General features: G+C 68.9%; 203 protein-coding genes and 5 tRNA genes (1 of these 208 only partly in view). 122 read left to right on the forward strand and 86 right to left on the reverse strand.

What is annotated here, in order from left to right; translation table 11 throughout:
- Positions 1-360: 360 nt before the first annotated feature.
- Both AC1PLR_RS08505 and AC1PLR_RS08510 read left to right on the forward strand, forming a co-directional pair.
- Positions 361-1,053, forward strand: a complete 693-nt coding sequence (locus AC1PLR_RS08505) for an MtnX-like HAD-IB family phosphatase (RefSeq protein ID WP_371182527.1) — start codon at positions 361-363, stop codon at positions 1,051-1,053.
- 122 nt (positions 1,054-1,175) lie between these two features.
- Positions 1,176-2,531, forward strand: coding sequence for an aspartate aminotransferase family protein (locus tag AC1PLR_RS08510; RefSeq protein WP_199774659.1), 1,356 nt, complete (start codon positions 1,176-1,178; stop codon positions 2,529-2,531).
- 65 nt (positions 2,532-2,596) lie between these two features.
- On the opposite strand, the gene AC1PLR_RS08515 is transcribed toward AC1PLR_RS08510, so the two are convergent.
- On the reverse strand, positions 2,597-3,835 hold the full coding sequence (locus tag AC1PLR_RS08515) for a beta-ketoacyl-[acyl-carrier-protein] synthase family protein (protein WP_481103264.1): 1,239 nt from the start codon (positions 3,833-3,835) through the stop codon (positions 2,597-2,599).
- A gap of 6 nt (positions 3,836-3,841) precedes the next feature.
- A complete protein-coding gene (locus AC1PLR_RS08520; RefSeq protein WP_010342598.1) occupies positions 3,842-4,117 on the reverse strand; it encodes an acyl carrier protein in 276 nt (91 codons plus the stop codon).
- Positions 4,118-4,229: 112 nt separating this feature from the next.
- Between AC1PLR_RS08520 and AC1PLR_RS08525 the strand changes: the two genes are divergently transcribed.
- On the forward strand, positions 4,230-5,297 hold the full coding sequence (locus AC1PLR_RS08525) for a GNAT family N-acetyltransferase (protein WP_481103265.1): 1,068 nt from the start codon (positions 4,230-4,232) through the stop codon (positions 5,295-5,297).
- 1 nt (position 5,298) lies between these two features.
- Complete coding sequence (locus AC1PLR_RS08530) at positions 5,299-6,177, forward strand: arginase family protein (RefSeq protein ID WP_481103266.1); 879 nt, start codon at positions 5,299-5,301, stop codon at positions 6,175-6,177.
- A gap of 151 nt (positions 6,178-6,328) precedes the next feature.
- Here AC1PLR_RS08530 and AC1PLR_RS08535 read toward each other — a convergent pair whose 3' ends face one another.
- The 14 genes from AC1PLR_RS08535 to ptsP all read right to left on the reverse strand — a co-directional run bounded on the left by AC1PLR_RS08535 (position 6,329) and on the right by ptsP (position 22,795).
- A complete protein-coding gene (locus tag AC1PLR_RS08535; protein ID WP_481103267.1) occupies positions 6,329-7,582 on the reverse strand; it encodes a DegT/DnrJ/EryC1/StrS family aminotransferase in 1,254 nt (417 codons plus the stop codon).
- Complete coding sequence (locus AC1PLR_RS08540; RefSeq protein ID WP_481103268.1) at positions 7,572-7,970, reverse strand: DMT family transporter; 399 nt, start codon at positions 7,968-7,970, stop codon at positions 7,572-7,574. Before AC1PLR_RS08540 ends, AC1PLR_RS08535 begins: the two co-directional genes overlap by 11 nt.
- Positions 7,967-8,329: an EamA family transporter gene (locus tag AC1PLR_RS08545; protein WP_209246800.1), complete on the reverse strand. Its 363-nt coding sequence runs from the start codon at positions 8,327-8,329 to the stop codon at positions 7,967-7,969. Before AC1PLR_RS08545 ends, AC1PLR_RS08540 begins: the two co-directional genes overlap by 4 nt.
- A complete protein-coding gene (locus AC1PLR_RS08550) occupies positions 8,329-9,156 on the reverse strand; it encodes an alpha/beta hydrolase (protein ID WP_481103269.1) in 828 nt (275 codons plus the stop codon). The genes AC1PLR_RS08545 and AC1PLR_RS08550 overlap by 1 nt, the downstream gene beginning before the upstream one ends.
- 92 nt (positions 9,157-9,248) lie before the next feature.
- Positions 9,249-10,151: an HlyD family secretion protein gene (locus AC1PLR_RS08555; RefSeq protein ID WP_481103270.1), complete on the reverse strand. Its 903-nt coding sequence runs from the start codon at positions 10,149-10,151 to the stop codon at positions 9,249-9,251.
- A complete protein-coding gene (locus AC1PLR_RS08560) occupies positions 10,148-10,912 on the reverse strand; it encodes an ABC transporter ATP-binding protein (RefSeq protein ID WP_010342590.1) in 765 nt (254 codons plus the stop codon). The genes AC1PLR_RS08555 and AC1PLR_RS08560 overlap by 4 nt, the downstream gene beginning before the upstream one ends.
- On the reverse strand, positions 10,909-12,042 hold the full coding sequence (locus AC1PLR_RS08565; protein ID WP_481103271.1) for an ABC transporter permease: 1,134 nt from the start codon (positions 12,040-12,042) through the stop codon (positions 10,909-10,911). The genes AC1PLR_RS08560 and AC1PLR_RS08565 overlap by 4 nt, the downstream gene beginning before the upstream one ends.
- Entirely contained in the window at positions 12,042-13,466 is a 1,425-nt protein-coding gene (locus tag AC1PLR_RS08570; protein ID WP_481103272.1) for an efflux transporter outer membrane subunit, read from the reverse strand. Before AC1PLR_RS08570 ends, AC1PLR_RS08565 begins: the two co-directional genes overlap by 1 nt.
- Entirely contained in the window at positions 13,463-14,884 is a 1,422-nt protein-coding gene (locus AC1PLR_RS08575) for a sensor histidine kinase (protein WP_010342683.1), read from the reverse strand. Before AC1PLR_RS08575 ends, AC1PLR_RS08570 begins: the two co-directional genes overlap by 4 nt.
- The gene (locus AC1PLR_RS08580) at positions 14,881-15,588 is read right to left on the reverse strand and encodes a response regulator (RefSeq protein WP_019802458.1); all 708 of its coding nucleotides are present in this window, start codon (positions 15,586-15,588) and stop codon (positions 14,881-14,883) included. The genes AC1PLR_RS08575 and AC1PLR_RS08580 overlap by 4 nt, the downstream gene beginning before the upstream one ends.
- A gap of 596 nt (positions 15,589-16,184) precedes the next feature.
- A complete protein-coding gene (locus AC1PLR_RS08585) occupies positions 16,185-17,453 on the reverse strand; it encodes a carbohydrate porin (protein ID WP_150408945.1) in 1,269 nt (422 codons plus the stop codon).
- Between the two features lie 92 nt (positions 17,454-17,545).
- Complete coding sequence (locus AC1PLR_RS08590; RefSeq protein WP_481103273.1) at positions 17,546-19,276, reverse strand: PTS fructose transporter subunit IIC; 1,731 nt, start codon at positions 19,274-19,276, stop codon at positions 17,546-17,548.
- A 55-nt stretch (positions 19,277-19,331) separates the two neighbouring features.
- On the reverse strand, positions 19,332-20,285 hold the full coding sequence (gene pfkB, locus AC1PLR_RS08595; protein WP_481103274.1) for a 1-phosphofructokinase: 954 nt from the start codon (positions 20,283-20,285) through the stop codon (positions 19,332-19,334).
- Positions 20,282-22,795 (reverse strand): phosphoenolpyruvate--protein phosphotransferase, encoded by a 2,514-nt coding sequence (ptsP, locus tag AC1PLR_RS08600; protein WP_481103275.1) that lies wholly within the window; start codon positions 22,793-22,795, stop codon positions 20,282-20,284. Before ptsP ends, pfkB begins: the two co-directional genes overlap by 4 nt.
- Before the next feature lie 162 nt (positions 22,796-22,957).
- On the opposite strand from ptsP, the gene AC1PLR_RS08605 reads away from it, so the two are divergent.
- Complete coding sequence (locus tag AC1PLR_RS08605) at positions 22,958-23,938, forward strand: LacI family DNA-binding transcriptional regulator (protein WP_481103276.1); 981 nt, start codon at positions 22,958-22,960, stop codon at positions 23,936-23,938.
- Between the two features lie 78 nt (positions 23,939-24,016).
- Here AC1PLR_RS08605 and AC1PLR_RS08610 read toward each other — a convergent pair whose 3' ends face one another.
- Together AC1PLR_RS08610 and AC1PLR_RS08615 are read right to left on the reverse strand one after the other, a co-directional pair.
- Positions 24,017-24,193, reverse strand: coding sequence for a hypothetical protein (locus tag AC1PLR_RS08610; RefSeq protein ID WP_010341034.1), 177 nt, complete (start codon positions 24,191-24,193; stop codon positions 24,017-24,019).
- A 15-nt stretch (positions 24,194-24,208) separates the two neighbouring features.
- On the reverse strand, positions 24,209-24,532 hold the full coding sequence (locus AC1PLR_RS08615; RefSeq protein ID WP_017911090.1) for a hypothetical protein: 324 nt from the start codon (positions 24,530-24,532) through the stop codon (positions 24,209-24,211).
- Between the two features lie 377 nt (positions 24,533-24,909).
- Here AC1PLR_RS08615 and AC1PLR_RS08620 point away from each other — a divergent pair, with 377 nt between their 5' ends.
- From AC1PLR_RS08620 to AC1PLR_RS08635, 4 genes are all read left to right on the forward strand, one after another.
- On the forward strand, positions 24,910-26,199 hold the full coding sequence (locus AC1PLR_RS08620; RefSeq protein ID WP_481103277.1) for a nucleotide sugar dehydrogenase: 1,290 nt from the start codon (positions 24,910-24,912) through the stop codon (positions 26,197-26,199).
- A gap of 149 nt (positions 26,200-26,348) precedes the next feature.
- Positions 26,349-27,971, forward strand: a complete 1,623-nt coding sequence (locus tag AC1PLR_RS08625) for an FMN-binding glutamate synthase family protein (protein WP_481103278.1) — start codon at positions 26,349-26,351, stop codon at positions 27,969-27,971.
- A 17-nt stretch (positions 27,972-27,988) separates the two neighbouring features.
- Positions 27,989-28,465 (forward strand): N-acetyltransferase family protein, encoded by a 477-nt coding sequence (locus AC1PLR_RS08630; protein ID WP_481103560.1) that lies wholly within the window; start codon positions 27,989-27,991, stop codon positions 28,463-28,465.
- Positions 28,466-28,584: 119 nt separating this feature from the next.
- A complete protein-coding gene (locus AC1PLR_RS08635) occupies positions 28,585-30,771 on the forward strand; it encodes a diguanylate cyclase domain-containing protein (RefSeq protein ID WP_481103279.1) in 2,187 nt (728 codons plus the stop codon).
- A gap of 31 nt (positions 30,772-30,802) precedes the next feature.
- Here AC1PLR_RS08635 and AC1PLR_RS08640 read toward each other — a convergent pair whose 3' ends face one another.
- From AC1PLR_RS08640 to AC1PLR_RS08650, 3 genes are all read right to left on the reverse strand, one after another.
- Positions 30,803-32,260 carry a serine hydrolase domain-containing protein gene (locus AC1PLR_RS08640; RefSeq protein WP_481103280.1) on the reverse strand — a complete coding sequence of 486 codons (1,458 nt, stop codon included), beginning with the start codon at positions 32,258-32,260 and terminating at the stop codon, positions 30,803-30,805.
- Between the two features lie 141 nt (positions 32,261-32,401).
- Positions 32,402-33,661: a TIGR03862 family flavoprotein gene (locus AC1PLR_RS08645; protein ID WP_481103561.1), complete on the reverse strand. Its 1,260-nt coding sequence runs from the start codon at positions 33,659-33,661 to the stop codon at positions 32,402-32,404.
- Between the two features lie 13 nt (positions 33,662-33,674).
- Complete coding sequence (locus AC1PLR_RS08650; RefSeq protein ID WP_481103281.1) at positions 33,675-34,118, reverse strand: FKBP-type peptidyl-prolyl cis-trans isomerase; 444 nt, start codon at positions 34,116-34,118, stop codon at positions 33,675-33,677.
- Positions 34,119-34,186: 68 nt separating this feature from the next.
- On the opposite strand from AC1PLR_RS08650, the gene AC1PLR_RS08655 reads away from it, so the two are divergent.
- Positions 34,187-34,552, forward strand: coding sequence for a DUF6164 family protein (locus AC1PLR_RS08655; protein ID WP_481103282.1), 366 nt, complete (start codon positions 34,187-34,189; stop codon positions 34,550-34,552).
- A gap of 97 nt (positions 34,553-34,649) precedes the next feature.
- Positions 34,650-35,387: a sulfurtransferase gene (locus AC1PLR_RS08660; RefSeq protein ID WP_481103283.1), complete on the forward strand. Its 738-nt coding sequence runs from the start codon at positions 34,650-34,652 to the stop codon at positions 35,385-35,387.
- A gap of 133 nt (positions 35,388-35,520) precedes the next feature.
- Here AC1PLR_RS08660 and AC1PLR_RS08665 read toward each other — a convergent pair whose 3' ends face one another.
- The gene (locus tag AC1PLR_RS08665) at positions 35,521-36,327 is read right to left on the reverse strand and encodes an SDR family oxidoreductase (RefSeq protein WP_481103284.1); all 807 of its coding nucleotides are present in this window, start codon (positions 36,325-36,327) and stop codon (positions 35,521-35,523) included.
- A gap of 474 nt (positions 36,328-36,801) precedes the next feature.
- Here AC1PLR_RS08665 and AC1PLR_RS08670 point away from each other — a divergent pair, with 474 nt between their 5' ends.
- Together AC1PLR_RS08670 and AC1PLR_RS08675 are read left to right on the forward strand one after the other, a co-directional pair.
- The gene (locus AC1PLR_RS08670) at positions 36,802-37,800 is read left to right on the forward strand and encodes an LLM class flavin-dependent oxidoreductase (RefSeq protein WP_481103285.1); all 999 of its coding nucleotides are present in this window, start codon (positions 36,802-36,804) and stop codon (positions 37,798-37,800) included.
- 198 nt (positions 37,801-37,998) lie between these two features.
- Positions 37,999-38,187, forward strand: coding sequence for a hypothetical protein (locus AC1PLR_RS08675; RefSeq protein ID WP_019802461.1), 189 nt, complete (start codon positions 37,999-38,001; stop codon positions 38,185-38,187).
- A 33-nt stretch (positions 38,188-38,220) separates the two neighbouring features.
- On the opposite strand, the gene AC1PLR_RS08680 is transcribed toward AC1PLR_RS08675, so the two are convergent.
- A complete protein-coding gene (locus tag AC1PLR_RS08680; RefSeq protein WP_481103286.1) occupies positions 38,221-38,883 on the reverse strand; it encodes an exopolysaccharide biosynthesis protein in 663 nt (220 codons plus the stop codon).
- Entirely contained in the window at positions 38,867-40,210 is a 1,344-nt protein-coding gene (locus tag AC1PLR_RS08685; RefSeq protein ID WP_481103287.1) for a hemolysin family protein, read from the reverse strand. Before AC1PLR_RS08685 ends, AC1PLR_RS08680 begins: the two co-directional genes overlap by 17 nt.
- Positions 40,211-40,469: 259 nt before the next feature.
- Between AC1PLR_RS08685 and AC1PLR_RS08690 the strand changes: the two genes are divergently transcribed.
- Both AC1PLR_RS08690 and AC1PLR_RS08695 read left to right on the forward strand, forming a co-directional pair.
- Positions 40,470-41,096, forward strand: coding sequence for a DUF47 domain-containing protein (locus tag AC1PLR_RS08690; protein ID WP_010343421.1), 627 nt, complete (start codon positions 40,470-40,472; stop codon positions 41,094-41,096).
- An 85-nt stretch (positions 41,097-41,181) separates the two neighbouring features.
- Positions 41,182-42,303: an inorganic phosphate transporter gene (locus tag AC1PLR_RS08695; RefSeq protein WP_010343422.1), complete on the forward strand. Its 1,122-nt coding sequence runs from the start codon at positions 41,182-41,184 to the stop codon at positions 42,301-42,303.
- Positions 42,304-42,534: 231 nt separating this feature from the next.
- Here AC1PLR_RS08695 and AC1PLR_RS08700 read toward each other — a convergent pair whose 3' ends face one another.
- Positions 42,535-43,986 carry a S10 family peptidase gene (locus tag AC1PLR_RS08700; RefSeq protein WP_244667490.1) on the reverse strand — a complete coding sequence of 484 codons (1,452 nt, stop codon included), beginning with the start codon at positions 43,984-43,986 and terminating at the stop codon, positions 42,535-42,537.
- A gap of 207 nt (positions 43,987-44,193) precedes the next feature.
- Between AC1PLR_RS08700 and AC1PLR_RS08705 the strand changes: the two genes are divergently transcribed.
- A complete protein-coding gene (locus AC1PLR_RS08705) occupies positions 44,194-45,006 on the forward strand; it encodes a CDP-diacylglycerol diphosphatase (RefSeq protein ID WP_481103288.1) in 813 nt (270 codons plus the stop codon).
- Positions 45,007-45,195: 189 nt separating this feature from the next.
- Here the strand turns inward: AC1PLR_RS08705 and parE are convergent, their stop codons facing one another.
- Positions 45,196-47,085, reverse strand: a complete 1,890-nt coding sequence (gene parE / locus AC1PLR_RS08710) for a DNA topoisomerase IV subunit B (protein WP_481098354.1) — start codon at positions 47,083-47,085, stop codon at positions 45,196-45,198.
- Between the two features lie 165 nt (positions 47,086-47,250).
- Between parE and AC1PLR_RS08715 the strand changes: the two genes are divergently transcribed.
- The 9 genes from AC1PLR_RS08715 (at position 47,251) to truD (ending at position 54,862) form a co-directional block, all read left to right on the forward strand.
- Positions 47,251-47,505 (forward strand): hypothetical protein, encoded by a 255-nt coding sequence (locus tag AC1PLR_RS08715; protein WP_481103289.1) that lies wholly within the window; start codon positions 47,251-47,253, stop codon positions 47,503-47,505.
- A gap of 137 nt (positions 47,506-47,642) precedes the next feature.
- Entirely contained in the window at positions 47,643-49,307 is a 1,665-nt protein-coding gene (locus AC1PLR_RS08720; protein ID WP_481103290.1) for a CTP synthase, read from the forward strand.
- A 312-nt stretch (positions 49,308-49,619) separates the two neighbouring features.
- Complete coding sequence (kdsA, locus tag AC1PLR_RS08725) at positions 49,620-50,450, forward strand: 3-deoxy-8-phosphooctulonate synthase (RefSeq protein WP_019799957.1); 831 nt, start codon at positions 49,620-49,622, stop codon at positions 50,448-50,450.
- 7 nt (positions 50,451-50,457) lie between these two features.
- Positions 50,458-50,787 carry a hypothetical protein gene (locus AC1PLR_RS08730; RefSeq protein WP_481103291.1) on the forward strand — a complete coding sequence of 110 codons (330 nt, stop codon included), beginning with the start codon at positions 50,458-50,460 and terminating at the stop codon, positions 50,785-50,787.
- Between the two features lie 99 nt (positions 50,788-50,886).
- Complete coding sequence (gene eno / locus AC1PLR_RS08735) at positions 50,887-52,179, forward strand: phosphopyruvate hydratase (protein WP_043095786.1); 1,293 nt, start codon at positions 50,887-50,889, stop codon at positions 52,177-52,179.
- Between the two features lie 3 nt (positions 52,180-52,182).
- Entirely contained in the window at positions 52,183-52,542 is a 360-nt protein-coding gene (gene ftsB, locus AC1PLR_RS08740; RefSeq protein ID WP_010343433.1) for a cell division protein FtsB, read from the forward strand.
- Entirely contained in the window at positions 52,542-53,243 is a 702-nt protein-coding gene (gene ispD, locus AC1PLR_RS08745; protein WP_481103292.1) for a 2-C-methyl-D-erythritol 4-phosphate cytidylyltransferase, read from the forward strand. The genes ftsB and ispD overlap by 1 nt, the downstream gene beginning before the upstream one ends.
- A gap of 81 nt (positions 53,244-53,324) precedes the next feature.
- The gene (ispF, locus tag AC1PLR_RS08750) at positions 53,325-53,816 is read left to right on the forward strand and encodes a 2-C-methyl-D-erythritol 2,4-cyclodiphosphate synthase (protein WP_481103293.1); all 492 of its coding nucleotides are present in this window, start codon (positions 53,325-53,327) and stop codon (positions 53,814-53,816) included.
- A gap of 44 nt (positions 53,817-53,860) precedes the next feature.
- Positions 53,861-54,862: a tRNA pseudouridine(13) synthase TruD gene (truD, locus tag AC1PLR_RS08755; RefSeq protein ID WP_481103562.1), complete on the forward strand. Its 1,002-nt coding sequence runs from the start codon at positions 53,861-53,863 to the stop codon at positions 54,860-54,862.
- A 34-nt stretch (positions 54,863-54,896) separates the two neighbouring features.
- Here the strand turns inward: truD and AC1PLR_RS08760 are convergent, their stop codons facing one another.
- From AC1PLR_RS08760 to AC1PLR_RS08785, 6 genes are all read right to left on the reverse strand, one after another.
- Positions 54,897-57,266, reverse strand: a complete 2,370-nt coding sequence (locus tag AC1PLR_RS08760) for a TonB-dependent siderophore receptor (RefSeq protein ID WP_481103294.1) — start codon at positions 57,264-57,266, stop codon at positions 54,897-54,899.
- 133 nt (positions 57,267-57,399) lie between these two features.
- Positions 57,400-58,368, reverse strand: a complete 969-nt coding sequence (locus AC1PLR_RS08765) for a FecR family protein (protein ID WP_481103295.1) — start codon at positions 58,366-58,368, stop codon at positions 57,400-57,402.
- Positions 58,368-58,916, reverse strand: coding sequence for an RNA polymerase sigma factor (locus AC1PLR_RS08770; RefSeq protein ID WP_481103296.1), 549 nt, complete (start codon positions 58,914-58,916; stop codon positions 58,368-58,370). The genes AC1PLR_RS08765 and AC1PLR_RS08770 overlap by 1 nt, the downstream gene beginning before the upstream one ends.
- A gap of 48 nt (positions 58,917-58,964) precedes the next feature.
- On the reverse strand, positions 58,965-60,032 hold the full coding sequence (locus AC1PLR_RS08775) for a VirK/YbjX family protein (RefSeq protein ID WP_481103297.1): 1,068 nt from the start codon (positions 60,030-60,032) through the stop codon (positions 58,965-58,967).
- Positions 60,033-60,390: 358 nt separating this feature from the next.
- Complete coding sequence (locus tag AC1PLR_RS08780) at positions 60,391-60,924, reverse strand: Smr/MutS family protein (protein WP_209029074.1); 534 nt, start codon at positions 60,922-60,924, stop codon at positions 60,391-60,393.
- Between the two features lie 9 nt (positions 60,925-60,933).
- Positions 60,934-61,131: a hypothetical protein gene (locus AC1PLR_RS08785; RefSeq protein ID WP_481103298.1), complete on the reverse strand. Its 198-nt coding sequence runs from the start codon at positions 61,129-61,131 to the stop codon at positions 60,934-60,936.
- Here AC1PLR_RS08785 and surE point away from each other — a divergent pair.
- Genes surE through AC1PLR_RS08805 form a run of 4 tightly spaced genes read left to right on the forward strand, consistent with a single transcriptional unit; the run spans position 61,130 to position 64,011 of the window.
- A complete protein-coding gene (surE, locus tag AC1PLR_RS08790) occupies positions 61,130-61,909 on the forward strand; it encodes a 5'/3'-nucleotidase SurE (RefSeq protein ID WP_481103299.1) in 780 nt (259 codons plus the stop codon). The genes AC1PLR_RS08785 and surE overlap by 2 nt on opposite strands.
- Positions 61,906-62,583, forward strand: coding sequence for a protein-L-isoaspartate(D-aspartate) O-methyltransferase (locus tag AC1PLR_RS08795; protein WP_481103300.1), 678 nt, complete (start codon positions 61,906-61,908; stop codon positions 62,581-62,583). The genes surE and AC1PLR_RS08795 overlap by 4 nt, the downstream gene beginning before the upstream one ends.
- Before the next feature lie 19 nt (positions 62,584-62,602).
- On the forward strand, positions 62,603-63,217 hold the full coding sequence (locus tag AC1PLR_RS08800) for a YqaA family protein (protein WP_481103301.1): 615 nt from the start codon (positions 62,603-62,605) through the stop codon (positions 63,215-63,217).
- Positions 63,214-64,011, forward strand: a complete 798-nt coding sequence (locus AC1PLR_RS08805) for a peptidoglycan DD-metalloendopeptidase family protein (protein ID WP_481103302.1) — start codon at positions 63,214-63,216, stop codon at positions 64,009-64,011. The genes AC1PLR_RS08800 and AC1PLR_RS08805 overlap by 4 nt, the downstream gene beginning before the upstream one ends.
- Before the next feature lie 325 nt (positions 64,012-64,336).
- Here the strand turns inward: AC1PLR_RS08805 and AC1PLR_RS08810 are convergent, their stop codons facing one another.
- Together AC1PLR_RS08810 and yhbY are read right to left on the reverse strand one after the other, a co-directional pair.
- Positions 64,337-64,711 (reverse strand): Mth938-like domain-containing protein, encoded by a 375-nt coding sequence (locus AC1PLR_RS08810; RefSeq protein ID WP_371182457.1) that lies wholly within the window; start codon positions 64,709-64,711, stop codon positions 64,337-64,339.
- 19 nt (positions 64,712-64,730) lie between these two features.
- A complete protein-coding gene (gene yhbY / locus AC1PLR_RS08815) occupies positions 64,731-65,036 on the reverse strand; it encodes a ribosome assembly RNA-binding protein YhbY (protein WP_010341321.1) in 306 nt (101 codons plus the stop codon).
- Positions 65,037-65,102: 66 nt separating this feature from the next.
- Here yhbY and rlmE point away from each other — a divergent pair, with 66 nt between their 5' ends.
- The 8 genes from rlmE (at position 65,103) to AC1PLR_RS08855 (ending at position 73,978) form a co-directional block, all read left to right on the forward strand.
- Positions 65,103-65,735, forward strand: coding sequence for a 23S rRNA (uridine(2552)-2'-O)-methyltransferase RlmE (rlmE, locus tag AC1PLR_RS08820; protein WP_017910618.1), 633 nt, complete (start codon positions 65,103-65,105; stop codon positions 65,733-65,735).
- Between the two features lie 71 nt (positions 65,736-65,806).
- Positions 65,807-67,741, forward strand: a complete 1,935-nt coding sequence (gene ftsH / locus AC1PLR_RS08825; RefSeq protein WP_010341319.1) for an ATP-dependent zinc metalloprotease FtsH — start codon at positions 65,807-65,809, stop codon at positions 67,739-67,741.
- Between the two features lie 269 nt (positions 67,742-68,010).
- Entirely contained in the window at positions 68,011-68,916 is a 906-nt protein-coding gene (folP, locus tag AC1PLR_RS08830) for a dihydropteroate synthase (protein ID WP_481103563.1), read from the forward strand.
- The gene (miaA, locus tag AC1PLR_RS08835; RefSeq protein WP_481103303.1) at positions 68,916-69,866 is read left to right on the forward strand and encodes a tRNA (adenosine(37)-N6)-dimethylallyltransferase MiaA; all 951 of its coding nucleotides are present in this window, start codon (positions 68,916-68,918) and stop codon (positions 69,864-69,866) included. The genes folP and miaA overlap by 1 nt, the downstream gene beginning before the upstream one ends.
- A gap of 119 nt (positions 69,867-69,985) precedes the next feature.
- A complete protein-coding gene (hfq, locus tag AC1PLR_RS08840) occupies positions 69,986-70,261 on the forward strand; it encodes an RNA chaperone Hfq (protein ID WP_010341316.1) in 276 nt (91 codons plus the stop codon).
- A gap of 26 nt (positions 70,262-70,287) precedes the next feature.
- Positions 70,288-71,613 (forward strand): ribosome rescue GTPase HflX, encoded by a 1,326-nt coding sequence (gene hflX, locus AC1PLR_RS08845; protein ID WP_010341315.1) that lies wholly within the window; start codon positions 70,288-70,290, stop codon positions 71,611-71,613.
- Between the two features lie 159 nt (positions 71,614-71,772).
- Positions 71,773-72,267 (forward strand): CinA family protein, encoded by a 495-nt coding sequence (locus tag AC1PLR_RS08850; RefSeq protein WP_481103304.1) that lies wholly within the window; start codon positions 71,773-71,775, stop codon positions 72,265-72,267.
- Positions 72,268-72,301: 34 nt separating this feature from the next.
- Complete coding sequence (locus AC1PLR_RS08855) at positions 72,302-73,978, forward strand: ABC1 kinase family protein (protein WP_481103305.1); 1,677 nt, start codon at positions 72,302-72,304, stop codon at positions 73,976-73,978.
- Between the two features lie 359 nt (positions 73,979-74,337).
- Here AC1PLR_RS08855 and AC1PLR_RS08860 read toward each other — a convergent pair whose 3' ends face one another.
- On the reverse strand, positions 74,338-74,895 hold the full coding sequence (locus AC1PLR_RS08860) for a GFA family protein (RefSeq protein ID WP_481103306.1): 558 nt from the start codon (positions 74,893-74,895) through the stop codon (positions 74,338-74,340).
- Positions 74,896-75,001: 106 nt separating this feature from the next.
- Positions 75,002-75,598, reverse strand: coding sequence for a TSUP family transporter (locus AC1PLR_RS08865; RefSeq protein ID WP_481103307.1), 597 nt, complete (start codon positions 75,596-75,598; stop codon positions 75,002-75,004).
- A gap of 221 nt (positions 75,599-75,819) precedes the next feature.
- Between AC1PLR_RS08865 and lexA the strand changes: the two genes are divergently transcribed.
- The 7 genes from lexA to AC1PLR_RS08900 all read left to right on the forward strand — a co-directional run bounded on the left by lexA (position 75,820) and on the right by AC1PLR_RS08900 (position 82,989).
- Positions 75,820-76,455, forward strand: a complete 636-nt coding sequence (gene lexA, locus AC1PLR_RS08870) for a transcriptional repressor LexA (RefSeq protein ID WP_017910626.1) — start codon at positions 75,820-75,822, stop codon at positions 76,453-76,455.
- Positions 76,456-76,651: 196 nt separating this feature from the next.
- On the forward strand, positions 76,652-77,689 hold the full coding sequence (gene recA, locus AC1PLR_RS08875) for a recombinase RecA (protein ID WP_017910627.1): 1,038 nt from the start codon (positions 76,652-76,654) through the stop codon (positions 77,687-77,689).
- Between the two features lie 117 nt (positions 77,690-77,806).
- Positions 77,807-78,301: a recombination regulator RecX gene (gene recX / locus AC1PLR_RS08880; RefSeq protein WP_019800518.1), complete on the forward strand. Its 495-nt coding sequence runs from the start codon at positions 77,807-77,809 to the stop codon at positions 78,299-78,301.
- Positions 78,302-78,406: 105 nt separating this feature from the next.
- Complete coding sequence (alaS, locus tag AC1PLR_RS08885; protein WP_481103308.1) at positions 78,407-81,058, forward strand: alanine--tRNA ligase; 2,652 nt, start codon at positions 78,407-78,409, stop codon at positions 81,056-81,058.
- A 136-nt stretch (positions 81,059-81,194) separates the two neighbouring features.
- Complete coding sequence (gene csrA / locus AC1PLR_RS08890) at positions 81,195-81,407, forward strand: carbon storage regulator CsrA (protein ID WP_010341308.1); 213 nt, start codon at positions 81,195-81,197, stop codon at positions 81,405-81,407.
- An 81-nt stretch (positions 81,408-81,488) separates the two neighbouring features.
- Positions 81,489-81,581: transfer RNA gene (locus AC1PLR_RS08895), tRNA-Ser, on the forward strand.
- A 946-nt stretch (positions 81,582-82,527) separates the two neighbouring features.
- On the forward strand, positions 82,528-82,989 hold the full coding sequence (locus AC1PLR_RS08900; protein ID WP_481098312.1) for a hypothetical protein: 462 nt from the start codon (positions 82,528-82,530) through the stop codon (positions 82,987-82,989).
- Positions 82,990-83,177: 188 nt separating this feature from the next.
- Here AC1PLR_RS08900 and AC1PLR_RS08905 read toward each other — a convergent pair whose 3' ends face one another.
- The 5 genes from AC1PLR_RS08905 to AC1PLR_RS08925 all read right to left on the reverse strand — a co-directional run bounded on the left by AC1PLR_RS08905 (position 83,178) and on the right by AC1PLR_RS08925 (position 88,706).
- Positions 83,178-83,837: a hypothetical protein gene (locus tag AC1PLR_RS08905; RefSeq protein ID WP_481103309.1), complete on the reverse strand. Its 660-nt coding sequence runs from the start codon at positions 83,835-83,837 to the stop codon at positions 83,178-83,180.
- Between the two features lie 463 nt (positions 83,838-84,300).
- Positions 84,301-84,471, reverse strand: coding sequence for a CsbD family protein (locus AC1PLR_RS08910; RefSeq protein WP_481103310.1), 171 nt, complete (start codon positions 84,469-84,471; stop codon positions 84,301-84,303).
- 285 nt (positions 84,472-84,756) lie between these two features.
- Positions 84,757-85,308, reverse strand: a complete 552-nt coding sequence (locus AC1PLR_RS08915; RefSeq protein WP_481103564.1) for a CPBP family intramembrane glutamic endopeptidase — start codon at positions 85,306-85,308, stop codon at positions 84,757-84,759.
- A 340-nt stretch (positions 85,309-85,648) separates the two neighbouring features.
- Positions 85,649-87,784 carry a glycogen debranching protein GlgX gene (glgX, locus tag AC1PLR_RS08920; RefSeq protein WP_481103311.1) on the reverse strand — a complete coding sequence of 712 codons (2,136 nt, stop codon included), beginning with the start codon at positions 87,782-87,784 and terminating at the stop codon, positions 85,649-85,651.
- 220 nt (positions 87,785-88,004) lie between these two features.
- Positions 88,005-88,706 (reverse strand): pirin family protein, encoded by a 702-nt coding sequence (locus AC1PLR_RS08925; protein ID WP_010343924.1) that lies wholly within the window; start codon positions 88,704-88,706, stop codon positions 88,005-88,007.
- Between the two features lie 149 nt (positions 88,707-88,855).
- Between AC1PLR_RS08925 and AC1PLR_RS08930 the strand changes: the two genes are divergently transcribed.
- The 3 genes from AC1PLR_RS08930 to AC1PLR_RS08940 all read left to right on the forward strand — a co-directional run bounded on the left by AC1PLR_RS08930 (position 88,856) and on the right by AC1PLR_RS08940 (position 92,080).
- Positions 88,856-89,791 carry a LysR substrate-binding domain-containing protein gene (locus AC1PLR_RS08930; RefSeq protein ID WP_010343923.1) on the forward strand — a complete coding sequence of 312 codons (936 nt, stop codon included), beginning with the start codon at positions 88,856-88,858 and terminating at the stop codon, positions 89,789-89,791.
- A gap of 139 nt (positions 89,792-89,930) precedes the next feature.
- Positions 89,931-90,920, forward strand: a complete 990-nt coding sequence (locus AC1PLR_RS08935) for a DedA family protein/thiosulfate sulfurtransferase GlpE (RefSeq protein WP_371182437.1) — start codon at positions 89,931-89,933, stop codon at positions 90,918-90,920.
- Positions 90,921-91,285: 365 nt separating this feature from the next.
- A complete protein-coding gene (locus AC1PLR_RS08940) occupies positions 91,286-92,080 on the forward strand; it encodes an SDR family NAD(P)-dependent oxidoreductase (protein WP_481103312.1) in 795 nt (264 codons plus the stop codon).
- Between the two features lie 130 nt (positions 92,081-92,210).
- Here the strand turns inward: AC1PLR_RS08940 and AC1PLR_RS08945 are convergent.
- The 9 genes from AC1PLR_RS08945 to AC1PLR_RS08985 form a co-directional block, all read right to left on the reverse strand.
- Positions 92,211-92,287 (reverse strand) — tRNA-Arg (locus AC1PLR_RS08945).
- A 170-nt stretch (positions 92,288-92,457) separates the two neighbouring features.
- Positions 92,458-92,534 (reverse strand) — tRNA-Arg (locus tag AC1PLR_RS08950).
- Between the two features lie 62 nt (positions 92,535-92,596).
- Positions 92,597-93,466, reverse strand: coding sequence for an alpha/beta hydrolase family protein (locus AC1PLR_RS08955; protein ID WP_481103313.1), 870 nt, complete (start codon positions 93,464-93,466; stop codon positions 92,597-92,599).
- Positions 93,463-94,272 carry a bifunctional hydroxymethylpyrimidine kinase/phosphomethylpyrimidine kinase gene (thiD, locus tag AC1PLR_RS08960; RefSeq protein WP_481103314.1) on the reverse strand — a complete coding sequence of 270 codons (810 nt, stop codon included), beginning with the start codon at positions 94,270-94,272 and terminating at the stop codon, positions 93,463-93,465. Before thiD ends, AC1PLR_RS08955 begins: the two co-directional genes overlap by 4 nt.
- Positions 94,273-94,319: 47 nt before the next feature.
- Complete coding sequence (locus tag AC1PLR_RS08965; protein ID WP_481103315.1) at positions 94,320-94,988, reverse strand: YoaK family protein; 669 nt, start codon at positions 94,986-94,988, stop codon at positions 94,320-94,322.
- 84 nt (positions 94,989-95,072) lie between these two features.
- Positions 95,073-95,567 carry a hypothetical protein gene (locus tag AC1PLR_RS08970; RefSeq protein ID WP_481103316.1) on the reverse strand — a complete coding sequence of 165 codons (495 nt, stop codon included), beginning with the start codon at positions 95,565-95,567 and terminating at the stop codon, positions 95,073-95,075.
- Entirely contained in the window at positions 95,564-96,964 is a 1,401-nt protein-coding gene (locus AC1PLR_RS08975) for a PhoH family protein (protein WP_481103317.1), read from the reverse strand. Before AC1PLR_RS08975 ends, AC1PLR_RS08970 begins: the two co-directional genes overlap by 4 nt.
- Before the next feature lie 82 nt (positions 96,965-97,046).
- Positions 97,047-97,526 carry a peroxiredoxin gene (locus tag AC1PLR_RS08980; RefSeq protein ID WP_010343914.1) on the reverse strand — a complete coding sequence of 160 codons (480 nt, stop codon included), beginning with the start codon at positions 97,524-97,526 and terminating at the stop codon, positions 97,047-97,049.
- A gap of 65 nt (positions 97,527-97,591) precedes the next feature.
- On the reverse strand, positions 97,592-98,167 hold the full coding sequence (locus tag AC1PLR_RS08985) for a glycine cleavage system transcriptional repressor (RefSeq protein ID WP_087943489.1): 576 nt from the start codon (positions 98,165-98,167) through the stop codon (positions 97,592-97,594).
- A gap of 166 nt (positions 98,168-98,333) precedes the next feature.
- Between AC1PLR_RS08985 and dapA the strand changes: the two genes are divergently transcribed.
- The gene (gene dapA / locus AC1PLR_RS08990; protein WP_481103318.1) at positions 98,334-99,242 is read left to right on the forward strand and encodes a 4-hydroxy-tetrahydrodipicolinate synthase; all 909 of its coding nucleotides are present in this window, start codon (positions 98,334-98,336) and stop codon (positions 99,240-99,242) included.
- 17 nt (positions 99,243-99,259) lie between these two features.
- Entirely contained in the window at positions 99,260-99,784 is a 525-nt protein-coding gene (locus tag AC1PLR_RS08995; protein ID WP_010343910.1) for a hypothetical protein, read from the forward strand.
- Between the two features lie 720 nt (positions 99,785-100,504).
- Here AC1PLR_RS08995 and fdxA read toward each other — a convergent pair.
- From fdxA to AC1PLR_RS09020, 5 genes are all read right to left on the reverse strand, one after another.
- Positions 100,505-100,828: a ferredoxin FdxA gene (fdxA, locus tag AC1PLR_RS09000; protein ID WP_017909525.1), complete on the reverse strand. Its 324-nt coding sequence runs from the start codon at positions 100,826-100,828 to the stop codon at positions 100,505-100,507.
- 98 nt (positions 100,829-100,926) lie between these two features.
- Positions 100,927-101,826 carry a 2-dehydro-3-deoxygalactonokinase gene (locus AC1PLR_RS09005; protein ID WP_481103319.1) on the reverse strand — a complete coding sequence of 300 codons (900 nt, stop codon included), beginning with the start codon at positions 101,824-101,826 and terminating at the stop codon, positions 100,927-100,929.
- Complete coding sequence (locus AC1PLR_RS09010) at positions 101,823-102,740, reverse strand: SMP-30/gluconolactonase/LRE family protein (RefSeq protein WP_420010218.1); 918 nt, start codon at positions 102,738-102,740, stop codon at positions 101,823-101,825. Before AC1PLR_RS09010 ends, AC1PLR_RS09005 begins: the two co-directional genes overlap by 4 nt.
- Positions 102,741-102,750: 10 nt before the next feature.
- Positions 102,751-103,902: a galactonate dehydratase gene (dgoD, locus tag AC1PLR_RS09015; RefSeq protein WP_017909522.1), complete on the reverse strand. Its 1,152-nt coding sequence runs from the start codon at positions 103,900-103,902 to the stop codon at positions 102,751-102,753.
- Positions 103,899-104,519, reverse strand: a complete 621-nt coding sequence (locus AC1PLR_RS09020) for a 2-dehydro-3-deoxy-6-phosphogalactonate aldolase (RefSeq protein ID WP_041500105.1) — start codon at positions 104,517-104,519, stop codon at positions 103,899-103,901. Before AC1PLR_RS09020 ends, dgoD begins: the two co-directional genes overlap by 4 nt.
- Positions 104,520-104,800: 281 nt before the next feature.
- Here AC1PLR_RS09020 and AC1PLR_RS09025 point away from each other — a divergent pair, with 281 nt between their 5' ends.
- The 10 genes from AC1PLR_RS09025 (at position 104,801) to folE2 (ending at position 122,133) form a co-directional block, all read left to right on the forward strand.
- On the forward strand, positions 104,801-105,763 hold the full coding sequence (locus tag AC1PLR_RS09025) for a LysR substrate-binding domain-containing protein (RefSeq protein WP_481103320.1): 963 nt from the start codon (positions 104,801-104,803) through the stop codon (positions 105,761-105,763).
- 363 nt (positions 105,764-106,126) lie between these two features.
- Positions 106,127-108,979, forward strand: coding sequence for a TonB-dependent receptor (locus tag AC1PLR_RS09030; protein ID WP_481103565.1), 2,853 nt, complete (start codon positions 106,127-106,129; stop codon positions 108,977-108,979).
- 85 nt (positions 108,980-109,064) lie between these two features.
- A complete protein-coding gene (locus AC1PLR_RS09035) occupies positions 109,065-110,999 on the forward strand; it encodes a sialate O-acetylesterase (protein ID WP_481103321.1) in 1,935 nt (644 codons plus the stop codon).
- Between the two features lie 17 nt (positions 111,000-111,016).
- A complete protein-coding gene (locus AC1PLR_RS09040; protein ID WP_481103322.1) occupies positions 111,017-112,702 on the forward strand; it encodes a DUF5597 domain-containing protein in 1,686 nt (561 codons plus the stop codon).
- Positions 112,703-112,755: 53 nt separating this feature from the next.
- Positions 112,756-115,638, forward strand: coding sequence for a TIM-barrel domain-containing protein (locus tag AC1PLR_RS09045; protein WP_481103323.1), 2,883 nt, complete (start codon positions 112,756-112,758; stop codon positions 115,636-115,638).
- A 526-nt stretch (positions 115,639-116,164) separates the two neighbouring features.
- Entirely contained in the window at positions 116,165-116,341 is a 177-nt protein-coding gene (locus tag AC1PLR_RS09050; RefSeq protein WP_481103324.1) for a hypothetical protein, read from the forward strand.
- Positions 116,342-116,378: 37 nt separating this feature from the next.
- Positions 116,379-117,872 carry a xylulokinase gene (gene xylB, locus AC1PLR_RS09055; protein WP_481103325.1) on the forward strand — a complete coding sequence of 498 codons (1,494 nt, stop codon included), beginning with the start codon at positions 116,379-116,381 and terminating at the stop codon, positions 117,870-117,872.
- A gap of 34 nt (positions 117,873-117,906) precedes the next feature.
- Complete coding sequence (gene xylA / locus AC1PLR_RS09060; RefSeq protein WP_481103326.1) at positions 117,907-119,247, forward strand: xylose isomerase; 1,341 nt, start codon at positions 117,907-117,909, stop codon at positions 119,245-119,247.
- Between the two features lie 91 nt (positions 119,248-119,338).
- On the forward strand, positions 119,339-120,766 hold the full coding sequence (locus tag AC1PLR_RS09065; RefSeq protein WP_267096561.1) for a sugar porter family MFS transporter: 1,428 nt from the start codon (positions 119,339-119,341) through the stop codon (positions 120,764-120,766).
- Positions 120,767-121,197: 431 nt separating this feature from the next.
- A complete protein-coding gene (folE2, locus tag AC1PLR_RS09070) occupies positions 121,198-122,133 on the forward strand; it encodes a GTP cyclohydrolase FolE2 (RefSeq protein WP_481103566.1) in 936 nt (311 codons plus the stop codon).
- A 224-nt stretch (positions 122,134-122,357) separates the two neighbouring features.
- On the opposite strand, the gene AC1PLR_RS09075 is transcribed toward folE2, so the two are convergent.
- Positions 122,358-122,432, reverse strand: a tRNA-Glu gene (locus AC1PLR_RS09075).
- A gap of 30 nt (positions 122,433-122,462) precedes the next feature.
- Here AC1PLR_RS09075 and pcnB point away from each other — a divergent pair.
- From pcnB to AC1PLR_RS09120, 9 genes are all read left to right on the forward strand, one after another.
- Positions 122,463-123,881 (forward strand): polynucleotide adenylyltransferase PcnB, encoded by a 1,419-nt coding sequence (gene pcnB, locus AC1PLR_RS09080; RefSeq protein WP_295911571.1) that lies wholly within the window; start codon positions 122,463-122,465, stop codon positions 123,879-123,881.
- Complete coding sequence (gene folK / locus AC1PLR_RS09085) at positions 123,878-124,387, forward strand: 2-amino-4-hydroxy-6-hydroxymethyldihydropteridine diphosphokinase (protein ID WP_481103327.1); 510 nt, start codon at positions 123,878-123,880, stop codon at positions 124,385-124,387. Before pcnB ends, folK begins: the two co-directional genes overlap by 4 nt.
- Before the next feature lie 31 nt (positions 124,388-124,418).
- Positions 124,419-125,237, forward strand: a complete 819-nt coding sequence (gene panB, locus AC1PLR_RS09090; RefSeq protein ID WP_017916971.1) for a 3-methyl-2-oxobutanoate hydroxymethyltransferase — start codon at positions 124,419-124,421, stop codon at positions 125,235-125,237.
- Positions 125,234-126,073: a pantoate--beta-alanine ligase gene (gene panC, locus AC1PLR_RS09095; protein ID WP_481103328.1), complete on the forward strand. Its 840-nt coding sequence runs from the start codon at positions 125,234-125,236 to the stop codon at positions 126,071-126,073. Before panB ends, panC begins: the two co-directional genes overlap by 4 nt.
- Positions 126,074-126,409: 336 nt before the next feature.
- Positions 126,410-126,784 carry an IS110 family transposase gene (locus tag AC1PLR_RS09100; RefSeq protein WP_481103329.1) on the forward strand — a complete coding sequence of 125 codons (375 nt, stop codon included), beginning with the start codon at positions 126,410-126,412 and terminating at the stop codon, positions 126,782-126,784.
- Entirely contained in the window at positions 126,717-127,385 is a 669-nt protein-coding gene (locus tag AC1PLR_RS09105; RefSeq protein WP_481103330.1) for an IS110 family transposase, read from the forward strand. Before AC1PLR_RS09100 ends, AC1PLR_RS09105 begins: the two co-directional genes overlap by 68 nt.
- A gap of 107 nt (positions 127,386-127,492) precedes the next feature.
- Positions 127,493-127,873, forward strand: a complete 381-nt coding sequence (panD, locus tag AC1PLR_RS09110; protein ID WP_019802071.1) for an aspartate 1-decarboxylase — start codon at positions 127,493-127,495, stop codon at positions 127,871-127,873.
- Positions 127,870-129,384 carry a glucose-6-phosphate isomerase gene (gene pgi, locus AC1PLR_RS09115; protein WP_420009998.1) on the forward strand — a complete coding sequence of 505 codons (1,515 nt, stop codon included), beginning with the start codon at positions 127,870-127,872 and terminating at the stop codon, positions 129,382-129,384. The genes panD and pgi overlap by 4 nt, the downstream gene beginning before the upstream one ends.
- A gap of 107 nt (positions 129,385-129,491) precedes the next feature.
- Complete coding sequence (locus AC1PLR_RS09120; protein WP_481103331.1) at positions 129,492-129,941, forward strand: hypothetical protein; 450 nt, start codon at positions 129,492-129,494, stop codon at positions 129,939-129,941.
- Here the strand turns inward: AC1PLR_RS09120 and AC1PLR_RS09125 are convergent.
- Positions 129,938-131,077 carry a cytochrome-c peroxidase gene (locus AC1PLR_RS09125; protein WP_481098291.1) on the reverse strand — a complete coding sequence of 380 codons (1,140 nt, stop codon included), beginning with the start codon at positions 131,075-131,077 and terminating at the stop codon, positions 129,938-129,940. The two genes, AC1PLR_RS09120 and AC1PLR_RS09125, sit on opposite strands and share 4 nt — an antisense overlap.
- Before the next feature lie 26 nt (positions 131,078-131,103).
- On the opposite strand from AC1PLR_RS09125, the gene AC1PLR_RS09130 reads away from it, so the two are divergent.
- The 9 genes from AC1PLR_RS09130 (at position 131,104) to AC1PLR_RS09170 (ending at position 150,452) form a co-directional block, all read left to right on the forward strand.
- The gene (locus tag AC1PLR_RS09130) at positions 131,104-136,038 is read left to right on the forward strand and encodes an IPT/TIG domain-containing protein (protein ID WP_481103332.1); all 4,935 of its coding nucleotides are present in this window, start codon (positions 131,104-131,106) and stop codon (positions 136,036-136,038) included.
- 63 nt (positions 136,039-136,101) lie between these two features.
- Positions 136,102-141,327, forward strand: coding sequence for an RHS repeat-associated core domain-containing protein (locus AC1PLR_RS09135; protein ID WP_481103333.1), 5,226 nt, complete (start codon positions 136,102-136,104; stop codon positions 141,325-141,327).
- A 527-nt stretch (positions 141,328-141,854) separates the two neighbouring features.
- A complete protein-coding gene (locus tag AC1PLR_RS09140; protein ID WP_481103334.1) occupies positions 141,855-142,736 on the forward strand; it encodes a T6SS effector amidase Tae4 family protein in 882 nt (293 codons plus the stop codon).
- A gap of 62 nt (positions 142,737-142,798) precedes the next feature.
- On the forward strand, positions 142,799-143,206 hold the full coding sequence (locus tag AC1PLR_RS09145) for a hypothetical protein (protein ID WP_481103335.1): 408 nt from the start codon (positions 142,799-142,801) through the stop codon (positions 143,204-143,206).
- Between the two features lie 104 nt (positions 143,207-143,310).
- Entirely contained in the window at positions 143,311-144,372 is a 1,062-nt protein-coding gene (locus AC1PLR_RS09150; RefSeq protein ID WP_481103336.1) for an RHS repeat-associated core domain-containing protein, read from the forward strand.
- Between the two features lie 133 nt (positions 144,373-144,505).
- Positions 144,506-145,006, forward strand: coding sequence for a hypothetical protein (locus AC1PLR_RS09155; protein WP_481103337.1), 501 nt, complete (start codon positions 144,506-144,508; stop codon positions 145,004-145,006).
- A gap of 640 nt (positions 145,007-145,646) precedes the next feature.
- On the forward strand, positions 145,647-146,093 hold the full coding sequence (locus AC1PLR_RS09160) for a hypothetical protein (protein WP_481103338.1): 447 nt from the start codon (positions 145,647-145,649) through the stop codon (positions 146,091-146,093).
- Between the two features lie 102 nt (positions 146,094-146,195).
- Positions 146,196-148,784: a glycoside hydrolase family 3 protein gene (locus AC1PLR_RS09165; protein ID WP_481103339.1), complete on the forward strand. Its 2,589-nt coding sequence runs from the start codon at positions 146,196-146,198 to the stop codon at positions 148,782-148,784.
- 105 nt (positions 148,785-148,889) lie between these two features.
- Positions 148,890-150,452, forward strand: coding sequence for a sodium/sugar symporter (locus AC1PLR_RS09170; RefSeq protein WP_420009995.1), 1,563 nt, complete (start codon positions 148,890-148,892; stop codon positions 150,450-150,452).
- 28 nt (positions 150,453-150,480) lie between these two features.
- On the opposite strand, the gene AC1PLR_RS09175 is transcribed toward AC1PLR_RS09170, so the two are convergent.
- The 3 genes from AC1PLR_RS09175 to AC1PLR_RS09185 form a co-directional block, all read right to left on the reverse strand.
- Positions 150,481-152,274, reverse strand: a complete 1,794-nt coding sequence (locus AC1PLR_RS09175) for a sensor domain-containing phosphodiesterase (protein ID WP_481103340.1) — start codon at positions 152,272-152,274, stop codon at positions 150,481-150,483.
- Between the two features lie 82 nt (positions 152,275-152,356).
- Positions 152,357-152,923, reverse strand: a complete 567-nt coding sequence (locus AC1PLR_RS09180; protein ID WP_043091894.1) for a response regulator transcription factor — start codon at positions 152,921-152,923, stop codon at positions 152,357-152,359.
- Positions 152,920-154,143 carry an ATP-binding protein gene (locus AC1PLR_RS09185; RefSeq protein ID WP_420009993.1) on the reverse strand — a complete coding sequence of 408 codons (1,224 nt, stop codon included), beginning with the start codon at positions 154,141-154,143 and terminating at the stop codon, positions 152,920-152,922. Before AC1PLR_RS09185 ends, AC1PLR_RS09180 begins: the two co-directional genes overlap by 4 nt.
- A gap of 124 nt (positions 154,144-154,267) precedes the next feature.
- Between AC1PLR_RS09185 and ispG the strand changes: the two genes are divergently transcribed.
- The 5 genes from ispG to AC1PLR_RS09210 all read left to right on the forward strand — a co-directional run bounded on the left by ispG (position 154,268) and on the right by AC1PLR_RS09210 (position 160,267).
- The gene (gene ispG / locus AC1PLR_RS09190) at positions 154,268-155,533 is read left to right on the forward strand and encodes a flavodoxin-dependent (E)-4-hydroxy-3-methylbut-2-enyl-diphosphate synthase (protein ID WP_010340040.1); all 1,266 of its coding nucleotides are present in this window, start codon (positions 154,268-154,270) and stop codon (positions 155,531-155,533) included.
- Positions 155,514-156,224: a phosphatase PAP2 family protein gene (locus AC1PLR_RS09195; RefSeq protein WP_481103341.1), complete on the forward strand. Its 711-nt coding sequence runs from the start codon at positions 155,514-155,516 to the stop codon at positions 156,222-156,224. The genes ispG and AC1PLR_RS09195 overlap by 20 nt, the downstream gene beginning before the upstream one ends.
- A gap of 103 nt (positions 156,225-156,327) precedes the next feature.
- Positions 156,328-156,663 carry a hypothetical protein gene (locus AC1PLR_RS09200; RefSeq protein ID WP_481103342.1) on the forward strand — a complete coding sequence of 112 codons (336 nt, stop codon included), beginning with the start codon at positions 156,328-156,330 and terminating at the stop codon, positions 156,661-156,663.
- Positions 156,664-157,019: 356 nt separating this feature from the next.
- A complete protein-coding gene (locus AC1PLR_RS09205) occupies positions 157,020-158,711 on the forward strand; it encodes an Hsp70 family protein (protein ID WP_481103343.1) in 1,692 nt (563 codons plus the stop codon).
- On the forward strand, positions 158,708-160,267 hold the full coding sequence (locus AC1PLR_RS09210) for a J domain-containing protein (RefSeq protein ID WP_481103344.1): 1,560 nt from the start codon (positions 158,708-158,710) through the stop codon (positions 160,265-160,267). Before AC1PLR_RS09205 ends, AC1PLR_RS09210 begins: the two co-directional genes overlap by 4 nt.
- A 4-nt stretch (positions 160,268-160,271) precedes the next feature.
- Here the strand turns inward: AC1PLR_RS09210 and AC1PLR_RS09215 are convergent, their stop codons facing one another.
- From AC1PLR_RS09215 to AC1PLR_RS09255, 9 genes are all read right to left on the reverse strand, one after another.
- Entirely contained in the window at positions 160,272-161,444 is a 1,173-nt protein-coding gene (locus AC1PLR_RS09215) for a TPM domain-containing protein (RefSeq protein WP_481103345.1), read from the reverse strand.
- Positions 161,445-161,446: 2 nt separating this feature from the next.
- Positions 161,447-162,184 (reverse strand): aspartate/glutamate racemase family protein, encoded by a 738-nt coding sequence (locus tag AC1PLR_RS09220; protein ID WP_481103346.1) that lies wholly within the window; start codon positions 162,182-162,184, stop codon positions 161,447-161,449.
- 29 nt (positions 162,185-162,213) lie between these two features.
- On the reverse strand, positions 162,214-163,083 hold the full coding sequence (locus AC1PLR_RS09225; RefSeq protein WP_481103567.1) for a DMT family transporter: 870 nt from the start codon (positions 163,081-163,083) through the stop codon (positions 162,214-162,216).
- Positions 163,084-163,115: 32 nt separating this feature from the next.
- The gene (gene murB, locus AC1PLR_RS09230) at positions 163,116-164,159 is read right to left on the reverse strand and encodes a UDP-N-acetylmuramate dehydrogenase (RefSeq protein ID WP_267107338.1); all 1,044 of its coding nucleotides are present in this window, start codon (positions 164,157-164,159) and stop codon (positions 163,116-163,118) included.
- Complete coding sequence (locus tag AC1PLR_RS09235) at positions 164,156-165,211, reverse strand: quinone-dependent dihydroorotate dehydrogenase (protein WP_010340031.1); 1,056 nt, start codon at positions 165,209-165,211, stop codon at positions 164,156-164,158. The genes murB and AC1PLR_RS09235 overlap by 4 nt, the downstream gene beginning before the upstream one ends.
- An 8-nt stretch (positions 165,212-165,219) precedes the next feature.
- Complete coding sequence (locus AC1PLR_RS09240) at positions 165,220-165,993, reverse strand: class I SAM-dependent methyltransferase (RefSeq protein WP_481103347.1); 774 nt, start codon at positions 165,991-165,993, stop codon at positions 165,220-165,222.
- A complete protein-coding gene (locus AC1PLR_RS09245) occupies positions 165,990-166,271 on the reverse strand; it encodes a DUF4190 domain-containing protein (RefSeq protein ID WP_481103348.1) in 282 nt (93 codons plus the stop codon). The genes AC1PLR_RS09240 and AC1PLR_RS09245 overlap by 4 nt, the downstream gene beginning before the upstream one ends.
- A 66-nt stretch (positions 166,272-166,337) precedes the next feature.
- Positions 166,338-167,870 carry an L-piperidine-6-carboxylate dehydrogenase gene (gene amaB, locus AC1PLR_RS09250; RefSeq protein ID WP_420009984.1) on the reverse strand — a complete coding sequence of 511 codons (1,533 nt, stop codon included), beginning with the start codon at positions 167,868-167,870 and terminating at the stop codon, positions 166,338-166,340.
- Between the two features lie 248 nt (positions 167,871-168,118).
- Positions 168,119-168,195 (reverse strand) — tRNA-Arg (locus AC1PLR_RS09255).
- A gap of 352 nt (positions 168,196-168,547) precedes the next feature.
- On the opposite strand from AC1PLR_RS09255, the gene AC1PLR_RS09260 reads away from it, so the two are divergent.
- The 4 genes from AC1PLR_RS09260 to thrC all read left to right on the forward strand — a co-directional run bounded on the left by AC1PLR_RS09260 (position 168,548) and on the right by thrC (position 174,842).
- Entirely contained in the window at positions 168,548-168,895 is a 348-nt protein-coding gene (locus tag AC1PLR_RS09260; protein ID WP_481103349.1) for a hypothetical protein, read from the forward strand.
- A 462-nt stretch (positions 168,896-169,357) separates the two neighbouring features.
- On the forward strand, positions 169,358-171,883 hold the full coding sequence (gene thrA / locus AC1PLR_RS09265; protein WP_481103350.1) for a bifunctional aspartate kinase/homoserine dehydrogenase I: 2,526 nt from the start codon (positions 169,358-169,360) through the stop codon (positions 171,881-171,883).
- Between the two features lie 5 nt (positions 171,884-171,888).
- Positions 171,889-172,845, forward strand: a complete 957-nt coding sequence (locus AC1PLR_RS09270) for a homoserine kinase (protein WP_481103568.1) — start codon at positions 171,889-171,891, stop codon at positions 172,843-172,845.
- 695 nt (positions 172,846-173,540) lie between these two features.
- Positions 173,541-174,842, forward strand: a complete 1,302-nt coding sequence (thrC, locus tag AC1PLR_RS09275; protein WP_481103351.1) for a threonine synthase — start codon at positions 173,541-173,543, stop codon at positions 174,840-174,842.
- Positions 174,843-174,876: 34 nt separating this feature from the next.
- Here thrC and AC1PLR_RS09280 read toward each other — a convergent pair whose 3' ends face one another.
- Positions 174,877-175,191: a hypothetical protein gene (locus AC1PLR_RS09280; RefSeq protein ID WP_010340756.1), complete on the reverse strand. Its 315-nt coding sequence runs from the start codon at positions 175,189-175,191 to the stop codon at positions 174,877-174,879.
- Positions 175,192-175,493: 302 nt separating this feature from the next.
- Positions 175,494-176,249 carry a Crp/Fnr family transcriptional regulator gene (locus tag AC1PLR_RS09285; RefSeq protein WP_481103352.1) on the reverse strand — a complete coding sequence of 252 codons (756 nt, stop codon included), beginning with the start codon at positions 176,247-176,249 and terminating at the stop codon, positions 175,494-175,496.
- A 111-nt stretch (positions 176,250-176,360) separates the two neighbouring features.
- On the opposite strand from AC1PLR_RS09285, the gene hisS reads away from it, so the two are divergent.
- Positions 176,361-177,761, forward strand: a complete 1,401-nt coding sequence (hisS, locus tag AC1PLR_RS09290) for a histidine--tRNA ligase (RefSeq protein WP_481103353.1) — start codon at positions 176,361-176,363, stop codon at positions 177,759-177,761.
- A gap of 107 nt (positions 177,762-177,868) precedes the next feature.
- Here the strand turns inward: hisS and AC1PLR_RS09295 are convergent, their stop codons facing one another.
- Complete coding sequence (locus AC1PLR_RS09295; RefSeq protein WP_481103354.1) at positions 177,869-179,086, reverse strand: thioredoxin domain-containing protein; 1,218 nt, start codon at positions 179,084-179,086, stop codon at positions 177,869-177,871.
- 220 nt (positions 179,087-179,306) lie between these two features.
- Here AC1PLR_RS09295 and AC1PLR_RS09300 point away from each other — a divergent pair, with 220 nt between their 5' ends.
- The 21 genes from AC1PLR_RS09300 to AC1PLR_RS09400 all read left to right on the forward strand — a co-directional run bounded on the left by AC1PLR_RS09300 (position 179,307) and on the right by AC1PLR_RS09400 (position 198,596).
- Positions 179,307-179,633, forward strand: coding sequence for a YerC/YecD family TrpR-related protein (locus AC1PLR_RS09300; protein ID WP_209246625.1), 327 nt, complete (start codon positions 179,307-179,309; stop codon positions 179,631-179,633).
- A gap of 9 nt (positions 179,634-179,642) precedes the next feature.
- A complete protein-coding gene (gene hisG / locus AC1PLR_RS09305) occupies positions 179,643-180,557 on the forward strand; it encodes an ATP phosphoribosyltransferase (RefSeq protein WP_010340765.1) in 915 nt (304 codons plus the stop codon).
- Complete coding sequence (hisD, locus tag AC1PLR_RS09310) at positions 180,554-181,849, forward strand: histidinol dehydrogenase (protein ID WP_481103355.1); 1,296 nt, start codon at positions 180,554-180,556, stop codon at positions 181,847-181,849. The genes hisG and hisD overlap by 4 nt, the downstream gene beginning before the upstream one ends.
- Positions 181,846-182,946: a histidinol-phosphate transaminase gene (gene hisC / locus AC1PLR_RS09315; RefSeq protein WP_481103356.1), complete on the forward strand. Its 1,101-nt coding sequence runs from the start codon at positions 181,846-181,848 to the stop codon at positions 182,944-182,946. Before hisD ends, hisC begins: the two co-directional genes overlap by 4 nt.
- Positions 182,943-184,016, forward strand: coding sequence for a bifunctional histidinol-phosphatase/imidazoleglycerol-phosphate dehydratase HisB (gene hisB, locus AC1PLR_RS09320; protein ID WP_267094027.1), 1,074 nt, complete (start codon positions 182,943-182,945; stop codon positions 184,014-184,016). The genes hisC and hisB overlap by 4 nt, the downstream gene beginning before the upstream one ends.
- A gap of 28 nt (positions 184,017-184,044) precedes the next feature.
- Complete coding sequence (gene hisH, locus AC1PLR_RS09325) at positions 184,045-184,647, forward strand: imidazole glycerol phosphate synthase subunit HisH (protein ID WP_481103357.1); 603 nt, start codon at positions 184,045-184,047, stop codon at positions 184,645-184,647.
- Positions 184,644-185,378, forward strand: coding sequence for a 1-(5-phosphoribosyl)-5-[(5-phosphoribosylamino)methylideneamino]imidazole-4-carboxamide isomerase (gene hisA / locus AC1PLR_RS09330; RefSeq protein ID WP_010340770.1), 735 nt, complete (start codon positions 184,644-184,646; stop codon positions 185,376-185,378). The genes hisH and hisA overlap by 4 nt, the downstream gene beginning before the upstream one ends.
- Entirely contained in the window at positions 185,372-186,148 is a 777-nt protein-coding gene (hisF, locus tag AC1PLR_RS09335) for an imidazole glycerol phosphate synthase subunit HisF (RefSeq protein WP_010340771.1), read from the forward strand. The genes hisA and hisF overlap by 7 nt, the downstream gene beginning before the upstream one ends.
- Positions 186,138-186,761, forward strand: a complete 624-nt coding sequence (gene hisIE / locus AC1PLR_RS09340; protein ID WP_481103358.1) for a bifunctional phosphoribosyl-AMP cyclohydrolase/phosphoribosyl-ATP diphosphatase HisIE — start codon at positions 186,138-186,140, stop codon at positions 186,759-186,761. The genes hisF and hisIE overlap by 11 nt, the downstream gene beginning before the upstream one ends.
- 274 nt (positions 186,762-187,035) lie before the next feature.
- Entirely contained in the window at positions 187,036-187,710 is a 675-nt protein-coding gene (locus AC1PLR_RS09345) for a GrpB family protein (protein WP_481103359.1), read from the forward strand.
- A 60-nt stretch (positions 187,711-187,770) separates the two neighbouring features.
- A complete protein-coding gene (locus AC1PLR_RS09350) occupies positions 187,771-188,547 on the forward strand; it encodes an ABC transporter permease (RefSeq protein WP_481103360.1) in 777 nt (258 codons plus the stop codon).
- Between the two features lie 2 nt (positions 188,548-188,549).
- Complete coding sequence (locus AC1PLR_RS09355) at positions 188,550-189,422, forward strand: nucleotidyltransferase family protein (RefSeq protein WP_481103361.1); 873 nt, start codon at positions 188,550-188,552, stop codon at positions 189,420-189,422.
- Between the two features lie 11 nt (positions 189,423-189,433).
- Complete coding sequence (locus AC1PLR_RS09360) at positions 189,434-190,714, forward strand: hypothetical protein (protein WP_481103362.1); 1,281 nt, start codon at positions 189,434-189,436, stop codon at positions 190,712-190,714.
- A gap of 202 nt (positions 190,715-190,916) precedes the next feature.
- The gene (locus AC1PLR_RS09365; protein ID WP_481103363.1) at positions 190,917-191,465 is read left to right on the forward strand and encodes a hypothetical protein; all 549 of its coding nucleotides are present in this window, start codon (positions 190,917-190,919) and stop codon (positions 191,463-191,465) included.
- Positions 191,462-192,814: an AMP-binding protein gene (locus tag AC1PLR_RS09370; RefSeq protein WP_481103364.1), complete on the forward strand. Its 1,353-nt coding sequence runs from the start codon at positions 191,462-191,464 to the stop codon at positions 192,812-192,814. Before AC1PLR_RS09365 ends, AC1PLR_RS09370 begins: the two co-directional genes overlap by 4 nt.
- Entirely contained in the window at positions 192,807-193,088 is a 282-nt protein-coding gene (locus AC1PLR_RS09375) for an acyl carrier protein (RefSeq protein WP_010340779.1), read from the forward strand. The genes AC1PLR_RS09370 and AC1PLR_RS09375 overlap by 8 nt, the downstream gene beginning before the upstream one ends.
- A complete protein-coding gene (locus tag AC1PLR_RS09380) occupies positions 193,085-194,437 on the forward strand; it encodes a coproporphyrinogen-III oxidase family protein (protein WP_481103365.1) in 1,353 nt (450 codons plus the stop codon). Before AC1PLR_RS09375 ends, AC1PLR_RS09380 begins: the two co-directional genes overlap by 4 nt.
- 5 nt (positions 194,438-194,442) lie before the next feature.
- Complete coding sequence (locus AC1PLR_RS09385; RefSeq protein WP_371182352.1) at positions 194,443-195,198, forward strand: hypothetical protein; 756 nt, start codon at positions 194,443-194,445, stop codon at positions 195,196-195,198.
- Positions 195,195-195,899 (forward strand): SDR family NAD(P)-dependent oxidoreductase, encoded by a 705-nt coding sequence (locus tag AC1PLR_RS09390; RefSeq protein ID WP_481103366.1) that lies wholly within the window; start codon positions 195,195-195,197, stop codon positions 195,897-195,899. The genes AC1PLR_RS09385 and AC1PLR_RS09390 overlap by 4 nt, the downstream gene beginning before the upstream one ends.
- Positions 195,893-196,741: a sulfotransferase family protein gene (locus AC1PLR_RS09395; protein WP_481103367.1), complete on the forward strand. Its 849-nt coding sequence runs from the start codon at positions 195,893-195,895 to the stop codon at positions 196,739-196,741. Before AC1PLR_RS09390 ends, AC1PLR_RS09395 begins: the two co-directional genes overlap by 7 nt.
- A gap of 268 nt (positions 196,742-197,009) precedes the next feature.
- On the forward strand, positions 197,010-198,596 hold the full coding sequence (locus AC1PLR_RS09400) for a calcineurin-like phosphoesterase C-terminal domain-containing protein (RefSeq protein WP_481103368.1): 1,587 nt from the start codon (positions 197,010-197,012) through the stop codon (positions 198,594-198,596).
- A gap of 225 nt (positions 198,597-198,821) precedes the next feature.
- Here AC1PLR_RS09400 and AC1PLR_RS09405 read toward each other — a convergent pair whose 3' ends face one another.
- The 7 genes from AC1PLR_RS09405 to AC1PLR_RS09435 all read right to left on the reverse strand — a co-directional run bounded on the left by AC1PLR_RS09405 (position 198,822) and on the right by AC1PLR_RS09435 (position 205,968).
- Positions 198,822-199,307 carry an STY0301 family protein gene (locus AC1PLR_RS09405; RefSeq protein ID WP_481103369.1) on the reverse strand — a complete coding sequence of 162 codons (486 nt, stop codon included), beginning with the start codon at positions 199,305-199,307 and terminating at the stop codon, positions 198,822-198,824.
- Between the two features lie 281 nt (positions 199,308-199,588).
- Entirely contained in the window at positions 199,589-200,707 is a 1,119-nt protein-coding gene (locus AC1PLR_RS09410) for a C13 family peptidase (RefSeq protein WP_481103370.1), read from the reverse strand.
- A gap of 8 nt (positions 200,708-200,715) precedes the next feature.
- The gene (mtnC, locus tag AC1PLR_RS09415) at positions 200,716-201,414 is read right to left on the reverse strand and encodes an acireductone synthase (protein WP_481103371.1); all 699 of its coding nucleotides are present in this window, start codon (positions 201,412-201,414) and stop codon (positions 200,716-200,718) included.
- 3 nt (positions 201,415-201,417) lie between these two features.
- Positions 201,418-201,984, reverse strand: coding sequence for a 1,2-dihydroxy-3-keto-5-methylthiopentene dioxygenase (locus AC1PLR_RS09420; RefSeq protein ID WP_420009957.1), 567 nt, complete (start codon positions 201,982-201,984; stop codon positions 201,418-201,420).
- A 93-nt stretch (positions 201,985-202,077) separates the two neighbouring features.
- Positions 202,078-202,719, reverse strand: a complete 642-nt coding sequence (locus AC1PLR_RS09425) for a methylthioribulose 1-phosphate dehydratase (protein WP_017912143.1) — start codon at positions 202,717-202,719, stop codon at positions 202,078-202,080.
- Positions 202,720-202,976: 257 nt separating this feature from the next.
- Positions 202,977-204,410: an amino acid permease gene (locus AC1PLR_RS09430; protein WP_019802501.1), complete on the reverse strand. Its 1,434-nt coding sequence runs from the start codon at positions 204,408-204,410 to the stop codon at positions 202,977-202,979.
- A gap of 85 nt (positions 204,411-204,495) precedes the next feature.
- The gene (locus AC1PLR_RS09435; protein ID WP_371182339.1) at positions 204,496-205,968 is read right to left on the reverse strand and encodes an amino acid permease; all 1,473 of its coding nucleotides are present in this window, start codon (positions 205,966-205,968) and stop codon (positions 204,496-204,498) included.
- A gap of 169 nt (positions 205,969-206,137) precedes the next feature.
- Here AC1PLR_RS09435 and AC1PLR_RS09440 point away from each other — a divergent pair, with 169 nt between their 5' ends.
- Entirely contained in the window at positions 206,138-206,686 is a 549-nt protein-coding gene (locus AC1PLR_RS09440; RefSeq protein ID WP_481103372.1) for an NUDIX hydrolase, read from the forward strand.
- 376 nt (positions 206,687-207,062) lie between these two features.
- Here the strand turns inward: AC1PLR_RS09440 and serA are convergent, their stop codons facing one another.
- A complete protein-coding gene (serA, locus tag AC1PLR_RS09445; RefSeq protein ID WP_481103373.1) occupies positions 207,063-208,304 on the reverse strand; it encodes a phosphoglycerate dehydrogenase in 1,242 nt (413 codons plus the stop codon).
- Between the two features lie 254 nt (positions 208,305-208,558).
- Here serA and AC1PLR_RS09450 point away from each other — a divergent pair, with 254 nt between their 5' ends.
- From AC1PLR_RS09450 to AC1PLR_RS09460, 3 genes are all read left to right on the forward strand, one after another.
- Entirely contained in the window at positions 208,559-209,947 is a 1,389-nt protein-coding gene (locus tag AC1PLR_RS09450; RefSeq protein ID WP_481103374.1) for an FAD-binding oxidoreductase, read from the forward strand.
- A 116-nt stretch (positions 209,948-210,063) separates the two neighbouring features.
- Positions 210,064-210,381, forward strand: a complete 318-nt coding sequence (locus tag AC1PLR_RS09455; protein ID WP_010341821.1) for a DUF2388 domain-containing protein — start codon at positions 210,064-210,066, stop codon at positions 210,379-210,381.
- On the forward strand, positions 210,378-212,300 hold the full coding sequence (locus AC1PLR_RS09460; protein WP_481103375.1) for an Lnb N-terminal periplasmic domain-containing protein: 1,923 nt from the start codon (positions 210,378-210,380) through the stop codon (positions 212,298-212,300). Before AC1PLR_RS09455 ends, AC1PLR_RS09460 begins: the two co-directional genes overlap by 4 nt.
- A gap of 241 nt (positions 212,301-212,541) precedes the next feature.
- Here AC1PLR_RS09460 and AC1PLR_RS09465 read toward each other — a convergent pair whose 3' ends face one another.
- The 6 genes from AC1PLR_RS09465 to AC1PLR_RS09490 form a co-directional block, all read right to left on the reverse strand.
- On the reverse strand, positions 212,542-213,138 hold the full coding sequence (locus AC1PLR_RS09465; RefSeq protein WP_481103376.1) for a hypothetical protein: 597 nt from the start codon (positions 213,136-213,138) through the stop codon (positions 212,542-212,544).
- Positions 213,080-213,646 carry an elongation factor P-like protein YeiP gene (gene yeiP, locus AC1PLR_RS09470; protein WP_010343353.1) on the reverse strand — a complete coding sequence of 189 codons (567 nt, stop codon included), beginning with the start codon at positions 213,644-213,646 and terminating at the stop codon, positions 213,080-213,082. The genes AC1PLR_RS09465 and yeiP overlap by 59 nt, the downstream gene beginning before the upstream one ends.
- Before the next feature lie 116 nt (positions 213,647-213,762).
- The gene (locus AC1PLR_RS09475; RefSeq protein WP_481103377.1) at positions 213,763-214,533 is read right to left on the reverse strand and encodes an SDR family oxidoreductase; all 771 of its coding nucleotides are present in this window, start codon (positions 214,531-214,533) and stop codon (positions 213,763-213,765) included.
- A gap of 112 nt (positions 214,534-214,645) precedes the next feature.
- The gene (locus AC1PLR_RS09480; protein WP_481103378.1) at positions 214,646-215,542 is read right to left on the reverse strand and encodes a hydroxymethylglutaryl-CoA lyase; all 897 of its coding nucleotides are present in this window, start codon (positions 215,540-215,542) and stop codon (positions 214,646-214,648) included.
- A gap of 190 nt (positions 215,543-215,732) precedes the next feature.
- Positions 215,733-216,137 carry a VOC family protein gene (locus tag AC1PLR_RS09485; protein WP_481103379.1) on the reverse strand — a complete coding sequence of 135 codons (405 nt, stop codon included), beginning with the start codon at positions 216,135-216,137 and terminating at the stop codon, positions 215,733-215,735.
- Positions 216,134-216,922 carry an enoyl-CoA hydratase-related protein gene (locus tag AC1PLR_RS09490; RefSeq protein WP_481103380.1) on the reverse strand — a complete coding sequence of 263 codons (789 nt, stop codon included), beginning with the start codon at positions 216,920-216,922 and terminating at the stop codon, positions 216,134-216,136. Before AC1PLR_RS09490 ends, AC1PLR_RS09485 begins: the two co-directional genes overlap by 4 nt.
- 124 nt (positions 216,923-217,046) lie before the next feature.
- Between AC1PLR_RS09490 and AC1PLR_RS09495 the strand changes: the two genes are divergently transcribed.
- The 10 genes from AC1PLR_RS09495 to greA form a co-directional block, all read left to right on the forward strand.
- Positions 217,047-217,298: a FeoA family protein gene (locus AC1PLR_RS09495; protein ID WP_010343348.1), complete on the forward strand. Its 252-nt coding sequence runs from the start codon at positions 217,047-217,049 to the stop codon at positions 217,296-217,298.
- On the forward strand, positions 217,295-219,154 hold the full coding sequence (gene feoB, locus AC1PLR_RS09500) for a ferrous iron transporter B (protein ID WP_481103381.1): 1,860 nt from the start codon (positions 217,295-217,297) through the stop codon (positions 219,152-219,154). Before AC1PLR_RS09495 ends, feoB begins: the two co-directional genes overlap by 4 nt.
- A 1-nt stretch (position 219,155) precedes the next feature.
- Positions 219,156-219,410, forward strand: a complete 255-nt coding sequence (locus AC1PLR_RS09505; RefSeq protein WP_148828380.1) for a DUF6587 family protein — start codon at positions 219,156-219,158, stop codon at positions 219,408-219,410.
- A gap of 73 nt (positions 219,411-219,483) precedes the next feature.
- On the forward strand, positions 219,484-220,692 hold the full coding sequence (locus tag AC1PLR_RS09510; protein WP_481103382.1) for an aminotransferase-like domain-containing protein: 1,209 nt from the start codon (positions 219,484-219,486) through the stop codon (positions 220,690-220,692).
- A gap of 20 nt (positions 220,693-220,712) precedes the next feature.
- Positions 220,713-221,426: an MOSC domain-containing protein gene (locus AC1PLR_RS09515; protein WP_481098236.1), complete on the forward strand. Its 714-nt coding sequence runs from the start codon at positions 220,713-220,715 to the stop codon at positions 221,424-221,426.
- 291 nt (positions 221,427-221,717) lie between these two features.
- On the forward strand, positions 221,718-222,434 hold the full coding sequence (gene dapB / locus AC1PLR_RS09520) for a 4-hydroxy-tetrahydrodipicolinate reductase (protein ID WP_481103383.1): 717 nt from the start codon (positions 221,718-221,720) through the stop codon (positions 222,432-222,434).
- A gap of 162 nt (positions 222,435-222,596) precedes the next feature.
- The gene (gene carA / locus AC1PLR_RS09525) at positions 222,597-223,721 is read left to right on the forward strand and encodes a glutamine-hydrolyzing carbamoyl-phosphate synthase small subunit (protein ID WP_481103384.1); all 1,125 of its coding nucleotides are present in this window, start codon (positions 222,597-222,599) and stop codon (positions 223,719-223,721) included.
- Positions 223,721-224,164 (forward strand): DUF6973 domain-containing protein, encoded by a 444-nt coding sequence (locus AC1PLR_RS09530; protein WP_043091930.1) that lies wholly within the window; start codon positions 223,721-223,723, stop codon positions 224,162-224,164. Before carA ends, AC1PLR_RS09530 begins: the two co-directional genes overlap by 1 nt.
- Positions 224,165-224,173: 9 nt before the next feature.
- Positions 224,174-227,416, forward strand: a complete 3,243-nt coding sequence (gene carB / locus AC1PLR_RS09535) for a carbamoyl-phosphate synthase large subunit (protein WP_019800831.1) — start codon at positions 224,174-224,176, stop codon at positions 227,414-227,416.
- A gap of 8 nt (positions 227,417-227,424) precedes the next feature.
- Positions 227,425-227,559, forward strand: the 5' portion of a protein-coding gene (greA, locus tag AC1PLR_RS09540; RefSeq protein WP_026143501.1) for a transcription elongation factor GreA. It continues 330 nt past the right edge of the window; only the first 135 of its 465 coding nucleotides appear in the window; its start codon is at positions 227,425-227,427; its stop codon lies off the right edge, out of view.

Here is a 227,559-nt window from a genome sequence, read left to right on the forward strand (position 1 = left end):
CGGCTTGGTTTCCTGATGGCAATGAGCCATGGCCCGGCACGCAGTGAGGCGGCTTTGCGTTGGGATGGACGTCGCTTTACGTCCCGAAGGCGGGCCCAAGGTGGCCACGTTGCCGTCTTCGACGAATCTCCCCCTTTGCAAGCTTTTCCGCCGAAACCACGCGCAACTGCGCCGCGGAGCGCCTGGGAGCGGACGCGGGCGTCGTCGCGTCCTGGACCGGGCTGACGCTTCCGCGCGTCCGTGCCGAGCAGGCGCCGGCCTACCACGCCGAATGTGAACGCTCCGCTTTCTTTCACTTCGCCGAAAGGAGTGCGAAAGACAGCGTGCCTAGGCTCTGCCCCCATCAGCCGGAGAGCCACCTTGCGCGCCCAATGGAACATCCTTTGCGATTTTGACGGTACCGTGTCCCTGCAGGACGTGACCGACAGCCTGCTCGAACACCTCGGGCGCCCCGGTTGGCAGGAACTGGAGGACGACTGGGTCGCCGGTCGGATCGGCGCCCGCGAGTGCATGAGCAAGCAGGTCGCGCTGCTCGACGGCGACGTCGATGCGCTGCACCGGGTGCTCGATGGCGTACGGATCGATCCGGCCTTCGTGCGCTTCGTGGCGCTGGCCGAGCGCCTGGGTATCCCGCTGAGCATCGTCAGCGACGGCCTGGACTACGGCATCGCCCGCATCCTTGCCCGTCACGGCCTGCACCATCTGCCGATCATCGCCAACCGCCTGCTGCGCACCGACGCGGGCGAATGGCGCATGGCCTCGCCGCATGCGCAACCGGACTGCCCCAGCGGTACCTGCAAGTGCGCGGTGATGGCGCAACAGCCGCCCGAGCGCGCGACCTTGCTGATCGGCGACGGCCGCTCCGATTTCTGCCTGGCCGGCAAGGCCGACCTGGTGTTCGCCAAGGACGGTCTGCTGCGCCATTGCCGCGCCAACGGGATCGCCCACTGCGCGATCACCGGTTTCGACGACGCCATCGCCCTGCTGCCCGACCTGGCGGTGCCGGCGACCACCACCGTGTCCTTCCCGCTTCCCGTCACCCAACGAGCCTGATCCCGATGAACCGGAATGTTTCGCTTTCCTCGCTCGCACCGCTGCATGGCGATGCCGCGCCCGATCCGGAGGCGCTGCTGCGCACCGGTGCCGACCACCAGCGCGCGCTGAGCGATGCGCAGATGCTGGCCGACGAGGCCCAGTACTGCTCCTACGGCGACACCGTGCACTACAGCGAGCCGCCGCGCATCTTCGGCCGTTGCGACGGCAGCTACCTGTACGACACCGAAGAGGTGCCGTACCTGGATCTGCAGATGTGGTACTCGGCGGTCAACTTCGGCTACGCCAATCCGCGCCTGAACCAGGCGCTGACCCGCCAGATCGAGACGCTGCCGCAGGTCGCCAGCCAGTACCTGCACCCGACCAAGATCGAGCTGGCCAAGACCATCGCGGTCGACGCCGAGCGCAAGTGGGGCCGCAAGGGCCGCGTGCACTTCAACGTCGGCGGCGCGCAGTCGGTGGAAGATTCGCTGAAGCTGGTACGCAACGCCAGCGCCGGCAAGAGCCTGGTGTTCGCCTTCGAAGGCGGCTACCACGGCCGTACCCTCGGCGCCTCGGCGATCACCTCGTCGTACCGCTACCGCCGCCGCTTCGGTCATTTCGACCGCGCCCAGTTCATCGAATTCCCGTACCACTTCCGCGGCCCCAAGGGCATGTCCAAGGAAGAGTACGGCGAGCAGTGCGTGGCCAAGTTCGAGCGCCTGTTCGAGACTGAGTACAACGGCGTGTGGGATCCTAAGGCCGGGCAGTGCGAGTATGCGGCGTTCTACGTCGAGCCGATCCAGGGCACCGGCGGCTACGTGATCCCGCCGCCGAACTTCTTCACCGGGCTGAAGCGGGTGCTGGACAAGTACGGCATCCTGATGGTGGTGGACGAAATCCAGATGGGCTTCTTCCGCACCGGCAAGCTGTGGGCGATCGAGCACTTCGGCGTGACCCCGGACGTGCTGGTGTTCGGCAAGGCGCTGACCAACGGCCTCAATCCGCTGGCCGGCATCTGGGCGCGCGAGGAGCTGATCAACCCGACCGTGTTCCCGCCGGGTTCGACCCACTCCACCTTCGCCTCCAACCCGCTGGGCACCGCGGTCGGCCTGGAAACCATGCGCATGCTGGCCGAGACCGACTACGAGTCCATGGTCATGGCCAAGGGCGCGCACTTCCTGGACGGCCTGCGCGATCTGCAGAAGCGTCACCCGGAAATCGGCGACGTCGACGGCCTGGGCCTGGCCCTGCGTGCGGAAATCTGCCAGGCGGACGGCTTCACGCCGAACCGCAAGCTGCTCGACACCATGGTCGACATGGGCCTGGAAGGCGAACTGCGCCACAACGGCAAGCGCATCGGCCTGATCCTGGACGTGGGCGGCTACTACAAGAACGTCATCACGCTGGCGCCGTCGCTGCACATCAGCCACGAAGAGATCGACCTGGGCCTGTCCTTGCTGGACCAGTTGCTGACCCGCGCCAAGCAGGTCGCATGAGCCGGGCGGGAGACGACGCGCGCGGTTCGCGTTGCCTCCCGCCGTTGTCTGCGGCGGCGGGCGTTTCAGCCCGCCGCGCGCAGCGCGATCACCGCATTGAGTCCGCCGAAGGCGAAGGAATTGCTCAGCACCGCCTGCACCTGGCGGGCGCGCGCCTGGTTGGGCACGTAGTCCAGGTCGCATTCGGGATCGGCATCGAGGAAGTTGGCCGTGGGCGGCACCACCTGCTCGCGCAGCGCGCCGATCGCCGCCACCAGTTCCAGCGCGCCGGCCGCGCCGAGCGCATGGCCGTGCACCGCCTTGGTCGAGCTGACCGCCAGCGCCTCGGCGTGCGTACCGAACACCTGCCGCAGCGCCTGGGTTTCGCAGCGGTCGTTGGCCTGCGTGCCGGTGCCGTGGGCATTGATGTAATCGATCTGCTCAGGGGCCAGGCCGGCATCCTGCAGCGCCAGGCGCATCGCCGTGGCGGCGCCGTCGATGCTCGGCGCGACGATGTCGCCGGCATCGGAACTCATGCCGAATCCCGCCAGTTCCGCCAGCGGCAACGCGCCGCGGGCGGCGGCGTGCTCGGCGCTTTCCAGCACGAACATCCCGGCGCCTTCGCCCAGCACCAGGCCGCTGCGCTGCGCGCAGAACGGCCGGCAGGTGTCGTCGCTGACCACCCGCATCGCTTCCCAGGCGCGGATCAGCGCCAGGCTCAGGCAGGCTTCGCTGCCGCCGGCGATGGCCACGTCGGCCAGGCCATGGCGGACCATCAGCGCGGCCTGGGCGAAGGCGTGGTTGGCCGAGGCGCAGGCGCTGGACACGGCGAAGGCCGGGCCGCGCAGGCCGAAGGCGATGCTGATCTGGCTGGCCGGGGCGTTGGCCATGCTGCGCACGATGGTCAGCGGATGCAGGCGCTCGGCCTGGTCGCGGTACAGCCGGCGCGATTGTTCGTCGCGGCTGAGTTCGGCGCCGACGCCGGTGCCGACCACCACCGCGCAGCGCCCGCCGAGCGCGGCATCGCCGTGCGGCAGGCCGGCCTGGGCGATCGCCTCGCGGGCGGCGACCAGCGCCATCTGGGTTATGCGGTCGAGCTGGCCGGGGGCGATGCCGCCGGTCTGCGTGGCGTCGGGCGCGAACCCCGGCAGGGTCGCGGCCTTGCGCATCTTCAACGTGCTGAGCGGATCGGGCGAGGGCAGGGCGGCGATGCCGCTGCGGCCCTCGCGCATCGCGCTCCACAGGGCCTCGGCGCCCAGGCCGAGCGCGCTGACCGCGCCCATGCCGGTGATGACGACGCGCCGCGCGTGCGGAGATGCGCCCATGACGCGTCAGTGCGCCGGTTGCGCCGCGCCGGCCGCCGCCTTGGCCGCCAGCGCGTCCTCGACCGCCTGCACCAGCTTGCCGAGCGAACCGTCGTCCAGGTTCGGGTCGCGCTGCGGGAAGGTGATGTCGAAGTGTTCTTCGATGTCGAACAGGATTTCGATGGCCTCGAGCGAATCCACGCCCAGGTCCTGCAGCTTGGCATCGGGGGTCAGGCGCGCCGGGTCGATTTCGCCATGCTTGGCGACGATGCTGTGGATTTGCGACTCGATGGACGGGGTCATGGCAGTGCTCCGCGAAATGAAGGGCCACCGCGCGGCGCCCGCCGCCGGTGGATCGCACGCTGCGGCCTGGGCCGCAGCATCCATTCTCCACGCTAGACGATCAATCTTGCAGATGCCTTTCGTCAACCAACTCGAGCCGCAGGCCTTGCAGCGGCAGTTCCTGCAGCACCCGCCAGCCGGTTTCCTGATCCAGCCCCTGGAGCACGGGGTGCCGGCCTTCGAGGCCGATTTCGACCTGCTCACCACCGCCGAACCCGCGCTGCGCGCGAAGGTGGCGCGGCTGCCGCTGCAGCGGCTGTGGCAGCGCCTGTTGCGGCCGCGCACCAGCTTCGTCGGCAGCACCGTCAGCGAATATGCCTGGCTGCCGCGCGCGGCCGACCCGGCGCAGTTGCCGAGGCAGTGGCGCGCGCAACTGGGCCGGCGCCGCGCGCTGCTGATCGTCAAGGACGTGCCGCAGCGCTCGCCGCTGCTCGACGACGCCGACAACGCCTGGGCGCAGGCCTTCCTGGACGCCTGCGAGCGCAACGGCTACGTGCTGCTGCGCGGGCAGGCGCTGGCCTGGGTGCCGATCGACTTCGCTTCCACCGATGAGTATTTGGCGCGGCTTTCGCGCGGGCGCCGGCGCAACATCCGCCGCAAGCTGCGCTCGCGCGCCGACCTGGAGATCGAGGTGCTGCCGACCGGCCCGGCCTTCGCCGATCCGGCGCTGCGCGCGCACTGCTATGCGCTGTACCAGGAGGTGTATGCGCAGAGCGAGATCCATTTCGACCTGCTCACCGCGCCGTTCTTCGACGCGCTGCTGACCGACGCCACGTCGGGCGGGCAGGTGTTCGTGTACCGGCACCAGGGCCGCATCATCGGCTGGAACCTGTGCTACGTGCACGAAGGCCGGCTGCTGGACAAGTACATCGGCCTGCACTATCCGGACGCGCGCGACCACAACCTGTACGCGCTGAGCTGGATCGAGAACCTCGACTACGCCTGCCGCCACGGCCTGACTGCCTATGTCGCCGGCTGGACCGATCCGGAAGTGAAGGCCCAGCTCGGTGCCAGCTTCACCTATACCTGGCATGCGGTGTACCTGCGCAATCCGCTGCTGCGCGCGGTGCTGCGCCGATTGCGGCCGCTGTTCGAATCCGACGACGTCGGGCCGGCCGCCGATGCCGCCGAGGAGGACTGAGATGCGCACTCCGGTCCTGCTCGATCTCGATGATTCGCTGGGCGAAGTGCCCGACGCCGTGCGCCTGCCGCTGCGCGATTGGTGCGATGGTCTGCGCTTCGCCTGCTCGATGGCGCGGCTGCGCCGCTTCGGCGCGGCGCTGGAGCAGGCGCTGCCGGCGCAGTACGGCACCGTGCTGCTGGGTAGCGGCGATTTCCATCACCTGAGCCTGCCGTTGATCGCGCGTCTGGCGCAGCGTGCGCAGGCGCCGTTGCGGGTGGTGGTGTTCGACAACCATCCGGACAACATGCGCTTCCCGTTCGGCGTGCACTGCGGCTCGTGGGTGCGCCGCATCGCCGCGCTGCCGCAGGTGGCGCAGGTCGAGGTGGCCGGCATCACCTCCGGCGACGTCGGCCCCGGCCATGCCTGGGAAAACCATCTGCTGCCGCTGTACCGCGGCAAGTTGCGCTACTGGTGCAGCGGCGTGGACGTGGGCTGGGCGCGACGGCTGGGCCTGGGCCAGGCGGTGCGCGGCTTCGACAGCGTGAGCGCGCTGAGCGATGCGTTCGTCGAGCACCTGCGGCGCACGCCGATGCCGACCTATCTGTCGTTGGACAAGGACGTGCTGGATCCGCAGGACGTACGCACCAACTGGGACCAGGGCCAGCTGCGCGTGCCGCAGTTGCTGCAGGCGATCGAGGCGTTGCGCGGGCAGGTGTGCGGCAGCGACATCACCGGCGAAGTCTCGCTGGCCCATTACCCGCAATGGTGGAAGCGCAAGCTGGCGGCGCTGGATGCGCAGCCCGAGCCGTCGCCGGCGGATCTGTCGGCGTGGCAGGCGCAGCAGCACGCCTTGAACCTGCGGTTGCTGGCGGCGCTGGATGCGGCCAGTGTCGGTTAGCGCAGCCCCTGTCTGTCTGTAGGAGCGGCTTCAGCCGCGAGAGGCGTTACCGGTAACGCCTCTCGCGGCTGAAGCCGCTCCTACGAGAGTCTTCCCGTCGTCACGAGCGGCGTATTTTCATCCCGACGCTGGCGAAGCCGACGTGGTCCGATCAAGCGCTCGGTGCGGCGGCGTGCACCAGGTCGACATCCAGCGGCGCCGGCCCGACCGCGGTGGCGCAGGCCGCCTGCAGCGTGGCCACGATGGTCTCGAAGCGCGCCTCGTCCAGCCAGGGGCTGTTGCTGATGCTCAGGCAGCGCGCGGCGAAGTCGCTGGCGTTGGGCATCGGCGTGCGTTCGACGATGCCATCCAGGTAGTCGTAGTCGGGCAGGGCATGCACGAACGGCACTGCCACGCCGAGCCCGCGCGGCCACAGCGCGGCCAGCACCGATTCGCGGGCGGCCGCATCGGGCAGCAGCACCATCAGGATCGGCCAGCTGCCCTGGGCGCCGGCGGTATCGGCGATCACGCTCAGGCCGGGGATGCCGGCAAGACGGGCGCTGCGGCGCCGGCCCTGCTCGCGGATCTGCGCCAGGAACGCCGGCCAGCGCGCGCTGGCGCGCACGCCCACGCCTTCGCGCCAGGCGCCGACCGCATGCTGGGCGATGGCCGTGCCGAAGCGGTCGCCGGCCGCACCGACGCGGTCGCCGCGGCGCAGCGCGCGACGCACCGGTGCGCCGTACGCCCAGCGCAGCGGTTGCGGCCGATAGAGCGCGGCGTAGCCGAGCAGCTCCAGGCTGCGGCGCAGTTCCCAGCGCCAGTCGCGCTGGCCCAGGCGCGCGGCGGTGTCGGCCAGGCTGCGCTGCAACGGCGCATGCCGCGACATCAGCAGCCCGCCTTCGTACAGCGTGAGCCCCTTGCCGGCGGCCAGGCTGCAGAAACCGATGTCGCCGCCCAGGCCGGCCGGGCGGCCGTCGGCATGCACGCCGCCCAGCGCCTGCGCCGCGTCCTCGATCAGCAAGGCGCCGCAGCCCTCGGCGGCGCGGCGCAGCGGCGCCAGGTCGGTCAGGCGCCCGCCGAGGTGGGTGGCGATGATCGCCAGGGTGTCGCTGCCGCAGCGCTGCGCCAGTTGCACCGGGTCCAGCTCCAGCGAGCCGGGCAGCAGATCGCACAGCACCAGTTGCAGGCCGCAGTGCGCCACCGCCAGCGCCACCAGCGGGCAGGTATAGGCCGACACCAGCACCTGCCGGCGCCGGCTGGCCGCGGTCAGGGTGCGCAGCGCCACGATCAGCGCGGCGGTGCCCGAGCAGGTCAGCAGCGCCTGCGGCAGGCCGAGCGCGCTGGCCAGGCGCGTGCGCGTGCGGCCCGGCCACAGGTCGCGCCACTGCAGCGGCAGGCCGGCGGTCGGCGGCACCTCAATGCGCATCGGCGGGATCCGCGCGTTCGCCCATCGCCAGGCAGACGATGCCGCCGACGATCAACGCCGCGCCCAGCGCCTGCAGCAGGCCGATGTGTTCGTTGAACCACCAGGCCGACAGCAGCATCACGCTGACCACCTCCAGGTGCGAGGCGGCGAAGGCCGGGCCGATCGGCGCGTGCTCGAGCAGCTTCATCCAGGTGAAGAACGCGCCGACGTAACCCAGCAACGCGGCGTACAGCCAGGGGCTGCCGAGCAAACGCAGCACCCAGGCCAGTTCGGCCTGCGGTGGGAACGCGTGGGTGCCGGCCAGCTTGAAGCCGATCTGCGCCAGCGTGTCGAAGCTCAGCAGCAGGGCGAAGCCCACCGCGTAGCGATGCAGCGACGGCCGGCTCATGAGCCCAGCCCCACCACGGCCACGCCAGCGCTGACCAGGCAGATGCCGGCCACCTGCATGCGCCCGAGGCGTTCGCCGAACAGCCAGCGCCCGGCCAGCATGATCGCCACGATGTTGATCGAGCCCAGCAGCACGCCGCGGCCCAGCGGCACCAGCGACAGGAACGCGGTCCAGGCGAGGAACTCGAACACGTAGCAGGCCACGCCGAACCACAGCTGCGGCTGCCGCGCCATGCGCTGCCAGCGTGCCATGCCGGTGCCCTGCGGGTGGCTCGCCACGTACTTGAAGGCCAACTGGCCGGCGGTGTCGAGCGCCACCGTCGCCAGCCAGATCGCCACCACCGAGCCGGTCATCGCCATCAGGCGGCGGCCCGCTGCGGCGCGGACAGGGCGGCGAAGAACTGCGCCAGACGGGCGCCGAGCACGCGGCGTTCGCGGTCCAGGGTGATCATGTGGTAGCTGTCGTGCAGCAGCAGCAGTTCCGTCGGCCCGGACACGTTGGCGATCACCAGCCGCGCGTTGCGCAGGTCGGCGATGTCGTCCTCGGCCGCGTGCGCGACCAGGCACGGCGCGACCACCTTGGGCAGGTTGCGGCGCACGTCGCGCGCGAGCAGGTACATCTCGGCCAGCGCGTGCCAGGGGTTGCCGGGCAGGCCGGCGGCGCTGCTGTCGCCGCCGAGCATGGCGCTGCTGACCTGGGCGCGGATGCGCTCGTCGCGCAGGCCATACGGCGGCTCTTCCAGGAACATGCGGCGCTTGCCGATGCCCAGCCGCTTGAACCAGGGCAGCAGGAACGCCAGGCGCGCGCGCTTGGGGATGTTCCAGCCGTCGTAGCGGAAGGTGGCGCCGAGCACGCCGACCCCGTCCACCCACTCCGGACGCTGCTGCGCCAGGCGCAGCGCCAGCACCGCGCCCATCGACAGCCCGGCCACGAACAGGCGGTCGACCTGCGGGCGCACGCGCGCGGCAGCGGCCTCGACGCTGGCGTACCAGTCGCGCCAGGTGGTGGCCAGCAGGTCGTCCTCGTCGCCGCAGTGGCCGGCCAGTTGCACGCCGTAGACGCTGAAGCCTTCGCGGTTCAGGCTCTTGCCGAGCAGGCGCATCTCGCTGGGCGTGCCGGTCAGGCCGTGGATCAGCAGCACGGCGTTGCGGCCGCCTTCGAAGTGGAACTCGGCAGATTGGATCATGTGAATGGGCGCGGCTGCGCAGTCTCGGCAATCCGTGCAGAGTCGCCGCTGCGCGTTTCAGCAGCCTTTCGCCGCAGCGGCGGTGTGCAGGGTCAGCGCTTGGTCGTGGCCGGGTTGCGGAAGCGTACCAGCACGCGCTGGCCCAGGCGCAGGGTCGAGGGCTGGGTGAAGGCCAGCACGCAGGCCACGCTGCGGTCGTTGCCGGCGGGTGTGGCGTCGTCGTGCAGTTGGGTGGGGCCGTAGGCCGGCGCCAGCCAGCGCACCACGGCCTCGCCGAGCACGGTCTGGCGGCCGTCGTCGCTGATCACTTCGGCGGCCATGCCCGGGGTGACGCTGCCGGCATAGCTTTCGTTCAATTCGGCGCGGACCAGGCGCGGCGCGTCCGGCAGCAGGGTCAACAGCGGCGCGTTGGCCTCGGTGCGCGCGCCGACCGCCGCCGACAGCTGCAGCACGCGCCCGGCCACCGGCGCCTGCAGCCGGTACTGCGCACGCTGCAGCTCGGCCGCGCGCACCTGCGCGTCGGCCAGGGCGGCGTCGCTGCGCGCGGTGTCCAGCGCGTCGACCAGGCTCTGCACCGCGTCGCTGGCGTCGTCGGCGCTCTGGCCGTCGCCGGCGCCCAGGCGCGCGGCCTCGGCCAGCCGTCGTTGCTTCTGCTGGGCGCTTTGCAGGCGCTGCTGCAGCTGTTTCAGGTGGGTGGCCGCGGCCTGCGCGCGGGTGCGGGCGATGTCCAGGTCGACCGCGGCGGCGCGATCGTCGCCGGCGACCAGCACGGCGCCTTTCTGCACCGCGTCGCCCTCGTGCACCGGCACCTCGTGCAGGGTCGCGGCGACCGGCAGGCCGAGCTTGAGTACGCCGCCCTCTACGTCGATGCGGCCGCGCGCCACCGCCAGGTAGGCCGGTGGGGCGGCGGCCGCCGCCGGCGCCGGGGTGCGGTCCGATGGCGCGCATGCGGCCAGCAGCAGGCTCAGCAGGGGCGCGGCGGCGAACGCTTTCATGGTGCGGGATTCCGTGAGGGCAGGGGCGAGGGCGGCGCGTTCACGCGGCGGTCGTCGAGGATGCGGCCGTCCTCCATCGACAGCACGCGGTCGGCGTGGCGGATCAGGCGCGGGTCGTGGCTCACGCACAGCACCATGGTGTTGTGGCGGCGCGCGATGCGGTGCAGCAGGTCGATCACGATCTGGCCGTTGCCGGCGTCCAGCGCGCTGGTCGGTTCGTCGGCGAACAGCAGGGCAGGGTGCTTGGCCAGGGCGCGGGCGATCGCCACGCGCTGCTTTTCGCCGCCGGACAGTTCGGCCGGGCGCAGATGCTGGCGGTGGGCGATGCCGACCTCGGCCAGCGCCTCTTCGGCGCGGCTGCGCACCTCGGCGGGGGCCAGGCCCATGTACTGCAGCGGCAGCCGCACCTGGTCCAGCGCGCACAGCGCCGGGAACAGGTTGAAGCCCTGGAAGATGAAGCCGGTGTGGCGCAGCCGGAACTGCTCCAGCGCGGTGGCGCCGAGTGCGCCCAGTTCCTCGCCCAGCGCCAGCACCTGGCCGGCGTCGGCGCGCTGCAGGCCGCTGAGGATCGACAGCAGGGTGCTCTTGCCGCAGCCGGACGGGCCGGAGATCAGGGTCAGCTCGCCCGGCCACACCTGCAGTTCCACGTCGCGCAGCACCGGCGTGCGCAGGCTGCCGGAGACGAAGCTCTTGCACAGCCCGCTGCCGCGCAGGGTGGCGGCGGCCGGGTGCAGCGCGGCGGCGGCGACGATCCGGCTCATCGCAGCAGCAACGCCGGATCGGCGCGGCGCAGCCCGCGCAGCGCGGCCAGGGCCGAGACCACGGTCAGCAGCATCACCGCGCACACGCACAGGCCCCAGCCGCTGGCGTTGAACGCCACCGGCACGTCGTGCGCGCGGGCCAGCGCGACCAGCGCCGCGCCCAGCGCGCTGGCGCCGATCAGGCCCAGCGCACCGACCCAGGCGGCCTGTTCCAGCACCACCCAGCGCAGGTTGCGCATGCTCACGCCCAGCGCGTTGAGCGTGGCGTACTCGCGCGCGGCGCCGAGCACGGTGCCGAGCAGGGTCTGGCTCGTGATGGCCACGCCGACCAGCAGCACGATGCCGCCCAGGAACAGCACGCCGGAGCCGGCGCCGGTGTCGAACATCCAGAACAGGATGCTGCGCCGGGCGAACTCGTCGGCGCTCCAGGCTTCCACGCGCGGCCGCGTGACCGCGCTGTCGATCGCCTGCGCCACCGCCTGCGGGTCGGCGCCGGGGCGCAGCTTGGCCACCATGTAGGTCGGCCAGTCCGGATGCGCGCTGTCGGTGTTGAGCGCGCGCGCGGTATCCAGCGAGGCCAGCACGTTGACCCCGCCCAGCGCGCGCAGGCCGCGGCCGACCCCGATCACCCGCACACGGTGGCCGTTGATGCGCGCGCTGCTGCCGATGTCGACGCCGAGCTTGTCCAGCTCCGCGCGGTCCACCACCACGGTGTCCGGCTCGCGCAGGGCCGCACGCAGCGCCGGGCTGAGCAGGCGCGAGAACATCAGCCCGCCGTCGCGGGTGTCGATGCCGGAGATGTAGACCGACACCGCGCCGGTGTCGCCGGGGCCGCGCCAGTCGCCGTCGAACCAGATGAACGGCTCGACCTGCGCCACCCGCGGGTCCAGGTACAGCGGCGCGGCCGCGTCCGGATCGATGGCGCGGCCCTGGTCCACGCTCTGCGTGCCGGGATAGCCCAGCCACAGGTCGGCGTCGGAGCCGGAGACGTACACGCTGGCGCTGCCGAAGATGCCCAGCACCAGCGCGGTCTGCAGCAGCAGCAACAGGCTGGCGAAGCCCACCGACACCACCACCGGCAGGAAGCGGCGCCACTCGTAGCGCAGGGTCTGGCGGGCCAGCGCGACCATCAGGGCTGCGCGCCTTCGCGCTCGTTGCCGGTGCCGGGAATCGGCGCGGTGGCGCTGCCCAGCGCGGTGTGCAGGGCGACGTAGGCCAGGTCGCGCTGGCGCTGCGCTTCCAGCAGCTCCAGCGTCGCCTGGTCGCGCGCGGCCTGCTGCGTGGCCACGTCCAGGTCGCTGCCCAGGCCCAGCCGCCGGCGCTGCTGCGCCGCCTCGGCGACCTGCTGCTGCGCCTGCAGCACCTGTTGCTCGGTCTCGACGTTGCGCCGCTGCTGTTCCAGCGCGGTCAGCGCGTCCTCGACCTCGTTGACCGCCGACAGCACGGTCTGCCGGTAGGCCAGGGTGGCCGCTTCCAGCAGGTCGCCGCGCGCCTTGGCCCTGGCCTGACGGATGCCCCAGTCGAACAGCGGGATGTCGATCACCGGGCCGAACGAGGCGATGCCGTGGGTGGCGGTGCGGCGGTGGCTCAGCAGGCTGGTCGACCAGCGGATCGCGCCGCCCAGGCCGATGCTGCCGTAGCGGTCGGCGCGGGCGATGCCCAGGGCGCCGGCGGCGCTGATCACCTCGGCCTCGCGCGCGGCGATGTCCGGGCGCCGCCGCAGCAGGTCGGCCGGCACGCTGTCGACCGCGGCGATCTGCAGTTGTCCCGGCGCGCTGCTGGCCGCGGCCGTGCTCCACGCCGGATCGGGCGCGTCGCGGCCCAGCAGCAGCGCCAGGCGCCGCGCGGCCGCGGCCGCGGCGTCGCGCGGTTCGTTCACCGCGCTCTGCGCCTGCAGTACCGCCGCCTGCGCCTGCGCCGCGGTGGCCGGCGCGGCCAGATGCAGGTCGACCAGGGTCTGCTGCAGGCTGGCCTGGCGCTGGCGCGCGTCGGCGATGTCCTGCAGCAGGCGTTCGGCCTGCTGCGCGTGGCGCAGGTCGATCCAGTTGTGGGTCACGTCGGAGATCGTCGCCGCGCGCACCTGCGCCAGGTTGGCCTGGGCGCTCTGCAGGTCGCCGCGGGCCACGCGGTTGGTGGCTTCGCCGCGACCGAACAGCGGCAGCTCCCACTCCGAATCGACGCCCACGACCAGGAACGAGGCGCTGGCGTCCGGATCGATCGGATCCTCGGTGCGCGCACGCAGTTGCGGCCGCAGCGTCGCGTCGGCGACCGCATCCAGTCGCCGCGCCGCGCGCAGCCGCGCCAGCGCCTGGCCGACCTCGAGATCGTCCTGCAGCGCCTGCGCGACCAGCGCATCGAGTTGCGGATCGTGGAAATCCTGCCACCAGGCACTGCCCGGCGGGCGCGGCGCGGCCGCCTGCGGCGTCGCGCTGCTCCAGTGCGCGGGCAGCGACGGCTGGCGCAGATCGGGGATGGGCTTGCTGGCGCAGCCGCCCAGCGCCAGCGCGCTGGCCAGCGCCAGTGCGCCGGCGCAGCGAAGACGGTGGCGGCTCATGCGCGCGGCTCCGCGCCGGCCGGCAGGTCCAGTTCCGCGCGCAGGCCGCCCAGTGCCGAGCGCCGGTAGCGCAGCGTCGCGTGGTGGCGGGCGGCGATGTTGGCGACGATGGCCAGGCCCAGGCCGGTGCCGCCTTCGGGCGCGTCCGGCGCGCGGAAGAAGCGCTCGCCCAGGCGCGGCAGCAGGGCCTCGTCGATGCCGCTGCCGGCATCGTCCACGGCCAGGCGCACGTACAGCGGATCGCGGCGCAGGCTGACCGTGACCATGCGGCCGGCGGCATGCCGGAAGGCATTGTCCAGCAGGTTGTCGAGCAGTTCGCGCAGCGCATAGGTGTCGGCGGCCACCCAGGCGGGCGCGTCGTCGTCGCCGGCGTCGTAGCCCAGGTCCACGCCGGCGTGCAGCGCGTCGGGGATGCGGTCGGACAGGGCCTGCGGCAGCCATTGCGCCAGGTCCAGCGGCAGCAGCTCGCGGATGCTCTCGCGCGGCGCCTGGGTGCGGGTCAGCGCCAGCAACTGGGTGGAGGTGCGGGTGGCGCGGTCCGTCAACTGACGGATGTGCTGCAGCGCCTGCGCGGTGTCTTCCGGGCGCTGGCCGGCCTGGGCGCGCTGCACGTGCATGCTCAGCCCGGCGAGCGGCGTGCGCAACTGGTGCGCGGCATCGGCCAGGAAGCGTTCCTGCAGCGCCATCATGTGCTTGAGCCGGCCGAGCAGGCCGTCGATGGCCTGGGTCAGCGGCAGGATCTCCACCGGGATGTCCGGGCCGGACACCGGGCTGAGGTCGCGCTGGCTGTCGTCGAGCCGGCGCACCGCCGGCTCCAGCATGCGCAGGCCGACGCGCACGCCGTGCCAGACCAGCACCAGCAGCGAGCAGGTGAGCAGCAGTTCGGTCGGCAGCATCAGCACCAGGATCTCGCGGGCGCGGCGGTGGCGGTCGTCCAGGGTCTCGGCCACCGACACGGTGAGCCAGTCGCCCGGCTCCAGCGCCGAGGGCAGCAGCAGGCTGGCCACGCGCACCGGCACGCCGTTGTCCATGCGGTCGTCGTACAGCATCACCCGGCCGATCTCGGCCGGATCCGGGTGCTTGGGAATCGGCTGGGTGCTGCCGCTGATCACCCCGTGGCGGCGGCTGTCGAGCTTGAAGAACACCCGGCCGTCGCTGCTGTACTCCAGCAGCTGCCGCGCCTGCAGGGTCAGCGGCATGCGCTCGCCGGGGTCGTTGACCGCGTTCGCCAGGCCCTGCGTGTCCTCCTTCAGGTCCATGTCGTGGACGTGATTGGTGTACTTGAGCATCAGCAGGTAGAACAGCGACGACACCACCAGCATCAGCAGCACGGTCGGGATCAGCAGAAACGCCAGCAATCGCTGGCGCAGGCTGGGATGGCGGTAGGCCGGCGCGTGCGCGGCGGTGGTCGCGCTCACTGCGAGGTCTGTGCGTGGTCGGCGGCCGGTGAGGCGGCGTGCGACTCCTCCAGCAGATAGCCCAGGCCGCGGATGGTTCGGATGCCGACACCGGCGCCATGCAGCTTGCGCCGCAGGCGATGCATGGAGATGTCCAGGCCGTTGTCGGTGATTTCGTGCTGCCAATCGCACAGCGCCTCGGTCAGCTGGCTGCGGCTGACCACGCGCCCGCTGCGCAGCAGCAGGGTTTCCAGCAGCGCGAACTCGCGCGCGGTCAGGTCCAGCGGCTGGTCCTGCAGCCACACCCGGCGTCCGGCCAGGTTGATGCGCAATTGCCCCAGCACCAGCTCCGGCACGCCGCCGCTGCTGCTGCGGCGCAGGAGCGCGCGGGTACGGGCAAGGAACTCGGACAGTTCGAAGGGCTTGATCAGGTAGTCGTCGGCGCCCTCGTCGAGCGCGCGGATGCGGTCTTCCACCGCGTCGCGGGCGGTCACCACCAGCACCGGGATCTCGTCGCGGCGGGCGCGCAGGCGTTGCAGCACCTGCAGCCCATCGCGGCGCGGCAGGCCCAGGTCCAGCACCAGCAATTGATAGCTTTCGCTACCGAGCGCGCGTTCGGCGGCGGCACCGTCGCCGACATGGTCTACCACGTGGCCGCACTCGGCGAGCGAGTCGCGTAATGCAACGGCAATGGACGTATCGTCTTCGGCAACCAGGATGCGCATGACGCGAAATGCTTGCAACGGGGATGTGGGAAAACCGTCGTAATCGGCGGCGGCGAAGTCGCTACGTTCACATACGTCGATGTAGCTTCGATGGAGTCTGTATCCAGATTCTGCGATGCGGTGATGACGATTGTCATCCATGACATCTTTCGCGCGCTCGCCGGTCCGGACACCGCCGGGTAGGAAAAATCCTATAGCCGACCGCGGCATCCGCCGATCCTCACGCCCCCGGGGCGGCGGCATCATGCATGCGTCGGCAACGTCACCGCTCCCGCGCCAGGGAGACGGCTCCCACGGAATCGAACGGATCTCGATTCGCCGGCCACGTTTCGCTCCCGCAGGCGCCGACGGATCGGCGCAGCGCCACTGCGATCGGAATCGAAGGGAAGAAAACGCACGAGGCCCCGGCATGCCGGGGCCTCGTGCGTTCAACGTGCCGCTATCGAGCTTGAATCAAGTCGGCATCTGCGTGGATGGGTCGGTCTGCACTGATGCTGTCAGCGCCGCAGCGCACACCATTGCCTGTACGCAGACTTTCAGGCCGCAGTCCGCCCGCCTTTGCCAATCCCCAATCCCGACTCCCAAATCCCGGCCCCTCAGAGCGCCCAATCCAGCCGCAACCCGGCCACCAAGGCATTGGGCAGGTCGCGGGTGCGGGCCGGCTCGTTGAACTGGTCCGGGTGCACGATGTAGTGCAGGTTCGGGGCGATGCGCAGTTGCGGGGTCACCTGGATGCCGTAGCTCAGTTCCATCATGGTCTGGGAGCGGTGCGGGGTGCCGCTGCCGCCGGCCGCGGCGCGGGCCAGGCGCAGGTCTTCCAGGGCGTCGTCGCTGTAGTGCTGCTGGGTGACGACGAAGGCGATGTTGTCCTGCGGGCGGCTGGCGAAGGTGCCGCGCTGGACCAGGCCCAGTTCCAGGAAATGGTCTTCGATCAACTGCCCGGAGGTGCCCTTGAGCACCGAGCCGAACAGCACCAGGCCGCGGTTGCTGTCCGGGTCGGGGCGGGTGACCTGCTGTTCGAAGCGGAAGAACGCGCCGGAGCGGCCGCTGCGGGTGGCGTAGTCCAGCCCGCTCAGCCGCGCCGGATTGCCGTTGCGGTCGTTGAGCGGATCGCGGTAGTCGGAATTGTCCTGCCAGCCGCCGAGCTCGTACATCGCCGGCAGGCGCGCGCCGCTGGCCTGGGTGCTGTAGCCGATCGCGTACGGCACGATCACCCCGGTGCTGTCGTTGGTGCTCCAGTTCAGGCCGTGCTGGCCGCGTTCGGCCTGGATCGGGTTGACCTCGTAGGCGCCGACGTGGACGTAGACGTTCGGGGTCACCCAGGCCTTGGCGTGCGCGGCCCAACTGGACACCGGCCAGTAGGTGAAGTTGCTGGTGCGGAACACGAAGGTCGGGTTGCCGCAGGCCGAGTTGCCCTGGAAGTAGCCGCACAGCTCCGAGCCCAGGAAGTGGATGTTGGCCACGCTGCGGCCTGCCTCCAGTTCCAGGCGGTCGTTGAACAGCTTCTGGTCGATGGTGAAGTTGGCCAGGCGCGTGCCCTGGCCGCCGTAGATTTCCTGCACCGAGGTGCTGTTGCCGATGTTGCCGTTGGCCAGGTTGGTGCCATGGCGATTGATGCCGTAGACCTTCAGCGTGGCGCCGTTCCAGCCCATCAGCCGTTGCAGGTCCACGTCGGTGCCGAACATCAGCTGCCCGGCGTAGGCGCTGCCCTCATGCTTGCCGCCGTCCAGCGACACGGCGCCTTCGCCGGTGTAGGCGAGCTTGAGCTTGAAGGCGTCGCTGGCGTCCTGGGCGTGGGCCAGCGGTGCGGCGAGCGCGAGCGCCAGGGTGGCCAGGGGCAGGGACGAGACGAGGGGACGGGACATGGCGGAACTCCTCAGCAGGGAAAGGCCGGCGCGCCGCCAGCGGCGACGGGGGGAGGGGCATCGCATGGCGACGCGCCGGCGCATGGACGGGATCAGGCGAGAACCGGCTTCTTCAGCACCCGCAGCGCCACCGCGGTGACCACGGTGCCGGCGAGCAGCGCCACCAGGTACATGCCCAGGTGGCCGACCGCATTGGGGATCGGCAGCACGAACACACCGCCGTGCGGCACCTTCAGTTCGGCGCCGGCAGCCATCGAGATCGCACCGGCCAGGGCCGAGCCGAGCATCAGCGCGGGGATGGTGCGCAGCGGGTCGCGCGCGGCGTACGGGATTGCGCCTTCGGTGACGAAGGCCAGGCCGAGCACGCCGGTGGCGGCGCTGCTGCCGCGCTCGTCCTGGGTGAAGCGGCTGCGGAACACCCAGGTGGCCAGGGCGATGCCCAGCGGCGGGGTCATGCCGGCGACCATCGCCGCGGCCATCGGCGTGTACACCTGGCTGGCGATCAGGCCGGTGGAGAAGGCGTAGGCGGCCTTGTTGACCGGCCCGCCCATGTCGAAGGCCATCATCGCGCCCAGCAGCAGGCCCAGCAGCACCGCGCTGCTGCCCTGCATTCCGCGCAGCCATTCGGTGAGCCAGGCCAGCAGTTCGGCCACCGGCTGGCCGACCACGTAGAGCATGGCCAGGCCGACCAGCAGGGTGCCCAGCACCGGCAGGATCAGCACCGGCTTCAGGCCCTCGAGCGTGCGCGGCAGCTTGATCGCCCGGTTCAGCGCGGCCACGCCGTAGCCGGCGATGAACCCGGCCAGGATGCCGCCGATGAAGCCGGCGCCGAGGTTGGCCGCGACCATGCCGCCGATCATGCCGGGGGCGATGCCGGGGCGGTCGGCGATGGAGTAGGCGATGTAGCCGGCCAGGGCGGGCACCATCAGGGTGAAGCCGGCCTTGGCGCCGATCTGGAACAGCGACCAGGCCAGGGTGCCCTTGTGCGCGTCGTCGAAGGCGTAGATGCCGCCGAGCGCGAAGGCCAGCGCGATCAGCAGGCCGCCGGCGGTGACGAAGGGCAGCATGAACGACACGCCGGTCATCAGGTGCTTGTACGGGCCGGCGGAGCGGCCGCCCTGGGCCTTGGCCGGCGCGCTGCCGCCATTGCCGGCGGCGTGCACGCTGGCCTCGGCCAGGGCCTTGCGGATCAGTCCCGGGCCGTCGTTGATCGCCGGCTTGGTGCCGCTCTTGAACAGGCGCTTGCCGCCGAAGCGGCCCAGGTCGACCTCGCGGTCGGCGGCGATCAACACCAGGTCGGCGGCGGCGATCTCCTCGGCGCTGAGCGCGTCCTGCGCGCCGACCGAGCCCTGGGTTTCCACCCGGATCTGGTGGCCCAGCAGCTTGGCCGCCTGCTGCAGGCCTTCGGCGGCCATGAAGGTGTGGGCGATGCCGGTGGGGCAGGAGGTGATGGCGACGATGCGCTTGCCGGCACCCTCGGTGCTGTCGGCCGCGGCCGGCACGGCGGCGGCGTCGGACGTCGCGGCGGCCAGCAGCGGCGCCAGCACCGCGCCGGCGTCGGCCAGCACCGCGTCCAGCGCGCTGCGCTGCACGTGGCGGCCGGCGAAGCGGGCGGCATCGACGTCGCCGTCGCCGACCAGCAGCAGCGGCGCGGCGGCGGATGCGGCGGCCAGGTCCAGCGGCGCGATCACGCCCTGCGGCGTACGCACCTCGGCCTGCAGGACGGCGCCCCGCAGCGTGGCGGCATGACGCAGCGCCTCGGCGGCGAGGACGGCTTCGGTACTGCGATCGCCGGCGGCGATCACCACGAGGATCGGATTCATGCGGGCTCCTGATGAGCGCAAGAGGGCGCGGCGCACAGCAGCGACGCGACGGAAGTCATGCCAGGGTCTCCACGCCGACCGCAGCGGCCAGCTCGGCTAGGTGCTCGCGCGGCAGGCGGCGGGCGACGCCGCTGCCCAGCGTGGCCACGGCGAAGGCGGTGGCCTGGCGCGCGCAGGTTTCTAGGTCGGCGTCGGCGCGCAATGCCGCGACCAGGCCGGCCACCATCGCATCGCCGGCGCCGACGCTGCTGCCGCCGGTCACCTGTGGCGGCTGTGCCAGCAGCGCCTGCTCGCCGCGCACGAACAGCGCGCCGTCGCTGCCCAGCGACACCACGACCAGGCCGATGCCGCGCGCCAGCAAGGCGCGTGCGGCGCCGAGCAGCTCGGCGGTGCTGGCCAGCGGCGCGCCGGCCCACTCCTCCAGTTCGTGGCGGTTGGGCTTGATCGCGAACGGCAGTTGCGCGCGCGGCGCGTCCAGGGCGGCGTGCAGCGGCGCGCCGCTGGTGTCCAGCAGCACCCGCGCACCGGCCGCGGCGGCCTGCGCCTGCAGCTGCCGCCAGGTGTCCTCGGCCAGGCCGGCCGGCAGGCTGCCGCAGAGCACCACCGGCAGGCCGGGGCGCAGCAGCTCGGCCAGACGCGCGCCGACGCTGTCGAATTGCGCCTGGTCCAGGGCCAGGCCGGGCAGGTTGATGTCGGTGGTGGCGCCGCTGTCGGCGGCGACCAGCTTGAGGTTGGTGCGGGTGTTGCCGGGCGCGCGCAGGCAGCGGTCGTCGATGCCGCGTTCGGCGAACAGCGTCTCGAACGTCTGCGCGTTGTCCGCGCCGAGCACGCCGAGCGCGGCGCAGCGCAGCCCGGCGTCGGCCAGGCAGGCGGCGACATTGATGCCCTTGCCGCCGGCGATGGCATGGGCGCTGCGTGCACGGTGCACCTGGCCCGGTTGCAGCCGGTCGATCGCCACGGTCAGGTCGATCGCCGGATTCAGGGTGACGGTGACGGCATCGACGCTCATGCGTCGGCTCCGCCATCGAGCGCGCGTACGTCCGCCGCGCTCTCGCACTCCAGTGCGCGCTGCGCCAGCGCCTGCAGCGCGTCCAGGCGGCTGCCGCGCAGGCGCGCCTTCACCGCGGGGATGTCGTTGGGGGTCATCGACAGTTCGTGCACACCCAGCCCGGCCAGCAGCGCCGCGCCGAACGCGTCGCCGGCCAGGCCGCCGCACACGCCGACCCAGCGGCCGTGGCGCGCCGCGCCCTCGACGGTGGTGCGGATCAGCCGCAGCACCGCCGGATGCAGGCTGTCGGCCTCGGCGGCCAGGTCCGGGTTCTGGCGGTCGATGGCCAGGGTGTACTGGGTCAGGTCGTTGGTGCCGATCGAGAAGAAGTCCGCGTGCTTGGCCAGCGTATCGGCCTGGATCGCCGCGGCCGGCACTTCGATCATGATGCCCAGCGGCACCTCCGGCGCCTGCAGCTCCGCGCGCAGGCGCTCGCATTCGGCGCGCAGCGTCAGCAGTTCCGCCGCCGAGGTGATCATCGGGAACATGATCGCCAGGCGTGCGCCGTCCTTGGCGGCGCGGTACAGCGCGCGCAGCTGCGGTTGCAGCAGGTCGGCGCGGCGCAGCAGCAGGCGCGCGCCACGCACGCCCAGGAACGGGTTGTCCTCGCGCGGCAGGTTCAGGTGCGCGACCTGCTTGTCGCCGCCGATGTCCAGCGCGCGCACGATCAGCGCGCGGCCGTCCAGTGCCTGCGCCATCGCCGTGTAGGTGGCGTACTGCTCGTCCTCGCTGGGGGTGCTGCCGCGTTCCAGGAACAGGAATTCGGTGCGCATCAGGCCCACGCTCTCGGCGCCCTGCGCCAGTGCCGCGGCGACCTGCTCGGGCAGGTTGACGTTGGCGCCGATCTCCACGCGATGGCCATCCTCGGTCTGCGCCGGCTGGTTGCGCTGCTCGGCCTCGCGCGCGCGCAGCTGCTGCTGCTCGTCGATGTAGGCGCGGGCCGAGGCCAGGTCGGCCTCCGACGGCGCCAGGTACAGGCGACCACTTGTCCCGTCGACGATGACGGTGGCGCCGTCCTCCAGGTCCAGCAGGTCGGCGCCGCCGGCGACCAGCGCCGGCAGGCCGAGGGTGCGCGAGAGGATCGCGGTGTGCGAGGTCGGGCCGCCCACGGCGGTGGCCAGGCCGAGCACGCGCGAGGTGTCGAGGTTGGCGGTATCCGACGGCGACAGGTCGTGGGCGAGCAGGATGCACGGCGCGGCCGGCAACTGCGCCAGGCTGCCGCCGGCCAGGCTCGGATCCAGTTGCGCCAGCACCCGGCGGCCGACGTCGCGCAGGTCGCTGGCGCGTCCGGCCAGCACCGCGTTGCCCAGCGCCGAGAGCTTGTTGGCCAGGCGCTCGACCGACTGCTGCCAGGACCACGCGACGCCGTGGCCCTCGACCATCAGCTGGCAGGCCAGGGTGATCAGGTCGGTGTCGTTGAGCAGTTCGGCCTGGGCGCGGAAGATCGCCGCATCGCCGGCGCCGAGGCGGCGCCGGGTGTCGTCCTCGATGGCCTGCAGTTGCGCGCGGGTGCGCTGCAGGGCGTCGTGCAGCAGGGCGCCGCCGTCGCTCAGCGGCACCGGCGTGTCCTCCACCGCGACATCATGCCCGGCCAGCTTGTGCACCACGCCGATCGCCAGACCGGGGCTGGCGCCGATACCGACGATGGCCGGCTGCGCCTGCGGCGGGGTCCAGCCGGCGACCGGCGCGGCGCGGCGTTGCGCGGCGGCCTCGGCATCGGCCTGCTCCTGCGCGGTCAGCGCGTCGATCACGCTGCGCAGCCGCGCCAGCGCCGCCGCGGCGTCCTGGCCCTCGGCGGAAATGGTCACGGTGTCGCCGGCGTGCAGGCCCAGTTGCAGCAGCGACACCAGGTTTTTGGCGTCGCCGACCTGGTCGCCGGCGCGCACCTGGATGCGGGCGGCGAAGCCGCGCGCGGTTTCCACCCAGCGCGTGGCCGGGCGTGCGTGCAGGCCGCTGGGGTAGCGCACGGTCCAGTCGAAGCGCTCGGCCAGGTCGCTGGCCGGGGCGGTGGGCGCGGTGGGGGCCGCGTCCTCGCTCAGCGCGGCGACGATCGTCTGCGGGTCGTCGCTGGCGAACAGCGCCTCCAGCCGCGGCGGGTCCTGGATCAGGCGGGTCAGCCGCCGCAGCACGGCGATGTGGGTGTCGGACTGGGCGGCGATGGCGACCACCAGGCGCGTGGTCTGGCCCGGGTTCCACTCCACACCCTCGCGCAGTTGCAGGACGGCGATGCCGTCGCGGCGCACCAGGTGGCGGTCCTCGCCGGTGCAGTGCGGGATCGCCACGCCGTGGCCCAGGAAGGTGTTGGCCAGTGCTTCGCGGCGCAGCATGCTGGCCTCGTAGGCCGGCGGCACGTAGCCGGCGGCGACCAGCAACTGCGCCGCCTGGGCGATCGCGTCGGCCTTGTCGTGGGCCTGGGCGGCGACCCGGACCAGGTCGCTGGAAACCAGGGAGGAGGAGGGCGTCTGGGACACGCGGAGTCCTTGAGGGTGGGCGACGAGTGGGCGCAGTGTGGGAACGTTCCCAGTCGATCGTCAATGTGCAGTGCACAATTCTTTCGGAAAAGCCTGGTGCTACTATCCGGAGGCGCCACAAAGACAGGGGGTCGACATGGAAAACAAGCGGGAACGTTGCCAGTGAGCGTCAGCATTCACGACGTGGCGCGGGTCGCCGGCGTTTCGACCTCGACGGTGTCGCGCGCACTGGGCCACGGCCCGGTCAGCGAGGAGGTGCGGGCGCGGGTGGAAGCGGCGGTACGCGAAACCGGCTACCGCCCCAACCTGATGGCGCGGCGGCTGCGCTCGCAGCACTCGGGAGTCGTGGGCCTGATCGTCGCCGACATCCGCAATCCGTTCTTCACCGCGGCGATCCGCGCGGTCGAGGACGTGGCCTACCGCGCCGGCATGCGCGTGATCCTGTGCAATACCGACGAGGATCCGCAGCGCGAGGCGTTGTACCTGCAACTGATGCAGGAAGAGCGGGTCAGCGGGCTGATCTTCGCCCCCACCCGCACCACCCAGAGCCAACTGGGCACGTTGAGCTTCGACCATCCGGTGGTGCTGCTGGACCGCGCCGGCAAGCGCGGCACGCACGACAGCGTGGTGCTGGACAATGCGGCGGCGATGGCGGCCCTGGTCGATCACCTGGTCGATCGGGGCGTGCGCCGGATCGGCGGCCTGTTCGGCAGGACCAGCAGCACCGCCGCCGAGCGTCGCGACGGCTATCTGGAGGCGATGCGCGGGCACGGTCTGGCGCCGGACTACCGCGAGGTGGCGCCGAGCGCGGAGGCGGCGATCGCCGAGGTTCAGGACTGGCTGGCGCAGGCGTCGCGACCGGACGCGCTGGTGGCCAGCAACAGCCTGCTGCTTATGGGCGCGATGAAGGCCGCGCGCGGCGCCGGCCTGCGCATTCCGCAGGATCTGGCGCTGGCCGGCTTCGACAACGAAAGCTGGACCGACCTGGTCGAGCCCGGGATCACCGTGATCGAACAGCCGGTGGAAGAGATGGGACGCACCGCGATGTCGTTGCTGCTGGAGCGGATGAACGCACCGACGCAGCCGACCCGCAAGGTGGTGCTCAGCGGCCGCTGCATCGTGCGCGGATCGAGCCTGCGCTGATGGCCGCGGGGTTGTGAGGGAGCGAGAGGGGTGCCGCTGCGGCGACGGTACACTGCCGCAGCGGGCGTGGTGGCCTGCTTACTCGCTGCCGTCCGGTCGCGGGTAGTCGTGCTCGGGATCGGCGTGGTCGCGCTTGGGGTCGCTGTCGGGTTGGTCGCGATCCTTCCACTGCGCGTCGTCGTTGTGGATCTTGTCCGGCGTGTGGCTGCGTTGCTGGGAATCGTGGGCGTTGTCGCGGTTGGCGGGCGGGGACATGACGAACCTCTTGGATCAGGCGGGAGTGGGCGCCGGATCCGGATGGCGATCGTGCTGCTCGGATCCGTCCAGGCGCGCCCAGCAGGCGACGACCAGGGTTTCGGCATCGCTCCAGGCGATGCGCGGCCAGGGGTGTTCGGCGTCGTAGCGCTGACGCAGGCGCTGCAATCGCACGTCGTTGGATTCGCGCGGCAACTGCAGGAACACATCGCAGGCCATCTTGATCAGGCGCGCATGTTCGCTGAACGACTGCGACCCCAATTTGCCCGCCGCGTGCAGCGCTTTCCAGTGCGCCAATTCGGCTTCGACATCCACGAGCAGGCTCGGAGCGTGACTCACGCGAGTTCTCCTTGAGTGAGAGGAAAGAGGGAGGCGGAGGGTGCCCCCCTGGCAGCCACCGCTCCATCACCCTAGGCCGCGGCGCGTAAAGGTGAGGTGGTGCTCATGTGGTGTGGATGACAAGACGCGCGCTCACACGGCCACAAAGCGTGATGTTGCACGCCGACTTTCACACGCAGCGTTGTGAAGGCGGCCGACGCGGCGTGCGAATGCGAGGCGCGCATCTGCGACCCTGGCGTTCCGCCGAGCGATCTGGTCCGCGCCGCTGCAGCGGCTTACCATGCACGACGTCCGCGTCCGCGTCCGCGTCCGCGGGCGCCCCGAGTTCCCCACCACGCGCCGACGGCTGCCGTTGCCGGCGCCCGTAAAGGATTGGCATGTCCGTCACCCCCGTGTTCGATTCCGCGCCGCCGCGCATCGCCGTGATCGGCCTCGGCTACGTCGGCCTGCCGCTGGCGGTGGCGTTCGGCGCCCGCCACGACACGCTCGGCTACGACATCGATGCACAGCGGGTGGCGCAACTGCGCGCCGGACACGACCAGACCCTGGAACTGGAGGCCGAGGAACTGCGCGCCGGCGTGCACCTGCGCTACAGCGACGATGCCGCCGCGCTGCGCGACCGCAACGTGTACATCGTCACCGTGCCGACCCCGATCGACGCGCACGAGCAGCCCGACCTGCAGCCGCTGCGCCAGGCCAGCGAGCTGCTGGCCGGCGTGCTCAAGCGCGGCGACCTGGTGATCTACGAGTCCACCGTCTACCCGGGCACCACCGAGGAAGTCTGCGTGCCGTTGCTCGAGCAGGGCTCGGGGTTGCGCTGCGACGTCGACTTCCATTGCGGCTACAGCCCGGAGCGGGTCAACCCCGGCGACCGCCAGCGGCGCCTGGCCGACATCCGCAAGATCACCTCCGGCTCCAACCCCGCCGCTGCCGACGCGGTGGACGCGCTGTACGCCGGCATCATCGCCGCCGGCACCTGGCGCGCGCCGTCGATCCGCGTGGCCGAGGCGGCCAAGGTGGTGGAGAACATCCAGCGCGACGTCAACATCGCCCTGGTCAACGAGCTGGCGCTGATCTTCGACCGGCTCGGCATCGACACCCAGGACGTGCTGGACGCCGCCGGCACCAAGTGGAACTTCCTGCCGTTCCGGCCGGGCCTGGTCGGCGGCCACTGCATCGGCGTCGATCCTTACTACCTGCTGCACAAATCCGAGAGCGTGGGCTACCACCCGGACCTGATCCACACCGCACGCCAGGTCAACAACCGGGTCGGCGCGCATGTCGCCGCGCGGGTGCAGGCACTGCTGGCCGGCAAGGGCGTGGCGATGGCCGATGCGTCCGTGCTGGTGCTCGGCGTCACCTTCAAGGAGAACTGCCCGGACCTGCGCAACAGCCGCGCGCTGGAACTGGTGCAGGCGCTGGCCGCGGCCGGCGCCCGCGTCGACGCCTGCGATCCCTGGGCCGATCCGCAGGCGGCGCAAGCGCACGGCGTCGAGCTGCTGCCCGAACCGGTGCCCGGCCGCTACGACGCGGTGGTGCTGGCGGTGGCGCACGCGGCCTACCGCGACCTGGACGCGGCGCAGATCCGCGCACTCGGCACGCCCGACCTGGTGGTCTACGACGTAAAGTCGGTGTGGCCGCGCGCGGCGGTGAACGACCGCCTGTAAGACGGGGCGCGGGCGCGCGCCAGCCCACAGCGCTGGCGCGCCTGCCACCCGCACGCTGTACCTGCGCGGAGCGGACCCGGCGGCGGTCGCAACGCGATGACCGCCACACCCTCTACACTCGCCGGCTTCCGACGCCTGCGAGGACCGCGATGCACCGCTACCTAGCCTATCTCGCCAGCTGCCTGCTGCTGGCGCTGTCCATCGCCTTGTGCGCGATCTGGCCGCTGTGGGGCTGGGGCGTGGCCGCCTTCGCCGTGCTGGCGGTGCTGGGCACCGTGGACCTGCTGCAAACCCGCAGCACCCTGCGCCGCAACTACCCGATCCTGGCGCATTTCCGCTATGGCCTGGAATCGGTCGGCCCGGAGATGCGCCAGTACTTCCTGCAGAGCGACATCGAGGAGGCGCCGTTCTCGCGGCAGCAGCGCGCCCTGGTGTACCAGCGTGCCAAGAACGTGATGGACGTGGTGCCGTTCGGCACCCAGCGCAGCACCTACGCGCCGGACTACGAGTGGATCAACCATTCGCTGGCCACCAGCGAGATCGCCGACCACGACTTCCGCGTCACCATCGGCGCCGACTGCGCGCAGCCCTACGCGGCCAGCGTGTTCAACATCTCGGCGATGAGCTTCGGCGCGCTGTCGGCCAACGCCATCCGCGCGCTCAATGCCGGCGCGCGCCAGGGCGGTTTCTACCACGACACCGGCGAGGGCTCGATCTCGCCCTACCACCGCGAGTGCGGCGGCGACCTGGTGTGGGAGATCGGCTCGGGCTACTTCGGCTGCCGCGACGAGGAGGGGCGCTTCGACCCGCAGCGCTTCGTCGCCAACGCGACGCTGGAGCAGGTCAAGATGATCGAGATCAAGCTCTCGCAGGGCGCCAAGCCGGGCCATGGCGGGGTGCTGCCGGCGGCCAAGGTCAGCGCCGAGATCGCCGCCACCCGCGGTGTCGCCATGGGGCGCGACTGCGTGTCGCCGTCGCGGCATTCGGCGTTTTCCACGCCGCTGGAGCTGCTGCAGTTCGTGGCGCGGCTGCGCGAACTGTCCGGCGGCAAGCCGACCGGTTTCAAGCTGGCGATCGGCCATCCGTGGGAGTGGTTCGCCATTGCCAAGGCGATGCAGGAAAGCGGGCTGTACCCGGACTTCATCGTCGTCGACGGCGCCGAGGGCGGTACCGGCGCGGCGCCGGCCGAGTTCATCGACCACGTCGGCGTGCCGATGCACGAAGCGCTGCTGCTGGTCCACAACACCCTGGTGGGGCTGGACATCCGCGAGCGCATCAAGCTCGGCGCCGCCGGCAAGATCACCAGCGCCTTCGACATCGCGCGCACGCTGGCGCTGGGCGCGGACTGGTGCAACGCCGGGCGCGGCTTCATGTTCGCGCTGGGCTGCATCCAGTCGCTGAGCTGCCACAGCGACCGCTGCCCCACCGGCATCGCCACCCAGGATCGGCGCCGCTGGCAGCACCTGGACCCGACCGACAAGGCCACCCGGGTCGCGCACTACCACGCCAACACGCTCAAGGCCCTGCGCGAACTGCTCAGCGCCGCCGGGCTGACGCATCCTTCGCAGCTGGGGCCGGAGCACATCCTGCGCCGCATCTCGCAGGTGGAGATCCGCTCGCTGGCCTCGCTGTACCGCTACCTGGAGCCGGGCGAACTGCTGCGCACGGTGCCCGACCATGCGGTCTTCCACGATTACTGGGGCGACGCGCGCAGTGATTCGTTCCAGCCGCCGGAGCGGATCCGGCGCCTGCGCGATAGCAAGTCGCAATGAGCGAGGCGCCGCCGCCGATACGGTTGCGGCCCGGAGTGCCCGAGGACATCCCGACGCTGTGGGCGTTGCGTACTCGTTGCGTGCGCGAGGTCTGCAGCAGCCATTACCCGCCGGAGGTGATCGCGCGCTGGTCGGCGGCGCCGGCACCGGCGTCTTATCGCGGGCTGGTCGCCGCGGGTGGGGCGATCGTCGCGGAGGATCGCGACGGCCGCGTGCTCGGCTTCGGCACCGTCGACCTGGCCGTTGCCGAGATCGACGGCCTGTTCGTCGATCCCACCCTGCGCGGCGGCGGCCTCGGCCGGCGCCTGCTGCAGGCACTGGAACAGCGCCTTGCAGCCTGTCCGCGCATCCAGGTCGCCGCTGCACTGAACGCGGTGGCGTTCTACCGTTCGCAGGGGTATGTGGTGGTGCGCGAGGGAGGCTATCCCCATCCCAGCGGCATCGTCCTGGACTGCGTGATCATGGAGAAACGTGGCGCGGCCGCGCCACGCTGAGGTCGGTATCTCAGTACATCGCGTGGACGCGGCCGTTTTGCACTGCCGCATGCACGGCGGATGCTCGCCATCGCTGTCGCCGCCCGTTATCGTGCCGGTTCCTCCTCGGCGTGCTGCGCATGAACCAACCCTCGGTCCCCGACGTCGTTCCCGCGCCGCTGCCCGTCGACGAAGCGGAGCGCCTGCGTGCACTGGCCGAGCTGGGGATGCTGGACACCCCGCCGGAGCCGACCTTCGACGACCTGATCTGGCTGACCAGCCGGCTGTGCGAGGTGCCGATCGCCCTGATCTCGCTGATCGACGAACGCCGGCAATGGCTCAAGGCCAGCTGTGGCCTGCCCGCCGGCACCACCGGGTATCCGCGCGAGATGGCGTTCTGCACCTATGCCTTGCTGGAGCCGCAGTTGCTGGAGGTGCCGGACGCCACGCTGGATCCGCGTTTCGCCGGCAACCCGCTGGTGTGCGGCGCGCCGCACCTGCGTTTCTACGCCGGCATGCCGCTGATCGGCGATCAGGGCCACAGCTACGGCACCCTGTGCGTGATCGACATCCGTCCGCGGCAGCTGGACGCACGCCAGCGCGAAGGTCTGCAGCGCCTGGCCCGGCAGGTCACCGCGCATCTGGAGGCGCGCCGCGACGCACGCACCGCCCACGACCAGGCCAAGACGCTGAGCCTGCTGCTGGAAACCATGCCCGACGGTGTGGTCTCGTGCCTGGCCGATGGCACGCTGGGTGAGTTCAACCAGGTGGCGCGGCAGTGGCACGGGGCCGATCCGCGCGCCTTGCCGCCCGAGCAGTGGGCGCAGTACTTCGATCTGTTCGACGCCAGCGGCAAGCGCCCGCTGGCCAGCGAGGAAGTGCCGCTGGTCCGGGCCTGGCGCGGTGAATCGGTGCGCGATGCGGAAATCGTGATTGCCGCCAAGGGGCAGGCGCCGCGCAGCGTGCTGTGCAATGCGGAACGCCTGGAAGGCGGCGATGGGCGCAGCCTGGGCGCGGTGTGCGTGATGCGCGACGTCAGCGCCGAACGCGCGGCGTCGCACGCGGCGCTGCTGGCCGGGCAGCGCTTCTCCGGTGCCTTCTCGGTAGCCGCGCACGGCATGGCGCTGGTGTCGCTGGAAGGGCGCTGGCTGGACGTCAACGACGCCTTGTGCGCGATGCTCGGCTACAGCCGCGCGGAGCTGCTGGAGCTGCGCTTCCAGGATCTGACCCATCCTGACGACCTCGCCGAGGACATGGAACAGGTGGCCGCGTTGATCGCCGGCCGCCGCAACGACTACCACAGCGAAAAGCGCTATCACCACCGCGACGGCCATACCGTGCGTGTGCGCCTGGCGGTGTCGCTGGTGCGCGACGAGCAGCAGCGTCCGCTGCACTTCGTCACCCATATCCAGGACATCACCGAGCAGCACCAGGCCGAGCACCGCCTGCGCGACAGCGAGGCGCAACTGCGCACCATCGCCGATAACGCCCCGGCGCTGATCGCCTACCTCGACCACGACCTGCGCTACCAGTTCGTCAACCGGCCGTATGCGGCGTGGTTCGGGCTGGCGCCGGAGCGCATCATCGGCCGCCGCCTGCACGAGGTGCTGGATCCACAGCAGCAGGCCTTGCTGCAAGCGCATCTGCCGGCAGCCCTGCAAGGCGTGCCGGCGCAGTTCGATGCGGAGTTGTGCGATGCCGCCGATGCCCTGCGGATCATGCATTTCAGCCTGATCCCGGACGTGGCGCTGGCGCCGCAGCGGGTCGGCCTGCACCTGATGATCAGCGACATCACCGGGCAGACCCGGCTGGCGCGGTTGCTGGAAGAGCGTGCACTGCGCGACGAGCTGACCGGGCTGCCGAACCGGATGGCCTGGAACCAGACGCTGCGGCGGCGCATGAACGAGCGCCGCAGTCAGGGCCAGGTGGCGGTGATGTTCCTGGATCTGAACGACTTCAAGAGCGTCAACGACCGTTTCGGCCATCACGTCGGCGATGCATTGCTGGTGCACTTCGCGCGGCTGCTGCAGCGCTGCCTGCGCGGGCAGGACAGCATCGCGCGGTTGGGCGGCGACGAGTTCGTGGTGCTGCTGGAAGGGCTGGCCGACGCCAGGCGCGAAGTGCTGGCGGCCGCGGCGCGGATCATGGAGGCGTGCGCGGACGGCTGCGAGGTCAGTGGCCGGCACCTGCCGTTGCAGCCGAGCATCGGCATCGCCGTGCAGGCAGGGCCCGGCTTCGATCCGGTGCTGCTCACCCAGCGCGCCGACGAGGCCATGTACGTGGCCAAGCGCGATCCGCAGGCGCGGGTGCAGATCGCAACCCTCTGAGCGCGGCCCGCCGGCGCGATGCCGGCGCTGGCTACGGTGCGGTGTCCGCGGCCACGCGCCGGAACGGATAGTGACCGACATCGGCGTCGAGCGTGCCCTGGTCGGCATCGCCGGGCGTATCGAAGCGGATGACGATGTCCTGCGCGCTCAGGAAGAATGCGTGATCCGACGCGGGAAGCAGCGGATACGCCTGATCCTTGCGCAGTTCCACCAGCAGGCGGCCCTGCGCTTCGCGTATCTGGAACGTGCCCAGCTCGGGAATGGCGAACGTGCCGACGAAGCGCCGTTGCGCGGCGATGTCCAGCGCGACGGCAGTGCGCCGGATCGGCTGGAAATCCGGCCAGGCATAGGCCGCGGCGACGGCGCGCACGATCTCCAGACCCAACTGGTAGCCCTGATCGCCATTGCTCAGCACCACGGCGCCATCGCATCCCTGCGGATACACCACCAGCGTGGCCTTGTAGCCGGCGTTGGAGCCGTCGTGATAGACGTACTTGCGCGCGCTGGCGCCGCCGATATTCAGGCCCAGGCCGTAGCCGTCCCGCACCGGGGTCATCATGGCGCGCGCGCTGGCGGCGGACAGCACGCGGCCGCGGCCGACCTGCGCATCGCACAGTTCGATCGCATAGCGCGCCAGGTCCTGCGCGTTGGTCCACAGGCCGGCCGCGGCCAGTTCCGGGTAGGTGTGTGGGCCGCCTGCCACCGGTGCGCCATTGGCATCGTGCGGTTGCGCCGCGTGCGCCAGATCGCGTGCGGGCAGCGGTTGGCGGAAACTGCTGGCGCGCATGCGCAGCGGCGCCAGCACGCGCTGCTGCAGCAGCGTCGGAAAGTCCTGCCCGCCGACGTCGATCAGCAATTGCTGCATCACCGTGTAGCCGCCGCCCGAATAGCGGTAGCGCACCCCGACCGGCGCCTCCACCCGCACCGGCGCCGAGTTCGCGGGCGCCTGGCCGTCGAGCACCTGCTGCAGGGTGGGCACGGCGGCGCCGCGGGCGTAGCCATCGAAACCGTGCACGCTGGTGCCGGCGGTGTGCGACAGCAGCTGACGCAGGGTCACCGGATGGTCGTGGCTGTCGGCGGAATCGGGCAGCGTCCACGAGGTCAGGCGCGCATTGACCGGGGCGTCCAGCGCCACGCGTCCGTCCTGGACCAGGGACAAGGCCGCCATCGCCGCCACCGGCTTGCTCACCGAGCCGGCCTGAAACAGGGTCCTGGCATCGACCGCGACCCCGCCGCTGGCGGTGACGCCATAGCCCTGCGCCCAGGCGATGCGGCCGCGATGGATCACCGCGATCGCCACGCCCGGGACGTGCAGCGCGTCCATCTGGTCGAGCAGCGACAACTGCCCGCCCGCCTGGTCCTGGGTGACGACGGCCGGCAGCAGGCCATGCTCGACCTGCCGGACCTTCGGGCTGGTGTTGGGCGCGGCACTCGCGGCCACGACGTTGCCGGCCAGGCCAAGTGCGCAGAACAGGATCGATGGGCGCATGCGTCGCTCCAGGCGGCAGGTGAGCTGGAACCGCGAGACAGCCGCGGTCGCCACGTCCGTGCAGGAATACGTGCTGCGGCGATGGCGACGACAGGCCCGAAGGTCACTGGCCGTTCCGGCCAGTCGCCGTGCCGATGTCGCTCAGCGCGTGGCGCGTTGCAGCCAGGCCACCGCGCCGCGCCCGGCGCGCACGCCGCTGGCGAAGCACGCGGTGAGCAGGTAGCCGCCGGTCGGCGCTTCCCAGTCGAGCATTTCGCCGGCGCAGAAGGTGCCGGGCAGCGCCTGCAGCATCAGGTGCGCATCCAGCGCCTCCAGGCGCACGCCGCCGGCGCTGCTGATCGCCTCGGCCAGCGGGCGCGGGCGCAGCAGGGTCAGCGGCAGGCGCTTGAGCGTGGCCGCGGCCAGCGCCGGATCCTGGCCGGCCTGCTTGCCGAGGATCTCGAACAGCAGCGCCGCCTTGACCCCGTCGATGCCGGCCTGGCGGCGCAGATGCTCGCCGAAGCTGCGGCCGCCGCGCGGCTTGCCCAGTTCGGCCTGCAGCCGCGGCAGATCCCGGCCGGGCGCCAGGTCCAGCCACAGCGTGGCCGGGCCGTGCGCGGCGATGGCCTCGCGCAGGTCCGCGGCCAGCGCATAGATCAGGCTGCCTTCGATGCCGTGTTCGCCGACCACGCATTCGCCCTGCAGCGACTGCGCCTGGCCCTGCGCGTCGTGCCAGTGCGCGACCACCGGCTTCAGCGGCGCGCCGGCGTGGCGTTCGCGGAAATGCGCGCTCCAGTCCACGTCGAAGCCGCAGTTGGCCGGCTGCAGCGGCGCCACTTCCACGCCGCGCACGCGCAGCGTGTCCTGCCAGGCGCCGTCGGAGCCGAGCTGCGGCCAGCTGCCGCCGCCCAGCGCCAGCACGCAGGCATCGGCCTGCACGCGCTGCTCGCCATCGGCGCCGGCGAAGCGCAGCGCGCCGTCCGCGGCCCAGCCCAGCCAGCGCTGCTGCACGTGGAAGCGCACCCCAGCGTCCTTCAACCGCCGCACCCAGCCGCGCAGCAGCGGCGCCGCCTTGCGGTCCAGCGGGAACACCCGGCCGGAACTGCCGACGTAGGTCGCCACGCCCTGCGCCTGCGCCCAGGCGCGCAGCGCGTCGGCATCGAAGTCGGCCAGCCAGTCGCCGACCGCGGTCGCGCGTTCGCGATAGCGGGCGACGAAGCGCTCGAATGGATCGGAGTGGGTCAGGTTGAGGCCGCCCTTGCCGGCGATCAGGAACTTGCGTCCCACCGAGCCCTTGGCCTCGTACACGTCGACCTCGGCGCCGGCGGCGCGCGCGGTCTCGGCGGCGATCAGCCCGGCCGGGCCGCCGCCGACGATGACGAGACGGCCGCGCACCGGCGCGGCGTGCTTGCTGGCGGGCATCGGCGCAGTCGGCTCAACGCGGCTGGACATCGAGCAGTTCGACCTCGAACACCAGCGAGGCGCCCGGCGGGATCACCCCGCCGGCGCCGCTGTCGCCGTAGCCGTAGTCCGACGGCAGCATCAGCAGGCGCTTGCCGCCCACGCGCATGCCGGCCACGCCCTCGTCCCAGCCGCGGATCACCTGACCACCGCCCAGCACGAAGCTGAAGGGCTGGCCGTGGTCGGCGGAGGCGTCGAACTTCTCGCCGCGCTTGTCCTTGGCATGCTCGTCGTACAGCCAGCCGGTGTAGTGCACGGTGACCCGGCTGCCGGGGCGCGCCTCGGCGCCGTCGCCGACGCGCTCGTCGGTGGCCTGGAACGCGGCGATGCTGCCGCCGGGCGGCGGCCCTGGCGGCGTGCAGCCGCCCAGCAGCCACGCCGGCAACGACAGGCTCAACAGCAGCAGGATTCGGCGCATGCGGGACGTCCACGGCGGGCAAGGGCGTGCAAGGGTAGCGCATCGCCGCAGCGGCTATCATGCGGCGCATGGCCAAACTGTTGCTCAACCTGCGCCACGTGCCCGACGACGAACGCGCCGATGTGTGCGCGCTGCTCGATGCTGCCGGCATCGGCTACTACGAAACCCGTGCCGGCACCTTCGGCATCTCCGCCGGCGGCATCTGGCTGCGCGAGGACGCCGAGCAGGCGCGCGCCAAGGCGCTGCTGGCCGAGTACCAGGCCGAACGTGGCCAACGCGCCCGCGCCGAGCGCGCCGCGGCGTTGCGCGACGGCAGCGCCGAGACCTTCGCCAGTCTGTTGCGGCGGCGCCCGCTGTTCGTGCTGGCGACGTTGCTGGGCATGCTGCTGGTCGCTTCGCTGGTGCTGCTGCCGTTCCTGCTGCTGCGCGGCTAGCGGCGCACGCTGCGACACGCGTCGCCGAGATACCGGTGTGCGCTGGCGCGGCTGGATTCGCGCAGCGGCGATGCGCCGCAGGCTCTAAAATGCGCCGATGATCGCCAACACCGCCGCCTACCACTTCGTCGCCATCGCCGACCCCGACGCGCTCGCCGCGCAGTTGCATGCCTGGGCGCAGGGCGGCGACCTGCGCGGCACGATCCTGGTGGCGGGCGAGGGCATCAACCTGTTCCTGGCCGGTGCGCCGGCGGCGATCGACGGCTTCTACGCGCAGTTGCGTGCCGATCCGCGCTTCGCCGACCTGCGCGTCAAGTCCAGCACCAGCGCACAGCAGCCGTTCGCGCGGCTGAAGGTCAAGGTCAAGCCGGAGATCATCAGCTTCCGCCGCGACGCCGCCTCGCCGCTGGAGGCGGCGCGCGCACCCGCGGTGGCGCCGGCGACCCTGCAGCGCTGGCTGCGCCAGGGGCACGACGACACAGGCCGGCGCGTGGTGCTGCTGGACACGCGCAATGCGCAGGAAGTGGTCTACGGCACCTTTGCCGGCGCGCTGACCCTGCCGATCGTCAAGTTCACCGACCTGCCGGAGGCGCTGGCCCCCCATCGCGCGGCCCTGGCCGACGCCACCGTGGTCAGCTTCTGCACCGGCGGCATCCGCTGCGAAAAGGCGGCGCTGTGGATGCGCGCCGACGGCATGGACAACGTGCTGCAACTGGACGGCGGCATCCTCGGCTACTTCGAGGAAGTGGGCGGCGAGGGCTACGACGGCCGCTGCTTCGTCTTCGACGAACGCGTGGCGCTGGATCCGCAGTTGGAGCCGCTGGTGGGCGGCTGATTGCCGCGGGATTGGGGAGTCGGGATTGGGGATTGGCAAAGGCGGGTTGCTGCCAGCTATGCAAGTGGCCCGTCAGGTAAGGCAACACCCGCTTTAACGAATCCCCAATCCCGAATCCCCAATCCCCACGCCGTCAGGCGTACTGCATCTTGCGCGTCATCCCGCCATCGACCACGAACTCCTGGCCGGTGATGAAGCCGGCCTGGGCCGACAGCAGATAGACCGCCAGGGCGCCGATGTCCGGTGGCGTACCGACACGACCGACCGGATGCTGCGCATGGTCCTGCCGCGACAGCTTGGGCGTGCGCCGCGCATTCGGCTTGCGCCAGGCATCGGTCGCGATCCAGCCGGGGCTGATGCAGTTGACCCGCACCTGCGGACCGGCGCTGATCGCCAGCGCGTGGGTGAACGCCACCAGCCCGCCCTTGGACGCGGCGTAGGCCTCGGTGTCCGGTTCGGACTGCTGCGCGCGGGTGGAGGCGATGTTGACGATGGCGCCGCCGCCGCGGCTGTCGCGCAATGCCGGCAGGGCGTGCTTGCTGCACAGGAACGCGCCGCCCAGGCTCGCGCCGAGCCGTCGGTTCCACTCGCGCAGCGACAGCCGTTCCAGCGGCCCGGTGTGTGGATCGGCGATGCCGGCGTTGTTGACCAGCCCGTCGATGCGGCCGAACCGGGCCAGCGCGGCCTCGATGAAGCGGCGCACGCTGGCCTCGGCGGCCACGTCGACGCGGCGGAACAGCAGGCGCTCGCCGGCATCCAGTTCGGTCACGCAGGCGCGCCCGGCGTCGGCGTCGAGATCGCCGAACACGACCGTGCCGCCAGCGCCCAGCACCGCCTGCACCACGCCCCGGCCGATGCCTTGCGCGCCTCCGGTGACCAGCACCACACGGTCGCGCAAGGGCAGGGCGGGGACGGGGGCGGGCGGCGGGATCAGCGACATGGGGGCGACCGGGCGAGGGAGGGTTGTCAGCCTAGCCAGCGCGCTGTGCAACCAATGTGGTAGTGGCGCTTGCGTTGATCTGATGATGCGAGGCTTCGCCCGTACCCTCATCCGCCCCTTCGGGGCACCTTCTCCCGGTGGGAGAAGGGAGAGCCAAAGCCCCTCTCCCGTTGGGAGAGGGGTTGGGGTGAGGGTACGGAGCGCGTAGCGTCCGCATGGATCTGGTGATGCGAGGCTTCGCCCGTACCCTCATCCGCCCCTGCGGGGCACCTTCTCCCGACGGGAGAAGGGAGAGCCAAAGCCCCTCTCCCACCGGGAGAGGGGTTGGGGTGAGGGTACGACCGCCAGCCAAGCGTCCTGCCCGATGCACACACCAACAACACCCAGCGCAAATCAGCGTTCCGGCCACGGCCGCTGCAATCGGCAACCAGCGTCCCCACCTCGTCTGCATCGCCTGCAGGAACCCGCCGCACCATGATGCCGATCTCCATCCTCGACCTCGCCCCGGTCTGCGAAGGCAGCGACACCAGCGCCGCCTTCGCCAACATGCTGGACCTGGCCCAGCACGCCGAACGCTGGGGCTACCATCGCTACTGGCTGGCCGAGCACCACAACATGCCCGGCATCGCCAGCGCCGCCACCGCGGTGCTGATCGGGCATGTGGCCGGCGGTACCAAGCGCATCCGCGTCGGCGCCGGCGGCATCATGCTGCCCAACCACGCGCCGCTGCAGGTGGCCGAGCAGTTCGGCACCCTGGCGTCGCTGTATCCCGGGCGCATCGACCTGGGCCTGGGCCGCGCGCCCGGCACCGACCAGGCCACGGCGCGCGCGTTGCGCCGCTACTTCGACAGCGCCGACCAGTTCCCGCACGACGTCGCCGAACTGCTGCGCTATTTCGAGCCGGCGGTGGACGGGCAACTGGTGCGCGCCGTGCCCGGCGCCGGCATCGAGGTGCCGGTGTGGCTGCTCGGCTCCAGCCTGTTCAGCGCGCGCCTGGCCGCGGCGATGGGCCTGCCGTTCGCCTTCGCCTCGCATTTTGCGCCGGACGCGATGGACGAGGCACTGGCGGTGTATCGCCGCGAGTTCCGCGCGTCGCCGCGTCTGCAGGCGCCGTATGCGGTGCTGGCCTTGAACGTAGTGGCCGCCGCGTCCACCGAAGAGGCGCGGCGCCTGTTCACCACCCAGCAACAGAGCTTCGTCAACCTGCGTCGCGGCCGCCCCGGGCTGATTCCGCCGCCGATCGACGACATCGAGACGTTCTGGGCGCCGCACGAGAAGTTGGGTGTTGAACGGGCGCTGGCCTGCACCGTGCTCGGCGATCCCGACACGGTCGCACAGGGCCTGTCTGACTTCGTCGCGCGGCACCGCCCGGACGAGCTGCTGTTGACCGCGAACATCCACGATCACGCGGCCCGCTTGCGCTCGTTCCAATTGACGGCGGAGGCATGGACGCAGGTCGCAGCGGCCGCCTGATACGTGCATTTGCGCGGGTGTCTACGAGCGCAGACGCACCTCGGCGAGAAACGCCGCACTCCTGTTGATGCACATCACAGCACGCGCTGCTTTCACGATGTCTTGATTTTGCCCGGTATGTGATCGTGGCGCGTCACGCATCAGCGTGGCGTTCGGCCCAGGACATGGCCGTACAACGACGCGAACAGGGGATCGGCAATGAACGCACAACATCCGATGGCGCCGGTGCACGAATGTGGACTGGAGGCGGCACTACAACAGCTGAGCAAATGCCTGGAGCGCGTCCGCGGCCAGGCGACCGAGCGATCGACCCAGAACGCCTCGCCGCGCCAGGCGCACATGCGCAACGTGTTCGCCAACGAGACGGGGCTGTACCTGGTGAAGTGAGCGGGTGGCGCTACGCGCTGCCGCCGCGATGCGTCAGCGCAGCTTCTGCATCCAGTCCCGGCCCAGGTCGACCACCTGGTCCGAGGCCAATCCCAGGCTCAGCGCCACGGCGATGCTGCCCAGCCACGACAGCAGCATCAGCCCACCGTCCCGTTCCAGCAACGCCAGCGCGAACAGCAGCAGCATCGCGCCGAAAGCGTAGTTGGTGAACGGGATCGGAAGCGACAGCAGGATCCCCAGGACGACCAACAGCAGGCCGCTGAACGCACGCGCCGGCAGAGTGTCGACCAGCATTGGCAGGCGGGGCTTGAGCAGCCGGTCCAGGCGTCGCAGCCACGGCGCGATGCGGCCGACGAAGCGCTGCATGGTGCGGCGGCGCGGCCCGCGCTCGCCGATGAAGCGCGGCAACCACGGTTTGCGCAGCCCGATCAGCATCTGTAGGCCGATCAGCGTCACCAGCGGCCCGCTGATGCCGCCGGCCAGGCCCGGCACCGGCAGGAATGCGGGCAGGATCGCCACGAACAGGAATACGCCGAACGCGCTCTGCTGCAGATCGGCGAGGATCAGCCGCAGCCGCAGGTGTTCGTCCGGGTCGCCCAGGACGAAGGTGTCGAGCAGGGTGCGGATGCCCTCGGCGCTGTAGCCGTGGTCGCCGTCGCGCGGCGCACCGCCGGGCGCGTCACCCGGTGATGTCATCGCTGTTCTCGTCCTGCAGCCTGCGCAGCAGCAGCTTGTCCACGCGCGCGCCGTCCAGGTCGACGATCTCGATGCGCCAGCCCGCCCAGTCGAAGAACTCGCCGGCGTGCGGGATGCGCCCGAAGTAGTAGATGCACAGCCCGGCCAGGGTGTTGTAGTCGCCTTCCTCGGCGCTGGGCAGTTCGGCGCCGCCGAGCAGCTCGCGCAATTCCTCGATCGCCAGCGAGCCGTCGATCAGCAGCGAGCCGTCGGCGCGGGTTACCACCAGCGCGTCCTCGTCGGCGGTGTCGGCCGATTGCAGGCGCCCGACCACCGCGCCCATCAGGTCGCTGATCGTCACCAGGCCCTGGATCTCGCCGTACTCGTCCACCACCAGCGCCATCGACTGCTGTTCCTCGCGGAAGATCTCCAACAGCTTCATCGCGTGGGTGGACTCGGACACGAACAGGGTGTCGCGCAGGCTCTGGAACAGCTGGGTGGCGTCGCCGTCCATGCGCGTGACCAGCGATTTCACCTCCAGCACGCCGGCGATGTCCTGGTCGCTGCCGCGGTACACCGGGTAGCGCGAGAACTCGTGTTCGCGCATCACCTGCAGGTTGCGTTGCGGCTCGGCGTTGGCGTCGAGCCAGGCGATGCGGTTGCGCGGGGTCATCAGGCTGTCGGCGGTGCGGTCGCCCAGGCGCATGACCCGGTTCATCATGTCGCGCTCGTGCGCGTCGATCACGCCCGCCTCGTGGCTCTCGGCCACCAGCATGCGGATCTCCTCTTCGGTCACCGACGCCGATTCCTCCTTGCCCAGGCCGAGCAGGCGCAGCACCAGCCGGGTCGAGCGCGACAGCACCCAGACGAACGGCGCGGCGGCCCGGGCCAGCCAGCCCATGGGGATGGCGACGAAGCCGGCGATGACCTCCGATCGGGTCAGGGCCAGGCGTTTGGGCACCAGTTCGCCGAAGATCAGCGTCAGGAAGGTGATCAGCACGATCGCCAGAGTCTTGCCGATCAGCGCCGACCACGGCTGCGGATCGCCGAACAGGGTAAAGTTGGCCGCCAGCGCCGGGAACAGCGCCTGCAGCTTGGTCGCGATCGCCACGCCCATGGCCTGGCCGCCGAAGACACCGGTCAGGATGCTGATGGCGGTAATGCCGATCTGCACGGTGGACAGGAAGTGCTCGGGGTTCTCGGCCAGCGCCAGGGCCTTGGCCGCGCGGGTGCTGGACTGGGACATCTGCTTCAGCCGGCTCTTGCGCGAGGTCATCAGCGACATCTCGGACATCGCGAAGAAACCGTTGAGCAGGATGAGGGCTGCAACGATCAACAGTTCAAGCATGCGCGCGCTCCTTGGCGCCAAGGAAAGCGGGGACATGGGCGCCGTTGCGGCGCGGGGGAGGGGGGCTGGGGTGGTCGTCCATAGGGTGCGCCCGCGAAGGGCGCGGCGGCGATGGTAACAAACCCGGGCGGGGGTCGCGTCCACGCCGCGCCGACATGGCCCGGGCCTGCCCGGCGGTCGCGACTACCCGCAGGTGTCAGCAAACAGTCATAATTCCGCCCCAGTGCCGTCCTTCCCGCGACGGCGGGAAGCGCGTTGCATGTTTTCGTTGCAGACCATCTTCGGTTCCGGCAAGCAGTTCTACACCCTGCTCGACGAGGCGGCACAGGCCGCCTACGACAGCACCAAGGCCCTGCACGCGATGATGCGCGAGTCCGACCGGCAGCCGGCGCTGGACGCCTTCAAGCTGGCTCGCCTGCGCGAGCGCGCGGCCTCGGACAAGATCGGCCAGGCGCTGGTGGACAGCTTCATGACCCCGATCGAGCGCGAGGACATCGAGGCGCTGGGTTCGGCGCTGTACAAGATTCCCAAGCAGGTGGAGAAGTTCGCCGACCGCTACTCGCTGGCGATCCAGCACCTTGAGCACATCGATTTCGCCCCGCGCGCGGCGATGCTGGAGCAGGCCGCGGCGGTGGTGGTGGAGATGGTCCACGACCTGCGCAACATGCACCTGGACCGGATGAGCGCGCTCAACGACAAGCTGCGCTCGCTGGAGAACGAGGCCGACCGGCTGATGCTGGAGTTGTACCGCGACATCTACTCCGGCCGCCTGGACAACCTGCAGATGTTCCTGCTCAAGGAGTTCTTCGAAATCCTGGAGAAGGCCATCGACCGTTGCCGCGAGGCCGGCGTGGTGGTCTACCAGATCGTGCTGAAGAACTCCTGATGGACGCGCTGCGGAGTTGCTGCCTGCGCGGCCGTCGCGCCCTGCGCGCGCCGGCCGCCGCCGCCGCGTGCGTGGAGGCGCGCCGATGCTGAGCCTGGTCCTGATCGTGATCCTGGCGGCGCTGGTGTTCGAATTCATCAACGGCTTCCACGATACCGCCAACTCCATCGCCACGGTGGTCGCCACCAAGGTGCTCAGCCCCGGCTGGGCGGTGATGCTGGCCGCGGCGATGAACCTGGTCGGCGCGCTGACCGGCACCGCGGTGGCGATGACCATCGCCTCCGGCCTGCTCAACACCGACGTGGTCGCGGTGACCCCGCAGGTGGTGCTGTGCGCGCTGCTCGGCGGCATCGTCTGGAACCTGATCACCTGGTGGAAGGGCCTGCCGTCCTCGTCCTCGCACGCGCTGATCGGCGGCCTGTGCGGCGCCGGCCTGGCCGCGGCGCACAACGACTGGGATGCGCTGATCTGGTCGCAGACCGTGGGCGACTGGGCCAAGAACAAGGGCCTGCTGTGGAAGGTGTTCGTGCCGATGGTCACCTCGCCGATCGCCGGCTTCCTGCTCGGCATCGCGGTGATGCTGCTGCTGTGGGCGGCGATCGCCGGCCTGGCCAGGCTCGGCGGCCCGCTCGGGCGGCTGGCGCGGCCGCGCTGGGTCAACGCCTTCTTCGGCAAGGCGCAGATCGCCTCGGCCGCATACATGGGCTACGCGCACGGCCACAACGACGCGCAGAAGACCATGGGCATCATCGCCATGACCCTGATCGGCGCGCAGAGCACCGGCGCCCTGGACGACCTGCCGTCGTGGCTGGCGTTCCTGCACCCCGACGCCCATCAGGGACAGGGCATCGCCACCTGGATCGTGCTGACCTGCGCGGTGGTGATGGCCGCCGGCACCGCCTCCGGCGGCTGGAAGATCATCAAGACCCTGGGCCACAAGATGGTCAAGCTGCATCCGATCCACGGCTTCGCCGCGGAGACCAGCTCGGCCACGATCCTGACCCTGGCCGCGCACTTCGGCATGCCGGTGTCCACTACCCACAGCATCTCCACCGCGATCATGGGCGTGGGCTTCGCCAAGAACCCGCGCTCGCTGCGCTTCGGCGTCATCGAACGCATCGTCTGGGCGTGGATCCTCACCATCCCCGCCGCCGCCGGCGTGGCGTATCTGATTTTTCGCGGATTCGCCTTGGCTGGGTGGGTGTGAGTGGGGCCGGGAATCGGGAGTGGGGAAACGGGAATCGTAAAAGCATAGATTTCCCGCGAACGGTGACGATGTCGCCGTCTTGATGCGCCCATGTTCCTCCTGCTGCAACGAGTGCCGCAGGCAATTGCATAGGTCTATCGCGAAACACCCCCAAACCGCGCAGGTCGAGGAACTGTCTCGACTAATGGGGAGCCGCTTTTGCGATTCCCCATTCCCAATTCCCGATTCCCATCAATTAGCCCGATACATCGCCAGAACATCCTGCCGCAACGCGCGTTGGCTGTCGGCGCGGTTGTAGAACATGTGGCCGCCCGGGTAGTTCTTGACCTGCACGCGGGTCGGGTCGTTGCCCATCACCGGCATTTGATCCACGGTCAGCACCGAGCCCATGAACGGGCACGACAGGTCGTTCCAGCCGTGCACGATCAGCACGCGCAGTTTCGGGTCGATCGCCACCGCCTGGCGCAGTTGCGTCACCGAGCCCTTGCGCAGTTCGTCGTCCCAGTCCCACAGCCGGTTCACGTCGTAGTTCAGCGCTTCGTAGCGGGCGTCGACCTTCCAGCCGACCACGCGGGTCACGAAATCGACCATCGCGGTGGTGGTGGGGGCGATGATGCTGTCCAGCAGCGGGTCGTTGGCGCGCTGCTCGGGGGCGTTGGGGAACGGGTCGAAGGCGGTGACGTTGGAGTCGTAGCGGCTGCCGAGTTCGCCCTTGTCGCGGAACACCTCGCGCAGGTACGCCTGGGTCTCCAGGCGGCCGCCGGCGCGGCGCACGAAGGCCGGGTCGAGACCGGTCATCGCGGTCACCTGCTGGATCATGCGGGTGGTGCCGGCCGGGTCCGAGCGGCCGCGCAACAGCGCGGTGACGTAATCGCCGCGGGTGTAGTCGATCACCTGGCGCATCGCCTCCGGGGTCAGCTTGCCCTCGCGCTCCAGGCGCGCGGCGGCGATCGACGGCAGGGTCAGCATCCACGGCAGCGGCGAGACGTCGCCGTTGTCGTCCAGGGTCGGGTTCAGGTATGGCGAGACCAGGACCACGCCGTTCATCGCCACGCCGAGCTTGGTCTGCAGGTAGTGGGTGATGCGCGGGCCGCGGAAGCCGCCGTAGCTTTCGCCGACCAGGTACTTGCGCGATTGCAGGCGCTGGTTCTTCAGCAGCCAGTCGTAGATGGTGCGCGAGAGGTACTCGATGTCGGCTTGCGGGTTATAGAACTGTTTCTTTGCCTGCTCGTCGGGGATGCGCGAGCGGCTGAAGCCGGTGCCGACCGGGTCGATGAACACCAGGTCGGTGAAGTCGAGCCAGGTGCCGGGGTTGTCGCGCAGTTGCGCCGGCGCCGAGGCACTGTCGCCCTCGCTGCCGAACGCCACCACCTTCGGTCCGATCGCGCCCAGGTTGAGATACACCGAGGCCGCGCCGGGGCCGCCGTTGAGCGCGAAGGTGACCGGGCGGTCCTTGCCGTCCATGGTGTAGGCGGTATAGACCACGTCGGCGACGACCTTGCCCTGTTTGTCCTTCACCGGCAGCGTGCCGACCTTGACCGTATAGCGCAGGGTGCGGCCATCGAGCTGGGTGGATTGGCTGGTCTGCGCGTCGGCCGGCAGCGGCGCCGGTTCGACGGCGGCGGGTTTGTCGGCCTTGTCGGCGTTCGCCGCATCGGCGTCGGCGGCCAGTGCCGCGGTCATCGGCGTCGCCGCCAGCAGCACGGCCAGCAGCACGGAGGGGAAGGTCGGCACGGGCGGTCGCTCGCAGGGAGGGAGCCGGCATGCTAGGCCGCTGCGCCGGCGCGGCGGATGTGCACAAAGCCATGGTCGGCGCCCGCGCGCCGCGCCATGCCGGTCATCGGCGCTGGCTACAATCCTCGGCTCGTCCCGCACTCCGATCCGTCACGCATGCCTCCAGTTCGTTTCCAGCTGCCGTTGTGCCTGTCCCTGGTTGTGCTGCTGGCCGGTTGCGCCACTGCGCCGCCACCGGTGGCCGACTCGCCGGCAGCGCACGATGCGCATGCGCACGATCGGCACCGCCTGTGGCGATTGGTGAGCACGCGTTGCTTGCCGCAGGCGCGGCTCGGCGCCGATCCGGCGCCCTGCAGCGACGTGCATCCCGGGCCAGGCGAACGCTATGTCTTGATGAAGGACCTGCGCGGCGACTACCAGTACCTGCTGATCCCGACGGTGCCGGTGAGCGGGATCGAGGATCCGCGCGCGCGCGGTGCCGGCGCGCCGAACTGGCTGGGCCTGGCCTGGCAGGCGCGCACCCGGGTCGAGCGGTTGTTGCAGCGGCCGCTGCCGCGCGAACTGACCAGCCTGACGATCAATCCGCCCTCGGCGCGTTCGCAGGACCAGTTGCATATCCATATCGATTGCCTGGCGCCGCAGGTGCGCAACCAGTTGCAGGCGATGCAGGCGGCGATCGGCCCGACCTGGGCGCCGTTGCCGCAGCCGCTCCACGGTCACGTCTATCGGGCCATGCGCCTGGAGGGCGAGGCGCTGGAGGCGAATCCGCTGACCCTGCTGGCGCGCGCCCTGCCGCCGCACCAGCACATGGACCACCAGACCCTGGCGGTGGTCGGCGCGGCGTTCGATGGCCGTCCCGGCTTCGTGCTGCTGGCCGCCACCGCGCTTCCTGGCGATGGGGTCGGTGCGGAAGAACTGCAGGATCACGACTGCACCGGGGTGGTGCCGGCGGCGGCTGCGCGTGGATGACCGCCCGAGCGGCAGTCGATCACGGGATGGCCGGCGTGACGAATGCGGATGCCGGTGCGTAAGCCCGGCATTCCGTTGTCGTCCGTCGTAGGAGCGGCTTCAGCCGCGACCTGGCTCTCCCGGGGAACGCCCCGTCGCGGCTGAAGCCGCTCCTACGACGACAGAGCAAGCAGCCGCGCTTGCGTCGCATCAGACCTCCAGCGACGCCAGGTCGCCCTTGGTCTCCAGCCACTGCTTGCGATCGCCGGCGCGCTTCTTGGCCAGCAGCATGTCCATCAGCGAGCGGGTCTGGTCGCCGTCGTCCACGGTCAGCTGCACCAGGCGCCGGGTGTCCGGGTGGATGGTGGATTCGCGCAGCTGCTGCGGATTCATCTCGCCCAGACCCTTGAAGCGGGTGACGCTGACCTGGCCCTTGATCTTCTCGCGTTCGATCTTGTCCAGTAGCGAGCGCTTCTCTTCCTCGTCCAGCGCGTAAAACACCTGCTTGCCCACGTCCACGCGGAACAGCGGCGGCATCGCCACGAACACGTGGCCGGCGCGCACCAGGGCGGGGAAGTGGCGCAGGAACAGCGCGGTCAGCAGGGTCGCGATGTGCAGGCCGTCGGAGTCGGCGTCGGCCAGGATCACCACCTTGCCGTAGCGCAGGCCGTCGATCTCCTCCTTGCCCGGGTCGCAGCCGATCGCGATCGCCAGGTTGTGCACTTCCTCCGAGGCCAGCACGCTGCCGGAGGCCACTTCCCAGGTGTTGAGGATCTTGCCGCGCAGCGGCAGGATCGCCTGGAAATCCTTGTCGCGGGCCTGCTTGGCGCTGCCGCCGGCCGAGTCGCCCTCGACCAGGAACAGTTCGGTGCGCGAGAGGTCCTGGCTGATGCAGTCGGCCAGCTTGCCCGGCAGCGCCGGGCCCTGGGTGACCTTCTTGCGCACGATCTGCTTCTCGGTCTTCAGCCGCGCGCTGGCGCGGTCGATGGCGATCTGCGCGATGCGCGTGCCGGTCTCCACGTTCTGGTTCAGCCACAGGCTGAAGGCGTCGTGCGCGGCGCCCTCGATGAAGCCGGCGGCCTGGCGCGAGGACAGGCGTTCCTTGGTCTGGCCGCTGAACTGCGGGTCGGTCATCTTCAGCGACAGCACGAACGCGACGCGGTCCCACACGTCTTCCGGTGCCAGCTTGACGCCGCGCGGCAGCAGGTTGCGGAAATCGCAGAACTCGCGCAGCGCATCGGTGAGGCCGCTGCGCAGGCCGTTGACGTGGGTGCCGTGCTGCGCGGTGGGAATCAGGTTGACGTAGCTCTCCTGCACCAGTTCGCCTTCCACCACCCAGGCCACCGCCCAGTCGACGATCTCGCGGTCCTTCTTCAGGCTGCCGACGAACAGCTCGGCCGGCAGCAGCTCGCGCTCGGCCAGTTCGCCGCGCAGGTAGTCGCGCAGGCCGTCCTCGAAATACCAGGTGTCCTGCTCGCCGGTGGCCTCGTCGTGCAGCTTGACGGTCAAGCCGGGGCACAGCACCGCCTTGGCGCGCAGCAGGTGGCGCAGCGCGCGCACCGCGAACTTCGGCGTGTCGAAATACTTCGGGTCCGGCCAGAAGCGCAGGCGCGTGCCGGTGTTCTTCTTGCCGACGCTGCCGACGATCTCCAGCTTGGAGGCGGCGTGGCCGTCGGCGAAGGCCATGCGGTATTCGTTGCCTTCGCGTTTGATGAACAGTTCCACCCGGGTGGACAGCGCATTGACCACGCTGACGCCGACGCCGTGCAGGCCGCCGCTGAAGGTGTAGTTGCGGTCGCTGAACTTGCCGCCGGCATGCAGCCGGGTCAGGATCAGTTCGACGCCGGAGATCTTCTCTTCCGGATGGATGTCCACCGGCATGCCGCGGCCGTCGTCGGACACCTCGCAACTGCCGTCCTTGTACAGCGTCACCTCGATATGCCGGGCGTGGCCGGCCAGCGCCTCGTCAACGGCGTTGTCGATGACTTCCTGAGCCAGATGGTTCGGCCGTGCGGTGTCGGTGTACATGCCGGGCCGGCGCTTGACCGGGTCCAGGCCAGAGAGAACTTCGATGTCGGCGGCGTTGTAGCGGGTATTCATGCGTCTCAGCAGGTGGCGCGAAGCAGATCAGGAAGTGTGCGGTCTGCGGCGGTTTTTTGCACGTCGCCGGTGTTCAGGGCAGGTGCGGCGGTGCCGCGCTACGCTGGCCCTGGAAAAACCGCGGCGTCGCCCACATCTTCGTCGCACGTCCCAAAGGAGTCCGCCATGAACGTTCGCAAGCTGTTGACCCTGGCCGCCCTGGTCGCCGCCGCGGTGGCCGTGCCGGTCGCGATGGCCCAGGCGCAGAGCGCCGATCCGGCCGCCTCCGGTGCCGCCGCCTACGAGGCGCAGGTCGCCAAGGAAAAGGCCGAGGCCGACGCCAAGGCCAAGCGCCGCGCCGCCGCGGCCGCCGAGCACAAGGCCGGCAAGGATGCGGCCGGGCCGAAGAAGGAAGAGGAAGAGGAAGCGCGCAAGCCTTGAGTTTGCGCACGGTTCCCAGCACACGACGCCCCGGTCGCCCGGGGCGTCGCTTTTTTGTGGGGCGGCTGTTGCGCAAAAGCGCTTGGGCAAATCCGCTTCACCCGTTAAACTATGGCTTTCCGGGAGGCCTTTGAGCCATGACCCCCCTGATCTTCGTTACCGGCGGCGTAGTGTCCTCGCTTGGCAAGGGCATCGCGGCCGCTTCGCTTGCGTCCATTCTCGAAGCACGTGGCCTGTCGGTCACGATGATGAAACTGGACCCCTACATCAACGTCGACCCGGGCACGATGAGCCCGTTCCAGCACGGCGAGGTGTACGTCACCGACGACGGTGCCGAGACCGACCTGGATCTGGGGCATTACGAGCGCTTCGTGCGCACGCGCCTGTCGCGCAAGAATTCGGTCACCACCGGGCGCATCTACGAGAACGTGATCCGCAAGGAGCGCCGCGGCGACTACCTCGGCGCCACTGTGCAGGTGATTCCGCACATCACCGACGAGATCCGCCGCTGCGTGGATGAAGCCACCGCCGGCTACGACGTGGCGCTGGTCGAGATCGGCGGCACCGTCGGCGACATCGAATCGCTGCCGTTCCTGGAAGCGATCCGCCAGGTGCGCACCGAGCGTGGCGCCGAGAAGGCCATGTTCATGCACCTGACCCTGGTGCCTTACATCGCTGCGGCGGGCGAGCTGAAGACCAAGCCGACCCAGCATTCGGTCAAGGAACTGCGCTCGATCGGCATCCAGCCGGACGTGCTGCTGTGCCGCTCGGAGCAGGCGATCCCGGATTCGGAGCGGCGCAAGATCGCGTTGTTCACCAACGTCTCCGAGCGCGCGGTGATCAGCGCCGCCGACATCGACGTGCTCTACGGCATGCCGCTGGAGTTGCACCGGCAGGGCCTGGACGAGATCGTCATCGAGCAGTTCAAGCTGCGCGACAAGGTCGGCGCGGCCAACCTGTCGGAGTGGGAGGCGGTGGTCGACGCGATCAAGCATCCGCTCGACGAGGTCACCATTGCCGTGGTCGGCAAGTACGTGGACCATCAGGACGCGTACAAGTCGGTCGGCGAGGCGCTCAAGCACGGCGGCCTGCGCCAGCGCACCAAGGTCAACCTGAAGTGGCTGGAAGCGCAGGACCTGGAGGGCAGCGACATGGCGGCGCTGGCCGACGTGCACGGCATCCTGGTCCCGGGCGGCTTCGGCGACCGCGGCTTCGAAGGCAAGGTGCTGACCTCGCGCTATGCGCGCCAGCACGGCGTGCCGTACTTCGGCATCTGCTACGGCATGCAGGCCGCGGTGGTCGACTACGCGCGGCACGTCGCCGGGCTGGATGCGGCCAACAGCACCGAGAACGACCGGCAGTCGCCGTACCCGGTGATCGGCCTGATCACCGAATGGCGCACCGCCACTGGCGATGTCGAGAAGCGCGACGAGAAGTCCGACCTCGGCGGCACCATGCGCTTGGGCCTGCAGGAGCAGCGGCTCAAGCCGGGCACGCTGGCGCGCGAGCTGTACGGCAAGGACGTGGTGGCCGAACGCCATCGCCACCGTTACGAGTTCAACAACCGCTACCGCACCCAGCTCGAGGACGCCGGCCTGGTGATTGCCGCCAAGTCGATGGACGACACCCTGGTGGAGATGGTGGAACTGCCGCGCGAGACACATCCGTGGTTCCTGGCCTGCCAGGCGCACCCGGAATTTCTGTCCACGCCGCGCGACGGCCATCCGTTGTTCATCGGCTTCGTGCGCGCTGCGCGCGAGCGCAAGGCGGGTGGCAAGTTGTTGAAGGAAGCGCGCGCGTAGTTCCTTCTCCCTGTGGGAGACGGTGGCGCGAGGCGCCGGATGAGGGTATGGGGCGAAGCCTCGCGTAGTTTGAGTTCCCTAGGCTCCGTCCGGACCCTCACCCCAACCCCTCTCCCGGCGGGAGAGGGGCTTGATTCCATGAAGCTTCGTCCGGACCCTCACCCCGACCCCTCTCCCGGCGGGAGAGGGGCTTGATTCCCTGAAGCTTCGCCCGGACCCTCAACCCCAGCCCCTCTCCCGATGGGAGAGGGGAGTAACCTCGCCAAACATCTCGTGCCCGAACGGAACGAGGCTCAACCGATAGGTGATCCAATGAAACTGTGTGGCTTCGACGTCGGCCTGGACCAGCCGCTGTTCCTGATCGCCGGCCCGTGCGTGATCGAGTCGATGCAACTGCAGCTCGACGTCGCCGGCAGGCTCAAGGAGATCACCGGCCGGCTGGGCATCAACTTCATCTTCAAGTCCAGCTTCGACAAGGCCAACCGCACCTCCGGCACCAGCTTCCGAGGCCCCGGCCTGGAAGAAGGGCTGAAGGTGCTGGAGGCGGTGAAGACCCAGATCGGCGTGCCGGTGCTGACCGACGTGCACGAGTACACGCCCATGCACGAGGTGGCGGCGGTGGTGGACGTGCTGCAGACCCCGGCGTTCCTGGTGCGGCAGACCGATTTCATCAGGAACGTGTGCGCCGCCGGCAAGCCGGTCAACATCAAGAAGGGCCAGTTCCTGTCGCCGTGGGACATGAAGCCGGTGGTGGAGAAGGCCAAGTCCACCGGCAACGAGCAGATCATGGTCTGCGAGCGCGGCGCCAGCTTCGGCTACAACAACCTGGTCAGCGACATGCGCTCGCTGAGCGTGATGCGCGAGACCGGCTGCCCGGTGGTGTTCGACGCCACCCATTCGGTGCAGTTGCCGGGCGGGCAGGGCGGCAGTTCCGGCGGCCAGCGCGAGTTCGTGCCGGTGCTGGCGCGCGCGGCGGTGGCGGTGGGCGTGGCCGGCGTGTTCGCCGAGACCCATCCGGATCCGTCCAAGGCGCTGTCCGATGGCCCCAACGCGTGGCCGCTGGATCAGATGGAAGCGCTGCTGGAAACGCTGATGGAGCTGGACGCGGTCACCAAGAAGCACGGGTTCTCGCGCTTCGCCTGAGGTGCGCATGGCGTCGACCTCGTCGCCTCGCTGCGGCCGGTCGTGGGGCCTGGCCGCTTTGCTGTTGGCGCTGCTGGCCTGGCTCGCCCTGGTCGGCACGGTCCTGTCCTTCCTCGCCAGCATCGGCGTGCCCGGCGATGGCGACAACGCTATCCGGGCCATGCGCCCGTGGATCCTCACCTCGCTGGGCGTGCTGGCGGTCTCCGCACCGGGCGGGCTGCTCGCCGCGGTGCAGGGCTGGCGATTGCGGCGGGGACGCGTCTGTGCGGTCATCGCGGCCGCGCTGCTGGCGCTGCTGCTGATCGCGGCGATCCCCCTGTCCGCGATCCTCCGCTGAGCCGCGTTATCGGCGTGATTTGGCAAGTGATGGGCCGGCGGGGATAATCATGCGGCATTCGTTCCCCGCCCCCTCTCCTGACAGGTAACCGGCCCGCCCATGAGTACGATCCGCAGCATCCACGCCCGTGAAATCCTCGACAGCCGCGGCAATCCCACGCTGGAAGCCGATGTCATTCTGGAGGACGGTTCGTTCGGTCGTGCCGCGGTGCCCTCGGGCGCGTCCACCGGCACCAAGGAAGCGGTCGAGCTGCGCGACGGCGACAAGACCCGCTACCTGGGCAAGGGCGTGCGCAAGGCGGTGGAAAACGTCAACACCACCATCGCCAGCGCGCTGAAGGGCTTCGACGCTGCCGACCAGCAGGGCCTGGACCGCCGCCTGATCGACCTGGACGGCACCGAGAACAAGGGCCGCCTCGGCGCCAACGCGCTGCTCGGCGTCTCGCTGGCCAACGCGCATGCCATTGCCGCCTCGCGCAAGCAGCCGCTGTGGCAGTCGCTGGCTGCGGGCAATACCGCGAACCTGGCGCTGCCGGTGCCGATGATGAACATCATCAACGGCGGCGCGCATGCCGACAACAACGTCGATTTCCAGGAATTCATGGTGCTGCCGGTCGGCGCTGCCTCGTTCTCCGAGGCGCTGCGCGCCGGTACCGAGATCTTCCATGCGCTGAAGTCGGTGCTGAAGGGCCACGGCCTGTCCACCGCGGTCGGCGACGAAGGCGGCTTTGCCCCGGACTTCCGCAGCAACGTCGAAGCGCTGGACACCATCCTCGAAGCGATCGGCAAGGCCGGCTACACCGCCGGCGAAGACGTGCTGCTGGGCCTGGACGTGGCCTCCAGCGAGTTCTACGACAACGGCAAGTACCACCTGGTGGGCGAGGGCAAGCGCCTGACCAGCGAGCAGTTCGTCGACTTCCTCGCCGACTGGGCCGCGCAGTACCCGATCGTCAGCATCGAGGACGGCCTGGCCGAGGACGACTGGGCCGGCTGGAAGCTGCTCACCGATCGCATCGGCAGCAAGGTGCAACTGGTCGGCGACGACCTGTTCGTGACCAACCCGAAGATCTTCAAGCAGGGCATCGAGTCCGGCACCGCCAACGCGATCCTGATCAAGGTCAACCAGATCGGCACCCTGACCGAGACCCTGGAAGCCATCGCCATGGCCGACAAGGCCGGCTACGCGGCCATCGTCTCGCACCGTTCCGGCGAGACCGAGGACACCACCATCGCCGACATCGCCGTGGCCACCACCGCCACCCAGATCAAGACCGGCTCGCTGTGCCGCAGCGATCGCGTGGCCAAGTACAACCAGCTGCTGCGCATCGAGGAAGCGCTGGGCAGTGCCGCGCGCTACGCCGGGCGCGACGCTTTCGTCTCGCTCAAGCGATAAGCCGTGCGCAACTGGCGCTGGCTGCTGCTGGTGCTGGCGGGACTGCTGGCGTGGCTGCAGTACCGTTTCTGGCTCGGCCCGGGCAATTCCGGCGAAGTGCTGGTGCTCGAAAGCCAGGTCGAGCACCAGAAGCGCGACAACGAAGGACTGCAGCAACGCAACGCCGCGCTCGCCGCCGAGGTCAAGGACCTCAAGGACGGCGAGGCGGCGATCGAGGAGCGCGCGCGTAGCGAACTGGGCATGATCAAGCCGGGCGAAAAGTTCTACCGCGTGGTCGAGAACGCACCGGTGTCGACGCCGGCCGGCACGGCCGCGGGCGCGCAGCCGGCGCCCGTCACCCCGGCGCCGGGCGAGCAACCCTGATGGCCACGGTCTGGGCCGTGGTCCCGGCGGCCGGCCGCGGCACCCGTTTCGGCGGCGCCACGCCCAAGCAGTATCTGCAGGCGGGCGGGCGTCCGTTGCTGGCGCATGCATTGGAAGCGTTGCTGGCGCATCCGGCGGTGGCCGGGGCGATGGTCGCGCTGGGCGCCGACGATGCGCTGTGGCCGGGCTGGACCGAACTGGCCGGCAAGCCGGTGCTGACCTGCCTGGGCGCCGGCAGCCGTGCCGGCTCGGTGCTGGCCGCGCTGCAGGCCTTGCCCGAGTCGGTGAAGGCGGACGATTTCGTGCTGGTGCACGATGCGGCGCGACCGAACCTGGCGCTGGCCGACCTGGACCGGCTGCTGGAGGCCGGGCGCGGCGATCCGGTCGGCGCGATCCTGGCCGCGCCGGTGCGCGACACGCTCAAGCGTGCCGGCGACGACGGCGGCATCGACGGCACCGAGCCGCGCGAGCGCCTGTGGCGCGCGCTGACCCCGCAGTTGTTCCGGCGGATGCAGCTGAGCCGCGCGCTGGAGCAGGCCGCCGCGGCCGGCGTGGAGGTCACCGACGACGCCATGGCGATGGAGTTGCTGGGGCTGCGGCCGCTGCTGGTGGAAGGCGCCGAAGACAATTTCAAGGTCACCACACCGGCCGACCTGGCGCGGTTCGAGTTCGAACTGTTCCAGCGCGCACGGCAGTCGTGATGCGCCTGTCGTCGGATGCGGCCGCCGCGGCGCGGCGCGTGCTCCGTCCTTTTTCATTTTTCGTGGGATGTCTCCATGCCAATGTCTGAACTTCCCCGCATCCGCATCGGCCAGGGCTACGACGTCCATGCCTTCGGCGAGGGCGACCACCTCATGCTTGGCGGCGTGCGCGTGGCGCACGAGCGCGGCGTGCTCGCCCACAGCGACGGCGATGTGGTGATCCACGCCCTGTGCGATGCCTTGCTCGGCGCGCTGGCGCTGGGCGACATCGGACAGCATTTCCCGCCGTCCGATCCGCGCTGGAAGGGCGCCGACAGCGCGCAGTTCCTCGATCATTGCGTCGGCCTGCTGCACGCGCGCGGCTGGCGCGTGGGCAATGCCGATATCACCGTGATCTGCGAACGGCCCAAGGTCGGCCCGCATGCGCAGGCGATGCGCGAACGCCTGGCGGCGCTGCTGCAGGTCGAACTGGACTGCGTCAGCGTCAAGGCCACCACCAGCGAGAAGCTGGGCTTCACCGGCCGCGGCGAGGGCATCGCGGCGCAGGCGGTGGCCTTGCTGGTGACGCTGTGAGCGAGCTGCCGCGCGCGTTCGGGCCCGCGCCCCTGCAGGCGCGCATGCGCTGCAGCGCCGAGGATTTCCAGGTCGATGAAGTGCCGGCGTTCGCGCCCAGCGGCGAAGGCGAACACCTGCTGCTGACGGTGCGCAAGCGCGGCATGAACACCGCCTTCGCCGCGCGCCGCCTGGCGCAGTGGGCCGGGGTGGCGGAACTGGCGATCGGCTATGCCGGCATGAAGGACCGGCATGCGGTCACCACCCAGCGCTTCTCGGTGCATCTGCCCAAGCGCGTGGCGCCGTCCCTGGACAGCCTGCAGGACGCGGACCTTCAGGTGTTGGAGGCGCACTGGCACAACCGCAAGCTGCCGCGCGGCGCGCTGGCCGGCAACGGCTTCGTGCTGGTGCTGCGCGAGGTGCGCGGCGAGCGCGCCGCGATCGAGGCGCGGCTGGTGCAGATCGCCGCGCGCGGGATTCCCAACTGGTTCGGCGAACAGCGCTTCGGTCGCGACGGCGGCAACGTCGGCGCCGCACTGGCGATGTTCGGCGGTCGCCGGGTGCGGCGCGAGCAGCGCTCGCTGCTGCTGTCGGCGGCCCGCTCGGAATTGTTCAACCGGGTGCTGGCCGCACGCGTGGCTGCCGGCAACTGGGACAGCGCGCTGGACGGCGAAGTGTGGATGCTCGACGGCAGCCGCAGCGTGTTCGGTCCGGAGCCCTGGTTGGAGGCGCTGGCCGAGCGCCTGCAGCGCTTCGACATCCATCCGTCGGCGCCGCTGTGGGGTGCCGGCGAACTGCGCAGCGCCGAGGCGGCGCGTGCCCTGGAACTGGCCGCACTGGACGAGGCCGTCGCGCTGCGCCTGCGCGAAGGCCTGGAGCGCGAGGGCCTGAAGCAGGAGCGCCGAGCGACCCGCCTGCGGGTGGCCGACCTGCAGTGGCGCTGGCTGGACGGGCAGGGCGACGCGCTCGAGCTGCGTTTCGCCCTGCCGCCGGGCAGCTACGCCACCGCGTTGCTGCACGAACTCGGCCAGGTCGAGGAAGCGCCGCAGGCGTCCACCGAAGCCTGAGCGTGGTCACGTCCGCCACGCCGGCCGCGAGGCCCTAGAACCGGTAGCTGCCGGTCAACAGCAGGCTGCGTCCCTCCGGCAGCGGCACGAAGGTCTCGTCGAACTCGTCGGCGTACAGTCGCCGATCGAAAACGTTGCGCATGCCCACGGTCACGCCCCAGGTCTCGGTGTGATAGGACACATTCGCGTCCACGCTGGCCTGCCCGGGAATCTTGAAATAGCCGCCGGCCAGGCAGCGGCCCAGGGTGTGATCGCGCGCGAGGATGCCGCCTACCACCCCCCAGCCGCTCCAGCGGCTGTCCTGAAATTGGTAGCTGCTCCACAGGGTGAAGCGCGTGCGCGGCACGCCGGTGGTCGGCGTGCCGTCGCGCCGGCCGATGCGGGCCAGCGCCAGGCTGCTGCTCAATTCCAGGCCGGGGGCGAGGGTGCCCACGAAATCCACGTCCAGCCCGCGGTTGCTCTGGCTGTCGATCGGCCTGGCGAAGTACGACGGGTGCGCCAGCACCAGATCGAAACTGCGGTCGACGGTGATCTGGTAGTAGGCGGCGCTGAGCCGCGCCCGGTGCTCGAACAGATCGACCTTCGCACCGACCTCCACCTGCCGCGACAACGCGGGCGGCAGCGGCCGGCCGTTCTTGCCGAGCACGGCGCTCGGCGCGAAGCCGTTCATGGTGCTGGCGTACAGCGACGCCTCGGGGGTCAGTCTGTAGACCACGCCGACGTTGGGCACCCAGCGGCGCCGGCGCAACTGGCGCAGCTTGCCCCTGGCGTCGTAGCTGGAAATCTCGTACGCCGAACGGCGCAGCGCCAGCAGCACGTCCCAGCGCTCGCCCATGCTGATCTGGTCCTGCAGCAGGATGCCGCTGCGGCTCGACCAGGGGCTGCCCGGGGAATGCCGGATGCCGCGCTGCGAACGCGGCCAGTGCACCGGACCCAGCCGCTCGTCGCCGAACACGTCGTAGCGGTTGCGGTGCATCCGGATGAAGTAATCGCTGCTGCCAAGGCGCGCGCGCGTGTAGTCCAGGCCGAGGGTCACGGTCTGCCGCAGCGGCCCGTCGCCGAAGCTGCCGACCAGGTCGTTCTGGATGGTGGAGTACGCCGTCGTATTGCGGTAGGCCTCGGCATAGGCGCGCACGATGCCGTTCTGCGACGGCGACAACATGCCCCAGTTGCGCGCGTCGACGGCCTGGGTCACGTACTGGCCGCGGCTGCGCAGTTGCCAGCGGTCGCTGAGGCGCTGATCGAACAGGTAGTAGGCGCGCTGGGTGCGGTAGGCGGTGTGGTCCTGCGGGTTGCCCAGGCGCAAGGTCCTGGGCGTCGTCGCCGACACGCGCTTGCCGAGCAGCAGCGCATGGTCGGCGGCCGGCTGGCGATCGATCACGCGCTGCACGCCGAACACCAGGCGGTTGTCGTCTCCTTGCCAGGCGATTGACGGGGCCAGGTAGGCGGCGTTGCGCGGGCCGTAGCCTTGCGCCGTGGAATCGGCATGCTGGCCGGAGACGACGAGCCGGTAGCTCAGCGGCGTGGTGCCGATCGGCCCCGTCGCATCGAGGCCGGCCTGCACGTCGCCGCGTTCGCCGAGGATGTAGCTGAGTTCACGCCTGGGCGTGCGCAGTGGTTGCTTGGTGACGACGTTGACCAGGCCGCTCATGTCGCCGCCGTCGCTGTCGCCGAGGATCGATTCCGGTCCCTTGAGCACCTCGACCCGCTCCACGCCGATCATCGGCGGATAGCCGCCGAGCCCGACGAAGCTGTTCGGCATCCCATCGGTCATGCCGTTGCCGGTGTAGATGCCGCGGATCTTGAACAGCGGCGCGCGCAACGGGTTATCGATCTGCTGCACGCTGGCCACGTTGCGCAGGGCGTCGGCGACGGTGCGCACCTGCTGAGATGCCAGCAGGTGTGGGGCGACCACGTTCACCGACTGCGGCACGGCGATGGAATCGGCGGCATAACGCAACGCGTCGCTGGCGTAGGCAGGCACGTCGCCCATGGCGTGCTCGGTCAGCGCCGCGGCGTCGACCTGTTCCAGCAGCTTGGGCGGCGTGCCGGCGCGGTGCGCATCGGCGGCGTCCGCAGGATCCACCGGCGCCGTGGCCGCAGGGGTGACCGCCACCGTGTTCGCATCGAGCATGCGGTAGGTGAGGCCACTCGATCGCAGCAGGCGCTGCAGCGCCGCGTCCGTGGTGAACACGCCTTGCAGCCCGTCGCTGCGCAACCCGGACAGGGTCGGGCTGGCGGTGAGCACCTGCACCTTGGCCTGCTTGCCGAACGCGATCAACGCCGTGGACAGCGCCTGCGGCGGGATCGAGAATACGATCTGGCGTGCATCGGACGGGAGGGGCGCGGCTGGAGCTTGGTTCCAGGTTGCGAGCGGCAGCGCCAGGCTGCCGCAGATGATCACTCGCCTCAGCCCACGCACTGCACTTCGCCCCCAGCGGAAGCGCGAATTATGCCATGCGCGCCTTTCCCCACGCGGCGCCCGGTTCGCCCGGCCGCCGCGCGCTGCTCAGGCGAAGCTGGGCGGAAGGCGTTGCCTAACGGCGGCTCAGCACGATCTCGTCCTTGCCCTGGCGTACCCGCAGCGGGAACACCTGCGGCAGGGCGTCGATCCATTGCGCGGTCGCCTGGGTGTCGACCGTACCGGTGAAGCTCAGCCGCGCCAGCTCCGGGTCGGCCAGGCGCAGCGGGCGGTCGCTGTAGCGATTGACCCTGGCGATCACCGTGTCCAGCGGCGTATCGACGAACTCCAGCCGGTGATCGCGCCAGGCAGTGGCCTGCGCCACGTCGATCTGGCTGACCTGCAGCGTGGGTCTGGCCGGATCGTAGGACACGCGTTGCCCGGCCACCGCTTCCAGGCCGCCGCTGCCGTCGGCCGGCATCTGGCCGGCGCCGTAGATGCGGACCCGGCCTTCGGTGACCGCGACCTCGACGCGCTCACCGTCGCGGCTGACATCGAAGGCGGTGCCGACGTCCAGGATCGACACGCCGCCGGCGTCGACCACGAACGGGCGCCCGGCGTGATGCGCCACTTCGAAGAAGGCCTCGCCGGCGATCAGGTCCACGTGGCGCCGCGCGGCGCTGAAGCGGGTGCTCAGCCGCGAGGCGCCGCCGAGCGCGATCTTCGATCCGTCCGCCAGCACGATGTCGTGGTGGCGGCTGATCGCGCTGCTGTAGACCTGGGTGACCGGCGGCGGGTGCAACTGCCGCCAGGCGAGGGCGCTGCCGAGCGCCAGCACGCCGATGCAGGCGGCCACCTGCAGCGGCCGCCAGCGCGAGCGCGGTGGCGCGAAGGTGCGGACCAGTTCGTCTCGCGCCGCGGGATCGAGCGTGCGCAACTCGCCGCCGAGCGCATTGATTTGCTCGAACGCCTGCAGGTGCCGCGGGTCGGCCTCCGTCCAGTCCAGCCAGCGCGCGACGGTGTCCTCGTTGCTGTCTGGTGCGCGCAGCAGGGTCCACCAGCGCGCGGCGTCGTCGAGGATGTGCTTGTCGATGCCGCTGTCCATTACGGGATCTCCGCTTCGTCGAAGCGTTTGCGGCAATGCGCGAGCGCGTTGGCCACATGGTAGCGGACCATCCGTTCGCTCACGTTCATCGCCTTGGCGATCATGCCGAAGTCCTTGCCTTCGATCACGTGCAGCACGAAGGCGCGGCTGGTCTTGGCCGGAAGTTCCTGCAGCGCCCGGGTCAGCGCGCGCAGTTGCTCGCTGGCCGTGGCGTGCCGCTCCGGAACCGGCGGCAGCGGCAGGTCGTGCTCCGGCAGCTCCACCGCCGCGTTTTCGCGGACCTTGCGCATGCGCAGCCGGTCTACCGCCAGGTTCGAGGCGACATGGAACAGGTAGGCGCGCGGCGATGTCAGCGCGTCCGGACGCTCAAGGGTCACGATGCGCATGTACGCCTCCTGGGCCACGTCCTGCGCGTCCGCCATCGAGCCGAGCTTGCACTGCAGGAAGGCGAGCAGGGCGCGGTGATGTTCCTTGAACAACGCGTCGACGTGGTGCGCATGTGCCCGCTCCGGCGACGGCGCGCCCTCGGTGTGCTCGGCCGGGCTCACGAATGCTGGTGCTCCTGCAGGGAAGCGGCCGCGGCAGTATAGCCAGGCTCACTGGCCGCCACGCGGCGCGGCGGCGCACGCGGTCGGCAGCGCGGCGGCCAGCAGGCTCTCGGCATGCGCGCGCAATGCCTCGCGGCGGCGAAACGCCGCGCGGTGCTGGCTGGGCACATCGGCCGCGGTCTTGCGCGCCGGGGTCAGTGGCAACGCGAACCAGCCATCGGCAATGGGCGTACCGCCTTGTTCGATCCAGAACGCGTCGTAGTCGGACAGGAACACGTCTCGCTTGCGCTGCAGCGGATGCGCGCCATTGCAGACGGCACGGATCGCGTTCGCGCCGAGGCGCTCGGCGAAGGTGCAGGCCAGGGACAGCATCAGTTGCTTGGGCCGCAGCCCGTGCATCTGCTTGGTGAGCGTCCGCACCACGTCGCGGGCATCGCCGCCGCTGGGACCCTGCAGGCAACCGATCAGCACGGTCGGGGAGGCGTCGTCGCCGGTCACCGTCAGCACCAGGCGGTACAACTGGCGTCCCGCCGCGTCGCTGAGCTGCAGCCACAGTTCGCCTTCGCAGCTCATCGGCGCCGGCGGCAGCAGGGACAGCGTCAGCGCGCTGCCATCGTGCAGCGGCAGCGTCCCCAGGTCCGCCTGGCCGTGTCGGTAGATGGCGTCGAACAACCCAGCCGGCAGGCGCTCGAGCATCAGGCGATAGTGCTGCCGGAGGTGGCGCAGCCGCGCCTTGCTGTCCCAGCGTGTGTTGACGAAACGGTGCAGGTGGCGCTCGAGCAGGCGCGGATCGCGCTCGGCATAGCCGCGCATCCGCGGATCGCGGCGCAGTTCGTCGAGGAAACGCAGATGCGTGGCAGGCATGCACAGCGCACGCAGCATGTACTTGGTGGCCTTGATCCCGCGCTGCACCGGGTTGCCGTGCCAGTCGGTCCGCCCCTGGAACGACGCCAGGAACAGCGGCCACCAGCGGGGCTGCGAAGCCTTGCCGCTCGGCGGGGGCGACGGTGCCGGCCGGGCCAGCCGGGCCGATGTCGACTCGAACGCTGCAGCGCTCGCGGAAACGTCCACCAGATCAGTGGGTTGCAGGAGGAATTCGGTGGTTGCGTCGGTCACGTTCGGCTCGCAGAGGGGCGGTACTCTCTGACAAGACGTTTCAGCGGGCGAAAATTGAAATGCGTGCGTACGTCAGGTGATCGCGTCCGCGCGTATGGCGTCCTGGCCTGACCGGACCTTTGCCGGGCACGCCGCAAGTGCGCGCGGCGGCACGCCGATGCACCGATGCAGGAGCGGCTTCAGCCGCGAGGGGCTTTCCCGTTCAAGCCGGTCGCGGCTGAAGCCGCTCCTACGCAGCGATGACAGATCAACGTGCGCGATGCCGGATTCGGCATAGACACGGTCCGGCGCCGGCGACCTCGGCGGCGGGTGGATCTCCTATGGACCCCCGCGCCACTGTGCCCGTGGCTATCGCGGCTCAGCGCCGCGCCAGCAGCACCAGCATCGCACCGGTGCCGCCTTGCGCGGTCGGCGCCGAATGGAAGGCCAGCACGTCGTTGCGCTGGCGCAGCAGGCGGTCCACCAGATTCTTCAGCAGCGGCACGCCGCCGGATTGCAGGCCCTTGCCATGGACGATCCGCACGCAGCCGAACTCGTGCGCGTGCGCTTCGGCCAGGAACTGGCGCAGCAGCGTCTCGGCCTGGGCGGCGGTGGCGCCGTGCAGGTCCAGCTCGTCCTGGGCCGAGAACTGGCCCTTGCGCAGGCGCTGGAACACCCGCGCCGGCAGATGCTCGCGGCGGTAGCTGGCCACGTCGCCGGCTTCCAGCGGCGCGCTCTGGCGGAGCAATTGCTGGAACTCGCCTTGCGCCTCGGCGTCGTCGCGTTCGGCCATGCGTGCGCGCGGCTTGGGGCGCGGCTTGGGGTTGGCCGGCGGCGTCGCATTGAGCGGGGCCACCTTGCCGATGGCCGCACGGAACAGGGCAGCGGGGTCTTCGTCGTCGGAATGCGCCATGCGCACAGCTTAGAGCGTGCGGCGTGGTTTGAGGTGAGTGCGGGTGTCGCTGGCAGCGCCTGCGCCATGGATCGCGGTCACGCTGATTGCCAAGGACAGCGCCGCTGTTGGCTGCCGCGCGAAGGCCGCTACCGCGATCGTCGGCGCGCCGTCAGCGACCTGGCCGGACGCATCCGGTATCATGCCCCGGTTTTCGAGGAGCACCATGCGCGTATTAGTGAGCAACGACGACGGCGTCGACGCCCCCGGCATCCGCATGCTGGCCGAGCAGTTGCGCGGCGCCGGCCACGAGGTGACGGTGGTCGCACCCGACCGCGACCGGTCCGGCGCCAGCAATTCGCTGACCCTGGATCTGCCGATCCGGCTCAAGCGCATCGACCACTACACCTGCAGCGTCGCCGGCACGCCCACCGACTGCGTGCATCTGGCGCTCACCGGCATGCTGGAGTTCGACCCGGACATCGTGGTCTCCGGCATCAACAATTCCGCCAATCTCGGCGACGACGTGATCTATTCCGGTACCGTCTCGGCGGCGATGGAAGGCCGCTTCCTCGGCCTGCCCGCGGTGGCGGTGTCGCTGGTCAGCCACAACCACGATCCCAGGCATTTCCAGACCGCCGCACGCGCCGCGGTGGAGATCGTGGCCCAGCTCAAGGCCGATCCGCTGCCGGCCGACACCATCCTCAACGTCAACGTGCCCGACCTGCCGTGGCAGGAGATCAAGGGCTTCGAGGTCACCCGGCTCGGCAACCGCCACCGCTCCGAACCGTGCCTGCCGCAGACCGACCCGCGCGGCGCCACCGTGTACTGGATCGGCCCGGCCGGGCGCGAGCAGGACGCCGGCCCCGGCACCGATTTCCATGCGGTGCGCACCGGCTTCATCTCGATCACCCCGATCCAGGTAGATCTGACCCGCTATCAGGCGTTGGAAAAGGTCGCCAGCTGGGTCGGCGGCCTCACCGCCGCGCTGGACCGCCCGGCATGACCCCGCGGTTGCGCCTGCAGCCGGAAGCGATCGGCATCGGCATGACCTCGCAGCGCGTGCGCGACCGCCTGGTCGAGCGCCTGCGCGAAGCCGGCATCCGCGACGAGAGCGTGCTCAACGCGGTGCGCACCGTGCCGCGGCATCTGTTCATCGACGAGGCGCTGGCCTCGCGCGCCTACGAGGACACCGCGCTGCCGATCGGCCACGGCCAGACCATCTCGCAGCCGTGGGTGGTGGCGCGCATGACCGAGACGGTGCTGGAAGCGGCGCCGAAGAAAGTGCTGGAAGTGGGCACCGGCTCCGGCTACCAGGCGGCGATCCTGGCCGCGCTGGGCCTGGAAGTGCATACCGTCGAGCGTATCGGCGACCTGCTGCGGCAGGCGCGCAAGCGTTTCCGCCAGCTCGGCATGAACGTGCGCAGCAAGCACGACGACGGCCGCATCGGCTGGCCCGAGCACGGCCCCTTCGATGCGATCGTGGTCACCGCCGCGGCGCCGGCGCTGATCGATGCGCTGGTCGAGCAGTTGGCCCCGGGCGGTTGCCTGGTGGCGCCGGTCGGCGGCCCGTCCGCGCAATCGCTGATCCGCCTGCGCCGCGCGGCCGACGGCCAGATCGAACAAGACGTCCTGGCGCCGGTGACCTTCGTCCCGTTGCTGTCGGGCATGCTGGATTGACCTTTCGGAGCCTCGCTGGATGAAGATTTTCGGGCCGTTGTACGAACGTGCCATCGGCTGGTCGCGGCATCGCCGCGCGCCGGCGCTGCTGACCGGGCTCAGTTTCGCCGAGGCCATCGTGTTCCCGGTGCCGCCGGAAGTGATGCTGGCGCCGATGTCGCTGGCGCAGCCGCGGCGCGCGCTGTGGTTCGCCACGCTGAGCCTGCTCGGCTCCCTGGCTGGCGCGCTGATCGGCTACCTGCTCGGGCATTTCGCCTTCGCCGCGGTGCAGCCGCTGATCGAATGGCTGGGCTGGACGCAGAAGATCGACGCCCAGGTCAGCCATCTGCGCGAGGTCATCGCCGAGTCGCCGTGGCGCGCGTTCTGGCTGTTGGTGCTGGCCGGTTTCACCCCGATTCCGCTAAAGATATTCACCTGGGCCTCAGGCATCGTCGGGGTGCCGCTGCTACCGTTCCTGGCGAGCATGCTGGTGGGACGCGGCAAGCGCGTGTACCTGGTGGCCGGGGCGATCCGCCTCGGCGGGCCGCGCGCGGAAGCCGCGTTGCGCCGCTGGATCGAGCCGCTCGGCTGGGTCGCCTCGGCGATCCTAGCGCTGCTGGTGTTGTGGGTCATATGGAGAGCCAAGTTCGGATGAGCGTCGATCGGGTGGTGCGGAACGGCCTGCGGTGCGGCCTGGGTGTGCTGGTGGCGGTGGCGCTTGGCGCCTGCAGCAGCGCCACGGTGGTGCGCACGCCGGGCGGCGCGCCGGTGCGAGGCACCGCTGCCGCCTCGGCGCCGCGCGTGTCCGTGCCCAAGCCCGGGGTCAGCGCTACCGTGCGCCGCGGCGACACGCTGTACGCGATCGCCCGCGCCAACAACATCACCCCGCAGGACCTGGCGGGCTGGAACGGCCTGCAGCCGCCGTACACGATCTACCCGGGGCAATCGCTGCGGTTGTACCCGCCTGGCGGCACGGTCGCCGCACGGCCCGGCGCTGGCCCTGTCGTGCCGCCGCCGTCCGGTGCCGGCTCTGTCGCGCGGCCTCCGGTCGCGCCGGCGCCGACACCGGTCAGCAGCGGCTTCTCCTGGCGCTGGCCGGCCGATGGCGTAGTGGTCAGCCGCTTCGTCAGCGGCGAAACCACCAAGCAGGGTGTGGACATCGCCGGCAGCAACGGCGAGGCGGTGCGGGCCGCCGCCGATGGCGTGGTGGTGTATTCCGGCGCCGGCCTGGTCGGCTATGGCGAACTGATCATCGTCAAGCACAACGAACAGTGGCTGTCGGCCTACGGCCACAACCGCAAGCGCCTGGTCAACGAAGGCCAGAACGTCAAGGCCGGCCAGCAGATCGCCGAGATGGGCCACAGCGGCGCGGCGCGCGACATGTTGCACTTCGAGATCCGCTACAACGGCAAGCCGGTCGACCCGCTGCTGTATCTTCCGCCGAAGTAACCGGTTGCGTCGTCGCGTGGGCGGATCCCCGGCCCGGCGCAGCGCGCCGGGCGTTCGCCATCGGCGCGGTCGGGTGGATCGCAAGCGCCGCCGGTTCCCCCGTTGCGCGACCGGGTAAGCATGTTTTTGTGGGAGGGGCTTTAGCCCCGACGCGCTGTGCTCGAATCGCGCAGCGGACGCCGCGCAGCGATCTGCCAGGACCAATAGAAAATGAGGCGGCTTCCCGGCCGCGATCGCCTGGCGCCGGAGGCGCGCAGAGGCTGCTGTTGAGGTCGCTGCAGGTCAACGGCCCTGGAGGTCGCCGCGCCGGCCAACGAAACCTGGCTCAGCCTTCGAGCAGGAACCCGACCGCCACGCGCCGGCCTTCGGCGGCCAGCACGTTGTAGGTGCGCGCCGCGGCGGCATTGCTCATCACTTCGATGCCGATGCCGCGGGTCAGGAACAGCGCCATCACCGCCGCGGCGGGAAACACCTGGCGTTCGCCGGTTCCGAGGATCACCAGGGCCGGGTTGAGGTCCAGCAGCGGTTGCAGATGCTGCGGCTGCAGGTCGCCGGCCAGCGGTGCCTGCCAGTCCTCGACCAGGGTGTCCGGGGCGAGGATGAAGCTGCGGGTCAGCAGCCGGTCGTTCACCTTGGCCTGGCGGCCGTCGGCCATGCGCAGGGCGTAGGCGTAGTCGGGCAGGTCCTGGGTCAGTTGCATGGGATCACCGGGAGCGCGCTCAGGCGCGCGGCAGCACGATCTGCCGGTCTTCCTTGGCCGGGCGATACAGGATCGCGGTATGGCCGATGCGCTGCACCAGCACGCTGTGCGATTGCTCCACCAGGCTGCCGATGGCGGCGTCGCGGGCCTCGCGGTCGTCGCCGCCGACCTTCACCTTGACCAGTTCGTGGCGCTCCAGCACCTCGTCCAGTTCGGCCAGGAAGGCCGGGGTGACGCCCTTGCTGCCGATCTGCAGCAAGGGTTTGAGGTCGTGGGCCAGGCCGCGCAGGAAGCGGTTCTGGGCCGAGGTCAGGCTGATCGACATGCAGGTGGGAGCAGGGTTGGCAAGGGCGATCAGGGTATCATGGCCGCCCCTCCCGACCGCGCGTCCATGGCCACCCGCAGCAAAAGCAGCCAACGCTGGCTCCGCGAACATTTCGCCGACCCCTTCGTGAAGAAGGCCCAGGCCGAAGGCATGCGCTCGCGCGCGGCCTACAAGCTGGAGGAACTGCTGCAGCGCGACAGGCTGCTCAAGCCGGACATGGTAGTGGTCGACCTCGGCGCCGCCCCGGGCGGCTGGTCGCAGCAGGTGCGCAAGTCGATGGGCGACCGCGGCCGGGTGCTGGCCCTGGACATCCTGGAGATGCCGCCGCTGGCCGGCGTGGAGTTCCTTCACGGTGACTTCAGGGAAGACGCGGTGCTATCGCAGTTCGAGGCCATGCTGGGCGACACCCCGGTAGACCTTGTGCTGTCGGATATGGCCCCCAATAAGAGCGGAATGGACGCGGTCGACCAGCCGCGGATGATGCATCTGGCGGAATTGGCGATGGCGTTCGCCGACAGCCACCTGAAGCCGAACGGCGCGTTCCTGATCAAGCTGTTCCAGGGCGTGGGGTTCGACGACTACATCCGCGACATGCGCCGCCGCTATGAGAAGGTGACCATCCGCAAGCCGGCCGCGTCGCGCAAGCGCTCGCCGGAGGTCTACGCCCTCGGACAGGGCAAGCGCGCCCAGATCAAGTAAGCTGAACGCAAGGCTGAATCCGCAATGCCACGCATCGAGACAGAGTTGAAGGGACACCGGAGCCAATGAGGATGAACGACTTGACCAAGAATCTGCTGTTGTGGGTAGTCGTCGCCGTCGTGCTGATGGTGGTGTTCAACAGCTTCTCGCCGCGGCTGGCCGGCGGTGCGGGCGTCGACACCGTGACCTACTCCCAGTTCCTCAAGGACGTGGATGCCGGGCGGGTGAAGTCGGTCGATTTCACCGACGCCACCAATCTCTCGGTCAACGCGATTCGCTTCAAGCGCGCCGACGGCAGCGAGGGCTCGGTGTACGGCCCGAGCGACGACAAGCTGATCGACGTGCTGTACAGCAAGAACGTGGACATCACCCGGCAGAAGCCCGACAACGGTCCGGGCTTCTGGTCGCTGGTGCTGAATTTCCTGCCGGTCATCCTGATCATCGGCTTCTGGCTGTTCATCATGCGCCAGATGCAGGGCGGGGGCGGTGGTGCCAAGGGCGCGATGTCCTTCGGCAAGTCGCGCGCCAAGCTGCAGGGCGAGGACCAGATCAAGATCACCTTTGGCGATGTGGCCGGCTGCGACGAGGCCAAGGAAGAGGTCGGCGAGCTGGTCGACTTCCTGCGCGACCCGACCAAGTTCACCAAGCTCGGCGGCAAGATCCCGCGCGGCGTGCTGATGGTCGGCCCGCCGGGTACCGGCAAGACCCTGCTGGCCAAGGCGATCGCCGGCGAGGCCAAGGTGCCGTTCTTCAGCATCTCCGGTTCGGACTTCGTGGAAATGTTCGTCGGCGTCGGCGCAAGCCGCGTGCGCGACATGTTCGAGCAGGCCAAGAAGCACGCGCCGTGCATCATCTTCATCGACGAAATCGATGCGGTGGGCCGTCACCGCGGCGCCGGCCTGGGCGGCGGCCACGACGAGCGCGAGCAGACCCTCAACCAGTTGCTGGTGGAGATGGACGGCTTCGAGGGCGGCGAGGGCGTGATCGTGATCGCCGCGACCAACCGGCCGGACGTGCTGGATCCGGCGCTGCTGCGCCCGGGCCGCTTCGACCGCCAGGTCGTGGTGGGCCTGCCGGACGTGCGCGGCCGCGAGCAGATCCTCAAGGTGCACATGCGCAAGCTGCCGCTGGCCGACGACATCGAGCCGATGGTGATCGCGCGCGGCACGCCGGGCTTCTCCGGTGCGGACCTGGCCAACCTGTGCAACGAGGCGGCCCTGTTCGCCGCGCGCGAGTCGGTCAAGGAAGTGCGCATGGACCACTTCGACCGCGCCCGCGACAAGATCCTGATGGGCGCTGAGCGCCGCTCGATGGCGATGAGCGAGGAAGAGAAGACCAATACCGCGTACCACGAAGCCGGGCACGCCATCATCGGCCGTCTGGTGCCCGACCACGATCCGGTCTACAAGGTCACCATCATTCCGCGCGGCCGCGCCCTCGGTGTCACCCAGTTCCTGCCCGAGGGCGATCGCTACAGTTCCACCCGCGAGAGCCTGCACAGCCGCCTGGCGACCCTGTACGGCGGCCGCGTCGCCGAGGAATTGATCTTCGGTTCCGACAAGGTCACCACTGGCGCCTCCAACGACATCGAGCGTGCCACCAAGATGGCGCGGAACATGGTCACCAAGTGGGGCCTGTCCAACGAGCTGGGGCCGATCGCCTACGGCGAGGAAGAGGACGAGGTGTTCCTGGGGCGTTCGGTCACGCAGCACAAGAGCGTGTCCGACGAGACCGCGCGCAAGATCGACGACGAAGTCCGCGAGATCCTCGACAACGCCTACAACCGCGCCAAGAAGATCCTCACCGACAACATCGACAAGCTGCACACCATGTCGCACTTGCTGCTGCAGTACGAGACCATCGATGCGCCGCAGATCGACGCGATCATGGAAGGCCGCGATCCGCCGCCGCCGATGGGCTGGAACAAGTCCGGCAAGGACGGCAGCAACGACAAGGGCAATTCGCGGCCGCTGCCGCCGATCGCCGGGCCGGCCGAACAGTTGTAAGCGCGGGTCAGCGTTCGATCGCCGAAAAGCCAGGGAGCGATCCCTGGCTTTTTTGTGGCCGGCGGCGACGCGTCTGGCGCTACCAGGCTCGTCGTCGCGGCGTGCGTGGGCGACAATGCGCGCTTCGTAGTCGGCAGGTGCCGGCCGATGCGCGCGTGCTGCGCACCGCGGCAGCGTTCGGCGCGGCGCTGTCGCCCGCCGGCGTCACCGTCGCCGCGCTCGCCGAGCCGCTTCGCCGCCTGCCGCGGCCACCATCAGGAGACCCGCCGATGTTCGACACCTCGCCCAGCCTGCAGTGCGGCGCCCACCGGCTGCTGCTCGATCGCCCACGGGTGATGGGCATCGTCAACGTCACCCCGGACTCGTTCTCCGACGGCGGCGCGCACGCCAGTGTGGATGCGGCGGTGGCGCACGGCCTGCGCCTGGCCGCGGAGGGCGCCGACCTGCTGGACATCGGCGGCGAATCGACCCGTCCGGGTGCGAGCCCGGTGCCGGTGGAGGAGGAACTGCGGCGGGTGATCCCGGTGATCGAGCGGCTGGCCGCGCAGACGGCGCTGCCGCTGAGTGTGGACACCTTCAAGCCGGAGGTGATGCGCGCCGCGGTCGCCGCCGGCGCCGGCATGATCAACGACGTGCAGGCGCTGCGCCAGCCCGGCGCGCTGGACGCCGCCGCGGAACTCGGGGTGCCGGTGGTGCTGATGCACATGCCCGCCGACGCCTATGCCGCCGGCAGCGCGCCCGGCTACGACGACGTGGTCGGCGAGGTGCACCGGTTCCTGGCCGAGCGCATCTTCGCCGCCGAGATGGCCGGCATCGACAAACGGCGCCTCCTGGTCGATCCGGGCTTCGGCTTCGGCAAGAGCACCGCCGACAACCTGCAGTTGCTGGCGCAGTTGCCGCGGCTGGTCGGGCTGGGCGTGCCGGTGCTGGCCGGACTGTCGCGCAAGCGCAGCATCGGCGAGCTGACCGGGCGCCAGGCGCCGGAGCAGCGGGTGGCCGGTTCGGTGGCCGCGCATCTGCTGGCCGCGCAGCGCGGCGCGGCGCTGCTGCGCGTGCACGACGTCGCCGCCACCGTCGATGCGCTGAAGGTCTGGCAGGCGCTGCAGGCGGTGCCGTTGCCGCGCGCCGCCACGGCGTCCGCGGCGGCGACGATCCGCTGGCCGGACGAGGATTGATGGCGGCCGACCGGCGCCCGCGCGCGATCGCGCTGATGGGCCCGACCGCTTCGGGCAAGACCGCTGCGGCGATCGCCCTGGCCGAACGCTGCGGCGGCGAGATCGTTAGCGTCGATTCGGCGCTGGTCTACCGCGGCCTGGACATCGGTGCGGCCAAGCCCGATGCGGCCGAGCGCGCGCGGGTACCGCACCACCTGCTGGACCTACGCGATCCCTGGCAGACGTATTCGGCGGCCGAGTTCGCCGCCGATGCCCGCGCGGCGCTGGACGCGATCGTCGCCCGCGGCCGCCTGCCGATCCTCGCCGGCGGTACCGGCCTGTATTTCCAGGCGCTGCTGGAGGGGCTGGCGCCGATGCCGGCGGCCGATCTGCAGCTGCGCGCGGCGCTTGCCGCGCAAGCCCAGTCCGACGGCTGGGCCGCGCTGCACGCGGAACTGCAGCGGATCGATCCGCCGGCGGCGCAGCGCATCCGCCCCGGCGACGCCCAGCGCATCCAGCGTGCGCTGGAGGTGTACCGCCTCAGCGGCCGGCCGATCAGTGCCTGGCAGGCGGATCCGGGGCCGCCGCGGCTGCCGCTGCGGGTGCTCAAGCTGGTGCTGGCGCCGGCCGACCGCGCTGTGCTGCACGGACGCATCGAGGCCCGCTTCGACGCGATGCTGGGGCAGGGCTTCCTCGACGAAGTGCGCGCCTTGCGCGCGTTGCCGCAGATGCAGGCAGTGGCGCAGCCGCTGGCGCTGCCGGCGGTGCGCGCGGTCGGCTACCGCCAGGCCTGGGAGTACCTGGACGGCATCGGCGATGCCGCGGACTTCCGCGCCCGCGCCATCGCCGCCACCCGGCAACTGGCCAAGCGCCAGTTCACCTGGCTGCGCGGTGAGCAGGATGCCCGCTGGTTCGACCCCGCGCACGACGCCGGGCGCCTGCAGGCGGCCCTGGACGCTTTCCTCGCCTGATCCGGCGGTCGGCCGCGCTGTGCTGGCGCCCGCGGTTGTGTAACATCGACGTTCCGGACCACGGCAGGGGAGCTGCAGTGCCGTCCCGGACAATAAAAACAATAATCTGGGAGTCAAGCATGTCCAAGGGGCAATCCTTGCAGGATCCTTTCCTCAACGCGTTGCGTCGCGAACGGGTCCCTGTCTCGGTGTATCTGGTCAACGGCATCAAGCTGCAGGGCACGATCGAGTCGTTCGATCAGTTCGTGGTCCTGCTGCGCAATACCGTCAGCCAGATGGTCTACAAACACGCCATTTCCACCGTGGTGCCGGCGCGCAACGTGCGCGTGGGGCCGGGCGGCGGTTATGTGCAGCAGAACGAAGGTGGCAGTGCGGGTGATGACGAAGTCGAGTAGTTCGGTGGTGAAGAGCGGAGCCGCGGGTGTTTGATCGGTCCCGCCGCGGCGAACACGCACTGCTGATCCAGCCCTACGCGGGCGGTCCGTTGGAAGACGATGTGCTGGAGGAGTTCGCCGACCTGGCGCGCTCGGCCGGCGCCAGCATCGCCGCCACCGTCACTGCGCGCATCGACAAGCCGAGTCCGGCGACGCTGATCGGCAGCGGCAAGCTGGAGGAGGTCAAGGCCGCCGCCGACGCCAGCGGCGCCGACCTGGTCCTGGTCAACCACGCGCTCAGCCCCGGCCAGGAGCGCAACCTGGAGAAATACCTGGAGCGGCGCGTGATCGACCGCACCGGGCTGATCCTGGACATCTTCGCCCAGCGCGCGCGCAGCCACGAAGGCAAGCTGCAGGTCGAGCTGGCCCAGTTGCGGCACATGGCCACGCGGCTGGTGCGCGGCTGGACCCACCTGGAGCGCCAGCGCGGCGGTTCGATCGGCCTGCGCGGCCCTGGCGAAACCCAGCTGGAGACCGACCGTCGCCTGCTGCAGAAGCGCGTGGAGCAGTTGCAGAAGCGGCTGGAGAAGGTCGAGGTGCAGCACACCCAGATGCGCCGCGCGCGGGTACGCAGCGAGCTGCCGCGGATCGCGGTGGTGGGCTACACCAATGCCGGCAAGTCGACCCTGTTCAACGCCCTGACCGGTGCCGAGGCCTACGCCGCCGACCAGTTGTTCGCGACCCTGGACCCGACCGTGCGGCGCATCGCGTTGCCCGGCGGCAACGCCATGCTGGCCGATACCGTCGGCTTCGTGCGCAACCTGCCGCACGAACTGGTCGCGGCGTTCCGCTCGACCCTGTCCGAGGCGCGCGAGGCGGATCTGCTGCTGCACGTGGTCGACGCCGCCGATCCGCTGCGCGAGGAACGCATCGCCCAGGTCGACGAGGTGCTGCACGCGGTCGGCGCCGGCGAGCTGCCGCAGTTGCTGGTGTTCAACAAGATCGACCGCATCGACGGCGCCGAGGTGCGTCACGATGCGCAGGACGGCGTGCCGGACACGGCGCGGCGCGAGCGGGTGTGGATCTCCGCGCGCGACGGCCGCGGCCTGGACCTGCTGCAGCACGTGCTCGGCCAGCGCCTGGGCCTGCGCCACGTGCAGGGCAGCCTGCGCCTGCCGCCGAGCGCCGGACGCCTGCGCTCGCAACTGCACCAGTTGCAGGTGATCCGCAGCGAGCAGGCCGACGAGGACGGCTGGCTGCTGCAGGTGGACATCCCGATCACCGAGGCCGAGCGCCTGGCCGCCGCGGCCGACGGCGCGCCGATCCGCGCGCTGCTGCCGCCGCGCGAGCAGGAGGAGTGGCAACAGCGCTGAGCGGCGCGTCGGCGTCGTGCGGTCGATGCCGATTGGCGGACCGGCGTGGCGGCGGGACCTGCGCCGCGTTGGCTGACGGCCGGCCATCCGTCGGCGCGCGCAGGCGCGACAGCCACGGCGAATTGGGCTACAAAGCGCACTGGTTTCCCGAGCTGTGCCATGACGCTTCCCACCGATTCGGAGTTGTTGCAACAGGCCGCCGCGCTCAGCGATCGTTTGCGCACCGCGCGCGAGCGCCTGGTCACCGCCGAAAGCTGCAGCGGCGGCTGGATCGCCAAGGTGATGACCGACGTCGCCGGGTCTTCGGCCTGGTTCGACTGCGGCATCGTCGCCTACAGTTACGAGGCCAAGCAGGCCTTGCTGGGCGTGCGTCCGCAGACGCTGGAGCATCATGGCGCGGTCAGCCGGGAGACGGTGATCGAGATGGTGTCCGGGGCGCTGGTCAATTCCGGCGCCAGCGTCGCGGTCGCGGTGACCGGCATCGCCGGGCCGGGCGGCGGCTCCCCGGACAAGCCGGTCGGCAGCGTCTGGCTGGGCTGGAAGCGCCGCGGCGGCTATGCCAGCGCGCAATTGTTCCAGTTCCCGGGCGACCGCGACGCGGTGCGCCGGCAGACCGTGGCGGCGGCCCTGCGCGGCCTGGACGCGTTGCTGTGATCGTGGCCGTGCGCCTTCCCCGAGGATGAGCGCGATGTGGGAGGCGTTGAGCACCGTCCGCGACCTGGGACGCCTGCAGGAAATCGCCTCGGTGCTGATCCGCTACGGGTTCGGCGACGTGGTCCGGCGCATCGGCATGGCCGACGTGCTGGAGCGCGCCGGGCGCCTGCTGCACTGGCACAACGCCGAGGAGATGCTGCGCATGTCGGCCCCGCAGCGGGTGCGGCGCGCCCTGCAGGACCTCGGCCCGACCTTCGTCAAGCTGGGCCAGGTGCTGGCCACGCGCGTGGACCTGCTGCCGCCGGAGTGGATCGACGAACTGGGCGAACTGCAGAACGCCGCGCCGGCGCTGGACTACCCGCAGATCCTGCCGCAGCTGATCGAGGCGCTCGGCGAGGCGCCGACGGCGATCTTCGCCGAGGTCGAGGAAACCCCGTTGGCCGCCGCCTCGCTGGCGCAGACCCATCGCGCCCGGCTGCACGACGGCACCGCCGTGGTGATCAAGGTGCGCCGCCCCGGCATCCGCGAGGTGATCGAGGCCGACCTGCGATTGCTGGCGCGGCTGGCGGAGATCGTCGAAGCGCGCGCGCCGGACCTGAAGCGCTATCACCCGGCCGCGGTGGTGCACCAGTTCACCCTGTCGCTGCGCCGCGAGCTGGATTTCGCCGGCGAATGCCGCAATGCCGAGCGCATCGCCGCCAACTTCCAGGGACACGACGAGATCGTGATCCCGCGGGTGCACTGGCAGTGGACCTGCGAAACGCTCAACGTGCAGGACTTCGTCGACGGCATCGGCGGGCGCGACCTGGCCGCGGTCGACGCCGCCGGCCTGGACCGTCGCCAACTGGCGCGCACCGGCGCCGACATCGTGCTGAAGATGGTGCTGGAGGACGGCTGTTTCCACGCCGATCCGCATCCGGGCAACATCTTCTACCTGCCCGGCGAGCGCATCGGGGTGATCGACTTCGGCATGGTCGGGCGCATTTCCGAGCAGCGCCGCTACCAGGTGGTGCAACTGCTGCACGGGCTGGTCACCCAGGACGCCGAGGCGGTCGCCGACATCCTGCTGGAGTGGACCGACGGCGAGGTCGAGGTCGACGAGGCGCGCCTGCACCTGGAGATCGCCGCCTTCGTCGACCAGTACCGCGGCGTGCCGCTGAAGGACCTGCGGGTCGGCGCGATGCTCGGCGACGTCACCGCGCTGCTGCGCCAGCACGCGCTGGCGCTGCCGGCCGACCTGGCGCTGATGATCAAGACCTTCCTGACCCTGGAAGGGGTCGGGCGCCAGCTCGATCCGGATTTCGACATGGCCGGCGCCGCCGCCCCGTACCTGGAGCGGGTGATGCTGCAGCGGTTCGCGCCGCGGGCGATGGCCAGGCGCGGCCGCCGCACCGTGCTGGGCGCGCTGGAACTGCTCGGCGACCTGCCGCGCGATACGCGCCGGCTGCTGCAGGCGGCGCGGCGCGGGCGCCTGCAGTTGAACGTGGAGACCGGCTCGCTGAAGGGCTTCGGCGACCAGGTCAACCGCGCCGCCAACCGCCTGACCATGGGCATCGTCACCGCCGCGCTGATCATCGGCTCGTCGATCGTGATGAACAGCGTCGGCGGCATTTCCAGCCGCTGGCTGTTGGCGATCGGCGTCTGCGGCTTCGTTGGCGCGGCGCTGTCGGGGGTGTGGATCCTGTTCTCGATCTGGCGCAGCGGACGCTGAGCGTCGCGCGCCCTGCGCGCACCGCCACGATGTTCAAGAATCATCGCGGCCCATGGCCGCGATAGAACGCGATAAAGACAGTTGCTCCTACGGGAGCTTGAGCGTACTGCCCGTAGCGTGGAAAACCGCTCAGCTTTTTCCGTCTGAGATTTTGCTACTTCGAATGAGGCGACATCCTTACGGCTTCCGCGCCGACGCCGGCCTCTCGCTTTGGGGCATCCGCCCAAGAGGCAAACAGGCCGGGCATGCCGGACCACAGCAGTCCTCCCGTGGTGTGCCTTCGGTTCGGAACGAAGGCGGCATCCCCTTCGCCCAGTGGCTTCGTGGCGCCGCCCGGTGCGAAAGGCTCCACACACCCACTACCCCTGGCGCTCCCGGGCGCTGTCGTCGAGCGAGCCACGCACGTAGTCGACCTTCGGCACCCTGAAGCCCATTTTCACCCAGGCAAGTAACAGCTTGGTCATGAAGCCGACGTCGTGCGTTCTGGCGTTGGGGACGTCGTCCGGAAGCTCGATGCCCGCGGCATCTCCGGTCATGGTGCGCAGCTGCACCTCTGGTCGGCCTTCCGGCGGCCAGCGATCTCGATAGACACTGAGCCAGTGCCCCTTGATGAATTCCAGAAACATCGGCGTGTGGCAGCAGATCGCGATGACCCGCCGTGTCGTCCGATCGGGGGAGAGGCGATGCTCCTTCAAGTATCCGGCCCCCTGTACGCAGGCGAGCCGGTCCTTGCGGTACAGGACGTAGCCGGTCGCCCCCTTCGCATCCGTGAATGGCTGAAAGCCGGCCCGGGAACTCAATCTGGCACTCGCCTCCCGGCAACTGGTGCATAGACACTCGACAGTCATGATGGGGCTGCCGCGGGTCTGCAAGCGAACGGCTCCGCAGGCGCAGATCAATTCCGTCGTCTCGGTCATCTCGCGTCTTCCGGGAGCCACGACGCAACCAGGGTACGACACGCCCGGCGACCTCACCAGCCATGCGGACACTATCCATTCCTGACCGCGGAACGTGCCGGCTTCCCTACCTCGCCAAATACCGTCCAATTAGCGTCACACCCGACACCAACACCAGCCAGGTCACCAGCGGGGTGAAGCGCTCCCGCGACAGGCGGCGCTGCAGGTGCCGGCCGATACAGCCACCGAGCAGCATGGCCGGCAGCAGGCAGACCGCGAGCAGCAAGAGGCTGCCGTCGCTGTAGGCGCGATCAGCAGCAGGGTGATGCGGATGGAGGCGCTGCCACCGATCAGCAGGCTCTGGGTGCCGCGGATGGCGTTCTTGTCCTGCAGGCGGCCGTTGAGAATAGAGCGCATAGAGAAAGTCACCGCTGCCGAACAGGGCGCCACACAGGCCGCCGACGCTGCCTGCGGGAATCGAACAGGCCGGTGCCAACTGGCGGAAGCCCTTGGGTGAGAGCAGGCTGTAGGTGGAATAGGCCACCACCAACAGGCCCAGCCAGAGCATCAGCAGGCGGGCGTCGGTGCGCAGCAGCAGGTAGGTGCCCAGGGGCGCGCCGAGCAGCAGCATGGGCAGCAGGCGCTGGAGTGCATGGCGGGCGATGGCGCGGCGATCCGGCAACCAGTTGTGCAAGGAGGCGAGGAAATCCAGCAGCCGCGCCACTTGGGGGAGGGGCTTCAGCCTCCGACGCGATACCGCTGACTACGTGGCAGGCACGCGTTGCAGAAGTCCCAAGGAAGACCGGCCAGGCCCGAGGCCTGGGTATGCGCCCGACGCAGACAGGGGCAGGCGAGCCGGCACCGCTGGCGATGATGCGCGCGCCGGCACGGCGCATCGCACAAGGCACTTGCTCGATGTTGGATTTAGTAGTATTACTACTAACCATGGACCTGACCGAAACCCAGCAGGCGATCCTCGACCTGATCGCCGAGCGCATCGAACACGATGGCGTGCCGCCGTCGCAGACCGAGATCGCCCGCGCCTTCGGCTTCAAGGGCGTGCGCGCGGCCCAGTACCACCTGGAAGCGCTGGAACAGGCCGGCGCGATCCGCCGCGTGCCCGGCCAGGCGCGCGGCATCCGCCTGCTGGGTGGGGCAGCGGCCCCCGCCCCCGCCCCGCAGGTGGACAGCGCCGACGTGCTGCGCCTGCCGGTGCTGGGGCGCGTGGCGGCCGGTCTGCCGATCGGCGCGGACATCGGCTCGGACGATTTCGTGGTGCTGGACCGGGTGTTCTTCTCGCCGGCCCCGGACTACCTGCTGAAGGTGCAGGGCGATTCCATGCGCGACGAAGGCATCTTCGACGGCGATCTGATCGGCGTGCACCGCACCCGCGATGCCCGTTCCGGGCAGATCGTGGTGGCGCGCATCGACGAGGAGATCACGGTCAAGCTGCTGAAGATCGGCAAGGACCGCATCCGTCTGCTGCCGCGCAACCCGGACTACGCGCCGATCGAGGTGCTGCCGGATCAGGAGTTCGCCATCGAAGGCCTGTACTGCGGCCTGCTGCGCCCCAACCGCTGATGCCGCGCGTGGAGCAGGGCATGCACTACAGTGCCGGCCGGACTTTTCCGACCCCGGATATCGCCATTCGCCGCTGCCGTCGCCCGGTCCGGACGAATTATTTTCATCTCGCCACGCACTGTCTCAGTCCGTGCGATACCAGGCCCTTACATTGACCTCACTCCGCAAATCCTCCTCACCTTCCAAGGACGCCACAATGGACGAGAACAAGAAGCGCGCGCTCGCTGCCGCCCTGAGCCAGATCGAGAAGCAGTTCGGCAAGGGCTCGGTGATGCGGATGGGCGATCGCGTCATCGAAGCGGTGGAAGTGATTCCGACCGGCTCGCTGATGCTGGACATCGCGCTGGGCATCGGCGGCCTGCCGAAGGGTCGCGTGGTCGAGATCTACGGTCCGGAATCCTCGGGCAAGACCACCCTGACCCTGCAGGCCATCGCGCAGTGCCAGAAGAACGGCGGCACCGCCGCGTTCATCGACGCCGAGCACGCGCTGGACCCGATCTACGCCGCCAAGCTGGGCGTCAACGTCGACGAACTGCTGCTGTCGCAGCCGGACACCGGCGAGCAGGCGCTGGAAATCGCCGACATGCTGGTCCGCTCGGGTTCGGTGGACATCGTGGTGGTCGACTCGGTCGCCGCGCTGACCCCCAAGGCCGAAATCGAAGGCGAGATGGGCGATCAGTTGCCGGGCCTGCAGGCCCGTCTGATGAGCCAGGCGCTGCGCAAGCTCACCGGCAACATCAAGCGCTCCAACACCCTGGTGGTGTTCATCAACCAGTTGCGCATGAAGATCGGCGTGATGATGCCGGGTCAGAGTCCGGAAACCACCACCGGTGGCAACGCGCTGAAGTTCTATGCCTCTGTGCGCCTGGACATCCGCCGCATCGGCGCGATCAAGAAGGGCGACGAGATCATCGGCAACCAGACCAAGATCAAGGTCGTCAAGAACAAGCTGGCGCCGCCGTTCAAGCAGGTCGTCACCGAAATCCTCTACGGCGAAGGCATCAGCCGCGAAGGCGAACTGATCGACATGGGCGTGGAAGCCAAGCTGGTCGAAAAGGCTGGTGCCTGGTACAGCTACGGCAGCGAGCGCATCGGCCAGGGCAAGGACAACGCCCGCGGTTACCTGCGCGACAACCCGCAGGTCGCGGCCAAGCTGGAAAGCGAGCTGCGCGAGAAGTTCCAGCCCACGGAAATCGCCCCGAGCGAGGCCGAGGCGGAAGACGACGACGCGTAATGGTTTTCTGCCGGGGGAGCGGTGGAGTCAGTGCCGCTCGTCTCCCTCGGCAGTCTTGAGCAAGCCAGGAGGGCGCGCGCCAGGGAAGGCGCATTTTGAATCGGGGTGGCATCGCCGATGAGCGACGAACAGGCACAAGAAGCACCACGTCGGCGTCGCCGGCAACCGGAGCAGACGCCGCTGCAGAAGGCGCTGGGCCTGCTGGTACGGCGCGAGCATTCGCGCAAGGAGCTGACTCGCAAGCTGCGTGCGCGGGGCGTGGAAGCCGAGGCCGCTGCGGAAGCGGTGGAGCGCCTGAGCGGCGAGGGCTGGCAGGACGATGGCCGCTTCGCCGAACTGCTGGTGCGCAGCCGCGCCGGGGCAGGGTATGGCCCGCTGCACATCCGTGCCGAGCTTGGCACCCACGGCCTGGACAGCGAGGCCATCGCTGCCGCGATGGGCGCCTTCGAAGGCGACTGGACGGAGAACGCCCGCGATCTGGTCCGGCGTCGCTTCGGCGCCACCGGGGCGATGGACCTGCCGCAGCAGCGCAAGGCCGCCGATCTGCTGGCGCGGCGCGGTTTCGATGGCGACAGCATCCGCGCCGCGGTTCGCGACGCTGCGGAGGACTGAGCGGGCCGGGCCTGCTACCCTTGGCGAGTTGTCTTGTCCGGTTTCCGTGGCGCCCTCATCTAGAGGGAGCGCCAGGACGCCCGTCCGCTCGTCTATAGCCAGCCCATGAACGCACCCGCCAAATTCTCCACCTCCCAGATCCGCAGCGACTTCCTCGACTTCTTCAAGGGCAAGGGCCATACCATCGTGCCGTCCGCACCGCTGGTGCCCGGCAACGACCCGACGCTGCTGTTCACCAATTCCGGCATGGTGCAGTTCAAGGACGTGTTCCTGGGCGCCGAGAAGCGCAGCTACGTGCGCGCGGCGGACGTGCAGCGCTGCCTGCGCGCCGGCGGCAAGCACAACGACCTGGATTCGGTGGGCTACACCGCGCGCCATCACACCTTCTTCGAGATGCTGGGCAACTGGTCGTTCGGCGACTACTTCAAGAAGGATGCCATCGCCTGGGCCTGGGAGCTGCTGACCCAGGTCTGGAAGCTGCCGGCCGAGCGCCTGCTGGTCACCGTCTACCACACCGACGACGAGGCCTACGCCTTGTGGCGCGACATGATCGGCGTGCCTGCCGAGCGCATCGTGCGCATCGGCGACAACAAGGGCGCGCCCTACGCCTCGGACAACTTCTGGCAGATGGCCGACACCGGTCCCTGCGGCCCGTGCACCGAGATCTTCTACGACCACGGCGCGCACATCGCCGGCGGTCCGCCGGGCTCGCCCGACGAGGACGGCGATCGCTTCATCGAGATCTGGAACCTGGTGTTCATGCAGTTCGACCGCCAGCCCGACGGCACCCTGGTGCCGCTGCCGGCACCCTGCGTGGACACCGGCATGGGCCTGGAGCGCCTGGCGGCGATCCTGCAGCACGTGCACACCAACTACGAGATCGATCTGTTCCAGACGCTGATCCGCAAGGCCTCCGAGCTGACCGGCACCGCCGACCTGGAGAACAAATCGCTGCGCGTGATCGCCGACCACATCCGTGCCTGCGCGTTCCTGATCGTCGACGGCGTGCTGCCGTCCAACGAAGGACGCGGCTACGTGCTGCGCCGGATCATCCGCCGCGCCCTGCGCCATGGCTGGATGCTCGGCGTGCGCCAGCCGTTCTTCAGCAAGCTGGTGCCGACCCTGGTGGAGCTGATGGGCGAGGCCTATCCGGAACTGACCGCGGCCCAGGACACCGTGCTGCGTGCCTTGCAGGCCGAGGAGGAGCGCTTCGCCGAGACCCTCGATGCCGGCATGAAGATCTTCGAGGACGTCGCCGCCAAGGCGCAGGGCGGAGTGATCGCCGGCGAGGACGCCTTCCGCCTGTACGACACCTACGGCTTCCCGCTGGACCTGACCCAGGACATCGCCCGCGAGCGCGACCTGCGCGTGGACGAGCAGGGCTTCGAGACGGCGATGGACGAGCAGCGCCGGCGCGCGCGCGAAGCCGGCAAGTTCGGCGGCGGCGTGCAGCTGCCGGCGGACCTGGTGGCGACCCTCGCCCCGACCGTGTTCCTGGGCTACGACAGCTTGCAGGCCGACGGCCTGCGCGTGGTCGCCCTGCTCAAGGACGGTCGCCCGGTGCAGTCCGCCCAGGCCGGCGACGCGGTGATCGTGCTGACCGACAAGACCCCGTTCTATGCCGAATCCGGTGGTCAGGTCGGTGATCTCGGCACATTGACCGCCGCCGGCACCCGGCTGACGGTCACCGACACGCAGAAGTTCGCAGGCCAGTTCCACGGCCACGTCGGCACGCTGGAAGAAGGCAGCCTGAAGGTCGGCGACCTGCTGGCCGGTCAGGTCGATGCCGAGCGCCGCGGCGCCACCATCCTCAACCACTCGGCAACGCACCTGCTGCATGCGGCGCTGCGCGAAGTGCTGGGTACCCACGTCCAGCAGAAGGGCTCGCTGGTGGCGCCTGACCGCCTGCGTTTCGACTTCTCGCACTTCCAGCCGATCGCGGCTGAGGAACTGGCGCTGATCGAGCGCAAGGTCAACCAGCAGGTCCGCGCCAACAACGCAGCCGAAGTGCACCAGATGGGCATGCAGGAAGCGCTGGATTTCGGCGCGATGGCGCTGTTCGGCGAGAAGTACGGCGAGCGCGTGCGCGTGCTGAAGATGGGTGACTACTCCACCGAACTGTGCGGCGGCACCCATGTCGGGCGTACCGGCGACATCGGCTTGTTCAAGATCACCAGCGAGGGTGGCGTCTCCGCCGGCGTGCGCCGCATCGAGGCGGTGACCGGGCAGGGCGCGCTGGACTACGTGGCGGCCGAGGAGGCACGGCTGCGTGAGGCGGCCGATCTGGTCGGCGGCAACAGCCATGACGTCGTCGACAAGATCCGCCAGCTCGGCGACCGCTACAAGCGCATGGAGCGGGAACTGGAGGCGCTGAAGGCCAAGCTGGCCTCCGGCGCCACCGCCGACCTGGCCGGGTCGGCGGTCGACGTGGCCGGTGTGAAGGTGCTCGCCGTGCGGCTGGAAGGCTTCGACGCCAAGGCCCTGCGCGATGCGATGGACCGTCTGAAGCAGCAACTGGGCGACAGCGTGATCGTGCTGGCAGGCGCCAGCGAGGGCAAGGTCGCCCTGGTCGCCGGCGTGAACGGCAGCCCAATGGGACGGGTCAAGGCCGGGGAACTGTTGAGCCACATCGCCGGTCAGATCTCGGGCAAGGGCGGCGGCCGCCCGGACCTCGCCCAGGGTGGTGGCGAGGACGGGCCCGCCCTTGCCCCTGCACTCGCCGGCGTCCCGGCCTGGGTCAAGCAACATCTCCCCTGAACACCCCAAGCTGCGCGCCTTGCTGGCGAGGCGCGGCTTCCCGTAACATCACCCCTCTTTTCACCTTTCATTTGGGCGTCCCGCAGTGCGGGCGCCGTGCCGGTGAGACCCACCGGCTCCCTGGAGAATTTTAAAAATGTTGATCCTGACTCGCCGGGTAGGCGAAACCTTGATGATCGGCGATTCGGTCACCGTGACGGTGCTTGGGGTCAAGGGCAATCAAGTGCGTATCGGCATCACCGCGCCGAAGGACGTTGCGGTGCATCGCGAAGAGATCTACCAGCGCATCCAGCGCGGCGACGAGCCGAACTCCCACGGCGGCGGTCACGGCGATCAATCTGCCGATTGATGCGTCGAAAGGGTTTACCTGGGACCCCACAACCCGGTATTCTTCGCGCCCGGTCGCGGAATATCCGCAGCGCAGAAATCCGGAGTGATGCCCGAGTGGCTGAAGGGGCTCCCCTGCTAAGGGAGTATAGGGTCAAAAGCTCTATCGAGGGTTCGAATCCCTCTCACTCCGCCAGTGTTAAGGAAACGCCCGCAAATCAACGATTTGTGGGCGTTTTTCTTTTTCCCGAGCTTGGACGCTCGCTTGGACACTTCCATGCGAGTAGCGCACTCCCTCACACGCGGCGAGACTGGCCGCTACGACGTTCGTTTGCGCCTTCCTGCTGACCTGTTAGGCACAGTTCGAGCGCACGGTCTTCAATGCAGCACTGAAGTGACGTGCGATGCGCCGTGCTGCTGCAGCGACGTCATGCTCGCCTCTGCGCGTCAGCATGGTGGCACGTGAGCGCTGACGTGCCTTGCAGGAGTTCGAGCAGACGGTATCGCGCATGCCTGTGCTCAAGGAGCCGGTGACGAGCGCAGCGCCCTTGACGTGTTGCACGAGGAGGCTTGGAGCCTGCCGCTGCGTTCAAGCTTCCGTGGGCATCCGCCGTGGGCCGTGGAGGATGAAGGCGCGGGCGATCGCTGCCACGCCGCGGGCGATCGCTGCCACGCAATGTCATCAATCGCGCAGCGCCAAATTCTGTTCCAGGCAGGCAGCCAGCGCGCCGTGAACCGCAGCCCATCCTGCCGGTATCGATCGACCGTCTCTCCGCGGTGTGCCCGTGTCGATGATGGTCGTGAGTCAGGTCGCGCTACTGCGTTTGCTTTCCGAGTTCGTCTGGACACGCGCGATGACGGTGGCCACGTGTGGGTTACAGTGCTGCTTCATGTCGTTTCCCCGCGACGCATTGGCGCTGCTCATCTTCCGCCCGTCGCGTGCCGCGGTTGCAGACTTCGCTCAGCAACGGTTGACGCGACGCCTCATTGGGTCGAAGCGCTTGAGCATGCAGGCCGGAAGCCCAGGATGTCATTGAGGGGCAGGGGAGAATGGCGATCCATCGATTGATTCCCATGCCTTGTCACGAAAGAATGTGCGCCGTCGCTGGACCGCGGCGTTTCCTTCTTGCTCTGGTATCGAGATGCAGTCACACAAGATCCGCTTCATCATCATCGCGTTGCTTTGCCTTGGCGTCACGGTCGCCAGCGCCGTCACGTTTTTCAGCAGGCCTTCGGCAGTGCCGACACATTTGGCTGAAGCCGATGGGACGGTCGAAAAGGTCGACGCAACGCAGCGAAAGGGACGGCTTCAAAGCGTGAACTTCACGCTTGCGCCCGCCGGCGATGCATTCGAGTACTCCAGTGTGCTGCCTGGTATCGATGCGGTGTGGGGGCGTCTCAAGGTGAGGTCGCCGGTTCACGTCACTTTCGACGATGCGGACGGCAAGCGATCCATCTGGGGTCTGCGCTTGGGCGATGACGTGGTCCTCACGCCTGAGCAGGCGCTCCAGGCGCGGCGCAACAATGGCCAGGTTGGTGCCCTGATCGGACTGATTGCCTTGCTTGGAGCGGGATACTTTCTGCACCGTGCTCGCAAGGCGTAGCCAAGCAGCCTGACAGGCTCGGCGCGCATCGGCCCGCCGCCGAGTCTGGATCTGCCAACAAGAAAGGCCGGGTAGACCAGTGTTCTTCGGCAATAAGCGCGTTTGGCTGCGTTTCTGTTCCAGCGAGCACCGGAGGCGGCCGCCTGACGCCCGAAATGGCGTTGGTGGCGCTTTGCCTAGCGCTGTCTTCAGCTGTCCGTGTCGAGGGTCATCATGATGTGGATGATTCTTCCATGTTCGAGCTGAAAAGAGAGGCGCTTGTTCCTGGCCTGATAATAGCGCCAGTGCTGGCCATCGCCGTCATCCGGAGTGCCTTGGCCATAGGCGTTGATCAGCGCATTCTGTGTGTCCCCGATCGTGACGCCTCTGGCCGTTTTGATCGTGGATGCATTGATGGTGATCTGCGCAATGACGTAGCTGTCGATGTCGCGTTGTTCTTTTTGCCAGGATAGGTTTGCCGTATAGATGTCAAATCCGGCATATCGGTGCTGGTAGTACCTGTAGCTGGTATCCGCGGCGGGCACATCCCCTACAAAGCGCTCGCTGATCTGGGTGCCTGCCTGCTTCCTGGTCTGTTCGCTCCAGCTTTCACCGAGGGCGAAAGCGTGTGTGTCGATTGCCACGGTGAAGTCGTTTTCGGTCATTTCGACAGGTGCTGCGCGAACTGCTGCCGCAGCCGTCATCTCGGCCTGGGCGGCAGGAAGCAGCAGGAAGAGCAATAGCGCTGCTCTCTGGTGGAGGTGATCATGTGCATCGATGCTTTGATTGGGGCGCAATGTCGCGGGTGTGTTCGTGGTCGTCGGCTGTGCACATTCGCGGGCTGGTGGATCACGAAGGGCATTGCGCATCGGAGAGTTTGTCCCGATGCCGGCGCAACGTGAGCGCCAGGACGGTGGGGCGCATGGAGTATGCCGTCGCTTCCGGACTGCCATGTGCCAAGCGACGTCAGGGGTGCGCCTTCTCAACAGCTTCCGCGGCGATCTGATCAGGCGTGTGGTGGATCGCTTTCGAATCCATGCGAGTCCGCTGTGAGCGGCGCATCGTGTCGTTTGGATGCCCCTACGGACGCTGTTTCGGCGAGCCACTTCGGGACGTGTCGCGTTCGATCGCCTTGGTGTCGCTGACTGGCGTTGTGGCAGCATGTTGAAGCTGCAGCGCGTTTCGTGCGCCAGTCCGTCCATCGGTCATTTCAGAGGCTTGTATGCCTCTGGCTCTAGCGCGTCAGGCGAATCGCCAGCGAGTCCACGCGGTGCAAATCGCTCGCAACAGCTCCCCGGCCATTGGCGGCAGGGGAGCACGAGAACCTGGAACTCAGCCGCGCGCGTGGTCGCGCGCCTTGCCTACTTCGCCCTGTACCTTGCCGGCGTTCTTCTGCATCTTGCCTTCGACTTCCTTCAGCTTGTTGCCGGTGACCTTGCCGGCGACTTCCTTGATGGTGCCCTTGATCTGGTTCTTGGCGCCTTCGGTGCGATTCTTGTCCATCGTTGACTCCGCAGTAGGGATGCCCTCAAGTGGGCATCGCCAAACTGCGCGCAGGCCGGTGGCGTGAAAGTGAAAATTGCACGGACGTGCGCTCGATCATTTAGGTAGCGGACGGGTTGGATGCCGAAGCCTGTAGCGGTGATCGCGCGCCCCGTTCGGGCTGGGCGCGCTTGGTGCTTTCAGCGGGAACACGAGTACCGCGACATGTCCTTCGTCTGTCTGCTGGCGGCGACGGCGTGGTCCGCATAGGTGCGCCGAGTGGCGACCCTCGACCGCGCTGCGCGCTCAGTACCAGCCCAGATACAGGGTGGTCACGCCCCAGGTGTCGATCAGGCCATGCGCGAGGATCATCGCCCACAGGTTGCGCCTGGAGCGCAGATAGGCATACCCGAACATCGTGCCGACCAGGCCGGTCAGCAGGATGCCGGAGGCGCCTTGCGCGGCGTGCATCAGGCCGAACACCAACCCACCGGCCAGCGCGGCGATCCAGCGGCCGCCGCGCAGGCGCCCTAGCAGCGCATCGAGCTGGTGCATGAGGAAGGCGCGGAACACCAGTTCTTCGCCGAGCGCCGCGCTCAGCCACGCCGCGCCGATCAGATGGGTCGTGGCCTGGACGTTGCCCTTGAGCGCGCCGTAGGCGCTGTAGTCGGTCTTGTGCCCGGTGATGGTGTCGATCAGCGGTTGCAGCACCGGCGTGATCAAGCCCACGGTCAACAGCACCAGCAGCGCGGTCCAGCCGATCACCGACACCAGGCGAGGGCGCGCCACGCCGCACGCGAGGCAGGAGCGCGTTTCGATCCACACCAAGGAGAGACCGAGCAGGCCGACCACGGGCATGCGCCACGGAAACGGGAGCCATGCATAGGACGCCAGCGCGAGGATCGCGGCGCTGAGCGCAATGCGCAGCAGCGGGTGGCGCATGAAGGAGGCGTTGGACGTGGCGTGGGTGTTGCCTTGCGCGGAGTGCTGCATGCCTGACCTGGAAGGAAGCGGGCACTCAGCCTAGCGAGCCTGCGCCATCGAGCACTGTGCCAAAGGCCATGTAGACCAATGCAATGCAGCGAGCCGTAGGGAAGATGCAGATGTCAGCATCGCGCGTCGCCAGCGGCAAGCGCTGGCGACGCAATGCAGGCGCGGACGCGTCAGTCCGCGTGCAATCCGAAACGGCGTGTGGCGACTATGCGCCCGCCGTCTGGCACTCGAACACGCTGACGCTGCGCGGCGGCGCCAGGAACTCGCTGGCACCGGCCGGCATGCTGTCGACCTGCAGCGCATCGTCGGTGGACAGCACCAGCTTCCAGTGCAATTCCTCTTCCGAGGACGGCAGCACGAAGCTCACGCCCTCGTGGTAGGCATTGATGACGATCAGCAAGGTGTCGTCGTTCGCGAGTTCCTTGACGCCCGAGGTCTGGGCCTTGCCTTCCAGCAGCAGGCCGACCGAGCGCGCGCCGGCATCGGTCCAGTGCGCATCGTCCATTTCGGTGCCGCCGGGATTGAGCCAGGTCAGGTCGCGCACGCCCGCATCTTCGTTGTACTGGCCGTTGAGGAAGCGGCCGCGGGTCAGGATGCGATAGCGTCGGCGCAGGGCAGTGACTGCCTTGACGAACTCGGTCAGGCGGCCCTCGGTCGGGTCGCGCTCCCAGTCGATCCAGGTGATCTCGTTGTCCTGGCAGTAGGTGTTGTTGTTGCCGCCCTGGGTCTGCGCGCGCTCGTCGCCGGCCAGCAGCATCGGCGTGCCTTGCGAGAGCAGCAGCGTGGCCAGCAGATTCTTCATCTGCCGCTCGCGCAGCTGCAGGATTTCGGCGTCGTCGGTCTCGCCTTCGACGCCGTAATTGCACGAGCTGTCATGGTCGGAGCCGTCGCGGTTGTCCTCGCCATTGGCGTCGTTGTGCTTGCCGTTGTAGCTGACCAGGTCGTGCAGGGTGAAGCCGTCGTGCGCGGTGATGAAGTTCACCGAGGCCCACGGCCGGCGCCCGCGCCGGTCGAACAGGTCGGCCGAGCCGGTGAAGCGGGTGGCGAACTCGGCCAGCTTGCCCTCGTCGCCCTTCCAGAACGCGCGGGCGTTGTCGCGGAACTTGTCGTTCCACTCGGACCAGCCTGGCGGGAAGTGGCCGACCTGGTAGCCGCCGGGGCCGCAGTCCCAGGGTTCGGCGATCAGCTTGACCTGCGACAGCAGCGGATCCTGGTTGCACGCATCGAGAAAGCCGCCGCGCTGGTCGAAGCCGGTCGGCTCGCGGCCGAGGATGGTGGCCAGGTCGAACCGGAAACCGTCCACGTGCATCTCGCCGGCCCAGTAGCGCAGCGAATCGTTGACGAACTGGATCACCCGCGAGTTGCTCAGGTTGAGCGTGTTGCCGGTGCCGGTGTCGTTGATGTAGTAGCGCTTGTCCTCGGCCAGGCGGTAGTAGCTGGCGTTGTCGATGCCGCGGAAGGACAGGGTCGGGCCCAGCTCGCTGCCTTCGGCGGTGTGGTTGTAGACGACGTCGAGGATGACCTCCAGACCCTGGCGATGCATGGCCTTGACCATGTCGCGGAACTCGTCGCGGTGGCCGCTGGCCAGGTAGCGCGACTTGATCGCGAAGAAGCCGAGCGTGTTGTAGCCCCAGTAGTTGCGCAGATCCTTGTCGAGCAGGTGCTGGTCGTCGAGGTAGGCGTGCACGGGCAGCAACTCCACTGCGCTGACGCCCAGTTCCTTGATGTAGCGCAGCACCGGTTCCTGGGCCAGGCCGGCGCAGGTACCGCGCAGTTCTTCCGGTACCTGCGGATGGCGCATGGTGTAGCCGCGCACGTGGGTTTCGTAGACCAGGGTCTGGCTCCACGGCGTCATCAGGCGCTGGTCGTCCTCCCAGTCGTAGGTGTCCTCGACCACCACGCACTTGGGCATGAACGGCGCGCTGTCGCGCTCGTCGAAGCTCAGGTCGCCGTCCGCATGGCCGACGGTGTAGCCGTACAGCTCGTCGGCCCAGATCAGGTCACCCTCGAGTTCGCGCGCATAGGGATCGAGCAACAGCTTGTTGGGGTTGAAGCGGTGGCCTTCGCTGGGCGCGTAGGGGCCGTGCACGCGATAGCCGTAGCGCTGGCCAGGCTTCACGTCGGGCAGGTAGCCGTGCCAGATTTCGTTGGTGTATTCGGGCAGGTCCAGTCGGGTCTCGGTCCCGTCTTCGTCGAACAGGCACAGCTCCACGCGGGTGGCGTGCGCCGAAAACAGCGCGAAGTTGGTGCCCTGGCCGTCGAAGACGGCGCCGCGCGGAAAGGGACGCCCCTCGCGGATGCGCGAAGGGGTGGCATAGGCGGCACTGGTCGGATGGCGCATCGGGCTCTCGGCCGGCACGCCGGCAGTAGGGGAAGGAGAGCGGAAGCATTGCCGTGGACACCGTGCAGGACGCGTTACGGGATGCCGAGGGTGGCGTGAGGGCGCAGTGGAAAGCGAGCGGGCGGCCGACGCAACGACGCTGTGGCGCCGCCGCGCGGGCCGCGATCGCGACCGTCGCGGCCCGGGTCCGATGGTCCCGGGCGCGACTGGCCTGCAGCGCTCAGCGCGGCAGGTCGAACAGCAGGAACTCGCTGTCCTGGGCATCGGCGAACTGCAGGCTGGCCTCGTCGATCGCCTGGACCGCGTCGCCGGCCTGCAGGGTCTGGCCGTTGACGCTCAGCGTGCCGCGCACCACCTGCACATAGGCGCCGCGCCCGGCCGCCAGCGGGTAGTCCAGGCGCGCATCACCGTCGAGGATGGAGGCGTAGATGCGCGCGTCCTGATGGATGCGCACCGCGCCGTCCTCGCCCTGCGGGGCCGCGATCAGTCGCAACTGGCCGCGCTTGCTGTCGGGGGCGAAGTGCTTCTCCTCGTATCCCGGATCGATCCCGGCGCGCTCGGGCATCACCCAGATCTGCAGGAAGTGCACCGGCTCGCTTGCGGAGTGGTTGAACTCGCTGTGGGTGACCCCGGAGCCGGCGCTCATGCGCTGCACGTCGCCGTAGCGCAGCACCGAGCCGTTGCCCATGCTGTCCTTGTGCTCCAGCGCGCCTTCGACCACATAGGACAGGATCTCCATGTCGCGATGGGCGTGGGTGCCGAAGCCCTGGCCGGGCTGCACGCGGTCCTCGTTGATCACCCGCAGCGGCCCGAAGCCCATGTGGCGCGGGTCGTGATAATGGCCGAAGGAGAAGGTATGGCGCGAGGACAGCCAGCCGTGTTCGGCGCGGCCACGGGTATTGGCGGGGCGGATCTGCAGCATGGGAGGCTCCTTGGTGGCGTTGATGTGCAAGTGGATCGAAAGCGCCGGGCGGGTTGATTTCGCGGGCGCTTCGGCTTGGAAACAAGTATCGGCGCTGTCGCCGGGTTTGAAAAACGGATAGATTCGGCATCCATCATCGAAAAATTCGAATGCTCAAGCTCAGCCTCGATGCCCTGCAGATCCTCGACGCCATCGACCGTCGCGGCTCGTTTTCGGCTGCCGGCAAGGCGCTGCACAAGGTGCCGTCGACCATCTCCTACACCGTCGCCAAGCTGGAGGAGGACCTGGGCGTGCAACTGTTCGAGCGGATCGGGCCCAAAGCGGTGCCGACCGCCGCGGGGGCCGAACTGCTGCGCGAAGGCCGTCACCTGCTGCGCGCCGCTGGCGACCTGGAACTGCGCGTGCGCCGCGTGGCCTCCGGCTGGGAGACCGAGTTCGCGCTGGGCCTGGATGCGGTGTTCGCGCCGGAATGCCTGGCGCAGGACATGGCGGCGTTCTACGCGGTCGCCGATCGCACCCGGTTGCGGGTGGTGCAGGAATCATTGTCCGGCACTTGGGAGGCGTTGCTGGACCGGCGGGTGGATCTGCTGGTCGGGGCCGCCGGCGAAGGGCCCAGCGGCGGTGGCTACGTGACCGAGCCGCTGGGCACGTTGCCGTTCGTGTTCGCGGTCGCGCCCAGTCACCCGCTGGCGCAGGCGCCGGAACCGCTCAGCCGCAGCCAGTTGAGCGCGCATCGCGCGATCGCGGTGGCGGATTCGGCACGGCGGCTGCTGCCGCGCACGGTCGGACTGCTGTTCGGCCAGGACGCGCTGACCGTGCCGGACATGCGCAGCAAGTATCGGCTGCAACTGGCCGGGCTCGGCTTCGGCTTCCTGCCCGAGCCGTATGCGCGTGCCGCGCTGGCGCGTGGCACGTTGGTGCGCAAGGCCGTGGAGGAGCCGAAGCCGGACGAGGTGTTCCAGTTGGCCTGGCGCAGCGGCGAGGAGGGCGCGGCGCTGGCCTGGTGGCGCGCGCGCATGCGTCAGTCGGGCGTGTTCGCGGCATGGCTGGCGCAGATGGCGGCGCGGCTGGACGAGGGTGTGTGAGGCATGCCGGACACTGGTCGCGCTTGCCGCAGGGCGACGATGGATGGGTCTGTTCCGCCGGTGATGCCCTGCTGCCCGCGCGCGCGGTGGGCGACGGGAGGATAATGCGCGGCATCTTCTTCTTTCCGCCCGCCACGCCATGCAGGACCTGATTGCGCGCTACGGACTCGGGCTGGTCTTCGTCAACGTCCTGGCCTTGTCGCTGGGCCTGCCGGTGCCGGCGCTGCCCACGTTGATCCTGGTCGGGGCGACCTATGCGCTGCTCGATGGCGCGGCGATGTGGAGTGCGCTGCTCGGCGCCTTGTCTGTGTCGATCGCGGCCAGCCTGCTCGGCGATCTGCTGTGGTTCGGCGCCGGCCGCCGCTACGGCAACCGCACCCTGCAGTCGCTGTGCCGGCTGTCGCTGTCGCGCGACACCTGCATGAAGCGCACCGAGCGCTTCTATGCGCGCTGGGGCGTGCGCGTGCTGGCGGTGGCCAAGTTCGTGCCGGGCCTGTCGATGGTGTCGGTGCCGATGGCCGGCGCGATGCGTGTGCGCCCGGTGGCCTTCCTGCGCTACGACGCGCTGGGCGCGGCCTTGTGGGCGGGCGTCGGGTTGTTGCTGGGCCTGTGCTTCGCCGACCAGGTGCAGGACTTGCTGGACTGGCTGAGCCTGCTCGGCAGGCGCGCGGCGCTGCTGCTGGGCGGCCTGCTGGCGCTGTACGTCGGCTACCGCGCCTGGCGCCGGCACTCGCTGCGCAAGGCGATGGAGATGCGGCGCATCGACGTCGACGAACTGCACGCGCTGCTGCAGGGCGAGGCGCCGCCGCTGCTGCTGGACATTCGCGCTCCCGGCTACCGCACGCTGGAGCCGTTCGCCATTCCCGGCGCGCTGGAAGTGGACGATCGCCAGGTCGACGCGCTCGTCGCCCGCTTGCCGCGCGACCGCAGGATCGTCATCTACTGCGCCTGCCCGAACGAGGTCTCGGCCGCGATCCTGGCCAAGCGCTTGCGCCAGCACGCGTTCGAGGACGTGCTGCCGCTGCGCGGTGGGCTGGATGCGTGGCGTGCGGCGGGCCATCCGCTGGTCGCGCTGGACGCTGCGGCTGCAGTGGCGCCGCCGCCGAAGGGCGACACGATCGCGGCGTGAGTCGCCGTGGCGGGAACGTCGTGCGTCCCGGCGACGCCACGACGTACAGGCGGCGCATGCGCCTCCGCAGATGTCGGCGAGTGCGTCGTCTGCAGGCATGGGGGCAGTTGGGTAGGTAAGCAGGGCGCGCGTCATGCCCCAGCGTGCTCGATTCTTCCGCCTGCATCGCCTGCATCGCCCGCATCCCGCTGGCGTGGCGAAGTCGAGCGGAGGTCCCGCCTGGGGCGCGTTCACTTGCTTGCCGGCGGATGCGTCCATGATTCCGTCGATTACAGCACCTGTTCGGCAAGCGCCTGTCGACGGCCATCCCGCAAGGCCGGCGCCGAAGCGAATCCTCATCCTCACCCTGTTGCACGGAGACAGTCATGAACATCGATCTATCCGGAAAAACTGCCCTCGTCACCGGCTCCACCGCGGGCATCGGCTTCGGCATCGCCAAGGGCCTGGCCGCGGCGGGCGCCGAGGTCGCGCTGAACGGTCGCGACCAGGCCCGTACCGAGGCCGCCGTCGCGGCGCTCAAGCGCGACCTCCCTGCTGCCAGCGTGCGCGCCGTGGTGGGCGACGTGGCGACCGCAGCCGGCTGCGATGCGATCGTCGCGGCGCTTCCTGCGGTCGATATCCTGGTCAACAACGCCGGCATCTTCGGGATGCAGGATTTCTTCGAGACGCCCGACGCGGAGTGGGAGCGCTTCCTGGCCGTCAACGTGATGTCCGGCGTGCGCCTGTCTCGCGCGTATCTGCAAGGAATGGCGGACAAGGGCTGGGGGCGCGTGCTGTTCGTCTCGTCGGAGTCCGGACTCAATATCCCGGTCGAGATGATTCACTACGGCGTGACCAAGACCGCCGATCTCGCCCTGTCGCGCGGCTTGGCCAAGCGCATGGCCGGCACCGGCGTCACCGTGAATGCGATCCTGCCGGGGCCGACGCTGACCGAAGGCGTCGCCGCCATGTTGTCCGAGCAGGTGGAGCAGTCCGGCAAGCCGCTGGACGAGGTCGCCGCCGATTTCGTCAAGGCGCATCGCGCCAGCTCGATCATCCGCCGCGCCGCCACGGTGGAGGAGGTCGCCAATCTGTGCATCTACGTCGCGTCGCCGCAGGCGTCCGCGACCACCGGGGCGGCGCTGCGCGTCGACGGCGGCGTGGTGGATACCATCGCCTGAGCTGGTGTGGCCTCGTCGGTCGCGCAGGCGAGGCCGGCGGCAGGCATCGTGCGCAGTTGCGCGCGGCATGCAATCGCCGCCGCGCAGGCAAAAAAAACGACAAGCGCTGGCTTGTCGTTTTTGATCTGACTGGTGCGCCCGGAGAGATTCGAACTCCCGACCGCCTGGTTCGTAGCCAGGTACTCTATCCAACTGAGCTACGGGCGCGTCGTCAGGCGCGGGATTATTCACGAGTTGCGGCGATTCGTCTACACCTGCGTGTCATGCGTATGACGCAAGCGGGCGAGTACGCCGCCGCGCGCGGCCTGGTTGCGATCGCATCGCGGCGGCAAGGCAAAAAAAAACGACAAGCGGTGGCTTGTCGTTTTTCATCTGACTGGTGCGCCCGGAGAGATTCGAACTCCCGACCGCCTGGTTCGTAGCCAGGTACTCTATCCAACTGAGCTACGGGCGCGTCGTCAGGAGCGGAATTATGCGGGAGTCGATCGGGCCCGTCAATGCTCTTTCGGAAAAATTTCACCGATCCTCGCCCAGCAGCACCGCGGCGACCGCGGCGGGCCGCTTCATCCAGGCGAAATGATCGGCGGCCGTGCCCAGCTGCGCGGCGTCCAGGCGATGGAGGTGCGATGCCGGCGACGCCAGCTTGTCCAGCAGGCCGCGCAGCGAACTTTCCGGCGCCAGCCAGTCGTCCTGCAGCACCACACCGCGCACCGGCAGCGCCACTTGCGCCAGGCGCGCTTCCAGGTCGGTGACCAGCCCGGCCGCGGCGTAGCGGCCGCTGCGGCCCACGCGCGCCCAGTCGGCGATCAGGCCGCGCGCCTCGGTGCCGCCGAAGCCCAGGCGGCGACCATGCAGCACGCCCTGCCGCTGCGCCAGCCATGGCAGCAGACGGTATGCCAGCGGCAGCAGATAACCGCGCGGCGCGGGAAAACGGCGCCAGTACGGCGTGCCGCTGGCGACCAGCCACAGCGCGGCGAAGGCCTGCGGCTGCAGGCTGGCGTAGCAGCAGGCGAGCTGTCCGCCGAGGCTGTGGCCGCCGACGAGCAGCGGCGCCGCGATCCCATGCCCGGCGATCGCCGCCTGGCTGGCGGGCAGATCCAGTTGCAGCAGGGCGCGATAGCCCCAGTCGCATTGTCGCGACGGCCGCAGCGTGCTGCTGCCGTTGCCGCGCCATTCGTGCATGAACACCGCCACGCCGTGCGCGGCCAGCGCTTCGGCGAACGGCAGGTAATGGCGCGCGGCCACGCCCAGCGCCGGCAGCCACAGCAGCGCCTGCCGCGGTGCGTCGGGAACGCGCGCCAGCAAGGTCCAGCGATGACCGTCGGCCGCGGCGACGGGCAGGGCGTGCTCGGCGACCGCCGTCGCGGCGATGGGCGCTGCGCTCATGGGCCGCGCGCCGCGCCGAAGTGATCCAGCACCGCCACGTCGCTGCGGCCGGGCCGGTAGCTGCCGCGCAGTGCGCGCGCCACGTAGTCGATCGCCGCTTCGCAGGCGGCCGGCAAGGCCAGGCCCTGGCACAGCTGTGCGGCGATCGCCGCGGCCAGGGTGCAGCCGGTGCCGTGTGCGTCCAGCGCCAGTCGTGCGTGGCTGAACTCGCTGCGGCTGACGCCGTCGTCGTAGCGGTCGATCACCCGCTGGCCTTCCTGCAGATGACCGCCCTTGAGCAGCACCGCCTGTGCGCCGGCCTCGAGCAGCGCCGCGGTGGCGTGTTCGGCGTCGTCGGCGTTGTCGATCGGGCGGCCGAGCAGCAACTGCGCTTCCGGCACGTTCGGCGTCACCAGTGTCGCCAGCGGCAACAGGCGGCCGCGCAGCGCGCCCAGGGCGTCGTCCTGCAGCAGCTTGGCGCCGCTGGTGGCCACCATCACCGGGTCCAGCACCACCCACGGCGGGCGATATTCCTCCAGCGCATCGGCGACCAGGTGGATCACCTCGGCGTTGGCGAGCATGCCGAGCTTGACCGCTCCGATGTCGAAGTCGGCGAAGCAGGCATCGATCTGTGCGCGCAGGAACGACAGCGGCGGCACGTGTACCGCGGTGACGCCGCGGGTGTGCTGCGCGGTCAGCGCGGCGGCGGCCGCCAGCCCGTGCACGCGGTGCGCGGCAAAGGTCTTGAGATCGGCCTGGAGGCCGGCACCGCCGCCGGAATCGGTGCCGGCGATGCTCAGCGCGGAGACGACGGTGGGTTCGCTCATGCGCCGATTGTGCAGGGCTGGCGTCGCTGATGCACTCGGCCGCGCCTTCAGCGTTCGCGGCTGCGGTAGTGCGCCTGCAGCGCGTACAGGGTGCCGACCGTGCCGGTCAGCAGGGCCGGGCCGAGCAGGGCGTCGAAGCCGACCTGCCGGTAGGCCCAGGCGCCGAGCACGCCGCCGCACAGGAAGCCGCCGATGATCAGCAAGCTGAGGCGGATGCGCCGGCGCGCCAGCGGCAGTCCGCGCAGCGCCTGGCCCAGGCCGATGCCCAGGTCGGTGAACATGCCGGTGAGGTGGGTGGTGCGCACCACCGCGCCGCTGTAGACGGTGGTGGTGGCGTTCTGCAGGCCGCAGGCGATCGCGGCGAGGACCGCGCCGGCGAGTTGCTGCTGCTTGAACGCCTGCATCGCCGCCAGCAGCAGCAGCGCTTCCAGCGCCAGCGCCACGCCGTAGCGGCGGCCCAGGCGCAGGCGGCTGTCCTGCACGATGAAGCCGCCGAGCATCGATCCGCCGAGGAACGCCAGCACCACGCCGACCAGTTGCGCGATCGCGCGCGCGTCGCCGTCGGCCAGCGCCGCGCCGAGCAGGGTGGTGGTGCCGGTGAGGTGGGTGACCGCCTGATGCTCGAAGCCGAGATAGCCGACCACGTTGACCATGCCGGCGACGGCGGCCAGCGCCCCGGCGAAGGCCCAGGCCCAGCGTGGCAGTTCCAGGTTCATGCCGCGCGCGAAGCCGCCGCGGCGCGGCGACCGCGGGATGCAGCCGCCCCAGCGTGCCGCCGTTGGCGCCTGCCTGCGGCCATCTCAGCGTGCGCCGTTGACCGCGATCTCGGAGAAGCGGGCGCTGGCCGGGTCGTAGACCGCGCCCCAGAAACGGCTGCCGCCGCCGCAGGCGCGGACCGCGTCGACCGTGGGGTCGCGCTCGCTGCCGTCGTCCGGTGCGAAGGCGTTGACGTAGATCGCCTGCTTGCCGCGGTACAGGATGCCGACGTACTGGCGATCGGACGCAGTTGGGTCGGCGATCTGCGGCTGCAGTTGCGCCAGGTGCGCTTCCAGTTGCGCGATCTGTTCCGGGGTCGGGATCCAGTAGCCGGTGACCGCGCCGTCCTGGCGCGCCGGGCTGTCGCGCGCGCAGGTGTCGAGCACCTGCGCGGCGGTGCTGTTGCGGGTGACGATCCACGACTGCCCGGCCTTGACCGCGGTCGGCACCGTGGCCGGCCCGCGCGTGGTGGCGCAGGCGCCGAGCAGGGCCATGGCCAGCGCCGCGCCAGCCAGGCGCACGCCGGCCGCCGCGTTCACAGCACCTCCGAGGCGTAGTCGGCCAGGCGCGAACGCTCGCCGCGGCGCAGGGTGATGTGTGCGCTGTGCGGCCAGGCCTTGAAGCGGTCCACCGCATAGGTCAGGCCGGAGGTGGTCTCGGTCAGGTAGGGCGTGTCGATCTGTTCCACGTTGCCCAGGCACACGATCTTGGTGCCGGGGCCGGCACGGGTGATCAGCGTCTTCATCTGCTTCGGGGTCAGGTTCTGCGCTTCGTCCAGGATCAGGTAGCGCGAGAGGAAGGTGCGCCCGCGCATGAAGTTCATCGAGCGGATCTTGATGCGGCTGGCGAGCAGGTCATTGGTGGCCTGGCGGCCCCAGGTGCCGCCTTCCTGGGTGTGGGTGAGCACTTCCAGGTTGTCGGTGAGCGCGCCCATCCACGGCGTCATCTTCTCTTCCTCGGTGCCGGGCAAAAAACCGATGTCCTCGCCGACGCTGACCGTGGCGCGGGTCATGATGATCTCGCGGTAGCGCTGCTGGTCCATGGTCTGCGCCAGGCCCGCGGCCAGCGCCAGCAGGGTCTTGCCGGTGCCGGCAGTGCCGAGCAGGGTGACGAAGTCGATTTCCGGATCCATCAGCGCGTTGAGCGCGAAGTTCTGCTCGCGGTTGCGCGCGGCGATGCCCCACACCGCGTGCTGGCCGCTGCGGAAGTCGTCGACCAGCGCCAGGGTCGCCTTGCGCTCGGCGTTGACCTTGACCACGCGCAGTTCCACTTCGTCCTCGCCGGGCAGGTACAGGTACTGGTTCGGATGCCAGTCCTCGTCGGCGGCCAGGGCGATCTCGTAGCAGGTGCGGCCCTTGTCGCTCCAGCTGCGCAGGTCCTGGTTGTGCTTCTGCCAGAAATTCTCCGGCAGCTCGATCGCGCCGGTGTAGAGCAGGCTGAAATCGTCGAGCGCGCGGTCGTTCTCGTAGTCCTCGGCGACCAGGCCGCTGATCGCCGCCTTGATCCGCAGGTTGATGTCCTTGGACACCAGGATCACCGGGATTTCCGGCTGCTCTTCGCGCAGCGCCAGCACCGCGGCCAGGATCTTGTTGTCCGGGGCGACGCTGCCGAAGCTGCGCCCCGGCTCGACCGGGCGCACCTGGAAGTACAGCCGGCCGATGCTGCCGGTGCTCTTGAGCTGGATGCCCTGCGGGTGGCTGAGCGGGATGCCGGATTCGATCTGCTCGGCGCCGGCGCCTTCGATCAGTTCGTTGAGGAAACGGCTGACCTGGCGCGCGTTGCGGCTGACTTCGGACATGCCCTTCTTGGCATTGTCCAGTTCCTCGATCACCTGCATCGGCAGGAACACGTCGTGTTCCTCGAACTTGAACAGCGCGGTCGGATCGTGCATCAGCACGTTGGTATCCAGCACGTAGATGCGCTTGCCTCGGGTCATCATGGATTCCTGAAAGAGGAGCAGGGACGAACCATCGCTGCCTGCGGGGCAGGGCGATGCGGGGTGCGGGAAACGGCAGTGGTCACTGCTTGGCGGCGGCCTGCAGCGCGTCTAGCACGGCCTGGGCGTGGCCGGGGACCTTGACCTTGCGCCAGCTGCGGACCAGCTGGCCGGTCGGCGAGAGCAGGAAGGTGCTGCGCTCGATGCCCAGCACCTGGCGGCCGTACATGTTCTTTTCCTTGATCACGTCGAAGGCGCGGCACAGCGCTTCGTCGGCGTCGCTGATCAGGGGGAAGCGGAAACCCTGCTTGGCGCAGAAATTGTCGTGCGACTTCACCGAGTCGCGCGACACGCCCAGCACGGTGGCGCCGGCCTGTTCGAACTGCGGCAGCAGCGCGTTGAACTCGATGCCCTCGGTGGTGCAGCCGGGCGTGCTGTCCTTCGGATAGAAATACAGCACCAGCCAGCGGCCGGCGTAGTCGCCGAGCGTGGCGCTTGCGCCGCCGGACAGCGCCAGCGGCAACGCCAGCGTGCTGCGGTCCAGGGTGTCGCCGTCCTTCATGGGGTGTCCTCCGCGTGCATCGCCATCATCCGCGTTCGATTGCGTCGGTGTCCAGCGCGGCGCACTCAGAACTTCATCGGATCCATGATCGCGTCCAGGTTGAGGTGGTCGCAGAACTCGAGGAAGTCGTCGCGCAGGGCGGCGATGTGCATGTTCGCCGGCACCCCGATCGTCACCTGCGCCGAGAACATCTCCGCGCCGGTCTGCATGGCGCGGTAGCGCGTGCTCTGCAGGTTCTCGATGGTGATGCCCTGGCGGTCGAAGAAGTCGGCCAACTGGAACAGGATGCCGGGTTTGTCGGCGGCGATGACTTCGACGATGTACGGCAGCAGGTTGGACTGCGCCTGCTTGGCGCCGGTGCGGTACCACACCAGCTTCATGCCTTCCTCGCGGTCGAGGCGGGTGAGCATGGCTTCGAGCTTGGCCACCGAGTCCCACGAGCCGGTCGCCAGCGCGGTCACCGACACGTCGCGGCCGACCGTGGCCAGGCGCGCATCGACGAGATTGCAGCCGCTGTCTGCGATGCGACGCGTCACCGGCAACAAGGGCGACTCCGGATGCGTCGTGTAGGCGTTGATCAGGAGGTGGTTTTCGGTCGGCGCGGGCCGGGGCGTGGTGTCGGTCAAAGGGGCTTCCGGCATTGCGTAAGGCTGAACGGCATCCGGGCGGTCGCCCGGCATGGTGTGCAGCATACTTGCCCGCGCTTTCGGGCCGCAAGTAACATGCGGGGCGACCTTGCCCCGCGTGCGGGGCCGACCCGTCCGCGCAGCCTGCGCGGCCCTTCTCTCCCAGCGAGCACCCGGCATCTTGTCCCTCTCCGGCATCATCACCGCCCTGGCCACGCCCTTCCAGGGCAATGGCGACCTCGACCTCGACGCCTGGCAGCGGCTGCTCAAACGCCAGCTCGACGGCGGCGTGCAGGGGCTGGTGGTGGCGGGATCGACCGGCGAGGCGGCCACGCTGCTGGACGAGGAATACGACCGGATCCTGCGCGAAGCGGTGCAGGCGATCGGCGGGCGCGTGCCGGTGCTGGCCGGCACCGGCCTGTCCGGTACCGCCAAGACCGTGGCGCTGACCCAGCGCGCCGCCGCCGGTGGCGCGCAGTACGCGCTGGTGGTGACGCCGCCGTATGTGCGCCCGACCCAGGCCGGCTTGATCGCGCATTACACGCAGGTGGCCGAGCAGGGCGGCTTGCCGGTGCTGCTGTACAACGTGCCCGGCCGCACCGGCTGCGACCTGCTGCCGGAGACCGTGGCGCAATTGGCGCAGCATCCGAACATCGTCGGCATCAAGGAAGCCGTGAGCGACCCGCGGCGTATCGCCGCGCTGGCGGCCCTGCGCAGCGACCAGTTCGCCGTGTTCAGCGGCGACGACGGCAGCGCTGCGCAGGCGATGCTGGCCGGCTTCGACGGGCTGATCTCGGTGGCCTCCAATGCCTTGCCGCGCGCCTACCGGCGCCTGTGCGACCTGGCGCGCGCGCGCCAGGCCGAGCCGGCGCAGGCCTGGGACGCGCGGCTGCAGCCGTTCCATGCGTTCTGCGGCATCGAATCCAACCCGATCCCGGTCAAGGCGCTGCTGCAGCGCGCCGGGATCGGCCAGGGCCTGCGGCTGCCGCTGCTGCCGCTGTCCGCGGCGCACCATGCCACGGCCGACCGACTTGCCGCCGACGCTGCCGCGTTGGAAGACCTATCCAGCCGCGAAACGCTCGCGGCCTGACTCCAGGAGATTGATTGATGCGTGCTTCCGTTCCCTACGTCCGCGTGCTGTCGGCCGCCGTGCTGGCGACCACCCTGGTCGCGGCCACCAGCGGTTGCAGTTGGTTCCACAAGGGCAAGCCGCGCGGCGACTACGCGCTGGCGCCCGACATGCGCCCGCTGGAAGTGCCGCCGGATCTGACCTCGCCCGATACCTCGGCGGCGATGAAGGTGCCGGCGCTGGCTTCGGCGCAGCGGCCTGCGGCCCCGGCCGGCCAGGCCCCGGCGGCCTCGAACAGCGGCTTCGTGGTGCCGGGTACGCGCGACCAGGTGTTCGGCCAGGTCGGCGACGCGCTGGGCGGCATCGAAGGCGTCACCATCGCCAGCCGCGCGCAGCTGCTGGGCTCTTACGACGTGGCCTACGAAGGCAGCAACTTCCTGGTGCGCGTGGTGGCGGTGGATGCCGGCGTGTACGTCTCGGCGGTGGATCCGCGCGGCCTGCCGGCCACCGGCGAGGCGCCGGTCAAGCTGATCGCCGCGCTGAAGGCCAAGCTGGGTCATTGACCCTGCGCAGGGTCCGGCGTCGTGCGCCGGGCTGTCATGCGTTTCGCATGCGAAACGGGCGCCTTGTGCGCCCGTTTCGTTTTCCGTAGGAGCCAACGGCCAAGCAACCGAGACACGCGGCGCCCGCTAGATCTCCAACCTCAATGCGTCGGGACTGAAGTCCCTCCCACAGTGCACCCAGTCAGCGTATCGCAAGTCCCGTGCGGGGCCGTTTCGTCGTGCGTGAGCTGCGCCTGCAGCAGCTGCTGCGGAAACCAGTCTTCTTGCGCGCCCTCGACGATCAACAGGCGACGTAGGTGACCACGAGTAGTGTGCTCATTGGCAGCCATTGCAATGACGTAGGCGTCCGCTGCTGTCGCAGTCGCTTTTGATGTGGCTTTGGCTTTTGACTTGCCGGGTTCCCTTCCGCAGCGGCGGCCATCGCGGGGAAACACCCGAAGGGCGGCGCACAGGGATGTGCGCCGTCCGCGGCAGGGGCAGGATGCCCCTTCCGCGGATCCCCGGGATGGACGCGGACCCGGAGCGCGCAGCGCGGAGGGCGCGTAGGCAGGGTGTGCTTTCTTTTGGTTACTTTTCTTTGCACAAGCAAAGAAAAGTAACTCGCCGCAAGGCGAAAGCCTTTGCTGTTGCTTGGGATTTACGAGACGAACGAGAAGAACCCGAGGAGTCAACCATCATGCAGCCGCGAACGCAGGATTCGCGTACCACGATGTGAGTAGGTTATTTCTGCAGCAGCGGCAGCTTGTTCGGCTTGCCGTCCCACTCGGCGGCGTCGGGCAGCGGTTCCTGGCGCGTGGTCAGGACCGGCCAGGCCTTGGCCAGTTCCGCGTTGAGCGCGACGAAGCCTTCCTGGCCGGCCGGCACGTCGTCTTCGGGGTAGATGGCGTTGGCCGGGCATTCCGGCTCGCACAGGGTGCAGTCGATGCACTCGTCCGGATCGATCACCAGGAAGTTCGGGCCGGCGTGGAAGCAATCCACGGGGCACACTTCCACGCAGTCGGTGTATTTGCACTTGATGCAGTTTTCGGTGACGACGAAAGGCATGGCGGGATCCGGCGATTAACCCGGTAATTCTAATGCAAAGCGGCCGCCGCCGCCGTGTGTGCGGGGCAGCCGGGCAGGAGACGGGCGGTGCGCGTGGCTCAGCCGGCGAGGCCGCCGCGCTGCTGCGCCAGCCGATACAGGCCGCGCGCGGCCAGATCCTCCGGATGGGTGCGCACGCGGCTGCCGAGCGTGGCCAGCGCATGCGCATAGCGCGCCAGCAGGCCGCTGCCGCCGACCAGGTGCACCACCGGCGGCAAGGTGGGGTGCGCGCGCAGTTCGTGGCCGATCAGCAGGCCGGACAGGTAGGACGGTGCCGCGGCGGCGCTCAGGCGTTCGAACAGGCCCAGGCTGCGTACGCCGAACAGATGGTGCAGCACCCCGCCGGGGGCGCCGCTGCGCTGCACGCCGGCGTCGAACGCGGCCGCATCGAAGACGCCGTCGTCGGCGTCCATCAGCCGCGCCAGCAGGCTGTGCGTGCGCAGCAGCGCGTACAGCTCGCCGGTCATCATCGTCGCCAGCGAGGCGATGCGCCCGTCCTGCAGGGTCACCCACTTGCTGTGGGTGCCGGGCAGGCAGACGTGGTGGATATCGGCCGTCGGTGGTTCCTGCGCAAGCAACGCGAGCAGGCCGATCAGCTGCGTCTCCTCGCCGCGCATCACGTCCGGCACGGCGTCGGCGTCGCTGGCCACGCCGGCCACGAACCACAGCGTGCGGCCGGGCAGGGCCGGATCCTGCAGCGGCTGCATCGCCGCGGCCAGGGCGGCGGCGTCGGCCGGGCAGGGCGCGTACGGCAGTTCGATCCAGCCGTTGCGGCTGCCGATCATCCCGCACAGGACGATGTCGCCGTCCCAGCCGTCGATCAGGGTGGCCAGGGTCGCGGCGAAGCGGCCCTGGCAGGCGGCGATGCCCTGGTCGCTGCGGCGCTGGTCGAGAATGCCGCCGTCGGCGTCGAGCCGATAGCCGCGCAGGCTGCTGGTCCCCCAATCGACGACGATCATGCGCTGGCGATGCGTCCTTCGGGCAGGCCGGCGATGCCGACCGCGGCCACGTACACGCCGCCGGCCTGCGGCGTGCGTGCCAGTTCGTCCTCGCTGTGATCCTGCCGCGAGGTGCTCAGGTACAGCGTGCCGCCGTCGGTGCCGCCCAGGGCGGGGCAGGTGGGATGCTTGACCGGCAGGGCGACACGGCGCTCGACGCTGCCGTCGGGGCGGTAGCGCACCACCTGCCAGGCGCGCCATTGCGCGTTCCACAGGTGGCCTTCGGCATCGACGATGGCGCCGTCCGGCTCGGCGCCGGCATGGTCCAGTTCGGCGAACACACGGCTGTTGGCGGTGTGCGCGGCATCCGGGTCGTAGTCGCAGCACAGGATGCGCGGCTGCACCGAATCGCAGTAGTACAGGGTGCGGCCGTCGGCACTGAAGCAGATCGCGTTGGGAATGGCCACGCCCGGCAACGGCAGGCGGCGCAGCCCGTGGCGCGCCGACCATTGGTAGAAGCTGCCGACCGGCGCCTGGTCCTCGCGCTCGCTCATGGTGCCGAACACGAAGTTGCCGTGGCGGTCGGCGCGGCCGTCGTTGCTGCGGGTGTCGTCGCGTTCCGGCTCCACGTCCGCCAGATGCTGCAGCGGCAGCGCGCTGTCGGTCTCGGCCGCGGCATCCGGATCGGCGGCGTACACGCCCTTGGCCAGCGCCAGCAGCAGGCGGCCGTCGTCGAACAGGCCCAGGCAGCCGGGGCGGTCGGGCAGGTCCCAATGCCGGCTGACGTTGCTGGACGGATCGTGGCGCCACAGGCGGCGGCCGCTGATGTCGACCCAGAACAGCACGCCGCGGCGTTCGCACCACAGCATGCCTTCGCCATGCGCGCAGCGGCTGTCCACCGCCAGCGTGGCGGTGTGGCGGGGCGGGGTGGACACGTTCATCGGCTCACCACTCGGCGATGCTGCCGTCGGCGTGACGCCAGATGGGGTTGTGCCAGTCGGGTGGGTTGGCGTTGGCATGGCGCAGGCGCTCCTCGTCGATCTCCACGCCGAGGCCCGGTTTGGGCAATGCGGCGATGCTGCCGCCATTGTCGCAGGCGAAGTCGTCCTTGTTGAGCACGTAGTCGAGCAGGTCGGCGCCTTCGTTGTAGTGGATGCCGATGCTCTGTTCCTGCAGCACCGCGTTGTGCGAGACGAAGTCCACCTGCAGGCAGGCGGCCAGCGCCACCGGGCCGAGCGGGCAGTGCGGCGCCAGGCCGACCTCGTAGGCCTCGGCCATGCTGGCGATCTTCAGGCATTCGGTGATGCCGCCGGCGTGCGAGAGATCCGGCTGCAGCAGCGACAGGCCGCCGGCCTGCAGCACCGGCTTGAAGTCGAAGCGCGAGAACATGCGCTCGCCGGCCGCCAGCGGGATCGGCGTGGACGCGGCCAGCCGCGGGTAGTATTCGGCCTGCTCGGGCAGCACCGGCTCCTCGACGAACAGTGGCCTGAACGGCTCGAGTTCGCGCAGCAGCACGCGCGCCATCGGCGCGGCGACGCGGCCGTGGAAGTCGATGCCGAAGTCGATGGCGGTGCCGAACGCCTCGCGGATCTGCGCCACCTTGGCCACCGCGGCATCCACCGCGCGCGGGCCGTCGATCAGCTTCATTTCCTCGGTGCCGTTGAACTTGAAGGTGTCGAAGCCGAGGTCGCGGTAGCCCTGGATCTGCGCGATGGTCGCCGCGGGGCGGTCGCCGCCGACCCAGCGGTAGGTCTTCATGCGGTCGCGCACGCGCCCGCCGAGCAGTTCGTACACCGGCACGCCCAGCGCCTTGCCCTTGATGTCCCACAGCGCCTGGTCGATGCCGGCGATGGCGCTCATCAGGATCGGGCCGCCGCGGTAGAAGCCGCCGCGGTAGAGCATCTGCCAGATGTCGTTGATCCGTGCCGGGTCCTTGCCGATCAGGCTGTCGCCGAGTTCGCGCACCGCGGCCTCGACGCTGCGCGCGCGGCCTTCGATGACCGGCTCGCCCCAGCCGGTGATGCCCTCGTCGGTCTCGATCTTCAGGAACAGCCAGCGCGGCGCGGCGTGGTAGGTGGTGAGGCGGACGATCTTCATGCGCGGTCCAGATAGGCGTGGCGGAAGGCGGCGGCGTGCGCCTGGGTCTGTGCGAGCGACTGGCCGGGGCGGTACAGCTCGCCGCCGATGCCGGCGCCGATCGCGCCCGCGCCGAGGTAGTCGTGCAGGGTCTCGGTGTTGACGCCGCCGACCACGAACAGCGGCACCTGCGCCGGCAGCACTGCGCGCAGGGCGCGCACGTGGCCGGGGCCGTAGGTGGCGGCGGGGAACAGCTTGAGCATCTGCGCGCCGGCATCCAGCGCGTCGAACGCCTCGGTGGCGGTGGCGAAGCCGGCCACCACCTGCAGGCCGCGCGCCACCGCGTGGCGGATCACCGGCGGGCGCGTGTTGGGGGTGACGATGAAGCGTGCGCCGAGATCGGCCAGGGCGTCGACGTCGCCGATCTGCAGCACGGTGCCGCCGCCGATCCAGCAGCGCTGCCCGAACGCCTGCGCGGCCGGGCCGATGCTGTCGGCCCAGCGCGGCGAGTTGAGCGGGATCTCGATCGCGTCGTAGCCGGCATCGGCCAGCGCCCCGACGTGCGCCAGCGCGTCCTCGGGAGTGAGACCGCGCAGGATCGCGATCAGCGGGAGTCGGAACGGGGATGCGGCGGACATCGGGATACCTGGCGGAAACGACGGTGACGGAGGCGCCGGGCCAGCGCGACGCCGCGGCGGGACCGGAGGCGGGAGGCCGCGGTCCGCGCCCGTGCGTCGGCGCGCTGGCGCAACCCGGCGGCATCCACCGCGGCAGGCCGGTGCCCGACGAACGGCGGCGCCGGCGGGGGCGCGATGGACCGTAGCCTGCGCGCGTGAGCTATGCTCTGCAAATGAAATTTTAGGCATATTCTATTCCGCCGCCGAATAGGCGGTTTCGCCTTCCAGGACGCCTGCCCACGATGAATGCTTCCGCCAATCCCTGGTTCAACGCCGCGCGCCTGAAGACCCGGCATCTGTTGCTGCTGCTGCAGTTGCACGAGCACCGTTCGGTGCTGCGCGCCGCCGAGGCGGCCAGCATGACCCAGCCGGCGGCGTCCAAGTTGCTGGCGGAAATGGAGGACCTGCTGGGCGTGAAGCTGTTCGAGCGCCACGCGCGCGGGGTCGAGCCGACCTGGTACGGTCAGGTGCTGATCCGCCGCGCGCGTGCGGCGATGTCGGAGATCGGCCGCGCCCAGGAAGAGATCGCGGCGCTGTGCGAGGGGCGCATGGGCCAGGTCTCGATCGGCACCGTGGTCAACCCGGGCACCAATCTGGTGCCGCAGGCGATCGCCGAGGTCAAGCGCGAGTTCCCCGGCATCCTGGTGCGGGTGGAGATGGACTACAGCCGGCCGCTGGTGGCCAAGCTGCTGGACGGCCAGCTCGACATCGTGATCGGGCGCATCCTCGGGCCCTATGGTGCCGAGGCGCTGGAATTCGAGCCGCTGGCCGACGAACCGCACTCGGTGATCGCCCGCGCCGGCCACCCGCTGTCCACCCGCGGCGACCTGCGCCATGCCGACCTGGCCCGCTACGGCTGGGTGCTGCCGCCGGCCGACAGCGTGCTGCGCGCGCGCCTGGACGCGATGTTCCTGGAGCATGCGGTGCCGGCGCCGCAGAACGTCATCGAGACCTCGTCGCTGCCGGTGATGACCAGCCTGCTGCGCGGCAGCGACCTGCTCGCCGCGCTGCCGGCCGAGGCGGTGGCGCCGTATGTGCAGGCCAAGCTGCTGACGGTGTTGCCGATCACGCTGGGCGTGCGCATGGAGTCCTTCGGCATCGTGCGTCGCCGCGACTATCTGCTGCCGCCGGGCGCCGAACGCGTCTTGCTGGCGTTACGCAATGCCGCCAAGCGGCTGTATCCCGAACGCGCGGCCGGCCTCTGAACGTCATCGCTGGCGTTGTCATGCCGCCAGTGGACGATTTCGTAGACATGCCGTGGTGTGCATCCCGCTAGTCTGGAATCGCATAGCTGGGCGTGAAATTTTCATTTGCGTCACGCGGAGTGCATTTCTAGTCTCGGCCGATCGCGGTGGCGGCGCGCATGCCTGACGGTAGCAGCGCCACCCGATACGGCGAAGGCCTCGGCCGTGCCGTCACAACTCGCAGGACGGCGCCCTGGCGCGACCGTCACCCGTGTCTGTGTGCATGTCTCCTGGGAGGGAAACAGCATGGCATCGCAGCATCCCCGTGGTCCGGCCTGGCCGACCGCAGCGTCGCGCCGTCGCCGCGTTTTGCCGTATTCGCTCATCGCGCTGAGCATCGGCGTGTTGCTCAGCGCACAGGCGCTGGCGCAGGACGCCGAACCTGCCGCCAAACAGCCTGCCGCCAAGCAGAGCGATCCGGTCCAGCTCGATGCGGTCGAGGTCAAGGGCGTGCGGGCGAGCCTGATCAAGTCGCAGTCGATCAAGCACGACGCCGAGCAGATCGTCGACGCGGTCAGCGCCGAGGACATCGGCGCGCTGCCGGACCGCAGCGTCACCGAGACCCTGCAGCGGGTCAGCGGCGTGACCATCGATCACTTCATGGCGCGCAACGACCCGGACCACTTCTCGGCCGAAGGCAGCGGGGTGATGATCCGCGGCATGACCCAGGTGCGCGGCGAACTCAACGGCCGCGACAGCTTCAGCGCCGCCAGCGGACGCGGGCTCAGCTTCGAGGACGTGCCCGCCGAACTGATGGCCGGCGTGGACGTGTACAAGAACCCCTCGGCGGAGATCATCGAAGGCGGCCTCGGCGGCACGGTCAACCTGCGCACGCGCATGCCGTTCGATCAGCCCGGCCGCGTGGTGGGCTTCACCGCCGACGTCAACTACGGCGACCTGAGCAAGACCTACAAGCCCTCGGGCTCGTTCCTGTTCAGCGATCGCTGGAACACCGGCCTGGGCGAGATGGGCTTCATGCTCGATGTGGCGCATTCGGAACTGGCCACGCGCAGCGACGGCATCCAGGTGGAACCGTTCGTGCGCCGCACCGATCCCGCATTGCTGGCCGGCACCAGCTTCGAGAAGGTCTACGTGCCCGGTGGCGTCAACTGGCGCCAGCTGGAGTTCGAACGCAAGCGCAAGGGCGTGGCGGCCGCCTTCCAGTGGCGGCCCAGCGACGCCACCGACCTCTACGTTCAATACCTGCGCTCGTCCTACGGCATGAACTGGCAGGAGCGCGCGGCGTTCTTCAACGACGACACCAATGCGATCGCGCCGGCGCCTGGCACCACCTTCACCTACGACGACGCAGGCCGTTTCGTCAGCGGCTCGCCGGTGTCAAGTTCCTGGCGCGGCAATGTCACCGGCAACGACGGTGTGCGCTTCTACACCGACAACCGCTATGCTCGGCAGAGCACCACCACCTCCGATCTGTCCGGCGGCTTCACTCATCGCCTGACCGACCGGCTGACCGTGCGCGGCGACATGCAACTGGTGCAGTCGCAGAGCGACACCCTGGACTTCACCCTGTTCAGCTCGATCTATCTGCCGGGCCTGAGCTTCGACCTCAGCGGCAAGTACCCTGCGGTGACCCTGGCCGACCCGAGCTACACCGCCGACCCCTCCAACTACTTCTGGAGCGCGGCGATGGATCACCTGGCGAAGAACCGTGGTCGCGAACTGGCCACGCGCTTCGACCTGGAGTACAGCTACGACGACAACCCGTGGCTGCGCACCTTCCGTGCCGGCATCCGCGCCACCGACCGCACCCAGACCAACAAGAATTCCGGCTACAACTGGGGCGTGATCAGCGACAACTGGGCGACCATCCCCGGCACCGCCACCGGCCTGGCCGACCTGGCCAGCTACATGACCGCGTCCTCGTCGCTGTATTCCTTTTCGAACCTGCTGCGCGGCAAGGTGCGCGTGCCCAACAACCTGTATTTCCCGCGCAACAGCGCGGTCAAGGACTACGCCGGCACCTCGGCGCTGATCGAGCAGATCGTCGCGCTGCGCGGTTATGGCTGGGCGCCGGACCAGTATCAGTTGCAGGACACCAACCGCCAGTTCGAACGCACCCAGGCCGCGTACATGGTGATGTACTTCGGCAACGACACCGCGCTGGGCGTGCCGGTGGACGGCAACATCGGCGTGCGTGTGGTGCAGACCAAAACCGAGGCAGTTGGCTATGGCCAGTATCCAGACCTGTCCGCCAGCTCGACCTCGGAGGACCTCAAGTCCCAGTACTACGGGCAGTACTTCCAGAACAATGCGCAGGGCCGTTACACCGACGTGCTGCCGAGCCTGAACCTGCGCTTCAAGTTCTCCGATGCGCTGCAGCTGCGCCTGGCCGCGTCCAAGGCGATGGCGCGGCCGGACTACACGCAGTTGCAGCCGTACCTGCTGTTGGCCACGACCTTGAACGGCAACGGATCGCCCAAGGAATGGACCGGCACCGCCGGCAATCCCAACCTCAAGCCGATGAAGGCCGACCAGTACGACGCCGCGCTGGAGTGGTACTTCGACAGCAGCGACATGATGTACGTGACGCTGTTCTACAAGAGCGTCAAGGACTACTTCTCCAACCAGACCGTCACCGAGAACTACGGCGGCCAGGACTTCCTGGTGACGCGCCCGTACAACATGGACAAGGGCCGCATCCGCGGCTTCGAGTACGGCTACACCCAGTTCTTCGATTCGCTGCCGGGCTGGATGAGCGGCTTTGGCGTCAATGCCAACTTCACCTTCGTCGACAGTAGCGGCGGGGTGAACACGGCCACCGATCCGTACACCAAGACCACCGTGACCGGCGTGGCGCTGCCGCTTGAAGGCCTGTCGCGGCGCAGCTACAACCTCGCCGGCATCTACGAGAAGGGCCCGCTGTCGGTGCGCCTGGCCTACAACTGGCGCTCGCGCTACCTGCTGACCGCCAGCGACGTGTCGACCAAGCTGCCGACCTGGGCGGACGACTACGGCCAGCTCGACGGCTCGGTGTTCTATCGGTTCACGCCGCACCTGCAACTGGGCATCCAGGCCAACAACATCACCAATTCGCTCACCAAGGTGTTGATGGGGCCGACGTCCTACGACGGCGGCGAAGTCGACAATCACCTGTACACGCGCAGCTGGTTCGTCAACGATCGTCGCTACTCGCTGGTGCTGCGCGCCAACTGGTAGGCGCGCAGCAATCTCCGACGCGCGGTCCGCCTGCGGCGAGGCGGGTGGCTGCCGCCGGCTTTTCCTCCCGACGCAGGAACCGCTCATGGCAAGACCGCTGCATCCCACCGTTCGCCTGGCGCTGCTGGCGCTGGCGTTCGCGTCATGGCCAGCCGCGGCGGAACTGCAATTGCCGTTGCTGTTGGCCGACGGCGCCGTCCTGCAGCGCGATGCGCCGATCCCGGTGTGGGGCTGGGCCACGCCTGGCGCACGCATCCAGGCGCGCCTGGACGGTGCCAGCGCCAGTGCGGTCGCAGGCCGCGATGGCCGCTGGCAACTGCAGTTGCCGGCGCATGCGGCCGGTGGCCCGTACGTGCTGGACGTGCAGGGCGACGGCAGCCAGCACCACATCGGCGACGTGCTGATCGGCGACGTGTGGCTGGCCAGCGGCCAGTCCAACATGGAGTGGCCGCTGGCGCAGGCGCGCGACGGCGCACGCGAAGTGGCGGCAGCGACGGATCCGCAACTGCGCACCTTCAAGGTGCCCAAGGCCTGGGCGGCGCAGCCGCAGCCGCGGCTGCCCGGCGGCAGTTGGGTCGCGGCGACGCCGGCCACTGCCGGCGCCTTCTCGGCAGTGGCGTATTTCTTCGCGCGCGAGCTGCGCCAGCGCACCGGCGTGCCGATCGGCATCATCGACAGCACCTGGGGCGGCAGCGCGATCGAGGCCTGGATGGACGCGGCCTCGCCGGGCGTGGACGCGGCGCAGGTGCGCACGCGCATCGCGCAGATGCAGGCCAAGGACGCACAGGACCTTGGCGAGACCCGGCGGCGCCTGGCGCGCTGGCCACAGCCGACCACCGCAGATGCGGATGCCGGCTGGGCGGCCGCCGATCTGGACGACCGCGACTGGGACCGCCAGCCGCTGCCGGGGGTGTGGGAACAGCATGGCTACGTCGGCATGGACGGCGTCGCCTGGTACCGCAGCACTTTCACCCTCAGTGCAGCCGAAGCCAAGGCCGGCGCCGTCGTGGGCATCGGTCCGGTCGACGATGCCGACACCACCTACGTCAATGGCGTGGAGGTCGGCCACACCGAAGGGCGCTACACCGAACCGCGCCGCTACCGGGTGCCGCCGGCAGCGCTGCGCGCCGGCGTCAACCACGTCGCGATCCGCATCCTGGATACCGGCGGCTTCGGCGGCATTCCCGGCGATGCGGCGGCGTTCTTCATGCAGCCCGACGGCGGTCGGCCGCGCTCGCTGGCCGGCGACTGGCAGTTCCGCCCGGGCAAGGTCACGCTGGCCGCCAACGACGACAAGAACCAGGTCCCGACGCTGCTGTACAACGCGATGATCCATCCCTTGCAGCCGTTCCCGGTCAAGGGCGTGATCTGGTACCAGGGCGAGAGCAACGCCTACCCGTATGGCGCGCTGCGCTACCGGGAGCAGTTCGCGTCGCTGATCGGGCGCTGGCGGCAGGAGCGCGGACAGCCGCAGCTGCCGTTCCTGTGGGTACAACTGGCCAACTGGAAGGCCGGCAACGACCAGGGCGACCTGAGCCCATGGGCGCAACTGCGCGAATCGCAGACCAGGACGCTGGCGCTGCCGGCCACCGGGCAGGCGGTGACCATCGACATCGGCACGCCGGACAACATCCATCCCCCCAACAAGCAGGACGTGGGGCATCGCCTGGCGCTGGTCGCACGCCACGTGGCCTACGGCGAAACCCTGGTCTACAGCGCGCCGGTGTTCGCGCGCGCCACGTTCGCCGATGGCCAGGCACGGGTGATGTTCGACCTGATGGGCAGCACCCTGGCGGTGCGCGGCGGCGGCACTGTGGTGCGTGGCTTCGCCCTGGCCGGCGCCGATCGCCACTTCCATCCGGCACAGGCACGGATCGAGGGCGACCAGGTGGTGGTCCGCAGCGACGCGGTGCCGCAGCCGCAGGCAGTGCGCTACGCCTGGAGCGAAAACCCCGAGGACGCCAACCTGGTCAACCGCGAGCAGTTGCCGGTGGGTCCGTTCCGCAGCGACGACTGGTGAGGCAGGGCATCGGCCGCATGCGAAGAACCGGATCGCCGTCGCGCGCGTTGCGCACCGCGTGGCGGCTGCCTGTCCTGCTGTCGCTGCTGCTGAGCGCCTGCCGGGCCGCGTCGGATGCGCCGTCGGCGGATGCGCACACGCCTGCTGCCGCGACATCGGCGCCGGCCCAGGCACCGATCCCGCGCGTGGTGAGCACCGACGGTCGGCATGCCTTGTTGGTCGACGGCGCGCCGTTCCTGATCCTCGGCGCGCAGGTCAACAACTCCAGCAACTATCCGGCGGCGCTGGTGCAGGTGTGGCCGGCGATCCGCGCGCTGGGGCCGAACACGGTGCAGGTGCCGGTCGCCTGGGAGCAGGTGGAACCGGAAGAGGGCCGCTTCGATTTCTCCTTCGTCGATACCCTGCTGGCGCAGGCGCGCACGCAACGGGTGCGGCTGGTGCTGCTGTGGTTCGGTACCTGGAAGAACAACGGCCCCAACTACGCGCCGCATTGGGTCAAGACCGACGATGCGCGCTTCCCGCGCGTGGTCACGCGCGATGGGCGACGCCTGGGTTCGCTGTCGCCGCTGGCGCCGGCCACGCTGCAGGCCGACCGCACCGCCTTCGTTGCCTTCATGCGGCATCTGCGCCAGACCGATCCGCAGCGCACGGTGATCATGGTGCAGGCCGAGAACGAGCCGGGTACCTACGGCAGTGCGCGCGATTTCTCGCCGCTGGCGCAGCGCGTGTTCGACGGCCCGGTGCCGCAGGCGTTGCTGCAGCGGCTCGGCAAGTCGCCGGGCAGCTGGGCGCAGGTGTTCGGCGCCGATGCCGACGAGATCTTCCATGCCTGGCACATCGCGCACTTCATCGACCGCGTCGCCGAGGCCGGCAAGGCCGCGTATCCCTTGCCGATCTACGTCAATGCGGCGTTGCGCGGCCCGTTCAATCCGGGCCAGCCCGGGCAGTATGCCAGCGGCGGCCCCACCGACAACGTGCTGGACGTGTGGAAGGCGGCGGCGCCGCACATCGACCTGCTGGCGCCGGACATCTACATGCCCGAGTATCCGCTGTACACCACGGTGCTGCAGCGCTACGCGCGCCCCGACAACGCGCTGTTCGTCGCCGAGACCGGCAACCGCCCCGAGTACGCGCGCTACCTGTATCCGGCGCTGGGCCACGACGGCATCGGCTGGTCGACCTTCGGCATCGACTACAGCGGCTACTCCAACTATCCGCTCGGCGCCAAGCGCGTGGACGCACAGGCGCTGGCGCCGTTCGCGCTGGGCTATCGCGCGGTGGGCATGGGCATGCGCGTGTTCGCCCGCGCCGCGGCCGCCGGCAAGCTGCACGGCACCGCCGAGGCGCCGGGCCAGGCGGTGCAGGAACTGCCGCTCAACGCGCGCTGGAGCGCCACCGTCACCTACGGCGTGCCGCAGTTCTGGTTCCAGGGCGAGCCGCCCGGCAATCCCGCGCCGATCGGCGCGGCGCTGATCGCCGAACTCGGCCCGGACACCTTCCTGATCACCGCCCAGCATGCGCGGGTGACCCTGCATCCGGCCAGCGCCGCGACCGCCAACATGCTCTACGACCGGGTCGAGGAGGGCGTGTACGACGGCGAGCAGTGGCGGTTCCGGCGCAACTGGAACGGCGACCAGACCGATTACGGACTCAACTTTTCCGACGTGCCGCAATTGCTGCGCGTCACCCTGGCGACCTATTGACGACGCGGCGGCGCCAGACGCGCCGTGCCGCGTGACTTTCCAAGGGAGTGAACATGCACCACGCCAACCGTTGCCTGCCGTCTTCGTTGCCACGCCTGTTGGCGCTGGCGTTGCTCACGGTCGCCGCGTCCGCTGCCGCGCAGCAGGTGACCCGCGATGCCGAGGGCATCATCGTGCATCCCAGCGCCAGGGGCGCGGCGCCGGTACGCCTGCAGGTGATCGACCGCGGCATCGTCCGGGTCAGCGCCGATCCCACCGGCGCGTTCCAGCGCACACCGAGCCTGATGCGGGTGCCGGTGCAGGGCGACACCGGCTTTACGCTGGAGCAGCGCGGCGACACGGTGCAGCTAAAGACCGCGCGGATGACCGCGCAGGTGTCCACCGTCGATGGCCATGTCGGCTTCACCGATGCGCAGGGCACGCCGCTACTGGCGGAAGTGGCGGGCGGGCGCAGCTTCGCGCCGTTGCAGGTCGAGGGCCGCCACTACCTGAGCCTGCGCCAGCGCTTCGTCTCGCCGCCAGACGAGGCCTTCTACGGGTTCGGCCAGCACCAGCAGGGCTGGATGAACCAGAAGGGCCACGATATCGAGCTGCTGCAGAGCAATCTCGACATGGCGGTGCCGTACCTGGTGTCCAGCCGCAACTACGGCATCCTGTGGGACAACAACGCGATCACCCGCTTTGGCGATCCGCGCGGGCTGCAGCCGCTGCCGGCGACACTGCGCCTGTACGACGCGCACGGCAAGCCCGGTGCGCTGACCGCGCATTACGCGATCGACGGCAAGCCGGTGCTGGAGCGTCGCGAAGCCGACATCGACTATCAGTACATCAAGGACCTGGCGAAATTCCCCGCCGCGGCCAAGCCCGGCGATAAGCGCCGCATGCAGGTGCGCTGGGAAGGCCAGATCGAGGCCGAGCGCGGCGGCACGCATACCTTCTCGCTCTACGCCAGCGAATACGCCAGGCTGTGGGTCGACGGCAAGCTGCTGGTCGACCGCTGGCGGCAGAGCTGGAACCCCTGGCACCACGAGTTCGCGCTGCAGCTGCAGCCCGGCCAGCGGCATATCCTCAAGGTCGAATGGGACCTGATCGATCCCAGCTACATCGCGCTGCTGCATCGCGACCCGCTGCCGGCGGCCGAAGCCGGCGACCTGTCGCTGTGGTCCGAAGCGGGGCAGATGATCGACTACTACGTCGTCGCCGGCGACAACGCCGACCAGGTCATCGCCGGCTACCGCACGCTGACCGGCAAGGCGGTGTTGCTGCCGAAGTGGGCCTACGGCTTCTGGCAGAGCCGCGAGCGCTACAAGACCCAGGACGAACTGCTCGGCGCGCTGGCCGAGTACCGCCGCCGGCAATTGCCGATCGACAACATCGTGCTCGACTGGTCGTACTGGCCGGAGAACGCCTGGGGCTCGCACGCCTTCGACCGCGCGCGCTTTCCGGATCCTGACGGCATGGTCAAGGCGGTGCACGCCAGCCACGCGCAACTGATGATCTCGGTCTGGCCGAAGTTCTACCCGAGCACCGCCCACTACAAGGAACTGGACGCGGCCGGGCACATCTACCGGCGCAACGTCGAGGTCGGCGAACTGGACTGGATCGGCAAGGGCTACACCAACGCGTTCTACGACCCGTATGCGGCCGATGCGCAGGCGATCTACTGGCGGCAGATCGACGAGACGCTCAACCGCAAGGGCATCGATGCCTGGTGGCTGGATGCCGACGAGCCCGATGTGCATTCCAACCTGGACATCGCCGAGCGCAAGGCGCGCACCACCCCGACCGCGCTGGGGCCTTCCACCGAGTTCTTCAATTCCTACCCGTTGCCGCACACCCACGGTGTCTATGTTGGCGACCGCGCCGCCGACGGCAAGCGCGTGTTCATCCTCTCGCGCAAGGGCTACGCCGGCATCCAGCGCAACGCCGTGGCGGTATGGAGCGGCGACATCGCCTCGCGCTGGGAGGACATGCGCGAGCAGATCTCCGCCGGCGTCAACCTGTCGATGTCGGGCCTGCCGAACTGGACCTTCGACATCGGTGGCTTCGCCGTGGAGAAGCGCTACGAAAGCCAGGACCCGGCGCACCTGCCCGAGTGGCGCGAACTCAACACGCGCTGGTTCCAGTTCGGCGCCTTCGTGCCGCTGTTCCGCTCGCACGGCCAGTTCCCGTACCGCGAGATCTGGAACATCGCGCCGGAAGGCACGCCGTACTACGCCAGCATGGCCTACTACAGCCGCCTGCGCTACGCGCTGCTGCCCTACATCTACACGCTCGCCGGCGACACCTATCACCACGACGGGGTGATGATGCGCGGCCTGCCGATGGACTTCCCGCACGACCCCAAGGTCGCCGACATCGACGACGAGTACCTGTTCGGCCCGGCGTTCCTGGTGGCGCCGGTGACCCGCTTCGGTGCGACCTCGCGCCAGGTCTACCTGCCGGCCGGTACCGACTGGATCGACTTCAACAGCGGCGCGCGCCACGCCGGTGGCCAGACCATCGACGCCGCCGCGCCGCTGCAGCGCATGCCGCTGTTCGTGCGCGCCGGCGCCATCGTGCCGATGACCCAAGTGCAGCAGTACGTCGACCAGATCCCGGACGCGCCGCTGACCGTGGTGGTCTATACCGGCGCCGACGGCCGCTTCTCGCTGTACGAGGACGACGGCACCGGCTACGGCTACGAGAAGGGCGAGTTCAGCCGCATCCCGTTGCAGTGGGACCAGGCCAGCGGCGTGTTGCGCATCGGCGCGCGCGAGGGGCGTTGGCCGGGCATGCAGGACCGGCGCACCATCCATGTGCGCTTCGTCGATGGCCCACGCGACGATGCCGGCGCACTCGAACCCGCCGCCGACGCCAGCGTGGAGTACCGCGGCCAACCCCTGGAGGTGCCGCGCAAGGGGAGCAGCCATGCCGTCGCGGCGCGGGCCGGATGAGCCTGGCGCGAGGCGAGATGCTGCCAACGTCGGTTGCCGCTTGCTGGCGGTCGTGGCGTGCTGGCTGGTTTGCGATGCAGCGAAACATGCGCGCTACGCCCGTACCCTCATCCGCCCCTGCGGGGCACCTTCTCCCAATGGGAGAAGGGAAGCATGTTCGCTGGCGAAGCCGCGATCGTGACGGCGGCAAAGAAGCAGGCACGGCGTGCTTGAGCCCCTCTCCCCTCGGGAGAGGGGTTGGGGTGAGGGTACGGAGCGAAGCGCTTCATCTGCTCCCTGGGGTACTTCCCCCGATGAGGGCCATGGTCCAGGGGAAGAAGGATGCATCGAATTTGCAACGGTGCAACATGCTCGCGCCTTGCGCGCAGGCTTGATGCAGTGCATCAAGATGGTGCCGTGTGTAGACACATCCTGCGCACAGTCGAGACCGCACCAGTCGCCATCGTGCCGCGCATGCGACGGGCCATCGCTGCCTGCAATGACATCCATTGGCTCGATCCGTGTCCTGCTTCTGCAGGCGTTGACCATGAATTGGCTGCAGGACGGCCGGATCCATTGCGTGCGCACGCCATCGCTCGGATCGCCCTGGCGGAGCGCGACGCGCAGCGTCATCATGCGCCGCTGCGTGATGCATGCGGTGCGCACTACACTCGGCGTCACGGCGGGCGGTCCCCGCACGCCGGCCTTTCTCCTGGAGCGATGATGGAACTGGGTGTGTGCACGATGTGGCGGGTAGGGCAATGAGTCTGTACATCGGTCTGGACGTGGGCACGCAGAGCGTCAAGCTGCTCGCCTACGATGCCGACAGCCGGCAGGTGGTGGCCACCCACGGCCACGCGCTGGACCTGATCAGCCGCGACGACGGCACCCGCGAGCAGCAGGCGCAGTGGTGGATCGACGGCATCGTCGCCTGCTTCGCCGCGTTGAGTGCCGAACAACGTGCGCAGGTGCGGGCCATCGCGGTGTCCGGGCAGCAGCACGGCTTCGTGCCGCTGGATGCGCAGGGCCAGGTCACCGCGCCGGTGAAGCTGTGGTGCGACACCAGCACCCAGCGCGAGTGCGAGGAGATCATGGAGGCGGTCGGCGGCGCGCAGCGCTGCGTGGAACTGGCCGGCAACCCGATCCTGGCCGGCTACACCGCCTCCAAGCTGCCGTGGACGCGCAAGCATCGTCCTGATGCCTATGCCGCGATGACCTCGCTGCTGCTGCCGCACGACTACGTCAACTTCTGGCTCACCGGCGAGCGCTACGCCGAGGTCGGCGATGCCTCCGGCAGCGGTTGGCTGGACGTGCGCACCCGGCAGTGGTCGGCACCACTGCTGCAGGCGATCGATCCGCAGCGCGACCTGGCCGCGGCGCTGCCGCCGCTGGTGCCGACCGAAAGCAGCTTCCGCTTGTCCGCCGCCGCGGCGCAGACGCTGGGCCTGCCGCGCGAGGTCCGCGTGGCCACCGGCGGCGGCGACAACATGATGGCGGCGATCGGCACCGGCAACGTGGTGCCGGGACGCCTGAGCATGAGCCTGGGCACCTCCGGCACCCTGTTCGCCTACGCCGAACGCCCGGTGGTGGACCCGGACGCTCGCTGGGCCGCGTTCTGCTCTTCCAGCGGCGGTTGGCTGCCACTGATCTGCACCATGAATTGCACGGTGGCCACCGAGACCATCGCGCGCCTGTTCGGCATCAAGACCGGGCAGGGCGAGGCCTTGCTCGCCGCCACCGCGCCCGGTGCGGACGGATTGGTGCTGCTGCCGTTCTTCAACGGCGAACGCACCCCGAACCTGCCGGCCGCGCGCGGCTGCCTGACCGGCATGGACCTGCACAACACCACGCCGGCGCATTTCTATCGCGCGGCGATGGAGGGCGCCAGCTACAGCCTGCGCAACGGTTTCGACGCCTTCGTCGACGCCGGGCTGCAGTTCGATGCCATCTCCCTCACCGGCGGCGGCAGCAACAGCGCCGGCTGGCGCCAGCTCATCGCCGACCTGTTCGGGCTGCCGGTGCACGTGCCGGCGCAGGCCGAGGGTGCGGCGTTCGGCGCCGCGCTGCAGGCGCTGTGGGCCGACGGCTGGGCGCAGGGCGAGCGCGCCAGCCTGGCCGAGGTGGTGCTGCAGCACCAGCAGGACGACCCGGCGCGGTCCGCGCAGCCGGATGCGCAACGCGGCGCGCAGTACCAGGCGCACTACCAGAGCTTCCAGCGGCATCTGCAGGCCATCGGCCCGCTGTACGCCGCGTGATTCCCTTTCCCCCGCAACGCACCAGGACTTCGTGATGAGCACTTCCGTCTACACCGGCGCCAAGGAATATTTCCCGGGCATCGGCCGCATTCCGTTCGAAGGCAAGGCCTCGGACAATCCGCTGGCGTTCAAGGTCTACGACGCCGGCAAGCGCATCGGCGACAAGACCATGGCCGAGCACCTGCGCTTCGCCGTGGCCTACTGGCACAGCTTCTGCGGCAACGGCGCCGATCCGTTCGGCCCCGGCACCCGCGCCTATCCCTGGGATGCCGGCAGCGATGCGCTGGGCCGCGCCGAGGCCAAGGCCGATGCCGCGTTCGAGTTCTTCACCAAGCTCGGCGTGCCGTACTACTGCTTCCACGACGTCGATCTGGCGCCGGACGCGGAGGACATCGGCCAGTACGAAAAGAACCTCAAGCACATGGTCGGCATCGCCAGGCAGCGCCAGGCCGACACCGGCGTCAAGCTGCTGTGGGGCACCGCCAACCTGTTCTCGCATCCGCGCTACATGAACGGCGCGGCGACCAATCCGGACTTCGACGTGGTCGCGCGCGCGGCGGTGCAGGTCAAGGCCGCGCTGGAAGCGACGGTGGAACTGGGCGGCGAGAACTACGTGTTCTGGGGCGGCCGCGAAGGCTACGCCTGCCTGCACAACACGCAGATGCGGCGCGAGCAGGAGCACCTGGCGCGGTTCCTGACCCTGGCCCGCGACTACGGGCGCAGCATCGGCTTCAAGGGCAATTTCCTGATCGAGCCCAAGCCGATGGAGCCGATGAAGCACCAGTACGACTTCGACAGCGCCACCGTGGTCGGCTTCCTGCGCCAGCACGGCCTGGACCAGGACTTCAAGCTCAACATCGAGGCCAACCACGCCACCCTGTCCGGGCACAGCTTCGAGCACGACCTGCAAGTGGCCAGCGATGCCGGCCTGCTCGGCAGCATCGATGCCAACCGCGGCAATCCGCAGAACGGTTGGGACACCGACCAGTTCCCGGTCGATCTCTACGACACCGTGGGCGCGATGCTGGTGGTGCTGCGGCAGGGCGGGCTGGCCCCGGGCGGACTCAACTTCGACGCCAAGGTGCGCCGCGAGTCGTCCGATCCGCAGGATCTGTTCATCGCCCACATCGGCGGCATGGACGCGTTCGCGCGCGGCCTGGAGGTCGCGCACGCGTTGCTCACCGCCTCGCCGCTGGAGCAGTGGCGCCGCGAGCGCTACGCCAGCTTCGACAGCGGTGCCGGTGCGGCCTTCGCCGCCGGCAAGAGCACGCTGGCCGACCTGGCCACGCATGCCGCGCAGGCCGGCGAGCCGACCCAGCGCAGCGGCCGCCAGGAAGCCTACGAGAACCTGATCAACCAGTACCTGCTGCGCTGAACCGGTGCGCGGCGGCGGCCCGATGCCGCCGCCGCGCACGCTGCTTCCCGCGCGCCGGCCGTCTTCCTCTTGCACGCCACCAGGTGAACCCATGTCCAGTGTTCCGATCGATCGCCACGCCGACGCCGGCGAGAACACCCGCCTCATCATCCTGATCAGTTGCGTCGCCACCATCGGCGGCTTCCTGTTCGGTTTCGACAGCGGGGTCATCAACGGTACTGTCGATGGCCTCAAGCAGACCTTCCATTCCAGCGCGGCGGGTACCGGCTTCGAGGTGGCGTCGATGTTGCTGGGCTGCGCGGTCGGCGCGTTCTTCGCCGGTTGGCTGGCCGACCGGCTGGGACGGCGGGCGGTGCTGATCATTTCCGCGGTGCTGTTCCTGCTGTCCGCGCTGGGCGCTGGCGCTTCGCACAGTTCCGGATTCTTCATCTTCGCGCGGATGATGGGCGGCTTCGCGGTGGGCGCGGCCAGCGTGATGTCGCCGGCCTACATCGCCGAGGTTGCCCCGGCGCGTTACCGTGGGCGCCTGGCGACCGTGCAACAGATCGCCATCATCAGCGGACTGTTCTGCGCTTTCCTCAGCAACTATTTGCTGGTCAAGCTGGCCAGTGCCTCGACCGAGCCCTTGTGGCTGGGCCAGGCCGCGTGGCGCTGGATGTTCTGGATGCAGGCGTTCCCGTCTCTGCTGTTCCTGCTGTTGTTGCTGGCGATCCCGGAGAGCCCGCGCTACCTGGTGGTCAAGGGCCGCCGCGACGACGCCTTGGCCGTGCTCGGCAAGCTCTACGGGCCGCGCGAAGCCCAGGCCAAGCTCACCGAAATTTCCGCGTCGCTGTCGGCGGACCAGCACAAGCCGCGCCTGTCGGATCTGGTCAGCCGGGTCACCGGCAAGGTCCGCCCGATCGTGTGGATCGGCATCGGTCTGGCCACCTTCCAGCAACTGGTCGGCATCAATGTGGTCTTCTATTACGGTGCGGTGCTGTGGCAATCGGTGGGTTTCTCCGAAAGCGACGCGCTGAAGACCAGCGTCGTCAACGGCGGCCTCAGCATCGGCGCTTGCCTGATCACCGTGATGCTGATCGACAAGATCGGGCGCAAGCCGCTGCTGTGGATCGGCTCGGCCGGCATGGCCGTGTCGTTGGCGCTGGTCACGCTAGCCTTCGCCAGCGCCTCGCTGGACGCGGCCGGCAAGCTGGCGATGTCGCCGGGCATGGGCCGTTTGGCGTTGGTTGCCGTGAACGTCTATGTGGTGTTCTTCAACATGTCCTGGGGCCCGGTGATGTGGGTCATGCTGGGCGAGATGTTCCCCAACCAGATCCGTGGCTCCGGGCTGGCGGTGGCCGGTGCGGCGCAGTGGATGTCCAACTTCGCCATCACCGTGACCTTCCCGATCCTGCTCGGCAGTATCGGCCTGGCCGGCGCCTACGGCATCTACACCGTGGCCGCGTTCGTCTCGGTGTTCTTCGTGCTCAAGTACGTCCACGAGACCAGGGGCCGCGAACTGGAACAGATGCAGGGTTGATGCCGATGCGCACGCGCACGCGGTGCGCGTGCCGCGCCCGGAGCGATGTGTCTGCAGCGAGCGGCTGAAGGCATTGCCGGATCGGCGACGCCGCTGCGCGTGCCGTACCCTCACCCCAACCCCTCTCCCGGTGGGAGAGGGGCTTTGGCCTCTCCCTTCTCCCACCGGGACCATGGCCCCCTTTTCGGGGGAAGGTGCCCCGCAGGGGCGGATGAGGGTCCGGGCGAATCCTTGCGAGCAGATCCGCGCAGCCCATAGACGTTCATTGATGTCTTCCCGCCGATGGTGCTGGGCACCCCCAGCGGCTGAGGTGTGCGATCGATGGTCCCGTAGGCGTGCGTTTGTTGTGTTACTTTATAACAATAGTCGCTCTGATCTCGCTTGCCTTTCCCCGCTCCCTTGCCGCTCCCGTCGATCCGATGAACCTGCAGATCCCCTCGCCATTGCCCGATGTCGCCGCCGACGAACCTTCGCAGATCGCCGCTCCCCTGAATTGGGTGGGCATGGACGGCATCGCGCTGCCGATCTGTCTGGAGGTGGGCGAGGGCGCACCTGCGGCACCCGTGCCGGCGCAGGCCGCGCTCGCCGTCGACCTGCCGTCGGCGCAGGTCAAGGGCATTCATATGTCGCGGCTGTACCGCCTCCTCGACGAGAGCGCGCAGCAGCCGCTGTCGCCGTCGCGGCTGTCGCAGTTGCTGCGGGCGATGGTGCACAGCCATGCCGACTGCGCCTCGACCGCGGCACGGGTGTCGCTGCGCCTGGAACTGCTGCGTCGCAGCCCGGCGCTGCGCAGTCCGGGGCTGGCCGGCTGGCGGGCGTATCCGCTGCGGATCGACGCCGAGCTGCGCGGCGGCGTGGTCCGCCTGGGGCTGGGCGTGGAGTTGTTGTATTCCTCGACCTGCCCATGCTCGGCGGCGCTGGCGCGGCAACTGCTCAGCGAGGCGTTCGTGCAGCAGCACGCGGACCAGGCCTCGGTCCCGCGCGAGGCGGTTGCGGACTGGCTGCTCCGGCACGGCAGCCATGCCACCCCGCATAGCCAGCGCAGCGTGGCCTCGGTGCGGGTCGGCGTGTCGGCCCGCGCGGTGCGCTTCGACGCCGAGGGAGTGATCGTGCTGGCCGAGCAGGCCCTGGCCACGCCGGTGCAGGCGGCGGTGCGCCGCGCCGACGAACAGGCGTTCGCGCGCCGCAACGGCGAGAACCTGATGTACGTGGAGGACGCCGCGCGGCGCCTGCAGCAGGCGCTGGGTGTGCGCTACGCCGACGTACAGGTGCAGGTGCGGCATCTGGAAAGCCTGCATGCGCACGATGCGCTGGCAGAGACCGCGTCGGCGCCGGTCGCCATCGCGGCGGGGGCGGCGAGCCACTGACCCGTCACGGGCAGGCCCTGCGGCGACCTGCCATGGGTGCTGCCAGCTCTCGCGCGCCTGGGCGATCGCCGCGCTGGGGCGCCTGGGCGTTTGCCTCCGCTTGATAGAGGGCGACCTGCGCCTGCGCCACCCAGGATGCGGCGTTGCCGATCGCCGGCCCCAGAACGCAAAAAACCCCGCCAAGGCGGGGTTTCTGCTGTGTCGCGCTGCAGGCGAGGCGAGGATGGCGCTCCCTAGGGGACTCGAACCCCTGTTTTAGCCTTGAGAGGGCCACGTCCTAACCACTAGACGAAGGGAGCGTTTGGTCGCGTCGATTGCAGCGCGCTAGTATATGGGTCTCGCCGCCCTTCGGCAATCCCGCAACCCGATACGGAAGCGCCATCATCAATCCGCCAGTTCCATCGCCATTCACCCTGCGCGCGATCCCGCGCGATCAGCACCCCATCTCGCGCAAGGACATCAGCCCCAACGCCCTGCGCGTGCTGTACCGGCTGCGCGAGGCCGGCTTCGGCGCGTACCTGGTCGGCGGCGCGGTCCGCGACCTGCTGGTCCAGGTCCAGCCCAAGGACTTCGACGTCGCCACCGACGCCACGCCCGAGCAGGTCAAGCAGCTGTTCCGCAACTGCCGCCTGATCGGCCGCCGCTTCCGCCTGGCGCACGTGGTCTATGGCCGCGAGATCATCGAGGTGGCCACCTTCCGCGCCAACGTCGACGACGGCAGCGGCGACCGCGAGGTGGACAACGGCCGCCTGGTCCGCGACAACGTCTACGGCAGCATCGAGGACGATGCGGTGCGCCGCGACTTCACCTGCAACGCCTTGTACTACGCCATCGAGGACTTTTCGGTGCGCGACTACGTCGGCGGCTTCGAGGACGTGCAGGCGCGGCTGATGAAGCTGATCGGCGACCCGGAGCAGCGCTACCGCGAAGACCCGGTGCGCATGCTGCGTGCGGTGCGCCTGGCGGCCAAGCTCGATTTCGAGATCGAGGCCGGTACCGCCGAGCCGATCCCGCGCCTGGCCGGGCTGCTGGCCGAGGCCGCCCCGGCGCGGCTGTTCGAGGAAGTGCTCAAGCTGTTCCTGTCCGGCCACGGCGTGGCCAGCTTCGAGGGCCTGGAGCGGCACGGGCTGCTCGCCGCGCTGTTCCCGGAGAGCGCGGCGGCGCTGCGCTCCAACCGCAGCGGCGCATTGCGGCGGATGCTGATCGAGGGCCTGCGCAACACCGACAACCGCGTCGCCAACGACGAGCCGGTATCGCCGGCGTTCCTGTTCGCGCTGCTGCTGTGGCCGGCCTATTGCCGTGCGTTGATGACCCTGCAGAAGCAGGGCATGCAGATGGAGGAGGCGCAACGCCGCGCCGCCGACCGGGTGACCCTGCACCAACTGAGCACCGTGGCGCTGCCGCGGCGCTTCTCGCTGCCGATGCAGGAGATCTGGCTGCTGCAGTCGCGCTTCACCTCGCGCCAGCGCAAGCGGGTGATGCGCACGCTCTCGCACCCGCGCTTCCGCGCCGCGTTCGATTTCCTGATCGTGCGCCAGTCGGCCTCGGACGAGCATGCGGCCGACATCGCCTACTGGCGCGAGTTGCAGCAGCAGCCCGGCTATGCGCCGCCGCCGCGCGGCTTCGATCCGGAGGTGGATTACGCCGGCGACGAGCTGGCCTTTGCGCCGCCGGCCGACAGCGAAGAGACGCCCAAGCGCCGCCGGCGCCGGCGGCGCCGTCCGGACGCCGCCACGCCCGTCGAGTGAGCGCCGCGACACCTGCGCCGGTCCAGGCCTGCATCGGCCTGGGCGGCAACCTCGGCGACGCTGCTGCGACCCTGCGCGCGGCCCTGGCCGCGCTCGACACCCTGCCGCAGACCCGCCTGCTGCGCGCCTCGCAGCTGTACCGCAGCCCGGCCTGGGGCCGCGAGGACCAGCCGGACTTCATCAACGCCGCGGCGCTGGTGAGCACCGCCTTGTCGGCGCCGGACCTGCTGCAGGCGCTGCTGGACCTGGAACACCGCCACGGCCGCCAGCGCCTGCCCGGCGAACGCTGGGGCCCGCGCACCCTGGACCTGGATCTGCTGCTGTACGCGCAGGCCGTGATCGACCTGCCCGGGCTGCAGGTGCCGCATCCGTTCCTGCACCAGCGCGCCTTCGTGCTGCTGCCGCTGGCCGAGATCGCCGCCGACGCGGTGATTCCGGGGCATGGAACGGTGCGTGACGTACGCGACCGCATCGAAACCGGCGGGATCGCGCCAATCGGTAGATAATGCTCGGCTCATTACCGCCGCACATGAGCTTATGAGCAGCCACGCCGACAGCAAGCCCTGGACCGTTCCCGCCCTGGCCGAGGCCAAGCGCCGCCAGCAGAAGCTGGTGATGCTGACCGCCTACGACGCCGGCTTCGCGCGGACCTTCGACGCCAACGGGGTGGACCTGATCCTGATCGGCGATTCGCTGGGCATGGTGGTGCAAGGCCATGATTCGACCCTGCCGGTGAGCGTGGACGACATCGCCTACCACACCGCCGCGGTGGCGCGGGTGCTGCAACGCGCGCTGCTGGTGGCCGACCTGCCGTTCCAGTCCGATGCCACCCCTGAGCGTGCGCTGGACGCGTCGACCCGGCTGCTGCAGGCCGGTGCGGAGATGGTCAAGCTGGAGGGCGCGGGGCACAAGCTGGAGGTGATCCGCTTCCTCAGCGAACGCGACATCCCGGTGTGCTCGCACCTGGGCCTGACCCCGCAGTCGGTGCTGACCTTCGGCGGCTACAAGATCCAGGGCCGCGAAGAGGCTGCCGCGGCCAAACTGCTCGCCGACGCCAAGGCGGTCGCCGCGGCCGGCGCCGCGCTGCTGGTACTGGAATGCGTGCCGTCGCCGCTGGCCGCGCGCATCACCGCCGAGATCGACATCCCCACCATCGGCATCGGCGCCGGTCCGGACTGCGACGGCCAGGTGCTGGTGATGCACGACTTCCTCGGCCTGGACAGCGGCCACCGCCGACCGCGCTTCGTCAAGGATTTCCTGGCCGAAGGCGGCTCCATCGCCGGTGCCGCCCGCGCCTACGCCGACGCGGTCCGCGCCGGCACCTTCCCCGACGCCGAACACGCCTACGCCAAATGATCGAGACCATCACCGACCTGGCACGACTGCGCGCCACCGTCTCCGGCTGGAAGCGGCAGGGCCTGCGCGTGGCCTTCGTGCCGACCATGGGCAACCTGCATGCCGGGCATTTCTCGCTGGTGATGCTGGCGCGGCAGTACGCCGACCGCGTGGTCTCCAGCGTCTTCGTCAATCCGACCCAGTTCGGCCCGAACGAGGATTTCACCCGCTACCCGCGCACGCCCGAGGCCGACACCAGCGGCCTGGAAGGCGCCGGCTGCGACGTGCTGTGGCTGCCGACGGTGGAGAGCATGTATCCGCTGGGCGTGGAGCTGGCGCTGCGCATGCACACCCCGGGCGTCAGCGAAGTGCTGGAGGGCGCTTGCCGGCCCGGCCATTTCGACGGCGTCTGCACCGTGGTCGCGCGCCTGTTCAACCAGGTGCAGCCGGACCTGGCGGCGTTCGGCAAGAAGGACTACCAGCAACTGGCGGTGATCCGGCAGATGGTCGCCGACCTGGCGTTCCCGATCGAGATCCTCGGCGGCAGCATCGTGCGCGAGGCCGACGGCCTGGCGATGAGCTCGCGCAACCAGTACCTGTCGGCGGAGGAGCGGCCGCGCGCGGCGCAGATCCACCGCACCCTGCGGGCGATGCGCGACGGTCACCTGGCTGGGCGCCCGCGCGCCGAGGTGGAGGCGGAGGCGACCGCGCAACTGCAGGCGGCTGGCTTCGAGGTCGACTACAGCGTGCTGCGCACGCCCGACCTGAGCGAGCCGCAGGACGCCACCGGCCCGCGCGTGGCGCTGATCGCCGCTCGGTTGGGCCGCACCCGGCTGATCGACAACCTGGAATTCTGAGCGCGGCAGGCCCAGGGCCGTTGCCATGTAGGAGCGGCTTCAGCCGCGACGGGCTTTACCGAGAACGCCCGGTCGCGGCTGAAGCCGCTCCTTGTATCTGGACATGTCGCCCCTAGACAGGCGTCATGTCTTCCGACTGATCATCGGAGGAGGTGTGGGAGGTCCAGTCGCTCCTAAAGCTTCGAGCTTGCATCGTAGATCGGCTCCGCCCTCCACATGCTGGCCCTTGTGTGTCCGAACGGTATCCAGAGTCCGCCCCCGGGCGTGAACTCGCATCGACAAGGCAGGACCGGGCTCAGCGCCGATCATGACCCTGACACGATGGAGGAATCGCGTATGTCTCCCGTCATCGGCATCGACGTCGCCAAACGCAGTTTCGATGTGGCCATCGATCTGACCAATGGCAAGCACCGTACCAAGGCCAAGTTGTCCAACGATGCCAAGGGCTTCCAGGCCCTGCAGGCATGGCTGCAGACGCATGCGCAGCCCGATAGCTGGATCGCCATGGAGGCCACCGGCACCTACCACCAGGCGCTGGCCGAGTTCCTCCACGCACGCGGCTATCGGGTGTGCGTGCTCAACCCGGCGCAGACGGCCGCGTACGCGCGCAGCCAACTCAGCCGGGTCAAGACCGATCGCAGCGATGCCAAGCAAGCTGATCGCCAGTTATGCCCTGCGTCACCGCGAGCAGTTACGCCGTTGGCACCCTGATCCGCCGGCGCTCAAGCAGCTCAAAGCGCTGGTGCGCCGGCGCCAAGATCTGCAACAGATGCTGCAGATGGAGCGCAACCGGCTGGACGTCGCTCCGGCTCAGGTGAAGGACTCGATCCAGGTCCATCTGGCCGATCTGCAACACCACATCGCCCAGATCGAGCAGGCCATCGATGACCATATCGACCAGGATCCGACCTTGCGTGGGCAGCGCGAGCTGCTGGTGAGCATCCAGGGCATTGCCGACACCAGCGCGGCCTTGATGCTGGCCGAGCTTGGCGATGTGAGGCGCTTCGCCGATGCCTCGGCGGTGACCGCCTTCGCGGGCCTGAATCCGTGCCTGCAGGAGTCGGGCGACCGCAAAGGCCACGTCTGCATCTCGCGCACCGGCTCGCCCCGCCTGCGCGCGGGCCTGTTCATGCCGGCCCTAGTGGCCATGACCCACAACCCGATCATCCGGACGCTGAAACAGCGGCTGAGCGAACGCGGCAAAGCCGGCAAGCAGATCGTGTGCGCCGCTATGCGCAAGCTCCTGCACCTGGCCTACGGGGTTCTCAAATCGGGCACCGCGTTCGATCCGAAAAGGGGCCTTGCCTGCTAGGGGGTAAGACGGTATCTACGGTGCTGGATGCGAGGCGGCCCGGTCACCACCGCCACCTAACCCTCGGCTGCTAAACTGCGCGTCTTTCCTGACCGCAGTCCCGTGCCATGCAACTGAGCCTGTTGAAGACCAAGATCCACCGCGCCACCGTCACCCATTCCGAGCTGAACTACGAAGGCTCGATCGCCATCGACGGGCTGCTGCTGGACGCGACCGGCATCCGCGAGTTCGAGCAGGTGCACATCTGGGACGTCACCAACGGCGCGCGGTTCAGCACCTATGCGATCCGTGCCGACGAGGGCAGCGGCATCATCTCGCTCAACGGCGGCGCCGCGCGCCACGTGCAGGTCGGCGACCTGATCATCATCGCCGCCTTCGCCGGCATGAGCGAAGAGGAAGCCGCGCGCTTCCAGCCGACCCTGGTCTACGTGGACGGCAACAACCAGATCACCCACACCAACCACAGCATCCCAAAGCAGGCCGCATGACACAGTCCACCGGTTTCGACGCACTGCATTCCCACGCCCAGCGCTTGCGCGGGGCGCGCCTTCCCGACCTGCTGGCGGCCGAACCCGGCCGTGCCGAGACGTTGGCGCTGCAGGTCGGACCGCTGTACTTCAATTTCGCGCGGCAGAAGTACGACCGCGCCGCGCTCGACGCGCTGCTGGCGCTGGCCGCCGACCACGACCTGGCCGGCGCCTTCCAGCGCCTGTTCCGTGGCGAGACGGTCAACGTCACCGAAGGCCGCGCCGCGTTGCACACCGCGCTGCGCGGTGACCTCACCGACGCGCCGGTGGCCAGCCAGGCCCACGCCAGCGCACGCGAGGTGCAACAGCGCATGCGCGCGCTGATCGACGCTCTGGCGCAGACCGAGGTCACCGACATCGTCAGCGTCGGCATCGGCGGCTCCGATCTCGGCCCGCGCCTGGTCGCCGACGCGCTGCGTCCGGTCGCCGGCGCGCGCTTCCGCGTGCACTTCGTCTCCAACGTGGACGGCGCGGCGATGCAGCGCACCCTGGCCACGCTGGACCCGGCGCGCACCGCCGGCGTGCTGATCTCCAAGACCTTCGGCACCCAGGAAACCCTGCTCAACGGCCAGATCCTGCGCGACTGGCTGGGCGGCAGCGAGCGCCTGTACGCGGTCAGCGCCAATCCCGAACGCGCCGCCAAGGCCTTCGATATCGCCGCCGGCCGCGTGCTGCCGATGTGGGACTGGGTCGGTGGGCGCTACTCGCTTTGGTCGGCGGTGGGCTTCCCGATCGCGCTGGCGATCGGCGCCGATGCCTTCGAACAATTGCTGGAGGGCGCGGCGCAGTTCGACGCGCACGCCCTGAACGCGCCGCTGGAGCGCAACGTGGCCGTGCTGCATGGCCTGACCACGCTGTGGAACCGCAACCTGCTCGGCTACGCGACGCAGGCGGTGATGACCTACGACCAGCGCCTGGCGCTGCTGCCGGCCTACCTGCAGCAGCTGGTGATGGAGAGCCTGGGCAAGCGCGTGCGCCTGGACGGCAGCCCGGTCGAGGCCGACACCGTGCCGGTGTGGTGGGGCGGTGCTGGCACCGACGTGCAGCACAGCTTCTTCCAGGCGCTGCATCAGGGCACCAGCATCGTGCCGGCCGACTTCATCGGCTGCATCCGCAACGACGATCCGTACACCGTCAACCACCAGGCGCTGCTGGCCAACCTGCTGGCGCAGACCGAAGCGCTGGCGAACGGGCAGGGCAGCGACGACCCGGCGCGCGACTACCCGGGCGGCCGCCCGAGCACGCTGATCCTGCTCGACGCGCTGACCCCGCAGGCGCTGGGCGCGCTGATCGCCATGTACGAGCACAGCGTGTACGTGCAGTCGGTGGTCTGGGGCATCAACGCCTTCGACCAGTTCGGCGTCGAACTGGGCAAGCAACTGGCCAGCCAGCTGCTGCCGGCGCTGCAGGGCCAGTCCACCGAGATCGCCGACCCGGTGACGCGCGCGGTGCTGGCGCGCTTGCAGGGCTGAGCGAAGCGGAGCGCACGGGGGCTGTTTGCTCCCGTGCGTCCGCGAGGAACGATGCGGTCTGCGCGCGTGCATCGCAATGGCGGCCGCCGATCAGGGAGGAAACAGGGATGATGAACGCGAAAAGGATGGTGTGTTGGATGGTGCTGCCGGCGCTGTTGGGCTTGGGGGCGTGCCAGCGACAAGCGCCTGAGCGCAATCCGGCCGAGGTGGCGGAACCGCTGCACATCGTCGAGGTCCGGATCGGCGCGATGCGCGACGGAAGGCCCGTGCCGCAGACCAGCGATGCGCCGATCCTGGTCAACGTCGCCCTGCGCGGCACTGCCCAGGGACAGGTCCTGAAAGCACGCTTGCTGGATCTGCGCGACGGTCGCCAGGTCGGGCTGGTGGAGCGTGCCATGACCCGCTCCGATCAGGTCCAGTCGCTGCGTTTCGACAATGCGGCCGGCTGGCCGCCGGGGCGTTACATGCTGGAGGTGACGCTCGATGGCAAGCTCGCCTCGCAGCAGGACGTCGACGTGATGGGTCCAGCCAACAGCGCGCCTGGCGCCGGCTCCTAGCGCGGCGCCGCGTCCGCGCTGGACAGCGCCTGCAGGAACAGCACCAGCTTGTGCTTTTCCTCCGCGGTCAGGCTGATCGGCCGATTGCGGGCGAGGTTGCGATAGTAGACCTCGTGTTCCACCGCCGCCGGCAGATCGGCGATGCTGCCGTCATGCATGTAGGGCGCGGTATCGGCTACCGTCCGTAGCGACGGGGTGCGGAAGGCGCCCAGATCCTGCGGCGCGCGCGTCACCGCAAAGCGGCCCAGTTCCGCCACGCGCACGTCCGAGAGGATGGAGTCGCCCAGGCTCCTGCCTTCGCGGTTGTGCCGCTCGAGCACGTCGAGCAGCGCGGCGACGTTGCCGGCGACCTGATTGAAGCCGATGCCGGCGTGATGGAAGCGCTGATCGCTCGTGGTCGCGGGCGTGCCGTCCAGCCGGTGGCAATCGATGCAGCCGGCCTTGCCGGAAAACAGCACCAATCCCTCGCGTTCGTCCTCGCTCAGCGATGCTTGTGCGCCACGCGTCCGGTAGGTCTCGTAGCGCGTCGGCGGTGCGGGCAACGCGCGGATGTAGGCGGCGAGCGCGGCGGCCACGACCTGGATGTCGCCGCCGTCCTTGTCGGCGGCTGCGTGCAACAGCGACGCGTAGCGCGGGTCGCGGGCGAGGTGGGCCAGCACGGCCTGCCGATCGGGCAGGCCCATCTCGCGCGGGTTGGTCAATGGTTGCAGGACCGCGTCTTCCAGCGTCGCTGCGCGCCCATCCCAGAAAAAGTGCGTCATGAAGCGGCTGTCGAGCAGGCTGGGCGCGTTGCGTGTGCCGCGCTGGCCGCCTGTCCCGGTGGACACCGCGGCACCGTCGGTGTAGGCCAACTCGGCGCGATGGCAGCTTGCGCAACTGGTCTTCCCGTCCGCGCTGAGCCGCGTGTCGTGGAACAGCGCCTGGCCCAGCGTGATGCGCGCCGCCGCTGTGTCGTGCTCGCCACCACCACACCCGGTCAGCACCAGGACGAGGGCGGCCGACCACAGGCGCATGCAGATGACAATGTGATGACGCCAATTCCTTGGCATGACGCTGTTGACTCCTGTCCCCACTGTCGGATATCTATATCCAGGCTGAATGCACGAAGCAAGGTCAGCATACGGACAGCCGGCCATCGTGGCCAGTCTTCAGGGATGAGAGCATGGAACGTCGCGGCGCAGGGATGGGCTCGGTCGTGGGTTTGCTGAAGCGGGCAGCGCAGGCGCCCGCGCGCGGTTGGCGGCACCTCGTGGTCAGAACGGTGGCGGTCTTGTTGCTGACCCTCCTGGCCTGCACGTCTGGCGCCACCTCCTATGTTTATGACGCGCAAGGGCGTCTGGTCGCGGTCAGCAACGACGCCGGTGCCAGTGCCCGCTATCGCTACGACACGATGGGCAATATCGTCGCCGTCGAACGCGTCTCCAGCGGAACCCTCGCGGTGCTGGGCTTCAGTCCGGCGCGCGGTGCGGCGGGCGATCGCGTGCTGATCCAGGGGCAGGGATTTTCCACCACTGCCTCCTCCAACAGCGTGACCTTCAACGGACAGGCAGCGACGGTGCTGGCCGCCAGCGCACGCGAGTTGACGGTGCTGGTGCCCGCCACTGCCAGTACCGGCACGATCTCCGTGGCCGTGGCCGGGCAGAGCGCAAGCAGTGCGCAGCAGTTCCTGGTCGATGCCAACCTGCGTCAGCCGACCATCACGGGCGTATCGCCGTTGATCGCCAGCGCAGGGACGGCGATCACCGTCGATGGACAGAACCTGGCGCCGGTCGCCGGGCAGACTGCGGTGAAGCTGGATCGCAAGACCGCGGTGCTGTCGAGCGCCACCGGCACGCGTCTGGTCTTTCCGGTGCCGGGCAGGAGCGGCAGCGGTCCGGTGACCGTGACCACGCCTTACGGCAGCGCCACGAGCAGCCAGGATGTACTGGTGGTGCCGAGCAGTGTGTCGTCCGTCGGCATCGCCAGCGTCACGCGGCTAACCCTGGATGCCGCCGCCGTCGACGTCGCGGTCGCCAATACGGGTGGGTCTGCCGCGGTCCTGTTCACCGGCATGGCCGGCGATTACCTCAGCGCTCAGTTCCAGTCGCTGGGGTCCACGACGCTGAACTACCTGGTGTTCGGCACCGATAACGTGGAGATCGCCAGTGGACTGGTGAATGCGAACCAGCCCACCCTGCATCTGCCGCGATTGAAGGTGGGCGGCACCTATCTGTTGCTGCTGACACCGAGCACCTCTTCCGCCAGTTGGAAGATGGCAGTGGAGCATGCCGGAGTGCTTGCGTTGGACGGCGCCGAAACCAGCGTCGCCACGTCGCTCGCCGCGCAATCGAAGCGCTACACCTTTCTTGCCCAGGCCGGAAGCAGGCTGGGCCTGGCGGTGGCCGAGCAGACGCCGGCCGGCAGCGGCTGGGGAACCGCCTTGGTGCAGGTCTTCGACGCCGACGGCGTCAATCTGGGCTATCAGTACTGCAACCAGGCCAACAACGGCTGCGCACTCAACATCGCCGCGCCCAGGACCGGCGTGTATCAGGTGTTGCTGACGCCCGGCACCAGCGGTGCACGCACGCTGCGCCTGAATCTGTTGCTGTCCTCGGATCTATTGCAGGCATTGCCGAAAGACCAGGACGTGCTGGCCGAAACGTCGCGTCGAGGACAGAACCTGCGTCTGTCGTTCGATGCCGTGGCCGGTGATGCCTTTGCGTTGCAGGTGGCCGCCCAGACCACCGTGCCCGCTGGCCGTGATGTGTACTACCGCGTTTACGCGCCTGATGGCACCAGTGTTGCCTCGATGGCCGTGCGCGCCGCAGGCACCACCTATGTGACGGCGAAGACCAGCGGCACCTATCAGGTACTGGTGGATCCCGGGTTCGGAGAAACCGTGCGGTTGCATATGCGGCTCAGCACCGGAAACGCGGGGAGTGGCGGTGGTGGGCTCGATGGCGCCACCAGCGCATTCGCCACGCAATTGCCGGGCGACAGCGTGTACTTCACTTTCTCCGCGACCGCCGGGCAGAGCCTGGGACTCGGCATCAGCGAATTGCAGTCCAACGAAAGCGGCCCGCTCAACCTCACCATCTATGGCCCTGCAGGCGCGCCGATGGCCGGTGCCGCCTGCGAGGTGGCCAACGACGGATGTGATGTGAATCTGCCGCAACTGGCGGCAGGTCGTTACGGCGTACTGGTCGCCCCTGCCACGACGACGCAGACGATGCGCTTCAAGGCGACCCTGTCCACCGACCTGGCGCTTTCCTTGACGCGGGATGCGGTCAGCCAGCTCAGCATCGGCCGGCGCGGGCAGAACGCGGCGCTGTCGTTCCAGGCAGGTGCCGGCGACGCACTGGCAGTGCAGGTGTCGGAGCAGACCACGACGCCGGCCAACGGCACGGTCTACTACCGGGTGTACCAGCCCGATGGCACGGCCTTGTCGTCGATGGCGGTCTCCGGTTCGGGCACCCTGACGATGAACACACCTGTCGCCGGGACTTACCGACTGTTCGTCGATCCGCGCCATGGCGCCACCGTGTCCGCCAAGGCGCTGGTGACCACCGGGAGCGCGGGCGGGCTGCAACTGGATGGCAGCAGCGGCGTGTACAGCGCCGCCGCCGGTCAAAGCGCGTTCTTCAGTTTCAGCGCAGCGGCCTCGCAGAATCTGGGATTGGGCATCGGCGATCTGAACCTGAGCAGCGGGACTTATGTCAACGTCAAGATCGCCAATCCCAACGGCTCCACGCTCACGACCGCGACCTGCTATGCCGCCAGTGGCTGCGCCTTCAATCTGCTCAACCTCGCCGCGGGCAACTATGGGGTGACCGTGAGTCCGCAATCCGGCTCCCAGAGCATCGCGTTCAAGGCGACCCTGTCCACGGAGGTCGCCGGCTTCCTGCAGAAAGATGCGTCGAGTTCCGTGGACATCTCGCGCTATGCCCAGAACGCGCGCCTGACGTTCACCGGGACCGTCGGCGAGAGCCTGGCCTTGCTCGCCGCCGACGTCGTTACCAAGCCGGCAGGCCGCGACGTGGTCTATGCGGTGTATCGGCCGAACGGCGCGTTGTGGAAGAACGTGACGGCCAGCGGCAACGTCATTCTGGCCCTGCCCAATCTCCCTGAGACGGGGAGCTATCGGGTGTTCGTCGATCCGGCGGGCGGCGCGTTGTGGTCGGCCCGCTTGAAACTCTCCACGGGCCAGGACGGCAATGTCGAACTGGACGGCGCAGGTGGCAGCTATCAGACGCCTGCAGGCCAGGGCGTACATTTCTCCATCGACACCCAGGCCGGCCAGAATCTGGGGCTGGGGATCACCGACATTGCGGTGAGTTCGGGCAATTACTTCAATATCGCCGTCTACAGCCCGAACGGTACGACCTTGTACAGCGGCAGCTGCTACGTCCAGGATGGCTGTTCGTTGCCGCTGAGGAACACCTTGGCGGGACGCTACAGCGTGGTGGCGACACCGGCCTCGGCGAGCCAGACGATCCAGTTCCGCGCCGTGCTGTCGTCCGAATTGCTGGATCAGCTGACCCGCGATCAGCCCTTGCATCTGGCGCTGGCCCGATATGGGCAGAATGCGCGGTTGCGCTTCCAGGCGCAGGCGGGCGAGTCGTTGATGCTGCTGGTCGCGGCGCAGACGACACTACCCGCCGGTCGCGATGTGGTGTATCGCGTGCTACGGCCGGATGGTGCTGTCTGGAAGGCGGCGACCATCAAGGTGGGCGATGGCATCAATCTGATCAGTATCCCGACGTCTGGCGAGTATGCAATCCAGGTCGAGAGCAGGACCGGAAGCCCCCTGGAATCGGACATCACCCTTTCCTCCGGAATCTCGCTGCCGATCGATGGCCCTCCGTCGCATGTGGTGACCCGCTTGCCGGCGCAATACAAGCACTTCTCCTTCATCGCCAGTCAGGGCCAGAACCTGGGACTGGGCATCAGCGGCATTCAGATCGTGGGCGCAGGGTGGCAGCGCGTCGTTGCGTCCGTCTACAAGGCGGATGGCAGCACGCTGGCGAGCGGATACTGTGACGTGGAGCGCGGCGGCTGCGATTTCGATCTCGTCAACCTCGCTGCAGGCAAGTACGCAGTACTGATCACTCAAGAAGAGGAGCAGGCAGCAACGTACGACGTGACGCTTTCCAGCGATCTCACCTTGAACCTGCAGCGCGACACGCCGCTGGCCGTCTCCGTCGCCAGACGCGGGCAGAACGCCCGGTTGAGCTTCCAGGGGCAGGCGGGCGACAAACTTGCCGTGCTGGTGCAGAACCAGGCGACCACGCCCGCGGATGGCACCAGCTATTACAGCGTCTACCAGCCGAATGGCACCCTGCTCACGTCCGGATCGACGCGTACCGGTACTGCGATCGGCCTGGGCAGCCTGCCGACGACCGGCCAGTACAGCGTGGTGGTCGATCCGCAGTATGGGCAGACGATCGACACCACGGTCGCCTTGTCCACCGGCACGTCAGTGGCAGTGGACAGCAGTCGTACGTTCGCTGCGGGTCCGCCTGGCGCGGGCATTTTCTTCTGGTTCGATGCGCAGGCCGGGCAGAAGCTCGATTTCGGACTCGATCAGATCGCACTATCAGGCAACGGCTACGCTTGGGTCTATGCGACGTTCTATCGTCCGGATGGCAGCAAGGTCTTCTCCAACACGAATTGCTTCCGTGCCTACGGCTGCGGATTCTCCATCGACGCCGCACAAGCCGGACGCTACGGCGTCGTGGTCGTTCCTTCGTCGGAAGACCAGAGTTTCGCTCTGACCGCCTCGGTATCCAGCACCGTCGTTGGCACCTTGGCGTGGGATGTCCCGCAATCGATCGCCCTGGACAGGCACGGCAAGACCGCCACGCTGTCTTTCAGCGGCACGGCAGGGCAGGGCGTGCTGCTGCGGGTGGTCAATCAGACGACCACGCCGGTCAGCCGGCCGGTGACCTATGCGCTGTACCGGCCGGACGGGCAGTTCTACAGATCGTTCAGCGCAAGCACCGGCAGCAGCGACCTGAGTTTCCCGGCGCTGCCGACGAGCGGCACCTATCGATTGCGGATCGTGCCCGAGGACGGTGTCACCGCGGCGATGGACATCACTTTGGACAGTACGCCCTAGAACACCGACGCGATTCCAACGAACGGACGCAGATCGGCGGCAGGCATGGAGCGGAGCGAGCATATGACGTGGTTCAACAGCGCATGGAAAAGCGTGATCCTGGGTGGGGTACTGGGCGCGCTGGCGTCGACGGCCGCCTCCCAACAGCTGGTCTGGTCGACGGCGGCCATGCCGGCTGTCGGAATCGGCACGGTTCCTGCGGTGGTTGGGCAGTGGCATGCGACTACATTGGCCGATGGCAGCGAGCTGGCGCTGGCGCCCGACGGGCGTTTTCTGCGCCATCGCGTGCCCGGTCGGCGTGCGCGCGAGATCGCGCTGCCATCGGCGCGCATCGACGCCAGCGTCACCTTGCTGCCGAGCGGGCACGTGCTGGTCTGGGGAGGGCGCGATACCAGGGGCCGACTGCAGGACGGCGGCGCGTGGTTCGATCCCGCGAGCCTTTCCGTGCAGCCCGCGACGGGACTGAGCCTGCGCGCGCGCTATGGACACACCGCCACGGTGCTGACCGATGGCCGCCTCCTGCTCGCCGGTGGCACCGGCGATGGCGCCGGCGCGCAGGTGTGGGACGAAGCCAGCGATCGGGCGATCACCCTGCCTGCGGATCTGCCGGGTGGCGGCAACGCAACCTCGCGCCTGCTTGCCGATGGCCGTGTGGCGTTGCCGGCGTCTCGGAGCGCCCAGCGCATCGCCAGCGATGCGGTGTTCGATCCGCTCGCGGGGGCGTTTCTTCCGTATCCGGCCAGCATCGCGGAGCAGCCAGGCGCGCCGCGGCTCGCCGGCAGCGTGCCGGTGCAGGGGGCAGCGGGCGTCGCGCCGACCGCGCGGCTCGCGCTGCGCTTCTCGCGTCCGCTGCACATGCCCACGTTGTCCGCGCGCACCGTCACCCTGGTCGGTCCGGAGGGGCGCGTCGCGGTGCGCATCGCGCCGGTGGAGCAGGGCCGTCTGCTGTTCGTGCAGCCGCGTCAGGCCTTGTTCCCGGATTCCCGTTATACCTTGATGGTCGAGGGGGCGCGTGCCGCATCGGGCGATGCCGTTCCGCTGATCGCCCTGGATTTCCGCACCACCGCCTACGACAGCAACGGAAATCCGGTGGCGCATGCAACGGCCACGCCGACACAAGCAGGCGCTGCACCCAGCATGCAGATGACCGGTGCAGGCACGTCGGCACCCTGTGCCAATGACGGTGTGCCGTGCCGCGCGCACGGCCTGTTGGTGGACGGCGTCTGGTACCCGGGACAGGACAATACCGACAGCCGCTGGCGCATCTATGGCGCCTCGCAACAGCCGGAACATAACGAGCGCATTGCGCGGATCGCCGCGACCTTCCATGTGACGATGGTGCGCGGGCGTGTGGTGCGGGTGGACCAGCAACCCGTGGCCGGGGTCGAGGTCAGTATCGGCAAGGAGCGCGCGCTTACCGACAAGGACGGCTGGTTCACCCTGTTCGATGTGCCGGCGGGGCACCAGGAACTCTACGTCGACGGCAGCACCGCCAGCACGGCCGGCGCCGAATATGGTCAATTCGTCGTCGGCACCGAAGTCGCCGCCGGCCGATTAAACGAACTCGGCTATCTGCTGCATCTGCCACGCATCGCAGCGCGCGACAAGATCCGGATCCCGTCGCCGACCGTCCAGGACATGGTCGTTGGCCACCCGGATATTCCCGGCCTGCAACTGCGCATTCCCAAGGGCACCATCGTGCTGGATCGCAAGGGCCGCCTGGTGACCGAACTGGCGATCGTGCCGACGCCGGTCAATCGGGCGCCGTTCCCGGTCACCGAAAACCATCCGATGGCGTTCACGGTCGAGCCGGGCGGCGCGCAGATCCGCGGACTCGACCCCGGCGCCAACAACGGCATCCAGGTCTACTACCCCAACTACGACGGCTACGCCGCGGGTACCCAGGCCAATTTCTGGATGTACGACCCGCGCGATGGCTGGCGCGTCTACGGCAAGGGCACCGTTTCGGCCGACGGCAAGCATTTCGTTCCCGAGCCTGGCGTGGCCTTGCACCAGACCATGGGCGGCATGTACAGCGTGCCCAGCAACGACCCGCCCAGCGAGGCCGGGTTGCCGCCGGATGGGCATTGTTGCGGCACCCCCGGCAGCGGCGGCGTCGCCAATGCGGCCGATCCCATCGACCTGAAGACCGGCGAATTCGTCCATTCGGAAACCGACCTGCAGATCGCGGACGTGACGGCGCTGAGCCTCTCGCGCAGCTACCGCCCCCACGACCTGAAGCAGCGTGAGTTCGGCATCGGCACCGCGTCCAACTGGGGCTACTACCTCCACAACCCGGGCGGCACCTACGATTCGCTCGATCTGGTGCTGCCGACCGGCGCCTATATCCGCTTCGATCGGGCCTCCGGTTCCGGCCCGCGTGGCGAGTGGCGCCAAGCCGGTTCGACCACACAGTATGCGGGCGCCGTGCTGCAGTCGGTCTACGATCCGGACCCGTTGCAGCCGTGGGGCCGCGGCTTCCGCATCACCCTGCGCGACGGCAGCCGCATGCAGTTCTCCAGCTACATGGACACCCGCCTGCGCTGGCTGGAAGACCGCTATGGCAACCGCACCACGCTGCTCTACGATGCCGGCTTGGTCGCGCGCATCGTCTCGCCCAGCGGGCGCTACATTGGTCTGGAGTACGACACCCGCAATCGCGTTGCAGCGGCGACCGACAACGCTGGCAACCGTTGGACCTATGCCTACGACAGCAATGGGTTGCTCGCCACGGTGGGATATCCGGATGGCGGCAGCAAGACATACGCGTATCAGACCAGGACCCAGAACAACGCGCTGGCGCAGCACCGGATGCAGTCCATCACCGACGCCCGCGGCAAGCGCGTTCTGCTCAACGAGTTCGAGGTTGTCAACGGTGTTTCCACGGGCAGGGTAATCAAGCAGACCCAGGCCGACGGCGGCGTCTTCGTCATCGACTATGCGCATGTCGACGGCGGCAGTACCGGCGTGCTCGTCACCAGTCCCGACGGCAGCAAGCGCCGCGTCGTGTTCGACGGCAACAGTGCCTACCCGAAGACCGACATCCTGGCCTACGGCACCGACAAGCAACAGACCTACACCTTCGAGCGCAACGCCTACGGGCAGATCACCGCCAGTATCGATCCGCTCGGCCGTCGCACCGAGTATCGCTACGACGCGGGCGGGCGACCGCTGCAGGTCACACTGCTGGCGGGCACCACCCAGGCGCGCGTGTCCAGCCTCAGCTACAACAGCGACGGCGACCTGCAATCGGCGATGGATCCGTTGGGGCGGGTCACGCGGCTGGACTACGGCGCCAACCGCTGCCTGACCGCGGTCACCGACCCTGGCGGCCGCACGGCGCGCTTCGCCTGCGATGGCGCGGGCCTGCCGTTGAGTGCGACCAATGCGATCGGCCAGACGATCGCTTTCCAGTACGCTGGCTACGATCTGGCCGGCATGGTCGATCCGTTGGGGCGTAGCACGCGCTTCCAGTACGACGGCTTGGGGCGAGTGACCGGCAGCCGCGACGACCAGGGCAACGTCACGCGCCAGGAATACGATGCGCTGGGCCGGGTCAGCAAGGCCTACGATGCCGCCGGCAATGTGACCGAATTCGGCTACGACAAGAATGGCAACGTCGTGGCTGTCCTGCTGCCGCACGGCAACGGCATCACCTATACCTACGACGAGCGCAACCGTCCGCTGACCCGTACCGACGCGCTGGGCCAGTCCGAGACCTGGACCTACGACACCATGGACCGTGTCGCCAGCTACACCGATCGCAAGAGCCAGAAAAAGACCTTCACCTACGACGTGCTCGGGCGCCTGTCGGTGGTCACCGAGGCCGACGGGCGCACCCAGACCTTCACCTACGACGCCGGTAACCGCCGTGTCGCGCTGGTCGATTCAGCAGCGGGAACCCTGAGCTGGGAATACGACCTGTTCGACCAGGTCATCAAGGCCATCACACCGCAAGGCAACATCGTCTACGAATACGACGCCGCGGGCCGCCGTACCAAGATGATCGCGGCCAACCAGGCGGCACTGGAATACCGCTACGACAACGTCGACCGCTTGCGCACCCTGCTGCAGGGGAGCGAGACAGTGGCGTTCGATTACGACGCCGCCGATCGCCTCACCGAGACCACGCTGCCTAACGGAGTCAAGACCGGGTATGCCTACAACACCGCCAACCAGACCACTGGCATCGCCTGGCTCAAGCCGGACGGCACGGCCCTGGGCGAGATCGGCTACGGCTACGACCAGGTCGGCCGCCTGGTGGCGCAGACCGGCAGCTTCGCGCCGCAGGCGCTGCCGGCGGCCCGCAGCGGCAGCTTCGACGACAACAACCGGCAAACCCATGCCGATGGACAGGCGCTCAGCTACGACGCCAACGGGAACCTGGTCTCCGACGGCGTGCGCACCTACGTCTGGAACGCACGCGACCAATTGGTCGAGATCAAACAGGGAACGGCAAGCATCGCCAGCTTCGGCTACGACCCGCTGGGCCGAAGAGTGAGCAAGACCGAAGGCGGACAGACGATCAGCTATCTGTACGACGGGCTGGATGCCGTCCAGGAAACCCAGGGCGGTACCGTCAACCCGATCCTGACCGGGCTTGGCATCGACGAACGTTATGCGCGGAACGAAGCCAGCGGACGTGCGTACTTCCTGAGCGATGCGCTTGGCAGCACGCGTGCACTTACCAATGCCAGCGGTTCCTTGATCCAGCGCTACGACTACACTCCTTACGGACAGACCAGCCAGGCCAACACAGGAACCAGCAATCCCTATCAATATACCGGGCGGGAGCGCGATGCGAGTGGGCTTTATTACTATCGGGCGCGGTACTATCGGCCGGAATTGGCGAGATTTATTAGTGAAGATCCAATTGGGCTAGAGGGCGGTGCTAATCCTTATGCCTATGTTGCGGCTGATCCATTGTCTAATGTGGATCCAATGGGATTGGCTCCTGATCCATTGCTTGGATATAAACCAGCATATGGGCCTATCATTTTCAAAACACCTACGAAGCCTATTGGTTGGGTGGAAAGAATGATTTCATCCCTTATTATTGGAAAGCTTAGTCTTGGAACCACATCTGTGAATAAGTTTGGCAAGCTGGTGCCGAAACCATCTACCCTTTTGGGGAGGGCATCCGTTTACATCATGCTAATGGAGCCATATGATGCGGGGTGTGCTGAATTAGACTGTGATAGAGATGGGGTTGCCGACTTTATGCAAAGAGAAAATCCCAATATGTGCCTTGAGCCCGGCTCTGGTATGTCAATGATTTCGGTGAGGTGATGAGAAAACTTCTTAGCGCTCTGATATTTGTCGTTGTTTTTCTGGGGGGCGTGTTACTTCTGTGGGCGTTACCCAAGCCGTACTCGAATTTCTATATTTTTTTCGGATTTTTATGGTTCTATCTTTCATCTAAAATTGTTGCTCACATTGGAGCTTGGCTTGGTTGGACAGAGCCAAAGCGTTCCCGCGATTAGGCTCTATGTTATGGAAGCCCTGAACAAGCCGCCGCTCCAAGCGTCGTGACCTGGTGCGGCTGATTGACTGGCAAATGGATGCACTTACTTGCCCTCATCCCATAATTTTGCTTTGGAGGTATAGCACGACTATTGTGGTTTGATGATTTTGAGGGTGCTTTTATTAAGTTAGCTAAATAAAAAAGCCACGGGCACCACCCTGCGACGCCAACGGCAACGTTCTTTCCGACTGCGCGCGCACCTACGTCTGGAACGCGCGACCAGTTGTTTCCAGAAATCAGATAGGGCGCGGCAAGCATCGCCAGCTTCGGCTATGACCCGCTTGGCCGAAGAGTGAGCAAGACCGAAGGCGGACAGACGATCAGTTATCTGTACGACGGGTTGGATGCGGTGCAGGAGACGCAGGGCAACACGGTCAACCCGATCCTGACCGGGCTTGGGATCGATGAGCGCTATGCGCGTAATGAAGCCAGCGGACGTGCCTACTTCCTGACAGACGCCCTTGGCAGCACGCGCGCACTTACCAACGCCAGTGGTTCCTTGATCCAGCGCTACGACTACACTCCTTACGGACAGATCAGCCAGGCCAACACAGGAACCAGCAATCCCTATCAATATACCGGGCGGGAGCGCGATGCGAGTGGGCTTTATTACTATCGGGCGCGGTATTACTCCCCAGATTTAGGGAGATTCTCTAGCGAAGACTGGATTGGACTGGCTGGAGGGATAAATCTGTATGCTTATGTAAATGGTGATCCTCTTTCTTTGATCGATCCTCTCGGGTTCGCTGGCCAGCCAGGTAAAAAAAGTTTCCCTAGCTTTAAAGATCTCTGGCTTAACTACCCAAAAGCGCAGAACGGCAGGCCAGCCCATCCCAGTGTTGACCCATATCCAAATCAGTGTGCTATAAGGCTGGGAAGTGCAGCCCAGAGAGCAGGGATGGATCTTTCTAGTTATCCAAAAATAAACAGAACGACAGATGGTTTTCCTAGATCGGCAAAAAATTTTGCTGATTGGTTAATACAGAATTATGGTCGTCCGGAGGTTATCTCAAATCAAGACTTTGAAAAGCGAGAGAATTGGTATAGAGCAAAGGAAATTATTTATCAGCCAGGTGAATCCGGGCAGGCTGATCATATAGATCTTTTTATGGGTGGTTATATTGGGTCTGGTTACTATAGGGGCGTGGAAGTATGGTACTGGCACATAGATTGATTTTTTGCTATCTGTTTTTTTGTGTTTCATTGCAATATGCGCATGCCACGTCGGTGGAGAACGTGTTGAAGTGCCTGTCAAGAAAAAGCGAATGGGTTTTTTCGGAGGTAAAGCTTGAATCACTGCCTGAGAAAAGTCCTGAAGGATTCTCGCCTATCTATGGCATTAGAATTTATGGCAATCAGGTCTGGGTTTCAACCTATAATTCAGACTATTTTAAGGTAAGCCTATTGAGGCGCAGTAGTGATATATTTGAGTTGACAGGATTGCGTTTTTTATATAGTCCTTCTTACTTCAAAGGGGATGGTTTTTCCGCGCTTGTTAAAAATTATGAGAAAGGAAAATTTAAGTTTGAAATTTCTGCGGGTGACGTGTGTGATGGGAAGGGGTTTAAGCTGAACTCGTACAGGCGGCTTGATAGGGATGGGTGGGTTGATGATGGTTTTATTATTTTTAATGGGCGCGATTGATGATGGTTTTTCTGAGTATCTTTGCGATTAAAAGGGGCGCATAAAGAGCGCATCATGCGGATTCATCTTTTCTAGCGGTAAGGCTATGACTAGGTCGGCGCCTGGTGGCGCAGATCGGCAGCTTCGCTCCGCAGGCGCTGCCGGCGTCCTGCAGCGGCAGCTTCGACGACAACAACCGGCAAACCCAGGCCGATGGACAGGCGCTCAGCTACGACGCCAACGGGAACCTGGTCTCCGACGGCGTGCGCACCTACGCCTGGAACCCACGCGACCAATTGGTCGAGATCAAACAGGGAACGACAAGCATCGCCAGCTTCGGCTACGACCCGCTGGGCCGAAGAGTAAGCAAGACCGAAGGCGGGCAGACGATCAGCTATCTGTACGACGGGCTGGACGCCGTCCAGGAAACCCAGGGCGGCGCCGTCAACCCGATCCTGACCGGGCTGGGCATCGACGAGCGCTATGCGCGGAACGAAGCCAGCGGACGTGCGTATTTCCTGAGCGATGCGCTTGGCAGCACGCGTGCACTTACCAATGCCAGCGGTTCCTTGATCCAGCGCTATGACTACCCCCCTTACGGACAGACCAGTCAAGCCAGCGCAGGGACCACCAACCCGTATCAGTACACGGGTCGGGAGCGGGATGGGAGTGGGCTTTATTACTACCGTGCACGGTATTACCAGCCGGGTATGGGGCGATTTGCTAGTGAGGATCCGATCGGATTGAGTGGCGGAGCCAATGTGTACGCTTATGTCGGTGGTAACCCCATGTCTTATATCGATCCTTATGGGCTATGGGCCTGGGGCGATGAGCTTCCGCAGGGGCTAGTAGACTTTTCGGCTGGGATGGGTGATACGTTATCATTCGGGCTGACAAATTCCGTGCGCGATATGATGGGAACCAATGGGGCTGTTAATCAGTGCTCGGGGCAATACAGTGCCGGTGAATGGAGCGGGATTGGTGTGAGTTTGACTTTTGGCGGCGCTCATCTGGGAAGAAATGCAGTTAACCAAGGGGCAAAAGGTCTCGAGAGGCTGATTTTCGATAAAAGAACTTGGGGTAGCGTGCAGCGTACTTGGAGTAGAAGCGTGGGAGGTTATCGTGGACGTTTTGAGCTGCATCATTGGTTCACTCCCCGATCTGCTGGTGGGTCGAATGCCGGTTGAATTACTTGCCTGTCTCTGGGCGACTAAATAACCTCATGTCGAATGGTGGGATTGCGTACAATATTTTTAAATTTGCCACGTTGGGAATTTATGGCGCTATTCCAACGGCGATGACGAATGGGTGCGAGTGCAAATGAAGATTATGATGCGAGGCAGGAATCTATCTATATCTATTTCTTTTCTTGTTTTGGCTGGCGTATGTATTTTTGCTGGCTATAGAATTTGGTTGCTTTTTTCTGCGTTGAGTTTTTTTTACTTCCTGTCCAGCTTCTCTCTTCAAGTAAATATTCGCAGATCCTCTGAGGTCAATGACTTTGGAAGGCTGGGTGATTATAATGTTGATGATGAGTTGTGTTATGGAATGTACATATGTTTAAATTCAAATCCTATTTTTATTGATATAAGGAGGGATGATTTTTTGCGCCAGCGTGAAAAATATGCAAAATATTTATATGAAAATAGTGGCAATTTAGAGGGAAATTTGAACAAATTCATTGCGATAAATCCTGATTTTTCATCAAGATATATAAACTCATTAGGGTTGCATTCCTTGGAGATGCCTGAGAAACAGGCTGAGGTCTTCTGGGATCCAGAAGGCTATTCTAAAATACAAGACTTGGAGTTTTTCAAATAAATCTTGACGGATTTTTGGTTTTTGTCATGGATTGTTATTTGCGATGAGTTGGAGTTGCGAAATTTACAGCAATGGTGTTTTGAGCCGCCAAGGTTTTTTGGGGGGCATCAACTCTTGAGAGGCGATTCTATAAATTGAGCTGTTTAACTGCTCATTGACACGCTGCCGGCTCCCACCGGTGAGGGTTGCTACAGAATAGGGGCTAAAAAGCTCCGTTTGGGGGATATACGGTACTCCAGCCACCATGGCTATCAATAGTGGTTGCGGCTGCGGAGGATAGGTGTATGAAAATTGATGTTAGAATAAAGCAATCAGAAGTTCGTGTTCGTAGTGGCATTAAGCTTGCTTTTTTTTATCGCCGTCACGGCGTCTGTTGCTTGGATTATGGATGTTTTATGGTTGGCAAAAATTATTATTTGTTTTGCCTTGTTTTTCTTTGTTGTTACATTATTTGAATATTGGAATGCCTGGCGACTTAAGAGGAAGCTGTAATATTTATTAATCGACAGCACCAACAGACAGCTTCAACGACAACCAGTGCCAGACCCAGGCCGATGGCCAGACGCTCAGTTACGACACCAACGGCAACCTGCTCTCCGATGGCGTACTGACCTACGTCTGGAACGCGCGCGACCAGTTGGTGGAGATCAAACAGGGAACGGCGAGAATCGCCAGTTTTGGCTATGACCCGCTTGGTCGAAGAGTGAGCAAGACCGAAGGCGGGCAGACGATCAGCTATCTGTACGATGGGCTGGATGCGGTGCAGGAAACCCAGGGCGGCGCTGTCGACCCGATCCTGACCGGGCTTGGGATCGATGAGCACGATCTGCGTCGTCAGGCCGATGGACTTGCGCGCTCCCTGAGCAACGCGCTTGGCACTCGGCAATCTCTATGGGCGTGGCTCTGCATTTGCGCAGGGCGCTGTATCGACTCTATTGCAGTGCAGCAAATCTCCTTTCGCAACGCTGCCGAGCGTCTTAGTGAAAGCCGAGCAGACGCCAGCCGCCACAAGCGACGCCGGTATTCCATCGCTATAGCGTCAGTCGATATCCGTGCGGCATCGGGGCATACCTCGCGCCGCGGTTGACAGGCTTGGGGCGATTCGGGAAGCGTAGGCGCCGGCCGCACCTCGGCGTGGCCGGTCCGGCCGCGACATGGCAGGCGTTCGCCGTTCCTGGGAGGGAGTCTCTTGCACACACAGACCGCTGGCGCGCGCGCGCCGCTTCGCACGGCGCTGGCCGCGGCCGCCGCTTTGGGCCTGCTGGCACTGGCCGCCGCGGTTCCCGGTCGCTCCGTGCCGGTCGCACCTGCGGCCGCACCGCCGCCGCCGATCCATCCGGACCGGTGGCCGTCGCCGGCCTGGCCATTGAAGGAGGATCCGGCGCTGGAGGCGCGCATCACCAAGCTGATGGCGCAGATGTCGGTGGAGCAGAAGGTCGGGCAGACCGTGCAGGGCGACATCGGCAGCATGACCCCGGAGGACGTTCGCAAATACCACATCGGCTCGGTGCTGGCCGGCGGCAATTCCGATCCGGGCGGCAAGTACGACGCCAGCCCGGCGCAGTGGCTGGCGCTGGCCGATGCCTACTACGCGGCGTCGATGCAGACCGACGGCGCCGGCCCTGCGATCCCGATCATCTTCGGCATCGACGCGGTGCACGGGCAGAGCAACATCGTCGGCGCCACGCTGTTCCCGCACAACATCGGCCTGGGCGCGACCCGCGACCCGGAGCTGATGCGCAAGATCGGCGAGATCACCGCCGCCGAGACCCGCACCACCGGCATGGAGTGGACCTTCGCCCCGACCGTGGCGGTGCCGCAGGATGATCGCTGGGGCCGTACCTACGAAGGCTATTCGGAGTCGCCCGAGGTGGTGGCCAGCTACGCCGGCAAGGTGGTCGAGGGGCTGCAGGGCGTGCCCGGCACGCCGGGGTTCCTGGACGGGTCGCACGTGATCTCCTCGGTCAAGCACTTCCTCGGCGACGGCGGCACCACCGACGGCAAGGACCAGGGCGATACCCGGATCAGCGAGCAGCAACTGCGCGACATCCACGGCGCCGGCTATCCGCCGGCGATCGCCGCGGGGGCGCAAACGGTGATGGCCTCGTTCAACAGCGTCAACGGGGTCAAGATGCACGGCAATCAGGTCATGCTGACCGACGTGCTGAAGGGGCAGATGCATTTCGGTGGCTTCGTGGTCGGCGACTGGAACGGCCATGCCCAGATCCCGGGCTGCCGCAAGGACGATTGCCCGGCCGCGTTCAACGCCGGCGTCGACATGCTGATGGCGCCGGACAGCTGGAAAGGCGTGTACGAGAACGCGCTGAAGGCGGTGAAGTCGGGCGAGATCCCGATGGCGCGGCTGGACGATGCGGTGCGGCGCATCCTGCGGGTCAAGCTGCGCCTGGGCCTGTTCGAGGCCGGCAAGCCGTCGCAGCGTCCGCTCGGCGGCAAGTTCGCATTGCTCGGCGCGCCCGAACACCGCGCGGTGGCGCGGCAGGCGGTGCGCGAATCGCTGGTGCTGCTGAAGAACCAGGGGCAACTGTTGCCGCTGAAGCCGCAGCTCAAGCTGCTGGTCGCCGGCGACGGCGCCAACGACATGGGCAAGCAGGCCGGCGGCTGGACCCTCAACTGGCAGGGCACCGGCACCAAGCGCGCCGACTACCCCAATGGCACCACCATCTGGGAGGGCCTGCAGCAGCAGGTCGGCGCCGCCGGCGGCAGCGCCGAACTGGCGGTGGACGGCAAGTTCACCACCAAGCCGGACGTGGCGGTGGTGGTGTTCGGCGAGCATCCCTACGCCGAATTCCAGGGCGACATCGCCACGCTGCTGTACAAGCCCGGCGACGACAGCGACCTGGAACTCATCAAGTCGCTCAAGGCCCAGGGCATCCCGGTGGTGGCGGTGTTCCTGAGCGGGCGGCCGCTGTGGGTGAACCGCGAGATCAACGCCGCCGACGCCTTCGTCGCGGCCTGGTTGCCGGGCTCCGAAGGCGCCGGCATCGCCGACGTGCTGCTGCGCAAGCCGGACGGCAGCGTGCAGTCCGACTTCCACGGCAAGTTGAGCTTCTCCTGGCCGCGCACCGCGGTGCAGTTCGCCAACAACGTCGGGCAGAAGAACTACAACCCGCAGTTCGCCTTCGGCTACGGCCTCACCTACGAAGACAAGGGCGATCTGAGCCGCCTGTCCGAGGTGTCGGGCGTGTCCGGTGCGCAGGCGGTGGGCGGGGTGTACCTGGACCGCGGCAAGCCGGCAGTGGGCATCAACGTGATCCTGTTCGGCGGCACGCAGGCCAATCTTCCGGCGGCGACCTTCCCGGCGGCGCTGGCCGACGGATCGCTGAAGGTCACCGCGATCGACTACAAGGCGCAGGAGGATGCGCGCCGCTTCGTCTGGTCCGGCAGCGGCAAGTCCGGCTTGGCGCTGGTGTTGCCCAAGCCGCTGGATGTCTCGCGCGAGAGCAATGGCGACGTGCAGCTGATCCTGACGTTGAAGGTGGACGCAGCGTCGAGCGCAGCCGCGCGCATCGGCGTGGCCTGCGGCCACGACTGCGGCGCGCGCGTGGACCTGGGCAAGGCCTTGGCCGCGCTGCCCAAGGGCGAGTGGCGCACGCTGGGCGTGCCGTTGAAGTGCTTCGCGGCGGCCGGCGCCGACCTGACCCGGCTGGAGCGTCTGCCGGAGATCGAGAGCGACGGCGCACTGGACCTGGCGCTGTCGCGGATCGCGCTGGGCAGCAGCAACGAGGCGCAGAGCGTGGTCGACTGCCCGCTGCACTGAGCGGCGGCGCAGGCGGCGAACGGAGTTATCGAACGAGCGGCGCCGCCCACGCGGGCGGCGTCATGGACAACGGTGCGACAGGGCTGCGGCCCATAGGAGAAGGCAGTGGGGTTGGCGACGTTGGATGTGGCGATCGTGGTGGTCTACCTGGCGGGCATCTTCCTGCTCGCGCAATGGGTGTCGCGGGAGAAGGCCGGGCACCGCAAGAGCGCGGAGGATTACTTCCTGGCCAGCAAGACCCTGCCGTGGTGGGCGATCGGCGCGTCGCTGATCGCGGCGAACATTTCCGCCGAGCAGATCATCGGCATGGCCGGTTCCGGTTATGCGATCGGCCTGGCGATCGCCTCCTACGAGTGGATGGCGGCGCTGACCCTGCTGATCGTTGGCAAGTTCTTCCTGCCGATCTTCCTGCGCAACGGCATCTACACCATGCCGCAGTTCCTGGAGCAGCGCTACGGCAAGTGGATCCGCACGCTGATGGCGGTGTTCTGGCTGCTGCTGTACGTGTTCGTCAACCTGACCTCGATCCTGTGGCTGGGGTCGATCGCGGTGAGCCAGGTCACCGGCATGGACCAGACCCTGGCGCTGGCCCTGATCGGCGTGTTCGCGCTGGTCTACCAGCTCTACGGCGGGTTGAAGGCGGTGGCGCTGACCGACATCGTGCAGGTCACCCTGCTGGTGCTGGGCGGCCTGCTGGTCGCCGGGCTGACCCTGTCGAAGATCGGCGACGGCGCCGGCGTGCTCGCCGGCTTCCGGCATCTGTGGAACGCGCACCCCGAGCACTTCCACATGATCCTGTCCAAGGACAACCCGTTCTACAAGGATCTGCCGGGCCTGAGCGTGCTGCTCGGCGGCCTGTGGGTGATGAACATCAGCTACTGGGGCTTCAACCAGTACATCATCCAGCGCGCGCTGGCGGCCAAGAACATCGGCGAGGCGCAGAAGGGCATGGTGTTCGCCGCGTTCCTGAAGCTGCTGATGCCGGTAGTGGTGGTGGTGCCGGGCATCGCCGCGGTGGTGCTGGCGCCGGACCTGGCCAAGCCCGACCAGGCCTATCCGACCATGATGCAGTTGCTGCCCAGCGGCATCCTCGGCCTGGTGTTCGCGGCGCTGGTGGCGGCGATCGTGGCCTCGCTGGCGTCCAAGATCAATTCGGTGGCGACCATCTTCACCCTGGATTTCTACGCCAAGTTCCGCCCGCAGGCCGACCAGCCGCAACTGGTGCGGGTCGGCCGCGTGGCCGCGGTGACCTCGGTGCTGATCGGCATCCTCACCGCGCGGCCGCTGCTGGGCAATTTCGACCAGGGCTTCCAGTTCATCCAGGAATTCACCGGCTTCTTCACCCCGGGCGTGGTGGTGATCTTCATGCTCGGCCTGTTCTGGAAGCGCGCCAACGAGGCCGGCGCGCTGACCGCGGCGATCGGTTCGGTGCTGCTGTCGTTCGCGCTGAAGAAGCTGTGGCCGGAACTGCCGTTCATGGACCGCATCGGCCTGGTGTTCGTGCTGTCGCTGCTGGCGGCGGTGGTGGTGTCGCTGCTCACCCCGCTGGCGCCGGCGCGCGACCTGATCCGCACCGACGATGTGCGCTACGGCACCACGCTGGGCTTCAAGCTCGGCGCCGCCGTGGTGATCGCGATCCTGGTGGCGCTGTACGCGGTGTTCTGGTGAGCCACGGGCCGGCCGTGGCGCGGTGCGCTCAGGCGTCGCCGCCCTGCCACGGCTCGGCCAGCCAGGCGTCGAGCGCCTCGGCTGGCATCGGCCGCGCGATCCAGTAGCCCTGGCCTTCGTCGCAGCCCCACTCGCGCAGCATCCGGTACACGGTTTCGCTCTCGATGCCTTCGGCCACCACCTGCTGGCCGAAGTCGTGGCCGAGATGGATCATCGACGGCACCAGCATGCCGTCGCTGCGGCTGCCGGGCAGGGCGCGAATGAAAGACTGGTCGATCTTCAGCGCGCTGGCCGGGATGTTCTTCAGGTAACCGAGGTTGCTGTAGCCGGTGCCGAAGTCGTCGATGGCGATCTTCACCCCGAGCGCGCTGATCTGCTGCAGCTGTTCGGCGACCCGCTGGGGATCGCGGATCATCGCGCTTTCGGTGAATTCGATCTCCAGCGCGCCGGGGGCCAGCGCGTGCTGCTGCAGCAGCGCCTGCAGGCGGACGATGAAGTCGACCTGCTCCAGGTCCACCGCCGACACGTTCAGCGAGACGCTGAAGCGATAGCCGCGCTGCTGCCACAGCGCCGCCTGGGCGATGCCGGTGCGCAGCACCCAGGCGGTGATGCGGCTCATCAGTGCGGTCTTTTCCGCCAGCGGGATGAAGTCGTTCGGCGCCACCGTCCCGAGCAAGGGATGCTGCCAGCGCAGCAGCGCCTCCACGCCGACGCATTCGCCGTTGCGCAGGCTCACCCGCGGCTGGTAGTGCAGGCTCAGCTGGCCTCTGGCGTCCAGCGCCTCGGGCAAGGCGGCGAGGATGCGGAAGGCATTGCGCTGGTTGGCGTCGTGGTTGCGCTCGTACAGGCTCCAGCGCTGGCCGCGCTGGCGCGCCATGTCCACCGCGGTGGTCAGAGAGCGCACGGTGTGGTTGGCGCTGAGCGCACCATCCAGGCGCACCGCGCCCAGCGAGGGACTGGCCGCGTGCGGAATGCCCTGGTGGTCGATCGCCGCGGCGAAGGCGTCGCAGACGTGCTCGCACCAGTACTCCAGATGCGCGGTGTCGCTGCCTTCCATGATGAACACGAAGCTGGTGGTGTCGATGCGGTACAGCGGCAGGGGGCCCAGCGCCTTGCGCAGGCGGTCGCGCGCGGCCAGCAGGTAACCTTCTGCGTACTCCCAGCCCAGCGCCTTGACCATGTCGCGGAAATAGTCGATGCCGCACACGTCGATCGCCACCGCGGTGTCGTGCTGGTCCGCGGTCTGCAGCGACAGCCACATGGTCAGGTCGTCGTTGAAGCGGCTGCGGTTGGGCAGGCCGGTCAGCGCGTCGACGAAGCCGCTGTTGCGCAGGGTGTCGATGCGCACCATCAGCAGGTCGCGCAGGTCCTGCAAGGTGCGGCGCGCGACCTCGTCGAGCTCGTGGCGCGGCTCGGTATCGATCACGCACAGCGTGCCGAGGCTGGCGCCGTCGGCCATCAGCAGCGGCGCGCCGGCGTAGAAGCGGATGAACGGCGGTCCGGTGACCAGCGGGTTGTCGCAAAAGCGTGGGTCCTGGCGCGCGTCGGGCACCACCATCAGTTCCGGGCTGTGGATCGCATAGGCGCAGAACGCCTGGCTGCGCGGCGTCTGCGGCACCTCCAGACCGACCCGGGACTTGAACCACTGGCGCTGTTCGTCGATCAGCGAGACCAGCGCGATCGGCACCCGCAGGTAGCGGGACGCCAGTTGCGTGACCAGATCGAACACCTGGTCGGCCGGCGTGTCCAGTAGGCACAGCTGGCGCAGGGCGTTGAGCCGTTGCGGCTCGTCCAGCAAGGCGGGTGGGGGAGACTTCAGCATGCCGGGTTATCGGCCCGGTACCAGGGGACTTGAGCGCTGGCCGGACGGGCGGTTCAGGCTGCCGCGGCGCCGCGCCGCGCGCTCAGCGCGGCGGGTCGCGCTGCGGGCTTGGCCGCTTGGCCAGCTTGCGCTGCAGCGAGCGGCGGTGCATGCCGAGCAGGCGCGCGGCCGCGGACACGTTGCCACCGGTCTCGTGCATGGCCTGCTGGATGTGCTCCCACTGCAGGCGGCTGAGCGGGGTCATCGCGTCCGGCACGTCGCTGCCGTCCTCGTCTTCGTCCTCCTCGGCTTCCAGGCCGATCGCGCGCAGGATCATCGGCACCGTGGCCGGCTTGGGCAGGTAATCGTCGGCGCCGAGCTTGATCGCCTCCACCGCGGTGGCGATGCTGGCGTAGCCGGTGACCAGCAGGATCTGCATGTCGGCGCGGATCGCGCGCAGCGGCTGGATCAGCGCCAGGCCGGACTCGTCGCCGAGCTTGAGGTCGATCAGCGCGTAGTCCGGTGGCGCCTCGGCGGCCAGCGCCAGGGCGGCGGCGGCGCTGTCGGCGGTCCGCGTCTCCAGGCCGCGGCGGGCGAGGGTGCGCTGCAGGGTGCGCAGGTACAGCGGATCGTCGTCGACCAGCAGGCCCAGCGGGGTCTCGGTGTTCATGCGGAGGTCTCCAGGGCGAGCAGCGGCAGGCGGAAGCCGACCCGGGCGCCATGGTCCGGCGCCGGCTCGGTCCACAGTTCGCCGCCCAGGCGTTCGATGGTCGCATGCGACAGCGCCAGGCCCACGCCCATGCTCTCGGGCTTGCCGCTGCGGAACAGGGTGGCCGGCAGGCCGACCTGGTTGGCGTCGAAGCCGCCGCCGTAGTCGCGCACCTCGCCGACCAGTTCGCTGCCGGTGACCCGCACGTTCAGGTCCACCTGCGGATGGCCGGCGCGTTCGCCGGCGTCGGCGGCGTTGTTCAGCAGGACCTGCAGCAGGTGGCCGATGGCGCTTTCCATGCGCAGCTGCAGCGGCGCGTCGTCGTTGCGGCGCAGGCGCACGGTGGGCCGCACCAGTTGCCACTGGTGCAGCACCTGCGCCAGCGACACCGCCTGCCCGCCGGCGCGCTGCGCCGGTGCGGCCAGCGCCAGCACCCGCTCGCGGCACTGCACCAGCAGTTCGCGCAGCGTGTCCAGGTCTTCGCGCAGTTCCGGCTGGGTGCTCTGTTCGGCGATGTCGTCGGTGAGCAGGGTCATCGTCGCCAGCGGCGTGTTCAGCTCGTGCGCCACCGAGGCGGCATGGGTGGCCAGGGCGACGATGCCCTCGTTGCGGGTGAAGCGCTCGCGCAGCAGCGCCAGCTCGCGTTCGCGTTCGCGCATGGCCATCGCCAGGCGGGTGGAGAACACCAGCACCACCACCGTGGACAGCAGGAAGTTGGCGGCCATGCCCCAGCGCTGCAGGTCCAGCGCCTGGTAGGGGCCGTGCGGCAGCGGCAGGCCGAATACGGCGCTGACCGTATAGCCGGCCACGCAGGCCAGTGCCACCGCCAGCGCCCAGCGCAGCGGCAGCGCCAGCACCGCCAGCGCGATCAGCACCAGGAACAGCGAGCCGAAGGCGTTGCCGATGCCGCCGCTCCAGCCGACCATCCAGGTCAGCACCGTCACGTCGACCAGGATGTGGCCGAAGGCGGTGGCCGGGGCGGCCGAGTCGGCATGGCGCAGGCGCAACTGCGCGTACAGGTTGAACAGCGCCAGCACCGCCACGCCGGCCCACAGCGGCGCCTGCGGCAGAGGCAGCTGCAGCGGCCAGGTCGCCACCAGGATCGTCGCGGCCTGGCCGGCGGTGGCCAGCCAGCGCAGGCTGCACAGGGTGCGCAGGAAGGAGGCGTCGGTGGAATCCATGCTGCGCATCGTATGCGCTGGGCCGGGGCCCTGCCTGCGACAAACCGTCGCAGCGGCGCCGCCTCGCTGAATTGGCGGTGCCGGCGCGTGCGGCAGGAGGCGCCGCGCAGGCTAAAATGGGCGCATGTACGATGCCGTCAGCCGCCCCACGCCTCCCGCCGATGCCGCGCCCTGGGCGCGCCGTCTCACTCAGCCGGTCCGCATCGGCGGCGTCACCATGGGCGGCGGCAAGCCGGTGGTGGTGCAGTCGATGACCAACACCGACACCGCCGACGTCGCCTCCTCGGTCAAGCAGGTGGCCGAGCTGTGGCGCGCCGGCTCGGAACTGGTGCGCCTGACCGTCAACACCCCCGAGTCGGCCGCGGCGATCCCGCGCATCGTCGACAAGCTGCGGATGATGGGCATCGAGGTGCCGCTGATCGGCGACTTCCACTACAACGGCCACCAGCTGCTGGCCGCCGAGCCGGCCTGCGCCGAGGCGCTGGCCAAGTACCGGATCAATCCCGGCAATGTCGGCTTCGGCAAGAAGAAGGACACCCAGTTCGCGCAGCTGATCGAGTTCGCACTCAAGTACGACAAGCCGGTGCGCATCGGCGCCAACTGGGGCTCGCTGGACCAGGCGCTGGCGGCGCAGCTGATGGACGAGAACTCGCGGCGCGAAGTGCCGTGGGATGCCGGCCGGGTGCTGCGCGAGGCGTTGATCCGCTCGGCGCTGGATTCGGCCGAGCGCGCGGTGGAACTGGGCCTGGGTCGCGACCGTATCGTGCTCAGCTGCAAGGTCAGCGGCGTGCAGGAACTGATCGCAGTGTACCGCGACCTGGCGCAGCGCTCGGACTTCGCCCTGCACCTTGGCCTCACCGAGGCCGGCATCGGCAGCAAGGGCATCGTCGCCTCGGCGGCCGCGCTGGCAGTGCTGCTGCAGGAAGGCATCGGCGACACCATCCGCATCTCGCTGACCCCCGAGCCGGGGCAGTCGCGCACGCAGGAAGTGATCGTCGCCCAGGAACTGCTGCAGACCACCGGCCAGCGCGCCTTCACTCCTCTGGTCACCGCCTGCCCGGGCTGCGGCCGCACCACCTCCGAATTCTTCCAGGAGCTGGCCAAGGTGGTGCAGAACCACGTGCGCGCGAAGATGCCGGAGTGGAAGGTGAGTCATCCCGGCGCCGAAAGCATGACCCTGGCGGTGATGGGCTGCGTGGTCAATGGACCGGGCGAGTCGCGCCACGCCAACATCGGCATCTCGCTGCCCGGCACCGGCGAGGCGCCGGCCGCGCCGGTGTTCATCGACGGCGAGAAGAAGGTGACCCTGCGCGGCGAGAACATCGCCCAGGAGTTCGTGGCGCTGATCGACGAGTACGTCGAACGCACCTATGTCCGCCGCACCGGGTGAGTCCGCCGCCGAGGCGGCCGGGCTGCGCCGCTGGTTGCGGCTGAACGCCTGGCGCGTGGTGCTGCTGTTCGCCGGGGTGCTGCTGCCGCTGGGCGTGTTCGTGGCCCTGGCCGAGGACGTGCACGCACTCGAAGACCTGTATTTCGACGAGCCGCTGCTGTGGAGCATGCGCGGCCTGACCAGCCCAGGCTGGGATCGCTTCTTCACCGTGATCACCGAGGCCGGCTACCAGTACGGAGTGATCCCGCTCGATACGCTGATCGTGCTGGCGCTGCTGGGCCTGCGCCGCTGGCGCGAAGCGCTGTTCGCCGCGCTGTCCTTCATCGGCTCGGCGCTGCTGAACATGGGCGCCAAGCAGTTCTTCCAGCGCGACCGGCCGAGCCTGTGGGAGTCGATCGCGCCCGAGCACCACACCTTCAGTTTCCCCAGCGGCCACGCGATGGGCTCGATGACCCTGGCCGCGGTGCTGATCGCGCTGAGCTGGCGCACCCCCTGGCGCTGGCCGGTGCTGTGGCTGGCCGGCAGCTTCACCCTGCTGGTCGGCATCTCGCGGGTGTACCTGGGCGTGCATTACCCCTCCGACATCCTCGGTGGCTGGAGCGCGGCGCTGGTGTGGGTGGTGGGGCTGTACCTGCTGCTGTTCCGCGGCGCACGCCGGCCGCGCTGGCGCGTGCGGCGAGCCCTGTCCTAGCGGCACCGTTCGATGCGTAGCGACGCAACGTAGCGCAGCGCGCTCAAGTTCAGGTGGCGGTCGCCGATAACGCGATCTTGCAGGGATAGGGGGCAAGCAGGGAATGGATGTCGAACGGCGCCGCAATGCGGCGGCAGAGCCGCGTCGATGCGTTGGGCCGCCGAGGCGCTGGAACTGCCGCCCGATGCGGCCGCGCGCGATCAAGCGCGCCTACGCGCTGCGCTTGAAGACTACCCGGCCTGACGACGACCCGGTCGCGTTCCAGCAGTTGGACGGGACCTATCGGGCGGCATTGGCTTGGGCGGAAGCGCCGACGTGGCTGCAGCATGCGAGCACCACGATCGATGATCTGCAGGTCGATGTGCCGCTGTTGCCACCGGCGGCAGTGCGTCCGCTGGTCGTGGGCCTCTTGCCGATCTCGTGCACGCCCCGGTGTTGAAAGCGGAACTGGTGCCTCGCGCATTGCTGGGCGATGCCGTCGGCCAGTATTGTCATCCTGTCGGAATGCGGTGTGGCGGGATTGGGGGTGGCCGTCGGTTCCGCGCTCGCCTACGTCGCGACATCCCGCATGGCAGGTTGCATGGATACCGAATCCCGAAAGGCGATCATCCCTGGGCGCGGCGTGGAGGGGGTGCTATGCGTACCTCCGGTCATCGCAGTCCAGGCCGGTGCCTGGCCCGGCACGTGGTCGCGCTGTTGTTCCGGGCCATCTCGCTGATCCATGACACGCAGCATCGCGCCCTGCACAGGCACGTCTAGAATTTTCATAATGGATAGGGACACAAGGATCCGCACATGATCGTAGGTATCGACCTCGGCACCACCCACTCGCTGATCGGCATCCACGACGCCGACGGTGGGCGCCTGTTCGCCAATCCACATGGCGGCCTGTTGACCCCGTCGGTGGTCAGCGTCGACGACGATGGCAATCTGCTGGTCGGCCAGCCCGCCCGCGATCGCCTGGTGACCCATCCGGGCCACAGTGTGGCCGCGTTCAAGCGCTGGATGGGCAGCCCGCGCGAGACCAGGTTGGGACAGCGCAGTTTCCGTCCGGAAGAGCTGTCGGCGCTGATCCTGCGCTCCCTGATCGCCGATGCCGAGGCCGCGCTGGGTGAGAAGGTGGAGGAAGCGGTCATCAGCGTGCCTGCCTATTTCTCCGACGCGCAACGCAAGGCCACCCGGGTGGCCGGCGAACTGGCCGGCATCCGCGTCGAACGCTTGATCAACGAGCCGACCGCCGCCGCGCTGGCCTACGGGCTGCAGGAGCGCGGGGGAGAAGGCCGCGTGCTGGTGCTCGATCTCGGCGGGGGCACGTTCGACGTGTCGCTGTTGGAAATGTTCGACGGCGTGGTGGAAGTGCATGCGAGCGCAGGCGACAACTTCCTCGGTGGCGAAGACTTCCTGCAGGTGCTGGTGGACGGTTTCTGTAGCGAGCATCGGCTCGATCCGGCCAAGCTCGCGCCCAGCGACAGCGCGCAGTTGCGGCGACGGATCGAGCAACTCAAGCGCGAACTGAGCACCCAGGCGCAGGCCGCAGTGAGCCTGAGCATCGCCGGGCAGGCGTACAGCTGGGAGATCGACGAGTCGCGCTTTGCGCAGCTGGCCGAGCCTTTGCTGCAGCGCATGCGCGCACCGATCGAACGCGCGCTGCGCGATGCCAAGTTGCGGCCGTCGGAACTGGACGACATCGTGCTGGTCGGCGGCGCGGTGCGCATGCCGATGATCAGCCGCCTGGCCACGCGCATGCTCGGCCGCCTGCCGCTGCGTCACGTCAATCCCGACCATGCGATCGCCCTGGGGGCGGTGGTGGCGGCCGGTCTGAAGAGCCGCGACGAGAGCCTGCGCGAGGTGGTGTTGACCGACGTCTGTCCTTATACGCTGGGAACGCAGGTGTCGCGCCGCGGCGGCGATGGGCAACTGCGCAACGGGTATTTCCATCCGATCATCCCGCGCAACAGCGTGGTGCCGGTCAGTCGCGAAGACACCTTCTATCCCATCCACGAGCGGCAGACCGAAGTGGTCATCGATGTCTACCAGGGCGAGAACCCGATGGTCGAGCGCAACATCAAGTTGGGTGAAGTGCGGGTGGCGCTGGATCCCAAGCGCCCGCGCAACGAGCAGAGCGTGCTGACCCGATTCACCTATGACGTGGACGGATTGCTGCAGGTCGAGGTCGTCGAGGAGGCCACCGGCAAGCGGCACGAATTGATCCTCGAACAGAATCCCGGGCTGCTCGACCGCGACGAAATCGCCCGGCGCTTGCTGGCGCTGGCCGAACTGAAGGTGCACCCGCGCGACCAGCAGCAGAACCTGGCGATGCTGGCACGCATCGAACGCGTCTACGAGGAGTACATCGACGAACGCCAGACGCTGCAGCATTGGCTCGACCAGTTCCGCGCGGTGCTCGAAAGCCAGGAGACGGTCCGTATCGAACGCCATCGCCAGGAACTGGCCCAGGCACTGGACGAGCTGGAAGCGCGCGCATGAGTTGGGCATTGGCGGCATTGGGGCTGGATGAGGACGCCGACGAGCGCGCCATCAAGCGGGCCTACGCCGCGCGCCTGAAGGTGACCCGTCCGGACGAAGATCCGGCGGGCTTTCAGCAACTCCACGAGACCTATCAGGCGGCGCTTGGCTGGGCGCGGCAGTTTGCCGCTGCGCATCGCCCGGCCGAGCCGGCCGTCGAGGGCCTGGAACACCAGGATGATGTACTGCAGGCGCAGGCGGATGCTGGGTTTGCACGGGCTTCCTTGGTGCAGGAAACCGTGTCGGCGCCCACGCAGCGCGATGCCGACGCGCTTCAGCCTGCCGACGTCTCGGAAGCGCCCGAACGTTTCGCGGTACCTGAGGCTGCCGAAACGCCAGCCATCCGCCATCCTGCTGTCGCAGCAAGAATCGCGTTTGCCGAGACGGAGCCCCCGTCCGTGGACATGGCGCAGATGCAGGTGCGCATCCTGCATCAAGCGCAGCAACTGGAACCGGCAGCGCTGCGCGCGTGGCTGCTCGCGCAACCGGAGCTGTGGTCGCTGGACCACAAGCCGCAGATCGGTGCCGACCTGCAGCGCCATCTGCTCGAACACGAGGAAACGCTCAGCCTCTACCACTATGAGGTGCTGGCGGATTTCTTCGACTGGGAGCAGGCACTGGACGCTCCCGATCCCTATCTCGTGCAGCATGCCTGCGCACGGATGCACCAGCGTTGGCGACTGCAACCGTCCGGGTATGGAGAGCTGAGCGAGGCGCTGCGGCGGCGCGGTGATCCAGATGCGTCGGTGCCCTATGTGCGCAAGTTGCTGGCGTTGCTGGGCCCCACGGCGTCTGACAGTGCGGTGTTCGCGGCGATGCTGTGGCCAGGCCGGCCCACCCGCATGCGGCGGCTGCTCGAACTGATCGGCTACGTGCCGGATGGCCGCAAGCCACCGCCGCCGTTGCAGCGTGAGCGTGCCAACACCTGGTACCTGGCCGGCGAACGGCACATGTTCAATCCGATTGCCTTCATGGTCGGCGTGGCGCGTAGCCTGATCGCGGCAGCAGCCTTCCTGCTTCTGTGCCTCTTGTTGGCGATGCTCGATCGCAATCCGGCACCCGGGATCTCGCCGATGCTGAAGGCCGGCGGCATCGGCGCCGCTCTCATCGTTGGTGGCTGGCTTGCCTGGGATTGCTTCGCTTCGCTGCTGCGTTGGCAGTCCCGACACGAAACCGATGCCTGCGTCAGACGCCCGCTGTTGCAGCGCTTCTTCATCCCGATGCTCGGCATGGTCGCCATTGCATGCATTGCAGCGGACAAGTCCTGGGCTGCCGCAGCCATCGCCTTGCCACTGTTGGTGATCGCGGTTGTACGCTGGATGCGCCGTGCTGGATACCGGCTTCAGCTGGAATGGGGTTGGGGCTGGGTGTGGGCTGGATTCTTCGTGCTCAAGGCTGCTTTCTTGGGGGTTGGCATGTTGGTCCTCTACCCGCAGGTCGCGCTCGGCGGCACCGCGATCGCCTGGCTTGGCGATCTGATCTCGCAGTGGAGAGCCAGAAAGAGGGCGGTGGCCTGACCGGTTACCAGCTCGAACTGGCACCGCCGCCGCCGGAGCTGCCGCCGCCGGAGGACGAGTCGCTGCTGGAGGACGAAGACGAGGAGGACGAGGACGATCCTGCGGACTCGGCCGCGGCGCGTTCCTTGGCGGCCTGGGCGGCGTAGTAGCTGGCGGTGTAGGCGAACACCCCGGGCGCGGTCTCGGCGATGTGGCCCTTGCGGATCAGCGCATTGCGCCGCCGTGCGAGCGCCTGCAGGAAGCGGCTGTAGCGCTGCGGCGAGCGGTAGCGCTGCGTGGCGACGGCCAGAGTCAGCACCAGGATCAGCAGTTCCAGCGCCAGGAAGATCACGTACATGGTCATCGACCTGGCCGACAGCAGGAACACGAAGATGCCGGGATTGGCGCTCAGGAACAGGCGGATGAACCACGCCCAGAAGCCGCCACCTGCGGTGTCCTGCACCAGTTCCTCGGGCTTGCCCGCCAGGCGTGGGTGCCGCCGCAGCAGGCGCCTGCGCAGGATGCCGGTCCAGGCACTGCGCAGCGGCAGCAGCAGCCACACTAGCACCAACAGGCCTGCCCAGGCGATGGCGCCGCGCCGCCAGTGCATGCTGTCGTCGGCCGGTTGCGCCAGTTCGGCGACGGCCTCGGGATCCTGCGCGGCGGCGCGGCCCATGAAGTCGAAGGCGGCCACGATGGCGTCGGCGGTGTCGCCCTGGCGCAGGCGCGGGGCCAGGTAGTCGTCCAGCGCGTGCCGCGCGACCACGTCGGGCAGCACGCCTTCCAGGCCGTAGCCGACCTCGAAGCGCGAACGCCGGTCCTGCATCGCCAGCACCAGCAGCAGGCCGTTGTCGCTGCCCTGCCGGCCGAGCCGCCAGGTGTGGAAGGCGCGCTCGGCCAGGCGCTCGATCGGTTCGTCCTGCAGCGACGGCACGATGTAGACCGCGCCCCAGATGTGCTGACGTTCGCGCAGGCGCTGCAGCGCCGCGTTGATCCGTTGGGTGTCCTCCGCGCTGAGTGTGCCGGCGGGATCGACCACGTTCGGCGTGTAGGGCGGAATGGCGACCGCGCCGCGGCTGAGCACTGGCCACAGCAGCAGGGCCAGGAGCAGCAGCGTACCGAGCCGGAACGGCGCCCAGGCGCGCAGCGTGGCGGGGCTGCGGCGCGGGGTGGTGACGTGTGGACGCTGCTTGCGCATCGCTAGGCCAGGCTGTGCAGGACCGCAGCCCGCGCGTGCAGCGCGGTCGTGTCGAACAGCGGCACCGCCGCATCGGCGGGACCGACCAGCAAGCCGATCTCGGTGCACCCCAGGATCACCGCCTCGGCGCCTTGCGCCTGCAGCCCCGCGATCACCTCGCGGTAGCGCCGCCGCGACGACGTCTGCACCACGCCCTGGCACAGTTCCTCGTAGATGATGCGGTGCACGTCCTCGCGCGCCGGCGCATCCGGGATCAGCACCTCGAAGCCGCGCCGCTGTAGCCGTTCGCGGTAGAACGCCTGCTCCATGGTGAAGCGGGTGCCGAGCAGGCCGACGCGGACGATGCCGGCGGCCTGCAGCGCATCGGCGGTGGCATCGGCGATGTGCAGCAGCGGCAGCGGCACTGCGGCGGCGATCGCGTCGGCGACGCAGTGCATGGTGTTGGTGCACAACACCAGGAAATCGGCGCCGCCGGCCTGCAGTGCGCGCGCCGACGCCGCCAGTGCGGCGCCGGCCGCATTCCAGTCGCCGTCGCGCTGGTACTGCGCGATCTCGTGGAAGTCCACGCTATGCAGCAGCAGCTTGGCCGAATGCAGCCCACCCAACTGTGCGCGCACCGTCTCGTTGATGTGCCGGTAGTAGGGCAGGGTGGATTCCCAGCTCATGCCGCCGATCATGCCGATGGTCTTCATCCTGCGTCGCTTGCTGCCGTCTTGAGTGCGCGAGGATGGTAGCGGCATCGGCCGCGCGCAGCGACCGCGCGTGGCACTCAGGCGTCCAGCGTCGGTGGCGTGCCGACACCGGCGCGTACCGCGCGCCGCGCCAGCACCGCCTCGCGATGGGCGATGTAGGCGTTGGCGCCGAGGATCACCACTGCGCCCAGCACGGTGCCGCCGTCCGGTGTTTCGTCGAACAGCCACCAGCCGAACAGCGCCACCAGCGGCAGCTGGGTGAAGCTGATCGGGGTCAGCGCGGAGACTTCGCCGAGGCGCAGCGCGTGCGTCCACAGCAACTGGCCGAGGGTGCCGAACAGGCCGGTGGCCAGCAGCCACAGCCAGTCGATGCCCTGCGGCCAGCGCCACACGAACAGCGCCGGCAGCAGCGACATCGGCACCCAGAACGCATAGGTGTAGAACACCACCGTGTTGGCGGCGTCCACCCGCGCCAGTTGCTTGATCTGGATCGCGACCAGGGCGCTCATCACCGCCGCCAGTACCGCCACCAGGGTGCCGGGGCTGAACGCGGCGGCGCCGGGGCGCACGATCAGCAGCACCCCGACGAAGCCGCACAGCACCGCCAGCCAGCGCCGCAGCCGCACCGTTTCGCCCAGCCACAGCGCGGCGGCCAGGGTCGCGAACAGTGGGGTGGAGTAGGACAGGGCGATCGCCTGCGACAGCGGCAGATGGCCGATTGCCCAGAACCCGGCCAGCATCGACACCAGGCCGATCGCGGTGCGCAGCAGGTAGCGCGGCAGTTGCGCGGTGCGCGGCCATGGCCGGCCCGGACGCAGCAGCATCGGCAACAGGAACAGCAGGCCGAACAGGTTGCGGAAGAACGCGATCTGCAGCGTGGACAGCTGCGCCGATGCCAGCCGGATCGCGACGACCATCAGCCCGAAGGCCATCGTACTGGCCAGCATCAGCAGCGCCGCGCGCAGCGGCGTGGGCGCGGCTACCACTGCGCGCCGACGATACGCGGTTCCGGCTCCAGGATGACGCCGAAGCGCTCGCCCACCGAGGCGGTGATGCGTCGCGCCAGCGCCAGCAGTTCGGCGCCGCTGGCCTGGCCGTGGTTGACCAGCACCAGCGCGTGCGCGGCGGACACGCCGGCGTCGCCGTCGCGGTAGCCCTTCCAGCCGCAGGCCTCGATCAGCCACGCCGCCGACAGCTTGCGCTGGCTGTCGTCGTCGCCGGGAAACACCGGTAACGCCGGGTGTTCGTGCTGCAGCGCCAGCGCCTGTTCCAGCGGCAGCAGCGGGTTCTTGAAGAAGCTGCCGGCGTTGCCGAGCACGTCCGGGTCGGGCAGCTTGCGCCGGCGGATGTTGATCACCGCCTGGGCCACGTCGGGCGCACCGGGGGTGGCGATGCCCATCGCCTGCAGTTCCTCGCCGATGCCGGCGTAGTCCAGGCGCAGCGCATGCAGCCGCGGCAGGTTGAACTCCACCGCGGCGATCAGGTAGCGGTCGGGCTGGCGCTTGAACAGACTGTCGCGGTAGCCGAACTCGCAGGCGGCCGCGTCCAGCCGCACGAAGCGCGCATCGGCACGGTCGTAGGCCTCGACCACGTGCACGAACTCGCCCATCTGCGCGCCGTAGGCGCCGATGTTCTGGATCGGCGCGGCGCCGACCGTACCGGGGATCAGCGCCAGGTTCTCCAGGCCGGACAGGCCTTGCGCCAGCGACCACATCACCAGCTCGTGCCAGCCCACGCCGGCGCCGGCGCGGACGATGGCGTAATCGGCGCGGTGCTCCAGGGTGTCGATGCTGCGGTTGGCGAAGCACAGCACCACCCCGGGCGCGTCGCCGGCGAACAGCATGTTGCTGCCGCTGCCCAGCGGCAGCAGCGCGGCGCCGGCCAGTTCCGGCGCCAGCAGCGCCTCGGGCAGCGCCTCGGGCGCGAAGATCTGCAGCAGCCACGGCGCCTGCGCGGCGACGTGGAAGGTGTTGAGCGCCTGCAGCGGCGCCTGCGCGGTGAGCGACCAGGCCGTCGTGCTCATGGCGCGACCACGTCCCCGCGGCTGGGCGCTTCGCGGCGCCGGCGCATCGCCTCGACGCACTCGCCGATCAGCTCCGGACCGCGGAACACCAGGCCGCTGTAGCACTGCACCAGGGCCGCACCGGCGGCCATCTTCGCCACCGCGTCGGCGCCGGACAGGATGCCGCCGACACCGATCAGCGGGATGCTCTCGGGCAGGCGCGCGCGCAGCCGGCGCAGTACCAGGGTGGACTGGCCCAGCAGGGGGGCGCCGGACAGGCCGCCGCTTTCGGCGCCAAGTGGCTCTTGCTCCAGGCCGGGCCGGGCGACGGTGGTGTTGGTGGCGATCACCCCGTCCACCTGCAGGTCCGACAGCACCCGTGCCGCCGCGTCGATGTCGCTGTCGCTCAGGTCCGGCGCCACCTTGACCAGCATCGGCACGCGCTTGCCGTGGCGCGCGGCCAGCGCTTCCTGCGCCTCGCGCAGCCGCGCGATCAACTGCCGCAGCGCCTGTTCTTCCTGCAGTTCGCGCAGGCCGGCGGTGTTGGGCGAGGAGATGTTGACGGTGACGTAGTCGGCCAGCGCGTAGACCTTCTCCAGGCAATGCAGGTAGTCGGACGCGGCGTCCTCGTTCGGGGTGTCCTTGTTCTTGCCGATGTTGATGCCGAGCAGGCCGCGCCGCCGCCGCGCGCGCTCGACGTTGCGCACCAGCGCGTCCACGCCCAGGTTGTTGAAGCCCATGCGGTTGATCACCGCCTGCTGCCGCGGCAGGCGGAACATGCGCGGCTGCGGATTGCCGGCCTGCGCGCGCGGGGTGACCGTGCCGATCTCGACGAAGCCGAAGCCCAGCGCCAGCAGCGCGTCGATGTGCTCGCCGTTCTTGTCCAGGCCCGCGGCCAGCCCGACCGGATTGGGAAACTCCAGGCCGAAGGCGCGCGTGGGCATCGGTGCGATCGTGCGCGCCAGCAACGGATTGGTGCCGGTGCGGTAGGCCAGTTCGATCGCGCGCAGGCCCAGGGCATGGGCGCGCTCGGCGTCGAAGGCGAACAGGAACGGTCGGGCGAGGGAGTACATGGCGTGGCTCAGGTCAGCGTCCCGGCGAAGGCGCGGGTGCGGTAATGGAACGCGACGACGCCGTCGCGCTGGTGCCGGTCGAACAACGCGCGTAACGCCTCCAGCATCGGCGCATGCCGCGGGTGGCCGGGCAGCGGTGCGTAGGAGGACGACAGCAGGCGTCCGCGCAGCGCCTCGAAGTCCATGCGCTGTTCGTTGGGGAGCTGTGCGGTGCCGCGCAGGCCGGCGCCGAACCAGCGCTGCATGGTGGCATCGTCGTGGTAGCGCTCGGCCACCGCGCTGTAGTCGGTGCCGTATTCCAGCAGCAATTGCTCGTAACCTTCCAGGAACGGCGTAGCGTCGAGCAGGCGCGAGTTCCAGTAGACCAGCGCCAGGCCGCCGGGGCGCAGCACCCGCGCCCATTCGCGGCGCACCGCCTCCAGGTCGAACCAGTGGAAAGCCTGCGCCGCGCTGATCAGGTCGACGCTGGCGTCGGCCAGGGTGGTGGCTTCGGCGCTGCCGTCGATGGCGCGGAAGCCCGGCTGGTCACGCAGCAACTCCTCTGCGGCCGCGCGCATCGCCGCGTTCGGTTCCACCGCCAGGGTCGGGTGCCCGGCCTGCAGGAACAGGCGGGTGGAGATCCCGGTGCCCGCGCCGATGTCGGCGACCAGCGCGTCGTGGGCCACGCCCAGCTCGCCGTGCACCCAGTCGAGCAGGGCCGGCGGATAGCTGGGGCGGTAGCGCACGTAATCGGCGACGCGGTCGCTGAAGCGCTCGCGCGGCGCGGCGGCGTCCCGGCTCACGACTGGGTGCTGGCGAACCACGCCAGCCCGCCGAAGAACAGCACGAAGGCCAGCACCGCCAGCACGGCCAGCACCACCGCGGCCCAACCCAGGATCAGCCCGCCCACCGCCAGGCCGTCGCCCTGGAAGCGCTGCGGCTGGCGGCGGATCTGCGCGCGCGCCAGATGCCCGGTGACGATCGCGCCGAGGCTGCCCAGCATCGGCATCAGGGTCCAGCCGAGGATGCCGGCGATCAGGCTGACCACTGCCAGGGAATTTGTTTCGCGCACCTGACTCATCGCGCTCGCTCCTTGCAGAAGGAAAGGGAGCGGCGGCCGCAGCGCGCGGCCGCCGCACTTACCGCGTCACAGATCGAACTTGATGCCCTGCGCCAGCGGCAGCGAATCGGAGTAGTTGATCGTGTTGGTCTGCCGGCGCATGTACACCTTCCACGCGTCCGAGCCGGACTCGCGGCCGCCGCCGGTGTCCTTCTCGCCGCCGAAGGCGCCGCCGATCTCGGCGCCGGAGGTGCCGATGTTGACGTTGGCGATGCCGCAGTCGCTGCCGGCCGCCGACAGGAACTTCTCCGCCGCCTTCAGGTTCTGGGTGAAGATCGACGAAGACAGGCCCTGCGGCACGCCGTTCTGCATGTCGATGGCCTCGTCCAGGGTGCTGTACTTCATCACGTACAGGATCGGCGCGAAGGTCTCGTGCTGCACCACCTCATCGCTGTTCTTCAGGCCGGTGACGATCGCCGGCAGCACGAAGTTGCCCGGGCGGTCCAGCGCGGTGCCGCCGGTCTCGACGGTGCCGCCGGCGGCCTTGGCCCTGGCGATCGAGTCCAGGAACTGCTCGACCGCGCCGCGGCTGTTCAGCGGGCCCATCAGGTTGGCCGGGTCGGTGGGGTCGCCGATCTTGCCTTCGACCTGCTTGTAGGCCTTGACCAGGGTCGCCAGCACGGTGTCGTAGATCGATTCGTGCACGATCAGGCGACGCGTGGTGGTGCAGCGCTGGCCGGCGGTGCCGACCGCGCCGAACACGATGCCGGGCACCGCCAGCTTCAGGTCGGCGCTCTCGTCGAGGATGATCGCGTTGTTGCCGCCCAGCTCCAGCAGACAGCGGCCCAGGCGGCGCGCGCACTTCTCGGCGACGACGCGGCCGACCTGGGTCGAGCCGGTGAAGCTGATCAGCGGGATGCGGGCGTCCTCGACCAGGCGCTCGGACAGCGCCACGCCGGCATCGTTGATCAGGAAGAAGATGTCCGGGAAGCCGGCATCGCGCAGCGCGTCGTTGCAGATCTTCATCGACGCGATGGCGGTCAGGGGGGTCTTGTTGGACGGCTTCCAGATGCAGATGTCGCCGCAGATCGCCGCCAGGAACGCGTTCCAGCTCCACACCGCGACCGGGAAGTTGAACGCACTGATGATGCCGACCAGGCCCAGCGGCTGGTACTGCTCGTACATGCGGTGGCCGGGGCGCTCCGAGTGCAGGGTGTAGCCGTACAGCATGCGGCTCTGGCCGACCGCGAAATCGGCGATGTCGATCATCTCCTGCACTTCGCCGTCGCCTTCCGGCTTGCTCTTGCCCATTTCCAGCGCGACCAGCGAGCCCAGCGCGTCCTTGTGCTTGCGCAGCGCCTCGCCGCACAGCCGCACCGCCTCGCCGCGGCGCGGGGCCGGGGTGGTGCGCCAGACCTTGAACGCGGCCTGGGCGCGGGCGATCACCGTCTCGTAGTCCTGCTCGGTGGTGGCCTGCACTTCGGCGATGATGGCGTTGCTCGACGGGTTCAGCGGCTGCAGTACGCCGGCGCCGGTGGCGCTGGACCACTCGCCGTTGCCGAGATAGGTGCCGGAGTTGGTGGCGGCGAGGCCGAGCGCCTTGAGCAGGTCAGCGGACATGGAATCTCCTGGGTTCGTTGCGACAGGGAAGGCGACCGCAGGCGGGGGACGCGGGACGCGCAGCCGGTAATTTTAGCAGACCGGACGCAGCCGGCCGCCGCCGCTGCCGGGCTGGGTGCGCTGTGAGCGCAAAAGCCCGCCGGCGCGCCGTCGTGGCGGCTGCGCCACGTGTTTCGGCAAGCAAAGAGGAAGGGCCGAGGGGAGGGGCGCTGCCGGCACGCGCGCCGCTGCCGCCGACATGAACGAAATGGTGACCCCGGCGCGATTCGAACGCACGACCTGTCCCTTAGGAGGGGACCGCTCTATCCAGCTGAGCTACGGGGCCATTGGCCTGCCGGGAATTCTACGACGCTGAATCGCGCGTTGTCGCCCCGGCCTGCAATAACGTCCTCTACACCTTGTGCCGACGCGGCCTGAGCATCGCCCTGCGTAGGCTGCGTACGTCCGCCACTGCGGCGTCCCGACGGCTCGCTTTGCGATCCCGGGTTGCCGCAGCGGCGACGGACGAGGACGGAGTCGCATCCGCCGCGTCCGCTACAAGCGTCCCGTCCGCACTGCCTGCGGCGGGGCGATCGCCGCCGCGCATCGGCGGTTCTGGTCGCCTCGGGCTGGCGTGACCGCCGGTTGTCCGGTATGCCCGCAGCGATTCCCACCCCTATGCGAAGCAGGAGTCACAGATGAAAACAGCGATGAAGATGGTCCTGGTCGGTTCGATGCTGGTCGCCCTGGCGGCATGTAAGCGCGATGGCGATCACCCGGCCAATGATCCGAATGCGGCCAACCCGCCGGCTGCGGCCGACGGCAGCCCGGCAGGCGGCAGCACCGCCCCGGCCGGCAGCACGGCCCCGGCGGGCAGCACCAGTGGCGACGCCAGCGGCACCGCGACCGGCACCACCGGCACCGATGCCGGCCAGGGCACGATGCAGGGGCAGGACGGCACGTCGCCGACCACGCCGCAGGACCCGGCCAACCCGGATCCGCAGCAGCCGCCGCAGACGCCGCCTGCTGATCAGAAACAGCAGTAAGGCTTGCGCAAGCGCGCGGCGCCACGGGCGTCGCGCGCTTGGTCGGTGCGCATCGTTCGGTCGGGTCGCATCGTCAGTTTCCGCATGTCTGCTTGCCATGCAATCCGGCGCAACACCGGGTTTTTCAGGCTTGGGCGATAGTCACTTTTGCAACCGTCTTGTACGGCCGGCTCGTCGATGCTGCGGTTGCACACGCGGCGCTTGACAGCGCCCCGGCGCATGATGTCCTCTTGCGTCCATGCCTCTGGTCCACGCCCTCGTCGCTCCCTCGCTTCCGCGTTCGCTTCGGCACGCGGCTGCGGTTGCTGCGGGCATTACCACCGGTATTACCACCCTCACCATTCGCCCGGTGCGGCCCGTCGTCTTCGTCTGATCGTCGAACACCACGGCCCCGCACCCGGATCAGGATGCGGGGGACACCCTCGGCCTGATGCGAGCGGGGCCTCCACTCCGAGGTCTCCCATGTCGTCCCCCGCCGTCGCTCCCGCTGTCGCCGTTCCGCCCGATTCCGCCGTCGACCCCGCGCTCGCCGCCGCCACCGTCGTGCACAAGTTCGGCGGCACTTCGGTGGCCGATGCCGAACGTTACCGCCATGTCGCGCAACTGCTGCTGGCGCGCCCGGAGCGGCTCCAGGTCACCGTCGTCTCGGCGATGAAGGGCGTCACCGATGCCTTGATCGGCCTGGCCGAGCTGGCGGCGCGCGGCCACGGCGACTGGCGCGAGCGCTGGCACGAGACCCGCGCCCGCCATCGCGCCGCCGCCGTGGCGCTGCTCGGCGAGCACGCCGGCGCCACGGTGGAATGGCTGGACGCGCGCTTCGAGCACCTGGCGGAGATCCTCGCCGCACTGGCGGTGATCGGCGAGCTGCCGCGGGAAGTGCTGGATCGCGTGCAGGGCCTGGGCGAGGTGTATTCGGCGCAACTGCTGGGCGACCACCTGCGGGCGCTGGGCGAGGACTGCGCGGTGCTGGACGCGCGCGAGGTGCTGGTGGTCGACCGCGGCGAGCTGGGCGTGGATGTGGACTGGGAGGCGAGCGCGCAGCGCCTGGCGCAGTGGCGCGCGCAGCATCCGCAGCAGCGCATCGTGGTCACCGGCTTCGTCGCCCGCGACCGCGCCGGCCGCATCACCACGCTCGGCCGCAACGGCAGCGACTACTCCGGCGCGATCTTCGCCGCCTTGTTCGAGGCAGCGGAACTGCACATCTGGACCGACGTCGACGGCGTGCTCTCGGCCGACCCGCGGGTGGTGCCCGAAGCGGTGCAATTGGAAACGCTCAGCTACGACGAAGCCTGCGAGCTGGCGTACTTCGGCGCCAAGGTGGTGCATCCGCAGACCATGTCGCCGGCGATCGAGCGCGGCCTGCCGATCATCATCCGCAACACCTTCCAGCCCGAACACCCGGGCACCCGGATCACCGCCAGCAGCGCCACCAGCGGCCCAATCAAGGGCCTGACCCTGAGCCCGGACCTGGCCGTGCTGAATCTGGAAGGCACCGGCCTGATCGGCGTGCCCGGCACCGCCGAACGCGTGTTCGCCGCGCTGCGCAATGCGCGGGTGTCGGTGGTGATGATCTCGCAGGGTTCTTCCGAACATTCCATCTGCTGCGTGGTGCGGCAGAACGAGGCCGAGCGCGCGCGCGATGCGGTGCTCTCGGCCTTCGCCCACGAACTGGTGGTGGGCCAGGTGCAGCGCGTGCAACTGACCACCGGCATCAGCGTGCTGGCCGCGGTCGGCGACGGCATGGCCGGCCAGCCCGGCGTGGCCGCGCGCCTGTTCGAATCGCTGGGCCGCGCCCAGGTCAACATCCTGGCGATCGCGCAGGGCTCGTCCGAGCGCAACATCTCCGTGGCCATCGACAGCGCGCACGCGACCAAGGCGCTGCGCGCCGCGCATGCCGGCTTCTGGCTGTCGCCGCAGACCTTCTCGGTCGGCGTGATCGGCCCGGGCAACGTCGGTGCCGCGCTGCTGGACCAGTTGCGTGCGGCGCAGCCGCAGTTGCTGGCCAAGGCCAACCTGGACCTGCGCCTGCGCGCGGTCGCCTCGCGCAGCACGATGCGCCTGGAGCCGCGTGCCTTCGCCGGCGACTGGCGGCAGGCATTGGCCGCCGGGCAGCAGCCGACCGATCTGGACGCGTTCACCGCGCACCTGTTGTCGGCGCACCTGCCGCATGCGGTGATCATCGACTGCAGTGGCAGCGCCGACGTCGCCGACCGCTATGCCGGCTGGCTGGCCGCCGGCATCCACGTGGTGACCCCGAACAAACAGGCCGGCGCCGGGCCGCTGCCGCGCTTCCACGCGATCCGCGCCGCGGCCGCGGCCAGCGGCGCGCGTTTCCGCTACGAGGCCACGGTCGGCGCCGGCCTGCCGGTGATCACCACCTTGCGCGACCTGGTCGATACCGGCGACGCCGTCACCGCGATCGAAGGCATCTTCTCCGGCACCCTGGCCTGGCTGTTCAACAAGTACGACGGCAGCGTGCCGTTCGCGCAGCTGGTGGCCGAGGCGCGCGGCATGGGCTACACCGAGCCGGACCCGCGCGACGACCTGTCCGGCACCGACGTGGCGCGCAAACTCGTCATCCTGGCGCGCGAGGCCGGGCACGAGTTGAGCCTGGAGGACGTGGCAGTGGAAAGCCTGGTGCCGGAGGCGCTGCGGCAGGCCAGCGTGGACGATTTCATGGCGCGCCTGCACGAAGTCGATGCCGTCTTCGCGCAGCGCCTGCAGGCGGCCAAGGCGCGCGGCTGCGTGCTGCGCTATGTGGCGCGGCTGGCGCCTGGCCATGCGCCCAGCGTGGGCTTGGTGGAACTGCCGGCCGACCATGCCTTCGCCAACCTGCGCCTGACCGATAACGTGGTGCAGTTCACCACCCGCCGCTACTGCGCCAATCCGCTGGTGGTGCAGGGCCCGGGCGCCGGCCCGGAGGTGACCGCCGCCGGCGTGTTCGCCGACCTGCTGCGGGTGGCGGCGGGCGAGGGCGCGCGCCTGTGAGCCGGATGCAAACGCTGCCGGCTCACACCGTTGGCACGGTCGCGCCGACGCAGGCCCGCGCGTTCGCGCCGGCCTCGGTGGCCAACGTGGCAGTGGGGTTCGACCTGCTGGGCTACGCGGTGGAGGGTGTCGGCGACACGGTGACGGTGCGCCGCATCGATGCGCCCGAGGTGCGCATCGCGGCGATCCGCGGCACCACCGTGGCCTTGCCGCTGGAGGCCGCGCGCAACACCGCCGGCGCGGCCCTGATGTCGCTGCGCGAGGCCTTGGCGCTGCCGTTCGGCTTCGAACTGGAGATCGACAAGGGCATTCCGCTCAGCTCCGGCATGGGCGGCTCGGCCGCCTCGTGCGTGGCCGCGCTGGTGGCGGCCAATGCCTTGCTGCCCGAGCCGCTATCGCGCGATGCACTGTATCGCTACGCGCTGGACGGCGAGGCGGTGGCCAGCGGCAGCCGCCACGGTGACAACCTCGGTCCGATGCTGCTGGGCGGGCTGGTGCTGTCGACCCTGGAGCGGCTGGTGCCGGTGCCGGTGCCGAGCGGGTGGCACAGCCTGCTGGTGCACCCCGACGCGACGTTGGAGACGCGCCATGCGCGCGCAGCGCTGGTGGGCGACTACAAGCTGAGCGAGTTCGTGGCGCAGAGCGCGAACCTGGCGTTGGTGCTGGCGGGTTGCCATGCAGGCGACGAGTCCTTGGTGCGTGCTGGCTTGCATGACGTGCTGATCGAGCCGCGCCGCGCGCCGCTGATCGTCGGCTTCGACGCGGCCAAGGCGGCGGCGCTGGCGGCGGGGGCCATGGGCGCGGGCATTTCCGGCGCCGGTCCCAGCGTGTTCGCCTGGTTCGCCAGCCGCGCCGAGGCGGAGGCGGCGGCACCGGCGGTGCAGGCGGCTTTCGCGGCTGCGGGCTTCGGCAGCCAGCATTGGGTTTCGCCGCTGCAGTGTGCGGGCGCGATGTTGCTGTAGCCACTTATTGGAGCGGTGCGTTGTCGGCGCCGCTGTTGTTAGTGTCGTTGCTGTTGCTGTTGCTGTCGCTGTTGCTTTGGTCGTTGCTTTGCCGTTGCTGTTGCCGTACCGGGTTCCCTTCCGAAGCGGCGGCCATCGTGGGGAAACACCCGAAGGGCGGCGCACATGGATGTGCGCCGTCCGCGGCAGGGGCAGGATGCCCCTTCCGCGGATCCCCGCGATGGACGCGGACCCGGAGCGCGCAGCGCGGAGGGCGCGAGGCAAGGCGCGCTTTCTTTTGGTTACCTTTTCTTTGCGCGAGCAAAGAAAAGTAACTCGCCCGCAAGGGCGAAAGCTTTGCTTCTGCTGTTGTCGTTGCTGCGGTTGGAAGCTTGAAAGCAACAGCAAAGGCTTTCGCCTGGCGGCGAGTCACTTTTCTTTGCTTGTGCAAAGAAAAGTAACCAAAAGAAAGCACACCCCGCAGCGCGCCCTCCGCGCTACGCGCTCCGGGTCCGCAGCCATGACGGGCATTTTTCGACGGCACATCCATGTGCCGGCGAAAAACGACGCGCATCCTGCGCGTCGCCCTTCGGGTATTCGCCCGCCGCGGCTGCCGCGCCGAGGGGACCCCGGGTGAAGCAGAACAGCAACAGCCAAAGCAACAGCAACAACTTAGAACGACAAAGCGACCGAATACCTCTGCTAATGGAACCACCATGAACTTCATCTCCACCCGTAACGCCGCACCCCCCGTCTCGCTCAGCCAGGCCATCGCCGCCGGCCTCGCGCCCGATGGCGGCCTGTACGTGCCCGAGCGCATGCCCGCCGCCCGCGACCTGCGTGCCGGCGCCAGCCTCGCCGAGACCGCCGCGGACCTGCTGGCGCCGTTCTTCGACGGCGACGCCCTGGCCACGGAACTGCCGGCCATCTGCGCCGAAGCCTTCGACTTCGCCGCACCGCTGCAGCCGCTGGCCACGCCCGGCGACCATGCATTGGAGCTGTTCCATGGCCCGACCGCGGCCTTCAAGGACTTTGGCGCGCGCTTCCTGGCCGCCTGCCTGGCCCGGCTGCGGCGCGGTGCGGCGACGCCGCTGACCATCCTCGTCGCCACGTCGGGCGACACCGGTGCCGCGGTCGCGGCCGCGTTCCATCGCCAGCCCGGGCTGCGCGTGGTGGTGCTGTATCCGGACGGGCGCGTGTCGCCGCGGCAGGCGCATCAACTCGGCTGCTTTGGCGACAACATCCACGCCTTGCGCGTTGCCGGCTCCTTCGACGACTGCCAGGCGCTGGTCAAGCAAGCCCTGAACGATGCCGAGCTGCAGGCGCAGGCGCCGTTGAGTTCGGCCAACAGCATCAGCCTGGGGCGCTTGCTGCCGCAGATGAGCTATTACGCGCACGCAGCGCTGCAGCACCACGCCGCGCACGCGCAGCCGCTGAACATGGTGGTGCCCACCGGCAACCTGGGCAATGCGCTGGCCGCGATCCTGGCGCGGGCGCTGGGCGTGCCACTTGGCCGGATCGTGCTGGCGACCAACGCCAACCGCGTGCTGCCGGACTTCTTCGCCGGTGCCGACTACACGCCGCAGCCCAGCGTGGCGACGCTGGCCAATGCGATGGACGTCGGCGCGCCGAGCAACGTCGAGCGCCTGCGCTGGCTGTACCAGGGCGACGACGCCACGCTGCGCACGCAGTTCCAGGCGTACTCGGTGGACGATGCGCAGATCCGTCAGACCATCGGCGAGCGCTTCCGCCGCTACGGCGAGGTGCATTGCCCGCATACCGCCACCGCGCTGCACGTGCTGCAGCAACTGCGTGCCGAGGGGGCCGAGGCCGACGCCGGCGACTGGGCGGTGGCGGCCACTGCGCATCCGGCCAAGTTCGAAGGGGTGGTGGAGCCTCTGATCGGGCAGCCGGTGCCGGTACCGACGGCCCTGGCGGCGTTGCTGCAGCGGCCGGCGCAGGCCGAGTCGATCGCGCCGGACTACGCGGCCTTGCGCGCGCGGCTGCTCGCCGGCTGAGCGGTGCGCAGACGGCGCCTGCGCACGTGGTGGCTCAGTCGGACGGCTGCAGCCGCTGCCAGGCGGCCAGGACGATGCCGCGCACCTGCAGCCAGTCCAGGCGCGAGCGCGGGTGGTCGCGCAGGAACACGTCGCGCAGCTGCGCGACCACGTCCTCCACGCGCTGGCCGTGGTACTTGAGGTAGGCGTCGTAGGCCAGCTTCAGCGCCGGCTCGTAGTCGTGGAACGTGTAACCGGGCTGATGGAAGGGGCTGTGTACGAACTGCGCCTTCCAGAACTCCAGTTCGCGCTCGCGGTCCAGCATCACGCAGGCGCGCGAGGCGTGTTGCATCTCGATGGCGACGGCCATACAGGCCCTCCGAGTGGTTCCCCCCACCGGCACCGCGGCGGCGCCGCAGGTGTGTTGCGGCGCAAGTCTATGTCCGGACGCGACGCATGCCGTGACGAATGACTGAAGCGTTCAGAAGACGGGGCGTGGTCCCCCGCGGCGGCGGCCTGCAGGACGTAGCGCGAATCGTTGCGGCCACGCGCAGATGTCTATCCACAACCGGTGTGGAGCGATACTCCGAAATCCTGTGGATAAGTGGCGGCGTGCCGCGCCGCATCAGCGACGTGTCCGGCCTGGCGAAAAAATCGCCAGCCGCGATCCGCTCAGTCTTCGTCCGACGCCAGTCGGTGCAGCGCGGCGAAGTCGCGGATCTCGACCACATGCAGCTGCGGCAAGGCGATCAGGCCCTGCTGGCGCAGCTTGGTGAAGGTACGGCTGACCGTCTCCATGGTCAGGCCGAGATGGTCGGCGATGTCGCCGCGGCCCATCGGCAGCACCACCTTGTTGCCGGCATCGCCCTGGCGCGCGGCGCGGGCGGCGAGCTTGAGCAGGAAATCGGCCAGCTTCTCGGCCGGCTGCAGCCGCGCCAGCGCCAGCGCCGCGTCCTGCGCCGCGTCCAGTTCCAGGCAGGCGCGCTGCAGCAGCTTGCGCTCCAGGTGCGGAAACTGGATGCGCAACTGCTGCATCTGCGCCACCGGCACCCGGCACACCCGGCTGTCGGCGATGGCTTCGATGTCGTGGCGATGCCGGGCCGATTCGCTCAGGCCCACGTAGTCGCCGGGCAGGACGAAACCGGCCACCTGGCGACGGCCGTCGGCGAGGGTGCGAACCAGGCGCAGCGCGCCGGCGGTGACGGTATAGACGGCCTGGCGCGCCTCGCCGGTGCGCGCCAGGGTGGCGCCGGCGGAGTAGGTCAGCGAGGTGGTGACCCGTTCCAGCGCCTGCACCTCGTCGCAGGCCAGCGCCGAGCAGATCGCCAGGTGGCGGACCGCGCAATGCAGGCATTCGTTGCCGTGCGGCGCGCGCGGGGCGGCCGGTTCGGCATAGGGCAGGGCGAATCCGGAAGGAGGCCTGTTCATGGGCGTGGCAGCGGCTTCGGCACCCGCGAATGATACGCCGATGCGGTCGGGCGTGGCCGGTGCGGCTAGAATTGGCATCCCGCTCGCCCCCGAATCGCAGGAGTTCCGCACGTGATCAAGCCCCGTACGCCGCCCGGCATCATGGAATTGCTGCCGCGCGAGCAGATCGCGTTCCAGCGCATGCTGGACGTCATCCGCCGCAATTACGAGCGGTTCGGGTTCCTGCCGGTGGAGACGCCGGTGTTCGAGCTGTCCGACGTGCTGCTGACCAAGTCCGGCGGCGAGACCGAGCGCCAGGTGTACTTCGTGCAGTCCACCGGCGCGCTGGCCAATGCCGCGGCCGAGGGCGCCGAGGGCGGGCTGCCGGAACTGGCGCTGCGCTTCGACCTGACCGTGCCGCTGGCCCGCTACGTGGCCGAGCACGAGCACGAACTGAGCTTCCCGTTCCGCCGCTACCAGATGCAGCGCGTGTACCGCGGCGAGCGCGCCCAGCGCGGCCGTTTCCGCGAGTTCTACCAGTGCGACATCGACGTGATCGGCAAGGACGCGCTGAGCATCCGCTACGACGCCGAGGTGCTGGCGGTGATCCACGCGGTGTTCGCCGAACTGGGCATCGGCGATTTCGCCGTGCAGTTGAACAACCGCAAGCTGATGCGCGGCTTCTTCGAGAGCCTGGGCGTGGCCGAGGGCGAGCGCCAGCTCGCGGTGCTGCGCGAGGTCGACAAGCTGGACAAGCGCGGCGCCGACTACGTGCGCGAGACGCTCGCCGGCGAGGGCTTCGGCATTCCCGCCGAGCAGGTGCAGCGCATTCTCGACTTCGTCGCGGTGCGCTCCAGCGGCCATGCCGATGCGCTGGCGCGGCTGCAGGCGCTGGAGGCCGACGCCGCCTCCAGCGCGATCCTGCGCGAGGGCGTGGCCGAACTGCGCGAGGTGCTGGCCCTGGTCAAGGCGCTGGGCGTGCCGGAGACCGCGTACTGCCTGAACTTCTCCATCGCCCGCGGCCTGGACTACTACACCGGCACCGTCTACGAGACCCTGCTGACCGACTACCCGCAGATCGGCTCGATCTGCTCGGGCGGCCGCTACGAGGACCTGGCCAGCCACTACAGCAAGTCCAAGCTGCCGGGCGTGGGCATCTCCATCGGCCTGACCCGCCTGTTCTGGCAGTTGCGCGAGGCCGGGCTGATCGACGGCATCGCCTCCAGCAGCGTGCAGGCGATGGTGGCGCTGATGGACGAGGCCAAGCTCGATGACGCGCTGGACATCGCGCGGCGGCTGCGCGCCGGCGGCATCAATACCGAAGTGCAGATGGAGCCGAAGAAGATCGGCAAGCAGTTCCAGTACGCGGCCCGCGCCGGCATCCGCTTCGTGGTGCTGGCCGGCGACGACGAACTGGCGCGTAGCGTGGTCGCGGTCAAGGACCTGCTGCGCGAGCAGCAGTTCGAGGTCGCCCGCGACGAGCTGGCCAGCACGCTGCAGGTGGAATTGGAGCAGGCCAAGGTGATGGCCTGAGTCTGGTGGCGACGGCCGCCGCGCTCTGCAGGGTTCTCGTAGGAGCAGCTTCAGCCGCGACCAGCATGGCCGGTAAACCCGGCCGTGGCTGATCCCCCAGGGGCGGGCTACAGCAGGCCCGCACCCTGCAGCATCGCCTTCAGCGCACGCCGCTGCGCGGCGTCGTCCGCCGGCCAGCCCTGCAACTGCGCGACGACCTTGCCGTTGCGCACCAGGAAGAACGTCGGCATGCGCCATTCGCGCGGCAACAGCGGCCATTCCTCCACGTCGTAGAGCGGATGCAGCGGCGTCTGCGGCTGTGCCTGGTTCCAGGCGCGCAGTGCCTCCAGGTCCTCGCTGCCGGGCGGCAGGGTCAGCCACAGCGCATGGCGGCCGAACGCCGGGCCCAGTTCGGGATCGGCGGCAATGGCGCGCGCGGCGTCGGCGGCGAAATGGCAGCCGGCGGTGACCAGGAGTTGGGTCGGCCCCAGATCGATGCGCCGCCGGTGCAAGGTGCGGCCATCGGCGTCCAGCGACCACAGCGTCGGCCCCTGCGCCGACGCGCCCAGGCGGTCCTCGAAGCGCAGCCAATGCGGCCAGTCGGCGCTGCCGCCATTGGCCAGCAGGCGGCGTGCGTCGTCCACACGATGCGCGAGCAGTAGCGCGTTGCCGGCGTCGTCCACCTGCGCCGCGCTGGCCTGGCCGCGGTGCCGCAACTGCGCCAACACCTGCAGTTGCGTGTCCAGTCCCGCCGGGGTGGGGCGCAGCGCGTAGGTCGCGACGACGGCCCGATACAGAAGGTCCAGCGCGGTATCGTCCGATTGCGCGAGGGCCGCCGGGTCGAATGCTTCGGGCAGGGCGCTGCGCACTGCGGGCCAGGGATCGCGTCCAGTGCGGCCGAGGCTGTCCAGATTCCGGTTGTAGACGTTGTAGCGACGCTCGAGGTCGCCGATCGGGGCGGCGGGATCGTGGGCACGCGGCTGCGTCGCCCAGTGCGGCAAGCTCTCGGCGTAGCGCTCGGCGCCGAACAGGGCCAGCAGTGCGCGACCCTGTTCGCGGGTGAGCTGCGGCAGATCCTGCGTATCGAATCCGCCCAGGCCGTCGCGGCCGAACACCAGGCCGTCGAGAAAGCGCTGGCGGGCGCCGGGCGTGAAGGCGTCCAGGGGCGTGGCCTGGCCGGCGTGGGCGCGCAGGTAGGCCTGGAGCTGGGCGGTGGAGCGGATCGGCAGTCCTGGCGCAGTGGCCGCGGTGTCGCCGCTTGCGGCTCCCTGGACGGGAGGCAGCGGCTGCGCCAGCGCCTGCGTCGCCAGGCACAGGGCAAGAGCGGCAAAACACGCATGGCGCATGCGGCATTCCAGAGGAGGCAGCGGTCATGCCGATGCTCCTAGCGGCTGCCGGGTACTCCTTCCATGCGCTGCCGGCGGCGTCTGCGCGCAGCGTGAGGCCGGATCGCGGCAACGCGCACGGCGCCAGAACGCGCAACAGGATGGCCCGGAGGCTGAACGCCCAGGTCGCTGCGATCCGCGCAAGCTTGACCTTGTAATAGCGTGCTATTACATTAGCGCAATGAAACAACGTCCCGCCCCTGCAGCAGACCGCGATGGCGACGCCTCGTTCAAGGCGTTGGCGCGTACCCTGGCCCAGCTCGGCAAGCCGCAGGAAGTGGCGGCGTTCCTGCAGGACCTGTGCACGCCGGCCGAGCTGGAGGCGATGGCGGACCGCTGGCGGGTGGTGCCGCTGCTGCTCAAGGGCGTGCCGTACCGCGAGATCCACGACCTGACCCAGGTCAGCGTCACCACCATCGGCCGTGTCGCACGGACCCTGGAATACGGCGCCGGCGGCTATGCCGCGGCGCTGCGCCGGCAGACGGCGCGCCCCTCCGATTCCCACTGAGATGTCCTGATGAGTGCTTCCCTGGCAGCACCGGCCCGCGACCGGCTGCGTATCGCGATCCAGAAAAGCGGCCGCCTGGCCGAGCCGGCCCGCGCGGTGCTGGCCGCCTGCGGGCTGAGCTGGCGCGAGAGCCGCGACAAGCTGTTCTGCTACGGCGAATCCCTGCCGGTGGACCTGCTGCTGGTGCGCGACGACGACATTCCCGGCCTGATCGCCGACGGCGTGTGCGACTTCGGCATCGTCGGCCGCAACGAACTCGACGAGCAGGCCGGCGAGCGCCGCCGCAACGGCTTGCCGGAGGCCTATCGCGCCCTGCGCGGGCTGAACTTCGGCCAGTGCCGGCTGATGCTGGCAGTGCCGGAGAGCTGGGAGTGGAGTGGCCCGCAGCAGGTGCAGGGGTTGCGCATCGCCACCAGTTACCCGGCGGTGCTGGCCGACTGGCTGGACGCGCGCGGCATCGCCGCGCAGGTGGTGGAACTGTCCGGCTCGGTGGAGATCGCGCCGCGCCTGGGCACCGCCGACCTGATCTGCGATCTGGTCTCCAGCGGCGCCACCCTGGCCGCCAACCAGCTCAAGCCGGTGGAGACGCTGCTGGAGAGCGAGGCGGTGCTGGCCGGCCCGGTCCGCGAACCGGCCGACGCCCGCGCGGGCCTGGCGGCGATGCTGCTGCGCCGGCTCGACGGCGTGCTCAAGCTGCGCGACAGCAAGCTGCTGATGTTCCGCGCCGCGCGCGAACGCGTCGCCGACCTGGCGCGGCTGCTGCCCGATGCCGAACCGCTGGTGCAACTGCCCGGCGACGCCGACGGCCCGCTGCAACTGCAGACCATGTGCCACGGCGCGATCACCTGGCAACGCATGGAGGAACTGGAGCGCGCGGGCGCGCAGGGGTTGATGGTCTTGACGGTGGAGCGGTCGCTGGCATGAATCGATTGGAATGGAGCGCGCTCGACGCGCAGGAGCGCACCCAGGCGCTGACCCGGCCGGCGCAGCGCGTCGCCGACCAGACCCGCAGCGCCGTGGCGCAGGTGCTGGACGCGGTGCGCAGCCGCGGCGACGTCGCGTTGCGCGAGCTCACCGCGCGCTTCGACGGGGTGGTGCTGGAGACGCTCGAAGTGAGCGCCGAGGAGTTTGCCGCTGCCGAAGCGGCGGTGCCGGCGCCGCTGCGCGGGGCGATGGCCGAGGCGGCGGCGCGGATCGACACCTTCCATCGTGCGGGCATGGCGCAGCCGTACGCGGTCGAGACCGCGCCGGGCGTGGTCTGCGAGCGCGTGGTCCGGCCAATCGGGCGGGTCGGCCTGTACGTGCCGGCCGGCAGCGCACCGCTGCCGTCGACCGCGCTGATGCTGTGCGTGCCGGCGGCACTGGCCGGCTGCCGCGAGGTGGTGCTGTGCACGCCGCCGCGCGCCGACGGCTCGGCCGACCCGGCGGTGCTGGTCGCGGCGACGCTGTGCGGGGTCGACCGGGTGTTCAAGCTCGGCGGCGCCCAGGCCATCGCGGCGATGGGCTTCGGCACCGAGACCGTGCCGTCCTGCGACAAGCTGTTCGGCCCCGGCAACAGCTATGTCACCGAGGCCAAGCAGCAAATCGCGCAGGCCGGCGCGGCGGCGATCGACATGCCGGCCGGTCCGTCCGAGGTGCTGGTGATCGCCGACGCCGGCGCCGATGCCGCCTTCGTGGCCGCCGACCTGCTGTCGCAGGCCGAGCACGGTCCCGATTCGCAGGTGCTGCTGCTGTCCGACAGTGCCGCGTTGATCGAGGCGGTGGAGAACGAACTGGAGCGGCAGCTGGCGACGCTGCCGCGCGCGGCGATCGCCCGGCAGGCGCTGAACGCGTCGCGGTTGATCCGCGTCGACACCCTGGAGGACGCCTTCGCCATCAGCAACCGCTACGCCCCGGAACATCTGATCCTGGCGCTGCGCGCGCCGCGCGACTGGCTGGACCGCGTCGAGGCCGCCGGCTCGGTATTCCTCGGCGACTACACCCCCGAGGCGCTGGGCGACTATTGCAGCGGCACCAACCACGTGCTGCCGACCAGCGGCGCGGCGCGCGCCTACAGCGGCGTGAGCGTGGCCAGCTTCCAGAATTTCGTCAGCGTGCAGAGCGCCAGCGCTGCCGGCATCGCCACGATCGGCGGCTGCGCGGTGCTGATGGCGCGTGCCGAGGGCCTGGACGCGCACGCCAATGCGGTGGCGCTGCGCATGGAGAAGGCGGCATGAGCGCGGCCTCCGACGCGCGCGCCGTGCTGGCGCTGGTCCGCCCGGACCTGCGCGACTTCGCCGGCTACTCGTCCGCACGCAGCAGCGCGCTGCAGGGCGACATCTGGCTCAATGCCAACGAGTCGGCCTGGGCCAACGCCGCCGATGGCGACGCCGCCAATCGCCGCTATCCCGACCCGCAGCCGCCGGCGCTGCGCGCCGCCCTGGCGCAGCTGTACGCCTGCGCCCCGGAACAGGTGCTGCTCGGCCGCGGCAGCGACGAGGCCATCGACCTGCTGCTGCGCGCCCTGTGCGAGCCGGGCCGCGACGCCATCGTCATCACCCCGCCGGTATTCGGCATGTACGCGGTCTGCGCGCGGCTGCAGAACGCGCGCGTGGTCGAGGTACCGCTGCGCGATACCGCCGAGGGTCTGCTGACCGATGTGGACGCGGTGGTGGACGCCGCGCTGAGTCAGATGGCCAAGCTGGTGTTCCTGTGTTCGCCGGGCAACCCCGGCGGCGCGGCGATCGCACTGGCCGACATCGCCCGCGCTGCAGAGCGCCTGCAGGGCCGTGCGGTGCTGGTGGTGGACGAAGCCTATGGCGAGTTCTCCGACGAAGCCTCGGCAACGACCTTGCTCGCGCGTCACGCCAACCTGGCGGTGCTGCGCACGCTGTCCAAGGCCCACGCGCTGGCGGCAGCGCGGATCGGTTGCGTGATCGCCGATCCAGCGCTGATCGCGGTGCTGCGGCGCTGCCAGGCGCCGTATCCGATTCCGGCGCCGTGCACGCAACTGGCGCTGGCCGCGCTGCAGCCCGAACCGCTGCGGCAGACCGCGGCGCGGGTGCAGGAGGTGCGTGCCGAGCGCACGCGCATGCAGGCGGCGCTGGCGGCGCTGCCCGGCGTGCGTCAGGTGTATCCGTCGCAGGGCAATTTCCTGCTGCTGCGCTTCGACGACGCCGAGGGCGCGTTCCAGGCGCTGCTGGCGGCAGGCGTGGTGGTACGCGACCAGCGCGCCGCGCCCGGCCTGGGCGACGCACTGCGCATCACCCTGGGAACGTCGGCGCAGAACCAGCGCGTGCTCGGCGCGCTGCAGGCGTGGAGGGCCGCGGCATGACCCCGATCCTGTTCGTTGACCGCGACGGCACCCTGATCGAGGAGCCGGCCGATTTCCAGATCGACGCCTACGAGAAGCTGCGCTTCGTGCAGGGCGTGATCCCGGCGATGCTCAAGCTGCGCGACGCAGGCTACCAGTTCGTCATCGTCACCAACCAGGACGGTCTGGGCAGCGAGGCCTATCCGCAGGCCGCCTTCGACGGCCCCAACGACCTGATGCTGCAGATCTTCGCCAGCCAGGGCATCGTGTTCCGCGAGGTGCTGGTCGACCGCAGCTGGCCGGCCGACAATGCGCCCACGCGCAAGCCCGGCATCGGCCTGATGCTGCCGTACCTGCAGGACCGCAGCATCGACTGGGCGCGCTCGGCGATGGTCGGCGACCGTATCACCGACATCCAGTTCGCCGAGAACCTGCGCATCCGCGGCTTCCAGTTGCGCACCGCGCAGTTCGGCGGCGAGTGGGACTGGGCCGGCATCGCCCACGAGCTGGCCGATGCGCCGCGGCGTGCGCGGGTGCAGCGCGACACCAAGGAAACCCGCATCGCGGTGGAACTGGACCTGGACCTGGCGCGCGACCCGCACTGCGCCACCGGCCTGCCGTTCTTCGACCACATGCTCGAGCAGATCGGCAAGCACGGCGGCTTCGCCCTGGACGTGCGCGCCGAGGGCGACCTGCACATCGACGAACACCACACCATCGAGGACACCGGCCTGGCGCTGGGCCAGGCGCTGCGCCAGGCCTTGGGCGACAAACGCGGCATCGGCCGCTACGGCTTCACCCTGCCGATGGACGAGACCCTGGCCAGCGCCGCGTTGGATTTCAGCGGGCGTCCGTACTTCGTGTTCGAAGGCGAGTTCAAGCGCGAGCGGGTCGGCGACATGCCCACCGAACTGGTGCCGCACTTCTTCCGCTCGCTGTGCGACGCGGCAGGGCTGAACCTGCACCTGAGTGTGCGCGGCGACAACGACCATCACAAGGTCGAGGCCTGCTTCAAGGCGCTGGCGCGCGCCTTGCGCCAGGCGCTGAAGCGCGAGGGTGCGGCGCTGCCGTCGACCAAGGGGGTATTGTGATGCGCGCGGGTTTCGCAGGGAGCGTGCGATGAGCGATGTCGCCCTGATCGATGCCGGCGGCGCCAACCTTGGTTCGGTGCGTTACGCGCTCGAACGCCTCGGCGTGGAAGCCCGGCTGGTGCGCGACGCCGCCGGACTGCAAGGCGCGGACCGGGTGATATTGCCGGGTGTCGGCGCCGCGCCGCACGCGATGGCGCGGCTGCGCGAGCAAGGACTGATCGAGCCATTGCGCGCGCTACAGGTGCCGCTGATCGGCATCTGCCTGGGCATGCAATTGCTGTTCGAGCGCTCAGAGGAGGGCGATGTCGACTGCCTGGGCCTGTTGACCGGCGTGGTCCGGCGCATGCCGCCGGCGCTGGGCATCCGCGTGCCGCACATGGGCTGGAACCGGCTGTTGCCGCTGCGGGCGTCGTCGCTGCTGGCGGGTGTGCCGGACGGTGCCAGCGCCTACTTCGTGCACGGCTATGCCGCACCGGTCACAGGCGACACTGTTGCCGCCTGCGATCATGGCGGCCTGTTCACCGCGGTGGTGCAGCATGGTCGCCGCTGCGGCGCGCAATTCCATCCCGAGCGCTCGGCCGACACCGGCGCGCGCATCCTGCGCAACTTCCTCGAGACCGATTTCCCATGAGCTTCGTCGTCTATCCCGCCCTGGACATCCGCGACGGCCGCGTGGTGCGGCTGGCGCAGGGCGACTACGCCCGCGAGACCCACTACGGCGACGATCCGCTGCGCCGCGCGCAGGCCTTCGCCGAGGCCGGCGCGCAGTGGATGCACCTGGTCGACCTGGATGCGGCCCGCGCCGGCGGCTACACCCTGGCGCCGCTGCTGCAGCGGATCCGCAGCGAGACCGGGCTGCAGGTGCAGACCGGCGGCGGCGTGCGCTCGCGTGCCGACGTGCAGCGCCTGCTCGAGGCCGGCGCCAGCCGCGTGGTGATCGGCTCCCTGGCGGTGCGCGATCGCGAATCGGTGCTGGAATGGCTGGCCGAGTTCGGTCCCGAGCGCATCACCGTGGCGCTGGACAGCCGCCAGGACGCGCACGGCGTCTGGCGCCTACCGGTGCACGGCTGGACCGAGACCTCGTCGCTGAGCCTGGATACGCTGGCCGGCGAGTACGCCGCGGCCGGGCTGGTGCATCTGCTGTGCACCGACATCGCCCGCGACGGCATGCTGTCCGGGCCGAATCTGGCCTTGTACGCGCACCTGCGGCAACTCGCGCCGACGCTGGCGGTGCAGGCCTCCGGCGGCATCCGCGACGCCGCCGACGTGCGCGGCGCGCGCGAGGCCGGCTGCGCCGGCGCGGTGCTCGGCAAGGCCTTGCTGGAAGGGCGGCTGCGCCTGGACGAGGCACTGGCATGCTGAGCCGGCGCATCATCCCCTGCCTGGACGTGCGCGAAGGGCGCGTGGTCAAGGGCGTCAAGTTCCGCGACCACGTGGACATGGGCGATATCGCCGAGCTGGCGTTGCGCTACCGCGACCAGGGTGCCGACGAACTGGTGTTCTACGACATCGGCGCCAGCCCGGAAGGACGCTCGGTGGACTACGCCTGGGTCGAGAAGGTGGCGCGGTTGCTGGACATCCCGTTCTGCGTGGCCGGCGGCATCCGCGACGTCGCCACTGCGCGCGCGGTGCTGCACGCCGGCGCCGACAAGATCTCGATCAATTCGCCGGCACTGGAGCGGCCGGCGCTGATCGCCGAGCTGGCCGAGGCGTTCGGCGTGCAGTGTGTGGTGGTCGGCATCGATTCGATCCGCGAGGACGACGGCCAGTGGCGCGTGCGCCGCTTCACCGGCGACCCCAGCAAGACCCAGGCACTGCGCGTGCGCACCCTGGACTGGGTAGTGGAGGCGCAGCGACTGGGCGCCGGCGAGATCGTGCTCAACTGCATGGACAACGATGGCGTGCGCCGCGGCTACGACATCGCGCAACTGCACGAGGTGCGCGCCCTGTGCAAGGTGCCGCTGGTGGCCTCCGGCGGCGCGGGCGAGATGCAGCACTTCGCCGACGTGTTCGAGCGTGCCGACGTCGACGGCGCGCTGGCCGCCAGCGTCTTCCACAGCGGCGCGATCCCCATTCCCGAACTCAAGCGCTTCCTGCGCCAACGACAGATCGAGGTGCGCGATGGCGCATGAACATTCCCACGATGCGGAGGTCGCCGACGCGGCGCTGGATTGGGGCAAGGGCGATGGCCTGCTGCCGGTGGTGGTGCAGGACGCAGCGACCCTGCGCGTGCTGATGCTGGGCTACATGAACCAGGAAGCGCTGTCGGCCACGCGCCGCAGCGGCCAGGTCACCTTCTACAGCCGCAGCAAGCAGCGGTTGTGGACCAAGGGCGAAAGCTCCGGCCATGTCCTGGACGTGGTGGCGATCGACACCGATTGCGATCGCGACACCTTGCTGGTGCTGGCGCATCCGCGCGGGCCGACCTGCCACCTCGGCCGCGACAGTTGCTTCCCGCAGGCGCCCGGCCAGTTCCTGGGCGCGCTCGACCGCCTGGTCGCGCAGCGCGAGCGCGAGCGGCCGGCCGGCAGCTACACAACGCAGCTGTTCGAGAAAGGTACGCGGCGCATCGCGCAGAAGGTGGGCGAGGAGGGCGTGGAGACTGCGCTGGCCGGCGTCGCCCAGGGCGACGAGGAACTGCTCGGCGAGTCCGCCGATCTGCTCTACCACCTGACCGTGCTGCTGCGCGCGCGCGGCCTGGGCCTGGCCGACGCGGTGGCGGTGCTGGAAGCGCGGCACCGGTAGTCCAGGCGACGCCGCGTCGGGCGTCGCCCATCTTGTCCACATCGCAGCCGCCTTGCCGGTCTGATGTCGCTTGACAACCCGCATGCCTTTGACAAGCATGCGGACACGCGCGAATGCGCTGCCAAGATGGCAGCAACCACGCGGATGTTCAGGCCACGAACCGCGTTCGCGGCGATCAACTGGCGTGCAATGGAGATGCAATGGGAAGTCGGCTGGATGCATCACGCCTCGCTGCGGGCACTGCGCTTTCTGCGCGGTCCGCCGGTGTGGGCCCATGAGCCCCGACACCCGGGATCTCGGGGGCGCCCTGCAACTGGCGCGCGTCATCAGGCGACTCAAGGCGCAGGTGCAGCCGGGCGAGTTGGGCGCGGAGACGGTCGAACACCTTGTGCGACGCTACGCGCGCGTGCGCCCGCCGGCGTTGACGCTGGACATGCAGAGCCACTACGACCCAAGCTGGCCGCGCGCATTCGAAGAGGAAAAGGAGCGGCTGCTGGACGCGTTCGCCGGAGAGGATGTGCTGGGTGTCGAGCATATCGGCAGCACGGCGATCCCGGACCTGCCGAGCAAGAACATCCTGGACATCGCGATGGCACGCGGTGCATCGCTGTCGGCCGAACGGCAGTCCGGCATATTGTCGGGACTCGGCTATCAGGCATATGGCGAAAGCCCGATCGATGCAGGATTCTCCTGGCATTGGCGCATCGGGCAGGCCGGCGATCGCGCGTTCGTGGTCCATACCTGTGCCGCCGACAATCCCCGATTCACCGACATCCGCAATTTCCGCGATTTCCTGCGTGCGTTTCCGCAAGAGCGGCAGCGCTATCTGGAGCTCAAGCAGGCGTTGGCGGCGGTGCCCGGCCAGACCTGGCTGGACTACAGCGTGTTCAAGAAAGTCCTCGTGGTGCGGATCACTGCACGCGCCAATGCGTGGCGCCAGGGGAGCTGACATGCCGGCATCCCTCCTGGAGGAATCCCGGCGTCATCTGCAGATGCGATTCGGTGCGGCATGAAGGCCTCGCACAGCCTGATCGCGCTGCAGGCCCTGTTTCGGCGCGAAATCGCGCACATGTTCCGCATGTGGGTGCAGACGCTGGTTCCGCCGCTGACGATGATGGCGCTGTACGTCCTGATCTTCGGCAAGTTGATCGGAACCCGGGTCGGAACCGTCGACGGCGTCAGCTACCTGCACTTCATCGCGCCGGGCCTGGTGATGATGTGCGTCATCACCAACAGCTACGCCAATGCGTCGAACGCGTTCTATTTCATCCGCTTCAATCGCGCGATCGAGGAACTGCTGGTGTCGCCCATGCACGACTGGACCATCCTGCTGGGCTATGTGGCCGCGGCGGTGGTGCGCGGCCTGCTCGTCGGGGGGCTGGTGTTGTTGATCGCAGTGCCGATGACCGCACTGCAGGTCGCGCACCCGTTCATCGTCTTTCTTTCGGCGCTTCTGGCGGCCACGATCTTTTCGCTGGTCGGCGTCATCGTCGCGATCTACGCGAAGAATTTCTACGACACGGCGCATGTGTCCACCTACGTGCTGACCCCGCTGTCCTATCTTGGCGGTGTGTTCTACCCGATCGGCCTGCTGGGCGAGCCCTGGCAGAGCATTGCGCGCATCAATCCATTGATGCACATGATCAGCGCGTTCCGCTATGGCGTGCTGGGTGCGGACACCGCAGCGAGCGTCGGCACCTCGCTTGTGGTCATGCTGACGTTCATTATAGGCTTGGGCGCTTTCGCGCTGACGTTGCTCGGCAGAGGTGTCGGCGTCAGATCCTGAGCATGGCGGTGAAGCATGCGCGGGACGCAGCGGTGACGATCGGCCATCAGGGCCAGGGAGCTCGCGACATGGACATCGGCGATGCCGCGCTTGCGCCTTGCTTGGTGGAAGCAGCACTCGATCAACCGGTGTATCGGGATGCCCGATACGACGTACGCGTGCGCGATCTTGTCGCCGTGTTGGGCCGTGCCGGCAAGCGTGTCTTCGTTGTCGGAGGTGCGCCACGCGACTGGCTGGCGGGTCTGCCGGGCAAGGACATCGACCTGGCGCTGGAGTGCGGCGTGGACGAGGCGCTGCGCCTGCTGTGCGACGCCTATCCCGATGCGGAGGCTGCGGTGCGCATGCGCAACGACCGCTTCGGCGTGGTGCGCTGGGGCGACCCCGCCTCAGGCGCGGTCGATCTCAACATCCTGCGCAGTTGGCGCGATATCCAGGGCAGCGACATGTGGACGACGACGTTCGTCGCGCGTTCGGATCTGGTCGAAGACGCGCTGATGCGCGATTTCTCGGTCAATGCGTTCTATTACGATTGCGCAAACCACGTGCTGCGCGATCCTCTGCGGTGCGGCATTCAGGATCTGCGCGAAAAATCCCTGCGGATCATCGCCCATCCGCACGTGCTGGCGGCGAGCTACCGGATGACCTTCCGCATTGCCCAGTTCCTCAGTCGCGGCTATTCGCCGACGCCGAACGTGCTCGAGTATCTGGAAAGCCATGCCGATCGCGACATCCAGGGCATGGGCGCGCGCATTCGTCGATGGACATCGGAGCAGCTGCGCGTGGAGCGCGATCAGCAGGCAGCGTTCAAGGGCATCCTCTATGCGCACGCCCGCCAGGCCGCCTCCATCGAGACCTTGGACGCCTTCTTCGGCTGAGGGATACCTGCATGCACGCATCCATCGCCACGATGCCGGCCCCGTTCCGGCGCGTCTTCCAAGCCGGGATGCGCGACGGCGACGGCCACCTGCTCGGTGGCACCGAAGTGCTGCATCTGGTGCCGCATCGAGGAAAGCTGTTTTCCCTGTTGTCCTATTCCCACAACCGCTACCTGCCAGGCGACCCTCCGGTCGGCGCCCAGGTCGCCATGCTGGATCGGGCCGACGGCGAATGGCGCCAGGTGCACGCCTACGACCGCGACTACTGGCGGGCAACGCTCAGGTCGGTGGCGTTTACCCAGGACGAACGCGGGAGAACGCTCGATGCGCCCGTCTCGCTGCTGCTCGCCGGGCCGTCCAACAACAAGGGCGCCGTGTATGTCGATTGCCTCGACGACGACACCGGGACGTGGGCGCGCACGCACCTGGGGAGCGAGTCGGGCCTGACCGCCGCGCGCAGCTTCTTCGTCCACCGCGACACGGTGACCGGGCAGGAGCGCGTCTTCGTCGGCACCTTGCCGCTCGGCATCTTCAGCGGCAGCTACGATCCGGACGCGCCAGGCAAGATCCGCTGGGACCGACAGGCCGAGCTAAGCGGCTACCGGCGCCGTGCCATGGCCTTCACCGAATGCGATGGGGTCCTGTACTGCAGCATCAGGCCGCACCTCTATCGGCGCATCGACGGCCCTGTGCCGCGATGGGAGAGCGTGCACACGATCGCCGAACCGCTGATCTTTCCGAGCTGCGGATATCGCGGGCTCATGGGCGTGCCGCATCCCTCGGGATCGGGGCAGGTGTTGCTGGCGGCGTTGGAAGGCGACCGTTGCCGCATCGTCCGGATCGATCCGCAGGATGACTTCAGGGAGACCCTCGAACTGGATGTCCTCGAGTTTCTGGGCGCGCACTGGGGAAAGCGCCCGGCCTTTGGCGTGGTCGCCTACGACGACTTCACGCCGGTGCGCGATCCCGCCAGCGGACAGACGTTGCTGCTCGCAGGCGTTGGCGCCAGCGACAGTGCCCGCGACGACGTCCATCCGCCCGACGGCTGGGCCCGCGACGCCTGGTATCTGATCCGCGATCCGGACGGGCAACGGCATACGCTCGCGCGGATCGAATCTGCGGATCTGGCGCCGTCCACGCCGCTTTTTGCCGCACGCAGCTTCGCGGCCTCGCCGTTCGAACCAGGAATGCTGTACGTGGGCGGCTACGATCCCAACGCGCAGCCGTGCCGAGACACCGCATGGGTATTTTCCGCATCGGTCGAGACCGTGCTCGCGCCGCGAACGCGGTGAGAACCCGCGCACTGCCGCGCCCGCATCGACGCCATCACTTGTCTACATTTTCGTGTCGCGGATGAAAGGTGCGTTGAATTTCGCAAATTCTTCTGAATATACTCGGGCCACAGAGCCCCTACAGCATAAGGAAATGCACAATTATTGGTTGTGCATCTGACAGCCGTATGGTTGCGGCCGGCAGCATGTTTCAAGGACGGATATGACCTCGCACCTGCTGGCCTCCTGGACCGCCTTTCCGGATCCGCCCTCTGCGGACGCGTATGCCGGTGGATTGCGCGCCGACGCCGTCCCCTCGCGACGGCTCAACGATTATCTGGCCTTGCGCGGCTCCACCACCTTCTTTCTGGAGGCGCTCGCCGGATCGCCCGTCGAGGTCCATGTCCTCGATCAGCATATCGAAGCGCGGGCGAATGAAGGCGAGGTCCTGTGCCGCCGTTCGCGTCTTTATGTGCGCGATCCACGCAACATCCTCCTGGTCGCCGAATCGTCGATCCGCCTGTCCTGCGTCGACGCGCAGCAGCGGCAGAAGCTGCTCGACGGCAGCGTAGGAATCGGCAAGCTGTTCGATCCGCACGATCGTGGTCTCCTCGAAAAGACCGACCTGGAGACGCTGGCCGTGCCTGCACCTCGCAGTCTCCGCACCGAATCGACCTGGGCGCTCTCGCGGCGCTACGCGATGAAACTCAACGGCATCGACTGCGTCGAGGTCAGCGAAATCCTCAACAACGAATCGCTGGAGCGCGCATGATGACGCCGGTCGAGCGCGCCCATGCGCCCGCGTGCGACTGGCGCGGCGCGCTCGCCGCCAGCGGCAGCGTGGTGCACCTGAATGGAGCGCGGGCGACGCTGCAGGACCTGCTGCACAGCGGGCGCGAGCGCTGGAAGGCCAAGCGTGGGTACACGCGGGCGGCGATGCTGGGCGTCGACAATCTGGAGATGCTGTCGCAATTGCTGGCTGCCATTGTCGATGGGCATTCGCTGCTGCTGTGTGCAGGCAACGCGGCGCCACCGCCGCTGTGCGATGTGCATGTCGGTGCGTCGGTCGAAGGTGGCGCTGCGCCGTCGCCGCTGCAGATCCTCCCTCCACCGGCAGGGCATGCGCAGTGGCCCGTGGGCTTGGCGGTGCTGTCCTCGGGCACGGTGGGGGCGCCCAAGGTGATCTGGCATGCATACGACGATCTGCTGGCGACCAGCGCCATGGTGCTGCGCCGGTTGCAAATCGGCGCCGACGATCGGGTGTTGATTACCGTTCCCCTGCATCACATGTATGGTCTCGGCGCGGCGCTGCTGCCGGCATTGCTGGCCGGTGCGCAGATCCATCTGCTGCCCAAGGCCAATCTGCTGGGCTTCAACGATGCGCTGCGCGCTGCAAGGCCGACCTGGGTCTTTTCCACCCCGCATCTGTTGCGAATGCTGCTGCAGCGCAAGAACGCCCCGGTCGTCGGCTGTCGCGGCCTGGTGCTTGCCGGCGACGCGACGCCGCCGGTACTGCACGCGCAGGCGCAGCAGGTCTTCCATCGCGTTTTCGACCTCTACGGAAGTTCCGAACTGGGTGTGGTCGCGATTTCCGCGCCCAATGCGCCCGGGGCGTTGCGTCCGCTCGAGGGCGTGTCCGCATGCATCGCAGACGCCAGCGCCGGACAGGGCAATCTCCTGGTGACCCATCCGCACGCTGCCACGCATCTGGCCCATCAAGGCGAACTGACGGCGTTTCCCGCCGTCTGGGACACGCGCGACATCGCGGCCTTCGATGACAGTGGCGGCTTCTGCATCCGCGGCCGCGCCGATCTCAGCCTGAACCGCGCGGGCAAGCTGCTGATCCTGGCCGATCTGGAGAGCACCATGATGGCGTGGCCCGACGTCGCGCAGGCCGTGGCGATCGTGCTCGACGAAGACACCACGGTGGGCAAGGCGATCGCGGCCGTGGTCAAGCCTGCCAACCCCACGCTGACCGTCGACGTGCTCAAGCAGCATGCGTCGATCACGCTGCCGGCCTTCGCCAGGCCGGATCACTACACGCTCGTTTCGGATCTGCCTTGTCTGGGCAGCGGAAAGCCCGACCGGAAGACCATCATCAAGGACTACTGCCATGGATAAGCCCCAGATCGTCGATACCTTGAAGCGGCTGATCGCCGAGGACCTGGATCTCAATGTGCGCTACGAGCAGATCCCGGATGGGGCGTCGTTCCTGGAAGACGGGCTTGCGCTTGATTCGATCAGCATGGCGGAGTTCATCAACCATCTGGAGCGCCGCTTCCCGATCCGCATCCTGGACGAAGATCTGGAGTCGGACACGTTCAGGTCGCTGGACAGCGTGGCCTCGCTCGTGCTCATGCGCCTGCCGGCGCGCACGGCCGAGGCGGCGCAATGACCGAGCTCACGATCGCGCTGGTCGACGACGCGCGTGGTCCGCCCCTGCCGTCGCCTCCGCCGGACTATCGCAACGAACTGCCCAACCGCGACGGCTTCGTGGTGGCGTGGCCGCCCCAGCGCTACTGGAAGTCGGCCGGCGACGCCGATCTCCTGGCCGAACAGCCGCTGCATCTGTACTTCCATATCCCGTTCTGCCTGCAGCGCTGTCGCTACTGCTTCTTCAAGATCGAGATCCTGTCCGACTCCTCGCATGCGGTCCGCGAGCGCTATGTCGACGCGCTGTGTCGCGAGATCGAACTGGTCGCCGATGCGCACAGGTTGCGCGGACGCACGGTGAAGTCGATCTACTTCGGCGGCGGCACGCCGAGCGTGATCCAGCCCGAGCAGTTGCGCCGCATCAAGCGCAAGATCGAGGAGTGCTTCGTGCTCGATGCGCCGGAGTTCGTCTTCGAGATCGAGCCGATCACGTTGAACAACCGCATGATCGATGGGTTGGCGGACCTGGGCGTCAACCGGATCAGCTTCGGCATCCAGTCCTTCGACGACCGCGTGGTCGCCCTGACCGGTCGCCACGATACCGACGAGAAGAACTCGCGGGCGATCGAGCGTGCGCTGAAGACCGGTGCCGTGGTCAATGTGGACCTGCTGTCCGGGCTCGAAGGCGAGGTGATGGGCAGCTGGCAGCATTCGATCAACCGCGCCATCTCCCTCGGCGTGCATGCGGTCACCGTCTACAAGATGGAGTTGTACTCCAACGCGCACTACATGAACGACGTCCGCCAGGGCACGCTCACGCTGCCCGGTCCGGACCAGGAAATGGCGTTTGCGCGCTGGGGACTTTCGCGGCTGCGCGAGGCGGGCTACCTGCCGTCCACCTATTTCACCTTCACCCGCGAAGGAAAATATCCGCAACGGCACATCATCAGTCGCTGGCGCGGTGAAGACCTGTATGGCTTCGGCGCATCGGCGTTCGGTACCGTGGGCGGACGCAGCCGGCAGAACGTCACCGAGATCGATGCCTATCTGGACCGCGTCGAGCGCGGTGCGATCCCGACGCAGCGGGTGCTGGAGATCAGCAGCGCCGACCAGATGCTGCGCGACCTGGTGATGGGGCTGAAGACGACCGCGATCGATCTCGACGCCTACTGCGACAGGCACGGCGTACAGCTCGACACGACGCTTGCCGAAGACCTTGCGCACCTGCAGCGGCAGGGCCTGGTCACGCTCGAGGACGAGCGGCTGCGCCTGACCGACGAAGGCATCCTCTACGGCGACTACTGCGGCCGTTATCTGGGCGCCGGACTGCGCCGCAAGCTCACCGGAAAGGCCGGGCCGCTGAGAGCCTGACCACGATGCTGATCACGCCGGATTTCGTTTTCATCCATATGCCCAAGACGGGCGGAACGTTCATCACCGAGATGCTGCGACGTGCGTACGGCCCGCGGGCCGTCGAGACCGGGCGCAAGCACGGTACCTGCGACGAGATCCCGGACGCGGACCGGGGCAAGCCGATCCTCTCGGTCATGCGCTCGCCGTTCGAGCGCTACGTCTCGCAGTACCACTATGGCTGGTGGAAGACCCATCCGCAGGAATACTGCGATCCTGCGCGGATCCAGCAGGAGTTCCCGGCGTATCCCCAGGTCGGTTTCGGGGAGTTCGTCGCGATCGCCAATCGTTTCTTCGTCAATGTGCATCGCGGCATGCCCAGCGGCTACGACACGCCGAAGCTGCCGGCCGAACGTGCGATCGGATGGCATACCGAGCAGTTCATCCGCTTCTTCTGCCGGGACCCGAAGCGCGTATTCGCCGGCATCGTCGACCAGGACCTGGACCGGGGCCATCTGCAGGCGCATGAGTATCCGGTCGAGTTCCTGCGCACCGAGACGCTCAACGACGACCTCGCCGATTACCTCGAACGGCTGGGTGCGGATGCGGCGCTGTCCAGGTGCGTCCGACAGCACGACCGGGTCCTGCCGGATCAGGCCCACGAAGCGCGGGCGCGCCCGCACGCACGCGATTACTTCGACGATCGCTTGCGCGATTTCGTCGCGCGCAAGGAGGCCTTCCTGTTCAATCGCTTTCCGGAATACCGGGCAGGTGTGCAATGACGCAGACGCGCAGCGGCGATCGCGTCGCCCTCATCAGTGGCGGCAATCGCGGGATCGGGCTGGCGACGTGCGAAGGCCTCGCCAAGCGTGGCATGCAGGTGTACATGGGGTGCCGGAACCTGGCCGATGGCATGGCCGTGGTCGCGCGCCGCCAGCTGAGCGGGGTGACGCCGATCCAGCTGGACGTCTGTTCCGAAGCGTCGATGGTCGCGGCGGTCGACGTCATTGCAAAAGCCCATGGGCATGTCGACGTGCTCGTGAACAATGCCGGCGTCTCCGTCGGCGTGCGCGATACGCCCAGTACGGAAGCCGAGGCGCAGGCGCGGGCGACGTTCGACGTCAACTTCTTCGGCCCGTGGCGGCTGATCCAGTTGGTCCTGCCCCTGATGCAGTTGCGGCCGCAGGCGCAGATCATCAATGTCTCCAGTGGGCACGGCAGTTCGACCAAGATCGAAGGCAACAACCTGGCGTACCGCAGCTCGAAGTCGGCATTGAATGTGCTGACCCAGGCGCTGGCCATGGAGCTCGCCGACCGCGGCATCCGCGTCAATTGCATGACGCCGGGCTGGGTCAGGACCAAGCTCGGCGGCATCGCCGCGCCGCGCTCGCCGGAGCAGGGGGCCGAGACCATCCTGTGGCTGGCCGATGGCGGCGGCGAGACCGGCAAGTTCTACAAGGACAAGGCGGTTTTCCCGTGGTGAAGGCGCCCAACCTGTTCGTCATCGGTGCGCCGAGGTGCGGTACCACCTCGTTGTTCGCCGCGCTCAAGCAGCATCCGGACGTTTACGCGAGCGTGCTGAAGGAGCCGCACTTCTATGCCGCGGACCTGCCCGCACAGCCGCACACCGTCTCCGATCCCGCGGACTATCAGCGGCTGTTCGCTGCTGCGGGCGACCAGCGCTATCGCGCCGAAGCGTCGGTCTGGTACTTCTACAGCCAGGAGGCGCCGGCACGGATCGCCAGGGCGCATTCGGACGCGCGGATCGTGCTGCTGCTGCGAAGCCCGGCCGACATGCTGCTCAGCCTGTATGCCCTGTATCTGCGGACGGGCAACGAAGCCGACACGGATCCCGAGGCGGCCGTGTTCCGCACGAGCGAGGCACGTTTCGCGAACACGTATTTCCCGTTCGGGCTGCACTACCTCAACTTGCTGGACGTCACCGGGCCACTGTCGCGCTGGCGCAGCTTCTTTCCCAGGGAGCGGTTGCGGGTGCTGACCTACGAGGACATGTACGCGTCGCCGCAGGCGGGGTTTCGCGATCTTTGCGGCTGGCTGGGCATCGACCAGGAAGCGCCGGTGAGCTTCGATGCCCGGCAGGCACGCGAGGCGGTGCGTCGCATGGCAACGAAGCAACTGCGCGATCTGCCCGACCATCTCCGCCGGAAGCTGAATCCCGCTGCCTCCCGATTGCACGCCGGCAAGGCGGACGTTGCGATCCCCGCTGCGCTGCGCACACGTCTGCGCCACCATGCGCAGGAACGCAACGCCGGCTTCGCGCTGGCAGCGGACAGGCCATGGCCTGACGCGTGGCGAGCTGCCTGACGGTGTCGCTGCGAACATGATCGCCCGCGTGGCGGGTCAGGGCAGGGCAGCATTTCCTCGGGTGGACGCCTGTGCGGACCGGGGGCCGCCGAGTGCCGCGTGCGCCGGGCTGCAGCTCGATTGATCGCCTGCGTTCGCCCAACCGTTGGGCGTGACTGTGCAGGACGTTGCCGGCCCGCTGGCTGTGCGCCGGATCGCCCGGTCGCGGTGACCGTCGTTCCGTGATCAATGGCTACAATGGCGGTTTCGCTTGCTCTCGGGATTGACCATGTTGCTGCGTGCCGTCGTGCTCACCTGCCTGTTGACCGCCGCGCTTCCCGTGCTGGCGCAGCCGGCGACGATCAGCGGCAGCGTCTACCAGGAGCGCGATGGCCATGCTGGACGTGGCGATGGCGAGCCCGGCATCGCCGGCGTGCAGGTCTCCGATGGCGTGCACATCGTGCGCACCGACGCGCAGGGGCGCTACTCCTTGCAAGTGGAGCCGGGACGCACGGTCTTCGTGATCAAGCCCGACGGCTACACCTTCGCCAGCGCAGGCAACGGTCTGCCTGCCTATTGGCGCCACTATGCGCCGGCCGGCTCGCCCAGGCTCAAGTACCCTGGGATCGCGCCCACGACCGGCGCCACCGAGCACTGGGATTTCGCGCTGCGTGCGCAGCCCAAGGCCGACAGCACCGAGGTGCTGGTCTTCGCCGACAGCCAGACCGCCTCGATGACCGACGTCGGCTACTACGCCCGCGCGATCGTCGCCCCGCTGGTCGGCAAGACGCAGGCGCGCCTGGGCACCACGCTGGGCGACCTGGTCAGCGACGACTTGTCGCTGTTTCCCGCGCTGAACGCCGAAACCGTCAAGCTGGGCGTGCCGTGGTTCCACGTGCCCGGCAACCACGACCTGAATTTCGACGCGGCCGACGACCTGGGGTCGTTGGCCAGTTGGCGCGCGATCTACGGCCCGGACACCTACGCGGTGGAGGATGGAGGCGCCAGCTTCGTGTTCCTCGACGACGTGATCTATCAGCCGCAGCGCCAGCCCGACTACATCGGCGGCTTGCGCGAGGATCAGTTCGCGTTCCTGCAGACCTACCTGGCGAGCGTTCCCAAGGATCGGCTGCTGGTGCTGGGGATGCATATCCACCTGTTCGACGCGGTCCCCGGCAAGGAGTCCTTCCGCCATGCCGACCGTGCGCGGCTGTTCGCGCTGCTGAAGGGCTTCCCGCACGTGTTGGTGCTCACCGCGCACAGCCATACCCAGCGGCACATGTACTACACCGCCGCCGACGGCTGGCAGGGCGCGAGCCCGTTGCACGAGTACAACGTCGGCGCCGCTTGTGGCGCCTATTGGTCCGGCGTCAAGGGCGCTGACGGCGTGCCGGTGACGACGATGTCCGACGGCACGCCCAATGGCTATGCCGTGCTGACCGTGAAGCGCGGCGGCGACTATGCGCTCGCCTATCACGCCGCGCGCGCCGCCGGCGATCCGCAGCTGCAGTTGCATGCGCCCAAGGTGCTGCGCCGTGGTGCCTACCCGGCCTGGGGGGTGTACGCGAACGTGTTCATGGGCGAGGACGACACGCGTGTGGAGTACCGTCTCGATGGCGGCCCCTGGAAGCCGATGCGGCACGTCCGGCAGCCGGATCCGGACCTGCTCGCGGAGAACGCGCGCGACGATGCCGCCGACGCGTTGCGTGGTTACGACCGTTCGCCGGAAGCCACGCCGTCGGAACACCTGTGGCGCGGCGTCCTGCCCACCGACCTGAGCGTCGGCGCCCACCGGATCGAGGTCCGCGCCTTCGATCGCTGGCGCGGCGAGCAGCGCGCCAGCACCAGCTACCGGTTGCAGGACGCGTCGCCCTGAACGCGCCACGGTTGCGACGCCGGCGTCCCGGCGACGCCAGTTCAGTCGCGATCTAGATGTTTTCAACCGCTGTCCTGGGTTGGGACGGCGCTCCGGACCGGGCAAACGCCAGCCCATTCGCCAATGCAAGCGCCGATCGGCGCATCGGCTTCATCGCCAACGACAACAGCCGGTTCTACTTCGCCCGGCGGCCGCGTGTGCTTGGCCCGATCGCCGTGCCGACTTTCATTTGCAGGTTACGCGAAGGACATTCTTTGCATTGATTGAATAGCTGCATTGCTCCACACGGTTCGCCAGCTTTACATCCTGCGTTTGCTTGTCCGCGTACTTGCAGCGCAAGGTGACGAAGCGGCCCTCATCGTAGATGTAGCCGAGAACCCAATGGCCGTCTCGTTCCTTTGCCACGTCGGGTTCAAGCGTTGCGAGATCATGTGGTCCTCCATCGAATGCATCGATGGAGCGAAGTGGCTGGTTCTGTCGAATGGGGCAGACGGAAGGCGCGGCGAGCGCACTCCTCCAGCCAAATAGGCAAAGGAGGAGCGCGGCAAGTTGCTTGCTCGATGACATAGAGGTTGCTTCCATCTGCGCCGCTTCGGCCGGGCCTTCGCCTGTGTAGCCTTGATCGAGGAAGTCGGCTTCACCGCCTGCCGAGTCTGGTGTGGACCGCCGCTGGCGGCGCGGCTCGTCGTACTGCCGGTCTGGCATTGGCATGAAACAAAAAAACCTCCATGAAGGAGGCCGATGAAACGCGAGGATCCTGGCTGGCGAGCGAAGGCTGGCGGGCGGACGGATCGGTGCGCAGCTGGCTGGCGAAAGGCTGGCGGGCTTGCTGCGGGGCGCAGTGTAGCGGGCGCACGTGATCGGCAATCGAACGCGAATCACTCTCATCTATGGGGTCGCTGCGGACTCCTGCTCCAGGCCCCGTGCGGGCACCAGCGCTGGAGCCGTCACCGTCGGGGCCGTATGTGCGCTGCTCGACGGAGCAGGACGACTCACTGCGCGGGAGCGGCAGCCGATGGCGATCGCGCCTGTTTTGCGGGCGTCGGGGGAGCAGTGGCTTGCGTGGTCCCGGGCGCGTAGTCCGGTTCGCCATCGGCCGCAGTCGCTGCGTCGTCCGCATCGGGTTCCGGGTACGGATAGGGCGGTGCGGCGGCGTTCGGCAACTGCGCGCGCCAGTGCTGCAGCCAGGTGCCGATGCGCGCACCCACGTACAGCTGCGGATACGACGGCGCTTCGCCTTCGGCCTGTTCGCGTGCGCTGATCTCGGCGCTGGCCAGGCTGTAGCTTTCGATCATGTCGGTGGTGCGCGCCAGTGCGTCAATCAGCCAGGCACGGCCGAAATAGGTGGCGCTGGCGGTGTTGCCGCAGCCGAACGAGGGCCGGTCGCGGCGTGCGGCGGTGATCACCAGGGTGTCGGCGGTCTTCAGCGCCGGCACGAAGCCGCCGGAGTAGCAGGCCGAGATCACGATGATGCGGTTGCGGATGCCCGCGTCGTCGAGCAGGCGGCGCAGTTCCTGCGGGGTGATGGTGTCGTACTCGGCATCCTCGCCGGGGCCGAACTGCAGGTACAGCTCGTGCTTGTCGGTGCCGTGGCTGGTCAGGAACAGCAGCAGCGCATCCTCGCGCGGATCCATCAGTTTGCCGACGCGGTCCAGCGTATCGGCCAGGTTGTCGTAGGACGCCTGTGGCGCGTAGGCGTGCGTGCCCAGGTTGTCGCCGTGGTTGATCAGGGTGGCGATGCGGCCAGCGGCGCCGAAGCGCTGCGTGAACATCTGCTGCAGGTACAGCACTTCGTTGCGGAACACGTCCTCGCTGGCGTCGCCGGCGAAGCCGACCACGTACAGGTCGGGAATGCCTGGGCGCTGCGCCTGCAGCGATCCCAGCGCCTGGCGCAGTTGCGCCTGGTCGACCGGATCCGGTGCCGCCTCGTCCTGTGCCGCCGCGTCCTGCGCGGTGTCGGCCGCGCCGGCCGGCATGGCGCCGGCATCGGAATGGCAAGCGGGCAGGGCCAGCGCCAGCAGCGCGGCCGGCAGCAAGCGGCGTCGCAGCACGGCAAGCGGGCGCTGCCACGCCGCCAGGATGGCCCTCAAGGCAGCGGCAGGCCGGCGCATGCGGGTTCTCAGAAGCCCAGGTCGGCGAAGCTCTCCGCGCGGCGGTGGCCGTTGCAGGCCTCGCCCTGACGCGGTTGCGGGTAATCGTCGCGGCGGTCGATCAGCACCGTGTCCAGGCCGGCAGCACGGGCCGCATCCAGTTCGGCGACCACGTCGGACAGGAACACGATCTGCGCCGGCGCCACCCCGATCGCCTCGGCGATGCGCGTGTAGCTGGGTTGCTCGCGCTTGCCGCCGATCTCGGTATCGAACCAGCCGGAGAACAGCGCGCGCAGGTCGCCCGCGTCGCTATGGCCGAAGAACAGTTTCTGCGCCGGCACCGAGCCGGACGAGTACACGTACAGCGCGCGGCCGTCGGCGTGCCAGCGGCGCAGCGCCGGTGCGGCATCGGGATAGATGTGCGCGGTGAAGTCGGCATCGCGGTAGCCGGCTTCCCAGATCATGCCCTGCAGCGCCTTGAGCGCGGTGTGCTTGCGGTCCTGGTCGATCCAGCCTTGCAGGGTCTCCACGATCACCGCATCGGTGCAGATGCCGCCGCATTCGCTGGCCACGGCATCCAGCCATTGCCGCACCTGCGGCTGCTGGCCATGCTCGCGCACGAAGCCGGGCAGGGCGCGGCGCGCGTACGGGAACAGCACGTCCTTGACGAAGGAGATGCTGCTGGTGGTGCCTTCGATGTCGGTGAGAACGACGCGCGGATCGGTCATCGCTCAGTGCGCCTCGCCGCGCAGCTTCGCCTCGTAGCGCGGGAAGCGCTGGGCGATGTCGGTGCCGGTGAAGTGGCCGACCCAGCCGTCCGGCTCGGTGAAGAAGCGGATCGCGACGAAGCGCGGCTCCGGGCCCATGTCGAACCAATGGTGGGTGCCGTCGGGCACGGCGATCAGGTCGTTCTGCACGCACTCGATCTCGTAGACCTTGCCGTCCACGTGCAGGGTGAACAGACCGGAGCCGGCGACGAAGAAACGCACCTCGTCTTCCTTGTGGAAGTGCTCGTCGAGGAACTTCTTGCGCATCTCCTCGCGCTGCGGGTTGTCGGGGGCGATGCTGACCACGTCCACGGTCTTGAAGCCATTGGCGGCGACCAGGCGGTCGATGTCGGCCTTGTAGGCGGCCATCACCGCTTCCGGCGAGGCGCCGGCCTCGATCGGCTGGTTGGCCTGCCAGCGCTCGAAGGTGACGCCGATCTTGCGCAGTTCGGCGGCGATCGCGTCGCCATCGCGGCTGTCGAACAGCGGCGCGTCGGGAGTGGTGTCGGCGAAGATGCGGAGTCGGCTCATGGCGGCGGGCGAAAGCGGCAGGGGGACGAAAAGGGTAGCAGGTGCGCGGCCGGCGGCCGTTGCGGCGCTGGAACGCTGTCGCGCCGCGGCGGCTCAGCCGGCGGCGCGCAGCTTGCGCAGCTCCAGCTCGCAGTGCAGCAGGAACTCGAAGGCCTCCAGGTGGCGGCGCGCCTCGGCCATGTCGCGGCCCCAGGCGTACAGGCCGTGGCCATCGATGAGGTAGCCCCACAGCGGCGTGCGATCGAGCAGGGCGTCGACCTGCGCCGCCAGCACGGTCATGTCCTGGGTATTGGCGAACACCGGCAGGTCCACGGCGGTCTCGTGGGTCTGGTTGCCATGCAGCGCCTTCAGCAGCTCGTAGCCTTCCAGGCGGATATGGCCCTGCGGCGCATAGAGGCGCGAAGCGATGGTCTGCACCGGCGAATGCGTATGCAGGATGCAGCCGACCTCGGGGAAGCGCCGGTACAACTGGGTGTGCAGCAGGGTCTCGGCGGACGGGCGCAGCGGGCGGCCGACGGCCTGGCCGTCGAAGTCCACCACCATGATGTCGTCCTCCACCAGCCGGCCCTTGTCGCGACCGGAGACGGTGATCGCGGCATGGCGATCGTCCAGGCGGTGCGAGAAGTTGCTGCTGGTGGCAGGCGTCCAGCCGGCCTGCGAGAGCTCGCGGATGTTGTCGATCAGCAGGTGCGCCAGCGTGCGCAGGCGCTCGGAATCGTAGGGCAGTGCGTTCATGCGCGTAGTGTAGGGCTTGGGGGTTGGATTGGGATGACAGGTGGCTGGTCCAAGCGCATCTGCTCATGCCGTACCCTCACCCCAACCCCTCTCCCGGAGGGAGAGGGGCTTTGGCTTCTCCCTTCTCCCCTTGGGAGAAGGTGCCCCGCAGGGGCGGATGAGGGTACGGGCGAAGCCACGTGTGCCAGCTGGGCGCAGCGCTTCGCGCTCCGTACCCTCACCCCAACCCCCCTCCCGAAGGGAGAGGGGCTCTGCGCTCAGCCTTGGCTGCCGCGCAGGCGGCTGTGGCGGTAGCCGTAGCCGAAGTAGATCGCCAGGCCGATCACCGTCCAGCCGGCCATCAGCATCCAGTTGTGCGCGGTCATCGCCGACAGCAGCGCCAGGCAACTGAGCACGCCGGCGATGCAGATCGGCCACGCAAACGGGATGCGGAACGGCCGCGGCAGGTCCGGCTGGGTGCGGCGCAGGATCAGCACGCCGGCGCAGACCGCGGCGAAGGCGATCAGGGTGCCCATCGAGGTCAGTTCGCCCAGCACGTCCAGCGGGAACAGCGCCGCCAGCAGGGCGATGCCGATGCCGGTGATCACCGTGTTGACGTGCGGAGTGCGGTAGGTCGGGTGGATCTTGGTGAACACCGGCGGCAGCAGGCCGTCGCGGGCGATGATCATGAAGATGCGCGGCTGGCCGATGATCATCACCAGCACCACCGACGACAGGCCGATCAGCGCGCCGACCTCCACCACCACGCGCAGCCAGCCCAGCTGCGGATGCGCCGCGACCGCGGTCACCACCGGCTCGTCGGTGCCCAGTTGCGCGAACGGCACCAGCCCGGTCATCACCGCGGCCATGGCAATGTACAGCACGGTGCAGATCACCAGCGACAGGATCATGCCGATCGGCAAATCGCGCTGCGGCCGATGCGATTCCTGCGCCGCCACCGACACCGCCTCGAAGCCGATGTAGGCGAAGAACACCATCGCCGCGCCGCGCAGCACGCCGTCCATGCCGTACTTGCCGGGGCCTTCGTTGGCGGGGATGAACGGGTGCCAGTTGGCCGGATCCACGTATTTCCAGCCGGCGGCGATGACCAGCACGATCAGGCCGCTCTTCAGCACCACCATCGCCATGTTCATCGCCGAGGACTTGCGGATGCCGACGTAGCACAGCCAGGTCAGCAGCAGCACGATGCCGGCCGCGGGCAGGTTGGCGATCGCGCCGGTGGGCTGCAGCTTGCCGTCCAGCGGTGCGTTGACCAGGGCCGCCGGCAGATGGATGTCGAAGTGGTCGAGCAGGCTGAGGAAATAGCCGGTCCAGCTCACCGCCACCGCCGAGGCCGACACGCCGTATTCCAGCACCAGCATCCAGCCGATGAACCAGGCGGCCAGTTCGCCGAAGGTGGCGTAGGTATAGGTGTAGGCGCTGCCGGAGACCGGCACCATCGCCGCGAACTCGGCGTAGGCCAGCGCGCAGAACGCGCAGCACACCGCCGCCAGCACGAACGAGAGCATGATCGCCGGCCCGGCGTGGTTGGCCGCGGCCTGCCCGGTGATGACGAAGATGCCGCCGCCGATCACCGCGCCGATGCCCAGCGCGGTCAGGCCCCAGGGGCCGAGCGCGCGTTGCAGGCCCAGCCCGCCGGCGTCCTCGTGGCTGGCATGGGGGTGTTTGGTAGCCAAGAGTTGTTTGAGCATGGAGCGGTTCCAGCCGGGCGCGGCGCGCGAGGAAGAGGGGACGAACGCGAAGACCGGCGCGGACGCCGGTCTTCGGGGGAGCGGATCAGGCCTTCGCGGCCAGGCGGCTGTTGCGGATGCCGTAGAAGAAGTAGATGCACAGCCCGATCAGGGTCCAGCCGACGAACACCTTCCAGTGTTCCTGGAACGCCTGGAAGAACAGGCCGACGCAGAACAGCGCGCCCAGCGGGCACACTGCCCAGAACAGCGGTACCCGGAACGGACGCGGCAGGTCGGGTCGGGTGAAGCGCAGCACCATCACGCCGACGCAGACCGTGGCGAAGGCCAGCAGGGTGCCCATCGACACCAGTTCGCCCAGCACGTCCAGCGGAATCAGTCCGGCCAGCAGCGCGGCCAGCACGCCGACCACCACCGTGCCGACGTAGGGCGTGTGGAAGCGGCGGTGGACCTTGCCGAACAGCTTCGGCAGCAGGCCGTCGCGGGACATGGTGTAGAAGATGCGCGGCTGCGCCATCAGCATCACCAGCACCACCGAGGACAGGCCGGCGATGGCGCCGATCTCGACGAAGGTCTTCAGCCAGGCCAGCTGCGGGTAGTGCTCCAGCGCGGTGGCCACCGGCTTGGCGGTACCCAACTGGGTGTAGGGCAGCAGGCCGGTCAGCACCGCGCAGACGATGATGTAGATGATGGTGCAGATGGCCAGCGACACCAGGATGCCGATCGGCATGTTCTTCTGCGGGTCCTTGGTTTCGCCGGCGGAGGTGGAGACCGCATCGAAGCCGATATAGGAGAAGAACACGATGGAGGCCGCACGGAAGATGCCGCTCCAGCCGAACTCGCCCGGGCCGGTGTTCTCGGGGATGAACGGATGCCAGTTGTCCGGGTTGATGTAGAAGAGGCCGACGCCGACGAACAGGCAGATCACCAGCACCTTGATCGCCACCACGATGGCGTTGACGAAGGCCGACTGGGTGACGCCGATGTAGCACAGCGTGCTGACCGCGGCCACGATCAGCACCGCCGGCAGGTTGACGAGGTTGCCCGAGGCCACGAACGCGTGGCCGGTCCAGGTCAGCGGTGCGCTGGCCAGCTCCGCCGGGAAGGGCAGGCCGAGGGTGCCGGTGACGAAGCTGATCAGGTAGGCCGACCAGCCGACCGCGACGCTGGAGCCGGCGAACAGGTATTCCAGCACCAGGCACCAGCCGATGAACCAGGCCACGCCTTCGCCGAGCGTGGCGTAGGAATACGAGTAGGCGCTGCCGGAGACCGGCAGCATCGCCGCGAACTCGGCGTAGCACAGGCCGGCGAAGGCGCAGGCCAGGCCGGCGAACACGAACGAGAGCATCACTGCCGGGCCGGCATGATTGGCCGCGGCCTGGCCGGTGAGCACGAAGATGCCGGCGCCGATCACCGCGCCGATGCCGAGCAGGATCAGGTGTCTGGCGGTGAGGGTGCGTTTGAGGGTGGCTTCGCCCTCCAGACTGCCTTCGAACGGTTCGCCGGCATCGACGTGACCGGCCGGTTCGATCGGCTTGACCCTCAGCAAAGACTTGAGCATTCGGTGCATCCCCAGGTGGCGGTACGGGGCAAGCGGCCCCGGCAATGGCGAAGCGCCGGGCCCGAAGCGGGCGACGCAAGCGTCGTACCATGCCAAAGCCGGCCGGCCGCCACAAGCCGCGCTGCACCGTCGGCGGCGATAATGGCGGCCCCCGAACGCGAGAACGCCGATGCCGGAGTCGCCCCTACGCCAGCAGTTGCAGGCCCATGCCCGGCAGTGTCCGCAGCAGGCCGAGGTCGCCGCGCAGTTCCTGGCCTTGCTGGACGATGCCGCCGACCCGTTCGTGCGCGCGCGCCTGGACGGCCATTTCACCGGCTCGGCCTGGCTGGTCAGCGCCGACGGCATGCGCACCCTGCTGACCCATCACCGCAAGCTGCAGCGCTGGCTGCAACTGGGCGGACACGCCGACGGCGACCGCGATCTGGCGCGGGTGGCGTTGAAGGAGGCGGAGGAGGAGTCGGGGCTGGCTGGCCTGGGATTGGACGACGGCGCGATCTTCGACCTGGACCGGCACTGGATTCCTGAGCGGGGCGACGTGCCGGGGCACTGGCACTACGATGCACGGTATGTGGTCCGCGCCGGCGCGGACGAGGCCTTTGCGGTCAGTGAAGAATCGCTGGCCCTGGCCTGGCGCCCGATTGCCGAATTGCTGGATGAAGCGGATCTGGATCCGTCGCTGCGGCGCATGGCGCAAAAGTGGCTGCAGCGAACTGCTTAGCCCCTCTCCCACCGGGAGAGGGGTTGGGGTGAGGGTGGTGCGCGAAGCGCTGCACCAATCTGGCAACACGAGGCTGCGCCCGTACCCTCATCCGCCCCTTCGGGGCACCTTCTCCCGATGGGGGAAGGAAAAGCGCTAGCCCCTCTCCCCCCGGGAGAGGGGTTGGGGTGAGGGTCGGGCGCGAAGCGCAGGCGGTGTTTTGGCTGCACGAGGCTGCGCCCGTACCCTCATCCGCCCCTTCGGGGCACCTTCTCCCGAGGGGAGAAGGAAGCGCCGGCTCCGGCTGGATGGCTGAGCCCCTCTCCCTCCGGGAGAGGGGTTGGGGTGAGGGTAAGAGCGCGCAGCGCACCCACAAATCCCCAATCCCCAATCCCCGCTAGTAAAGAATGCGCGTCCGCAACGTCCCCGCCACCTGCGCCAGTTCCTCCTTCAGCACCGCCGCCTGCTCCTCGCTGGCGCCGACGTCGATCACCACGTAGCCGACCTTGGGGTCGGTGCGCAGGAACTGGCCGTCGATGTTGACGTTGTGCCGGGAGAACAGTTCGTTGATCTGCGACAGCACACCCGGCACGTTGCGGTGGATGTGCAGCAGGCGCAGGCTCTCGGCGTGCTCGGGCAGGGTCACCTCGGGGAAGTTCACCGCCGACAGGGTGCTGCCGTTGTCGCTGTAGCGCACCAGCTTGGCCGCCACTTCCACGCCGATGTTGTCCTGCGCCTCCAGCGTGCTGCCGCCCACGTGCGGGGTCAGGATCACGTTGTCGTGCCCGACCAGCGGCGATTCGAACAGGTCGCCGTTGCCCTTGGGCTCGATCGGGAACACGTCCACCGCGGCGCCGCCGATGTGGCCGCTGCGCAGCGCCGCGTCCAGTGCGTCGATGTCGATGACGGTGCCGCGCGAGGCGTTGATCAGGTGCGCGCCCGGCTTCATCTGCGCCAGTTGCGCCGCGCCGATCATGTCGCGGGTGGCCGCGGTTTCCGGCACGTGCAGGGTGACCACATCCGAGCGCGCCAGCAGGTCGTCCAGGTCGGTGGCGGTGCGGGCGTTGCCCAGCGACAGCTTGGTCTCGATGTCGTGGAAGATCACCTGCATGCCCAGCGCCTCGGCGAGCACGCCGACCTGGGTGCCGATGTGGCCGTAGCCGACGATGCCCAACACCTTGCCGCGGGTCTCGTGGCTGCCGGCGGCCGACTTCGACCAGCCGCCGCGGTGGCATTCGGCGTTCTTCTGCGGAATGCCGCGCAACAGCAGGATGGCCTCGGCGATCACCAGTTCGGCGACGCTGCGGGTGTTGGAGTAGGGCGCATTGAACACCGGGATGCCGGCCAGTTCGGCGGCGTCCAGGTCGACCTGGTTGGTGCCGATGCAGAAGCAGCCGACCGCGATCAGGCGCTTGGCGTGGGCCAGCACCTCGGCGCTGAGCTGGGTGCGCGAGCGGATGCCGACGATGTGCGCCTCGGCGATGCGCTGCTTGAGCTCGTCTTCCGGCAGCGACTTGGCGTGCAGTTCGATCTGCGAGTAGCCGGCCGCGCGGAACACGTCGACGGCGGTCTGGCTGATGCCTTCGAGCAGCAGCACGCGGATATCCTGCTTCGGAAACGAGGTCTTCTTGGGCGACATTGCGGCGAGGGAGCGATGGCCAACGGGCCGGTCACTATGCCAGATGGCTCCGCGCTTTGGTGCGCCGCAATAGGATGCAGGGAGGCCGCGGATGCAACGCCGGTGGACGGTTTCAGGTGCATCGATTGGCGGCGGCCGGCGGGGGATTCGGGCGTGGGGATTCGCAAAAGCAACGACCTGCTGGCGGCGAACTGGACGCCGTTGCGCAACGCTGGCACGCTTGAATGCTTGCCTCCGCCGATGCCTCTCCGCCCATGACCGATCCGCGCCTGGATGCCCTGGCCCTCGCCGTTCCCGGCCTGCGCCTGAAGACTGATCCCGCCGACCTGGAGCACTATGGCCGCGACTGGACCCGGCGCTGGACCCCGGCGCCGCTGGCGATCGCGCTGCCGGCGACGGTGGAGGAGGTGCAGGCGGTGCTGCGCTGGGCCAACGAGCACGCGGTGGCGGTGGTGCCCTCCGGCGGCCGCACCGGCCTGTCCGGCGGCGCGGTGGCCGCGCACGGCGAGCTGGTGCTGAGCCTGGAGCGGATGAACAAGGCGCTGGCGTTCGATCCGGTCGATCGCACCCTCACCGTGCAGGCCGGCACGCCGCTGGAAGCGGTGCACAACGCCGCGCGCGAGCACGGTCTGCTGTATCCGGTGGACTTCGCCGCGCGCGGCTCGTGCTCGATCGGCGGCAACATCGCCACCAACGCCGGCGGCATCCGCGTGATCCGCTACGGCAACACCCGCGAGTGGATCGCCGGGTTGAAGGTGGTCACCGGCAGTGGCGAGCTGCTCGAGCTCAACCGCGGGTTGATCAAGAATTCCAGTGGCTACGATTTCCGCCAGTTGCTGATCGGCTCCGAAGGCACCCTGGGCATCGTGGTCGAGGCCACCCTGCGGCTCACTGATCCGCCGCCGCCGAGCAACGTGATGCTGCTGGCGCTGCCCTCGTTCGAGGTGCTGATGCAGGTGTTCGCCGCGTTCCGCAGCCGGCTGCAGCTGGAGGCGTTCGAGTTCTTCACCGACCGCGCGTTGCAGCACGTGCTCGCGCATGGCGCGCAGGCGCCGTTCGACACCGTCTATCCGTATTACGTGGTCACCGAATACGCCAGCGGCAACGAGGCGCAGGAGGCGGCGGCGCTGGCCGCGTTCGAGGACTGCATGGAGCAGGGCTGGGTGCTGGACGGGGTGATCAGCCAGAGCGAGGCGCAGGCCGCGCAGCTGTGGCGCCTGCGCGAAGGCATTACCGAGGCGGTGGCGCGCTACACGCCGTACAAGAACGACGTCTCGGTGCGGATTTCGGCGATGCCGGCGTTCCTGGCACGGACCCAGGCGCTGCTCGGCGAGGCCTACCCGCAGTTCGAGGTGGTGTGGTTCGGCCACATCGGCGACGGCAACCTGCATATCAACGTGCTCAAGCCCGACGCCATCGCGCCGGCCGAGTTCATCGCTGCCTGCGAGCAGGTCACCAAGCTGCTGGCGCAGGTGCTGGCCGAGCACGGCGGCAGCATCTCCGCCGAGCACGGCATCGGCCTGGTCAAGAAGCCGTACCTGGACAGCACCCGCAGCGCCGAGGAGATCGCGCTGATGCGTGCGGTCAAGCGCGTGTTTGATCCGTCGGGCCTGCTCAATCCCGGCAAGCTGTTCGATCCGTGAGCCCGGCCGCAGCACTGCCGCGCGGCCCGTTCAGGCGCTGCGCGCGGCGGGCCGCTAGGCTATGCGGCGCGGCGCAGGCCGTCCCCCTTTTCACGATCCTGTTTGGAACGATTGCGATGACCCGAGTGACCGCGCGCTGCGCCCTGCTGTTCGCCCTGATCCTGCCCGCGTTCGCGCAGGCGTCCAGCTTCGCCGGCAGCTCCGCCGGTTCGGCCTCTGCCGGCTCGGCCGGCAGCTCGGCGTCCTCGGACAGCAGTTCCAACAACGACAAGGTGGTGCTGCAGGCGCGCGACGACGCGGCCGGCTTCGTCGCCAGCGCCGGCCGCATCCGCGGCGTGCAACTGGAAGCGGCGCTGCGCGTGCTGCGCGAGCGCAACCCGCAGGCGCAGCAGGCCAGCGACCTGGAACTGGCGCAGGCGATCCTGGCGCTGTGACCGCGCGCCGGCCACGGCGCCTCGGCGCGCGGTGGCTGGCGGTGCTGGCGCTGGCCACTGCGGTGCCCGCAGCGGCCGCGCCGCTGTCTGCCGACGAGAGCGGACTGAGCCCGGCCGAGCGCACCGCCAGCCAGGCCGTGCTGGCCGCGGCGCAGGCGCGGCTGCCCCCGGCCTGGGCCGCGGCGCTGCCGACAGGGCTGCCGCTGCAATGGCGCGACGACCTTCCCGCGCAAGTGCATGGGCGCGCGCAGGCCAGACGCCTGCTGTTGAACAAGCGCCTGCTGCGCGACTGGATGGCGGCAGAGGATCCCGACACCGATCCGGCCATCGATCCGGCGCGGCGGCCGGCCCTGGCCGCGGTGCTGCACGAACTGGCGCATTTCTACGATCGTTCCACGGCAGGGCGGCTGTCGTCCGATCCGCGGCTGCTGGATCTGGCCGGCTGGCAGGTCAGCCCGATGCGCCTGGGCCTGCGCCGCGGCCACAACCGCTTCACCGAGCGCAGCCCGGACCGCTACGAATTGCAGTCGCCGGCCGAGTTCGTGGCGGTGAATCTCGAACACGTCCTGCTCGATCCGGACTACGTCTGCCGCCGCCCGGCGCTGGCCGCGTATTTCGCCGAGCGCCTGGCGTGGACGCCATCGGCCCGCGACTGCGCGCCGGGCCTGGCGTTCGTGCAGGATCCGTTGGCCGAGCAGGCGGCGCTGCTGCAGATCGACCCGGCGCGGGTCTACGCTGTGGACTACCTGCTGGCCGAAGGCAATGCGCAGCCGATGAGCCACTGGGGCCACAGCATGCTGCGCCTGGTGATCTGCGCGCCGGGGCGGCCGCTGGGGCCGGCATGCCGGTTGGACCTTGCCGAACACCGGGTCTTGTCGTTCCGCGCCTTCGTCGACGACGTGCAGATCTCCAGCCTGCGCGGGCTGACCGGTTCGTACCCGTCGCGGCTGTTCGTGCTGCCGCTGCGCCAGGTGGTGGACGACTACACCCAGGTGCAACTGCGCGGCCTGCAGTCGCTGCCGCTGCGGCTCTCGCGCGAGGAGATCGCCGCGCTGCTGGAGCGCGCCGCGCAACTGCACTGGAGCTACGACGGCCGCTATTACTTCCTCAGCAACAACTGCGCGGTGGAGACCTACGCCTTGCTGCACGACGGCGTGCCGCGGTTGTCGGCCGCGCACCTGTCCGGCATCAGCCCGACGGGATTGCGCCGGCGCCTGGTACGGGCCGGCATCGCCGATGCGTCGGTGCTCGACGATGCCGACGCGGCGGTGCGGGAGGGCTATTACTTCCCGGCGGCAAGCGCGCACTTCGCGGAGATGTTCGCGGTGGCGCGGAGTTCGTTGGCGCTGCCGGCACGCACTGCCGACGCCTGGCTGGACCTGCCGGCGGCGCAGCGCGCGCCATGGCTGCAGCATGGCGACCTGCGCGCCAGTGCGGCCTTGCTGGTGCTGGAGAACGCCGCGCGCCGCCGTGCCGAACAGCGCGGCCGCGATGCGTTGAAGCGGCGCTATCTGGGCACGCCGCTGCCGTCCGCGGTGGTCGCTGCGGGCGAGGGCGAGGCGGCTGCCGACACCCGCGACGCCGCCAGCGCGGTACGTGCCGTCTTGGCCGAGCAGGGGCTGCTCAGCCAGCCGTCGAGCCTGCTGCAGGGGCAGCCGGGCTATGGCCTGCCGCAGGCGCAGGAGCGCGCCTGGCTGCAGGTCCAGGGACAGGCGCGGATCGCGGCGCTGCGCGAGGACGGCGCCGCGCTGCAGGCGCGCCTGCGCGGGTTGCTGCCGGCGCCGCTGCAGGTGGACCTGGCGCAGATCGATGCCAACCTGGCGACGCTGGGCGAACGCCTGCGCACGCTCAATCGCGAAGGTGGCGGGCTGCAGTTGGATTCGCCGTCGCTGTTGCGGCAGCGTGGTGGGCAGCCCTAGTGCGGCATGCGGGCTTGCGATGCGAGGCGATCGAAGAGAGATGTATCGCGCGTGCGGTTGACGGCGGCGCGGTCGCGGCTGAAGCCGCTCCTACGACGCGGCCGGCGGTGGGTGTGTTGCATCGGCTGGTTGCAGCGCAGCCTTTTCGTTATGAAAGGAGGCCGATAGTTCCAGTCGTCGGGACTGAAGTCCCTCCCACAAAAAAGCGGCGTCCCCTCCGCTCGGTTTTGTAGGAGCGGCTTCAGCCGCGACGAACGAAGGCGCGAAGCCGGCCGATGTCGACGGCCTTCAGGGCCGACGCCGATGCCCGCAAGGGCGCCACCTTGCCGGCCGGCAAGCCGTCATCACGGCAGCTCGAGACCGACATCCTCGCCGTAGCGGCGCAGCCAGGCGTCGCGTGGCGGATCCTGGCGGTACTGCGCGCGCAGCGTCGCCCAGGTCTGTTCGTTGCGCCGCAGTACTTGGCCATCGCCTGTTCCAGTTCGCGCCGCCGCGCCGCGTCGTAGGGCTCTTCGCCGGCGAAATGGGTGCAGGTGTCCTGGCGCGCGACGAAGGCGCGGATCGGCGCGGGCATCGCGCAGAACCCGTCGTAATGCTCGGGATCGACCGCGTCCGGAATCGTGCACGCGGGCTTGGCCGCGGCTGCGGTGGCCGGCGGCACCGGCGCGGCGAGCGCCAGCGCCGGCAGGGCCAGCAGCAGGCCGAGGGACGCGCGCCGTGGCGCGCGCTCGGTGCGGCCGGCGCGGGCGGCGTGATTGGCTCGGCGCCCGCGCACGGACTCAGTCGGCGCGGCCGGCGAATTCGCCGGTGGTGGTGTTGACCAGCACGCGCTCGCCATTGCCGATGTACTCCGGCACCATGATCTCGATGCCGGTATTGAGCTTGGCCGGCTTCGGGCGCTTGGTGGCGGTGCCGCCCTTGAGTTCCGGCGGGGTCTCGATCACTTCCAGGGTCACGCTCTGCGGCAGCTGGATCGCCACCGGCTGATCGTCGATGACCTGTACGTAGATGCCGCTGAGCCCGTCGGTGATGTAGCCGGCGTCGGTGCCGATCGCATCGGCGTCCAGGGTGTATGGGGTGTAGTCCTCGTCGTCGAGGAACACGAAGGCCTCGCCGTCCTTGTAGGAGAAGGTGGCCTGACGGCGCATCAGCTCGACCTCGCGCAGGTCGTCGTCGCCGTCGAAGCTGGCATCGAGCTTGTTGCCGCCCGGCACGCTGTACATCACGAAGCGGAAACGCACATTGCCGCCGCGGCCCTGCGGCGAGCTGCGCTCGATGTCGCGGATCTGGTACACGCCGTTGTTGTACTCGACGACGTTGCCTTTCTTGATTTCGTTGGCTTTCATGAGGGCTGGGAATCGGGAATGGGGAATAGGGAATCGGAACAGCGTCAAGCGGCCGGAAAGGATCGGCGGGAGGGAAGCGCTTTTGCGATTCCCCATTCCCGATTCTCCATTCCCGGCTACTTCGGCGCCAACCGCACCGCGCCATCGAGGCGAATGGTTTCGCCGTTGAGGTAGCGGTTGCGCAGCAGGAACATCACCGTGTCGGCGAATTCGTCCGGACGGCCGAGACGCGAAGGATACGGGATCGACGCGGCCAGCGACTGCTGCACGGCCTCGGGCATGCCGTCGACCATCGGGGTCCAGAAGATGCCCGGGGCGATGGTGTTGACGCGGATGCCGAAGCGCGCCAGTTCGCGCGCCATCGGCAGGGTCATCGCCACCACGCCGCCCTTGGACGCGGCGTAGGCGGCCTGGCCGATCTGGCCCTCGTAGGCGGCGACGCTGGCGGTGTTGACGATCACGCCGCGCTCGCCGTCCTCGCCCGGGGCGTTGTGCTGCATCAGGTCGGCGGCGGCCTTGGCGACGTTGAAGCTGCCGACCAGGTTGACCATCACCGTGCCCTGGAAGGTGGCCAGCGGCATCGGCGCTTCCTTGCCGAGCACGCGCCCGGCGCCGAGGATGCCGGCGCAGTTGACCGCGGCATTGAGTCCGCCGAGGAAATCACGTGCCGCTGCCAGCTGCGCCGCCACCTGGGCCTCGTCGCTGACGTCGGTGCGCAGGTAGCAGGCCCGCTCCGCGCCCAGCGCGGCGACCGCGGCCGCGCCCTTGTCGTCGTTCAGATCGAACAGCGCCACCTTGCCGCCTTCGGCGACGATGCGCTGCGCCACCGCCAGGCCGAGGCCGGACACGCCGCCGGTGACCACCGCTTTGAGATCGGCAAGCTGCATGAATGTTCCCTCCCAGGAAAACGCCCAGTTTAGAGGCTGCCGCCCATTGCGGCGAGACGCGAAGACCACCCGCGCTGCGCAAGCCTGTCGCCGGATGCGGCGCTGCCGCGGCTCAGGCCTCGGCGGCCAGCGCCTGGCCGACCTTGCTGCCGGTGGGCCGGCCGAGTTTCTGCGCCAGCCAGCGGCCGGTCGCGGCCAGTGCCGGCAGGTCGATGCCGGTGTCCACGCCATTGCCGTGCAGCAGGTAGACCACGTCCTCGCTGGCCACGTTGCCGCTGGCGCCCTTGGCGTAGGGGCAGCCGCCGGCGCCGGACACGGCGGCATCGACCACGCGCACGCCTTCTTCCAGACAGGCGGCGATGTTGGCCAGGGCCTGGCCGTAGGTGTCGTGGAAATGCACCGCCAATGCGTCCATCGGCACAGCGGCGGCGACCGCGCGCAGCATCGCCCGCGCCTTGCCCGGCGTGCCCACGCCGATGGTGTCGCCCAGCGAGATCTCGTAGCAGCCCATCGCGTGCAGCCGCTGCGCCACCCGCACCACGTCGTCCAGCGGCACCGCGCCCTGGTAGGGGCAGCCGAGCACGGTGGACACGTAGCCGCGCACCTTCACCCCGTCCGCGGCCGCGCGCTCCAGCACCGGCGCGAAGCGCGCCAGCGATTCGTCGATGCCGGCATTGGTGTTGGTGCGGTTGAAGGTCTCCGAGGCGGCGGTGAACACCGCCACCTCACGCACCCCGACTGCGGCGGCGCGTTCGTAGCCCTGAAGGTTCGGCACCAGCACCGGATAGTCCACCCCCGGCACCTGCGCGATGCCGGCGTAGACCTCGGCTGCATCGGCCAGCTGCGGCACCCATTTCGGGCTGACGAAGCTGGTCGCCTCGATGCTGCGCAGGCCGGTGCGGCCCAGCCGTGCGATCAGTTCGATCTTGTCGGCGGTGGCGACCCAGGCCTTCTCGTTCTGCAGGCCGTCGCGCGGGCCGACTTCGACGATGCGGACGCTGTCGTTCATCGCGCACGCTCCCGCACCGGGAGGGAGTGCGCGCGCCGCGGCGTCTGCCGGGTGCTGCGCATGAGACGGGAAATGGCGAGGCGCATGGGAATTCCTGATGGATGGAGGCGATGACACTGCGGCGGCACGGCCGGCACCTTGCGCGGGTGCGCGGGTGCGCGGGTGCGCGGGTGCGCCGCGGCGGCGCGGATCAGGCCGACGCCGGGCGGTGGCAGACCGCTTCGATGTTGTGGCCGTCCGGATCCAGCAGGAACGCGCCGTAGTAGTCCGGGTGGTAGTGCGGGCGCAGGCCCGGTGCGCCGTGGTCGCGGCCGCCGGTGGCCAGGCCGGCGCGATGGAACGCGTCCACCTGCGCGCGGCTGGCGGCGACGAAGGCCACATGCACGCCGTTGTCGCCGGCGTCGCGGCCGCCGTCGGCGATCCAGAAGCTGGGCTTGCCGTCGCGGCCGAAGCCGACGTGGCGCTGGCCGCCGCTCTGTTCGGCGCTCACCTGCATCACCACGTCCAGGTCCAGCGCGGCCAGGGCGGCGCGGTAGAAGGCCAGGCTGCGGTCGAGGTCGCTGCAGCGCAGGCCCAGATGGTCGAGCGGGTTCATGGGCTGGCCCTCCAGGCCGGTTCGCGTTTCTCCAGGAACGCATTCAGTCCTTCCTGGCCCTCGGTCGAGACCCGCAACTGCGCGATCAGCGCCGCATTGGCCTGATCCAGCGCATCGCGCTCGCCGCCGGCCGCGACCCGCCGCACCAGCGCCTTGGCGCCGGCGGCAGCCAGCGGCCCGGCCTGGCCGAGCAAGGTCACCTGGCGTTGCACCGCCGCGTCCAGCGCCTCCGGTGCCACCGCCTGGTGGACCAGGCCGATCTGCGCCGCGGTGGCGGCGTCGAAGGTTTCCGCGCTGGCGAACCAGCGCCGCGCCTGGCGCGCACCGATCGCCGCGATCACGTACGGCGAGATCACCGCCGGCAGCAGGCCCAGGCGGCTTTCGCTGAGCGCGAAGCGCGCATCGGTGGCGGCCACGGCGATGTCGCAGCAGGCGACCAGGCCCACCGCGCCGCCGAACGCGGCACCTTGCACGCGCGCCACCGTGGGCTTGGGCAGTTCATCGAGCAGGCGCATCAGCCGCGCCAGGGCCAGCGCGTCGTCCAGATTCGCCTGCTCGCTGGCGCCTGCCATCGAGCGCATCCACTGCAGGTCGGCCCCAGCCGAGAACGCCGCGCCGGCGCCGGCCAGCACCACGACCTGCACCTGCGGATCGGCGCCGATCTGCAGCAGGGCGTCGCTGAGCTGGGCGATCAGGACGGCGTCGAAGGCGTTGCGGACCTCGGGTCGGTTCAACTGCAGGGTCAGGACCTTGCCGGATCGTTGCAACAACAGGGCATCGCTCATCGAACACGCTCGTACAAAGGGGAAACGGCAGCCATACGGCGATCATAGCCGGCCGCGCCAGCGCCGCCATGACGCGCCGCGGCGATGCTACAATTGATAACCATTCTTATCGACGGAACGTGCTGTGACGTTGTCCGACATGCCGTTGCGCAGCAGCGCCCTCGTGGAATCCGTGCACGACCGCCAGCCCAACGATGCCATTGCGCGGCGTCTGCGCGAGCTGGGCTTCGTCGCCGGCGAGCAGGTGCAGGTGCTGACCAGCGGGCCGATCGGCGGCGAACCGCTGCTGGTGCAGGTGGGCTATACGCGCTTCGCGCTGCGCCGCAGCGAGGCGGCGCGGGTGCAGGTCAGCGCGCTGGACGAGGTGCGCCCGTGAGCGCGGTGGCCGCGCCGCTGCGCCTGGCTCTGGTCGGCAACCCGAACTGCGGCAAGACCGCGCTGTTCAATCAGCTGACCGGCAGCAAGCAGAAGGTCGCCAATTACGCCGGCGTCACCGTCGAGCGCAAGGAGGGCCGTTTCCGCGCGCCGTCCGGGCGCGAGTTCGCGGTGCTGGACCTGCCGGGCGCCTACAGCCTGCAGCCGGCCAGCCTGGACGAGGCGATCACCCGCGACCTGTGCCGCGGCTTCTACCCGGGCGAGCCGGCGCCGGACGTGCTGGTCTGCGTGGTCGACGCCACCAACCTGCGCCTGCACCTGCGCTTCGCGCTGGAACTGCGCGAACTGGGCAAGCCGATGCTGGTGGCCCTGAACATGGTCGACGCGGCGCAGCGCCGCGGCATCCAGATCGACCGCCAGGCGCTGGAGCAGGCGCTGGGCGTGCCGGTGATCGAGACCGTGGCGGTGCGCCGCAACGGCGCGCGCGCCTTGGTCGAGCGGCTCGACGCACTGGCGCCGACGCTACCGCCGGCGGTGGCGCCGAGCGAGGGGCAGGGCGACTATCACCAGCAGGTGCGCGCGATCCTGGCGGCGGCGGTGTCGATGCCGACGCGGACCTCGCGGGTGGACGATGCGCTGGACCGCTGGCTGCTGCATCCGGTGGCCGGTCTGTTGACCCTGGCGGTGGTGATGTTCCTGATCTTCCAGGCGGTGTATGCCTGGGCGGCACCACTGATGGACCTGATCGACGGCGGCACCAAGGCGCTGGGCGCCTGGATCGGCGGGACGCTGCCGGAGGGGCCGCTGAACAGTCTGCTGGTGGACGGCATCATCGCCGGTCTCGGCGGGGTGGTGGTGTTCCTGCCGCAGATCCTGATCCTGTTCGCCTTCATCCTGGCGCTTGAGGAATCCGGCTATCTGCCGCGCGCAGCCTTCCTGCTCGACCGCATGATGGCCGCGGCCGGCCTGTCCGGGCGCTCGTTCATCCCGCTGCTATCCAGCTTCGCCTGTGCGGTGCCGGGGATCATGTCCACGCGCAGCATCCAGGACCCGCGCGACCGCCTGGCCACTATTTTGGTGGCGCCGCTGATGACCTGTTCGGCACGCCTGCCGGTGTACGCGCTGCTGATCGGCGCGTTCATCCCGCAACGGCAGGTGTGGGGCGTGTTCAACCAGCAGGGGCTGGTGCTGTTCGGCCTGTATTTCGCCGCCATCGCCAGCGCGCTGATGGTGTCGTGGACGATGAAGAAGTGGCGCCGCGACAAGGGCGAGCACCCGCTGCTGCTGGAACTGCCGTCCTACCGCGTGCCGCATCTGCGCGACCTGGCGCTGGGCCTGTGGGAGCGCGCGGCGATCTTCCTCAAGCGCGTCGGCGGCATTATCCTGGCGCTGACCATTCTGCTGTGGTTCCTGCTGTCGTTCCCGGCGGCACCGGCCGACGCCACCCTGCCGGCGATCGACTACAGCTTCGCCGGCCGCATCGGCCACGCCATGACCACGGTGTTTTCGCCGCTGGGCTTCAACTGGCAGATATGCATCGCGCTGATCCCCGGCCTGGCCGCGCGCGAGGTGGCGGTGTCGTCGCTGGCGACGGTGTACGCGCTGTCGGCGGCCGACGACGATGCCGCCGCGCAGGCGTTGTCGCCGCTGATCCACGACGGCTGGTCGCTGGCCACCGCGCTGTCGCTGCTGGTCTGGTACATCTACGCGCCGATGTGCATTTCCACCCTGGCCACGATCAAGCGCGAGACCAACTCGTGGAAGCAGATGAGCTTCGCCGCGTTCTACCTGTTCGCGCTGGCATACCTGGCCTCGCTGGTCACCTACCAGGTCGCGGTGGCGCTGGGAGCCGGCTGAGATGAGCGCCTCGCTGCTGCTGCAGTACCTGGTGATCGCGCTGGCGGTACTGGTCAGCGCCTGGGTGGTGTTGAAGAAGCAATTCCCCGGCACCGCGCGCAAGCTGCGCGGCGCACTCGCACTACGCCTGCTCAAGCCCGGTCGGGCGGCCTGGCTGCAGGCGCTGGGGCGGCGCATCGCACCGCCAGCCAGCGCCGGTGCTGGCGCCTGCGGCGGGTGCGACAGCTGCGGGCCGACGCCGCCGCGGCGGCACTGAGCCGCGCCACGCGTCGCCGGCCGGGGCGCGCTTGTGCGCCGCACATGCGCGCGGCGAGGGCGGCGACTATCCTATGCCGATGACCAGCCCATTCCAGTTCTCCCGCCGTGCGCAGGCGCTGACCAGTTCGGCGATCCGCGAAATCCTCAAGGTCACCGAACGTCCTGAAGTGATCTCCTTCGCCGGCGGCCTGCCGTCGCCGGATACCTTCCCGGTCGCGCGCATGCGCGAGGCTTGCGACAAGGTGCTGCGCGATGCGCCGCAGGCGGCGCTGCAGTACGGCCCGACCGAAGGCTATCTGCCGCTGCGCGAATGGGTGGCGGCACGGCTGAGCCGCGACGGCGCCGACATCCGGCCCGGTCAGGTGCTGATCACCACCGGGTCGCAGCAGGGCCTGGACCTGCTCGGCAAGGTGTTCATCGACGAAGGCAGCAAGGTGCTGGTGGAAACGCCCAGCTATCTCGGCGCGCTGCAGGCGTTCTCGCTGTTCCAGCCGGCATTCGCGGCGATGCAGTCGGACGACGACGGCGTGGTGGTGGACGCGCTGGACGATGCGCAACTGGCCGGCGCGCGCTTCATGTACGTGCTGCCGAACTTCCAGAATCCGACCGGGCGGCGCCTGCCGCTGCACCGGCGCCAGGCATTGGTGGCGCGTGCGGCCGCAGCCGGCGTGCCGATCGTCGAGGACGATCCGTACGGCGAACTGTGCTACAGCGGCGACACGCTGCCGAGCCTGCTGTCGATGAACCCGGACGGCGCCATCTACATGGGCTCGTTCTCCAAGGTGTTCGCGCCGGGCCTGCGCCTGGGCTATGTGGTCGCGCCGGAGGCCGTGCATGCCAAGCTGGTGCAGGCCAAGCAGGCGGCCGATCTGCACACGCCCTCGTTCAGTCAGCGCATCGTGTACGAGGCGGTGCAGGACGGCTTCCTGGATGCGCATATCCCCGGCATCCGCACGCTGTACGCCAGCCGCTGCGAGCAGATGCTCGCGGCGCTGACCAAGTATTTTCCGGCGCAGGTGCGCTGGAACCGCCCGGCCGGCGGCATGTTCATCTGGGTCGAGCTGCCGGAGGGCATGGACGGCGGCGCGCTGCTGAGCAAGGCGATCGAGCGCAACGTGGCGTTCGTGCCGGGCGCGCCGTTCTTCGCGGTCGCGCCGCAGCGCAATACCTTGCGGCTGTCGTTCGTGACCGTGCCGGCCGAGCGCATCGAGACCGGCGTGCGCATCCTCGGCGCGCTGTTGCAGGACGAGGTCGCCGCGCACCGACGCGCGACGGCCTGAGCCCGGCGCTGCGTCTGTCGATGACGTCGTCCGATTCCGCGGTCGCCTCGTGGACCATCGATGCGGTCCTGGTCGGCCGCGCGCAGGCGTTCACCCGCCCGGGCAGCCGCAGCGCGATCGACAAGCGGCCGCAGGCCGGACGCCTGCGCATCGGCCCGGAAGGGCTGGAGCTGGACGAGCAGGGCGACCGCCGCGTGCATGGCGGCCCCGACAAGGCCTTGCACCATTACCCGCGCGACCATTACCCGGCCTGGCGCGAGGAACTGGGCGCGCATGCCTTGCTGGACGCGCCGGGTGCGTTCGGCGAGAACCTCAGCAGTTGCGGGGTGACCGAAGCCGACCTGTGCCTGGGCGATCGTCTGCGCCTCGGGACCGCGTTGGTCGAGGTCTCGCAGTCGCGGCAGCCGTGCTGGAAGCTGTCCGACCGCTTCGGCGTGCCGGCGCTGGCGCGGCGCGTGCAGGACAGCGGCCGCACCGGCTGGTACTACCGCGTGCTGCAACCGGGCGAGGTCGCCGCCGGCGATCGCCTGGAGTTGCTGGAGCGTCCGTATCCGCATTGGCCACTGGCGCGGCTGGTCGGCCTGCTGTACCGGCGCGAGATCGACCCGGCGCAACTGCAGGACGTGCTGGCGCTGCCGCTGGTGCCGAACTGGCGCACCCTGTTCGAGCGGCGCCTGGCGCAGCGTGCGGTGGAGGACTGGGACAAGCGCTTGTTGGGGCAGGCGCCGGAGTAGGGCAGCAAGGCGCCGTTGTGTCAGTCGTCGTGTGTGGCGTGATTGGGCGGCACCGCGTCGGAGCTGGAGCCCCTCCCACACACGTCCCGGCAAGCGACGCCGTTGATGGTCTGTAGGAGCGGCTTGAGCCGCGACGAACGAAGCGCGGCGCTCGCCGGCACCGAACACTGTCCACGCGGGCACGCTTCACCTCTTTCATCGACGACCCGGGGACGCTTCGGCGCCCGCCGCCTGCCATCCGCGGCACACGCCCTCTGTCGCACCCGCGCGCAAACCGCTAGCCTTGTGCCGATGACGACTTCTCCGCTGCGTGTGTTGATCCATGGTGCGTCGGGCCGGATGGGCCAGGCGTTGTTGCGGCTGGCCGCGCAGGACCCGGCGCTGCAGGTGGTGGCCGCGGTGGTGCGGCGCGCGCCGGCGCAGCGGGTGATCGACGGCGTGCCGTACTTCGCCGCGGCCGAACTGGGCGGCGTGCCGGCCTTCGACGTGGCGATCGACTTCAGCCTGCCGCAGGGCTTCGACCCGGTGCTGGCCCTGTGCACGGCGCGCGGCGCGGCGCTGGTGTCCGGCACCACCGGGCTGGAAGACGCGCAGCGGCAGGCGCTGGCCGCCGCCACCGAGCGCATCCCCTTGATCTGGGCGTCGAACTTCAGCCTGGGCGTGGCGGTGCTGCACGACCTGGTCGAGCGCGCCGCCGCGGCGCTGCCGGGCTGGGATTGCGACATCGTCGAATCCCACCACGTGCACAAGCAGGACGCGCCCTCCGGCACCGCGCTCACCCTCGGCGACGCAGCCGCGCACGGCGGCGCGACCGCGCGCTACGCCAGCCTGCGCGCCGGCGACATCGTCGGCGAGCATCTGGTGCAGTTCGCCGGGCTCGGCGAGCGGGTCGAACTGGTGCACCGCGCCAGCAACCGCGACATCTTCGCCCGCGGCGCGCTGCATGCCGCCGCGCGCCTGCCGGGGCGTGCGCCCGGGGCCTACCGGCTGCGCGATCTGCTCGGCTGAACAGGCGCTTCACCCAAACGGCTGGCGCGGACCGCCCCGCGCCGGTACAATTCTCGCTCGCCTGTTACCCATCGCCACGGACCCGGAGAAGCGCCGAGTTCGCGGTTTCTTGCAGCCTGCAAGTTGGTGGGGCAGGGTTCCTCTCTCCCCAAGGCGAACCCCGTGACTCAACCCGCAATCCTTGTCCTTGAAGACGGCACCGTGTTCGAGGGCGAATCCGTAGGCGCTGCCGGCCTGTCCGTCGGCGAAGTGGTGTTCAACACCGCCATGACCGGCTACCAGGAGATCCTCACCGATCCCTCCTACGCCCGCCAACTGGTCACGCTGACCTATCCGCATATCGGCAACACCGGCTGCACCGACCAGGACGACGAGGCCGCCCAGGTCTGGTCGGCCGGCCTGATCGTGCGCGACGTGCCGCGCCGTCCCAGCAACTGGCGCAACCAGGTGGCGCTGCCGGACTGGCTGATCCAGCGCGGCGTGGTCGCCATCGCCGGTATCGACACCCGCAAGCTGACCCGCATCCTGCGCGAGAAGGGCTCGCAGAACGGCGCGTTGATGGCCGGCGAGGTGAACGTGGACACCGCGCTGGACGCGGCGCGCAAGTTCCCGGGGCTCAAGGGCATGGACCTGGCCAAGGTGGTCTCCACCGACAAGGCCTATTCCTGGCGCGACGGCCAGCTCGACCTGGACAGCAACACCTTCGTGACCGCCGAGCCCAGGTTCAAGGTCGTCGCCTACGACTACGGGGTCAAGCTCAACATCCTGCGCATGCTCGCCGAGCGCGGCTGCGAGGTGACCGTGGTGCCGGCGCAGACGCCGGTCGCCGAGGTGCTGGCGATGAACCCGCACGGCGTGTTCCTGTCCAACGGCCCCGGCGACCCGGCGCCGTGCGACTACGCGATCGCCGCGATCAAGGAACTGCTGGCGCGCAAGATCCCGACCTTCGGTATCTGCCTGGGCCACCAGCTGCTGGCGCTGGCCGCCGGCGCGCAGACCCTGAAGATGGGCCACGGCCACCACGGCGCCAACCACCCGGTGCAGGACCTGGACAGCGGCCGGGTGATGATCACCTCGCAGAACCATGGTTTCGCGGTGGACGAGGCGACGCTGCCGGCCAACGTGCGCGTCACCCATCGCTCGCTGTTCGACGGCAGCAACCAGGGCATCGCGCTCACCGACGCGCCGGCCTTCAGCTTCCAGGGCCATCCGGAAGCCTCGCCGGGCCCGCGCGACGTGGCGCCGCTGTTCGATCGCTTCACCGCGCTGATGGCGGCCGCCGCCTGATGGCCGCCGCGCCGGCCATGCCGTCGCCGACCCGCCGCTGGCGGTGGCCGGCCACGGCGTTGCTGGTGCTGGCCGCGTATCCGGCCTTCGTGCTGGGCGCGGTGTATCCGCAATGGCTCAGCGCCGGCCTGCCGGGCGGACGCGACGGCCCTGCCGATGCGTACCGCCACAGCCTGGCCAGCGCCGTGGTCGCCTACACCCTGTCGCCACGCTGCGTGGACTGGGTCACGGCGGTCATGGAGCGCGACGGTCACGGCAACGCCAGCCGGGCGATGGACGCCCACAACAACCGGATCGGCGCGCGCATCGGCGCCACCGCCAGCAGTTGGGCCGCGATGCAGCGCGAGGTTCGCGCCGCGGTCGACCATGGCGCGATCGATGCGCGTTCGCCCGATCAGATCACCTGGCGCGCCCCTGCGGCGTGGCAGGACCGCCTCTACTGAGAATCCCCCATGCCCAAGCGCACCGACCTCCAAACCATCCTCATCATCGGCGCCGGCCCGATCGTCATCGGCCAGGCCTGCGAGTTCGACTACTCCGGCGCGCAGGCGTGCAAGGCGCTGCGCGACGAGGGCTACCGCGTGGTGCTGGTCAACAGCAACCCGGCCACGATCATGACCGACCCGAACATGGCCGATGCCGTGTACATCGAGCCGATCAACTGGCAGACGGTCGAGAAGATCATCGCCAAGGAAAAGCCCGATGCGCTGCTGCCGACGATGGGTGGGCAGACCGCGCTGAACTGCGCGCTGGATCTGGCCGACCACGGCGTGCTGGAGAAGTACGGCGTCGAACTGATCGGCGCCAAGCGCGAGGCCATCCGTATGGCCGAGGACCGAGAGCTGTTCCGCGTGGCGATGGGCGAGATCGGCCTGGAATGCCCCAAGGCGGCGGTGGCGCACACCCTGGAAGAGGCGCTGGAGATCCAGGCCACGGTCGGCTACCCGACCATCATCCGCCCCAGCTTCACCCTCGGCGGCAGCGGCGGCGGCATCGCCTACAACCGCGAAGAGCTGATCGAGATCGTCGGCCGCGGCCTGGAACTGTCGCCGACCAGCGAAGTGCTGGTCGAAGAGTCGGTGCTGGGCTGGAAGGAGTTCGAGATGGAAGTGGTCCGCGACACCGCGGACAACTGCATCATCGTCTGCTCGATCGAGAACCTGGACCCGATGGGCGTGCACACCGGCGACTCGATCACCGTGGCCCCGGCGCAGACCCTGACCGACAAGGAATACCAACGCCTGCGCGATGCATCGATCGCGGTGCTGCGCAAGATCGGCGTGGACACCGGCGGTTCCAATGTGCAGTTCGGCATCAATGCGCAGACCGGTCGCGTGGTGGTGATCGAGATGAACCCGCGCGTGTCGCGCTCCTCGGCGCTGGCCTCTAAGGCCACCGGCTTCCCGATCGCCAAGGTCGCGGCCAAGCTGGCGGTGGGCTACACCCTGGACGAACTGAAGAACGAGATCACCGGCGGGCTGACCCCGGCCTCGTTCGAGCCGTCGATCGACTACGTGGTCACCAAGATCCCGCGCTTCGCCTTCGAGAAGTTCCCGCAGGCCGACGCGCGCCTGACCACGCAGATGAAGTCGGTGGGCGAGGTGATGGCGATGGGCCGCACCTTCTCCGAATCGCTGCAGAAGGCGCTGCGCGGCCTGGAGACCGGCAAGATCGGGCTGGACCCGACCGGCCTGGACCTGAGCAGCGAAGACGACCTGGCCACGCTCAAGCGCGAGCTGAAGGCGCCCGGTCCGGAGCGCCTGTTCTATGTCGCCGACGCCTTCCGCGCCGGCATGAGCGTGGAGCAGGTCCACGCGTTGTCGTTCATCGATCCTTGGTTCCTCGACCAGATGGAAGACCTGATCGCGCAGGAAGCGCAACTGGCCGCCGACGGCCTCGGCGCGCTGGACGCCAAGCGTCTGCGCACGCTCAAGCGCGCCGGTTTCTCCGATGCGCGCCTGGCGCAGCTGACCGGCACCAACGAGGCGGCGGTGCGTGCGCTGCGCCGCGCGCACAAGGTGCGCCCGGTGTACAAGCGGGTGGACTCGTGCGCGGCGGAATTCGCCACCAGCACCGCCTATCTGTACTCGACCTACGAGGACGAGTGCGAGGCCGCGCCCAGCAACCGCGACAAGATCATGATCCTCGGCGGCGGTCCCAACCGCATCGGCCAGGGCATCGAGTTCGACTACTGCTGCGTGCACGCGGCGCTGGCGCTGCGCGAGGACGGCTACGAGACCATCATGGTCAACTGCAATCCGGAGACCGTGTCCACCGACTACGACACCTCCGATCGGCTGTACTTCGAACCGCTGACCCTGGAAGACGTGCTGGAGATCGTCGAGCTGGAGCAGCCCAAGGGCGTGATCGTGCAGTACGGCGGGCAGACCCCGCTGAAGCTGGCGCGCGCGCTGGAAGCCAACGGCGTGCCGGTGATCGGCACCTCGCCGGACTCGATCGACCTGGCCGAGGACCGCGAGCGCTTCCAGCAGCTGGTCGACAAGCTGGGCCTGAAGCAGCCGCCGAACCGCATCGCCCGCAACGCCGAGGAAGCGCTGGTGCTGGCGCGCGAGATCGGCTACCCGCTGGTGGTGCGCCCGAGTTACGTGCTCGGCGGCCGCGCCATGGAGATCGTCTATGGCGAATCCGACCTGGCGCGTTACGTGCGCGATGCGGTCAAGGTCTCCAACGATTCGCCGGTGCTGCTGGACCGCTTCCTCGACAACGCGGTGGAAGTGGACGTGGACATCATCGCCGACCACAGCGGCCAGGTGCTGATCGGCGGCGTGATGGAGCATATCGAGGAAGCCGGCGTGCATTCGGGCGATTCGTCCTGCTCGCTGCCGCCGTACTCGCTGTCGCCGGCCACCCAGACCGAGCTGCGCCGCCAGGTGGTCGAACTGGCCAAGGCGCTGAACGTGGTCGGGCTGATGAACACCCAGTTCGCGGTGCAGGTGAACGATGCCGGCGACGACATCGTCTACCTGCTGGAAGTGAACCCGCGCGCCTCGCGCACCGTGCCGTTCGTGTCCAAGGCGATCGGCGTGCCGCTGGCCAAGATCGCCGCGCGCTGCATGGCCGGCAAGACCCTGGCCGAGCAGGGCGCGCTGAAGGAGATCGTGCCCGACTACTACTCGGTGAAGGAAGCGATCTTCCCGTTCGCCAAGTTCCAGGGCGTCGATCCGATCCTCGGCCCGGAGATGCGTTCCACCGGCGAGGTGATGGGCGTGGGTCGCAGCTTCGGCGCGGCGTTCGCGCGTGCGCAGGAAGCCGGCGGCATCAAGGCGCCGCCGCTGGGCAAGGCCTTCGTGTCGGTGCGCGATCCGGACAAGCAGCGCGTGCTGCCGGTGGCGCAGGCGCTGGTCGAGCGCGGCTACACCCTGGTCGCCACTCGCGGCACCTGTGCCTGGCTGCAGCAGCACGGCCTGCAGTGCGAGCAGGTCAACAAGGTCGCCGAGGGCCGCCCGCACATCGTCGATCTGATCAAGAACGGCGAAATCGTGTATATCGTCAACACCACCGAGGGCCGGGCGGCGATCTCCGACTCGTTCTCGATCCGCCGCGAAGCCCTGCAGCATCGCGTCACCTATTCGACCACGGTCGCCGGCGCGCGTGCGCTGGTGCATTCACTGGAATTCCGCGGCACCGGTCCGGTCTGGGCGCTGCAGGAACTGCACAAGGAGCTGGAAGCGTGAGAGCCCCGATCACCATGCAAGGCGCGCAGCGGTTGCGCGAGGAACTGGATCACCTGAAGTCGGTCAAGCGTCCCGAGGTCATCACCGCGATCGCCGAGGCGCGTGCGCACGGCGACCTGAAGGAGAACGCCGAGTACCACGCC

The organism is Xanthomonas sp. NCPPB 3570, assembly GCF_056725115.1.

Bases quoted from the DNA above. Each gene is read 5' to 3' on its own strand.
- AC1PLR_RS08510 (WP_199774659.1), top strand. From the start codon at position 1,176: ATGCTGGCCGACGAGGCCCAGTACTGCTCCTACGGCGACACCGTGCAC.
- AC1PLR_RS08515 (WP_481103264.1), bottom strand. From the start codon at position 3,835: ATGGGCGCATCTCCGCACGCGCGGCGCGTCGTCATCACCGGCATGGGC.
- AC1PLR_RS08520 (WP_010342598.1), bottom strand. From the start codon at position 4,117: ATGACCCCGTCCATCGAGTCGCAAATCCACAGCATCGTCGCCAAGCAT.
- AC1PLR_RS08525 (WP_481103265.1), top strand. From the start codon at position 4,230: ATGCCTTTCGTCAACCAACTCGAGCCGCAGGCCTTGCAGCGGCAGTTC.
- AC1PLR_RS08530 (WP_481103266.1), top strand. From the start codon at position 5,299: ATGCGCACTCCGGTCCTGCTCGATCTCGATGATTCGCTGGGCGAAGTG.
- AC1PLR_RS08535 (WP_481103267.1), bottom strand. From the start codon at position 7,582: ATGCGCATTGAGGTGCCGCCGACCGCCGGCCTGCCGCTGCAGTGGCGC.
- AC1PLR_RS08540 (WP_481103268.1), bottom strand. From the start codon at position 7,970: ATGAGCCGGCCGTCGCTGCATCGCTACGCGGTGGGCTTCGCCCTGCTG.
- AC1PLR_RS08545 (WP_209246800.1), bottom strand. From the start codon at position 8,329: ATGGCGATGACCGGCTCGGTGGTGGCGATCTGGCTGGCGACGGTGGCG.
- AC1PLR_RS08550 (WP_481103269.1), bottom strand. From the start codon at position 9,156: ATGATCCAATCTGCCGAGTTCCACTTCGAAGGCGGCCGCAACGCCGTG.
- AC1PLR_RS08555 (WP_481103270.1), bottom strand. From the start codon at position 10,151: ATGAAAGCGTTCGCCGCCGCGCCCCTGCTGAGCCTGCTGCTGGCCGCA.
- AC1PLR_RS08560 (WP_010342590.1), bottom strand. From the start codon at position 10,912: ATGAGCCGGATCGTCGCCGCCGCCGCGCTGCACCCGGCCGCCGCCACC.
- AC1PLR_RS08565 (WP_481103271.1), bottom strand. From the start codon at position 12,042: ATGGTCGCGCTGGCCCGCCAGACCCTGCGCTACGAGTGGCGCCGCTTC.
- AC1PLR_RS08570 (WP_481103272.1), bottom strand. From the start codon at position 13,466: ATGAGCCGCCACCGTCTTCGCTGCGCCGGCGCACTGGCGCTGGCCAGC.
- AC1PLR_RS08580 (WP_019802458.1), bottom strand. From the start codon at position 15,588: ATGCGCATCCTGGTTGCCGAAGACGATACGTCCATTGCCGTTGCATTA.
- AC1PLR_RS08585 (WP_150408945.1), bottom strand. From the start codon at position 17,453: ATGTCCCGTCCCCTCGTCTCGTCCCTGCCCCTGGCCACCCTGGCGCTC.
- AC1PLR_RS08590 (WP_481103273.1), bottom strand. From the start codon at position 19,276: ATGAATCCGATCCTCGTGGTGATCGCCGCCGGCGATCGCAGTACCGAA.
- pfkB (WP_481103274.1), bottom strand. From the start codon at position 20,285: ATGAGCGTCGATGCCGTCACCGTCACCCTGAATCCGGCGATCGACCTG.
- AC1PLR_RS08610 (WP_010341034.1), bottom strand. From the start codon at position 24,193: ATGTCCCCGCCCGCCAACCGCGACAACGCCCACGATTCCCAGCAACGC.
- AC1PLR_RS08620 (WP_481103277.1), top strand. From the start codon at position 24,910: ATGTCCGTCACCCCCGTGTTCGATTCCGCGCCGCCGCGCATCGCCGTG.
- AC1PLR_RS08625 (WP_481103278.1), top strand. From the start codon at position 26,349: ATGCACCGCTACCTAGCCTATCTCGCCAGCTGCCTGCTGCTGGCGCTG.
- AC1PLR_RS08635 (WP_481103279.1), top strand. From the start codon at position 28,585: ATGAACCAACCCTCGGTCCCCGACGTCGTTCCCGCGCCGCTGCCCGTC.
- AC1PLR_RS08640 (WP_481103280.1), bottom strand. From the start codon at position 32,260: ATGCGCCCATCGATCCTGTTCTGCGCACTTGGCCTGGCCGGCAACGTC.
- AC1PLR_RS08645 (WP_481103561.1), bottom strand. From the start codon at position 33,661: ATGCCCGCCAGCAAGCACGCCGCGCCGGTGCGCGGCCGTCTCGTCATC.
- AC1PLR_RS08650 (WP_481103281.1), bottom strand. From the start codon at position 34,118: ATGCGCCGAATCCTGCTGCTGTTGAGCCTGTCGTTGCCGGCGTGGCTG.
- AC1PLR_RS08655 (WP_481103282.1), top strand. From the start codon at position 34,187: ATGGCCAAACTGTTGCTCAACCTGCGCCACGTGCCCGACGACGAACGC.
- AC1PLR_RS08660 (WP_481103283.1), top strand. From the start codon at position 34,650: ATGATCGCCAACACCGCCGCCTACCACTTCGTCGCCATCGCCGACCCC.
- AC1PLR_RS08665 (WP_481103284.1), bottom strand. From the start codon at position 36,327: ATGTCGCTGATCCCGCCGCCCGCCCCCGTCCCCGCCCTGCCCTTGCGC.
- AC1PLR_RS08670 (WP_481103285.1), top strand. From the start codon at position 36,802: ATGATGCCGATCTCCATCCTCGACCTCGCCCCGGTCTGCGAAGGCAGC.
- AC1PLR_RS08675 (WP_019802461.1), top strand. From the start codon at position 37,999: ATGAACGCACAACATCCGATGGCGCCGGTGCACGAATGTGGACTGGAG.
- AC1PLR_RS08680 (WP_481103286.1), bottom strand. From the start codon at position 38,883: ATGACATCACCGGGTGACGCGCCCGGCGGTGCGCCGCGCGACGGCGAC.
- AC1PLR_RS08685 (WP_481103287.1), bottom strand. From the start codon at position 40,210: ATGCTTGAACTGTTGATCGTTGCAGCCCTCATCCTGCTCAACGGTTTC.
- AC1PLR_RS08690 (WP_010343421.1), top strand. From the start codon at position 40,470: ATGTTTTCGTTGCAGACCATCTTCGGTTCCGGCAAGCAGTTCTACACC.
- AC1PLR_RS08695 (WP_010343422.1), top strand. From the start codon at position 41,182: ATGCTGAGCCTGGTCCTGATCGTGATCCTGGCGGCGCTGGTGTTCGAA.
- AC1PLR_RS08700 (WP_244667490.1), bottom strand. From the start codon at position 43,986: ATGACCGCGGCACTGGCCGCCGACGCCGATGCGGCGAACGCCGACAAG.
- AC1PLR_RS08705 (WP_481103288.1), top strand. From the start codon at position 44,194: ATGCCTCCAGTTCGTTTCCAGCTGCCGTTGTGCCTGTCCCTGGTTGTG.
- parE (WP_481098354.1), bottom strand. From the start codon at position 47,085: ATGAATACCCGCTACAACGCCGCCGACATCGAAGTTCTCTCTGGCCTG.
- AC1PLR_RS08715 (WP_481103289.1), top strand. From the start codon at position 47,251: ATGAACGTTCGCAAGCTGTTGACCCTGGCCGCCCTGGTCGCCGCCGCG.
- AC1PLR_RS08720 (WP_481103290.1), top strand. From the start codon at position 47,643: ATGACCCCCCTGATCTTCGTTACCGGCGGCGTAGTGTCCTCGCTTGGC.
- kdsA (WP_019799957.1), top strand. From the start codon at position 49,620: ATGAAACTGTGTGGCTTCGACGTCGGCCTGGACCAGCCGCTGTTCCTG.
- AC1PLR_RS08730 (WP_481103291.1), top strand. From the start codon at position 50,458: ATGGCGTCGACCTCGTCGCCTCGCTGCGGCCGGTCGTGGGGCCTGGCC.
- eno (WP_043095786.1), top strand. From the start codon at position 50,887: ATGAGTACGATCCGCAGCATCCACGCCCGTGAAATCCTCGACAGCCGC.
- ispD (WP_481103292.1), top strand. From the start codon at position 52,542: ATGGCCACGGTCTGGGCCGTGGTCCCGGCGGCCGGCCGCGGCACCCGT.
- ispF (WP_481103293.1), top strand. From the start codon at position 53,325: ATGTCTGAACTTCCCCGCATCCGCATCGGCCAGGGCTACGACGTCCAT.
- truD (WP_481103562.1), top strand. From the start codon at position 53,861: ATGCGCTGCAGCGCCGAGGATTTCCAGGTCGATGAAGTGCCGGCGTTC.
- AC1PLR_RS08765 (WP_481103295.1), bottom strand. From the start codon at position 58,368: ATGGACAGCGGCATCGACAAGCACATCCTCGACGACGCCGCGCGCTGG.
- AC1PLR_RS08780 (WP_209029074.1), bottom strand. From the start codon at position 60,924: ATGGCGCATTCCGACGACGAAGACCCCGCTGCCCTGTTCCGTGCGGCC.
- surE (WP_481103299.1), top strand. From the start codon at position 61,130: ATGCGCGTATTAGTGAGCAACGACGACGGCGTCGACGCCCCCGGCATC.
- AC1PLR_RS08785 (WP_481103298.1), bottom strand. From the start codon at position 61,131: ATGGTGCTCCTCGAAAACCGGGGCATGATACCGGATGCGTCCGGCCAG.
- AC1PLR_RS08795 (WP_481103300.1), top strand. From the start codon at position 61,906: ATGACCCCGCGGTTGCGCCTGCAGCCGGAAGCGATCGGCATCGGCATG.
- AC1PLR_RS08800 (WP_481103301.1), top strand. From the start codon at position 62,603: ATGAAGATTTTCGGGCCGTTGTACGAACGTGCCATCGGCTGGTCGCGG.
- AC1PLR_RS08805 (WP_481103302.1), top strand. From the start codon at position 63,214: ATGAGCGTCGATCGGGTGGTGCGGAACGGCCTGCGGTGCGGCCTGGGT.
- AC1PLR_RS08810 (WP_371182457.1), bottom strand. From the start codon at position 64,711: ATGCAACTGACCCAGGACCTGCCCGACTACGCCTACGCCCTGCGCATG.
- yhbY (WP_010341321.1), bottom strand. From the start codon at position 65,036: ATGTCGATCAGCCTGACCTCGGCCCAGAACCGCTTCCTGCGCGGCCTG.
- rlmE (WP_017910618.1), top strand. From the start codon at position 65,103: ATGGCCACCCGCAGCAAAAGCAGCCAACGCTGGCTCCGCGAACATTTC.
- ftsH (WP_010341319.1), top strand. From the start codon at position 65,807: ATGAACGACTTGACCAAGAATCTGCTGTTGTGGGTAGTCGTCGCCGTC.
- folP (WP_481103563.1), top strand. From the start codon at position 68,011: ATGTTCGACACCTCGCCCAGCCTGCAGTGCGGCGCCCACCGGCTGCTG.
- miaA (WP_481103303.1), top strand. From the start codon at position 68,916: ATGGCGGCCGACCGGCGCCCGCGCGCGATCGCGCTGATGGGCCCGACC.
- hfq (WP_010341316.1), top strand. From the start codon at position 69,986: ATGTCCAAGGGGCAATCCTTGCAGGATCCTTTCCTCAACGCGTTGCGT.
- AC1PLR_RS08850 (WP_481103304.1), top strand. From the start codon at position 71,773: ATGACGCTTCCCACCGATTCGGAGTTGTTGCAACAGGCCGCCGCGCTC.
- AC1PLR_RS08855 (WP_481103305.1), top strand. From the start codon at position 72,302: ATGTGGGAGGCGTTGAGCACCGTCCGCGACCTGGGACGCCTGCAGGAA.
- AC1PLR_RS08860 (WP_481103306.1), bottom strand. From the start codon at position 74,895: ATGACCGAGACGACGGAATTGATCTGCGCCTGCGGAGCCGTTCGCTTG.
- lexA (WP_017910626.1), top strand. From the start codon at position 75,820: ATGGACCTGACCGAAACCCAGCAGGCGATCCTCGACCTGATCGCCGAG.
- recA (WP_017910627.1), top strand. From the start codon at position 76,652: ATGGACGAGAACAAGAAGCGCGCGCTCGCTGCCGCCCTGAGCCAGATC.
- recX (WP_019800518.1), top strand. From the start codon at position 77,807: ATGAGCGACGAACAGGCACAAGAAGCACCACGTCGGCGTCGCCGGCAA.
- alaS (WP_481103308.1), top strand. From the start codon at position 78,407: ATGAACGCACCCGCCAAATTCTCCACCTCCCAGATCCGCAGCGACTTC.
- csrA (WP_010341308.1), top strand. From the start codon at position 81,195: ATGTTGATCCTGACTCGCCGGGTAGGCGAAACCTTGATGATCGGCGAT.
- AC1PLR_RS08900 (WP_481098312.1), top strand. From the start codon at position 82,528: ATGCAGTCACACAAGATCCGCTTCATCATCATCGCGTTGCTTTGCCTT.
- AC1PLR_RS08905 (WP_481103309.1), bottom strand. From the start codon at position 83,837: ATGCGCAATGCCCTTCGTGATCCACCAGCCCGCGAATGTGCACAGCCG.
- AC1PLR_RS08910 (WP_481103310.1), bottom strand. From the start codon at position 84,471: ATGGACAAGAATCGCACCGAAGGCGCCAAGAACCAGATCAAGGGCACC.
- AC1PLR_RS08915 (WP_481103564.1), bottom strand. From the start codon at position 85,308: ATGCCCGTGGTCGGCCTGCTCGGTCTCTCCTTGGTGTGGATCGAAACG.
- glgX (WP_481103311.1), bottom strand. From the start codon at position 87,784: ATGCGCCATCCGACCAGTGCCGCCTATGCCACCCCTTCGCGCATCCGC.
- AC1PLR_RS08925 (WP_010343924.1), bottom strand. From the start codon at position 88,706: ATGCTGCAGATCCGCCCCGCCAATACCCGTGGCCGCGCCGAACACGGC.
- AC1PLR_RS08930 (WP_010343923.1), top strand. From the start codon at position 88,856: ATGCTCAAGCTCAGCCTCGATGCCCTGCAGATCCTCGACGCCATCGAC.
- AC1PLR_RS08935 (WP_371182437.1), top strand. From the start codon at position 89,931: ATGCAGGACCTGATTGCGCGCTACGGACTCGGGCTGGTCTTCGTCAAC.
- AC1PLR_RS08940 (WP_481103312.1), top strand. From the start codon at position 91,286: ATGAACATCGATCTATCCGGAAAAACTGCCCTCGTCACCGGCTCCACC.
- AC1PLR_RS08955 (WP_481103313.1), bottom strand. From the start codon at position 93,466: ATGAGCGCAGCGCCCATCGCCGCGACGGCGGTCGCCGAGCACGCCCTG.
- thiD (WP_481103314.1), bottom strand. From the start codon at position 94,272: ATGAGCGAACCCACCGTCGTCTCCGCGCTGAGCATCGCCGGCACCGAT.
- AC1PLR_RS08965 (WP_481103315.1), bottom strand. From the start codon at position 94,988: ATGAACCTGGAACTGCCACGCTGGGCCTGGGCCTTCGCCGGGGCGCTG.
- AC1PLR_RS08975 (WP_481103317.1), bottom strand. From the start codon at position 96,964: ATGACCCGAGGCAAGCGCATCTACGTGCTGGATACCAACGTGCTGATG.
- AC1PLR_RS08980 (WP_010343914.1), bottom strand. From the start codon at position 97,526: ATGAAGGACGGCGACACCCTGGACCGCAGCACGCTGGCGTTGCCGCTG.
- AC1PLR_RS08985 (WP_087943489.1), bottom strand. From the start codon at position 98,167: ATGCCGGAAGCCCCTTTGACCGACACCACGCCCCGGCCCGCGCCGACC.
- AC1PLR_RS08995 (WP_010343910.1), top strand. From the start codon at position 99,260: ATGCGTGCTTCCGTTCCCTACGTCCGCGTGCTGTCGGCCGCCGTGCTG.
- fdxA (WP_017909525.1), bottom strand. From the start codon at position 100,828: ATGCCTTTCGTCGTCACCGAAAACTGCATCAAGTGCAAATACACCGAC.
- AC1PLR_RS09005 (WP_481103319.1), bottom strand. From the start codon at position 101,826: ATGATCGTCGTCGATTGGGGGACCAGCAGCCTGCGCGGCTATCGGCTC.
- dgoD (WP_017909522.1), bottom strand. From the start codon at position 103,902: ATGAAGATCGTCCGCCTCACCACCTACCACGCCGCGCCGCGCTGGCTG.
- AC1PLR_RS09020 (WP_041500105.1), bottom strand. From the start codon at position 104,519: ATGTCCGCCGCATCCCCGTTCCGACTCCCGCTGATCGCGATCCTGCGC.
- AC1PLR_RS09025 (WP_481103320.1), top strand. From the start codon at position 104,801: ATGAATGCTTCCGCCAATCCCTGGTTCAACGCCGCGCGCCTGAAGACC.
- AC1PLR_RS09035 (WP_481103321.1), top strand. From the start codon at position 109,065: ATGGCAAGACCGCTGCATCCCACCGTTCGCCTGGCGCTGCTGGCGCTG.
- AC1PLR_RS09040 (WP_481103322.1), top strand. From the start codon at position 111,017: ATGCGAAGAACCGGATCGCCGTCGCGCGCGTTGCGCACCGCGTGGCGG.
- AC1PLR_RS09045 (WP_481103323.1), top strand. From the start codon at position 112,756: ATGCACCACGCCAACCGTTGCCTGCCGTCTTCGTTGCCACGCCTGTTG.
- AC1PLR_RS09050 (WP_481103324.1), top strand. From the start codon at position 116,165: ATGAATTGGCTGCAGGACGGCCGGATCCATTGCGTGCGCACGCCATCG.
- xylB (WP_481103325.1), top strand. From the start codon at position 116,379: ATGAGTCTGTACATCGGTCTGGACGTGGGCACGCAGAGCGTCAAGCTG.
- xylA (WP_481103326.1), top strand. From the start codon at position 117,907: ATGAGCACTTCCGTCTACACCGGCGCCAAGGAATATTTCCCGGGCATC.
- AC1PLR_RS09065 (WP_267096561.1), top strand. From the start codon at position 119,339: ATGTCCAGTGTTCCGATCGATCGCCACGCCGACGCCGGCGAGAACACC.
- panB (WP_017916971.1), top strand. From the start codon at position 124,419: ATGAGCAGCCACGCCGACAGCAAGCCCTGGACCGTTCCCGCCCTGGCC.
- panC (WP_481103328.1), top strand. From the start codon at position 125,234: ATGATCGAGACCATCACCGACCTGGCACGACTGCGCGCCACCGTCTCC.
- AC1PLR_RS09100 (WP_481103329.1), top strand. From the start codon at position 126,410: ATGTCTCCCGTCATCGGCATCGACGTCGCCAAACGCAGTTTCGATGTG.
- AC1PLR_RS09105 (WP_481103330.1), top strand. From the start codon at position 126,717: ATGCCAAGCAAGCTGATCGCCAGTTATGCCCTGCGTCACCGCGAGCAG.
- panD (WP_019802071.1), top strand. From the start codon at position 127,493: ATGCAACTGAGCCTGTTGAAGACCAAGATCCACCGCGCCACCGTCACC.
- pgi (WP_420009998.1), top strand. From the start codon at position 127,870: ATGACACAGTCCACCGGTTTCGACGCACTGCATTCCCACGCCCAGCGC.
- AC1PLR_RS09120 (WP_481103331.1), top strand. From the start codon at position 129,492: ATGATGAACGCGAAAAGGATGGTGTGTTGGATGGTGCTGCCGGCGCTG.
- AC1PLR_RS09125 (WP_481098291.1), bottom strand. From the start codon at position 131,077: ATGGCCGGCTGTCCGTATGCTGACCTTGCTTCGTGCATTCAGCCTGGA.
- AC1PLR_RS09130 (WP_481103332.1), top strand. From the start codon at position 131,104: ATGGAACGTCGCGGCGCAGGGATGGGCTCGGTCGTGGGTTTGCTGAAG.
- AC1PLR_RS09135 (WP_481103333.1), top strand. From the start codon at position 136,102: ATGACGTGGTTCAACAGCGCATGGAAAAGCGTGATCCTGGGTGGGGTA.
- AC1PLR_RS09155 (WP_481103337.1), top strand. From the start codon at position 144,506: ATGAAGATTATGATGCGAGGCAGGAATCTATCTATATCTATTTCTTTT.
- AC1PLR_RS09175 (WP_481103340.1), bottom strand. From the start codon at position 152,274: ATGCTGAAGTCTCCCCCACCCGCCTTGCTGGACGAGCCGCAACGGCTC.
- AC1PLR_RS09180 (WP_043091894.1), bottom strand. From the start codon at position 152,923: ATGAACACCGAGACCCCGCTGGGCCTGCTGGTCGACGACGATCCGCTG.
- AC1PLR_RS09185 (WP_420009993.1), bottom strand. From the start codon at position 154,143: ATGGATTCCACCGACGCCTCCTTCCTGCGCACCCTGTGCAGCCTGCGC.
- ispG (WP_010340040.1), top strand. From the start codon at position 154,268: ATGTACGATGCCGTCAGCCGCCCCACGCCTCCCGCCGATGCCGCGCCC.
- AC1PLR_RS09195 (WP_481103341.1), top strand. From the start codon at position 155,514: ATGTCCGCCGCACCGGGTGAGTCCGCCGCCGAGGCGGCCGGGCTGCGC.
- AC1PLR_RS09200 (WP_481103342.1), top strand. From the start codon at position 156,328: ATGGATGTCGAACGGCGCCGCAATGCGGCGGCAGAGCCGCGTCGATGC.
- AC1PLR_RS09205 (WP_481103343.1), top strand. From the start codon at position 157,020: ATGATCGTAGGTATCGACCTCGGCACCACCCACTCGCTGATCGGCATC.
- AC1PLR_RS09210 (WP_481103344.1), top strand. From the start codon at position 158,708: ATGAGTTGGGCATTGGCGGCATTGGGGCTGGATGAGGACGCCGACGAG.
- AC1PLR_RS09215 (WP_481103345.1), bottom strand. From the start codon at position 161,444: ATGCGCAAGCAGCGTCCACACGTCACCACCCCGCGCCGCAGCCCCGCC.
- AC1PLR_RS09220 (WP_481103346.1), bottom strand. From the start codon at position 162,184: ATGCCGCTACCATCCTCGCGCACTCAAGACGGCAGCAAGCGACGCAGG.
- AC1PLR_RS09225 (WP_481103567.1), bottom strand. From the start codon at position 163,083: ATGCTGGCCAGTACGATGGCCTTCGGGCTGATGGTCGTCGCGATCCGG.
- murB (WP_267107338.1), bottom strand. From the start codon at position 164,159: ATGAGCACGACGGCCTGGTCGCTCACCGCGCAGGCGCCGCTGCAGGCG.
- AC1PLR_RS09235 (WP_010340031.1), bottom strand. From the start codon at position 165,211: ATGTACTCCCTCGCCCGACCGTTCCTGTTCGCCTTCGACGCCGAGCGC.
- AC1PLR_RS09245 (WP_481103348.1), bottom strand. From the start codon at position 166,271: ATGAGTCAGGTGCGCGAAACAAATTCCCTGGCAGTGGTCAGCCTGATC.
- amaB (WP_420009984.1), bottom strand. From the start codon at position 167,870: ATGTCCGCTGACCTGCTCAAGGCGCTCGGCCTCGCCGCCACCAACTCC.
- AC1PLR_RS09260 (WP_481103349.1), top strand. From the start codon at position 168,548: ATGAAAACAGCGATGAAGATGGTCCTGGTCGGTTCGATGCTGGTCGCC.
- thrA (WP_481103350.1), top strand. From the start codon at position 169,358: ATGTCGTCCCCCGCCGTCGCTCCCGCTGTCGCCGTTCCGCCCGATTCC.
- AC1PLR_RS09270 (WP_481103568.1), top strand. From the start codon at position 171,889: ATGCAAACGCTGCCGGCTCACACCGTTGGCACGGTCGCGCCGACGCAG.
- thrC (WP_481103351.1), top strand. From the start codon at position 173,541: ATGAACTTCATCTCCACCCGTAACGCCGCACCCCCCGTCTCGCTCAGC.
- AC1PLR_RS09280 (WP_010340756.1), bottom strand. From the start codon at position 175,191: ATGGCCGTCGCCATCGAGATGCAACACGCCTCGCGCGCCTGCGTGATG.
- AC1PLR_RS09285 (WP_481103352.1), bottom strand. From the start codon at position 176,249: ATGAACAGGCCTCCTTCCGGATTCGCCCTGCCCTATGCCGAACCGGCC.
- AC1PLR_RS09295 (WP_481103354.1), bottom strand. From the start codon at position 179,086: ATGCGCCATGCGTGTTTTGCCGCTCTTGCCCTGTGCCTGGCGACGCAG.
- AC1PLR_RS09300 (WP_209246625.1), top strand. From the start codon at position 179,307: ATGAAACAACGTCCCGCCCCTGCAGCAGACCGCGATGGCGACGCCTCG.
- hisG (WP_010340765.1), top strand. From the start codon at position 179,643: ATGAGTGCTTCCCTGGCAGCACCGGCCCGCGACCGGCTGCGTATCGCG.
- hisD (WP_481103355.1), top strand. From the start codon at position 180,554: ATGAATCGATTGGAATGGAGCGCGCTCGACGCGCAGGAGCGCACCCAG.
- hisC (WP_481103356.1), top strand. From the start codon at position 181,846: ATGAGCGCGGCCTCCGACGCGCGCGCCGTGCTGGCGCTGGTCCGCCCG.
- hisB (WP_267094027.1), top strand. From the start codon at position 182,943: ATGACCCCGATCCTGTTCGTTGACCGCGACGGCACCCTGATCGAGGAG.
- hisH (WP_481103357.1), top strand. From the start codon at position 184,045: ATGAGCGATGTCGCCCTGATCGATGCCGGCGGCGCCAACCTTGGTTCG.
- hisA (WP_010340770.1), top strand. From the start codon at position 184,644: ATGAGCTTCGTCGTCTATCCCGCCCTGGACATCCGCGACGGCCGCGTG.
- hisF (WP_010340771.1), top strand. From the start codon at position 185,372: ATGCTGAGCCGGCGCATCATCCCCTGCCTGGACGTGCGCGAAGGGCGC.
- hisIE (WP_481103358.1), top strand. From the start codon at position 186,138: ATGGCGCATGAACATTCCCACGATGCGGAGGTCGCCGACGCGGCGCTG.
- AC1PLR_RS09345 (WP_481103359.1), top strand. From the start codon at position 187,036: ATGAGCCCCGACACCCGGGATCTCGGGGGCGCCCTGCAACTGGCGCGC.
- AC1PLR_RS09350 (WP_481103360.1), top strand. From the start codon at position 187,771: ATGAAGGCCTCGCACAGCCTGATCGCGCTGCAGGCCCTGTTTCGGCGC.
- AC1PLR_RS09355 (WP_481103361.1), top strand. From the start codon at position 188,550: ATGGCGGTGAAGCATGCGCGGGACGCAGCGGTGACGATCGGCCATCAG.
- AC1PLR_RS09360 (WP_481103362.1), top strand. From the start codon at position 189,434: ATGCACGCATCCATCGCCACGATGCCGGCCCCGTTCCGGCGCGTCTTC.
- AC1PLR_RS09365 (WP_481103363.1), top strand. From the start codon at position 190,917: ATGACCTCGCACCTGCTGGCCTCCTGGACCGCCTTTCCGGATCCGCCC.
- AC1PLR_RS09370 (WP_481103364.1), top strand. From the start codon at position 191,462: ATGATGACGCCGGTCGAGCGCGCCCATGCGCCCGCGTGCGACTGGCGC.
- AC1PLR_RS09375 (WP_010340779.1), top strand. From the start codon at position 192,807: ATGGATAAGCCCCAGATCGTCGATACCTTGAAGCGGCTGATCGCCGAG.
- AC1PLR_RS09380 (WP_481103365.1), top strand. From the start codon at position 193,085: ATGACCGAGCTCACGATCGCGCTGGTCGACGACGCGCGTGGTCCGCCC.
- AC1PLR_RS09385 (WP_371182352.1), top strand. From the start codon at position 194,443: ATGCTGATCACGCCGGATTTCGTTTTCATCCATATGCCCAAGACGGGC.
- AC1PLR_RS09390 (WP_481103366.1), top strand. From the start codon at position 195,195: ATGACGCAGACGCGCAGCGGCGATCGCGTCGCCCTCATCAGTGGCGGC.
- AC1PLR_RS09400 (WP_481103368.1), top strand. From the start codon at position 197,010: ATGTTGCTGCGTGCCGTCGTGCTCACCTGCCTGTTGACCGCCGCGCTT.
- AC1PLR_RS09405 (WP_481103369.1), bottom strand. From the start codon at position 199,307: ATGCCAATGCCAGACCGGCAGTACGACGAGCCGCGCCGCCAGCGGCGG.
- AC1PLR_RS09410 (WP_481103370.1), bottom strand. From the start codon at position 200,707: ATGCGCCGGCCTGCCGCTGCCTTGAGGGCCATCCTGGCGGCGTGGCAG.
- mtnC (WP_481103371.1), bottom strand. From the start codon at position 201,414: ATGACCGATCCGCGCGTCGTTCTCACCGACATCGAAGGCACCACCAGC.
- AC1PLR_RS09420 (WP_420009957.1), bottom strand. From the start codon at position 201,984: ATGAGCCGACTCCGCATCTTCGCCGACACCACTCCCGACGCGCCGCTG.
- AC1PLR_RS09425 (WP_017912143.1), bottom strand. From the start codon at position 202,719: ATGAACGCACTGCCCTACGATTCCGAGCGCCTGCGCACGCTGGCGCAC.
- AC1PLR_RS09430 (WP_019802501.1), bottom strand. From the start codon at position 204,410: ATGCTCAAACAACTCTTGGCTACCAAACACCCCCATGCCAGCCACGAG.
- AC1PLR_RS09435 (WP_371182339.1), bottom strand. From the start codon at position 205,968: ATGCTCAAGTCTTTGCTGAGGGTCAAGCCGATCGAACCGGCCGGTCAC.
- AC1PLR_RS09440 (WP_481103372.1), top strand. From the start codon at position 206,138: ATGCCGGAGTCGCCCCTACGCCAGCAGTTGCAGGCCCATGCCCGGCAG.
- serA (WP_481103373.1), bottom strand. From the start codon at position 208,304: ATGTCGCCCAAGAAGACCTCGTTTCCGAAGCAGGATATCCGCGTGCTG.
- AC1PLR_RS09450 (WP_481103374.1), top strand. From the start codon at position 208,559: ATGACCGATCCGCGCCTGGATGCCCTGGCCCTCGCCGTTCCCGGCCTG.
- AC1PLR_RS09455 (WP_010341821.1), top strand. From the start codon at position 210,064: ATGACCCGAGTGACCGCGCGCTGCGCCCTGCTGTTCGCCCTGATCCTG.
- AC1PLR_RS09465 (WP_481103376.1), bottom strand. From the start codon at position 213,138: ATGGCGAGCGCGTGCTGGTCAACACCACCACCGGCGAATTCGCCGGCC.
- yeiP (WP_010343353.1), bottom strand. From the start codon at position 213,646: ATGAAAGCCAACGAAATCAAGAAAGGCAACGTCGTCGAGTACAACAAC.
- AC1PLR_RS09475 (WP_481103377.1), bottom strand. From the start codon at position 214,533: ATGCAGCTTGCCGATCTCAAAGCGGTGGTCACCGGCGGCGTGTCCGGC.
- AC1PLR_RS09480 (WP_481103378.1), bottom strand. From the start codon at position 215,542: ATGAACGACAGCGTCCGCATCGTCGAAGTCGGCCCGCGCGACGGCCTG.
- AC1PLR_RS09485 (WP_481103379.1), bottom strand. From the start codon at position 216,137: ATGAACCCGCTCGACCATCTGGGCCTGCGCTGCAGCGACCTCGACCGC.
- AC1PLR_RS09490 (WP_481103380.1), bottom strand. From the start codon at position 216,922: ATGAGCGATGCCCTGTTGTTGCAACGATCCGGCAAGGTCCTGACCCTG.
- AC1PLR_RS09505 (WP_148828380.1), top strand. From the start codon at position 219,156: ATGAGCGCCTCGCTGCTGCTGCAGTACCTGGTGATCGCGCTGGCGGTA.
- AC1PLR_RS09510 (WP_481103382.1), top strand. From the start codon at position 219,484: ATGCCGATGACCAGCCCATTCCAGTTCTCCCGCCGTGCGCAGGCGCTG.
- AC1PLR_RS09515 (WP_481098236.1), top strand. From the start codon at position 220,713: ATGACGTCGTCCGATTCCGCGGTCGCCTCGTGGACCATCGATGCGGTC.
- dapB (WP_481103383.1), top strand. From the start codon at position 221,718: ATGACGACTTCTCCGCTGCGTGTGTTGATCCATGGTGCGTCGGGCCGG.
- AC1PLR_RS09530 (WP_043091930.1), top strand. From the start codon at position 223,721: ATGGCCGCCGCGCCGGCCATGCCGTCGCCGACCCGCCGCTGGCGGTGG.
- carB (WP_019800831.1), top strand. From the start codon at position 224,174: ATGCCCAAGCGCACCGACCTCCAAACCATCCTCATCATCGGCGCCGGC.